Source organism: Gordonia sp. NPDC003425, from assembly GCF_053588635.1.
Genome location: NZ_JBSFQI010000002.1, coordinates 113775 through 344460, shown reverse-complemented (window position 1 = coordinate 344460; position 230686 = coordinate 113775). Strand labels below are relative to the sequence as shown.

Below are 230686 nucleotides of genomic sequence, written 5' to 3'. Positions count from 1 at the left end.
CCACCCCGATCGCGATCGGCATCGCGGTGTTCCTGGTCGAGTACGCGCCACGACAGGTCTCGCGGCCGCTCGGCGCGGTCATCGACCTGCTGGCGGCGGTGCCCTCGATCATCTTCGGTCTGTGGGGCATCTACGTCCTCGCGCCGTTCATCGCCCCGTTCGCCGTGTGGCTCAATGACACCTTCGGCTGGTTTTTCCTCTTGAGCTCCGGCAGCACATCGGTCGCGGGTGGCGGCACGATCTTCACCGCGGGTATCGTGCTGGCGATCATGATGCTGCCGATCATCACCTCGATCACCCGTGAGGTGCTGCGGCAGACACCGAGTGGCCAGAAAGAGGCCGCACAGGCCCTCGGCGCCACCAAGTGGGAGGTCATCCGGATGACCTCGTTCCCCTACGGCCGCTCCGGCATCATCGCAGCCGCGATGCTGGCGCTGGGCCGAGCGCTCGGCGAGACGATCGCGGTGATGATCATCCTGAGCGCGGCCGTCGGACGCCTGAAGTGGTCGCTGTTCGAGGGTGGCGACACCTTCGCCTCCAAGATCGCCCGTGACGTCGGCGAGTTCGTGGGCAGCAGAGACACGCAGAGCGCCTACATCGCGGCCGGCCTGGTGCTGTTCCTGCTCACATTCGTGGTCAATGCGATCGCCCGCGCGGTTGCCGGCGGAAAGGTGAACGGATGACCGTCACAGTGGAGGAGGCCGCCGGCGGCGGTCCCGTCAAATCCTCGCCCTCGGCGTTCCGGGAGATCTCGTTCAGCCGGAAGTTCCGGAACAACATCGCCCGGGGTGTCTTCATCGCCTGTTTCGTCGCCGGTGTGATCCCGCTGGTCTGGCTGCTGTGGACGGTCATCTCGCAGGGCGTCGGCGCGATCACCGACCCCAACTGGTGGTTCGGCGACGCCTACGGGATCGACACCACCACCCAGTACGGTGCCGGTGTGGCGCCGGCGATCGTCGGCTCGATCATCCAGGCGCTGATCGCCGCGATCATCTCGGTGCCCATCGCCGTGCTCACCGCCATCATGCTCGTCGAGTACCCGACCTCCAAGCTGGTCAAGCCGGTCAGCTTCATGGTCGACATCCTCGCCGGGGTGCCGTCGATCGTCGCCACCCTGTTCATCTTCACCGTGTTCGTGATCGGACTGTCGATGGGGCAGAGCGCCTTCATGGTGAGCCTCGCCCTGATCCTGCTGATGATCCCGATCGTGGTGCGCTCCACCGAGGAGATGCTCAAACTCGTCCCCGACGAACTCCGTGAGGCGTCGTACGCGCTGGGTATCCCGAAGTGGAAGACCATCATGCGCATCGTGGTGCCCACCGCCCTGTCGGGCATGCTGTCGGGCATCTTCCTGGCCATCGCCCGCATCATGGGTGAGACCGCCCCGGTGCTGATCCTCGCCGGCCCGGCGAGCTCGCTGGTGAAGACCAATCCGTTCGAGGGTGGCATGAACTCGCTGCCGCTGTTCATCAAGGACATGTGGTCGGCCAGCCAGCCCGCCTCGTCGTTCTACTACTGGGGCGCCGCGCTCACCCTGATCATCATCATCGCCGTGCTCAACGCGATCGCCGCGCTGCTGGCGAAGTACCTGGCCCCCAAGACCAAATAGAACAGCGAAGGTAGACAGACCATGGCCAAGCGCCTCGACATCAAAGATCTGAACATCTACTACGGCAAGTTCCATGCCGTGAAGGACGTGACGCTGTCGGTGCCGCCGCGCAGTATCACCGCCTTCATCGGTCCCTCGGGCTGCGGCAAGTCGACCGTGCTGCGCACGCTCAACCGCATGCACGAGGAGGTGCCGGGCGCTTACGCGGTGGGCAGTGTGCTCCTCGACGGCGAGGATCTCTACGCCAAGGACGTCAACCCGACCGCCGTGCGCACCACCATCGGCATGGTGTTCCAGCGCCCCAATCCGTTCCCCACCATGTCGATTCGCGACAACGTGGTGGCCGGTCTCAAACTGCAGGGCGTGCGCAACAAGACACAGCTCAACGAGGTGTGTGAGCGCAGCCTGAAGGGCGCGAACCTGTGGGACGAGGTCAAGGACCGCCTCGACAAGCCGGGCGGAGGTCTTTCCGGCGGCCAGCAGCAGCGCTTGTGCATCGCGCGCGCGATCGCGGTGTCGCCGGACGTGTTGCTGATGGACGAGCCGTGTTCGGCGCTCGATCCGATCTCCACGCTGGCGATCGAGGATCTGATGGGTGAGCTCAAGAAGGACTACACCATCGTCATCGTCACCCACAACATGCAGCAGGCCGCCCGCGTGAGCGATCAGACCGCCTTCTTCAACCTCGAAGCGGTGGGGCAGCCGGGACAGTTGGTGGAGATCAACGACACCGAGACCATCTTCTCCAAACCCACCAAGCGTGAGACCGAGGACTACGTGTCCGGCCGCTTCGGCTGAGAGACCGATCGAATACGACGACCCGCGACGTCCGACGTCGCGGGTCGTCGTGTTCTGCGAGTCGTTGTGTTCTGGGGGCCGTCGTGTTCTGCGGGGGTGGGTCACATGTTGATCAGCAAGATGACCAGCAACGCCAGCAGTGAGGCGATCACTCCCGCGTAAACGAGGTATTGCCGGCTGTGTGGAGCATGGACCGGCTCGTCCGGTTCCGCATTGAAGTCCGGTTCCGCCGGATAGTGCACGCCCATGGTTGACCACCATAAACAACCGCGACCCGCCTGCGCACATCCGTGCGCGTGCGGGCCGCGGCGAACCGACCGAAGGCGTCGGTCAGGAAGCGTCCTGGAACTCCTCGGGGGTCTGGCCGGTCGCCTGGAACACCACACGCCGCCCGATGAGAACGGCGTGGTCGGCGAACCGCTCGTAGTAGCGGCCGAGGAGGGTCACGTCGACGGCCGCGGCAACTCCATGTTTCCAGTCACGGTCCATCAGCACGGTGAACAGGTGCCGGTGCAGGTCGTCCATCGCATCGTCGTCGTCCTGCAGCCGCGCTGCGGCCTCGGGGTCCTGGCTGGCAAGCACCTCGCGGGCATTCTCGGCCAGTTGCACCGCGAGCCGACCCATCTCGGCGAAATAGCCGTTGACCTCTTCGGGCAGCGCCTTGGCCGGGTGACGGCGCCGGGCCACCTTGGCAACGTGGAGGGCGAGAGCGCCCATGCGGTCGACGTCGGCGACGATCTGGAATCCGCTGACCACTCCGCGCAGATCGCCGGCGACCGGCGCCTGCAGCGCGAGAAGGGCGAACGCCTGCTCCTCGGCACGAGCGGTCAGTTCGCTCATCCGGTCATTCTCCGACAGCACCTCCTCGGCGATGGCGAGGTCGGCTTGCAGGAGAGCCTGGGTGGCGCGGTCCATGGAGGATCCGGCGAGTTCACACATTTCCCCGAGCACAGAGTTCAGCTCATGGAGCTGCTCTTGATAGGCAGTACGCATAGGACAAGATTACTTGGGGTGGGCAAGGTCACTGACCGCTGCACGGTGAACTCCCCGTGAACGAGTGGTTCGGGCGACCCAGTCGGCGCCCATCCGGCCCGGACGAGCGGACGCCAGGGTCACGAGCAGGTGGTGTCGCCCGCGTTCGTCACGGCGAGGTCATTGGGGAGATTGCTCGAATTGTTCGCGGGCGGCAACTGCTCGGCCGACAGCGTGGTGCCGGTGGCGGGGGCGGTACCGACCGACCCGGAGAACTCCGAGCCCAGGATCACTTCGACACCCGATTTGACGGTGCGGTCGCTCTGGATGGTCGCCCCCGGGAACATCGCGGCCAGTGTTGCCGCCGAGTCCTGCTCGCCCGGCCCGTAGCGGACGACGGTGTCCGATCGGTTCTCCGAGGCGTCGGCGACGCCGCGGACGTCGAAGCCCTGCGCGACGAGTTGGTCGGACACCTCGGCGGCCTGACCGCCTCTGCCGGTCCCGTTGAGCACCCGCACGCCCACGTTGCCCGGATTCTGCGCGGTCGCCGACACCTTGCTCGGGTTCGCGGGGGCCGTGGTCTGGTCACCTGCCGCCGAGGTCTGCTTGCTGGTGGACGAGGACGCCTTCTTCTTGGCGGCCTCACCGGGCAGCGGCTGGTCGTCGATGATGGCGTTGAAGATCGCGTTGATGTCGTCGGTGCGGGGTATCTCGTTGTTGCTGCCGTCGGTGGCGGTGCCCGACGTGGGGATGGTCAGGAAGGTGACGCGTCCCGCTTCGATGCCCTGCATGGAGTCGGCGAGCTTCAGCAGCGACTGGGTGTCGACGCCGTCGACGTAGCTGTACTCGATGAAGGTGTTGACGATGCTGTTGAGCTTGGCCGGGTTGGACAGCACATTGCCCGACAGGGTGGAACGCAGCAGCGACGACATGAACAACTGCTGGCGTTTGATGCGGCCGTAGTCGCCGTTGCCCTCGGTGGAGATCGTGCGGGCGCGCACGTAGTTCAGGGCACGTCGGCCGGTGAGCTTCTGTTTGCCCGGCTTGGACAGGATCTGCCCGAGTTCGTAGTCGTAGAGCGGGGTGGTGGAACACACCTCGACGCCGCCGACCGCGCGGACGACCTTCTCGAAGCCGTAGAAGTCCATGCCGATGAAGTGGTTGATGTTCAGGCCACTCATCTCGGTGATGACCTTCACCAGGCACTTCGGGCCGCCGTCGGCGTAGACGCTGTTCAGTTTCACGCCCTGGGCGGCGGGCAGGGTGCCGCTGTAGGTGCCGGTGGTGTTGTCCCACTGCTCGCAGTCGGGCCGGTCGACCTGCAGGTCCCGGGGGAACGACACGGCCACCACGCGGCTGCGGTTGGCGGGAATGTTGACCAGGATGACCGTGTCCGACCGGGCTCCGTCGGCGTCGGCGGTGGTACCCGCACCGACCGCGCTGTTCTTTCCGCTGCGGGTGTCGGTGCCGACGATGAGGTAGTTCTCGTCGCCGTACTGGGCGTCCTTGTTGCGAATGTTGGCGTCGTCGGGATCGACGGCGTTGATGGTCCGCCAGTTGCCGTTCACCGACTGCAGGTAGCCCCAGACGAAGCCGGTGCCGACCAGGGCGGTGACACACGCGATGGCGACCAGGACGCGGCCGGTGACGGTGGCGCTGTTCTTGAGTGACCGGTCACCATTGCGCCCGCCGACCCGGCGCGGGCGCGGCCGTGGCGCCGAGGCCAGCGATCGTGACAGATCCGGGGTGGGTTCGAGGGGCGGACCTCCGGCCGACGCCGCCGCGGTGGCGGGTGCTGCGGAAGTGGGCGCTGCTGCGGGGGCGGGCACTGCGGAGGCGGGCGGCGTGCCGGGCTCGACGGTGCCTGCGGGCTCGACCGTGGCGGCCGACTGTGCTGTGGCGGCCGGCGGGGGCTCCGGCGCGTGGCTCTCCTGGGCACGGGATTCCTCCCGCACGCGCTCGGTGGTGGCCGCATCGCTGAGATCGACCGCCGGTGCGGCGCCGACCGTGGGGATCTTCTGGGTGACGTCGTTCGCGTTCTCGGGTGCGGTCGGCCGTTTGGTCGGCCGGTCGGACGCGGCACCCCGGTCGCGCGACTCGGTTGCACGGTGAGACTCGGATATGCGGGGGATTGCCTCGGTGGGTGCGGAGTCGCCATCCGGCGGCGTGGCCGCGGGGGTCGCCGCGGTTTCTGCCCCGGCGTTCATCTGCTCCATCAGCTCGCGCACGGTCATCCGGTTGCGGCCGCGGACGTAGCGATCGGCGGTGTGGGGTTCACGCAGCCGGCCGTGTGCGGGCACATCGTTGGCGGGCGGGGTGCCGAACATCGCGGTGAAATCGGTGGCGGCGCCCTCGCGTCCCGCACGTCGGGACGGACGCGATCCCCCTGCGCTCGCACCGTCAGCACCAGAACCGGACGGTCGCCGGCCGGTGGAGTCGTCGTCGCCCGGCTTGCGGCCGCGCGGCTTCGGTGTCCAACGACTCACGTGTGCAGTCCTCTACCCCGGAGCATCGCAGACCACCCGTCGGGGCTCAACGGTGCGGCGCGCATCACTATATGGATCCCGCCGAGCGGGATCATTCGGTCATAGTACTGACTGCACCTGAGAACACATCTCAGCCACGTGGCGATCTCCCGGTCGGATCATCCGCCCGAGTGCATCACCTCAGCGCCCGCGGGCACCACGTCCTCGAAGGGGTCGTCGAGCCAACCGTCGGGCAACGCCACCTTGGCGGGTGTTCCCTGCCGGCCCCGAGGGCCGTGACCGTCCTCGGGGAAGGGGGTGTCGGCGGGCAGGCCGGCGACCAGTTCACGCAGTTCGGTGAGTGTGGTGACAAGCGAAAGCCGTTGTCGCAGATCCGATCCTGCGGGAAATCCGCGCAGGTACCAGGCCACGTGTTTGCGGATCTCACGCATGCCCTTGTCCTCGCCGTGGTGCGCCGCCAGCAACTCGCCGTGCCGCACAATGATCTGTGCCACCTCGCCGAGGGTCGGTGCCGCCGGAGTCGGTAGACCGCGCAACTCCGCGGCCAACTCCGCGAACAACCAGGGTCTGCCCAGGCATCCACGGCCGATGACGACGCCGTCGCAGCCGGTTTGTGCCATCATCGCCACCGCGTCGCGCGGCTCGAAGATGTCACCGTTGCCCAGGACGGGAACGTCGGTGACGTGCTCCTTGAGGCGGGCGATCTCACTCCAGTCGGCCTGGCCGGAGTAGCGCTGCGATGCCGTGCGGGCATGCAGTGCAACGGCTTTGGCCCCCTCGGCGGCGGCGATCCGGCCCGCGTCGAGGTGCGTGTGGTGGTCGTCGTCGATGCCGATGCGGAACTTCACGGTCACCGGGATGTCGGTGCCCTCGGTGGCGCGCACCGCGGCGGCGACGATGTTGCGGAACAACGTGCGCTTGTACGGGATCGCCGACCCCCCGCCCTTGCGGGTCACCTTGGGTACCGGGCAGCCGAAGTTCATGTCGATGTGGTCGGCGAGGTTCTCGTCGACGATCATCTTCGCGGCCTCGTAGGTGTAGCGCGGATCGACGGTGTAGAGCTGCATCGACCGCGGGTTCTCGTCGGGTCCGAAGGTGGTCATGTGCATGGTGACCGGATGGCGTTCCACCAGTGCCCGCGCGGTGACCATCTCGCAGACGTAGAGACCCGAGACCGTGCCGGTGCGCGCGAGTTCGAGTTCGCGGCACAGGGTGCGGAACGCGACGTTGGTGACGCCGGCCATCGGCGCGAGCACCACCGGGCTGGCGAGTTCGATCGACCCGATCCGCAGCGGGGCCTGCGACGCCGAACCGGCGCCTCCGTGGAGCTCGGGAGACGCCGGTCGGGTGGTCGGGGTGGTGACGGTGCTCAGGATGCCTGCCGCTCCCGCTTCTTGGCCTCACGGGCGAGAGCGCGGTCGCGCATCTCCTCGAAGCGCAGGGTGTCCTTCTCGAGCTGCTCGAGGAAGGTCGACAGTTCCTCGCGGGTCTGCTCGCCCTCGGGGCCGAAGTCGTCGCGGTTGAACACGTCCCACTTACGCAGCACCGGCATGATGACGTCTTCGAGGTGCTGGCGCAGGTCGTAGATGCCGTGCTTGGCCATCAGCACGCCGTGGCGGCGGAAGTTGGGCATCCCGGCGCCGGGCATCTGGAAGTTGGTCACGATGTCGGTGACCGCGCGCAACGTCTGATCCGGCGACACGTCCATACCCGCTCCGCAGATGTTGCGGTAGAAGATCATGTGCAGGTTCTCGTCGGCGGCGATGCGCTGGAGCATCTTGTCGGCGATGGGGTCGTTGCAGGCCTTGCCGGTGTTGCGGTGGCTCACGCGGGTGGCGAGCTCCTGGAACGTCACGTAGGCGACGGAGTGCAGCAATCCCATGTCGCCGCCCTTGGCCATCATCTCCTCGACGCGGTCGCCGGCGGCGGCCTCCGGCGAATAGCCGTTGGTCATGTGCACCATGCGGTCGGCCTCGAGTGCGGCGGGATCCACACCGCGGGTCACCACGAGGTAGTCGCGCATCACGATGCTGTGGCGGTTCTCCTCGGCCGTCCAGCGGCCCACCCAGTGACCCCACGCCGAATCCATCGAGAAGTTGTCGGCGATCACCCGGTGATAGGACGGCAGGTTGTCCTCGGTCAGCAGGTTGGTGATCATCGCGGCCTTGGCGACCTCGTCGAGCTGCGACTGCTCGGGGTCGTAGTCCACGCCACCGAGGGCGGCGTAGTTGCGGCCCTCGTCCCACGGGACATAGTCGTGCGGGTTCCAGTCCTTGGCGATTTTCAGGTGCCGGTTGACGTTGTCCTCGGCGACCGGTGCCAACTCCTGGAGAAGTTCGAGCTGTGTCAGTTCACGTGCCATTGATGTCCTCCGAAGTTCTCACATGTCATTCGCGGTGTATCGACCGACATGGATTGATCAGTGCTTTAGGTTACGGCACAAGCCATGCAACCCCAAGTGCTCACCTACGGTGTCGTAACCTCGCGCCTCGATGTTACGACCGCAGCCGGTCCCGACCCCTGTTCTCGACGACGTTCTCACCGAACCCGGCCAAATGCTCGGCCGGTGGTCTGCATCCAGGTGTTCGCCGCTTCGTCGAGCGTACCGAGTGCCTGCGCCTTCTGGCACCACCGCATCGCTGCGACGCCGAATTCGAGGGGGTTGTAGACGTCCTCCTCGCACCGCCACAAGCCGTCGCCGGCGTAGGTGAGGATCGTGATGTTGGTGGCGGTGATCACGCTCCCGTCGCCCGGGTCGCGCATCGGATTGTCGATCTCGCAGATCACCCGTGCCGTCGGTGGGTCGACGACGTGCCACAGCGGATCGAACGAGGTCATGTGGCTGCCCGGGAACGTGGTCATGGTGCGGACGATCCACTCGCCGATCTCGGCGCGCCCGTGCATCGTGCCCATCGCGTGCTCGACGTAGACGGCATCGGGGGTGAACAGGTCGGCGAATCGGTCCCAGTTCCTCGACGTCGCGATGCCCGACACGGTGGAGGCGAACTCACCGAACGCCTCTTCGAGCTCGTCTGCCGTGACGTGGGCACCCACGGGGTTCTCGGTCGGCACGAGCCCGATGGTAGAGACCCGACGGGCCGCCGCGATGCGGTTCGCGAGAGATGCGGTTCGCGAGATCGGACGGAACTCGCATGTGCGACCGTGTACTCGGTACCATGCGCGACGAAGCGCGTGGTCGGCGCGGTCGTGGCGGAGAGAGCAGATGTATCAGGTCGGGGATGTGATCGCGGGCTACCGCGTGCTCGCGGTCCTCGGTACCGGGGGCATGGGCGAGGTCTACAAGGTTGCCCACCCGCGACTCCCGCGGGCCGATGCGCTCAAGATCCTGCGCTCCGCGCACGCCACCGACCCGGTGTTTCGTGCGCGGTTCGAGCGCGAGGCCGATCTGGTGGCGCCGCTGCAGCACCCCAACATCGTCGCCGTCTACGACCGGGGAGTGGTCGACGACCAGTTGTGGATCGCGATGGAGTTCGTCCCCGGGACCGACGCCGCGCAGATGGTGGAGGATCACGGCGCCCTCGACCCCCGACTGGCGGTGGCGATCATCGGCGGGGTCGCCGCCGGACTCGACGCCGCACATCGTCGCGGCGTCATGCACCGCGACATCAAACCGGCCAACATCCTGGTCACGCCCGGGGAGAGCCGCTTCCAACCGGACTCGGTGAAACTCACGGACTTCGGCATCGCGCAGGCCTTCGACGAGGCGACCTCGCTGACCGGTACCGGCACCACGGTGGGCACGCTGCGGTACTCCTCGCCCGAACAGATCGAGGGACGACGCCTCGACGCGCGCAGCGACATCTATTCGCTCGGCGCCACGGCCTACGAACTCCTCACCGGGGCGCCGCCGTTCGATGCCCCGACGCTGCATGGCCTGATGAGCGCGCACATCTTCGCCGAGCCGCCCCGGGCGACGACCCGAAACCGAGGGCTGCCGCCCGCGGTCGACGACGTCCTGCGCCGGTCGATCGCCAAGGACCCCGCACACCGGTACGGCAGCGCCCGCGAGTTCGCGTCGGCCCTGCACGGAGCCTTCGACACCCGCGACACCCTCGTGGGCGCCGCCCCGCCGCGCCCGACCACAGCACCACAGACCACGGCACCACAGGCCGCGGCACCACAGACCACGGCACCACCGACCATGCACGGTCCGGGGATGCCGGGTCCGGACACGATCCAGCGGGCGCACCCGATGCCGCAACCGCCGCCCCGGCTGATGCAGCATCCGCCGCGGCACCAGCACGTGCCGAACCCTCACCATGAGCCGGCCACAGTTCAGCCGGCCACAGTTCCTTCCGCCGACCGCCCCCGACCGTGGTATCGGCGCGCCGCGGTTCTCGGACCGGTCTTGGTGCTGCTCGCCGCGCTCGTCGGCGTCGGCGCAGGTCTCCTGCAGAACTCCGGCACGGCGTTGGCCGCGCCCGACCGGCCCGACGCGACGGTGAACAAGCAGGCGGTGGCGCTGGCCTGGAACGCGGTGGACGGCGCCACCGACTACATCGTCAAGCAGAACGACACGGTGATCTACAGCGGTCCGGCCACCTCCTACGCGGTGCCGCTCCCGCTGCCCGGGACGTACTCCTACTCGGTGGCGGCCCGTCGGACGGGAGGTTCCGGTTCGGGCTTCTCACTGGCCTCGGCGCCGGTGACGGTGTTCCTCACATGGCGTGGCCTGCAGTGGATCGCCGACCTCTATCCCGACCTTGTGCCCTCGAGTCCGTTGAGCACCAACGGATTCGACAAGCTAAGCTGCTTCGGCGACAGCGGCTCGCTGTCCTTCGACACCACCCAGCAGTCGATCATCTGCAAGAAGATGGACGGCGATCTCACCACCTACACCGTCACCATCTACGGGTATGCCACCGCCGACGAGACCCGGTCGGCGGCCAAAGTGATGATCGTCGGCAGCAACCCCGGGACGCCGTACACCACCTCGCAGGGCACCGCGGGTACCCGCACCCTGCGCCCGATGGTGCAGAATCCCGCGGGCGCCACCGCGGTCTTCACCTTCTCCACCGGTCCGCGCACCCGCACCTACGTCCAGGTGGACCTGGACAAGGGCACGCCCGCACAGGCCGGCGACATCCTGGCGAGGTTGCCGTTCTGATGAGCCATACCCCTTACCCGTCACCGACGATGACCAGCCCCTCCGCACCGCGTCGTCGGCGCTTGCGGTGGCTGCCGTGGACGCTGATCGCGGCGCTGGCGGTGATCGCCCTGGTGGGCGGGTTCCTGGTGACCCGCAGCCTCGGCGCCGTCGACGCGCCCGCGTCGCCCACCGGACTGCAGCTCACCCGCGGTACCGGCCAGGTGACCGCGACGTGGCAACCCGTCGCCGGGGCCGACGGTTACCAGCTGGTCCGTGGTGACGTCGTGGTCTACGACGGCAAGGACACCAAGGCCGTGGACCAGACGGTCACCGCGGGTGCACACACCTACCGGGTGCAGGCCGTGCGCCGTGACGCCGTGTCGGCGCCCGGGGAGTCGCGCACGATCGACGCCGGGCAGGGATGGGGTCTGTACGCCCCGCTGATCGCCGAGTTCCCCGCATTGCTGCCGCAGGCACCCGACGCCAAGGGCTGGGATGACCTGACGTGTTTGTGGATGCTGAACCCGGTGCGAGGGGAACGTGGCCCCAGCGAATCCGGGGTCGGCGAGGTCTGGACCAAGCTGCGTATCCGGTGCGCCGATCCGGGACTCACGATCGCGATGCATGTGTTCTGGTTCGACGACAAGGACGGCCTCGACGGAGCGCTGTCGCAGTTCGCCGAGACCGGCACACCGATCAAGTGGAACCAGGGCACCGGTTATGTCGTGCCGGGTGATGGATCGATCTACGTCAAGTTCGACGACCCCGCCCGCCGCCTGGCGGTGATCGCGATGAAGGGTGTGACCTCGACAATGACTTCGAAGGAACTTCTCGACCTCGCCAATTCGTTGCCCCGATAGTCTCCTGCGCGGCACCATGGCCGGGAGCATGATGAATGTGTGGGCGATGGCGCGCACATGTCGTGAGGTGGAGGTTCGTCGATGGAGCGGTTGAGTGGGCTGGATGCCTCGTTCCTCTACATGGAGACGCGCTCGCAGCTGATGCACGTCGTGGGACTTCTCGAAGTCGATCCGTCCACGATCCCGGGCGGCTACTCGTTCGGCAGGCTCCGTGATGAGATGGGCCGGCTGGTGCGGGCCACACCGAAGTTCCGGCGCAAGCTCGACAACTCGTTGCTCAACATCGATCACCCGGTGTGGGTCGAGGACACACACTTCGACATCGATCGGCACGTGCACCGGGTGGCCGTACCCGCTCCCGGCGGCACCGCCGAGGTCGACGAGCTCATCGGTCACCTCGCCGGCCAAACCCTCGACCGCGCCAAGCCGCTGTGGGAACTCTGGGTCATCGAAGGACTCGCCAATGGCCGCATCATGGTGATGCTGCGCATGCACCACGCCGCGGTCGACGGTGTCGGCAGCGCGGAGGTGTTGGCTCAGCTGTGCTCCATCTCGCCGACGGAGACCGACCTCGATCCCGAACTGGTCCGCAAGAACGCCGGCGGCGGTTCGCACGCCGCGCTCGCCGTCGCTGGGGCGTTGCACTATTTCCTGCAGCGCCCGGTGGCGATGGCCCGGCTGCTGCCGCCGACCCTGGCGATCCCGTTCGAGTGGGCGCGGCGCGCCCGGTCGCAGTCGGCGATGCCCGCGCCGTTCCAGGCTCCGCGCACACGGTTCAACGGGCCGATCACCCCGCACCGGTCGGTCGCGCTGACGCAGGTGTCGCTGTCGGACGTCAAGCGCGTCAAGAACCGTTTCGGGGTCAAGGTCAACGACGTGGTGCTCGCGATGACCGGCGGGGCGCTGCGCGACTATCTGCTGTCCCACGACGAACTGCCCGAGCGGCCGCTGATCGCGATGGTGCCGGTGTCGGTGCACGGATCCGACGAGACCACGATCATGGTGGAGGGCACCAACAAGGTGTCGGGCATGTTCACCCAATTGCCCTCCGACATCGCCGATCCGGTGGAGCGGGTGGAACGCGCCGCGGAACTCTCCCGGCGTTCCAAGGAACATCACGCCGAGATCGACGCCAACATCATGCGGGCGTGGGCGCAGTTCGCTCCCGGCGCCACCATGTCGTCGTTGATGAAGTTCTACGGCGACCGCAAGTTCGCGCTCAAGCATCCGCCCATTTACAACGTCACCGTCTCCAACGTCGCCGGTGCCGACGTGCCGGTGTATTTCTGCGGGGCCAGGGTCACCGCGATCTATCCGCTCGGTCCGATCTTCCATGGGCTCGGACTCAACATCACGGCGTTCTCCGTCGGCGGCATGCTCAACATCGGAATCCTGTCGTGCACCGACCAGGTTCCCGACGTCTCCGCCATCGCGAACGCGTTCGACGAGCAGCTCAAGACGCTGCTCGAGGTGTGTGGCGACTGACCCGGACCGCATGGCCATCTAGGCTGAGTGGCGTGTCCATCTACGATCACGGATTCGCGCGCGTCGCCGGTGCGGTGCCGGTCGTCTCGATAGCCGATCCGGCGGCCAACGCGCAGGCCACGATCGGCCTGATGCGCAGTGCCGCGGCGGCCGGTGCCGCACTCGTCGTGTTCCCCGAGATGGGACTGAGCGGCTACAGCATCGACGACCTCGTGCAACAGGACGCGATCATCGAGGCGTCGCTGACCGCTCTGGCCGCGGTGGTCGACGCCAGTCGCGGACTGGCCCCGGTGATCGCGGTGGGGCTGCCACTGGTGGTGGGCAACGGTCTGTTCAATTGCGCCGCGGTGATCCACGACGGCGCCGTGCTCGGGGTGGTGCCCAAGGCGTATCTGCCCGAGTACCGCGAGTTCTACGACAAGCGGTACTTCACGGCCGCCCGCGACACCCCGCTCGACACCGTGACGCTCCTGGGCGCAGACGTGCCGTTCGGCACCGACCTGCTGTTCGAGGCGGGCGACATTCCCGGTTTCACCCTGCATGTCGAGATCTGCGAGGACGGGTGGGTGCCGATCCCGCCGAGCACGTGGGCGGCTCTCGGCGGTGCCACCGTCCTGGCCAATCTCTCCGGCAGTCCGGTCACCATCGGCAAAGAGGCCTACCGACGCGACCTGTGTGCCGGGATCTCCGCGCGGTGCATCGCCGCCTACGTGTACGTCGCAGCCGGATACGGGGAATCCACAACGGATCTGGCATGGGACGGCGACGCGCTGATCGCCGAGAACGGGGCCCTGCTCGCACGCAGCGAGCAGTTCGCGCCGAACGAGCAGCTGATCGTCGCCGACGTCGATCTGGATCGCCTACGGCAGGAGCGAATCCGGATGAGCAGCTTCGGTGATCAGGTGGGCGATCATGCGCAGCGGTTGAAGTCGTTGCGCCGCATACACTTCGACTTCGGAAACCTCAGCACCGACGACGAGTTGCGCCGCACGGTACCGCGGTTCCCGTTCGTGCCTGCCGGTGCGGCCGACCGCGACGAACGGTGCCGCGAGGTGCGCAACATCCAGGTGCAGGGACTGGCCGCGCGGTTGCGCGCCATCGGCATCGACAAGGTGGTCATCGGTGTCTCCGGCGGACTCGATTCGACGCTCGCACTGCTGGTGGCGGTGGACACCTTCGATCGCCTCGGCCTGCCACGCGCCAACATCCTCGCCTACACGATGCCCGGATTCGCCACCGGCGGAGCCACTTTGCGCCGTGCGCACGTGCTGATGGATTCGCTGGGGGTCAGCGGCAGCGAACTCGACATCCGTCCGTCGTGCGAGCAGATGCTCGCCGACATCGGGCACCCGTATGCGAACGGGGAGCCGCTCTACGACGTGACCTTCGAGAATGTGCAGGCCGGTGAGCGCACCTCGCATCTGTTCCGTCTCGCCAATCATCACGGCGGCATCGTGCTGGGCACCGGCGACCTGTCCGAACTGGCGTTGGGCTGGTGTACCTACGGTGTGGGCGACCAGATGTCGCACTACAACGTCAACACGTCGGTGCCGAAAACCCTGATCCAGCATCTGATCCGGTGGATGATCACGGTGGGCGAGTACTCCACGGAGACGTCCGATGTGCTCGCCGAGATCCTCGACGACGTGATCACCCCCGAACTCGTGCCACCCGGTGCCGACGGCGTCGTCCAGAGCACCGAGGACGCCGTCGGGCCCTACGAACTACACGATTTCTTCCTGTATCACCTGACGCGCTTCGGTTTCCGGCCCACCAAGGTCGCCTATCTCGCGCGGCAGGCCTGGGGTGATCCGGATCGCGGCCCGTGGTCCGATCTGATCGCCACCGATCGTCGTAACTCCTACGATGCGCAGACCATCGAGCGGTGGCTGTCGGTGTTCCTGAAACGCTTCATGGGCAACCAGTTCAAACGCACCGCCATGCCGAACGGGCCCAAGATCGGTTCGGGTGGTTCGCTGTCGCCGCGCGGTGACTGGCGTTCGCCGTCGGATGCGTCCGCGCGGGCCTGGCTCGATCAGCTGTCCGGGCGGTGAGGCGCGGCGGGGGACTGCTCGGTCCGGATCGACCAGCGCACTGGCACCTCGCCGTGCGACTCGATCACTCCGCGCTCCGCGAGCACGGTGAGGTGGGCGGCGGTCTCCCGCAGCGCCATCCGGCCCAGCCCGATCGACAGTTCCCCGAACGGACGAGACCAGGTGACCGAACGCGTGACCTCCCACGCGGTGGACTCCGGTGACGCGGCGATCGCCTCGGTGATCTCGGTCAGCCGTTCCTCGTGATGGGCCAGTAACGCGCCCACCCGCGTCGCGAGTCCACGGAATCGGTACTCGTGTGACGGCAGTGCCTCGAGGTCGGGCAGATGTTCGGTGTGCGCCAACGAGATCAGGTATTCCGCGAGCGGACTCGGCGAGGAGAACGGGCTCGCCGAGACGTTCGGGCTGATTCGCGGCAGCAGATGATCACCGGTGAACACCACGTTCGCGGCGTCGTCGGCAAAGCAGAGGTGCCCCGCCGTGTGCCCGGGTGTCCACACCGTCCTCAGGTTCCAGCCGGGCAGGTCGAGCGGATCGTCGTCGTCGAGTTCCACGTCGATCCGACGATCCTTGGGAAGCCGGACGAACAGCCGCATGCTGAGGTCGGCCACGTCGGTCGGCGCGCCGAGCATCTCGAGATCGTCAACAGCAGAGGCGATTTCCCGTTCGATCGCGTCGTCGTCACGGTGCTGCAGGTGCCGCGCATCGTTGCGGTGCATGCCCAGGACGGGGTCGGTGTGCTCGAGTAGCCGCGGCACGTTGCCGAAGTGATCGGGATGCAGGTGGGTGATGAACACATGGGAGATGTCGGAGAGGTCGTGACCGGTCGCGTGCACACCGTCGACCAACAGCCGCCAGCCCTCGTCGGTGTTCCATCCGGTGTCGATGAGCGCGAGCGACCCGTCGGGCAGCGCGAGTGCGTAGACGAGGATGTAGCGCAACGGATTTCGCGGCATCGGGACCGGGATCGACCACAGTCCGGGCCGGACCTCCTCGACCGGCGGGAGAACCTTCTGTGCCCACGCCTCGCGCTGGCGGTGTCCGGTGATGTCGATCGCGGCGCTCACCGCCGCACCCACTCGCTCCAGCCCGTCAGGTCGGTCAGCGCGTCGGGGTCGGGGGTGATGCCGATTCCGGGCCCGGTGGGCACCGACATCCGCCCGCCGGCGGCCACGAACGGTGCGGTGATGTCGCGGGCGAAATACCGGTCGGTGCCCGAGATGTCGCCGGGCAGAACGAATCCCGGCATCGCCGCCAATGCGAGATTGGCGGCGCGACCCACCCCGGTCTCCACCATTCCGCCGCACCACACCGGAATGCCGTGTGCCGCACAGACGTCGTGCACGCGGGCCGCCTCGAGGTATCCGCCCACGCGTCCCGGTTTGATGTTCACGATGTCGCAGGCGCCCAGCGTGATGGCCTCGGCCGCCGAGCGCGCGGAGACGATCGATTCGTCCAGGCACACCGGGGTGCGCGACACCTCACGCAGCCGGATGTGGCTGCGGAGGTCCTCCTCGTCGAAGGGCTGCTCGACGAGGAGCAGTTCGAAGTCGTCGAGTCTCGCCAGGTGCCCGATGTCGGCGGGACCATAGGCGGTGTTGGCGTCGACCTGCAGGGCGATCGAGTCGCCGAACCGCTCCCGTACCGCGCGGGTCGGGTCGAGGTCCCATCCGGGTTTGATCTTCAGTTTGATGCGGTGATAACCGTTCTCGATGTGGGTGGAGACCTCGGCGAGCAGGTCGTCGATGCGGTCCTTGATGCCCACCGATACACCCACCGGTACCGATGACGCGGTGGCGCCCAGCCGTGCGGCCAGTGCCATACCGGCCTCTCGCAGTTCGGCGTCGAGGATCGCCGCCTCCAGGGCGGCCTTGGCCATGCGGTGTCCTTTGATGTGTCGCAGCAGCGGGGCCACCTGCGCCGCGGTGATGTCGCCGGCGTCGAATATTGCGGGGAGCAGGAATCGGCGGAGCACGTCGATCGCCCCGTCGGTGTATTCCTCGGAGTAGATCGGATCGTCGATGGCGACGCATTCGCCCCAGCCCTCGGCGGCGTCGGTGACCGCCCGCACCAGCAGCGCGTTGCGGCTGTATTCGATGCCGAACGACGTCCGGAACGGACTGACCAACGGCAGGTCGACGCGGCGCAGTTCGAAGCCGACCGGTTTCATGCCACCGAACCCGCCGTGTCGGTGGCGGCTTCGGGACCGAACACGTAATGGCCCGTGCGCAAGAACCGCACCGGGCGAACACCCGCACCGGCCGGTGCGAGTAGCGGGGAGAGTCCATCTCTCAGCGCACTGCGCCACCGCGACGCCTCGAGCGGATGCCGCCGACGCATCTCCTCGATGTCGGCGGGTACAGCCACCACCACTGTTGTCTCCGGTGCCGCCACCGCGCCGGTGGCCCGCGGGTGCGACGGATCGGTCAGATCGATGGCCTCGGCGGCGCCCTGCGCACGCAGGGTCGAGACATCGGGCGCCTCGGGTTCGCTTGCCGAAGTGTCGTCGAGCTGCCAGTACATCAGCACCCGGTCGGATTCGTCGGTGCCGCCGAGTTCATCGCCGACATCGCCGTAGAAGTCGCGGTAGTAGCGCGTCGGGCGGGCCCCGAGTTTGGCGATGTTGAAGTAGGCGTTGCGGGCGACGAGCGGATCGAAGGTCCAGGTGATCGCACCGATACCGCGGGCACGGGCCCAGTCGCGCTGGTGCATCTTCAGTGCGAACCCGACGCGGTGGCCGCGGCCGAGATGCGACACCCCGGTGATGTGGCTGTGCAGCACCTCGCCCACCGGCGCCGCGAAGAAGGCGACACTGCCGCCGGCCAAACGGCCGCCGACGAACGCGCCCGCCACGTAGTTGCCCGCATGTGACAGCGCCCGCAGCATGTCGGTGCTCACCGGACGATTACCGGGATCGGGATGCCACACGTCGTCGAAGATCCTGCTCAGCGCGACCAGGTCGTCGTTCGTGGTCAGCTCGCGGATCACCACCTCGGGGGACTCCTGCGTCATGACCTCATTGTGGTCCGCGCTGCTCCACGCCGGCGACCCGACCCTGTTGCCACACCGCGAGCAGTTCGTCGAGCACCTCGGTGGCCATGCCGAACGGGCTGAGGTGGCTTTCCCCGTGCAGCGTGAACAGTTTGGCGTCGGGCAGCAGCGACACCACGTGCTCGCCGTGGGCGAACGGCACGATGTGGTCGTGATCGCCGTGCCACCAGCGCACCGGTGTGCTGACGTCGGCGGCGCGAAATCCCCAGTCCCGGGCGAACACGACGACGTCGGTGAACGGGGCCTCCATCCGGTGGCTGCCGCCGTTGAGCAGGTCGTCGAGAAACATGGCGCGAAACTCTGGGCGGGCGAGGAGTTCGCGGTCGGCGACGGGCGAGAACCGGCCGTAGAGCATGATGCACGGCTCGGCGATGGGTCGGGCGAAACGCAGCGCCGTGCTGATCGTCCGGCCCACCGGGGCACCCGCCACCGACACGAGCGGCGCCAGGTGCCGGGTCACGCCCACCACGCCACCGGCGATGGCCTCCGGTCCGACGGTGGGTGCGACACCCCCGACGACGCCTGCCGCGCAGACGCGTGGGCCCAACGCGTGGGCGGTGGCCAGCGCGTAGGGTCCGCCGCCGGACACGCCGATCACCGCGAACTCGTTGACGCCGAGCGCGTCGACGACCTGCGTGAGGTCGTCGACGAAGTCGTAGACGCGTTGGTATCGGTGGGCGGTGGATGATCCGACCCCGGGCCGGTCGAGGCCGATGAGCCGGATACCGCACGTTTCGGCGTGGCGTCGGGCCTCGGTGGGGATCTGCCGGCGGGCACCCGGGGTGCCGTGCAGCCAGACGAACGGACGCCCCGACGGGCAGCCGTATTCCGCGAAGCCGATCCGCCGGTGACCGCCGCGACCATCCTCGACGGCGATCGAGCCCTCGATCTTGGGGCGATCGACCTCAATCATGTGATCAGCATCTCATGATCTGGATCACACTCGATCCCGGTTCGGCGACAACCGGTGTCGGTGGAGATGACCGTCGCCGCGAAAACCGGCAAGGTGGGACTCACCTCGAACCGACGGGAGCACACATGGCGTCAGCGTGGGAGCCGCTCCGGAACGCAACGTTCCGCAATCTGTTCATCGCGCATCTCGTCTCGAACGTCGGGTTGTGGATGCAGACCGTGGGCGCCCAGTGGTTCCTGGTGGAAAACCACGCCGGGCCGACGGCGATCTCGCTGGTACAGACCGCGAGCCTCCTACCGACCCTGCTGTTCTCTCTGCTCGCCGGGGTGCTCGCCGACATCCTCGACCGCAAGTGGCTGCTGGTGGTGATGTCGGTGTACTCGGCGGTGATCGGTGCGGTGATGGCGGTGCTGGCCTGGACCGGGCACCTCGACACCGCCGGCCTGCTCATCCTGACCTTCTTGCTCGGGTGGGAGCGGCGCTCTCGTCGCCGGCCTTCCAGGCGATCACTCCCGAACTCGTGCCGCGCGAACAGATTCCCGACGCGGCATCGTTGGGCAGCGTGTCGGTGAATGCGGCCCGGGCGATCGGCCCCGCGCTGGCCGGTCTCCTCTTCGCCGCCGGTGGGGCGGGGACCGTGTTCGCGCTCAACGCCGCGTCGTATCTGGCGGTGGTCGTTGCGCTGCTCGCCTGGCACCGGCCGACGGCGCAGTCCCAGGTGGAACCCGAACATCTCGCCGAATCGATGGCGGCGGGTCTGCGGTACGTGGCGGCGGCACCCATCGTGCGCCGCATCCTGCTGCGATCGGCACTGTTCGCGGTGCCCGCGTCGGCGTTGTGGGCGCTGCTGCCGCTGGTGGTCAGCGACTATTTCCATCTCGGATCGACGGGTTACGGCCTGGTCCTGGGTGTGCTGGGGATCGGTGCGCTCGTCGGGGTGGCCCTGATGCCGTGGCTGCGTGACCATCTGGCCCCCAACGTGTTGCTCTCGTCGTCGGCGTTGCTGTTCGGTATCGCCACCATCGGCGCGGTGACCCTTCCGATGTGGGCGGCCCTCGTGCTGTTCGTGCCGGCCGGGATCGCCTGGATCGTCACTCTCACCTCGCTGAACGCGGCCACCCAGCTCACCCTGCCGCAGTGGGTGCGTGCCCGCGGGATGTCGGCGTACCTGCTGGTCTTCATGGGGTCACAGGGCATCGGCGCGCTGCTGTGGGGGGCACTCGGCAGCCACCTCGGAACGCGGTGGGCACTGGTCATCGCGGGTGTCGCGCTGGTGCTCACCGCGGCCAGCGTGCGAGTGCTCCCGTTGCATCCGGCCACCGGCACCCTCGACCGGGAACTGTCGATGGCGTGGCCGGTGCCCACCCTCATCTTCGAGCCGGAGCCGCGCGACGGCCCGGTCGAGGTGATCGCACGCTACGACGTGCCGCCGTCGCGGCAGCCCGACTTCCTCTCGGCGATGCCCGCGGTGGCGCGGTCGCGGCGCCGCACCGGCGCACGCAACTGGCGGCTCTACCGCAGCGCCGATGAGGCGAACAGATTCGTCGAGCAGTTCATCGTGCCGTCGTGGTCGGAGTACCAGCGCCAGCATCAGACGCGGTGGACCGGCTACGACCACGAGAACGTGGCCCGTGTGCTCGCGATGACCGAGACCGGTGTGCCCGACGAACGGCATCTGTTCAGTACCCCGGTCCGCTGAGCCCAGTCGATGTGACGTGGTCGGCGGGCCGATCGGGCCGTTCGACCCAGCCCGCTCTCAGTCGTCTCCCGTACGGTTGACATCGTGGGTAGCGACAGGGACGAGGGCGTAGGAGTGTCGCCGGGTCGACGCGCTCGGCGCGCCATCGGGCACGTGATCAAGCCCTACCCGGTCCGCGATCTGCCGACCGGCGCCATGGTGGAGATCCCCGGCCGCGGACGCACGTTCGTCACCGATTCCGGCCCGCGCGATGCGCCCGCGGTCTTCCTGCTGCACTCGGTGCTCACCACCGGACTGCTCTGCTGGTATCCGGTGATCCCGCAACTCAACTCGCGCTACCGGGTCATCACGCTCGACCATCGGTGGCACGGCCGGGGAATCCAGGTGGGCGGGTTCGATCTGCTCGATTGCGCCGACGACGTGGTGGGGCTGGCCGACGCGCTCGGCATCGAGCGTTTCGCCGCCGCGGGATTCTCGATGGGCGGCGGTATCGCCCAGCTCGTCTGGCAACGTCACCCCGAACGGGTCTCCGGGATGGTGTTGTGCTCTACCGGCCCGTACTTCAGCGAACGTGATCGGCAACGCCGCAGCCGCGACGAGCGCATCGGCCGGGTCCTGCGGCCGATCTACGAAGCGCTGCCGCGACCGTCGGACCGCGCGCTCGACGCGCCCGCATCGCATCCCTCCATCTGGGCGATGCGACAGTTCCTGTCCACTCCGCTGTCGCACGCCGGCGACTTCGGCGCCGGGCTCGGCCGCTTCGATTCGCAACCGTGGCTGGCCGACATCGACGTGCCGACCTCCGTGGTGGTGTCGGTGCACGACCGGGTGGTGGAACCCGAGCGACAGCAGTTGCTGGTCGACGGCATCCCCGGCGCGCGCCGATTCGACGTGGACGGCGGCCACGCCTGCTGCGTGCTGGGCGCGGAGAGGTTCATCCCGCCGTTCATCGAGGCCGTCGACGCATTGGCGCTCCCGGTCGCCGCGTCCACTCCCGCGTCCGTCGTCGACCACTAACACCTCCACCGGCCTGCGCGCGGCAAGGCGCTTCGTCATGCCGGGAGCGTGTGCGGCATGCTGAGACGATGTCGCCCTGGGAGCTGATAGCGGTAGCCGCCGCAGGTTTCGGCGCCGGAGCCATCAACGCGCTCGTCGGCAGCGGCACCCTGATCACCTTCCCCACGCTGGTGGCCTTCGGGGTGCCGCCGGTGTCGGCGACGATCTCCAACGCCATCGGGCTCGTCGCAGGCGGAGTGTCGGGGACGTGGGGGTACCGAAGGGAGCTCGAGGGGCAGTGGCCGCGGCTGCGCTGGCAGATCCCCGCGTCGTTCTTCGGTGCACTCCTCGGGTGCTATCTGCTGCTGAACCTTCCCGAGAAGGTATTCGAGGCGGTGGTTCCGGTGCTGCTGGTGGGCGCGTTGATCCTGGTGGTGGCACAGCCCTACATCCAGCGGTGGGCGCTGCGGCGAGCCCTGGGCGGCAAGTCTGCGGACCCGAACCGGTCACTGGCCGAGGCGTTTCCGTTGACGCCGGCCCGCATCGGGGCGCTGACCCTGGCGACGTTCCTGATCGGCGTGTACGGCGGCTATTTCACCGCCGCCCAGGGAATCCTGCTCATCGCCGCGATCGGGATCATCGCCCCCGACGATCTGCAACGGGTGAACGCCGCAAAGAATCTGCTGTCACTGATCGTGAACGTCGTCGCCGCCGTCACCTACACGATCGTGGCATTCGATCGGATCGTGTGGCCGGCCGCCGCGGTGATCGCGGTGGGCTCGCTCGTCGGCGGCGTGGTGGGCGCGAAGTACGGCCGTCGCCTGTCGCCGACCGCGCTGCGCATCGTGATCGTGGTGGTGGGACTCATCGGCCTGTGGCGGTTGCTGGCCTGACCGATTCGGATGCGGGCACCTCCGGTTGCGTGAATCCGTGACGGCTGCAAGTGGTTACGTCGTACGGTTGGCCAGGGCCGGCGTCGATGCCGGTCACCGGAAGGAGCCACCATGTCCGCTGTGGTCGTCGTCGCCACCATCTCGCCCAAACCCGGACACGAGCAGGAGGTCCGCGACGCCATCCTGGCGGCGATCCCCAAGGTGCACGCCGAACCGGGATGCGAGCTCTACGCCCTGCACGAGGCGACGGGCGATGGCACCGATCTGGTGATGATCGAGAAGTGGGCATCGGCCGACGCCCTCGGTACCCATGGCAAGGGTGCGGCCCTGGCCGAACTCGGCGGTGCCATCGGGTCGCTGCTCGCCGCGCCGCTGGACGTCAAGACGTTCGGCGCGGTGCCCGCCGGCGACGCCGACAAGGGCGCTGTCTGATCCTCGGTATCGGTTGTGCCGTAGATCGGTGTCACCAGGCGACACCGATCTACGGCAGTAGCTGCCCGCACACCGGTCCGTGATTAGACTCGGCAACGTGCCCTCCTTCAGCCCCCTGGAGTGGCCGGTGTTCCGGCAGTTGCGCACCGGCGACAAGTTCGGTCGTGGTCCGGCCGTGCAGTCGGCCCGCACCCGCGCGATCGAACCCCGCACCGCCACCGCCGACCGTGTGGTGCAAAGCGTCTGCCCGTTCTGCGCGGTCGGGTGCGGGCAGAAGGTGTACGTCACCGACGAGAAGGTCGTCGCGATCGAGGGTGACCCCGATTCACCGATCTCACGCGGCAGGCTCTGCCCCAAGGGGGCGTCGAGCGAACAGCTCGTCAACAATCCGTTGCGCCAGAAGAAGATCCGCTATCGGGCGCCCTTTGCCACCGAGTGGACAGACCTGGACCTGGACACCGCGATCGACATGATCGCCGACCGGTTCGTCGAATCCCGCCGCCGTACGTGGCAGGAGGTCGACGACCAGGGCCGCCGGCTACGGCGGACGATGGGGATCGCCTCGCTCGGCGGGGCCACCCTGGACAACGAAGAGAACTACCTGATCAAGAAGCTCTTCACCGCGGCCGGTGCGATCCAGATCGAGAACCAGGCCCGCATATGACACTCCGCAACCGTCCCCAGTCTGGGGGCTTCGTTCGGACGCGGCGGCGCCACGCAATCACTCCAGGACATGGCCAACGCTGATTGCATCGTGCTCATCGGCGGCAACATGGCCGAGGCGCATCCGGTGGGATTCCAGTGGGTTGTCGAGGCACGTGCCCGGGGAGCCCGGGTGATTCACGTCGACCCGCGGTTCACGCGAACGTCGGCCAACGCCGACAAGCACATCTCGATCCGTGCGGGTTCCGACGTCGTGCTGCTCGGCGGGCTGATCAACCACATGCTCACCCACCAGAGGTACTTCCACGACTACGTGGTGGCGTACACCAACGCGGCGACCATCGTCAACGACGACTTCCGCGACACCGAGGATCTCGGTGGCCTGTTCTCCGGCTTCGACCCCGAGACCGGGCAGTACGATCCGTCGACCTGGGCCTACGCCGACGCGCAGGACGGAAACATCGACAGCCCACGAAACGAACACGGTGCGTCGGCCTCCGGTCGCGCGGCGGGCGACGAGCACGGTTCCGGCGGTCCGCCGCTGCAGCACGCCAACGTGCTGCGCGACGAGACCCTGCAGGATCCGCACACCGTGTTCCAGATCCTCACCCGGCACTTCTCGCGCTACACGCCGGAGATGGTGCGCGACATGTGCGGCATCTCCGTCGACGATTTCACCTACCTCGCCGAGTCGATCGCCGACAACTCCGGCCGCGACCGCACCACGTGTTTCGGCTACGCCACCGGCTGGACCCAGCACACCCTGGGCGCACAATTCATCCGCACCGCGGCCGTCCTGCAGTTGCTGATGGGCAACGTCGGGCGTCCCGGCAGCGGCATCATGGCGCTGCGCGGCCACGCGTCCATCCAGGGCTCCACCGACATTCCGACGCTGTTCAACCTGCTTCCCGGCTACCTGCCGATGCCGTCGGTCGGGCAGCACGACACCCTCGCCGACTATCTCGGGGCCGTCGGATCCCCGGCGGAGAAGGCGTACTGGGCGTACGCCGACACGTACATGATCAGCCTGCTCAAGGCGTGGTTCGGTGACGCCGCCACCGCCGGGAACGACTGGTGCTTCGACCATCTGCCACGGCTCGACGGCCCCGCGGGCACCTATCAGACGACGGTGTCGATGCTTGCCGACGAGGTCGAGGGCTACTTCGTGCTCGGCCAGAACCCGGCCGTCGGGTCGGCCAACGGCCGCCAGCAGCGGCTCGCGATGAGTCACCTGAAATGGCTGGTGGTGCGTGATCTGAACATGATCGAGTCGGCCACCTGGTGGAAGGAGGGGCCCGAGATCTCGTCGGGCGAACTGCACACCGAGGACATCGGCACCGAGGTGTTCTTCATGCCCGCGGCCACACACGTGGAAAAGGCCGGATCGTTCACCCAGACCCAGCGGATGGTGCAGTGGCGACACCAGGCCGTCGCCCCGCCCGGGCAGGCGCAGAGCGAACTGGACTTCTTCTACGAACTCGGCCGACGCATCCGGGCACGGCTGGCCGACTCCCCCGACGAGCGCGACCGGCCGCTGCTCGACATGACCTGGGACTATCAGCTTGACGAGCACGGCAATCCCGAACCGGAGTCGGTGCTCGCCGAGATCAACGGATACATCACGTCGGGGCCCGACGCGGGTGACGCACTCACCTCGTACACCCAGATGAAGGCCGACGGCTCGACGGCGGGCGGATGCTGGATCTACACCGGTGTCTACGCCGGCAAGGTCAATCAGGCGGCGCGCCGCGTCCCGCACGGCGGCGATTCGGTCAGTCAGCACGAGTGGGGTTGGGTGTGGCCCGCCGACCGGCGCATCCTCTACAACCGCGCCTCCGCCGACCCGCAGGGACGCCCGTGGAGCGAACGCAAGAAGTACATCTGGTGGGACGCCGACGAGGGCCGCTGGGTGGGCGACGACGTACCCGACTTCCCCGTCGACAAGGCCCCCGACGCGCCAGGGGACCCGAAACTCGGTGGCGCAGAAGCATTGTCGGGCACCGATCCGTTCATCATGATGTCCGACGGTAAGGGGTGGCTGTATGCCCCGAAGGGACTCGTCGACGGCCCGCTGCCCGCACACTACGAGCCACAGGAATCGCCGGTCGCCAACGCGCTCTACCCGCAACAGCAGGCGCCCGCCCGAATCATCTTCGCGCGCAGCGACAATCTCGACGCACCCAGCGCCGGTGCGCCCGGTGCCGACGTCTACCCGTACGTGTTCACCACCTACCGGCTCACCGAACACCACACCGCGGGCGGCATGAGCCGCTGGTCGCCGTACCTGGCCGAACTGCAACCGGAGATGTTCTGCGAGGTGTCGCCCGAACTCGCCGCGCAGCGCGGGCTGGTCAACGAGGGATGGGCCACCATCGTCTCGCCGCGCGCCGCCATCGAGGCGCGCGTGCTGGTCACCGACCGGATGACCGCGCTGCGGATCAACGGACGCGACGTTCACCAGGTGGGTCTGCCCTACCATTGGGGCGTGGGTAGCGACGCCGTGGTCAGTGGTGACGCCGCCAACGATTTGCTCGGCGTCACACTCGATCCCAACGTCCAGATCCAGGAATCCAAGGTGGGCTCGTGCGACGTGATCGCCGGGCGCAGACCGCAGGGGCAGGCACTGCTCGATCTGGTGCGCTCCTATCAGCAGCGCGCCGGGGTGACCGTCGAGACCGACAACATCCGGATCACCGACCCACAGGCCGAGGGGTATACGTGACGAGCCACCAACTGTCGGGACCCACCGACCCCAGCGGCGACGCGCATTGGGGCGATGCCGAACGTCCCCGCAAGGGATTCTTCACCGACACCTCGATCTGCATCGGCTGCAAGGCCTGCGAGGTCGCGTGCAAGGAGTGGAACCACAACCCGCGCGACGGTGATCTGGAACTGACCGGCATGTCCTACGACAACACCGTCGCCCTCGGCGCCAGTACCTGGCGGCACGTGGCCTTCATCGAACAGGGCCGCGAAAGTATCGCCGCGGCACGGGAATCGGGACGCGAGCTCATCGAGCTGGGGATGCCGGGGATGCCGGGGATGCGGGTCGGCGAAGGTGGTCTCGACAAGCTCGACCAGCGGGGGGAGCTCGACCAGCGGGGGGAGCTCGACCAGCGGGGGGAACTCGACCAGCGGGGGGAGCTCGACCAGCGGGGGGAACTCGACCGGCGGGAGGACACCACGCCGCCCGACACCCCCGAGTTCCGGTGGCTGATGTCCTCGGACGTGTGCAAGCACTGCACGCACGCGGGCTGCCTCGACGTCTGCCCCACCGGTGCGTTGTTCCGCACCGAGTTCGGCACCGTGGTGGTGCAACACGACGTGTGCAACGGCTGCGGCACCTGCGTCGCGGGATGCCCGTTCGGCGTCGTCGAACGCCGTTCAGACGGCACCGTCGAACCCACCACCCGGGAGGGGGAGCGCAAGGGCGAGCAGCCGCCCGTGCCCAAACGTGGTGTGGCACAGAAATGTACGCTCTGCTACGACCGCCTCGTCGACGACGAGACGCCCGCCTGCGCCCAGACATGCCCCACCACGTCGATCAAGTTCGGCGACCACGACGGCATGGTGGCCACCGCGCGCGAACGTGTCGCGCAGCTGCACGCGCAGGGCATGACCGAGGCCCGGCTCTACGGCGCCAACCCGAACGACGGTGTGGGCGGCACCGGATCGGTGTTCCTGCTGCTCGACGAACCCGAGGTGTACGGCTTGCCCCCGGACCCGCGGGTGTGCACCGCGGACCTGATGTCGATGTACCGGCGCGCCGGGGTGGCCGCCGCCGGAATGCTTGCCGCCGCGGCGATCTCATTCCTCACCGGACGAGCACGGTGAGGTCGCGATGACGTCCGAGTACGATTCGCTGCGTCCGCCGGAACCGCCCCGGCGTCGCCGCACACGTGGCCGCGGCCGGCGCCGGCCCGGATTTCTGGGCGGTGGCGACGGCAGTCGCGAGATGTCGATGGTGCCCGACGTCGAATTCGAAAGAGTGGAAGGCTATTACGGGCACCCGGTGGTCAAGCCGGCCCCGTGGGGTGACGAGGTGGCCCTCTACCTGTTCCTCGGTGGCGTGGCCGGCGGGTCGGGTATCCTCGCTGCCGGTGCCCAGCTCACCGGGCGGGATGTGTTGCGCCGCAACGCCCGGATCGGTGGACTGGCCGCCACCGGGCTGGGTGCGGTGGCACTCGTCGCCGACCTCGGCCGACCCGACCGCTTCTACAACATGCTGCGCACCTTCAAGATCACCTCGCCGATGAGCGTGGGTTCGTGGATTCTGTCCGCCTTCGGCGGGGGTCTGGGTGTTGCCGCCGCCGCCGATGTCGATCGTCTTCTGCGCGAACGACTTCCACTCGGCCCGTTACGCCCGGTGCTACGTACTGTGGAGCCGGCCGCGGGACTGGCTGCCGGTGCATTCGGATCGCTGCTGGCCGTGTACACCGCGGTACTGCTCAGCGACACCGCCACACCCACCTGGAATGCGATGCACCGCGATCTGCCATTCGTCTTCGTCAGTTCGGCGAGCCTGGCCGCGAGTGGACTCGCACTGGTCACCACCCCGGTGGAGCAGACAGCTCCCGCACGGACATTGGCCGTGCTCGGTGTCGTCGGCGACATCAGCGCCACCCGCCTGATGGAACGCCGGATGGATCCGGTGGCCGCCGAACCGCTGCATCACGGCACGCCCGGCACGCTGATGCGCATGAGCGAAGTGCTCGCGGTCGCCGGGGGAGTGGGTGCGGTGCTGGGGCGACGGTCCCGACTGGCCTCCGCGGCCGCCGGGCTCGCACTGCTCGCGGCGTCGGCATGCACGAGATTCGGTGTGTTCCATGCCGGAATCGAATCGGCAAAGGACCCGCGTTACACGATCGAACCGCAGAAACGGCGTCTCGCACAGCGACGCGCGGCGGGGATCGTCGACGACTCCATCACCACCGCCGAGTGAACCGCGACACTGCTCAGCGCACCCGTATTCCGCTGCCCGACACGGTTTCACCGATCACCGGGTAGCCCGGCACCTCGCCCACCAGCAGCAGTCCGCCCGAGGTCTGGGCGTCGGCGAGCAACAGGAGATCCTCCTCGGTGATGCCCGGGCCGGGGGTGAGGTGATCGCGCACCCAGTCGAGATTGCGCCGCGTGCCACCGGAGACGAATCCGTCACGCAGCGCCTCGCGCGCACCGTCGACCACCGGCGCGGCGCGATGGTCGATCACCGCACCGACTCCGGAGGCGCGCGCCAGCTTGTGCAGGTGACCGAGCAGGCCGAACCCGGTCACGTCGGTGCCCGCCACCACCCCGGCCGACAACGCCGCCGCGGCGGCGTCACGATTGAGCGTGGTCATCAGTTCGATGGCGGCGGCAAACACCTCCCCGGTCCGTTTGTGCCGGTTGTTGAGCAGTCCCACGCCGATCGGCTTGGTCAAGGTGATCGGCAAACCCGGTGCGGCCGCATCATTCCGGATGAGTCGCTGCGGGTCGGCGACGCCGGTCACCGCCATCCCGTACTTGGGTTCCGGGTCGTCGATGCTGTGCCCGCCGATCACCGGGCAGCCCGCCTTCGTCGCCACCGCGAGCCCACCGCGCAGTACCTCGGTCATCAGTTCCATCGGCAGCACGTCGCGCGGCCACCCGACCAGGTTGATCGCCACCACCGGTGTACCGCCCATCGCGTAGATGTCGGACAGGGCGTTGGCAGCGGCGATGCGGCCCCAGTCGTAGGCGTCGTCGACGACGGGGGTGAAGAAGTCGGCGGTCGAGAGCACCGCGAGATCGTCGCGGACGCGCACGGCGGCAGCGTCGTCGCCGTCGTCGAGTCCCACGAGGATGTGCTCCCCGGTCTGGCCGGTCAATCCTGCCACCGCCTGTTCGAGTTCGCCGGGCGGGATCTTGCACGCACAGCCACCACCGTGCGCAAAGGCGGTGAGTCGAAGGGTCTCGGTGCTGTCGACAGTGCTCACCCGCCCGAGCCTAACCATCGCCCCGAGCGCCACCATGCACAGTGGCGTCTCGGGCAGGGTGGACCGCGCTCGACCAGGTTGGATCGCGCTCGGCTAGGTTGGACCGAGCAGGGAGGCGTCTGGGTCCTGGTGGTCCCCCCGGTCTTCAAAACCGAGGAGATCGAGTATCTCGGTCTGGCGGGTTCGATTCCCGTCCGCCTCCGCCATAGCGCCGCCCCACAGTGCCGCGGCGCAGGTCACGGAGACTGTCCGTCGAGCCGAGGAGGTGGAGGTGACGCGCACCGATCCGCGACGCCACATCCCGCGTACCGACCGGCTGCTCGCGGTCGCCGACATCCGCGACGCCACGCACCGGCTCGGGTCGCAGACCGTCCGGTCCGTCATCGTCGACGTACAGGACCGTGCCCGACGCGGCGAACTGGCCCCCGAACGCGTCGAGGCCACCGTGGTGGACGAACTCGCCACCCGCACCGCCGCCAGCGGCCGTCGGGTCCTCAACGCCACCGGGGTGGTGATCCACACCAACCTCGGTCGTGCGCCGTTGTCGGATGCCGCCACCGCCGCGGTGCAGGCCGCCGCCGGGTACGTCGACGTCGAACTCGACCTGCGCAGCGGTGCCCGGTCGCGCCGCGGTGCCACCACCCGGGAGGCCCTGCTGCGCGCATGTCGCGGCGCCGGGGACGCCCTCATGGTGAACAACGGGGCCGCCGCCCTCGTGCTGGCCACCACGGCGCTGGCCGCCGGCCGCGACGTGGTGATCAGCCGTGGGGAGATGATCGAGATCGGCGCCGGGTTCCGGCTCACCGACCTCATCGCGTCCACCGGTGCGCGACTGCGCGAGGTGGGCACCACCAATCGCACCCACCTGCGTGACTACGCCGACGCGATCGCGAGCGGCGACGTCGGCTGCGTACTCAAGGTGCATCCCAGCAACTACCGGATCAGCGGCTTCACCGCGGAGGCCACCATCGCCGAGATCGCCGGGGTGACCAGCGAACACGGCGTGCCGCTCGTTGCCGACCTGGGCAGCGGTCTGCTGGCCGCCGACCCGCTGCTACCCGACGAGCCCGACGCCGCATCCGCGCTCGCCGCGGGCGCCGACCTGGTGATCGCCAGCGGCGACAAACTGCTCGGCGGACCACAGGCGGGCATCCTCCTCGGCGACGCAGACCTCGTCGGGCGGCTCGCCCGACACCCGCTGGCGCGCGCCGTGCGAGCGGACAAGCTGGCGTTGGCGGCGATGGAGGCCACCCTCTCCGGGCCCGTGCCGCCGGTGACCGCCTATCTGCACGCAGACCCGGCGACGTTACGGGCGAGGGCCGAGCGACTCGCCGAATCCGTCGGGGCCATTGCGGTCGGGGCCCCTGCGGTCGGGGTCACAGTGGTGGCGCACGACGGCCGGGTGGGCGGTGGCGGCGCACCCGGCGTACCGCTGCCCGGGTGGGCGGTGGCACTGCCCGAACACGTGGCGCAGCTGCTGCGGACCGGGGATCCCGCGGTGCTGCCGCGGGTGCACGACGGCGCCTGCCTGATCGACCCGCGCTGCGTTCCCGAAGCCGACGACCACCGCCTCGCCGCGGCGATGCGCGCGGCGCTGGCCGCCGGCGGCGAGGTCTCCTAGGTGTACGTCGTCGCCACCGCCGGGCACGTCGACCACGGCAAGAGCGCGCTGGTGCGAACCCTCACCGGGATCGAACCCGACCGGTGGGCCGAGGAACGTCGACGCGGGCTGACCATCGACCTCGGATTCGCCTGGACCACACTGCCTTCCGGTGCCGACGTGGCCTTCGTGGACGTTCCCGGCCACGAACGTTTCCTCGGCAACATGCTCGCCGGGCTGGGTCCGGCACCGGTGGTGATGTTCGTCGTGGCCGCCGACGAGGGATGGCGCCGGCAGTCGTCGGATCACCGGGATGCCGTTGCCGCACTGGGAATCTCGAGTGGCGTACTGGTGATCAGCCGGGCCGATCGGGCCGACGCCGGACGCATCGCCCGGGTCGTCGCGCAAGCGCGCGACGAACTCGGCGGCACCGGACTCGCCGACGCCTCCGTCGTGGTGACCTCGGCGGTCAGCGGCCGCGGTGTCGACGACCTCCGCGCCACCCTCGACCGTGTTCTCGGCGCGTGCTCCGCAGCCGAACCCGCAGCCCCCGTGCGGCTGTGGATCGACCGGTCGTTCTCGGTCACCGGGGCCGGAACCGTGGTCACCGGAACGTTGTCGGCGGGCACCGTGAGTCGCGACGACGTCCTTGACCTGCACACCGCACACGGCATCCGCCCGGTTCGGGTGCGTGGTCTGCAGAGCGAGAACAGCGGCCGTGACAGCGTCGGACCGGTCACCCGGGTGGCGGTCAACCTGCGGGGCGTCACGGCGGCCGAGGTCGTCCGCGGGGATGCCCTGCTGACTCCCGGCATGTGGCACACGGGCGACGTCGTCGACCTGCGCCGAACCGCCGGTCCGGCGTTCACCGAAGTGCCGCAACGGATTTCGGTTCATGTGGGCACCGCGGTGCGGCAGGCCCGGGTGCGGCCGTTCGGCGTCGACCATGCGCGGGTACTCCTCGACGCACCGCTACCGATGGTCGTCGGCGACCGTCTCGTGGTGCGCGATCCCGGCAGCGGGCTGATCGGCGGTGGGTTGGTGCTCGACGTCGAGCCGCCACCGCTGCGACGTCGCGGGGACGCCGTCCGACGCCGAAATGTCCTGGCGGACATGGCTACGCACCGAGATCCCGCGGCGGAGGTGGCCCGTCGCGGCGCCGTCTCCGCCGCCCACCTGCGCCGGCTGGGGGTGATCGACGACGCCTCGACGCCACCTCCCGGCATCCGGGTGGTCGGTGACCTGTGGGTCGACGCGACCGCGCTGCGGCAATGGGCCGTCCGATTGCGCGACGCCGTGGAGGAGTCGCATCGGCGCGATCGGCTGGCCGCCGGACTGCCGAGGGCGGAGGTGGCCGATCGGCTCGATCTGCCCGCCGATGCCCTGCTCGCGCCGGTGATCGAAGAGGCAGGGGTCGAGGACGTCGACGGAATGCTCTCGATGCCCGGTCGCACCCGGGATCTCGGAGATGCCGAGGACGCGGTCAGCGCCCTCGAACAGCGTTTCGCGACAAGGCCATTCGCGGCTCCCGAGGCCGACGACCTCGCCGCGCTCGGGCTCGGTGCCAAGGAACTCGCCGCCGCGGACCACCTGGGCCGCCTGCTGCGCCTCGGGGACGTGGTGCTGGCACCCACCGCACCTGCGGTGGCGATGCGAACCCTCGCGGGCCTGGACCAGCCGTTCACCACCAGCGCCGCACGTCAGGCGCTGGGCACCACCCGGCGTGTGGTCATCCCCTTGCTCGAACACCTCGACTCGCGCGGCTGGACCCGCCGCCTCGACGCCGGACACCGCGAAGTGGTGCGCTGAGCACCGATCGTGGCCGTTGTGGCCGGTCAGCCCCCTGGTTTGCCGTGGGGAGTTCTCCCCATTGGCCGACCGGGATGCGTGCGGTTGACTTCTCCACATCGCAGCAAGCCGGAAAGGCACCAACCCGAACAGGCGTCACGCCCGAACACGGAGGAACGAAGACAATGAGCACCACACTGAAGCGCACGATCGTCGCCGGACTGATGACCGTGGCCGCGGGCGCAGGATTGGCCGGGGTGTCCGCGCCCGCGCAGGCCGTGGCGCCCAACCACTTCGGCGCGATCGCGATCTCCACCGACACCGGAAACACCGCCTACGCGATCAACTACTACAGCCCCGAGGCCGCGCGGGTGGCCGCCGAACGCAAGTGTGGTGCCGCCGACTGCCGCTGGGTCGTCACGATGGACCGGTCGTGCGGTGCGGTGGCACAGCATCCGGTGACCCTGAACTGGGGTTACGCCTACGGGCCCACCAGGGCCGCAGCGCAGCAGGCCGCCCGCAATGAGGCGGGCTTCGGGGCCAACGACATCGTCTGGGCGTGCACCGACCGCTGAGGGGGCGGTACCCGCCGACGAGAGTCGGCGGGTACCGGGTGCGGCCGACGGGTTTCGGATGGGATCGCGGTCAGCGTCCGCCGAACATCTTGCTCAGCCGACCGGGCTCCTTGGGGTGGCCGGGGCATCGGCGCGACGCGGGAACACCGCGCATGACCTCGTCCACGTGGCGGCCGCAGCCCTTCCAGGTCACCTTGCCGCATTGATGGCATGTGGCTTGTTGACACATGTGCTGTCACCTTTCTCGATCAGTTCTTCGGCCCGTGGCCCGAGCCAGGCCAGCAGGGTCAGCATCCCGCCGGACAGATGTGTGGCATCGATCCCCTCGGCGCAGAGCACCCGCGTGGCGAGGTAGGACCGCATGCCCGATTGGCAGTGCACGCGCACGGGCCGGCCGTCGGCCGCCGCCCGGATCTCCGGCATCCGGGCCCGGACCTCGGTGTGCGGAATGTGCAGCGCGCCGGGCAGATGCCCGTCGGCGAACTCGGCCTCGGAACGGACGTCGAGTACCAGGGAGTTCGCCATGACGTCGGCGAGATCGGCGGCCTGCCAGAGGCCCACCACGCCGTCGACGACGTTCTCGCCGATCATGCCCGCCAGGTTCACCGGGTCCTTCGCGGAGCCGTACGGCGGTGCGTAGGCGAGGTCGAGGTCGATGAGATCTGCGGCATGCAAGTGGGTGCGCAGCGCGGTCGCGAGTACGTCGATCCGTTTGTCCACACCGTCGGCACCCACGGCTTGGGCACCCAGGAGCAGTCCGTCGAGCCGGACGTGGAGCATCAGGTGGATCTGCTCGGCCCCGGGGAAGTAGCCCGCGTGACTGCCCGGGTGTAGATGAATGGTCTCGTAGTCGACGCCCGACGCGTCGAGTGCGCGCCGGTTGGCACCGGTGAGCGCGGCGGTGAGGGAACCGACACGGACGATGGCCGTCCCCAGCGGATGCGGAATCGGGCGCGCTGTCTGTGGTCGCAGAATCGCGTCGGCCACCAGACGTCCGGCGCGGTTGGCCGGCCCCGCCAGGGCCACCGGGCGGCGCAGACCGGTCACGGCGTCAGTGCTCACCGTTGCGTCGCCGACCGCCCAGACACCGTCGACGTTGGTGCGGCCGTGCTCGTCGACGATGATGGCGCCGCGCTCACAGGCGATTCCCGCGGCCTCGAAGGGCGCGGTGTCGGGGACAACACCCACCGACAGGACGATGAGGTCGGCCTTCAGGCGGGTTCCGTCACCGAGCACCACCGTGTCGGTATCGGCAGCGTGCTCGATCGCGGTGGCCCCGATGCCGTCGTGCACGGCGATCCCGATCCGGACGAGTTCGTCGCGCACCAGGGAGGCCATCTCGTTCTCCAGCGGTGGGAGCACGTGGTCGGCGAGTTCGACGAGATCGACGTGCAGTCCGCGCAGCCGCAGGGCCTCGGCGGCCTCCACGCCGATGAATCCGGCGCCGAGGACCACCGCGCGTTCCGCACCGTCGAGGACGGTGTCGCGCATGGCCACCGCGTCGCCGACCGTCCGCAGCGTGCTCACTCGCGGCGAGTCGAGGCCGTCGATGGGCGGGCGGAAGGCGCGGGCGCCGGGGGAGAGGACGAGCGCGTCGTAGTCGAAGGTGGTCACGCCGTCGGGTGACACCACCTCGACGGTGCGCGCCGCCGGGTCGACACGGGTGACCTCATGGCGGACTCGGACATCGAGATCAAGTGCAGCTCTGAGCGATTCGGGCGTCTGAACCAGCAACTCGGAGCGTTCTTCGATCTCGCCGCCAACAAAATACGGCAATCCGCAATTGGCGAACGAGGGATGCTCGCCGCGTTCGAAGACGATGATCTCGGCGTTCTCGTCGAGCCGTCGAGCCCGCGCGGCCGCACTCATTCCGCCGGCGACTCCGCCGACCACGATGATTCTCATGCCTGCAGCCTATATACCCCAGGGGGTATATCGCAAACCGGGTTTCGTCACAGGTCGAGCAGGTATCGGAATCAGCTGGGGGTACGCGTCCCGAGGTCGAAGCGTTCCTGCAACCGGCGAATATGGGCACGGGCCTCATAGAGCTCTGCACGACGGCGCGCGAGAGAGGAATCGCGTACGGTCGGCGCCTCGAGTTCCTCCACGATGAGATCGGCCGCGCGTTCGAGTTCGCTCACCAGTTTCGCGGCCTGCGCCCGGGCGACCGGGTCATGCGGAATGTCCACCATTACCCAAGGATCGTAAAACGAATTACACGATCCGCGCACACCGGGCGCGCCCAGATTCTCGTCGAGCGTGCCCAGATTCTCGTCGAGCGTGCCCAGATCCGGGTCGAGCGTGCCCAGATCCGGGCCGAGCGTGCCCTCTGGGCCGCGTGTTACGTGTGGCACAACTAGGTTGTGCACCAGATAAATCATCGCTAGCGTCGTGTCCGTGGGAAGAATCAAGCTCGACGATCACCTCTGTTTTGCGCTGTACACGGCCTCCCGCGCGGTTATCGCCGCCGAGCGTCCGGGTCTGCGCGAATTGGGCCTGACCTACCCGCAATACCTGGTGATGCTGGTGCTCTGGGACGAACGCGAGGTGCCGATCGGGCGCCTGTGCGAACGTCTTCAGCTCGACTCGGGCACGGTGTCGCCGTTGGTCCGACGTCTGGAGACGATGGGGCACGTGGCCCGTCGTCGATCGCCCGACGACGAGCGGTCGACCATCGTGTCACTCACCGCATCGGGTGACGAACTCGGCGCCAAGGCCGACTGTGTTCTCGCCGCCTTCGCCGACGCACTCTTCGGTGATCAGCCGTCAGGCACCTCCGAAGATCCGGCCGTCGGGGGGGATTCCGCCCGCGACGACCCACGGTTCGGTTTCGACGATGTGGTCGACCTCCGCACCGCTCTGCATCACCTCACCAACCAACTGCGGGCCGACGATGCCCGTGCAACCGAAAGGATGCCGTCATGAACGCTCTCTACACCGCAGAAGCCCTGGCCACCGGCGACGGACGCAACGGCCACGGCCGCACCAGCGACGGTCAGCTCGACCTCGATCTGGCCATCCCCAAGGAGCTCGGCGGCGCGGGTGGTGGCACCAATCCCGAGCAGCTCTTCGCCGTCGGATATGCCGCGTGCTTCCACAGCGCCCTCCGTACGGTGGCCCGCGCGGAAAAGGCCGATGTCAGCGACTCCGCGGTGGGATCGCGAGTATCCCTGGGCGCCAATGATTCCGGCGGCTTCGTGATCGGCGTGGAGCTCGAGATCTCCCTGCCGGCGCTGTCTGCCGAGGAGGCCTGGGCGCTCACCGAGAAGGCCCACCAGGTGTGCCCGTACTCCAACGCCACCCGCGGCAACGTTGATGTGAAGCTGTCGCTGGTCGAGGACTGATTTTATTGATCGAGTGCCGCAGACCCGTTTGTGTCCGAGCGGGTCGGCGGCATTCGCGTCGTCAGCGTGACGGGTCGATCGAGACCGAAAGCGCCGTAACCGGTCACAAGCGGAACTGTGGTGGTGTCGGTCTCGAATCGCACTCCGCACAAGTCAAGGACGGCGAAGCGATATCACCCGCCGGGATCGGCGGTGGCGTCTACGACGTCAGAGGGTGACGTGCAGGAGCTGAAGGATCAGCGCGATCCAGGTGCCGGACAGGTCTACCGTCATTGAACCGAGACTCAACATGGAGAGCCTTCCAATCAAGAGGGGCGTCTTATGTTGGAAGGTAACAGCTCGGCAGCGATGTCGCGCGGGGAGTGCACGGACCGTCCGTGGTCGTGGACGGGAGGCGCATCCTGCCGTCTGGCTTGTCAACGGTGCCCCCACCAGGGCTCGAACCTGGGACCTGCGGATTAAAAGTCCGTAGCTCTACCAACTGAGCTATAGGGGCGTGTCCCGCGCGACGGGACGAACGATGAGTTTACAGGTTCGGTTCGAGGAGCGACCGTACGGTCGGCTCCGTCCCTCAGAACGCGGCGCGATTCGGTGAACGCGGGTGGTACAGCCGCCGCGTTTGCCAACTCGCGCCGCGTTTGCGACCACATGCTGACCTGGACGTCTGCGTGCGCGACCAAGCGATTTGTGCTTTGCGCGAGGCGTGTCCTAAGCTGAGTCGGCTCCCAACGGAGAACCGGCCCCCTTCGTCTAGCGGCCTAGGACGCCGCCCTTTCAAGGCGGTAGCGCGGGTTCGAATCCCGTAGGGGGTACGCCTGCCACCTACACGGGGGCAGATAACAGAACAAGGCCCTGTGGCGCAGTTGGTTAGCGCGCCGCCCTGTCACGGCGGAGGTCGCGGGTTCGAGTCCCGTCAGGGTCGCCAATGGTCTCGGTATTCTCACCGGCACCGTCCGGCCAGGTAGCTCAGTTGGTACGAGCGTCCGCCTGAAAAGCGGAAGGTCGCCGGTTCGATCCCGGCCCTGGCCACTCAGAAAACCACCTGGTAGCGGGTGGTTTTTCTCGTATCTGGGCAGGTTGTGGTGAGGCTACGTCGATCCATTGGGTACCCGGCGCGACAAAGATCCTCCGAACTCAGCTGTGCCGGCGCGATAATCAGGCGATGTCGACCCGCAAGACCTCGATCGTCGTGCGCAGCGTGTACGGAAGCGCGTCGGTGGAGTGGTTTCTCATCTTCGCGATCGGCACGATTCTCGTCACCCGCGCGTATCTGCGTCTGACCGGTTACCCGCAGATCGGCAGCGGCACGCTGCACATCGCGCACGCACTCTGGGGCGGGGCACTGATGATGCTGGCGTTGCTCACCGGCTGGCTTTTGCTGGGCAACACCTCGCGCATCATCGCGATCGTCGTGGGCGGCATCGGATTCGGCCTGTTCCTCGATGAGGTGGGCAAGTTCGTCACCAAGGACAACGACTACTTCTATGGCCCGTCGGCCGAGATCATGTACCTGCTCGTCGTGCTCATCCTGGTGATCTCGCGCATCGTGCGTGACCTCAAACGCCCGTCGACGGCCGAGGCGTTGGCCAACGCCGCCACCATCGCCGCCGACGGCGTGGCCCATGGTCTGCCGGACAGCCGGCGGCGTCAGGCAAATGACCTGCTCGCGTTCGCGGAGGCCAACGGCGGCGACGCCACCCTGCTCGCGCATATCCGAGGCGTCCTCGAGACGAGCGTGGGCACGCCCGACAGACTCGTTCGACTGCGCGCCCGGGCCGAATCGTTGATTCCCGAGTTCCTGAAGAGCCCGAGGTGGGTCACCGCGATCGGCTGGCTGCTGGTGATCAGTTCCGCGGTGACCGTGGTGGTCGGCGCGCTGGGGTGGTACCTGGACGGCCGAGACCTCGGCGAGGTCGACGTTTATCTCGAACTCAGCCGTAACGCCACTGCCACCCACATCCTCTTCGTGAGTGGGATCGTGACCCTCGGATTCTCGCTGCCCGCGATGATCGCGCGACGCCGCAGCAACCGGGTGTGGCCGCTGCGCTCACTGCGGATGGCCGCCCTCGTCTTCACCATGACCAACGCTCTCGTCGACTTCGCGCTCGACGGATTCGGCGCCCTCTACAACCTCGCGCTCGGTCTCTTCGCCCTGGCCGTCGTCGGATACCACCTGCGTCTGGACGTGCACGCGGACACCCTGCGCGACCATCATGATCAACTGAGAGTGTGACAACCATCGACCGCGCCCGCGCCGCCGAACGGGTGGCCTCCCTGCCACGACGATCTGCGGCACACCGAGGAACCACCGCCGCCGCGGTCGCGATCGTCATCGGCGCGCGCGATGGCGAGCAGGGCATCTGGATTCTGCGTCGACCCCTGACGATGCGTCGACATGCGGCGCAGTTCGCACTCCCGGGGGGTCGCCTCGACCAGGGGGAGGACGTCGTCACCGCGGCCCTGCGCGAACTGCGCGAAGAACTCGGCATCGCCCTGACACCCGACACGGTGCTCGGCCTGCTCGACGACTATCCGACGCGATCGGGTTTCGTCATCACTCCCGTGGTGTGCTGGGCAGACGAGACCGGCGAACCCGATCCCAATCCGGCCGAGGTGGCCGCACTGTTCTTCACCCCGCTCGAGTCCCTGCTGGTCGCCCCGCGGTTCATCACCATCCCCGAATCCGACCGGCCGGTGATCCAGATGCCGATCGCCGGACTGCACCGCGACCCCGACGATCACTCCGAGTCCGGACGCACTCCGCTGCTGCATGCCCCGACCGCGGCGGTGTTGTATCAGTTCGCCGAAGTGGTGCTGCGCGGTCGGCACACCCGCGTGGACGGCTTCGAACAGCCCGTATTCGCCTGGTCATGAAAAGTTCACAGCCCCGGGAATGAATTCGGACCACGGTCCGTTTAGAGTGGTGTTGGGTCGATACGCGGCCCACGGAGACCAACGAGTAATCGCTTCACCATTCGAGGAGTTGTCATCATGACCACCAGCACCGCCGTCAAGGCACCTATCGCCGCAGGCACCTGGACCATCGACCCGGTTCACTCCACCGTCGGCTTCAGCGTGAAGCACCTGATGGTGAGCAAGGTTCGCGGCAAGTTCGACACGTTCAGCGGCGTCATCACCGTGGCCGAGGACGGCACCCCGTCCGTGCAGGCCGAGATCGACGTCACCTCGATCACCACCGGAAACGAGCAGCGTGACGGCCACATCAAGTCGGCCGACTTCTTCGACGCAGAGACCTACCCCAAGGCCACCTTCGTCTCGACCGCCGTCAAGGCCGACGGTGACGATTACGTCCTCACCGGCGACTTCACCCTCCACGGCGTGACCAAGTCGATCGATCTCAAGCTCGAGTTCCTCGGACAGCACCCGTCGGGCATGGGCCAGGGCCCGGTCGCCGGCTTCGAGGCCGGCACCGTGATCAACCGCAAGGACTTCGGCATCGACATCGAGATGCCCCTCGAAGGCGGCGGTGTCGTGGTGGGCGACAAGGTCACCATCACCCTCGAGATCGAGGCGGGTCAGGGCGCAGCCTGATTCCCACAACCTGGGCAACAGGGTGATCTGACCCTCCAGCGCACATCCGAAGACCGCCACCGCATCACATGCGGTGGCGGTCTTCGTCGTATCCGTCTTGCCCGTGGGGGTGTTCTGTCCGCAGCCCGTGCGCCACGCACGCGGTTCCCCGGACTCGTATGGCACGCCTCACGTCAGTAGTCTCATGAGACGAGCGTCAACCAGGAAGGGTGTACCGTGCGACCGCAGCGTGACCGGGGTGCGGTGACCGACCCCGACTTCGAGCGCTGGTCGCGCGCACGCCGTCGCTTCTCCATACGGTTGTGGGGAGTCGAACGCCCACCGACGCTGCGCGAATGGGAGCTCATCGGCAGCGCCGAACGCAAACGCATGGCGCGCCGCGCGATCGTGATCGGCGGGGCAGCCATCGTCGGCAGCAGCGGCTTGGTGGGAGCCGAGACCTTTCTTCTCGTCCAACTCGCCTACAACGGCGGACAGCTGACATTCGCTAGCACGCTCGGCGCCCCCAATTTCCCGGCCGTGGTGACGGCGATCCTCGTCGGCATGGTGATCAACCTGATCCTCGCGCTCGCGCTCCTTCGGCCCCACGTGGTGTGGTTCGTGGGCGGTTCGCATGCCGACCAGAAGCGACGACGGGCAGTGCAACGCATCCCGATCATGCAGGCGATGGCCAGTCTCGTCGCCTGGTTGCTGGCGGTGGTCTGCTACGTGGCACTCTCGTTGCCCGGCCTCGACGGACAGGTTGCGTTTGGTGTTGCAGTGGCCTTCGCGATGGCCGCCGTGTCGCTGGGCTGCCTGACGTACCTCTTCGCCGAACGAGGCGCGCGACCGCTGTCGATCATCGCGCTGCACGATTACCCCGCAACACATGTCATGCACGGCGTTCGTGGTCGTATGGCCGCGGTCTGGGCCGTCAGTTCCGCGGTCCCGATGGTGGGACTGCTCATCATGAACATCGGTCGCTGGGCCGGGTTGTTGCCGCCTGTGGCCGGCCGGATCGATTGGGCCACGGTGGTTCTCGCGCTGGTGGGACTGGCTGCCGGTGCGCGTGTGGTGGCCCTGGTGGGTCAGGCCCTGATCGATCCGCTGACCGAACTGCGGTTCGCGGTGCAGCGGGTGCAGGACGGTGACATGACCACGCACGTCGACGTCTACGACTCGTCGGAGATCGGGGTGCTGCAGCACGGATTCAACGAGATGGTCGCCGGGCTCGGCGAACGCGAACGGATGCGCGAACTGTTCGCCCGCCACGTCGGCGACACGGTCGCGGCAATGGCCATCGAACGTGGTCTGGGCATGCACGGTGCCAACACCTCGGTGGGTGTGCTGTTCGTCGACATCGTCGGGTCGACGGCGGTCGCGGAGCAGCAGTCGCCCGAAGACACCGCCGAACTACTCAACGCGTTCTTCTCGATCGTCGCCGACGTCGTCGATCAGCACGGCGGTTTCGTCAACAAGTTCGAGGGCGATGCGGCACTGGCCGTGTTCGGCGCCCCGGTGCAGGTGGACGATCCGGCCGGTGCCGCGCTGGGCGCCGCGCGTGACCTGGCCCGCGGACTGACCGAGGCGCTCGACATCAGCTGGGGGATCGGCGTGTCGTTCGGCACCGTGTTCGCCGGCAACATCGGCGCCGAACAGCGGTACGAGTACACCGTGATCGGCGATCCGGTGAACGAATGTGCGCGGCTGTCCGAGATCGCCAAGGGTGGCCGGTACCCGGTGCTGGCCAGTGGTGCCGCACTCGAACCAGCCGGTGATGAATCGGCCAACTGGACCGGGGTGGGACGCCGGGTGGTCCGCGGGCGCAGCGAGGTCACCGAGATGTTCGCGCCCATCGGCCTCGACGGGCAAACCCCGCTGTCGATCGGCGGGCTGATCGCGGGGCTGCTGGGACCGGCCAAACGGATCGCGGCCGGTGCGACCCGCCCGCCGCTGCGCTGACCTCGCTACGGTTGGTGCATGCTCAATCAGGTCCACCTGATCACCTACGCGGATCGGCTGGGCGGCACCATCCCGGGGTTGACCGCACTGCTGCGAACGAAGTTCGAGGGGGTGTTCGCCGGTGTGCACGTGCTGCCCTTCTACACGCCCTACGACGGGGCGGACGCGGGTTTCGATCCCGTCGACCACACCAAAGTCGATCCCCGGCTCGGTGACTGGGGGGACATCGCCGAACTGGCGACCACCCACGAGGTGATGTCCGACCTCATCGTCAACCACGTCTCGGCGGCGTCGGCCCAGTTTCGCGACGTGATGGACAACGGATCCGAATCCCGTTGGGCGTCGATGTTTCTCACCCTGTCGTCGGTGTTCCCGCGGGGTGCCACCGAGCGGCAGCTCACCGCGATCTTCCGGCCGCGGCACGGGTTGCCGTTCACCGCGATGCGCCTCGGCGATCGGCTGCGGTACGTGTGGACCACCTTCACCCCGCACCAGGTGGACATCGACGTGCGGTCCGAACCCGGGGGCGCGTACCTGCAGTCGATCCTGCATGCCGTGACCGGCGCCGGGGTGTCGGCGGTACGTCTCGACGCGGTGGGGTACGCCATCAAGACAAAGGGCACCTCGTGCTTCATGACGCCGCAGACCTTCGACTTCATCGCCGACTTCACCGCGCAAGCCCGTGCCACCGGAGCCGAGGTCCTCGTCGAGGTGCGCTCCCATTTCGCCCGCCAGGTGGAGATCGCCCGCCTCGTTGACCTCGTCTACGATTTCGCGCTACCCGCGCTGATCCTGCACGCGCTCTACACCGGCGACGGCACACCCTTCCTGCACTGGCTGAGGGTACGACCCAACAACGCGATCACCGTGCTCGACACCCACGACGGCATCGGCGTGGTGGATGTGGGTCCCGACGAACACGAGGGCCGTGGTCTGCTGACAAGCGATCAGCTCTTCCACCTGGTGCAGACGATGCACCGCAAAACCAAGGGCACCAGCGTGTCGGCGACTGGTGTGGCCGCGTCGAATGTCGATCTCTACCAGGTCAATACGACCTACTACGACGCACTCGGCGGTGACGATGCCTGCTACCTGGCGGCGCGGACCCTGCAGTTCTTCACCCCCGGCATCCCGCAGGTCTACTACGTGGGCGCGCTCGCGGGTTCCAACGACGTCGACCTGCTCTCGCGCAGCGGCGTGGGACGCGACATCAACCGCCACCACTACACGTCCGCCGAGATCGATGCCGCGCTCAAGCGGCCGGTGGTGCGGGAACTGTTCGCGCTCTGTCGTTTTCGCAACACCCACCCGGCCTTCGACGGTCCGTGCCGGGCGGATCTGCGTGGGACGACGCTCACGCTCTCGCGCCGCGGCATCTCCCAACCGCAGGCGTGGGCACGCGCCGAGGTCAATCTGGCGAAAGGCCACACGGTGATCTCGTGGGGCGAGGGCGAGGTGCAGCACCGGGCGGCGGTCACCGAGTTGTCGACCCATTGGGCCGACCCGGACCAGACGTCGAACGCGGTGCCCGGTGGGTAGGCTGAACGGATGAGTGAATGGTCCGCCGCCGACATACCCGATCAGACGGACCGCACCTTCATCGTCACCGGGGCCAACAGCGGATTGGGGGAGCAGACCGCGCGCGCACTGGCCGCCGCCGGTGCGTCGGTCATCCTGGCGTGCCGCAACACGACGAAAGCGCAGGCGGTCGCCGACGACATCGGGAACCTCGCCTCGGTGGCCCCGCTCGACCTCGCCGACCTCTCCTCGGTCCGAGACTTTGCCGAATCCTTCGGCGGTGCAGATGTTCTCGTGAACAACGCGGGTGTGATGGCGCCTCCGCTACGCCGCACCGCCGACGGCTTCGAGATGCAGATGGGAACCAATCACCTCGGACACTTCGCGCTCACCGGACTGATCCTGCCGCGCATCCGGGAACGGGTGGTCACCGTGTCGTCGGGGATGCATCACGCCGGCCGGCTCGACCTCGACGACATCAACTGGCAACGGCGGCGATACCGTCGATGGCGCGCCTACGGGGATTCGAAGTTGGCGAATCTCATGTTCGGGAAGGATCTTGCCGATCGACTCGCCGAGGCGGGTTCGCCGGCAAGCTCGTTCGTCGTGCACCCGGGCTTCGCGTCGAGCGAACTCGGTCAAAACGAAGCCACCGGCGATCTGCTGTTCCGGTTGGGGGCGTCGCTTCCGATCGCGCAGTCGGCCGCCGACGGTGCGCTGCCGACGCTGTTCGCCGCCACCTCTCCGGACGCGGTGAACGGCACGTATTACGGTCCCACCAAGCTGTTCGGGACACGCGGAGCACCGGGTGCCTGCGGGTTCAGTCGCCGGGCCGACGACACCACCGTGCGCCGCGGACTGTGGGATCTGTCGGAGCAACTGACCGGCGTGCGTTTCGAGATCTGACTGCGTTCGAGGTCTGACTGCGCTTCGAGGTCTGACGGGCGGCGCCTCACCAGACACCGCGCGGACGGAACTGGATACTCATCCTGGCCCCCACGCCGCGTGCCTTCGGCACGGCGTGCTCCCAGGTGCGCTGGCAACTCCCGCCCATCACCAGCAGGTCACCGGCGCACAGCGTGAACTTCAGCGATCGACCGCCGCCGCGCGGTCGGAGCATCAGCGGGCGCGGCGAGCCGAGCGAGCAGATCGCCACCAGCGTGTCGTGCGTGGCGCCGCGCCCGAACCGATCACCGTGCCAGGCAACCGAATCCGCGCCGTCGCGGTAGAGGCACAGGCCCGCGGTGGCGAATCCCTCGGGCAGTTCGGCGCGGTAGTGCCGTGAGAGGGCGGCACGCGCATCGCCCAGCAGCGGGTCGGGCAGTGGCTCGTCGGCGCCGTAATGACAGACCAGGCGCGGCACGTCGACCACGCGGTCATACATTCGGCGGCGCTCGGCACGCCACGGCACGTCGGCGTGCAACCGGTCGAAGAGGGTTTCCGACGCCCCGATCCATCCCGGCCTCAGATCCACCCATGCACCGTTGGTGAGGATGCGGCGCTGCACCCGCGAACCCAGCTCGCCGAGCACCGCGCCCGACCCCCAATCGCCGGGCTCATCGGGGACGTCGAAGATCGAGCCCTGAATTCCCGCAGTCACCCGCACCACCATACGCGGGATCGAACAATCGTTCTATTTCGACGAGGTGGTGACCGTCTCGTCGGTGCGTGCGCCGATGGCCCGGGCAGCGCGCAGCGAGTCGGCGGCCGCGTCGAGGATGTCGCTCGACGCGGACTGGTCGACGCGCGCCATGCTCAGCGCGGCGATGATCGCGGCCACCGTCAGCGTCGTATGACGATCGACCGCGGCGGGCCCGGCCTCGGGCAGCATCGCCGCGACACCGCGACGCACGGCCGCCGACTGTTCTGTCCGATAGGCATCGATCACGGCGTGGACAGCCTTGTCGGTGCCGATCGGCGTGGCCGCGCACCCCAGAAGCAGGCACCCGGCCGGACCGCCGGCCGATGACATCGATGCGACGGCGTCGCGCAGTCCGGCGAGATAGTCCACGAGCGCTTCGGGGGTGACGTCCGCGGCGGTCAGCGGGCGCAAACGTGGTCGGACCACCTCGGTCAGATAGTCGTCCACCGCGGCGTCGAAGAGGCCACGCATGCTGCCGTAGGCATGGTAGATACTCGATCGACGCACGCCTGTGGCAGCTTCCATGTCGGCCACCGACACGGTGTCGAACCCGTTGCGCCAGAACAGGTCACGCGCGTCACGAATCAGCTGCGCGGCGTCGTAGCCCGCGGTGCGCCCCATGGTGTCCACCTCCCCGCCATTTTGTAACGATCATTCTACTATGGTGTGGTGGAGGTGTCCGCACCTGCGTCGGCCGGGACACCCCCGCCGCCGACTGCGCCGGACACGACAACAGAACGAGGAGTGACATGACCGATCAGAGCACCCAGATCCAACTGGTCTCGCGACCCGTCGGCTGGCCCGAGGAGTCCGACTTCCGCACCGTGCAGATTCCGCTCGACGATCTCGCACCCGGTGAGGTCCGCGTGGCCAACGAGTTCATCTCCGTCGACCCCTACATGCGTGGCCGCATGATCGACGTCCGCAGCTACGTCCCGCCCTTCCAACTCGGCGAGACCATGACCGGCGGCGCGGTGGGGCGTGTGGTCGCCTCGGCCTCCGACGACCTGCCGGAGGGCTCGTTGGTGCTGCACCAACTCGGGTGGCGTGACATCGCGCAGGCACCCGCGAAGGCGTTCACCCGGCTGCCCGAACCGCCCCGCACACCCGAGGGAGATGCCGGGTTCGCGTCGTCGGTGTATCTCGGCGTGCTGGGCATGACGGGACTGACCGCCTACGTCGGACTGACCACCATCGCCCGGATGCAACCCGGTGACATCGTGTTCATCTCCGGCGCGGCCGGGGCGGTGGGAACCGCCGCAGGACAGATCGCGCGTCTGCTCGGCGCCGGGTCGGTGATCGGCTCGGCCGGCAGCGACGCCAAGGTGGAGTTGCTCACCTCACGCTACGGCTACGACCGGGCGATCAACTACAAGAACGGCCCCATCCGCAAGCAGTTGCGCGCGGCAGCCCCCGACGGCATCGACGTCTATTTCGACAACGTCGGCGGAGATCATCTCGAGGCGGCACTCGATTCGTTCAACGACGACGGCCGTGCCGCCCTGTGCGGCGCGATCGTGGGGTACAACGCCACCGAACGGGTGCCGGGGCCGTCGAACATGTCGAACATCATCACCCGGTCACTCACCCTGCGCGGTTTCACCGTCGGCCATCATTTCGATCAGGGACCGGAGTTCACCGCGCGCATGTCGGAGTGGCTCACCGCCGGCGACGTGGTCTACGACGAGACCGTGGTCGACGGCGTCGACCACGCCGTCGACGCCTTCCTGGGCATGATGCGCGGAGAGAACACCGGCAAGATGGTCGTGCGTATCTAGCCGGAACCGAGGCGCCGCAACCGCTGCGCGGCCTCGGCGATCACGTCGTCACGCTTGGCGAACGCAAACCGCACCATGTGTCGCCAAGGATCCTTGTGGTCGGCGAACACGCTCACCGGCACCGCGGCCACCCCGATGCGTTCGGGCAGCATGCGGCAGAACTGTTCGCCGTCGTCGAAGCCCAGCGGCCGCGGGTCGGCACACACGAAATACGTTGCCTCGCTGCGATGTACCCCGAAACCCGCATCGGCCAGCGCGCTCGACAGCAGGTCGCGTTTGGCCTCGAGTCCGGCCGCCGATTTCGCCACCCACTCCATCTCGGTATCGAGCGCCAGCGCCACCGCGGGCTGGAAGGGACCCGACCCCACGTAGGTCATGAACTGCTTGGCCGCGCGGGCGGCGGCCACCAACTCGGCCGGACCGCTGATCCATCCGACCTTCCACCCGGTGCAGTTGAATGTCTTGGCCGCACTCGAGATCCGCAGCGTGCGTTCCCGCATGCCGGGCAACGTGGCCAGCGGCGTGTGGGTGCGGCCGTCGAAGAGCAGGTGCTCGTACACCTCGTCGGTGACCGCGATGACGTCGTGCTCGATGCACAGGCGCGCGATCTCGGCCAGATCGTCGTCGTGCAGCACCGTGCCGGTCGGATTGTGCGGTGAGTTGACCAGGATCAGTGCGGTGTCGGGACCGAAGGCGTGTGCGAGGCGGTCGCGGTCGAGGCGGAATCCGTCGCCGTCGGCGATCAGCGGAACGGTGCGCCGGATGCCGCCGGCCATCGCCACCGTGGCCGCATACGAGTCGTAGTAGGGCTCCACCATCACCACTTCGCGGCCGGGTTCGGTGAGTCCGACCACCGCCCCGGCGATCGCCTCGGTGGCCCCGACGGTGACGAGGATCTCGGTGTCCGGGTCGTAGTCGAGGCCGTAGTGCTCGCGTTGGTGCCGGGCCACCGCGGCCCGCAGCTCCGGCACACCCAGGCCGGGCGGGTACTGGTTGCGGCCCGAAAAGATCGCGTCGCGTGCGGCGTCGAGCATCGCGGCGGGGCCGTCGGTGTCGGGGAAACCCTGGCCCAGGTTGACCGCGTCGTGGGCCACCGCCAGCGCCGACATCTCGGCGAAGATCGTGCTCGAGAACGGACGCAGGCGCGAGACGGTCATGCGATCCAGGCTGTCACAGGGCTTCGGCCGTCACCACGTCGGTCATCGGCGGCGACGCCCGATCGCCGCGCCCCAAGTCGATCGCAAGCCGGGTGCAAGCGGCGGCGGTCAGTCTGTCCCCGCCGGCGTGACCTGCGTCGGACATCACCGAGAGGACACGACATGAACACCGATTTCACGCTCATCGATCCAGATCACGACCACCCGGGCTGTCCCGGACCGGCCACCGCCTCGCGGGCACCGCTGTGGCGCATCGGCTGGCGGGTTGTCGCCGTCGCCGCGTGCCTGGGCATCGTGGTGCTCACCGGCTGCAGCGTCGCACTGGGCAGCGACACCATCGACGAGGCCTCCGACATCGACCTGGGGCAATGCCTGCAGATCGGTGCCGAGGTCGATTCCGACGGCAAGGTCGACGCCGCCAAGGCCGAGTGCGGTGCCGAGGGACTCACGTTCTACGCCGCATCCAAGGTTCCCGCCGACGGGGAATGCGCCAGCGACAACACCGCCACCCTCTCTTTCGGCTCGGGATCGGAAAAGCTGTGCATGACACCCAATTTCGTCGACGGCAAGTGCTACCAGATCCCGCTGAACGGTGGCGAACTCGTCGACTACAAGCAGCTGGCATGCGAGGCGACGGCCGCCGACAACACCGTGCTCGCCCAGACGGTCACCCGCTCGGATGCGTCGGTCACCTGCAGCGACGAGCAGACGAAGTGGGAATACAGCGAACCCAAGTCGATCGGCTACTGCCTGCGCGAGGTCGTGTGACCGCAGACATCATTCGTAGCGCCGACGCGTCATGGCTCCGCATTGGCCACGCCACTCTCGGGGTGGTAATCAGTACACGGACCATGTCGTGTCGGCGTCGATGACTGCGCCTCGGCCCCGAGAGGATCAGGCAATGCCGTACAACCCCGGCGACACCTTCGCCGGCTACACCATCGTCGCGCTCATCGGCCGGGGCGGTATGGGTGAGGTCTACCTGGCCAAACACCCGACATTGCCCCGCAACGAGGCACTCAAGATCCTCCCCACCGAACTGAGCCAGGACCCGATGTTCCGGCAGCGGTTCACCCGCGAAGCCGAATTGGCGTCGAGCATCGCGCATCCGTCGATCGTCACCATCTACAACTCCGGTGAGTCCGACGGGCACCTGTGGATAGCGATGGAATACATCGACGGCGTGGACGCCGGTGAACTGCTCAGGCGCAGCCCCGCCGGACTCGACGTGGCCACCGCATCGGCGATCGCCCGGTCGGTGGGCTCGGCGCTCGACGCGGCACACGCCCGGGGAATGCTGCACCGCGACGTCAAACCCGCCAACATCCTGGTCCAGGGTGCGGGGACCGCCAACCCCCGTGTGATGCTGGCCGACTTCGGGATCGCCAAGTCGAAGCAGGATGCCACCAACCTCACCTCCACCAACATGTTCCTGGGGACCGTCGCCTACGTGGCGCCCGAACAGTTGCTCGGTAACGAGGTCGATGGCCGTGCCGACGAGTACGGACTCGCGGCCACGATGTTCCAGCTGCTCAGCGGACGGCCCCCGTTCGAGAGCGGCAACTCGGCGAACGTGGTGGCCCAGCACCTCAACAGCACGCCACCGGCGCTGAGCAGCCGCAGGCCGGGGACCTCACCGGCGGTCGACGCCGTGATCGCCCGTGCCCTGGCCAAGTCGCCCGATCAGCGATATCCCACGGCATCGGCGTTCGCGAGCGAGCTCGACCGGGCGTTCAGTGCACCCGGCGGCGCATTCTCGCCGACGCAGGTGGCCCAGGTGCCCCGGGTCGTCGCGCCGCCCCCATCCGCGCCGTCGCAACCCGGATTCACACCGCAGGGTGGGGGACCGTCACAGCCCGGCTTCACACCGCAGGGTGGGGGACCGTCACAGCCGGGGTTCGCGTCGCAACCCGGGTTCGCCCAGCAGGGTGGGGGTCCGTCGCACGGGGGTCCTGCACAGCCCGGTTTCGGCGGGCCGCCGCAGTCCGGATATGTGCCGCCGGGCACCGCCGGTGCGGGCGGTTACCCCGCGTACGGTGCGCCGCCGCCGAAGAAGAAGTCGAACACCGGCCTGATCGTGGCCGGCGCCGCTGTTGTCGTGGTGATCCTGCTCGTCATCGGCGGTGTGGCGCTGCTCGCGTCCGGATCGGGTTCGGATTCCAACCAGGCCGAGACCACCACCACGACGACCACCGCCACCGACACCACGTCGGAGGTCACCGAGCCGTCGACGGTCACCCGGCCACCGGTGACCCAGCAACCGAGGCAGGTGTCGAGTGCCAGTGAGGTCACGGTGGGTGACTGCGTGCAGTTCGCCAAACAGGCGGACGCGCAGGGCAACGTCAACACCAGCGTCGTCGACTGCAACACTCCTGCGCTGACCTTCTACGCGGCGAGCTTCGTGCCGGGCGCGTCGTCGTGTCCGTCGGAACAGAACGCGTCGCTCTCGTTCTCCGACACCACCCAAAAACTCTGTCTCACACCCAATTTCACACAGGGCGAGTGCTACCAGATTCCCCGCACCGGCGGATCGCTGGCCGACTACTTCCAGGAGGACTGCACCGCGACGCCGAAGGTGAACACCGTACTGGCCCAGGTCACTTCGGCGACGACCGCCGAGGACGTCTCGTGTAGTTCCGACGAGATCAAGTGGACGTTCTCCCAGCCGAAGTCGCTCGGCTACTGCCTCAAGGAGACGTAGCCGAGCGCCCGACTCGTGATCAGCCGGGGGACTCCTCACCAATCGCCGGACCGAGCAGATCGTCGGCATCGGTGATGCGATACGCGTAGCCCTGCTCGGCGAGGAAGCGCTGGCGGTGGGCGGCATAGTCGGCGTCGAGGGTGTCGCGGGAGACCACCGAATAGAAGTGCGCCTGCCCACCGTCCTTCTTGGGCCGCAGCAGCCGGCCGAGGCGCTGGGCCTCCTCCTGGCGTGACCCGAACGTCCCCGACACCTGCACGGCCACCGACGCCTCGGGCAGGTCGATGGAGAAGTTGGCCACCTTGGAAACCACCAGCGTCTGCAGTTCGCCGGCGCGGAAGCGGTCGAAGAGCGCCTCACGCTCCTTGTTCTTGGTGGATCCCTGGATCACCGGGGCGTCGAGTTCACGGCCGAGCTCTTCGAGTTGATCGATGTACGCGCCGATCACCAGCGTCTGCGAGTCGGCGTGACGAGCCAGGATCGACTTCACCACGTTGACCTTGGTGTGTGCGGTGGAGCAGAGCTTGTACTTCTCGTCGTTCTCGGCCACGGCGTACTGCAGGCGTTCCTCGTCGGTGAGTGTCACCCGCACCTCGATGCACTCGGCGGGCGCGATCCACCCCTGAGCCTCGATGTCCTTCCACGGGGCGTCGTAACGTTTGGGGCCAATGAGGCTGAACACGTCGCCCTCGCGGCCGTCCTCGCGCACCAGCGTCGCGGTGAGGCCGAGTCGGCGTCGGGACTGCAGGTCGGCGGTCATGCGGAACACCGGCGCGGGCAGCAGATGCACCTCGTCGTAGATGATCAGGCCCCAGTCGCGGGAGTCGAACAGATCAAGATTGCGGTACTCGCCCTTCGACTTTCGCGTCATCACCTGGTACGTGGCGATGGTGACGGGACGGATCTCCTTGCGCTCGCCGGAGTATTCGCCGATCTCCTCCTCGGTGAGCGAGGTGCGCGCGATGAGTTCGCGCTTCCACTGCCTGCCGGCCACCGTGTTGGTCACCAGGATCAGCGTGGTGGCCCGCGCCTTGGCCATCGCGGCCGCACCCACCATCGTCTTGCCCGCCCCGCAGGGCAGCACCACCACGCCGGAGCCGCCCGCCCAGAACGAGTCGGCGGCCATCTCCTGATAGTCCCGCAGGTGCCATTCGTCCTGCTGCAGGTCGATGGGATGCGCCTCACCGTCGACGTAGCCGGCGAGATCCTCGGCGGGCCAGCCGACCTTGAGGAGTACCTGCTTGAGTCGTCCGCGTTCGGAGGGATGCACGATCACGGTGTCGTCGTCGATGCGCGCGCCGAGCATCGGGGCGATCTTCTTGTTGCGCATCACCTCCTCGAGCACCGCGCGGTCGAGGCTTACCAGGGTCAGCCCGTGTGCGGGGCTTTTCACCAGTTGCAGCCGCCCGAACCGGCCCATGGTGTCGACGATGTCCATCAGCAGTGGCTGTGGCACCGCGTAGCGCGAATAGGTGACCAGCGCGTCGACCACCTGCTCGGCGTCGTGGCCGGCGGCGCGCGCGTTCCACAGCGCGAGCGGTGTCACCCGATAGGTGTGCACATGTTCGGGGGCGCGTTCGAGTTCGGCGAAGGGGGCGATCGCGCCACGCGCCGCCGCGGCGTCGGGGTGATCCACCTCGAGCAGCAGCGTCTTGTCGGATTGCACGATCAGGGGTCCGTCGGTCATTCCATCCATTGTCCAGACGGGCGCGCCTCCCGTCGAGCGTGCCCGGTTTGCGGTCGAGCGTGCCCTGTTCGCTGGTTGAGCGTGCCCGGTTTGCGGTTGAGCGTGCCCTGTTTGCGGTCGAGCGTGCCCTGTTTCGCTGGTCGAGCGTGCTCTGTTCGCTGGTTGAGCTTGTCGAAACCACCCGAGCGTGCCCTGTTTCGCTGGTCGAGCGTGTCCTGTTCGCTGGTTGAGCTTGTCGAAACCACCCGAGCGTGCCCACCACTCCGACGTCAGGTGTCGAGGAGTTCCACGCTGGTGATCCGATGCAGCGTGAAGCGCTGTTCGTCGTCGCCGCCGTCCTCGACGCCGACCAACTGCCCGGCACCCAGGATCCGCGGGGTCACCACGTGCCTGCTCGCCGAACCGTGCGCGTCGACATATCCGATGCGCAGTCGACGATTCGCCCGCAGCGCCAACTGGATCAGCGCGGTGGCCGATTCGCCACCGCCGACCGCGCGGACCGGTGCGGACCGAGTGCCCGCGGTGGGTGCCGCACGGGTGGCGCGGTCGTGGGATCGCATGCGCGACACCACCGATCGCAGCTGTTCGGCGGTCGGTGCGCTCCGCCGCGGCACCGGATGTCGCCGACCACGCGCGGCGCTCACCCGACTCCCGCGGTCACGCAGATCCACCAGGGCACCCGACGAATCCTCCCCGGCGGGGGCAAAACCCGCCTCGCGCAGACGGTCGATCACGTCACGGACCTCCGACGGCGACACCGCCACGGTGGGTGCCAGGGCGCGCAGCGCGAGGTGGTCGGCGGCATCGCTGCGCAGGACCGCGGCGAGCATGGTGGGGTCTTCGCAGCGGATGAACGACGACGCGATGCCGACCCGCAGTTGCCCATGCCTCCGCGCGACATCCTCGACGAGATAGGTCAGCGACTGCGGCACCGGGGTGCGCGAACGGGTGGTGAACAGGGTCAACAGTTCGCTGCTGGTGCGCCCCGCGTCGAGCGCACGGCGCACGCTCGACTCCGACACCCGGTACACCGAGGCCGCGCCACCGGACTCGAGGTCGGCCACCAATTCGACCTGCTCGGCCAGATCGGCCGCCATGGGCCCGGGCACCGTCAGGGTGAGATCGGCCTGGGTGAGGAAATGATCCACCGGCTCGGGCAGGGCCTTGCGCATCGCCGCGACGAGTGCCGAGTCGCCCTCGGCCTCGGTGTGGCTGGACGCGAGCCGGCCCACCGACGTCAGGCAGTGATGCGCCACAACCCCGAGATGCCTTGCCTCCGAGAGTGTCTCGTCGATGAGGTGGGTGGTGAGCCGACGCATCTGATGTGGGTGAAGCCATGCGAGCAGCGCGCTCACGGTGGCGATCGAGAATGGCGCAGCGGGAGCCGAACCGGCGAGGGTGGCCAGCACGAGGTGGCGCTGGCCGGCGGCGGTGGCGTCGTAGAGTTCCGACGACAGCGCCGGATACGCGTTCCCGTCGCGGTCGGGTTCGCCGACCTGCCAGGCGCGCCGCGGCATGGTGAGCCAGGCGTCGAGCAGCGTGGCCCACTGTCGTTCCGGAGCGGAGTGCAGCCACGCGTCGGCGGCGTTCGTCGGCGCGAACGCCTGTTCCCCGCGGTCGCCGGGCGGCGGCGGTTCGGGGAAGCCGATGTCGATGAGCCGTGCGTGTCCGAGGATCTCGATGAGGAACGCCAGCCGCTTCTGATCCAGGCCGGTCACTTTGGCCAGGCGCCGCAGCTCGCGCACCCCGAGCGCACCGGAGCGGAGCACCGCGGCAGGAGTGGCGGCCAACGCCCCGAGGATCGACGTCGCGTGCCGGATCGCCTCGAGGGCCTCGCCGCCCGCGGCCTCGTCGACCTCGCGTGCGGAGAACCGGCGCGACACGGTCTCGTCGACCAGCGGGGGCCGCGACAGCTCGTCGGTGCGCAACGGGGGTTCCTCGCGCAGTAGCCGACCGACCATGGGCGGTAGCTCCACGGTCTGGTCGTCGATGCGGGCGAGTAATCCGAGTGCGATCAGCCGGGCCACCGGGCTGTCGGGGTCGGCGCCGGGCGCGGCGTCGCGGCTGCGTCCCAGTGCCGGACCGCGCGCCAGGGTGGTCAGCAACTCGCGCTGCCGGTCGTCGACGCTGTCGATCAGGGCGCGTAGCTCCGCCGGGGAGGTGTGTGCCAGCGGTCCGGTCAGGTGCAACGCCTTCCACGGGAGCGTCGCCCCGAGGTGCGCACCCCACACCAGCGCCTCGTGCTCGCCCCAGAGCAGCGCACGGGCCAGCAGCAGTTCGATGCGGTCGGTGATCTCGGCGGCGTCGGCCCGATCCGAGAGTGCGTCGACGATGTCCGCCGCGGTCGTGGTCGCGGGCAGCGGCCCGCGACCTGCTGCGCCGGCCACCGCCATCACCTGCTCGACAACGGCCAGAGTCAGCAGGTCGAGTCCCTCGCCGGCCAGAGTCATCGACGCCGCGGTGAGGGCGCGCTGTGCCAGCACCGCGGTGCCCTGCGGGGGTGGCGACGCCAGATCGGGTCGCTGCGCGAGCAGGTCCGCCAGGGCGTCGTCGGAGCGGGCGGCCAGATCGTCGGCCAGGCCGAGCGGCTGGTCATCCGAACTCATTCGATCAAGTCTAGTGGTCCCGGGTGTGCATCCGGGGCGCCGCCGACCGCGTGCACGCCACCGAAGGTGACGACAGGGCGGGTGACGCCAAACACGGTGCTCGACTCCCGCCCATGGCACAATGTTCGCGTGGCTGAGAAGAAAGAGCACTACGTCGACAACGGTTGGCCCCGCGACGAGGACGGTTCGGTCCCCGAGCACGTGGTGTCGGAGTTCGCGACCGACATTGCCGGTGCACTGTCGCCCTTCGGCGACGTGGAGTTCCCCCTGCCCGCCGACAAGGTTCCCTACGTGCACTCGAAGACGGAAGTCAACCGCTGACCGGTTCGGGTTTCTCGCACCTCGACGGGTCCGGCCGGGCCCGCATGGTGGATGTGGGCGACAAGCCCACCACACGTCGCCGAGCCGTGGCCGCCGGCACCTTTCACACCTCGACACAGGTGATCGACCTGCTGCGCGATGCGGCGCTGCCCAAGGGTGACGTGCTCGCCACCGCGCGCATCGCCGGCATCATGGCCGCAAAGCGCACGGATTCGCTCATCCCGCTCTGCCATCAGCTCGCGCTCAGCGCGGTCGACGTCGACTTCGTCGTGGGCGACGGGCAGATCGACATCACCGTCGCGGTGGAAACGGCAGGCCCCACCGGCGTCGAGATGGAAGCGCTCACCGCCGTGGCCGTCGCCGGCCTCACGCTGCACGACATGACCAAAGCCGTAGACCGCACCGGCCGGCTCGACGACGTCCGCCTGCTGGAGAAGAGCGGTGGCCGTTCGGGTGCGTGGCATCGCGACGACGAGATCGGCGAGCAGGCATGACCGATCGGCCACGGGTGGCGCGGGTGGTGGTGGCCTCGACCAGGGCCAGCAAGGGCGTCTACGTCGATCGCAGCGGGCCAATTATCGTCGAATGGCTTGTGGCGCACGGATTCTCGGTTGACGAGGTCGATGTTGTCGCCGATGGCGAGCCGGTCGGCGCCGCGATCCGCGCCGGGGTCTACGCGGGCGACGACGTGGTGATCACCACCGGCGGCACCGGGCTCGCGCCGACCGACCGGACGCCGGAGCAGACCCGTGCGGTGCTCGACGTCGAGATCCCCGGACTCGCCGATGCGATCCGCGGCGCGGGGTTGCCACAGGTGCCCACCGCTGTCCTCTCCCGGGGAATCGCCGGGGTGGCCGGCACGACGCTGGTGATCAACCTGCCCGGCTCCACCGGCGGGGTCCGCGACGGGCTCACGGTGCTCGACGGCGTCCTCGACCACGCGCTCGACCAGATCCGTGGCGGGGACCACTGACGTGGTTTCCGGTAGACCGGTCGGTATGAGCTCGGACTCCGGTGCCGTCATCGCGGGCGCCCATCTGTCGCCGCACCCGATCGATCTGGCCACCCACGAAGCGCTGGTGACGCGTGCGTCCGGCGGCGGCGCGGGCGCGATCGTCGGATTCGCGGGCGCGGTGCGCAATCACGACGGGGGGCACGAGGCCGCGGTCACGATGCTGTCCTATTCGTCGCATCCGTCGGCGCCCGCGGTACTGGCGGAGGTGGTGGCCGAGGTGATCGACGGCGTCGCGGGCGTGCGGGCCGTCGCGGTGTCGCACCGGGTCGGCGACCTGCAGGTGGGCGACATCGCCTTCGTCGTCGCCGTGGCGGCCGATCACCGCGGCGAGGCGTTCGGACTGTGCATGCGGCTCGTCGACGAGGTCAAGGCGCGGCTACCGGTATGGAAGCACCAGTACTTCGCCGACGGCACCGACGAGTGGGTGGGATCGGCCTGACGACGCGTCCCGACGCCCGACAGCACCCTCACCGGAGCCGACAAGAGAATTGGAAAAGGGCCCCGCACGGATGAACATCGTGCGGGGCCCTTCGTCTGGGGCCCGGGACCGGGTCAGGCCGGCCGGAGCGTTGGTGACACCGCTCAGGGGAGCGGGATCAGGCCCTTGTTCTGGTTGTAGAGCTTCAGCTGGTCCGGGGTGAGCTCGTAACCGCTGTCCTTGGCCGCCTTCCACAGGTTCTTGACCTCGGGGCTGACGTTGGCCTCGTCGAGTGCGCCGTCGACCTGCTTCTCCACATCAGCGGTGTTCTTGGCCTCCGGGGTCTTCTCCAGCGGCGTCTGCGGCTGCTCCTCGACCTTCGGCGGCTTCGGGGCCTCGGGGGCCTTCAGCGTCTTCGGGGAGTCTGTGGGCGCGGTGCGGGGGGTGGAGCCGGACAATCCGGTGCCGCACACCGGCCAGGCGCCCTTGCCCTGCGTGGCCAGCACGTTCTCGGCCACCGCGATCTGCTGCTCCTTGGTGGCCTGGTCGGCCGACGGAGCGTACTGGGTGCCGCCGTTGGCGGCCCAGGTGCTCGGGCTGAACTGCAGTCCGCCCTGGTAGCCGTTGCCGGTGTTGATCGCCCAGTTGCCACCGGACTCGCACTGCGCGACCTGATCCCATTCGGAGTCGGATGCGGCGTGTGCGGAACCGGTGCCCATCAGGGCTGCGCCGCCGCCGAGGACTGCGCCGGTGAGGGCGACCTTGGCGAAGGTCTTGGTGGTCGTGTTGGTCGTCGGCTTGCGATGACGTCCGGCCATGAGTTGTCTTTCCTCTCTCCACGCGCCTACGAAGTCAGCTGTCGGGTTCGGGCGAGAGGTGCCCGGTCCGTGGCCGTGCGGCCGGTGGACTTAACCCCGAGGACATCGGTGTCGATGCCCGGTTCTCTGGGGGAGAGTTGGGTCCCCCGTCCTCGTTCCTAGATGTTGCTTGTCATTCCACCGATGGAACGAGGCTCGGCGCGATCGGCGAAATGCTGGGTTCTTGTTTGCTGTCCTGTGACCTCCCGGAGGCGGTCGAGTAGTACGGTACGACGTCTCGCCCGCCGAATCACGCCCTCGCGCAACCCTATTTCCGTGCCGAGAGTGGGCCTTTCGACCCAATGTCGGCGTCTTTGCTGCTCACGCACGTGATGGTCGGTTTGTGGCCGTCCTGTTATCGACCTGTTATGTGATTAAGGTCACACAGCCAACGTGATGTCAACCACCGGCGAACGGGGGCAACACGTCCAGCGTGGAACATGCGCCCAGCCGCCGGTCGCGGTCGCAGAAGGCTGCCGCGTCGCGCAGATACGAGCAGCGGGCCAGGACCGGGGCGAGTCGGGGATGCCGCTCGCCGAGCAGGGTCTCGAGTTCGCCCAGGGTCACGGTGTCGTCGACATCGAGCACGACGCCGTCGGTGCCTGCCGCCGCCCGCGCGGCGGCAAAGTAACGCACGGTGAGAACCATCGGCGCCTCAACCACCGATCGCCGACATCGGGCGGTCGGGCTGCCGGAAGTCGCTCGAGTTCACCGCGTGCCCTGCCTTCTTGCGCCAGACGTCGGCGCGCCACAGACGGGCGATCTCACCGTCGTGCCCACCGCCGCGCAGAGCGTCCATCAGCGACGTCTCGGTGTCGGCGAACAGACAGTTGCGCAGCGCCCCGTCGGCGGTGAGTCGGGTGCGGTCGCAGTCGCCGCAGAACGGCCGGGTGACCGAGGCGATGACCCCCACCCGGGCCGGGTCGCCGGCCGGATCGGTATGACCGCGGACGATCCAGGTGTCGGCCGGGGCGCTGCCGCGCGCCCGCGTGTCGTCGGCGAGGTCGAATGCTTCTCGCAGCACCGCGAGGATCTCGTCGGCGGTGACCAGCGCCGAGCGGTCCCAGCGGTGATCGGCGTCGAGCGGCATCTGTTCGATCACCCGCAGCTGATAGCCGTTGTCGAGGCAGAACCGCAGCAACTGCGGCAACCGCTGCAGATCGGCGCGGGCGGGCAATACGGCGTTGATCTTGATGGGCGCGAGTCCGCAGGCACGCGCCACGGCGAGGCCGTCGACGACGTCGTGCAGGCGGTCGCGCCGGGTGATCTCGGCGAAACGGGCGCGGTCGACGGTGTCGAGCGAGACGTTGATGCGATCGAGTCCGGCGGCGACCAATCCGGGTGCCCGGTGAGCAAGCCCGAGGCCATTGGTGGTGAGTGCGATCTCGGGGCGCCGGGGCAACGCGGCGACGCCGGCGATCACGTCCTCCAGGTCGCGCCGCAGCAGCGGTTCGCCGCCGGTGAACCGGATGCGTCGTACGCCGAGGTCGCGCACGGCCACGGTGATCACCCGGATGAACTCGTCTGTCGTCAACAGGTCGGCGCCGGGCAGCCAGTCCAGGCCGTCGGCGGGCATGCAGTAGGTGCAGCGCAGATTGCACCGGTCGGTCACCGAGACGCGCAGGTCGGTGGCCACGCGTCCGTAGGTGTCGAGCAGCGGCCCGGACGCGGGCACATCGGCGGTGTCGCGCGGCAGCGTGGGCAGTCCCAGTGCGACGACGGTCATCGTGCCTCCGCAGGAGCCGCCGGGCGTGCCTCGAGAGCGCGGAAGGTGCTCGCGTGAAACACCAGCGGCTCGACGTCGGGGTCGCTGCGCAACGCATCGATCTCGAGTAGGACGACGGTGTGGTCACCCGCGGGGACCTCACCACGCAGGTGGCAGGACAGATGTGCGCTGGCGTCCGGGATGAACAGGGCGCCCGCGTCGGTGCCGTAGGGCTCGATGGCATCGAACCGGTGATCGGCGGGCCCGGCGAGCTGGCGGCACAGTGCGCCCTGATGATGGGCGAAGACGCTGACGCCGATGGCCGGGGCATCGCGCAGTCGCGGCCATGTGGACGACGAATTCTGCACGCATACCGAAACCAGCGGCGGATCGAGCGAGACGGTGGTGAATGCGCTGGCCGCCATGCCGATCGGCTCGGCGGTGTGGTCGGAACGGCAGCACACGGCGACCACCCCGGTCGGAAAACAGCTGTAGGCGCGGCGTAGCGCGCCGGCATCGGAGACCGGAGCCAGTTCGACGTGCCGAGACGTCACCTCGCCCGCCGGCCCGATCGCAGCGCGAACACGATGCCGAGCAGGAATCCCAGCGGTGCGCACATCGTCAGCAGGTACACGAATGTGGGTGCCGTCGCGCCGTGGGCGACGATCGGCGTGACGAAAAGCGCGATCAGGGCGACGAGGCCGATCACGAACACGAGTCCGGCGACCTGCAGCAGACGCGTGGACGAATTCTTGCGCATATGTCCACGGTAGATGACCCGTCCGGGTGGGTGCGCGGTGTCGTCGCCCGCGACGGGGGTAATGCCGGTGACCGCTCGAATGGCGGTTGGCTAGAATGGTGAACAGCGGACGCCTTGCTCATTGCTTCCTGGCTTGTTTGGTGCAGTCATGGGTGGGCGTCTTTTTGTTGTGATGGTCCGACGAAGATGAAGGTGAGCACGGTGCCGACCGGCAAGGTGAAGTGGTACGACGCGGAGAAGGGCTTCGGGTTCCTCTCCCAGGAGAGCGGTGAGGACGTCTACGTCCGATCGTCTGCGCTGCCCGAGGGTGTCGAGTCACTCAAGCCCGGCCAGCGCGTGGAGTTCGGAATCGCCGCGGGACGCCGGGGTCCGCAGGCGCTGACTGTCACCGTGCTCGAACCGGCGCCGAGCGTCGCGAAGAACGTTCGTGAGGCCGCCCGCAAGGATGCCAAGCGGCACACCCCCGACGAATTGCACGGGATGGTCGCCGACCTCATCACGCTGCTCGAGGGCAAGGTCCAGCCGGACCTGCGTCAGGGTCGTTACCCGGATCGTAAGACCGCGCAGCGGATCTCCGAGGTCGTGCGCGCGGTGACCCGCGAACTCGATCGCTGAGCGTTCGGGCCGCTCACCGGGCTGCCCGTCTCGCGCCAGCGGACTGCGGCAGCACGACTCACGCCACCGGAGGCCCTACGAGTTCGAAGCCCTCCGGTGTGGTGTCCACAGCGAAAACCGCCCGGAACGGTAGCGCCGTCGCCGTGGTCTGCGCCGAGATGACCTTGACCTCGATCTTGACCAGCACATGGTCGTGGGTGGAGGGCAGGGTCACGGTGTAGGTGGCGCCGCTCTTCTTGTACACGGGTTCGGGATCGGGGTCGGTGATCACACCGCGAGCGTCGGCGTACTGCGTGACCAGTGTCCACGGCTGTCGTGCGATGTCGGCGGAAACCGACATCAGCACGGATTCTCCGACGGGCACCGGGACGTGGCCGAAAGTGGCCTGCGACAAGTCTTTCGGCTCGCAGTTGTTGCCGAACACGTCGCAACGGATGGACGGTTCGACCCGCACCAGGCGGTCACCGACCGCGAGTTGGAGGTGGGGGCCCTCGTCATGATGTCTGCCGACGGTCAGCGCTGCCACCGTGCCGCCGACCACCGCCACGAACAGCACCGCCACCACCACGATGATGGCGATGGCCTTCTTCTCCCCGCTTCGCAGTTGCACGGTCTAATGATGGCTTGTGGTGTTCGGTGGCCGATGGGGTGGTCCCGGCGGGTTCGATGATTCCGGCGGCCGGTGCGGACCGAGGTGATGGTGCCGTCTGGGCTCGCGGTGGGTCGGCTGCGGCCGGGTGGGTGCGGTCGCGGGCGTGTGCGGTGACGCGGCGCCGGTGCCCGGCCGGGTCGACGATCGCTGCGTCGGGTGGGTGAACGGGGTGGTCGCGGCTGCGGAGAACGCCACCGTCGGGGCGGCATGGTCGGGACGCCGACCTCCCATTCCGGGAATCAGCGACGACCCGCGGGTGGTCAGCACGGTCTGGACCAGTCCGAGGCCCAGGAAGACGGCGACCACGGTGAACCCGATCCACAGCGCCGTCGGCAGCAACACCCCCAGCGATGCGCCGAACACCCAGCACAGCTGCAGCACCGTCTCCGACCGCCCGAACGCCGACGCCCGGGACCGCTCGGGCAGGTCGTCCTGGATCGACGAGTCCAGGCATACCTTGCCGATGGCGCTGGTGCCCGAGGCCACCAGCGCTGCAACAGCGGCCACCAGGATGTTGCCGAAAATGGCGGTCAGCACCGCCACCACGAAGCACGCGGCAGTCGCCCACACGACGATCCGCGGCGGATTCGACAGTTCGAGTCGGGTACCCACGCCGTTGCCGATCATGTTGCCCACGCCCGCCGCCGCACCCACGAGACCGAGAAGTGCCAGCTGCATCCAGCTGTTGTGGGTCGCGTCTTGCGCCTTGGCGTAGAACGCGATGTAGAGCGTCAGGAACCCGGTGAGAATCCGGATGGTCCCGTTGCCCCAGAGTCCGGCCACCACGGTCCGGCCCAACGGCTGCCGGATGGTCTGGGCGATCGCCCGTGCGCCGAGGCGGGCACGGGCGGCGGCCTTCGCGCCGCGGCCGTCGGTGGCGGCCTCTCCCGGCACCGGCGCAGGGGGCGTGTCGACGGGACCGTGGTAACTGATGGTGGTCGGCACCTCACCTTCGGTGACCTCCACCCAGGACGGAATCCGTAGGCAGAGGTACGCGCCGACCGCCGAGATCACCGCAAGCCACGCGAGTGCGCCGGGAATGTGGATCGGCAACACCTTGCCCAGCAGCAATTCGAACAGTGCGGCCACCGCACCGCCGACGATGGTGCCGCCGATCAGGCCGAAGGTGGTCAGCCGTGAATTCACCCGCGGCAGATCGATGCTCGGCGGCACCACCCGTGGCGTGACCGCCGACTTGAGCACGCCGAACGACTTCGACAACACCAGCAGACCCAGCGCGCAGGGATAGAGCACCCACGGGTCGTACTGGAGTTGGCCGGTCACCGAATTCCAGCTGGCATTGCTCATGATCAGCAGCGCCAGGACGGTCCGCAGGCCGAAGGTGGTGGCCATGGCGATGCGCCGGCCGTGCTGCAGCCGGTCGAGCAGCGGGCCGATCAGCGGTGCGATCAGCGCGAACGGCGCGATCGTGAGCGCCAGGTAGAGGGCCACGTTCGTCTTCGATTCGCCGGTGGCCGCCGCGAAGAACAACGTGTTGGCCAAGGCGACGGCCATCGCGGCGTCGACCGCGAAGTTCACGATCACCGGAAGCGTCAGCGCGGTGAGTCCCGATTTGTCGGCGCCGTCGGCGGTGGCCGCCGAATAGATCATGTCCACGCCGCGCCCGGTGAGCTGTCGACTGCGCATCGCGGCCACGCGCATCACCGTGATCTTCTTCGGACCACCCGCTTGCGTCGCATGCCGATCGGTCTCGGGTTCCGACGGCATCGCCCGCGTGCTACGCGCACCGATGGTCTCGGTCTGGTCGTCGAGCGGCGGCAGGTGCGGGTTGCGGGTCGGCGGCGGCAGATAGGCATCACCGGCTGCGCCCCGCCCCGGATGGCTCCGGCGCCCGGAGTGGGAATCACCGGGCGGATAGTTGGCCGTGCCGGGATGCGCGGCCGCCCGGCGCCGGGTGCGGTCGTCGGTGTGCCCCGGCCCCACGTCATGCGCGTATCCGGCGTCTGCCGGGCGCGTGGAGGCGTCCCCGGAGTCGCCGGTGGGCGAATGCATGCGGTCGGTGTCCCCGTTTCCCCGCCTCCATCGGATCACCTCATCGATTGTTCCTCATCGAAGGCGCCGGGTGGGGTAGGGGCGCGGGGCGGTGATGCGGCACACTGGTGGGGTGAGTGCAGCAACCGGAAACCAGGCGTTGATCGACGCGGCCGAGGTGGCCCGGGCGGCTCTGGTGGCCGACGGAGCGCAGCCCGGCGCACATCGCGCGGCTGTTCCCGAGGGCGAGTGGGCCGTCGCCCACTACTTCGACGCCGACCTCGTCGGCTACCGAGGCTGGCAGTGGTGCGCGGTGGTCGCCGCTTCACCCGACGCCGACCACGTCACCGTCAGCGAGACGGCGTTGCTCCCGGGGCAGGGCGCACTGCTCGCCCCCGACTGGATCCCGTGGGCCGACCGGGTGGCCGGCGGCGACCTGGCACCGGGGGACGTGCTGGCCACCGACCCCGACGACGTGCGCCTGGTGCCGAATCAGATCGACACCGGTGACGAGTTCCGTACCGAGTCGGAGGAGACCGACCCCGACGACATCGCGCAGGCCGGCGGTGAACTCGGACTCGGTCGCAAGCGTGTGTTGAGCCGCGAAGGCCGCGACGAGGCGGCGCAACGCTGGTACGACGGTGATTTCGGACCGGGATCGGAGATGGCCCAGGCCGCGCCGTTCTGTTGCGACAGTTGCGGCTTCTACATCCCGCTGTCGGGGTCGTTGCGCGCGGCCTTCGGTGCGTGCGCCAACGAATATGCCGCCGACGCGCGGGTGGTGTCCGCCGAATACGGGTGCGGTGCACATTCCGACGTCGAAGCGCCCAAGAGCGACAGTTCGCCGATCTACGAGGCCTACGACGACGGCATTCTCGAGATCGTCGCACCCTCCTGAGCGCGTGACACCCGGGCCGGCCGATGACGGCCGATCCCACGACCCCTTCGGTACGCGCGCCCTTCGCGAGTCCACCCTGCGTGCGTGGGTGTCCTCGCCCACCCGTTTGCGTGAGGACCACACCGCCGAGGCGGACCTCACCACCATCGGGTATCGCGACCGCATGTTCACCGAACTCGCGGCGAACGCGGCCGACGCCGCCGCGGCGGCCGACCCCGGATCGGGTGGGCGGATGGCCGTCTGGCTCGACGAGCGCGACCTCCACGTCGCCAACACGGGTGAACCACTGACCCCTGAAGGAGTCAGATCGCTTGTCGCGCTGCGTGTCTCGGCAAAGAAGCCCGCGCGCGACCAGATCGGCCGCTTCGGTGTCGGATTCACGTCGACGGCCACGGTCGCCGACGGGGTGGAGATCCGTTCGACGAGTGGATCGATCCGGTTCGATCTCGCCGCGACCGAGGACGCCGTGCGCGCCGCCGGAATCGAGCGGGATCGGACCGGTGGGGCGGTGCCGTTGCTGCGGCTGGCATGGCCCGTCGACGCCGGCCCGGTGGAGGGTTTCGCCACCGAGGTCGTGCTGCACCTCCGCCCCGATGTCGATGCCGATGCGCTTCTCGAGACGATCACCACGCAGGTGCCCGATCTGCTGGTAGCGCTCGATGCGCTCGACGGGATCACGGTAGGCGACGGTGCGGCCGCACGGGTGTTCACGGTGGAGCAGGAACCGATCACGCTGCCGCGCAACGATCGTCGCGTCACCGCCCGACGGCTCGTGGTTCGCGAGACCTCCCCGCAGGGTTCCGCGCGCACCGTGCGGTCGTGGCGCGAGGTGTCCGACGGCACCACCCGTTGGCTGGTGGCCGAGGCCGACGAGTCCGACGGAGCTGCGCGCATGCTCGGCGACCTGCGGCCCCACCACATCGCCCCGTCCGGCCCGGATGTGCTCTACGCGCCCACCGCCACCGACATCGAACTGGGACTGCCGTGCCGCGTCATCACGACGCTGCCATTGACCCCCGATCGCCGGCACTTGCATCCGAGTGCCGACATCACCGACGCCGCTTCGGGTTACGTCGAGCTGATGCAGATCGTCGAACAGGGCGACCGGGTGTTCCTCATCCCGTCGCCGCAACGGGTCCGCAACGCCGACGACGCGCGACTGACCGAGGCGATCCTCGAGCAACTGCGTGACTCGGTGTGGTTACCGGGCGCCGACGGTGGTGATCTGGTGCCCGCGCGCGCCGTGTGCGTCGCCGGTCTGGGCACCGAACTCGCCGAAATTCTCAGTGACGCGTTCGCCGACCTGGTACACCCTGATATTTCTGCACCGCAACATCTTCCGGCTCTCGAACGGGTCGGGGTCACCCCGCTGTCGCTTGCGCAGGTGGCCGAGCGCCTCATCGGGGTCGATCGCCCCGCACGCTGGTGGCATCGACTCTACGCAGCGCTCGGCCCGCTCGTGCCCACCGCGCGTGAGGCCGAGGAACTCTCCGCACTGCCCGTGCCACGCGCCGACGGCCGGATGTCGGTGGGCGCACGGGGTTTGGTGAGCATCGCCACGCCCATGCCGCTCCGGTGGCTGCCGACCGTCGATCCCGACGCCGATCATCCGCTGCTCGACCGACTCGGGTTGCAGCGCATCGAGGTGTCCGACGCACTGGCCGACGCGGGCCTTCGCGAGATGGTGTCGTCGCTCGACGAGAGTCTCGACAGCATCGACGACGATCCCGATGACTCCGGGACCGCCGGCTCGGACATGCGTGCGCTCGTCGACGAGATCCTGGGTGCGGTACGCGCAGACCCGCACGCCACCGTGCCGGACTGGTTGCGCGGCTTACCCATTCCCGACGCGGACGGCGGTTGGCGGCCGGCCGACGAACTGCTCCTGCCGAACAGCCCACTGCTCTCGGTCCTGGTCGACGACCATCCTTTCGGCCTCGTCTCCGACGATCTGATCGAGGAGGCCGGGGCCGACGCGCTGCGCCGGATCGGCGTGGGGTGGGGCTTCATGACCGTCACCGACGACCTGCCCACCGCCCCCGACCACGACCTGCCCGACGAGGAGCAGTGGTGGGACGAGCGCCCCGAGCCACCCGAAACCCTTGCCGCGGTGCGTGATCTGGATCTCGTCGACGAGGATCGCTGGGCCGATGCGCTCACGCTGCTCGCCACCGACGAGGCGCTGGCGCCACTGCTCGCACGGCGCGACGGATACACCTGTTGGTGGTTGCGTCAGCACGCGTGGATCGACGGCCATCGGCTCGGCTGGTATCGCGCCCCGGCCGACACCGCGTTCGACGGCGTCCGCGACGTCCTCGACCATCCGCACGCTGATGCGTTGCGCCACGCACTCGGCGGCTCGGCGGTCGAATTGGTAGCCGACGTCGACGATCTCCTCCGCAACCTCGGCGACCCGCAGCGGACGGTGAGCGCCGGAACCGCCGCAGAGGTCTATGCGGTGATCGTCGCGGCCGCACGACGCGGCGTGTTCGATCCTGCGGATCTCGCTGTCCCCGAACGGATTCGCGTCGTGTCGGGTGGCACGTCGGAGGCCGCCGTCGTGATCGACGAACCGTGGTGGGTGCAGGTGTTCGACCCCGGCGAGATGGTGGTGATGGGCGCGACGGAGCATGCGGACGCCGAACTGCTCGCCGAGATCCTCGACGTGCCGATCGCTTCCGAGGCAGCCGCAGCCGAGGTGGACGGCGAGGGGTCCGCGGCCACGGGATCGGTGACCGAGGCGGTGTTGTTCGGGGTGCTCACCGGACGGCGTCCGCAGCGCGGCGAGGTGCGGTTGCACGACATCCTGACCGTGCGGGTCCGGCACGGCGACGACGAACGCACCGTCCCCGTCGACTGGTGGGTCGACGACCGGGGCATCACGCATTTGCGCCGCCGCGGGACGGCCGTCGGCCACACACTCTGACCCTTCCCGCGGACCGTCTCTGCTCCCGCGGTCCGTCGACCACTCGCGGGAACCGAGACGGGCCGCGGGAAGCGCTGCGGCGCTGGCAAATCACCGAGAACTCGCGGGTCAGGCAGCGCAGTTCTGCTCCGCGTCGATCCCGTGCATGAGGATCGACGCGAGCTGCCGGTAGGCGTGCGCGTCGTCGAGCCCGGTGGTCGCGGCGACCTCGCGTCGTTGGATTCGGCTCATCATCGTGGCGGCCAGATCCCCGGCGAATGCGGCGTCCACGTCGCGGAATTCGCCCGCGGCCACGCCGGCGACGATCAGTTCACGCACCCGCCGTGCGGCAGCCGCGGTGTTCTGGGCGTAGAGCTCACGGGTCGGGGTGAACGCGTTCAGATCGGTCATGAACTGTTCGGAGGCGGGGGTGAGCGCGTCGCCGACCGTGGTGAGGTAGGTGAGTACGGCAGCGCGGGCATCGTCGGCTCTGGACACCTGCGCTTCCACCCGCTCAGTGGCGGTGCGGAAGAAGTGGGTCACCGTCCTGGTGACGAGTTGTTCCTTGCTGTCGGCGAGCGTGTACAGCGTCGATTTGGAGCAGTGCAGGCGCGCGGCGAGGTCGGCGATGCCGAGATGGGCGAAACCTTCGGCCAGTATCAGCGCCAGAAGCTCGTCGAAGAGGTCGCTTTGGCGTTGCGTGGCGAATCCGCTGCTCATGGGCCACATCCCGGGTTGTCTCTGGTGCGCGAACACCGGTGATAGTACTATCTGGCATACTCCAGTACCAAGGAAGTTACTCGTTCGGAGGAACGTCATGCCCGTCGACCGATTGCTGCCCACCGATGAGGCGCACGATCTCATTGCTCTGGCCAGGGACTTCGCCGACAAGCGGTTCCTGCCGATCGTCGACGAGTACGAGAAGGCCGAGCGCTATCCCGACGGACTGTTCGCGGAGATGGGTGAGGCCGGACTGCTCGGTCTGCCGTATCCGGAGGAGTGGGGAGGCGGCGGACAGCCGTACGAGGTCTATCTGCAGGTGCTCGAAGAACTCGGCGCCCGCTGGGCGTCGGTCGCGGTGGCGACCAGTGTGCACGGACTCGCCTGTCATCCGCTGTTCTCCTTCGGCACCGAAGAGCAGAAGCAGCAATGGCTTCCAGACCTGCTGGAGGGCAAGCTGATCGGCGCGTACAGCTTGTCCGAGCCGCAGGCCGGCTCCGACGCCGCCGCCCTGGGTTGCAAGGCGTCACCAGTCGAGGGCGGCTATTCGGTCAACGGTGCCAAGGCCTGGATCACGCACGGGGGCATCGCCGACGTCTACAACCTGTTCGCACGGTCGGGTGACGGCTCGAAGGGCATCTCGTGTTTCCTGGTGGCCCGCGACACCCCAGGCCTGAGCTTCGGCAAGCCCGAGGAGAAGATGGGGCTGGCCGCCGTGCCCACGACGTCGGCGACCTACGACGACGCATTCGTCGACGCGAAGCGCCGACTCGGCGACGAAGGCCAAGGTCTCCAAATCGCCTTCTCCGCACTCGATTCCGGCCGACTCGGCATCGCCGCCGTGGCCACCGGGCTGGCACAGGCGGCACTCGACGCCGCGGTGGACTACGCGCAGCAACGAACCACGTTCGGCCGCAAGATCATCGACCATCAGGGCCTCGGTTTTCTGCTCGCCGACATGGCCGCCGCCGTCGACTCGGCGCGGGCCACCTACCTCGACGCCGCCCGGCGCCGCGACGCCGGTCGTCCGTACTCGCGCGCGGCGGCCACCACGAAACTCGTCGCCACCGACGCCGCGATGAAGGTCACCACCGACGCCGTGCAGGTGTTCGGCGGGTACGGGTACACACGTGACTACCGGGTGGAGCGCTTCATGCGGGAGGCCAAGATCACGCAGATCTTCGAGGGCACCAACCAGATTCAGCGTCTGGTGATCAGCCGGGCCCTGGCCGCGCGATAGTCGACGTGTGCAGCAGGCGATGATCGTCCCTATCGTCGGGGCAGACCGTGCCGTCACCGACTGGGTGGTGGACCACCGCGCCGAGCCGTGGACCACCCTGGCGCATGTCGGCACGCTGTTGGGCAACACGGTGACCCTGGCCGTTGTGGTGGCTGTGGTCGCGGTGGCCCTCGGTATCCGGCGCCACCGTGTGGAGTCGGTGTTCCTCGTGGTGGGGTCGCTCGTCGGCTACGGCCTCATGGTGGCGCTCAAACACCTTGTCGCGCGGGCCCGACCGCCGCGCGACGACCGTCTGCTGCACATCGAGACCTACTCGTTTCCCTCCGGGCACGCGATGATGACGATGGTCGTGTTCGGCTTGCTGGCGGTGGTGGCCTATCGGCTCGTCGACGGGGTACGCGAGCATCCGTGGTGGCTCGCCCTGGCGCCGGTGCTCTCGGTGTTCGTCGGACTCACGCGTATCTACCTCGGGGTGCACTGGATGACCGACGTGATCGCCGGGTGGGTGTTGGGTGCGCTTTTCGTGGCGCTGTGCGCCGCGGTGCCGGCCCGGTGGTGGCCCCGATCGTCGACTCGTTCGGTCGACAATTGATCCGTTCGGGTGACATCTGACGCCGCTGCGCGTCGGATGTAATTGAGCGATGGTGAACCCCGGTCCGCCCTCCGGGGGCTGGCAATACAGTCCCCGCCCCGGCGATCCCGCATATCAGCCGACGATGGCGGGGATTCCGATGCAGCGGGGGGAGATGCCCGGTTACGGACCCGCGCTTTCCTCCCCATCGCCATCATCCGGGCCTCCGCGCCGGCGCGGGATCGTTCCGTGGATTCTCGGTGCCGTGGCGGTGCTGCTGGTGATCGCGATCGTCGCGGTGGCGGGAGTGTGGTGGACGCATCGTTCGTCCGACGAGTCCTCGGCGGGCAAGCTGCTCGCCGGGCAGCTGAGCGGGGCGTTTCCGACGGCCCCGACTGCCGGGTGGAAGGTGTCGGCGACGCAGTTCGGCGGCGACCGCTTCATCTCCGTCGATCCCTCGCGAAATCAGTACCTCAGCGCAGGAACGGTCCGTGACGACGCCATGATCCTCACCATGGTGGGCCAGATGGGTGCAGGTGGCACCGGTGGCCACCAGCTGGTCGGCATTGACGCGCACAACGGCAACACCTGGAGGGCGCAGAAACAGTTCAAGGGATGTGCCGACACGATCGTCGACCATCGCATCGCCTGTTACGACGACACTTCGGTGACCTTTGTCGACACCACCGACGGCCACGCGCTGGCGAACGTGCCGGCGTCCTCGGGGAGTTACGCAGTTGCCTACAACGGTGATGCGGCGTTCTTGCGGTCATTCACCGACGGCAGCCTGAGTATCACCAAGCTGACACCCAAGGGCGTCGAATGGACCAAGCGGTTCACCCTTCCCGACGGCATGCCCGCCGGTGATTCCTCCGCGGTGACCGCGACCCCGGCACTGTATGCCAGTGGCGGCGGCAACGTGGTGGTGATCTCTGCCCGTGACGGCCACGAGATCCTCAACAGGCCCGGCTCGGCAACTCTGGAACGGTTGCCCGACGGCTCGATCGCGGTGGTCGTCGGAGATCCGGACGGCGTCGGTGGACCCACGTACGGGCCGGTCACCGTTGTCCACCCCGACGGGTCCACCACCGAGATCGCCGGGCGGGAAGTCTCCGCGCCGGAGATCGCGAGTCCCGACCAGAGCCAACTCGTACTGGTCGGCGGCCGACTCGTGTCGGCGACAACCGGTTCCTCGACATGGACGGCGACCCCACTCGGCTCCGAGGGTGGTGCGTCGCTGAGCGTGGTGGACCAGACGCAGACGGTGGTGCGCCTCAACGACCGTGTGGTCGCGGCCGACACCGCCACCGGCAGACAGTTGTGGACCGCCCCGGTGAACTCCGGATACAGCGGCAGCGGGACCACCGACGGCACGAGGTTCGTCGTCGGCACCGGCGACGGTGGCGTGACCGCGCTCGACCTGCGCACCGGCACTCCGGCATGGGCACTCGCCGCCGGCGACATCGGCAATACGGGGCTGGACGGATCCACCTCATTATTGCCGCCCCAAGTCGTCGCTTCCGGCGGCAACCTCGTCGCCGCGTCGGGAGCCGCCATCACGGGACTGACGCCCACCGGCGGCCCGGCCACCGTTCCCGGAGCACCGACCGCGTCGTCGGGCGGCACCAAGGGAGGCGATTCGTATGTGACCCGCTGCGGTACGCCGCCCATCTTCACTCCGCAGCAGTTCCGTACCTCGACCGGCGGCCTGGTGGTCACGATGAAGGTGACCGCCAAGTGTCCACATGGCGATGTGCTGTCCGGGCCGCAAACGAGCATCTCCATCAGCGACGCCGGGCACCTGGTGGCAGCCGGTGTGTTCGACTTCTCCCGCACACCCGCGGCGATCCCGGAGCCGTCGTCGGGTGACGGCGGGTCCATCACCATGGACCTCACCTATCCGCCCGGCAGCTTCTTCCGGCTGCCCGACACGCTGGGGACGCAGACTGGCGGCACCGCGTCGACCGGGCACACCTATGTGGTGGAGTGCGATCCAGGGCCGCAGACCGGAACAGACCGGCTGCCCAGCCCGGCACCCGGCAGCCCCGCCCCGGCACAAGTCGCCGCGCGCGCAGCGTTACCTCCCGGTACCGATCTCGCCGCGACCACCGGCGATGCTCTCCGGCAACAGGCCGACGCCGACCGCGCCTTCATTCTCGCCAACCTGAACAATCATTGGGTGGCCCAGCTCAGTTCGAAACGACCGGGACTCGTCGCCGACGGCAGAACGTGGGATGACGCCGCGATCCTCGACGAATTCCTGCGCCTGCGACTGAGATTCAACGATGTCCGGCTGCTGTGGAGCGACGAGTGGAGCGTGTTCAGCGAGAAGGGTTGGTGGGTCACGGTGGCCGCCGCCACGTTCCCCGGACCCGCCGAAGCGAACAGCTGGTGTGCCGCACAGGGATTCGACGGTGACCACTGCTTCGCCAAACTGATCAGCACCACCGCGCCGCCGGACGGGTCGACGGTCTATCGCCGGTGATCTGCCAGGTAGTGGTTGAGCTTGTCGGGCACCACGATGGCGGGCAACGCAAACCGGAGCTGGGCGTCGACGTACTGGGCGAGCGAGCGGTCCCCTGCGAAGTGCCAGTGTTTGAGCGCCCAGCCGTGCGCGAGCATCATCAGGTCGAAAACCACGAGGTCGGCGTCGACGTCGGCCTGCATCACACCATCGGCGATGCCGGCGGTGATCGCGTCGCGCATCGGTGCCGACGTCTCCACCTCGAGTTGTTTGATGCGGTCGCGTCCCGCGGAGTCGAGGGTGCGGCTCTCCCGGTAGGTCAGCACCACAGCGTCGCGGTTCTCATCGACGATCTGCGCGTACTGGCGGAAACCCGCGATGAGTTGTTCCACCGGATCGTCGCCGGCGAGGTCCATGGCGGGCTGCAGTTGGTCGCGGAAGGTTTCCAGGATGTCGACGATGGCGGCGAGCAGGATGTCTTCCTTGGAGCCGAAGTACTTGTAGAACAGGCCCACGCTGACCTGTGCCTCCTCGGCGAGTGCCTGCATCGACATCTGGTGGAAGCCGGTACGTTCCATCACCGCGACCGCCGCGTCGAGGAGCTGCCTGCGGCGCGAGGAGACGCGGACCGCGCGCACCGCGTCCTCGACCGCGAGATCCGACGTCGATCGCGCCGCCGCCGTTTTCGCCACTGTTCCTCCTGAAAGCTGCCCGGTGAATTGTCGTTCACCGCTGTTGTGGGTCAACTGTAGTGGGTCAGATGCCGAGATCCTTGGCGACGATCGTCTTCATGATTTCGGTGGTGCCGCCGTAGATGGTCTGAATCCGCGCGTCGATGAACGCGCGTGACACCGGATACTCGCGCATGTACCCGTATCCGCCGTGCAGTTGCAGGCACCGGTCGGCGGTGCGGACCTGCAGTTCGGTGGCCCACCACTTCAACCGCGCAGCGCGCGCCGCGGTCAGCTCGCCCCGGACGTGTTCGGCGATGCAGTCGTCGAGAAAGGTTCGGGCGATGTCGAGTTCGGTGGCCACCTCGGCGAGTACGAACCGGGTGTTCTGGAACGACGAGATGGGTGAGCCGAAAGCGGTGCGTTCCCTGACGTACTCCAGGGTGGCAGCGAGCACGCCCTCGGCAGCGGCCACCGCGCCGATCGACAGCGACAGCCGTTCCTGCGGCAGGTTGCGCACGAGTTGATAGAAACCCTGCCCCTCCTCACCGAGGCGGTTGGTCACCGGAACCCGCATGTTCTCGAAGGACAGTTCGCTGGTGTCCTGGGCGTGCAACCCGATCTTGTCCAGCTTGCGGCCGCGATGGAATCCGGGTGTGTCCGCCTCGACGACGAGCAGGGTCAGACCCTTGTGCTTGTCGGGGCCGGTGCGGGTGGCCACCACGAAGAGGTCGCCGCTGCGGCCGTTGGAGATGAACGTCTTGGAGCCGTTGACCACGTAGTGGTCGCCGTCGCGGACCGCCGACGTCCGGATGCCGGTCAGGTCGCTGCCCGCGCCCGGTTCGGTCATCGCGATACCGAGCACCGTCTCGCCGGCCACCACGCCCGGCAACCAGCGGGCCTTCTGCTCGTCGGTGGTCAGTTCGGTGAGATACGGGAGCACCACGTCGTTCTGCAGAGAGAACGCGATCGCCTCGGCCGCCGCGCCGGTGCGTGCGATCTCGTCGATGAGGATCGCGTTGTACCGGAAGTCGTCGACGCCGGGACCGCCGAACTCCTCGGCCACCTCGAACCCGAGGAGTCCGTTCTTGCCGGCCTCGGTGAACAGGGTGCGGTCCCACTGACCGGACTCCTCCCACGCCTCGTGCGCGGGCGTGATCTGTTCGGCGACGAAACGTGCTGCGGTGTCGCGGAATTGACGGTGTTCGATGTCGTGTGTGAGTGAGCTCATTGTTCCTCTTGTCGCTGGTCGAGTAGCGGGCGAGCGGAGCGAGTCCGCGTATTGTCGCTGGTCGAGTGGCGGGCGAGCGGAGCGAGTCCGCGTATCGAGACCTTCAGCGAAACGCGTTCTGACCGGTGAATGCCTGGCCGAGCACGAGTTGATGCATTTCGGGAGTGCCCTCGTAGGTCAGCACCGACTCCAGGTTCACCATATGCCGGATCACCGGATACTCCAGGGAGATCCCGTTGCCGCCCAGAATGGTACGGGCCGTACGGCAGATCTTGATGGCTTCGCGGGTGTTGTTGAGTTTGCCGAAGCTCACCTGATCCGGACGCAGCCCGACCGAATCCTTCAGCCGGCCCAGGTGATAGGCGAGCAGTTGTCCCTTCTGCAGTTCGACGGCCATGTCGGCGATCTTCGCCTGTGTCAGTTGGAAACCGGCGATGGGCCGACCGAACTGGGTGCGCGCTGAGGCGTAGTCGACCGCGGCCTGCCAAGCGGTGCGGGCGGCGCCGATCGATCCCCAGATGATCCCGTAGCGAGCCTCGGTGAGGCTCGACAGCGGGGCCTTGATGCCGTTGCCCTTGTGCAGGTCGGCGTTGCCGGGCATCAGTGCGTCGGCCGGAAGCCGAACGTTGTCCAGCACGATCTCACCGGTGGTCGACGCCCGCAGCGACAGCTTGTGCTTGATTTCCGGGGTGGTCACACCCGGTGTGTCGGTGGGCACGATGAAACCCCGCACACCGTCATCGGTGTGCGCCCACACCACCGCAACATCGGCGATGGGGGAGTTGGTGATCCACATCTTGCGGCCGTCGAGAATCCAGTCGCTGCCGTCGCGTCGGGCCCTGGTCTTCATCGACGCCGGATCCGACCCGGCATCGGGCTCGGTGAGGCCGAAGCATCCGATGGTGGTGCCCTCGGCCATCGACGGCAGCCAGTGGGTCTTCTGTTCCTCGCTGCCGTTGTTGTAGATGGAGAACATGGCCAGCGAGCCCTGCACCGACACCATCGAGCGGATGCCCGAGTCGCAGGCCTCGAGTTCCAGGCTGGCCAGGCCGTAGTGCACCGATGACGAACCGCCGCAACCGTATCCGTCGAGATGCATCCCGAGCACACCGAGCTGCCCGAACTGTTTGAACAGGTCGCGGGCGATCGGGATGCTGCCGGCCTCGAACCAGTCGGCGATGTGCGGGGTGACGTGGTCGCCCAGGAACCCGCGGACGGCATCGCGGACGGCGAGTTCGTCGTCGGAGTAGCCGAGGTCGATGTTGAGGGGGTCGATGGCGGAGAAGGCGGCGGTCGAGGTGGTGGTGCTCATCGGGCGGCTCCCTGGGAGGTGGAGGTGGACAGGTGCTCGGGAGAGGTGAACGCACCGGCGGCCATATCGGCCGCGGCGTTCTGACTGGCCTTGTAGTGCAGCTTCTTTCCGGTGGCCGATACGGGAAGCGAGGTGACGAACCGGTAGGCGCGCGGTCGCTTGAAGTGCGACAGCATCGGATGATCGCGGCAGTAGTCGTCGAGTTCCTCGGCGGTGGCCGGGGCGGCCTCGTCGGTGACGATGTAGGCCACCACGATCTGACCCCACCGTTCGTCGGGGACGCCGACCACCAGCGAGTCGATCACCGACGGGTGTCCGTTGAGGGCTTCCTCGACCTGGACCGGGTGGACGTTCTCGCCGCCGGAGATCAGCATGTCGTCCTTGCGTCCGACGATCGTGACGAACTCCTGGGCGTCCCAGGTCGCCAGATCGCCGATGTGCAGCCAGCTGCCGTGATACTTCGCCTTCTCCTGGTCGGGTGAGTCGAAGTACGCCGCAGCGCATTTGGGTGATCGGATGATCACCTCGCCCACCTCGTCGCCGTCGCGGGCCACCACCTCGTCGGGGTCGGCGAGATGACCGTCGTCGTGCACGCGCACCACACGGACGTCGTCGTCGATGCAGGCGCGTCCGGCGGTACCCGCGTGCTCGGGCAGGTCGGTGGGCCGCAGGAAGGTGTTCCAAAATCCCTCGGTGCTGCCGTAGCCGTTGAAGATCCGCGGGGTCAGCACCTCCTGGTACAGCAGCGCCGCGTCGCGTTCGAGCGGAGCCCCCATCGTGACGATGCCGCGCAGGCTCGACAAGTCGCGGGGGCGTTGCCGCTGCGCTGCCGCGAGCATCGCCAGGTTGGTGGGCGCACCGATCAGGAAGGTGAGACGGTGGAGCTCCACCCAGTCCAGGGTGGTGTCGGCGTCGAAGGTGCGCATCGGTACCAGCGAGGAACCCAGGTAGAACGTGGGATTGGGCCCGGCACAATAGAGTCCGCCGCGGTGGAACCACGGGGTCATGTTGAGCGTGCGGTCCTCGGGCGTCAGCGGGAAGTGCATGATGACGTCGTGCGCGGAGAAGATCTCGATCGCACTGTTCATCGGTACCGCCTTGGGCATGCCGGTGGTGCCCGACGTGTAGAGGCGGGTGGTCTCGTCGAAGATGCCGCGCTCGGTCGACGGAACCGGGGCAGAGGCGTCGGGGAGCTCGTCGAACCGAATGGACGCCGGGTGGTCCACCAGGTCTCCGGTGCCCACCCCCACCAACAATGCCGGGGTGTGATCGGCGCGGGTGATGGCCTCGGTGACCATCGGTGTCAGGTCGGTGTCGTAGACGTAGACCCGCGGCCGGCTGACGTCGAGAATGACGGCGGTCTCGCCCGCTGCGAGGCGGAAGTTGACGGGTGAGCCCACCGCGCCCGCCACCTGGGTGGCCAGGTAGAGCTTGGCGAACTCGGTGCCGTTGAACAGTTGGTAGCCCACCACGTCGCCATCGGCGACGCCGCGCTGCACGAGACCCGCGGCGATGGCGTCCACCGCACGGCCCAGTTCGGCGTAGGTGCATTCGGTTCCGGTGTCGGGATCGATGATCGCGATCGCGTCGGCATACCGGGACACGTTGCGGCGGAAGCCGTTCAGGTAGGTGAACTCGCGGGTGAAGAACTCGCGGTACTGGTGTGCGTCGTAGACGTCACTCATGACACACCTCATCCCGCCATGGTGAGGCCGCCGCTGACGCTGATCACCTGTCCGGTGATGAACGACGCCGCGGGCGAGGCGAAGAACAGGACGGGGGCGGCCACTTCGTCGGGCCGTGCGAGCCGGCGGAACGGAATCGCCTTGACCAGAGCTTCTTTCAGCTTGTCGGGCTGGGCCTGGAACAACGGTGTGTCGGTGGGCCCGGGGCAGACGGCGTTCACGGTGATCTGGTGCCGCGCCATCTCGCGTGCGAGGGACTTGCTCAGTGCGATGACGCCGCCCTTGGCGCCCGCGTAGATGCTCTCGCCGGCGCTGCCCACCCGGCCGGCGTCGGAGGCGAGGTTGATCACCCGGCCGCCCCGCCAGCCGTCGGTCTTGGCGGCCTCCACCATGCCCGGCAGGAATGCGCTGGCCATGTGCACGGGTCCGAGGTAGTTGATCGCGACCACTTTCTCCGCGAATTCGGTGGTGGCGTTGAGGAACTGGTCGGTGCGGTCCCACCCGGCGGCGTTGACCAGGATGTCGGGGACGCCGACCTCGGCGTTCACCGCGTCGCGCAGCGCGTCGACGGTGACGCGGTCGGCGACGTCGACGGCCATCGGCACGATGGCGGGACTCGATTCGGCGGTGCGCTTGGCGGCGTCGAGGTCGAGGTCGGCGGCCACGACGGTGGTGCCCTGCTCGGCGAAGGCGAGGGTGATGGCCTTGCCGATGCCCGATCCGGCGCCGGTGACGACGGCGATGCTGTTGCTGCTCATGGATTCTCCTCGGTGGTCGGGTGCGGGTCGGCTCAGACGCCGACGTACTGGTTGAACTGCGGGGCGCGCTTCTCGGCGAACGCGGTGGCGCCCTCGAGTCCCTCGGGGGAGTGGGTGAACAGGTCGAGAGCGCTCATCGCCATGTTGGAGAGTCCGGCCTGATGATCGGTGTCGGCGTTGAAGCTCTGCTTGAGGAAACGCAGTGTGGTGGGCGACTTCTCGGCGATCTCCGCGGCGATCTTCTTCGCCTCGTCGAGGAGGTTGGCGGCCGGAACCACCCAGTTCACCAGGCCCCATCGCTCGGCGGTCTCCGCGTCGTACTGCCGGCACAGGTACCAGATCTCGCGCGCCCGCTTCTCACCCACGATGCGGGCGAGAAAGGCCGACCCGAAGCCGGCGTCGAACGAGCCGACCTTGGGCCCCGACTGACCGAATCGCGCGGTGTCGGCGGCGATCGTGAGATCGCAGAGCACGTGCAGCACGTGTCCACCGCCGATGGCCAGTCCGTTAACCGCCGCGATCACGGGTTTGGGGATGTCGCGGATGGTCTTGTGCAGGTTGCCGATCTCGAACATGCCGCTCTCGCTGGGTCCGTAGTCGCCGGTCTCGGCGCGCTGCTTGACGTCGCCGCCGGTGCAGAACGCCTTCTCCCCGGCACCGGTGAGGATCACCGCCTGCACGCCGGGATCTGCCCATGCGCGGCGGAAGGCGTTGATCATCTCTTCGACCGTCTTCGCCCGGAACGCGTTGTAGCGGTGCGGCCGGTTCATCGTGATGATCGCGGTCGGTCCCTCGACGGTGTAGTCGATGTCCTCGTAGTCCATGTCGCTGCCTTCCTTGCTCTACTCCGCGACGGTGATCGTCGCCTCATGGTGAATGAACGTACATTCACTGCGGCCGATGTGTCAACGGCCTGGCGCTGACGGTGTCTGAAAGAGCCAGTCTCTGAAAGAGCCGATGTCTTGACAAAGGTAGTACAACTGCTCCGTGCGCATGATCACCAAGCGCGAACTCAACCAGCAGACCGCGGCCGTTCTCGACCAGGTCACCGACACCGAGGATGTCGTGGTGACCGAGCGGGGCAGGCCGCGGTGGCGGCTCAGCGCAGTCGTCGACGGGGAGGCGATGCTGGCCCGGCTCGAACGTGAAGGGCGCTACACGCCAACGGCCGCCGATCCTGCTCCGTGGCCCGAGCGTCCGGGCGGGCCAACGTATACAGCTGCCGAGGTCGATGCGCTTCTCGACGAGATGCGTGGAGATCACTGATCCGTGGCAGCAGCATTGGTGTACCTCGACTCGTCGGTGGCGCTGCGCACGATCCTGGATGTGCCCGATCGTGAGAGGCTGCAATCGTGGATGCAGTCGCCGGGGACGACATTCGTCTCGTCACGGCTGCTGCGCACCGAGGTGATCGGGGTCTTGCGGCGCGACGGCAGGCCGCCCGCGGATGCGACACCGCTGCTCGATCGCGTTGGGTTGCTTGACATCACCCGGACAACGCACGTCGTCGCCGAGTCCATCGAGCGGCACGTCAAGACCCTTGATGCACTGCACCTGTCCACTGCACTGCTGATCGGGGAGCCGGTGACGGTGGCCACACACGACGCGAGGATGAAGAACGTCGCCGAACACCTGGGCTTGCAGGTCACCGATCCCGTTGGGGCGCCTCGGTAGCGGTAGGCGTAAGGCATTTGTGTTCTGTCGCCCATCAGTCGCCGGGCGGGTCGGTGTGCGCCCGTGCGCGGCGGCGTTGGTCGAGATGGATGATGTTGGACTGCAACGTTTTCTGTGCCGGTGTGTCTGATGTTGGGGGTGCCTTGCAACCACGCCACAAGAGGCCACCGACAAAGCTCGTTCTCGCATTTCATCCGGGCCGACGAACGATCACGCCCGCGTTCTCGTCCGAGATGCGCCGGGCTTGTCGTCACGTCATGCCAGGTAGTCTTCGTCGGTCACGTGCTCAAGCCACGTGGTTGTCGAGGCAGGGTCGTCGGTGCAGGTGTCGAGCATTGCCAGGTGCTCCATGAACGAGTCGTTGCTTGCGCCATGCCAATGTTCCTCACCGGGAGGGCAATACACGGTCTGCCCGGGGAGGACGTGGACCTTTTCGCCGCCGCGGGACTGCACCCACGCCACTCCCCGCAAGATGTGCAGGGTCTGACCCAATGCATGGCTATGCCAGGCGGTGCGGGCGCCGGGAGCGAACAGCACCTTGGCGACAACCATCTTCTGGCCCGGATCGCGGGGCGAGGCGATGGGATCGAGCCACACATCTCCGGTGAACTGCTCTGCGGGATTCTTCGTGGTCGGGTGACGCTTGTCGAGGATCATGTCGTGTTCTCCTGGTCGTGGGTAGTGCTGCTGCCGGGAACCAACGCTATTCCCGGGTGCCGCCACGGCGGCGAGCACTCGGGGTGAGTTCGACAGCGCCGTAACTGTTGTCGTCGGGATTGACCGTCACGCCGGGTGCGACGAGTTCGTCGATTCGGTCGAGCACGTCGGTCGAGAGTGTGACGTCCGCAGCCGGCAGGTAGGCGTCGAGTTGCGCCATGGTGCGTGGACCGACGATCGCCGCGGTGACGCCGGGATGATTGAGCACGAACGCAATCGCCAAGTCGATCAACGTGATTCCGCTCTGCTCCGCGAGGTGGGCGAGCTCGTCGACGATGTCGAGCTTGCGCTGGTTCTTCGCCACCGACATGTCGAAACGTGCGCTCGGGCGGGCAGACGAGGTGGGTGCCGACGACGTCCCCTTACGCCATCGTCCCGACAACCATCCACCGGCCAGGGGACTGTAGGTCAGCGTTCCCATGCCGTGGCGACCGACGGCGGGCAACACATCCTCCTCGATGCCGCGGACCAGAATCGAATACGGAGGTTGCTCGGTCACGAACCGGGACAGCCGGTTGTCCGCGGCGACCCACTGGGCCTCCACGATCTGCGAACCCGAGAACGACGACGATCCGATATAGCGCACCTTGCCCTGATGGACCAGGTCGGTGAGCGCGCCCAGGGTTTCGTCGATGTCGGTGTCGGCACTGGGCCGATGCACCTGGTACAGGTCGATGTGGTCGGTGTGCAGGCGCCGCAACGAATCCTCGACGGCCCGCATGATCCACCGGCGAGAGCCTCCACCGTGGTTCGGGTCATCGCCCATGGGCATGAAGAACTTCGTCGCCAGGAACACGTCGTCGCGCCGACCGGCGAGCGCCTTCCCGACAATCTCTTCGGACACCCCCGCGGAGTAGACATCGGCCGTGTCGACGAAGTTGATGCCCGCGTCCAGGGCGGCCCGGATGATGCGAATGGAGTCCTCTTCGTCGTCGTTTCCCCAGGGGCCGAACATCATTGCGCCCAGGCACAGCGGACTGACCTGAACACCGGTACGACCGAGTGGTCGGTATTTCATCGCAAGATCCTCTCTGTTGTCTCTGCTTCAGACGTCGCTGCTCACGGGCGTACGGCCACCTTGAGGGCGTCGCGGGCATCCATCGCCGCGTATGCCTTCGGGGTGTCGGCCAGCGACACCGTCCGGTCGAACACCTCACCAGGCGTGACCGTGCCATCGAGCACGGCGGGAAGGAGGCCATCGATGTAGGCCCGCACCGGTGCCGGGCCGCCGGTGAGCGTGACGTTGGGTCCGAAAAGCGAGCCGAAACCGATTGGCGCGTCGGCGTATTGCGGTACCCCGACGCGGCTGATGACACCTCCGGCACGTACGATGCCAACGGCTTGGTCGTAGGCCGGTCGATGTCCGACGGCCTCTATCACCACGGGGCTGCCCAGGCCTCCGGTGAGTTCGCGGACCCGCGCGATGCCCTCGTCGCCGCGCTCCGCCACGACCTCGGTGGCACCGAACCGCCGGCCCAGGTCGGTCCGGGCTCGGTGCCGGCCCATCAGGATGATGCGCTGCGCACCGAGTTGGCGAGCCGAGAGAACTGCCAGCAGTCCCACGGCCCCGTCGCCGATCACGGTGACCACGCTCCCGGTTGTCACACCGCCGCGCACCGCGGCGTGCCAGCCGGTGCCGTAGACGTCGGAGAGGGTCAGCAGTGAGGCGAGTAGCGCATCGTCGGCGCTCTCGTCCACCGGTACGGGCACCAGCGTTCCGTCGGCGAACGGCACCCGAACGGCCTCGGCCTGCGCACCGGCGGTGCCCAGGGCTGCGTCGTTCCAGAATCCCCCACGCAGACACGACGTCTGCAGGCCTTCGCGGCAGAACTCGCACGTCCCGCACGAGACGGCGAACGGCGCGATGACGAAGTCGCCGACACTCAGCGTGGAGACGTCGGCGCCCACCTCCTCCACCACGCCGATGAACTCGTGGCCCATGGACGCCCCCTCCGGGGTATCGGGCATGCTGTGGAACGGGTGGAGGTCGCTGCCGCACACACAGGCGCGGACCACGCGCACCAGCGCGTCGTTTGGCTGTTCGATGCGGGGATCGGGGACGTCGATGACCCGGACATCACCGGCGCCGTACATGTAGATGGCTTTCATGACTTCAGTTCACCGCAGCCGCGGCCCGAGGGGGAGTCACTGCTGTTCCAGGTACTGGCAGTGCCTCCCGCGCGCCGGGTTCGGTGCCTACCCTGGATTTCATGGTGAGCGCAGACCTTCGCATCCAGATCCGCGAGTTCCTCAGCTCGCGACGGGCGAGGATCACGCCGGATCAGGCGGGATTGCCCGCCTACGGCGGCAACCGCCGCGTCAAGGGACTGCGGCGCGAGGAGGTCGCGCTGCTGGCCGGGGTGTCGGTGGACTATTACGTCCGGATGGAACGGGGAAGTCTGGCAGGCGCATCGGACGGTGTCCTGGCCGCGCTCGCCGACGCGCTGCAACTCGACGACGCCGAACGTGAACACCTGCACGCCCTGGCGCGACAATCGGACTCCGGCTCCCGACGCCGACGTTCACGGACGGCCAACGCGACCATCCGCCCACCGCTGCGGCAACTCCTCGACGCCATCACCGATGCCCCGGCCTGGATCCGGAACGGCCGACACGACATCATTGCCATGAATCAGCTTGCCCGAGCACTCTATTCGCCGATACTTGCCGATCCGCGACGCCCGGCCAACACCACCCGATTCATCTATCTGCACCCAGCCGAGGCAGCAGAGTTCTTCGTCGACTACGACAGAATCGCCGCCGATGCGGCGGCGATGCTGCGTCTGGAGGCCGGACGCGACCCGCACGATCAAGAGCTGATCCAACTCGTCGGCGAGTTGTCCACTCGAAGCGAGGTCTTCCGCCGTCGATGGGCCTCCCAGGACGTCCGGTTCCATCGGAGCGGCCGCAAACGGCTCCGCCACCCCGCCGTCGGGCAACTCGACCTGGACTTCGAGGGCATGGAACTGCCATCGGAACCCGGGCTGCAGCTCAACGTCTACACGGCCGCGGCCGGCACACCCACCGCGGACGGACTCAGACTGCTCGCGTCGTGGGCGGCCAGCGAAGAACACCTCGACACCGAACTGGCCGCGCCCCACCGACCTCGCGGGGCCGCCGACCTGCCCGGGACCCACTGACCGGGACCCACTGACCGGGTCGGCCGATCGGCTGCGTCGGGTCTCGAACAGCCCGTGCGCTCAGTCCAGCCCGCGCTGTGCGGTGCGATCACCCCGCCTTGCCGCGGCGCGCTGGACGAGAAAGATCGTCGTGCCCAGCACACCCACGGCGAGGCCCACCAGGCAGACCGCGAGCGTGCGGTCATCACCCCAGCCGGTGATCCACACGACGATCGTGGCCACCAGCCAGGCCATCATCCCGACCGCGATCACCGGCTCGGGTGCGCGCAGGGCGCGGGGGAGTTGCGGAATGTCGGCTGCGTCGGCCATGGCCTCAGGGTAGCTTTCCGGTGTGCCCAACGATTCGTCGAGTGAGCCCACCAAGCCGGCCACCGAGGCCGACGCCACCGCCCCCGCGTCCGGCTCCGTGGGCGGCGGTGCCCTCGATCGGTTCTTCCGCATCAGCGAGCGCGGCTCCACCGTCGGCCGGGAGTTCCGCGGGGGCCTCGTCACGTTCTTCACGATGGCCTACATCGTGGTGCTCAATCCGATTGTCATCGGCGGCATTCCGGGCGAACCGAAGAACGCCGACGTAGTAGGCAACGTACTTCCGCTCGTACAGGTCGCCGCGGTCACCGCGCTGGTGGCCGGGGTCATGTCGATCATCTTCGGGCTCGTCGCCAACTATCCCTTCGCGATCGCGACCGGTCTGGGCATCAACAGCCTGCTGGCGGTGACCATCGCACCCGAGGTCACCTGGCCCGAGGCGATGGGGCTGGTGGTGATCGACGGCATCATCATCGTGCTACTCGCCGTCACCGGCTTCCGCACAGCCGTTTTCAACGCCGTTCCGGCCGAGCTCAAGGCGGCCATCGCCGCCGGTATCGGATGCTTCATCGCCTTCATCGGCTTCGTCGACGCGGGATTCGTCAAACGCGTTCCCGACGCGGCCGGCACCACCGTGCCCGTCCAGTTGGGCACCGACAATTCCATCACCACGGTCCCCACCCTCATCTTCGTCATCGGGGTGCTCCTGATGGGCGTCCTGGTGGTCCGCAAGGTGCCCGGCGGTCTGCTCATCGGCATCGTGCTCACCACCGTCGCCTCGATCATCTGCGAATCCGTGCTCCACCTCGGCTCGAGCGCCAAGAATCCGAGCGGGTGGTCGCTGTCGGTACCGCAGATGCCCGATTCGCTGGGCGGACTGCCCAATCTCAGTCTGGTCGGCGACGTCGACCTGTTCGGCGCGTTCACCCGGATCGGGGTACTGGCTGCCTCGGTGTTCGTCTTCGCGCTGGTGCTGTCGAACTTCTTCGACGCCATGGGCACCATGACCGGCCTGGGCCGCGAAGCCGGACTTGCCGACGAGAAGGGCAACCTGCCGGGCATCGGCAGGGCGCTGGTGGTGGAGGGGACAGGAGCGATCGCCGGTGGCGTCGCGTCGTCGTCGTCGAACACCGTCTTCGTCGAGTCGGCGTCCGGTATCGCCGAGGGCGCCCGCACCGGCCTGGCCAATGTCGTGACCGGCGTGCTGTTCCTGATCGCGATGTTCCTCACCCCGCTCTACGAGGTGATCCCGTCCGAGGCCGTCTCGCCCGCCCTGGTCATCGTCGGAGCGCTGATGATCTCGCAGGTCCGCACCATCGACTTCATGAAGTTCGAGTACGCCCTGCCCACCTTCCTGACGATCGTCACGATGCCGTTCACCTATTCGATCGCCAACGGCATCGGCGTCGGATTCATCACCTGGGTGGTGATGGCCACCGCCGCGGGCAAGGCGCGATCGGTCCACCCGCTGCTGTGGGGAGTGGCCGCGGTGTTCGTCGCCTACTTCGCACGGGCGCCCATCTCCCACCTGGTGGGTTGATGATCGGGAAGAATCCGGCGCGCGTGTAGTCCGAACGTCCTCATCTCCGAGCAAGACCGCCAATTTATTGCTTCGAGCAAACTACTCTTTATCTGTGACCTCTCCGAGTGACAACGATGGACTCGCCGGCGCCCTGTCGTTGATCGTCGTGCGTCTGTCCCGCCGCCTGCGCCTTCAGCGGAACAATGAGTTGGTGTCGCTGACCCAGCTGTCGGCGTTGTCGACGCTGCATCTCGAGGGTCCGATGACGCCCGGCGGGCTTGCCGCTGCCGAGCGCGTCAAGCCGCCGTCGATGACGCGGGTGATCGCATCGCTGGCAGATCTGGGCATGATCGAGCGCGCCCCGCATCCCACCGATGGTCGTCAGGCGATCGTTACGCTGTCGGAGGAGGGCGAGAAGGTGATCGTCAACGAGCACGCCGCCCGGCGGGCGTGGCTCTCCGACCGCATCGACGCGTTGTCGGCGCATGAGCGGGAGTGTCTCCGCGCCGCGCTACCCGTGCTCGCCAAACTGGTCAACGCACCCGAGACCAGGTAGTCGCCGCGCTCGTCGCTCGCCGGAAAACGGCATCTCCCGCGCCTAGAAGAACGTGCCCGCGAAGGGTGCGAGTTCGGCGGCGAACGCCTGGTCGAGCGCGGTCACGGTGTCTGCGGAATCGGCCCACAGGCGTCCCGCCGCGGCGAAACCGCGTGCGCTCATGCCGCCGAGAAACAGGCTGGACAGAACCGAAATGCTGAGTCGCACTGTGGGTTTCGCCGTCGATGGCGCCACGATGGCGCCGCCCCCGCGGATGGACACGTCGAAGATGCCGTTACGCATGCGGAACCCGTCGGTCACCTCGATCACCACGTCGAGGTCGGCCGCGTAATGACGGGAGCCGAGCGCGGCGGGCACGTCGAGCAGCGTCAGCCACATGTTGTCGCTGCGTCCGGTGACCGACACCGCGCGCAGGTCGGTGAGCTTGGCGGGCAGCGGGTCGTCGACCGGCACCGAGGCACTCAACGTCGGGATCAGGTCGAGGCCGCACAGCACCCGCCACAGTTCGGTGTGCGCCTCGTCGGTCACCGCGACCACCTCGTCCACCTCGGCGCGCACGTCGCCGTCGCTGTCCTTGAGGATGCGGTAGGCGGCGTAGCCGTCGTCGTGCAGGAGATAGTGCAGCCCGCTGCCGGTGGGAGGTCGTTGCGACTCGCGGTCGGCGAGGATCGGCGCCCACCAATCGGCGTCACGACTGAGCGCCCCCGGACGGGTGCGGGTCCACCGTGCGTGGATGTCGGGGACGGCGGCCGCCACCTGATCGGGCGTGGCGAAATACACCGGTGCCGTGTGGGGGTGCGGCTCACGGAACACCGGGCGACCCGGGACGATGCGGGTCGAGTCGGCGAAACAGGCCGGGCCGAAACCGAATCGCTCGTAGATGGTGCCCTCCGAGGCGGTGAGGATCGCGACGGCGTAGTGCTCGGATTCCCACTGCCCGTAGAGATCGGTGATCATCTGCCGCAGGATTCCCCGTCGCCGGTGTGTCGACGCCACCGACACCCACGACAACGCCGCGGCGTCCAACGCGTGGCCACCCGGAACCGACATCTGCATGCGATAGAACATCGACACACCCACCAGCGGCGCCGGCGCGCGCCCGGTGTCACGGACCACGACGACGTCACCGTCGCGCACCTTGGCGCGCAGGTCGGCCCGTTCGTCGTCGGGCAACGGGTTGCGCATGGCGAATGCCCGGGCGTCGGTGACGATGATCTCGTCCCAGTCGGTATCGGTGGCTCGCGACAGCTGCAGCGTGGGGGCTTTGGCAGAGGTGGTCACCCTCTCACCGTGTCACAACCCGAGCTGTCGGGGCATGGCGGTATAGGTGCACCTGGAACTTCACCGATCCGTGCCGACACGAGATCGAGAAGCTCGACGACGAGGGCGGCGACGATGCAGTCCTCGGCTTCTTTGACGCGTTGATCGAGATGTCGGGTACCACGGCGCTTACGGCTCTTCTCGGGTGGAAGTCGGCATCCGACATGCGGACCGAGTCGCGGTCAGCGAGCCAGGGGTCCCGACGGTCCGGTTCACGAGCCCACCACAAGCAGACCAAGCAGATCGAACAGTCGCGGCAGATTGTTGCGCGGTGGGCACGGGAGATGTCCGTCGGATGTCGTAAGCTGCGTCGATAGACGATTCGTTGCAGAGTGTGCAACAGTCGGGGTTGCGGGCAGTCGGGGTTGCGGGCAGTCGGGGTTGTGGCAGTCGAGGAGGTTCCGGTGGGTGGACGTCGCACACTGGCGAAGCAGAGTGCCCGCAACGAGTTCGCGTTCAAACGCGCGCTCGTCGAGGCACGTAACGAGGCAGGGCTCAGCCAGACCGATCTCGCACGCCGCATGGACGTCAACCGCAGCACGATCAGTCGCTTCGAGAAGATCGACAGCGACCCCCGTCTGTCCGAGATTGTCGAGTACGCGATGCACGTCGGCCGTGTGGTCGAGATGAGGCTGCAGGGATCGACCCCGATCGCCGATCACGATGGCAACGATCTCGCGTTGGCCGGCCTGAACGAGCAGGTGTTCGTCGCGAGCGTATTGGCCGACGCGGCCGCGGCAACATACCGCCTTGGGCTACCAGCGTCGGAGCAGGTCATCGGGCTGATGCACGGTTTCCTCGACGCGGTCGAGCGCACCCGGGACGAGGTCGGCGCGCGCGCTGCCGTAGCGCCGTCGACCGGCGTCGTCCGGTACCTGCTGAACGCATGGAGGGCATTGAGCGAGAACTACGTTGCCGTTACACGTCAGTCTGCGGCCGCGCTCGACCCGGACCCCTACGCAACATCGGTCGCACTCGTCGACGCGCTGGCGATTGTCGAACAGCTGCGTCATGCCCGGATCTCCGACCCGGATCTGGGAGCTCGCACGGCCGCCTTGCTGAGGGCATGCGACGCCGCTGCGGCGACGCTGCGTAAACGGTCTGCGATCCGGCAGACCAGCGACGACTACATTCTGGCGATCCGACGCAGTGACTTGGCGGTGCGTGAACTCGATCCGGACAACCCGGCGTCTTTGCGCGCATTCGCCACGGCCGTCGACGACTATGCCGGCGCGTCGGAGCGACTCGTCGAGTTCGCCGAAAACGCCATCGCCGCGCTGCCCGACGACGGAACGTTCTTCGAGATGACCTTCGACCAACTCGAGTCGACCGAGTCGCATCATGCCGAGTGGATGGAGTTCCTCACCCCGTTGGCGCAGCACCTTCCAGCGGTCGCCGACGAGATCAACGCCGTGCTCGCCGCGACGATCCAGAGATCCAGAAGTCTGCGTCGACGTATCGCGAGGGAGCGGCTGACCACGAGAACGGTGGGCGTCTTCTGGGAGGACGTGACGCGCTTCGATCCCGCCGAACTTCGGGTCGTCGAATCGGTGGAGGCGTCCGCGTGAGCAGTCGCGTCGCTTTGGCACACTGATCGACGTGTCCGATCCCATCTCCGTTCCGCCGCTAGCGGTGCAGGTCATCGACATCGACGATGCCGACGACCCGCGGGTCGACGACTTTCGCGACCTCAACTCGGTGGACCGGCGCCCCGATCTGCCGGCCTTACCCGGCGGTCGCAAGGGCAAGGGCCTGGTGATCGCCGAGGGTGTGCTGGTGGCGCAGCGGATGGTCGCATCCCGATTCACCCCGCACGCCTTCCTCGGCGTCGACAAACGGCTCGCCGAACTGTCCGCGGACCTCGCCGCGCCCGCATTGTCCGGGGTGCCGTTCTTCCGGACCACGGCCGAGGTGATGGCCGACATCGTCGGCTTCCACCTGAATAGGGGAGTGCTCGCCGACGCACGCAGGCCCGCGCCCCTCGACGCGGATGAGGTCCTGGCCGCAGCCACAACCATCGCGGTGCTCGAAGGCGTCAACGATCACGAGAACATCGGCAGCATCTTCCGCAACGCGGCCGGTCTCGGCGTCGACGCGGTGCTGTTCGGCGCCGGTTGCGCCGACCCGCTCTACCGCCGATGCGTGCGCGTCTCGATGGGTCACGCCCTGCTGGTGCCCTTCGCGAAGTTCGACGATTGGCCCCGCGATCTCGGCATGCTCACCGACCACGGGTTCACGTCGGTGGCGCTCACCCCTCGGCCCGATGCGGTGGCGCTGGCCGACGCGGTGGCCGCACCGCGAATCGCGTTCCTGGTGGGCGCCGAGGGGCCCGGTTTGAGCAACACGGTGATCCGCAGGGCCGATGTGGCCGCGCGGATACCGATGAGCCGCGGCACCGATTCGCTCAATGTGGCGACCGCGGCCGCGATCGCCTTCTATGAGCGGGTGCGGTCGGGCACGATGAACGGGTGAGCGCACTCGACGTCGAGCCGGGACACGGCGAACCGACGCCATGGGCCACCGGCCTCACGGTGGGCACCTTCTGCGCGCTGTTCGGCGCGCTGCTCCTCGTCGGCCTCTACTCGCTCATCGCCGCGATGATCCCGCAGCCGACGTTGGCCCGATGGGTGGGAGTGGCGGCGGCGCTGTTCGTCGCGGGCGGCCTCGGGTGGACTTTGTGGGCGATGCGGGACCGGCCGGTGTGGCGCTGGATCGTCTGGGGTGCCCTGATCGGATTCCTCGCCGGCGTCGGTTCCTCGGTGGCGTTGCTCGCGCTGGGACGATGACGTCCGGTTCGAGTCAGTTCTTGCCGAAACCGAAGTAGCGCGCGATACGTCCCAGACCGTGCGCCTCCGTGTCGGCGCCGCCGTCGACCTGCCCTTCGATCTGTCCGTGGGCCGAGGGCGCCTCCTCACGCGCCCGTGCGGACTCGGTCGCGGAGTGGTAGCGCTCGGTGTCGGCGGCGGTGGGCTCATAGTCGGCCGGGTGGATGCTGAAGCCGGTCACCGGTATCAGCGCGGGGTCGAGATCGGTGGGCGCCAGCGGCCGGGTGAAGCGGAAACCCAGCCACTGCCTATTGGATTCCTCGGCGAGTTGCTGCGGGTGGAATGGTAGGGCCAGCGGATCCGGTGCCACGCCGGGCGCATAGCGCAGCGGATGTTCCCCCGCCCAGAAGGGACGTTCGAACGGGAACGGCAGCCCCTCGTCCTCGATGATGTCCACCGGGTCGGCCGCGAAAGCCCGCTGCAGCGTGCCGTTCTCCCATCGGGCGAACGCCCCCGTCGCCGAGGTGGGATCGGTGTGCAGCAACGTGGCCGTCGCCGACTCCGGGATCGCGGCGCGCTCGCGGAGCGAGTCGACGGTGCGCGTCAGCGTGGACGGCCGTGACGTGGCGAACAGCGAGCAGGACAGCACGCTCAGCCGGCCGTAATAGCCTGCGTACACGTGGCTGTCGGCGGATTCGGCCGCCGCTGCCAGGGTGGTGTCGACCGAGGGGAGCAGGACGCTGTCGCCGTAGATGGCCGCGGCCAGGCGGTGTGCGGCGGTGACGTCGTTGGCCACGCCGGCGCGCAGTAGCCCCGCGGCGTCGTCGGTGTCGATGAACCAGAGTGTGACCGCTCGTGCTGACATCAGACCCGCGGCTCAGCTGTTGCCATTGCTGCGGACACCGAGCAGAACGTCTTCCCACGCCGGAACCGCCGGCTTGCGCGATTTGCGGCGCCGATGAGCCGCCGGGGTGGCGGGGTCGTTGTGCGTCGAGGGGTCGTTGTGAGTCGAGGGATCCGCGAGGTCCGGGGTCGGCGACCCGGAGTCGTCGGCCAGTGTGTGCTCGCCCTGGTTCGCCTCGCCGGGACCGGCGGGCTCCTCTGCGCCGGGTTCGGCCGGAACGTCGAGGTCGGCGTCGAAGTCGAGCGTGTAGGCGTCGTGGTCGGCGCGACCGATGTGGCGGGTGCGCTGGGCGCCGATCAGTGCGTCGGCATCCAGGGTCACCTCCTCCCGGCCGTCGGTGTCCACCTCGACCGCGGGCACGATCGGCGGAGTACTCACCGGGGTGAGACGGCGACGGGGCTCGATCAGATCGGGGTGGGTCAGCTCCTCGGCGAGATCGTCGAGCGGGTCGGCGGTACCGCCGTGCGAACCGGGCTGGAAACGCCAGTGTGCGTGGTGGTCGGTGTGGCCGAGCTGCCAGTTGACCTGGACCACCCAGAAACCGTCCTCGCCCTTCCACGCGTCCCAGTCGGCCTCCGATGGGTTGTAGCCGTAGGCAACGAGGCTCTCGGTGACCACGTCTCCGAGGTTCGACGCCGACGGCCCGTCATGCCGGATGGGGTGGGCCAGCGCCGCGAGCTCGGTGGCACGGGTGCGTTCGAGGAGAACCGGGTGGGCGAATCGTTCGATCTTCTCCACCGGAACCCCGGCGACTGCCGCGACCTCCGCGACGCTGGCACCGGCCCGGATGCGGGCCTGGATCTCACGGGGACGCAGGGAGGAGTCCATTTCGATCTCGATCTGTCCGAGGCGGGAGAGGTCACCGCGCGCGGCCGCACGCAGCCGTTCGTCGGCGTCGAGCGAGAAACGCTCACCGGACTCGGTGTCCTGGCAGATGACATGCGTTCCGTCGACGTCTACGCCGACGACTCGAAGCTCACGCATCTGCTCCTCCTCCGGTGACGATGGGTGCGGGCATTGGGGTCAGGTTAGACCACCGATACCGGCGCAGCCGTCGGGACACGCGGCAAATCCGCAGGTCGACAAGGCTGGGGCCCTCGGGGTTGATGATACGGAAGGCGCGGGGGTGGCGCGTGTGACTGTTGGTGTGATTTCGGGGGTTGAGGGCGAAAGGAGACCGGGTGGAACCCTCAGAGCCGCTCGACGACGAAATCGATGCACTGGGTGAGCTTGGTGACGTCCTCGGGATCGATGGCCGGGAACATGCCCACGCGCAGCTGATTGCGGCCGAGCTTGCGATAGGGCTCGGTGTCCACGACGCCGTTGGCGCGCAACGTCTTCGCGACGGCCGCCGCGTCGACGTCATCGGTGAAGTCGATCGTGCCCACCACCTGGCTGCGTAGCGCGGGGTCGACGACGAACGGCGTCGCGAACTCGCTGGCCTGCGCCCAGGAGTACAGGCGCGAGCTGGAGTCGGCGGTGCGCGAGACGCACCAGTCCAGCCCGCCGTTGCCGAGCATCCACTGGATCTGGTTGTCCAGCAGCAGCAGTGTGGCGAGTGCGGGCGTGTTGTAGGTCTGGTTCTTCGCGCTGTTGTCCACCGCGGTCGGCAGCGAGAGGAACTCCGGGCACCAGCGGTCGGAGTGGGCGATCTGATCGGTGCGCTCGAGTGCGGCCGGGCTCATCAGCGCGATCCACAGACCGCCGTCGGAGGCGAAGCACTTCTGCGGGGCGAAGTAGTAGACGTCGGCGTCGGCCACCGACACCGGCAGCCCGCCCGCACCCGAGGTGGCGTCGATGGCCACCAGTGCGTCGTCGGAGCCCGCGGGGCGGGTCACCGGGACGGCGACACCCGTCGAGGTCTCGTTGTGGGCCCAGCCGATGAGGTCGACGCCGCCGAAGTCGTCGGCGGTCAGGGCGGTCGGATCGGGTGCGGTGCCCGGGTCGGTGGCGATCACCGACGGGGCGTCGAGGAACGGGGCCTTCTTCGCGACCGTCGCGAACTTCGACGAGAACTCGCCGTACGTGAGGTGCAGCGAGCGCTGCTTGATCAGGCCGAATGCGGCGGCGTCCCAGAACGCGGTGGTGCCGCCATTGGACAGCACCACCTGATACCCGTCGGGCAGCGAGAACAGGTCGGCGAGCCCGGCGCGGATGGAGCCGACGACGTTCTTGACCGGTGCCTGGCGGTGGCTGGTCCCGAACACCGACGCCCCGGTGTCGACCAGGGACTGCAACTGCTCGGGACGCACCTTGGACGGTCCGCAGCCGAAGCGCCCGTCGGTGGGCAGCAGGTCGGCGGGGATGGTGATCGGTGCGGTGGCGGTGTCGCTCATGGCCGCAAGTCTAAGGATGTGGCCGCCGCCACTGCGTTCCGGCCCCGGGCTCTTGTGGCTCGCTGAACGGGCGTTTAGAGTGCTGAACATGCGTTCAGCGCACCAGCGGCCGCTCCCTGCCGACGACCTCACGACGCGAGCCCGCATCCGCGACGCGGCCGTCCTCGTCTTCGCCCGGGACGGTTTCGGGGCGACCGTGCGTGCCGTGGCCGCCGCCGCCGGGGTGAGTCCGGGCCTGGTGATACATCACTTCGGCAGCAAGGCCGGGCTTCGCGCGGCCTGCGACGAGCACGTGCTGCGGGTGACCCGGGACGCCAACCGCGACGCGGTGGCCCCGCCCGCCCCCGCGTCGCCGATCGAGCGGATTCTCGCGCAGATGGACGATCTGGGGTCCGGCGCCGAACGGCTCCTCTACCTGCTGCGCAGCCTGCAGGACTCCGGACCGGCGACGCGCGACCTGCTCGATCATCTGGTTGCCGACGCCGAGGTCACCCTGCGGTCGGGAGTGGCGGCCGGCACCGTCGTACCGTCGCGCGACGAGGCGGCGCGCGCACGGTTCCTGGTGGCACAGTCGCTGGGCACGATGCTGGTGGACCTCGTGATGCACCCGCCCGCCGAATGGTCCGACGCCGGCGCCGTCGTCGGAGGCCACGTGGCCCGAATGCTGGTTCCCGCAACCGAATACGCGGTCCACGGGGTGATGGCCGACGAATCGCTACTCGACGCGGTGCTGGCCTGGCGCGAGGAACACGGTGAAGCCCATGCGTGAACTATCCGAAAGCAACTCGCGCGCAGACGATCTCGTCATCGACGTCTCCGGCCTCACCAAGCACTTCGGCAGCTTTCGCGCACTCGACGGCCTCGACCTGTCCGTGCGGCCCGGCGAAGTCGCCGGCTTCCTCGGTCCCAACGGGGCGGGAAAGTCAACGACGATCCGAGTGCTGCTCGGCATGTACCGCTACGACGCCGGACGTGTGCGCGTGTTCGGTGCCGATCCGCTCGCCGACGCGGTGGCGATCCACACCCGGCTGGCCTACGTTCCCGGTGACGTGAACCTGTGGCCGCAGCTCACCGGGGGCGAATGCATCGACCTGCTCCTCGGACTGCGTGGGGTGCGTGCCCAGGGGCTGCGCGGCAAGAACGAACTGATCGACCGCTTCGAACTCGATCCGACGAAGAAGGCGTCGACCTACTCCAAGGGAAACCGGCAGAAGATCGCCCTGATCGCGGCACTGGCGGTCGAGACCGAGTTGCTCGTCCTCGACGAGCCCACGTCCGGGCTCGATCCGCTGATGACCCACGAGTTCACCGAATGTGTGCGGGAGCGGGCCGCGGACGGGTCGGCGGTGCTGATGTCGAGTCACCTGCTCGCCGAGGTCGAGCAGCTCTGCGACACGGTCACGATCATCCGCGACGGACGAACCGTGGAGTCCGGAACGCTGGCCCACCTGCGGCACCTGCGCCGATCCCGGGTGCGGGCCACGGTTGCCGACGACGCGTCGGATCTCGCGACCCTCGACGGCGTGCACGACTTCAGCTACGACGACGGCGAGGTCACCTTCACCGTGGAGGACTCCGGATTGTCGGCGGTCACCCGGACACTGGCCACCCACGACGTGCGTTCGCTCGCGGTGACGCCGCCGAGCCTCGAGGAAATGTTCCTGCACGCGTACGGCACGAACACCGATCGGTGACGAGCATGGCGACAACAACGACCGAACGCGGACCGACGCGCATCCGAAGTTCCTTCAGCGCACGGTATTTCACGCGGCTCCCGATGCTGCTGTGGCTCACGGCGCGACGCGAGCGGATCACTGTCCCGGTGACCGTGCTCGTGTTCGTGCTGCTCAATCTCGCCACCGCGGGATCGATCGCCGCCGCATACGGCACACCGGAGAAACGTCGTGAACTCGCGGCCGGGCCGGGATCGAACGCGACGTTTCGGTTTCTGCTCGGCGACACCGTCCACCTCGACTCGACGGCGTCGGCGGCGGTGTGGCGGGCGGGACTGTTCATGGTCGCCGCCCTCGGGGTGTGTGCGGTGCTGATGGTGGTGCGCCAGACCCGCAAGGAAGAAGAACTCGGCAGGACGGAGATGGTCCGCGCCGCGGCGGTGGGCCCGTTGGCCGCGCCGGTGGCCGCCGCAACGGTGGCCGTTGCCTTCAGCGTCGTTGTCGGACTGGCCATGTCGCTCACCCTGATCCCGTTCGGCGCCCGAGGTCTCGACCTGTTCGTGGTGTTCGCGCAGTACGCGGGGGCCGGGGTCGCGGCCGTGGGGCTGGGTATGGTCACCGCCCAGATCGCGGCCACCAGCCATATCGCCAACCTGTGTGGGTCGTCGATCGTCGTCGCCGGATATCTGTTGCGTGGCATCCCCGACGCCACCGGCGGGTGGGGCTGGCTGCGCTGGGTGAGTCCGGTCGGATGGGCCGAACTGGCCGATCCCTTCGGCGCCAACCGCCTGTGGCCGCTGCTCGCCTCGGTTGCGGTGTGCCTCGCGGGTGTCGGCATCGCCTGCGCGGTGGCGGTCCGACGCGATCTTGGTGCCGGGCTCATCGCGCCGCGACCCGGACCCGCGGGTAGCGCGCGACTCGGCTCGATGGGGGCTGTGGCGGTGCGCCTTTCGATGCCGCTGCTCACCTCGTGGCTGGGCGGGCTGGCGGTCTACGCGTTCATCGTCGGCGTCATGGAACCGTCGGTGGAGCAGCTGGCCGAGGGCAACGAGCTGGTGGAGAGGGTGCTGCGTGCGCGGCTCGGCGACATCGGGCTCGGCACGGTATTCGCCGTGACGATGCTCTCGATCCTTGCGGTGGTCGCGTGCGCGTGGGCGGTGACATTGGCCGAACGGTTGCGTGCCGAGGAGTCGGCGGCGCGAACCGAGGTGGTGCTCGCGACTCCGACCTCGCGTTCGCGGTACTACTTTGCCTATGTCGCGGTCGCCCTCGGCGGTCTGATCTGCGCGGTGTTCACGGCGGCGGCGGGAATGGTGCTGGGCAACGGCGTCGCCGGCGGGGGATGGGTGGGTCCGGCGGGACATGTGGCAAGGACCGCCGGCGTGTTGCTCAGCGCGGCTCTGGTACCGGGCACGCTGATGGTGGCGCTGTACGCCGTTCGCCCCGTGCTGGTTCACCTCGGCTGGCCGCTGGTGGTGGCGGCGTTGTTCCTGGGCCCGTTGTCGGGGATGTTCGACCTGCCGCAGTGGGCGATGGACATTTCGCCCTTCACCCACGTGCCACTGGTTCCGGTGGAACCGATGCGGTGGCTGCCGGTGATCGTGATGATCTGTGTGGCAGCGGCTTTCGTGGTGGTCGGATGGTGGGGGTTCCGTCGCCGGGACGTGGGCTGAGGGCGCACGGCCCGGCGACGTGGCTCACCCGGCGATGCGGTGCTTGATTCCTCCGGCGACGTCGGCGGCATGATCCTTGGCCTTGATGCCGAGCTTCGCCACCACCGCTGCGCGGGCCGCGGGGTCGAGATCGTCGATGGTGTCCTCGATCTTGCGCGTCGCGGCATCCACGACGGTCTTCTCCCGCTTGAGGATGATCAGGAGGGCGACGAGCAGCCCCAGGCTCAGCACGATCAAGGCGATCTTCACGTTCTTCGACATGGTCCTAACGCTTCCTTTCGGGATGCACTGCGGTGTGATCTCACTCCAGCATGCCCGCCGGAGGGGCGTTGTCGAGGGATCTGGCCCGGGTTGGTCGGCGATCCGTCACATGCCTGGTTTCACCAGCTCGCCCCAACCCTCGACGTCCTCCGGGCGCCGTGGACCCGGGCCGGTGTAGATCGCGGCCGGACGAACCAGCTTGCCGAGGCGTTTCTGTTCGAGGATGTGTGCGCACCAGCCGGCAGTGCGCCCGCAGGTGAACATCGCGGGCATCATGTGCGTCGGTACCTCGGCGAAGTCGAGGATGACCGCCGCCCAGAACTCGACGTTGGTCTCGATGGCACGGTCGGGCCGGCGTTCGCGCAACTCGGTGAGCGCGGCCTGCTCGAGCGCGGCGGCCACCTCGAAGCGCGGCACGCCGAGTTCTTGCGCGGTGCGCCGCAGCACCCGGGCCCGTGGGTCTTCGGCCCGGTAGACCCGATGCCCGAAGCCCATCAGCTTCTCCTTGCGGTCCAGAATGCCGCGGACCAGCGCGCGGGGATCGCCGGTCTCCTCGACCTCGGTGATCATCGGCAGCACGCGGGCCGGTGCGCCACCGTGCAGCGGCCCCGACATCGCGCCGATCGCGCCCGACAGGGCGGCGGCGACGTCGGCACCGGTGGACGCGATCACCCGGGCGGTGAAGGTGGATGCGTTGAGGCCGTGTTCGGCCGCGCTGACCCAGTAGGCGTCGATGGCGGCGACGTGTCGCGGATCGGGATCGCCCTTCCAGCGGGTCATGAAACGACCGGTCACGGTGTCGCATTCGTCGATGACGCGTTGCGGGACGGCCGGCTGATGGATGCCGCGCGCCGACTGCGCCACGTACGACAGTGCCATCACCGAGGCGCGTGCGAGGTTCGCGCGGGCGGTTTCGTCGTCGATGTCGAGCAGTGGGCGATATCCCCAGATCGGGGCGAGCATCGCCAGGGCGGCCTGGACGTCGACCCGCACGTCGCCGGTGTGGATGGGCAGTGGGAACGGTTCGGCCGGGGGCAGGCCGTCGCCGAATTTCCCGTCCACCAGCAGCGCCCAGACGTCGGCGAAGGTCACTCTGTTCTCGACGAGATCCTCGATGTCGACACCCCTGTAGCGCAGGTTGCCGCCGTTCTTGTCGGGTTCGGCGATCTCGGTGGTGAAGGCCACCACGCCCTCGAGACCGGGCGTGAAGTCGTCGGGCACAGCGTTCGCCATCGCAGACCACCTATCTCCACACGACGTCGTGGGTGGGGTTCGTCGGCGCCGGGCCGGGCGCCTCTCTCAGCACTGTAAGACACCCGACTTCATGCGTCATTACGGCCGGTGTGGTCGGGGTCGGCAGGGTAGCGTCTGATCGGTGGACAGTCAGCCCATCGACCTACCCAACGAGCAGCCCATCGATCTGCCCAACATGCGTGTCGGATACGGCGGGGGCATCCCGCCCAATGTCGGCGACGGTGACCGCGCCGCCGGTGCCGACGGTGTGCGGGAGAACCTCGATCCCAGCTGGCTACGCGGCGATCCGCCCTGGCTCGACCTGTTCATGGTGTGGCTGCGTGAGGCGATCGATGCGCGGATCGCCGAACCCAATGCGATGGTCCTCGGCACCGTCGACGTGAACGGACTGCCCGCCACCCGCACCGTGCTGTGCAAGGGCGCCGACGCCGACGGTGTGGTGTTCTTCACCGGCTACGACTCCGACAAGGGCCGCGATCTTGCGACCAATCCCTTTGCCGCGGTGACATTTCCGTGGATCGCACTGGAACGTCAGGTGCATTTCCGGGGGCCGGTGAGCCGGGTGAGTGTCGACGAGACGCAGGAGTATTGGGCGAGTAGACCCCGTGGATCGCAGTTGTCGGGGTACGCGTCGGAGCAGTCGCAACCCATCGGGAGCCGCCACGAACTGGAGGAGAAAGCCGCCGCGGTGGCCGCCGAGTTCGGAGTCGACGATGACACGCCCGTGCCGGTCCCGCCGACGTGGGGCGGATTCCGTATCGAGCCGGTGTTCGTCGAGTTCTGGCAGGGGCGTGCCAACCGGCTCCACAACCGGGTGCGGCTGGAGATGATCGACGGCTTGTGGCAGGTGCAGCGGCTGCAGCCGTAGATTTCGCCCCACTCGTGTAGTTGAGGATGGCGCCGGGTGTGTGGACCGGGTCATGGCAAGTTCGTGAGAAGCGCCCGGGTTTCCTTGATGGCCTCGGTTACCGTCCGTAGCGTGGGCTTCGCCGGCAAAGAAATCCAAATCCGCTACACGAGAGGGGAATTCACATGCCCGAACCGCATCCGATCCTGAGGCGTCACCGTCGTCGAGTCTGGGACCGCCACCTGCGCCGCTGGGTGTGGGTCTGGAGCTGATCCCACGCTGACCACAGCGCGTCCCGGGTGCGTCGATCACGGCGGACCCGGGACGCCGTTGTGATCGGCCCTGGTGATCGATGGAAGAGGAACATGTCATGACCCTCCTCGGCTCGTATCGGCGGTTCGCCCCCGCCGTACATGGCGAGGGCCGACGATTCGCACTCGCCGGCACACTGCTCGTCGTGGCCGCAGCATGCGAGGTGCTGGCGGTCTTCGTTCTCGCAGACGTCATCGACGGTGCTCTCAGCGCCCGCGGCCTCACCGACTTCGCGCGCATGGCGTCGCTCTGGTTGCTCGTCACCGCGGTGTCCACCGCGGCGGACTACGGTGGTCAACTCGTGTCGGTCGGAATCTCCGAACGCGTGGTGCTCCGGCTTCGCGACCAGCTGTTCGCGCATGTGCAGACACTGCATCCGGTTCAGCTCCGGCGCCTGGGGATCGGCAACCTCGTCAGCCGCCACACCGGCGACCTCGAAGCGGTGGAGTATCTGATCGGCACGGGCGCAATGCAGTTCGTGGTCGCACTTGCACATGTCGCGGGGTTGATGACCGCAGCGCTGTTGATGAACTGGCAAGCGTCACTCATCGCCATCGGCGCCGTTCCCGCGCTGTGGGTGCTCTCGTCGATCTTTGCCCGCCTGCAGGCCTCGGCGACGCATGACGAGCGCGGCGCGAACGGTCACATCGCCGACTCGGTGGAATCGACCCTGATGGGGCACGAGACCACGATCGCCTACAACCAGCAGGGGCGTGAGCATCGCACCCTGCACGACCACGGTGTGGCATGGATGCGTGCCCGCCTCGAACAGACGAGGGTGGAAGCAGGCTTCGGCGCCATCCTCGGCATGGGTCAACTCGTCGTGACCCTGGCCATCGCACTCGCCGGCCTGTGGCAGGTGCGCGAGGGCAACCTCACCGTAGGCCAGTTACTCGCCCTCACCGGATACCTGGGGATGCTGTACCCCAAGATGCAGGAGATCGCCGACGTGCGGCTCGCGGTGTCCTCCGCCCTGGTCAGCGCCGAGCGCGTCGCCGAAGTCCTCGATGTGCGTGCGGTTGAATCGGATCATCCGAACGCCGTCGATCGTATCGCCTCCGGACCCGTCGGCATTGCGCTCCGACACGTGTCCCTGTCTCGTGGACACCGCAGAGTTCTCGACGATGTCTCGCTCGATCTGGAACCGGGAACGATCACCGCACTCGTAGGAGCGAGTGGAGAGGGCAAATCGACCCTGGCCTCGCTGCTGACCCGGCTCGAACACCCTGATTCCGGCGAGATCTGGCTCGGCGCAGTTGAATACCGCATGCTCACCGGGACGGCGATTCGCAATCGGGTCACCCTGCTGCCGCAGCAACCCGTCGTCCGCGCGGCGACCATCGCCGACAACATCGCCTACGGCAGACCCGGCGCAAGCCGCGCGGAGGTCGTGAAGGCTGCGCGCGCCGCCGACGTGGACACTTTCGTCCGCTCGCTTCCGGGTGGCTATGACACCGTGATCGACGACGGGGGCCTCACGCTGTCGGGTGGCCAGAGACAACGCATCGCCATGGCGCGCGCCGTGTTGCGAGACGCCCCGGTACTGATCCTCGACGAGCCGACGTCGGGACTCGACGCAGCGGCCGTCGATCGAATCCTGCGACCGCTGCGGTGTGTCGCGGGCGGCCACACCACCCTGCTGATCACGCACGATGCGCGAGTGGCCGCAATGGCGGACCGCATCGTCGAACTGCGCGGTGGACGCCTCCACGAGTTGGCTGTGCGACGGGTCCCGGTGGTCGGCGAACAGAGCGCCGGTGCCCGTTCCCGGCGCGGTCGGCACCGGGTCGAGATGCAGCCCGCGCCGGGGTGACCGGAGGGGTGCGACGAGAGTTGGTGGCAGTGGCCGCGGGAGTCCGTCGACGGGCGAAGTACCCTGACCAAAGTGCCCCGACTGCTTGCCGACACCGCGCCGCTGCGCAACATCTACTTCCGGCGGCTGTGGATCGCCAACATCGTCACGGTCATCGGCGCGCAACTCACCATCGTGGCTGTCCCCGCCCAGATCTACGCCCTCACCGGCAGTTCGGCCTACGTCGGGCTGACCGGCATCTTCGGCCTCGTTCCCCTGGTGATCTTCGGTCTGTGGGGCGGTGCCCTCGCCGACACTCTCGACCGCCGAATCCTGTTGATCGTCACCACGATCGGGCTCATCGTGTGCAGCGGTCTGTTCTGGGCACAGTCGGCGTCCGGTGTCGGGAATGTCTGGATCATCCTGGTACTCTTCGCGATTCAGCAGGCATTCTTCGCGGTCAACCAACCCACCCGGACCGCGGTGTTGCCCCGATTGCTGCCCGATCGGGAGCTGCCGGCGGCGCTCTCGCTGAACATGACGGTGATGCAGGCGGGAGCCATCGCCGGGCCACTCATCGGCGGTGCGCTGATCCCGGTGCTCGGGTACTCGCTGCTGTACCTCCTCGACACCATCTTCCTGTTGCCGACGCTCATCGCCGTCGTCCTACTTCCGTCGTTACGGCCGGAGAGCGACGCCGCACCCAAGGTGGCCGGGCTGCGCTCGGTGCTCGACGGTCTGCGGTATCTGGCCGGTCACAAGATCCTGCTGGCGTCGTTCCTGGTGGATCTCATCGCGATGATCTTCGGTATGCCGCGCGCACTGTTCCCGCAGATGGCGCACGAGAACTTCGGCGGCCCGATCGACGGTGGTATCGCGTTCGCGCTGCTGTTCGCCGCCATCTCGGCCGGTGCGGTGATCGGCGGCGTGTTCTCCGGCTGGGTGAGCAGGGTCAAGCGCCAGGGGCTCGCGGTGATCGTCTGCATCATCATCTGGGGGCTGGCCATCACCGGGACGGGAATCGCGGTCGGTTTCGCGCACGGCAGCGCGCTGCCGATGCTGCCGGTCGCGTTGGTGCTGTTGATGATCGGCGGTGCCGCCGACATGGCCTCGGCCGCCTTCCGGCAGTCGATACTGTTGGCGGCGGCCAACGACGAGGTGCGCGGTCGGCTGCAGGGCGTGTTCATCGTGGTGGTGGCGGGCGGTCCGCGTATCGCCGACGTGGTGCACGGGGCCGTGGCAGCGTCGGTGGGTGTGGCGGTCACCACCGCGGGTGGCGGCATCCTGGTGATTATCGGCACTGTCCTTGCCGCGCTGGCGATTCCGGCGTTCGTGCGCTACCGGGTAGGGCAACGCGCCGATCAGGTGCCGGGCGACTGACTGCGGTCTGCGGGCCGCTGATCAGCGAGGTTGCCGTCGGGATGCCACTATGGAGGCCATGACTGCCACCGTCGAGGAATCCCGTAGCTCCTTTCGGGTACCGCTGATCGACATCACGCCGTACACGGCCGGGGGAACGGCCGCCGAACGCGCCGTGGTGGCCGCCCAGATCGACGACGCCGCCAGTTCGGTGGGCTTCATCCAGATCGTCGGGCATCAGATCCCATCGGCGGTGCTCGACGAGTTCACCTCGGTGATGGACGACTTCTTCTCACTGCCCCTCGAGGACAAGAAGGCATACCGGACGCCCCCCGAGATCAATCGGGGGTATGCGCCACCGAAGTCGGAATCGCTCTCGCTGAGCCTCGGTGTTGAATCGGCCGACCGGATGAACGACTTCTTCGAGGCATTCAACGTCGGTGTGGAGGCCAAGGAGTACCCCGACCTCGAACTGCCGGGCACCGATTACGCCGACAACACCTGGCCCGCGGTGGACCACTTCCAGGCGGCGGTGTCGACCTACTTCGCCGAGGCGCGGCGGGTGGCGCACATCCTGACTCGCATCTTTGCCGACGCCCTCGATCTGCCGCCCGACTTCTTCGACGGTTACACCGACCATTCGCTCGACGTGCTGCGGATGAACAACTACGCGCTGCCCCCCGGCGAGGTGGAACTCGACGGCGAGCTCACCGGAATGGGGGAGCACACCGACTACGGCATCGTGACAGTGCTGTGGGCCGATCAGGTCAAGGGACTGCAGGTGCTCGACCACGACGGCGAATGGCACGACGTCAGCCCGACCGATGGCGCACTGCTGATCAACCTCGGCGACCTGATGGCGCGATGGACGAACGAACGCTGGATGTCGACGCTGCACCGGGTGAAGCCGCCGGTGGTCGACGGCACGATCGAACGCCGCCGCTCGGCTGCCTATTTTCACGACGGCAACATCGACGCCACCATCTCCACGCTGCCGTCATGCGTGGGCGCAGGCAGCCGCTATTCACCCATCACGGTGGGCGAACACATCGGTGCCAAACTCGCCGGTTCCCGTGCGGGACAGGCGAATCCGTATGCAAAGCGCGAAGCCGCCCGAGTGCAGCGCGCGATGCAGCGGGGGTTGGGTCAGCAGTAGGCTCTGCCCCCGGGGTCGAGCGTGCCCACTTCCGTGTTGAGCGTGCCCGGATCCCGGTTGAGCGTGCCCGGATCCGTGTCGAGCGTGCCCACATCCCAGTGGCGGATTCAGCCAGTCGACGCAACACCTATGGCTGGTGTTGGGAGGTTAGCAGTTCGGTGAAGGCTTCGGTGGGGGTGCGGAATCCGAGTGCTGCTCGGGGTCGGTTGTTCTGTGCCGCAGCAACGTGGGCCAGGTGTTCACTGGAGTGAACAGACAGATCGGTTCCCTTCGGAAAGTATTGTCGTAGAAGCCCGTTGGTGTTCTCGTTGGTTCCGCGTTGCCATGGTGAGTGCGGGTCACAAAACCACACCTGCAGGTCATGGTCGAGCGCGATATCGGCATGGGCTCCACGCATTTCTGACCCTTGATCCCAGGTGATCGAACGACGCAGATGCGCGGGCAGATCACCGATCCCGATCTTGATCGCATCGCGCAGATCCTCACCGGTACGGGTGGTCGGTAAGTGCAGCAGGATCGTGAATCGGGTGACCCTGTCGACCAACGTGCCGATCTGGGACTGCCCGTCACGGCCGAGGATGCAGTCACCCTCCCAATCACCGGGTACCGCGCGATCGGCGACGGTGGCCGGGCGGTTGGCGATCAGCAACTCCCGCGGCACGATACTGGCCCCGGTGGTGGCCGTCGCCGGCTTACGGGCGGTCCGCCCCGTCCGCAACGACGCCTTGACCTGTGCTTTCATCTCCCCGCGAGGAAACACATACAGTGATTGATAGATCGCTTCATGGCTGATGCGCATGCACTGATCATCCGGGAAATCCTCCACCAACCGGGCACTGATCTGCTGGGGAGACCAATGCTCATCACCGGCGAGCTTGTCCCACACATACGCCCGTAGCGCGGCGTTGACCTCAAGCCTGCGCGCCTTGGGCCGCGCCCGATGTCGCTGGGCCTGCCGCTGAGCATAGGCGGCGCCGTAGCCGCCGCGGGGAGCCTGATTGCGCCGCAACTCGCGGCTGATCGTCGAGGGCTCCCGCCGCAGATCACCCGCAATCTGACGGATCGACAAGCCCGCACTGCGCTTGTTCGCAATCAGATCGCGCTCATCAGCCGACAAATACCGCGACTGCGGGCCACTGCCATGCTCGTCGAGTACTGCCGGCCTGCTCACAACAGGTATCACCCCACCATGTTTGGCCATCAGCTTGCTTCCCAACCGCACCGAGAACCCCACGTGTCGGGCAGCCTGCCGCGTACTCATCCCCGCCGCCCGCGCCTGCCAGAACTCCCACACCACCACCTCCGGCATCGCCTGCCCCCGCTTCAACCCTCGCATCACACACCCCGTTCACTAGGAGGTGTTGCGACGATCCCTTGAACCCGCCAGTCGAGCGTGCCCACATCCCGGTCGAGCGTGCCCGATCCGTGTTGAGCGTGCCCGGATCCGTGTCGAGCGTGCCCACATCCCGGTCGAGTTTCGCCTGCTGGTCGAGCTTGTCGAGACCACCATGCCGCGCCGTCTCTCTCCCCGCCACCCGCGGGAGCAGTTGCTGGTGTGACTCCTGTTCACCACAGTCGACGCCCGTTCACCCCTGGGAATCACCAGTCGGGACCTGCAGAAATACTTCTTGACTCGAACACATGTACGAGTACTCTGGGTGACATGACCGATTCGGGGGACCACACCACCACGGCAGCCATTACGGCAGCCGCCGACGCGCTGCGCGCATTGACCATCGACGAACATGCCACCGGCCGCGACGTCTACCACGCCATGGCGACGCTTATCGAGATCCGTAACCTCGTCGACCACCAACTCGCCGTGCACGTCGCCGCGGCCGACCGGATTGGCCTGGCGAAGAAGCAGGGCCGCAGTACTCGGGAGTTGCTCATCGTCATGGGATTGGCGCCGGCGGTCGCCCAACGGTTGCTGCGTATCGCCAGAGCCTTGGAGTCGGTCGGTCGCGTGGCCGGGCACGCCGCAGACGGCGCGATTCCGGTGAGAACGTGGACGCGATCGTGCGCGGGACCGCCCATGTGGATCGACGCCACCCCGAACCGCTCGACGAGCAGGCACGCGCCTCCGTGATCACCGATCTGCTTGCCCAGCACTTTTCGGGCGCGACTCCTGCCGATATCGGCGCCAGGGCGCGCACCCTGGGCAACCAGGCCTCGGCCACACACCCCGACGGACTACCGGCTGCCGAGGACCGCCACATCAACACGCTGGTTCTCCACGACGACGAGGGTCGGGTGCAGATCCGTGCTGATCTCGACGCGGTGGTCGGTGAGAAACTGTGGACCACCATCGACCACCTCGCCGAACCACGCCCGCACCCCGACGGCTCCCGCGACTCCCGCACGCCCGAACGGCGTCGCGCTGACGCGTTGGAAACGATTCTCGACCTTGCCGCCACCGGTGCCGGCGGGATCGACAGTAAGACGAGGGTGGGTGAGGTGATCGTGCCTGCGGCTCCCCGCACCCAGATCGCCGTGACCATTCCCGCTGGCACGCCCAGCCTGTCGAGCTTGCAGTTCCTGGGCTCGATCACCGAAGCGACCGCGAAGAGACTCGCGTGCGACGCATCGGTGACGGTGGCGATCGTTGACGGCGAACACGTGCCTCTCGCGGTCGGGCGGGAGAAGCGGCTGTTCAATCGGGCGCAACGCCGCGCCTTGGCGCACCGTGACAAAGGCTGCGTCAAATGCGGCGCACCGGCGTCGTGGACGCAGGCGCATCACATCGTTCACTGGGTCGATGGTGGGGACACCGACCTCGACAACGGCTGCCTACTGTGCCCGTCGTGTCACGACGATGTCCACCACGGCGGCTGGGACATCCTCATGGGCTCCGACCGCCACCCCTGGCTCCGTCCACCGGCAAGCGTCGACCCGCGCCAGGAACTGATCGCCTCCTACCACCGACGCCGCATGCACATCGCGGACCTGCCCGCGGCCGCCTGAACCGCCAACCGACCACTTCCGAGAAGTACTGATCCTCAACGACTTTCGCGTAGCACATTCGTGCACCCGGCTTCTGTCGGGCCGCACACGAACATTGAGAACTCCACAGAGACACCTGCGGCCCTCGCCGCCATTCCGTGCTCGACGGCCACCCACCGTGGTGCGCAGCACGGAGATGGCGGATGGGACCCAGGCCGCTCAGATCATGCGGAACCGAACCCGGGTTCCTGCGACCAGTTGACCGGCACGATCGACGGCGACGGCAGTGAGGACCGCTGACACCGGATAGCCGCCGGTCACGGGGTGGTCGGCGAGAAAGACGATCGGCTCGCCGGCAGGAGGAATCTGCACGGAACCATGCGCGACGCCTTCCGAGCGAAGCTGTCCCACGTCGGCTCGGTGACTCAAGACCGGCAGATCCGATCCCTGGGCGCGACGCAGCCGCACGCCGATCCGGTTGCTCGCGGGCGTCACCTCCCATTCCCCGCGGAACAGGTCGTCGGGTGCCGTGAGGTGGTCGCGCCGAGGTCCCGGACGGGCATCCAAGGTCACGACGCCCGGCCGTCGATTGTCCGGGGGCGCCAAGGTCACCGTCGGCCACTCCCTCGCACTCTCTGCGATCGCGAGAACGTCGCCGTCGGCCAGTGGCTCGGGACCGAGCCCGGAGAGGGTGTCGGTGGCGCAGGATCCCAGAACCGCATCGACGTCGAACCCTCCGCGTACGGCGACATAGTTCCGGCAGCCCCAATCCGGTGTGCCGACAACAACGTCCATGCCCGCGGCGACGGTGACCGCGGCGTTGCGACCAACCGGGGTGCCGTCTACAACGACGGATGCATGGGCGCCGGTCACCGCGATGACGGTCGCGGAATCGGCGCGCAGACGCAGTCCGCCCATCGTCGCTTCGATGGTTGGGACCGCTTCGTCGTTGCCGACGAGTCGGTTGGCCAGCATCAGTGATCCGCGGTCGGCGGCGCCGGATCTGGGTACCCCGAGATGAGCGAATCCGGGGCGCCCGAGATCCTGGATGGTGGCGAGAGGTCCGGTGGCCAGCACGATCAATGCGGTCACCGGCCGCCCTCACTCGCGCCGGGCTCAGCGCCCGCATCCGCAGCGCCAGTATCCGCAGTGCCCGCGTCCGCGTCCACGAAGCGCACCAGGCTCCCGGGCGCAAGCAGCGCCGGCGGTGATGCATCTGGATTCCACAGTCGGATACTGGTGTGTCCCAGCAGGTTCCACCCGCCCGGGCTCTCCCTGGGGTAGACGGCACTGTAGCCTGCTGCAATCGCCACAGCGCCCGTCGGTACCCGGGTCCGGGCGGTTTCGCGGCGTGGTACCCGCAGCAGCGGATTGTCCGGATCATCCAGCGGGACAAGATATCCGAATCCGGGAGCGAAGCCCATGAACTGGACCTCCCAGACGGTGTCACGGTGCGCGGAGATCACGTTGTCGACGCCGAGGCCGAGTGCGGACGCCACATCGGCAAGATCGTCGCCGGTGTAGCGCACCGGAATCGTCATCTCTCCCGGTCGATCCGGTTCGTCGGCTGCATCGGTCGCACGCAGCACACGGTGGATGCCGAGAAGGTCCACCCCCGCGTCGTCGGCACCCTGAACCAGGACGGTCTCGGCGGCGGGCACCACAGCTTCGATACCGGCCAGCGCGCCCGTGTCGACGGCATCCCGCAGCGCAGCCACCGCCCTGCGCGCCGCGTGGGAGGGATCGGGGTCGTCGGCAAAATCGAGGAGTACCGCATCGGCACCGGCTGGTAACTCTCGCATGCCATCCGAATCTACCGCCGGCCCCACGGCAGTGATGGCAGACTGAAACCATGACCCGAGCGGCCATGAGCCTGGAGATCGTCGCATGAGGGAATTGATCGTCTGCGGCGAGGCGCTCGTCGACGTGGTCGCCACCGGCGCGCCAAGCCGACGCCCGGGCGCATTGCCACCACTGCAGCCCGCGCTCGGAGGCGGCCCGTTCAACGTCGCGGTAACCCTCGGACGGCTCGGCAGCGCCGTCTCCTTCTACTCCGCGGTGTCCACTGACTCCTACGGTGACGAGATCGTGGCCGCACTGCAGCGCAGCGGCGTCGGAACCAGTCTTGTGCAGCGTCGCCGCGAACCCACGTCGCTGGCGCTGGCCACCATCGGAGCAGACGGCGCCGCGCAGTACTCGTTCTACGTCGAAGGCACCGCAGACAGGTTCGTTCAAGAAGTCGACGACCTCGCCCCGACGGTGTCGGCGGCATGCTTCGGCACCCTGTCGATGGTGTTGGAGCCGGGGGCGACCACCTACGAGCGCCTCATGCGCCGCTGCCACGCCGCCGGCAGACTGATCGCCCTGGACCCCAACATCCGCCCGGCGGTCATCGACGATCCCGACGCCTACCGCCGTCGGTTTCTCGAGTGGGTGCCGATGGTGGACGTTCTCAAGCTCTCCGACGACGACGTCGAGTGGCTCGCCGCGGGTGCCGCGGGTTCCACGGTCTCCGACTGGCTTGGCGCCGGCGCGGGAGCGGTGGTCGTCACCGGCGGTCGCGACGGCATTACCGTGACCACTCGTGATGTCGAGGTCACGGCCACCGCGCCGGAAATCGCTGTCGTAGACACGATCGGCGCCGGTGACAGCGTGATGGGCGCACTCCTGCACTATTTCGACCGCGCCGGCGACCTGTCAGCGGTGGCCGTTCGATCCCGAGACGGCGACTACTGGCTCCGCGCAGCCGAATTCGCGGCGCGAGTGGCCGCGGTCACCGTGTCGCGCGCAGGTGCCGACCCGCCGTGGGCAGGGGAGTTGGCCCAACGCGACACACCGGCACGCTGAGCGAGGCGCGGCCCGAAAGTCAGTGACCGCCTTCGATGGTCATCTCCGGGGGCCGTCGGGTGAACCCGCGGGTGAGCACGATCAGGTACACGATGCCGATCGCGAGCCACGAGACACCGAGGATCAGTGCTTTCGAGTCGAGTTGGGTCAGCAGGTAGACGTCGATCGCCGCGCCGATCAGCGGGAGAACCACGTAGCGCCAAGGGTTCGGCTTCTCGTCGCGATGGCGCATGAAATAGCCGATCACCGCCAGGTTGACCAGCGTGAACGCGGTGAATGCGCCGAAGTTGATGAACGACGTCGAGGTCGCGACGCTCAGGAAGATCGCGGCGAGACCGATCACACCGGCGAGACAGATGTTGAAGACGGGTGTGTGGAAGCGTTCGGAGACCCAGCCGAAGAAACGTCTCGGCAGTACGCCGTCGCGTCCCATCGCAAACAGCAACCGCGCCACGGCCGCCTGCGCCGCCAGACCGGAGGTGAACTGGCCGATGATCAACGCGGCCAAGAAGATCGCACCGAAAAACGCACCGCCGATGTCCTTGGCGATGTCCTCGGCGAGGCTGTCGGCGTTGGCGAACGAGCCGCCGGGTGACACGAGGGTCACGAAATAGGACACCACGATGAAAATGGCACCGCCGATCAACGCCACCAGCACGATCCCGCGCGGAATGTTCTTCTCCGCGTCGTGGGTCTCCTCGGTCAACGTCGACACCGCGTCGAAACCGAGGAACGAGTAGGCGGCCACCGCGGCCCCCGCGGTAATCGCCCCGAATCCCGAACCGCCGGTGAACGGCGTGGTGGACGCCAGCGACTGCGAACCACTGACGAGATGGGCGATCGACAACGCGACGAACAACGCGAGGATCAGCAGTTGGAACGACATCAGCACCAAATTGGTCCGGTCGGCGACCTTGAGACCCAGGATGTTGAGCCCCGACGTGATGACGATGAATGCCACGATCCACACCCAGAACGGAACCCCGGGAAACTGGCCCTGCAGATAGGCTCCGCCGATCAGCCAGATCACCAGCGGCAGGAACAGATAGTCGAGCAGAATGGCCCAGCCCACCAGGAAGCCGAGCCGGGTGTCGAGCCCCTTGCGGACATAGGTGTAGGCCGACCCCGACACCGGGTAGTGCTTGGCCATCAGCCCGTAGGACAGCGCGGTGAACAACATCGCCACAGTGGCCACCAGATACGAGCCGGCGCTGCCGCCGTCGGACTTCTCGGCGATGACGCCGAAGATGCCCAGCACGATGATCGGAGCCATGTAGGCAAGCCCGAAAATCACCACAGATCGAAGATGGAGGCTCTTCTGCAGGCCGGGATGTGATTGGGTGGTCATCACGTCTCCTCGCCGCACGGCGGGCGCCGCACTTCGGCTCAACGTATCCCGCTCGCCGGCACCGCGCATGAGGATTGTTTGCGCTGGTCAGATGTGTCCGGAAAGTCGGATTGATCGGTCATTGCCCCCTCCTCGGGCGAGCGGGCGCAGATGCGGCTAGGTTTAGGAGAAAGCGCATGTGTGCGTGCAACAGCTGTCTCGCACCTGAGTAAAGGGGTATTCGAGTGTCCGCTGAAACAGTGCCCGCCGACCAGTCCTCCGACACGGCCTCGGCAACCTTCACCTACCCGGGTGGGCAGCTCGAACTTCCGATCCTGCAGGCCACCGAGGGCAGCGATTCGGTAGCGCTGGGCAAGTTCCTCTCCGAGACGGGCCTGACGACCTTCGACGGTGGCTTCGTCAACACCGCGGCGTGCAAGTCGGCCATCACCTACATCGACGGCGACGAGGGCATCCTGCGATACCGGGGCATCCCGATCGACCAGCTCGCCGAGAAGTCGACGTTCATCGAGGTCAGCTATCTGCTCATCTACGGTGAACTGCCGAGCCCGAGTGAACTCGAGGAGTTCACCACCAAGATCCAGCGGCACACCCTGCTTCACGAGGACCTCAAGCGCTTCTTCGACGGATTCCCCCGCAACGCGCACCCGATGCCCGTCCTGTCCAGCGCGGCCAACGCACTCAGCGCCTACTACCAGGACTCGCTCGACCCCAAGGATCCCGAGCAGGTCGAGCTGTCGACGATTCGCCTGCTGGCCAAGCTTCCGACCATCGCCGCCTACGCCTACAAGAAGTCGGCGGGGCAGCCGTTCCTCTACCCCGACAATTCGCTGTCGCTGGTCGAGAACTTCCTGCGGATGACTTTCGGGTTCCCCGCCGAGCCCTACGTGGTGAATCCCGAGGTCGCCAAGGCGCTCGACATGCTGTTCATCCTCCACGCCGACCACGAGCAGAACTGCTCCACCTCTACCGTCCGGCTCGTCGGCTCGTCGCAGGCCAACCTGTTCACGTCGATCTCGGGCGGCATCAACGCCCTGTGGGGCCCGCTGCACGGCGGTGCCAACCAGGCAGTGCTCGAGATGCTCGAGGACATCAAGGCATCCGGCGGCGACACCAAGGCGTTCATGACCAAGGTCAAGAACAAGGAAGCCGGTGTGAAGCTGATGGGCTTCGGCCACCGCGTGTACAAGAACTACGATCCGCGCGCGGCGATCGTGAAGAAGACCGCCGACACGATCCTGGAATCCCTTGGGGTTCAGGATGATCTGCTCGACATCGCGAAGGGCTTGGAAGAGGTCGCGCTGTCCGACGACTACTTCATCTCTCGCAAGCTCTACCCGAACGTCGACTTCTACACCGGCGTGATCTACCGCGCGATGGGCTTCCCGACGCGGATGTTCACGGTGCTGTTCGCGCTCGGTCGTCTCCCCGGGTGGATCGCGCACTGGCGCGAGATGAACTCCGATCCGGCGGGCAAGATCGGCCGTCCGCGTCAGCTCTACACCGGCTACACCGAACGTGACTATGTGACCATGGGTGACCGCTGACGCGGCCACCGGTGACCATGGGTGACCACTGACCCACTAGCCCGGCAATCGGCGTCCACCCGATCCGACGACTCAAAGGAGAGTCTCCGTGACCAGCACAGAGAAACCTGAAATCGACTTCCCCGAAGGCCCGGCCCCCGTCGAGCTCGAGATCACCGACGTCATCGTCGGCGAGGGTGACGAGGCACAACCCGGCGGCATCGTCGACGTGCACTACGTGGGTGTCGACTTCGAATCCGGCGAAGAGTTCGACTCGTCGTGGGACCGCGGGCAGTCCGCGCATTTCCCGCTCGATCGGCTCATCCCCGGCTGGCAGCAGGGCATTCCGGGAATGAAGGTCGGCGGCCGCCGGCAGCTCACCGTGCCGCCTGCGCTTGCCTACGGGCCCGAAGGCGCCGGACACCGGTTGTCGGGCCGCACCCTGGTATTCGTGATCGACCTGCTGGGCGTGGGATAGATCGCCCCGGCCTCGGAGAGCACCGCGTCGGCGATCTGCTGGCTGCGCCGTGACCTGAGGGTCGCCGACCTGCCCGCACTGCGGGCGGCCGTCGGCGACGGATCCCGTTCGGTACTCACCTGTTTCGTGCTGGATCCGCGGCTCGAATCGTCGTCGGGCGACCGGAGACTGGCATTCCTCTACGATTCGCTGCGCGAACTCGACGGCAAGCTCGACGGTCGGCTCCTGGTGGTGCGCGGCAGGCCCGACGAGGAGATCCCGCGACTGGTCACCGCGACCGGCGCCGCGTCGGTCCACGTCAGTGAGGACTTCTCGCCGTTCGGACGGCGTCGGGACAAGGCGGTCGTCGACGCACTCGACGGTCTGGACGCCGACGTTGCGTGGGAGCCGTTGGGGTCACCGTATCTGGTGTCCCCAGGGCGGGTCACGAAGTCCGACGGCAGCCCGTACAAAGTGTTCACTCCGTTCTTCCGGCAATGGCAAGACCACGGCTGGCGCACCCCCGCGGACTCTGGTGTGCCGTCGAATGTGTTCGATCCCAGCGGAATCCGAAAGTCTGGTCGTATCCGCATACCCAAATCACCTACGCGGCTGGACCTCCCGGCGGGAGAAGACGCCGCCCTGGCCCGCTGGGCGGAGTTCCTCGACGGCGGGCTGTCGGAGTACGAAACCGACCGGGACCGGCCCGATCTCGACGCCTCTAGCCGGATGTCGGCATACCTGAAGTTCGGCAACATTCATCCGCGCACGATGGCGGCCGACCTCGGCCGTTCGGCCGGAGCGAAAGCCTACCTACGCGAGCTGGCCTTCCGCGACTTCTACGCCGAGGTGTTGTACCGATGGCCGAAGAGCCTGTGGCGCAACTGGAATGATCAGTTCGACGACATCGAGCTCGACACCGGCAAGCGCGCCGATCAACGGTTCGCGGCGTGGCGCGACGGCCGCACCGGATTCCCCCTCGTCGACGCGGGTATGCGCCAGCTCGCCGAGACCGGTTTCATGCACAACCGGGTACGCATGATCGTCGCATCGTTCCTCGTCAAGGACCTACATCTGCCGTGGTGGTGGGGTGCCGAATGGTTTCTCGACCAGCTCACCGACGGCGACATGGCGTCCAATCAGCACGGCTGGCAGTGGGCTGCGGGCACGGGAACCGATGCAGCGCCCTACTTTCGGGTGTTCAACCCGGAAACCCAGGCCAAGAAGTTCGACCCCGATGGGGACTATGTGCGTCGTTGGATTCCCGAACTGGAGACCGACGACTATCCGGAGCCGATCGTCGACCACAAGGCCGAACGCGAAGAGGCGCTGCGCCGGTACGGCGCCATCTAGGGCTCTCGGGTTCGTGAGAACCCCTTGTCGCCCTGTGCTTCTCCTACTGTGTTCCCGTCCTACTGCGGCACACGCAGCGCCTGCGACCACCGCACGCGCGTCCCGGTGTGCAGGATCGAACGCTGATAGATCCGGGCCGCGATCCAGGTGGCGACGACGCACGCACCCACCATCAGCGCGAGTGCAACGACGACTTGGAGAGCGTCGGTGTCGCCGGTGGCGATCCGGATCGGGACGAGCACCGCGGAGAACGGTGGAATCCAGGTGAGTACCTTGATGATCGTCGAGTCGAGCGCCTGAACCCCGAAGATGCCCGCATACATCACGCCCATCGACAGCACGGTGAGCGGCAGGATCGTCGAACCCAACTCCTCCTGGCGTGACACCAGCGCACCGGCCGCCGCGTACAGCGTCGCGAAGAACAGGAAACCGAGCACGAACCACAGCAGCGTCGCCCCGAACATGCCGACGGCGGTACCCGCGATGGTGAGCATGCCGGTGGCGACGCCTGCGGCCAACGCCGTGACACCCAGCACCACCATCTGTCCGAGCGCGACCACCCCGATGCCGAGGATCTTGCCCCACATCAGATGCAACGGTTTGACCGACGACAACAGCAGCTCAACGATGCGTGACGTCTTCTCCTCCACCACTCCCACCGCGATCATGTTGCCGCCCAGCATGATCGCGGTGATCAACAGCATCGATCCCACCAACGCCACAACAATCCGCTGCCCGGCGTCGGGTGTGGCGGGTTCGGTGTTCGCCAGTGTGACCTGTGGCCGGGGGAGAGTCGCCGCGTCGACGCCACGCGTAGCGAGACCGCTGATGAGCGTGGATTGCTCGATCGCGGTGCGCAACACCGACGTCAGCGACTCCGACATCCCGTCCTTGCTCACCAGGGTGTAGGAGGTGCCGGTACCCACGACGACGGCCCCGTCGAGGTCGCCCGCATCGACCTGGGTGCGTGCCTTTGTTGCCGATCGGGAACGGTGACCACGTCGATGGGTGTGCCGCCGGCGGAACCGATCTGTTCGATGGTGGTGGCAAGTGCAGTGTCGCCGCCCACAACGCCGATGCGCTGCGCGTCGGTGTCGCCGCCGCTGAACGCCTTCCAGATGACGAGTCCCACAACGATCACCAGCATCAGGGCGACGGTGCTGATGACGAATGATCGCGTCTTCACCCTGGTGGTGATCTCTCGTCGGGCGATCAATCCGATGGCCGAGGCCGTGCTCATGCTGGTGTCGGTGCCCACCCGGTTGTCGGTGCCCACCCGGTTGTCGGTGCTGATCTCATTGTCGTTGCCAGGCCTGGTCATGTCGAAACCACCTCTCGGAACATGTCGGTCAGCGACGGACTCGATGTGGTGAAGCGATGGACCGGACCCACCCGCAGTGCCGCCGCGAGGACCTGCTGGTCGTCGGCCGATCCGGGATCGATGTGCAGCAGGGTGGTGGGGCCGTACGTCGCATCGAGAACGCCAGGAAGGTCGTCGGCCCAACGGATGTCGGCGCGCGGACCGGTGACCTCAAGGGTCACCCCACCTCGCGAGCGCAGTTCGTCGACGCTCCCGAGCGCGCGCATCCGGCCGCGTGCCACGATGCCCACACGGTCGCACAGGCGTTGTACGAGGTCGAGCTGGTGCGAGGAGAAGAGGACCGGGATACCCTCGGCCGCTTTCTCTTTGAGCACATCACTCATCACGTCGACGGCCACCGGATCGAGACCGGAGAAGGGTTCGTCGAGAACCAGGACGTCGGGGTCGTGAACCAGCGCCGCGGCGAGCTGCACGCGCTGCTGATTGCCCAGGGACAAGTCGGCGACATTGTCGTGTACCCGGCTCTGCACGCCGAGGCGCTCGGTCCAATGACGCACACTGTCGGCGGCCGCGGCTGCCGCCATCCCGTGCAGCCGCGCGAGGAACAGCAACTGCTCGCCGACCTTCATCTTCGGGTAGAGCCCCCGTTCCTCGGGCATGTAGCCGATCCGTCGGCGCATCGCGAAATCGATCGGCTGCCCACCCAGACGCACCTCGCCGGCGTCGGCGGCGAGCACCCCGAGGATCACCCGCATGGTGGTCGATTTCCCCGCGCCGTTGGAACCGACGAAGCCGAAGATCTCGCCGGGCGCGACAGTGAAAGTCATGTCCTGCAGGGCGATCACGTCGCCGTAGCGTTTGTGCAGGCCGTCGACGGTCAGCGCGCCGGTCATGAGAGTCCGCCCTGGGACTCGATGGTGCGGTGGACGTCGCCCGCCGGTGGCGCGAAATCGTCGGGATCGGGGTCGGACATCCACCAGGCGGTGAGCATGGTGGGCAGCAGCCCGGCGGCCAACATCAGCGCGATCATCAGCACGCCGGTGCCATACACGAGCTGACCGCGCACCTCGTCCTGGGTCCCGAGTGCGATGAGTACCAGATACGGAATGAACATCAGCGCGAACAGCACGATGAAGCCTATTGATCGCGCCGAATTGCGTTGCGCCAGCTGGATCTCGTCGAGTGCGGGCACCGGCGTGTCGGCGACCGAACCGGTCACGATGCGCAGCATGTACTGGCAGCAGATGGCGCCGACGAGCCCGAGCACGAGTGGGGGCAGTACCCACTCCATCGACACATAGGCGGCGCCAACACCGACGAACACCACCACGAGTGAGATCAGTTGAAGGATGACCAGACGGCGGTAACCCCGCCGATTGCGCCATCGGGGCAGGCGGTGGGCGGTGCGCTCGGCGAACCGCTGATGTCGGCGGGCCCGCCACTCGTCGTAGCGTCGCCACGCGGCGGGGGTGGCCTCGGCGGGGATCGCCGAGTTCGGGTCGTTCATTGTGCGCCTCCTTGTCGGGTGGAGCGACCGAGTGCGGGTTGCGATGTGGCGGCTATCGGTTGTCGCCTGCTCCGGTGGTGGTCGAGGGTCGTGGGTAGAGTTCCGCCGACATCGCGCCGAACGGCGTGCGGCTGAACACCGCCTCAACCGGGAGGTTGAAGACGTCGCTGATGCGAAACGCCAGGTCGAGGCTGGGATAGTTGTCGCCACGCTCGAGAGCGCCCACCGACTGCACGTTGACGCCCACGAGTGCGGCCAGGTCGGCCCGCGACATGCGACGCTCCGCACGCAGCACGCCGATCCGGTTGAAGATGGGGAGCTTCTCCCCGCGTCGAACAGGACTCACCTAATCAAGTGTTAGGAAAACACAACAATCTGTCAAGCACGGACGACGATTCGTTGCCGCTTGTGGGCACGCTCGACGCGGATGTGGGCACGCTCGACGCGCTTGTGGGCACGCTCGACGTGGATGTGGGCACGCTCGCGGCTACGTGTCGAGTAGCTCCATAACGTTGCGTGCGGCCTCGCGTCCGGCGCGATTCGCACCGATCGTCGACGCCGACGGGCCGTAGCCGAGGAGCTGGATGCGTGGGTCGGCGGCGACAACGGTGGCCAGTCGCCCGGTCATGACGATTCCGCCGCCGGGACCGCGCAGATGCAGCGGCGCGAGGTGGTCGAGTGCGCTGCGGAAGCCCGTGTTCCAGAAGATCACGTCGACGTCGAGATGCTCGCCGGCCCGTATCGGTGCGGTGGCACCGTCACGATCGCCGCCGTCGCAATCCCAGCACACCCCCGTTTCGGTGATCCTGGTGAACATCGGCCGCCATGTGAGGATGCCGTCGCGCCGGGCGGCGGCGATCGACGGGGTCAGTGCCAGACCGGTCACCGACACCACCGAGGTCGGCGGCAGGCCCGCACGTACCCTCGCCTCCACCCGGGCGACCGCCGCCCGTCCCCGTTCCGGGCTGAACGGCTCGGGGTCGAACCTCGGTTTGGTGCGCGAACACCAGTACGTCTGCACCCCGGGTGCGCGACGGGCGATCTCGATGAGCAGCTGAATGGCCGAGATGCCCGCGCCCACCACCAGAACCCGCAGTCCGGCGAACTCGTCGGGTCCGACGTAGTCGTGGGTGTGCAACTGGCGCCCGCGGAATTCGGCGGCGCCGGGAACGTGCGGGATGAACGGCCGGTCCCAGGTGCCGGTCGCGTTGATGATCGTGCGGGCGGTGATCTCGCCCGCGCCGGGAGCCCCAGCACCGTCGATGTGCACCTCGAACAGGTCGTCGACGGCGCGTACCGACCGTACATGCACCGGCCGGCGCACCCGCAGCCCGAACTTCTTCTCGTACTTCGCGAAATACTCGGGCACCGCCGTCGAGGCAGGGTACTCGTCGCATTCGGCCCCGAGTGCCTCGCCCAGCCCGTACCCGGGTAGGTCGTGGACGTGGTTGGCGCCCGCGAGAGTCAATGTGGGCCAACGAAACTGCCATGCGCCGCCCGGTCCGGGGGCGTGGTCGAGCACCAGGTAGCGGTCGCCGAGACCGAAACGCTGCAGAAAGTACGCCGCCGACAAACCGGCCTGCCCGCCGCCGATGACGAGCACGTCGTGGTGACGGGGCGATGCATCCGGAGAAACGGTCACCAACCCAGTGTGCCGGGTAGTGTTCGCCCCATGATTGACTCCCATGCCGACGGCGCGGTGACGACCATCGCACTCGATCGTCCCGACAAACGCAACGCCCTCAACGACGACGTGGTCACTCAACTCGCCGCTGCCTTCAACGGTGCGGTTGATTCCGGTGCGCGAGTCATCGTTCTGACCGGCCATGGCTCTGTGTTCAGTGCAGGCGCCGACCTCTCCGGCCCGGTCTACGATCCCGCATTCCTGGAGAAGCTGGTGGCCGTGCTCAAGCAGATCGAGACCACCCCGGTCCCGGTGATCGCGGCGCTCAACGGCTCGGCGCTCGGCGCCGGCCTGCAACTGGCGATGGCCGCCGATCTGCGGGTGATGGCCCCCGACGCCATCGCAGGAATTCCGGCTGCCAAAATCGGTGTGGCCGTCGATGAGTGGACCATCCGACGGTTGGTGTCGCTGGTCGGCGCGGGACAGGCGCGGGGCATGCTGATCGGCTGCGATCCCCTGTCGGCCGACCGCGCGCACGCTCTCGGGTTCGCCAACAGGATCGGCGACCTCGCCGACGCGCAGCACTGGGCGTCGGCAATCGCCGAATTCGCCCCACTGACGCTGCAGCACTACAAACTCGTACTGAATGGCGACGGTGCGCGTGACGATGCGCCCGCCGACAGGCAGCAGGCGATGCTGCGCGCCTGGGAGAGCGACGATCTCGCCGAGGGGCGCGCCGCCCGATCCGAGAAACGAAAGCCCCAGTTCACCGGCCGCTGATTCTCGCGGACAGACATTTCCGGCCATACGTCGGGAGTGTCCGGTTTGCCTCCTCGAAACATTTCGAGCGGTTGACCGAAACATCCTTCTCCTAGCGTTGGCGAGTCTGTAATCCCGACCACAGAGGAGAGGCTGATGAGTAGGGAACACCACGAGCTCAGGGACGTCGGTGAGATCGAGAACGCCGAACACAGCATCATCGCCACCGGGGCGCAGGCGGCGGCCATGCGCGAGACCCTCGAGGACTACACGCTTCGATTCGCGCCGCGCAGCTACCGCAAGTGGGGTCCCGGGGTTGTCGCGATCTCGGCGCTCGGCGGTATCGCCTACCTCGCCGACTTCGCGATCGGTGCCAACATCGGTATCGCCAACGGCACCGGAAATGCCCTGTGGGGCATACTCTTCTTCGCGGTCGTCATCGTCCTGACCGGCTATCCGCTGGCCTACTACGCGGCGCGATACAACATCGACCTCGACCTCATCACCCGCGGCAGCGGATTCGGGTACTACGGGTCGGTGCTGACCAACGTGATCTTCGCGTCGTTCACGTTCATCTTCTTCGCGCTCGAGGGGTCGATCATGGCGCAGGGCCTCAATCTCGGCCTGCACATTCCCCTGTGGCTGGGCTACCTTCTCTCGTCGGTCCTGGTGATCCCGCTGGTGATCTACGGAATGAACACACTGGCCAAACTCCAAGTGTGGACCACTCCGTTGTGGCTGATCATGATGGTGCTTCCCTTCATCTACCTCGTGATCAAGCATCCGTCGGCGGTGGGCGACTTCTTCGCATTCAGCGGTGTGGATGCGGACGGGGCGCCGCTCGGCAAGGGAGTGAGTTTCGCGGGCACGATGCTCGCGGCCGGAGTCTGCCTGTCGCTGATCGCACAGATCGCCGAGCAGATCGACTACCTGCGGTTCATGCCGCCGCGCACCCCCGAGAACAGCCGCAAGTGGTGGATGGCCACGCTGACTGCCGGACCGGGCTGGGTGTTCTTCGGCGCGATCAAGCAGATCGTCGGCCTGTTCCTGGCGGTGTACCTGATCGGCATCAGCGTCGACAACGCCGGAATCGCGAATCAGCCGGTGCACCAGTTCGTCGAGATCTACGAAGACTTCCTACCGCATTGGCTGGCACTGACCCTCGCGGTGATTCTCGTGGTGATCAGTCAGATCAAGATCAACGTCACCAACGCCTACTCGGGTTCGCTGGCGTGGACCAACGCGTTCACCCGTGTCACCAAGACCTACCCGGGACGGCTGGTGTTCCTGTTCTTCAACGTGCTGATCGCCATCATCCTGATGGAGGCCGACATGTTCAGCTTCCTCAACAATCTGCTGAACTTCTACGCCAACTGCGGTATCGCCTGGATCGCGGTGGTCGCATCCGACATCGCGATCAACAAGTACCTCCTCGGGATCTCGCCCAAGCAGCCGGAGTTCCGTCGCGGCATGATCTACAGCGTGAACCCGGTGGGGTTCTGCTCGCTGCTGATCTCCGCGGGCGGCTCGATTCTCGTGTACTTCCACGTCTTCGGAGACACCATCCAGCCGTACTCGCCGCTGGTGGCGCTGATCCTCGCGGTGGTGCTGCCGCCGATCTTCGCCGTGGCCACCAAAGGCAAGTACTACCTTCGGCGCACCGACGACGGCATCGACATCCCGATGTACGACGAGCACGGCAATCCCACCGACGCGCGACTGACCTGCTGTGTCACCGGCATCGACTTCGAGCGCCCGGACATGATCGCCTCGGCGATCCCGGGGCCGAATGGGGAGAAGCAGTACATCAGCTCGCTGGCGCTTTCGTGTGACAAGAGCGGAAAGCATGTGCTCCCCGCGCAGAAGGTCGAATCGAGCACCGCCGATATCGCGGCCACGGCCTCGGAGTAGACCCGTGTGTTGAGCGTGCCCAGATTCGGGTTGAGCGTGCCCGCTTTCGGGTCGAGCGTGCCCAGATTCGGGTTGAGCGTGCCCCGCGGGGTGGTTTCGACAAGCTCAACCAGCGGTGGGCGCGCTCGGCCGGCGGGGGGACGCTCGGCCGACGGGGGGCGCGCTCGGCCGGCGGGCTGGGCGGGTGGTTTCGACAAGCTCAACCAGCGGGGGGCGCGCTCGGCCGGCGGGGGGACGCTCGGCCGACGGGGGGCGCGCTCAACCAGCGGGCTGGGCGGGTGGTTTCGACAGGCTCAACCAGCGGGGGCACGCTCAACCAGCGGGGGGCGCGCTCGGCCGGCGGGGCTGGGTGGTTTCGACAGGCTCAACCAGCGGTGGGCGCGCTCAACCAGCGGGGGGCGCGCTCAACCAGCGTTGGTGGGCTCAACCAGCGGGTGGCACGCTCGACCAGCGTTGGTGGCGAGCTCAGTGGTGGATGGGTCCCGACCGCCGGTGCAGCGGAAGTCCCGACGCCGCATGGCGTTCGGCGATGAGCTGCGCGGCGATGGAGACCGCGGCCTCGGCCGGCGTGTGACCACCCAGATCGAGTCCGAGTGGGGAGCGCAACCGCTCGAGGTCCGCGGCATCCACACCGGCCTCGCGCAACCGGGCTAACCGGTCGTCGACGGTGCGTCGTGACCCGAGCGCACCGACGAATCCGATGCGGTCTCCGGCGCCCAGAGCCACCTCGATGGCGGGGACATCGAACTTGGTGTCATGCGTCATGACGCACACGGCGGTGTTGTGACCGGTTGCACGGGAATCGATCTCGGTCTTCAGGTAACGGTGGGGCCAGTCCACCACCACGTCGTGGGCGGCGGGGAAGCGTGCCGGGGTGGCGAACACCGCTCGGGCGTCGACCACCGTGACGCGGTAGCCCAGGTCTGCGCCGACCTTGCTGAGCGCCCGGACGAAGTCGTTGGCCCCCACCAGGATCAGTCGGGGTGGTGGTGCGAAGGTCTGGACGAAGGTGCGCGGGCGCGAACCCGCCGACGATCCACCGGCCGGGTCGTCGCAGTCGTCGACACCCACGATTCCACTGCGCCCCGACGCCAACAGGTCGGCGACGTCACCGTCGAGGCGGTGCCACGGTCGGGAGTCGCCGGGCGTGGTCAGGTGCCACTCCGGACGCGACCCCAGCGTGGTCGCCCACGCGATCGGCCGCGCGGCGGCGATCGCGGCCGACAGCTCGCGGAGTTCGGGCATGCGGTCGCGGGTGACGCACTCGACGAAGACCTCGATCTGCCCGCCACAGGTGAGACCGATCTCCATGCCGAGAGGATCGGCGACCCCGAAATGTTCGATCACCGCGTCGCCGTCGGCCAGGACACCCGCGCACGTGTCGACCAGCGCGGATTCGACGCAGCCACCCGAGACCGATCCGATCACCTCGCCGTCGCCGGTCACCACCATCGCCGAGCCGACGTCGCGCGGTGCGGGCCCGCTGGTGCCGACCACACGAGCCAGCGCAACGGGGCCACGGTCGAGGCGGTCGATCACGATCGGCAACACGTCATGCACACTCCCGATCTTAGGAAGCGTCGCGCATCTGCGCCCGCCGGGCGGCTAGGGTCCCAGCACCTCGCGCAGGTACGGGTTGACGAACACGCGGCTCGGGTCGAGACGGTCGCGGACGGCGAGGAATTCGTCGAACCGCGGATAGACCGACCGCAGGTAGTCGGCGTCCCGGGTGTGCATCTTGCCCCAGTGCGGTCGGCCGCCGTGCGCGGTCATGATCGCCTCGACGTCGTCGAAATAGGCGGCCGAATCGGCGGGGTCGTCGCGGTGATAGCGGTGCACCGCGATGTAGCCGCTCTCGCGGCCCGACGCCGTCGACATCATCAACGAGTCGGCAGCGGCGGCGCGTACCTCCACCGGGAAGCTCACGCGGTAGCCGCGGCGGGCGATCATCGCCCGGACCTCCCGCAACGCGTCGATGGTGGCGTCGAGCGGCAGCGCGTACTCCATTTCGCGGAACCGGACGTTTCGCGGCGAGATGAACACCCCGGTCGAGGTGTCGGTGTAGCTGCGCGCCGACAGTGCCCGCCCGCTGAGCTGCGCGATCGAGGTGACCGTCGCCGGGAAGCGGGCGCCGACGGCGCACATCGCGCCGAACACGGTGTTGCTGAGCAGTTCGTCGTCGATCCACCGGCGCCAGTGCGGTGGCCCACTCGGTGCCGCCTCGCCCGGCAGCCGCGTGTTCACCTTGCTCAGCGCCCGATCGGTGTGCGGGAACCAGAAGAACTCGTGATGATCGTGCGCCCGGAGGCGGTCACCGAAACCGTCCATCGCGTCGTCGACGGACAGCGGCTGTTCCTCGGCGTGCATCGAGAACGCGGGCACACACTGCACGGTGATCTCGGTCAGCACCCCCAGCGCGCCCAGACCCAGCGCCACCGCCTCGAGGTCGGGATCGTCGGGGCCCACCTCGATCACCGCACCCGAACCCGAAACCAGTGTGGCACCGACGATCTGCGTGCTGATACCGCCGAAGGCCAGCCCCGTGCCGTGTGTGCCGGTCGATGTGGCACCCGCGATGGTCTGCCGGTCGACGTCGCCCAGATTGGCCATGGCCAACCCGTGCGGCGCGAGCAACGCCGGAATCTGATGCAGGTTGGTTCCCGCCCGCAACGTGACCCGGGCTGCCGCCGCGTCGACGTCGACCACTCCGGACAGCCGCGACAGTTCGATCTGCACCGACGGCGCCACCGCGATCGCGGAGAAGCTGTGCCCGGCGCCCACGGTTTTGACCTGCTCGCCGCGAGCCGTCGCGGCGGACACGATCGCCGCGACCTCGTCGGCCGTCGCCGGATGCTCGACGCGCATCGGTGTGGCCGCCGCGGTACCGCCCCAATTGCGCCACGGCCGTAACGGAATCGCGCTCGACGCGGTCACAGAAAACATCTCCCCTCGCCCCGGTAGGTCGCCACGACATCGGTGACCCGTGCTTCACCCGACGCGCCGCGTTCCACCACGGCCACCTCGTCGGTGCGTTCGCAGATCTCGCCGGATTTGGTGTGGCGGAACCAGACCCGATCACCGATCCGGAGTCCGACAGTACCCTTGCCGCGCAGCGGGGTCTGCACCTCACCGGCCCCCTCGGTGCCGATGTAGCGCAGGCCTTTCGGCCACACCGGTCGCGGCAACCGATCGCGGTGCGGCGGACCCGACGCGATCCAGCCGCCGCCGGCGCACGTCACCATCCGGCGGCCGGGAATCCGGACGACGTCGAGCGCGAACGCCATCGCCGGTGCCGGGCGGAACCCGGCGTATCCGTCGAACAGGTGACCGCCGAAAACCCCGCTGCCCACGGCGATGTCGGTGATCGACGGGTCCCGGCCGGTCTCCTCGATCGATCCGGTGCCGCCGGCGTTGATCACCTGCAGGTCGGCGAGTTCGCGCAACTGCGCGATCACCGCCGGCCGCCGCGCACGCAGTTCGTCCATCGATCGGCGCTGCATCTCGGTGACCAGCCGGTTGCGGACGGGGGTGCCGGGGGTGGCATTGGTGGTGCCGGCCACCTGCGCCTCGTACGACATGACACCGACGAGGTCGAACCCGTTGCGCGCCACGATGTGACGCCCGAGTGTCATCGCTTCGTCGGCGGTGTGGACGGGGGACCGGCGGGCGCCGATGTGGATCTGGCCGGCCACCAGTCGTAACGAGGCGTCGAGGTCGATGGCCACGCGCACCGTGGGTCGACGGCCCGGCGCGACCACCGAGTCGATGATGTCGAGGTGGGTGGGATCGTCGACCAGCAGGGTGACGCGTTCGGTGGCCACGGGGTCGGCGAGGAACCGGGCCAGAGCCGTCCGGCGAACGGTCGGATACCCGAGGAGGATGTCGGACAGACCCTCGGTGGCCAGCCAGTGCGCTTCGGCGAGATCGAAGGCGAGTAGACCCGCGAATCCCGACCGTGCGGCGATGGTGGTGATCAGCGAACGCACCCGCAACGACTTCGTCGCCAACCGCAGCGGCACCCCGGCAGCGCGGCGTTCCAGATCGGAGATGTTGTGCGACATGGCATCTGCATCGATCACCACCACCGGACTGTCGAGTCCGGCGTCGCGGACCGCCGCGGTCAGTCCGCTCCAGTAGAGTTCGGGATCACGCGCCCACAGTCCCGGCGTGGCACCGCCGGTATCGGAATCACCTGACATACGTCGCAAGTTGGTTGACCGCCAGCTCGATGACCGTGGCGACCACCGCGTCGTCCGGGGCGGAAAGGTAGATCAGGGTGATGGACGTGGTGGTCGCGATGATCACCGGGCCCAGTTCGTCGACCGGTCGCATCCACTCGACCCCGCAGTGCAACGCGGCGGCCTTGAGGCCCTGTGCGGCCACCGCGTAGAGGTTCTCGTACATCTGCCGGCCCACACGATGGAGTTCGGGATGATTGTGGGCGTAGATGCCGAGTGAGATGGTCGCCTGCAATCGCCCGGGATCGGCCTTGAGCAGTGTGTAGAACGCGTCGAAGATGTTGAACATGTCTACGCGCATCGCCGCCGCACCCTCACCGGGTGGGGTCGACTGGGCGTCGAGGATGATGTCGAGCATGTGCTGGATGTCGCGGGGAACCGCGGTCTCCATGACCGCGGACAATAACGCCGTCCTGCTTTCGAAGGCGTAATGGAAGCTCGCCAGGGGCATTCCCGCGTGGGCACAGATGCGGCGGGTGGTGGCGCCTTCGACGCCGTGGTCGGCGATGACGCGATACGCCGACTCGATGAGTGCCGCACGTCGCTCATCAACGGACATGCGAGCCAAGAGACACCCCAGGGAGCGTGTGCGCACGCGCACGTGTGCGGAACAGGTGCGCAAATGGTAGCAGTGCGATGTCCCGGTTCGGGCCCACCAAACGAAAGTCCCGGAAGCCCCGGTGCAAGGACCCGCCCCCGGTGCCAGGACCGCCCCGGGCCAACCAGTAGGAGCGCCCCGGCCCGCGGGCGCCGGACGGTCGCGTCCGTGATCGAGGCGTTCGACGCGGACCGCGGGATAGGGTGGCCAGGTGGCGTCGACAACCGGAAAGACAGTCGGAAACAGCGGCGAGTCGGTGATCGGTCGGATCGCCGGGGCGGGGGTACGAGCGGCCGACCTCGCCACCGGCGTGCTCTCGGCCGCCGGTGTGCCCGCGGCCCGTGCACTCGGCGCCGATCGCGCCGAGATCTATCCGCACGTCGCGAAGTCACATCATCTCGTCGATGGAGTCTTCACCAATCCCGAGCCGCCCACCAGCGGCGTCGACGCCGATTTCGGTGTGATCGTCGACATGGCACGGCGGCCGGGGCGACCGAGTCGCCCGATTCCGGTGACGCGTCCACGATTCGCCGACGAAGCGGCGGCGCTCTCGGCGACGTGGCTGGGCCACGCCTCGGTCCTCGTCGAACTCGACGGAGTCCGGGTGCTGACCGACCCGGTGTTCAGTGGCCGGTGTTCCCCGAGTCGACTGGTGGGTCCGCCGCGGATGCATCCCTCCCCGGTGGCCGTGGCCGACCTCCCGCCGATCGATGTCGTCCTGATCAGCCACGATCACTACGACCACCTCGACATGGAGACGGTGGCGGCGCTGGCCGTCGCGTCGCCGGACGCGGTGTTCGTGGCGCCGGTCGGGGTGGCGGCACACCTCATCGGGTGGGGCGTGCCGGCCGAGCGCATCCGGCAGGCCGATTGGTGGCAGAGCATCGAACTGCCGGTCGGCGCGGGATCGACCACCCTGCGGTTCACCTGCGGTCCGGCGCGGCATTTCTCCGGTCGTGGCCTGACCCGCAACCTCACCCAGTGGGCCAGTTGGGCGGTGGTGGGGCCGTCGCATCGCTTCTTCTTCTCCGGGGACACCGGCTACTCCGAACGGTTCGAGGACCTCGGCGAACGTCTCGGGCCGTTCGACCTCACCTTGATCGCCGTGGGGGCCTACGACCCGGTGTGGCCCGACATCCACATCGATCCCGAGGAGGCGGTCGCGCTGCACCGCATGGTGTCGGGTGCCGCGGGCACCGATTCGGTACTCATCCCCATCCACTGGGGCACGTTCAATCTCGCCCGCCACCCGTGGGCCGAACCGATCACCCGCCTGCTCCCGCACGCCGCCCGGAACGCGACCACCGTGGTGGTTCCGCAACCGGGCGGCACCGTCGACCTGCTGCACCGCAACGGCACCGGGCTGCTGACGCCGAACTGGTGGGAGGCCTCGGCGTGAGCGGTACCGGCGGCGATGCCCTGCACGGAGGTGTCACCGCGGGAGGCGTCACTGCGGGAGGCGTCACCGAGGTGGCGCATCGGCTCACCGGCCTGAGCGCCGCCGAGGTGGCCGAGCGGGTGGCCAACGGGCAGGTCAACCGGTTGCCCGACCGGTCGGGCCGCTCGGTCGCCGACATCGTGCGGGCGAACGTCTTCACCCGCATCAACGCCATCCTCGGGGTGCTGTTCGCCATCGTCGTGTCCACCGGCTCGCTGATCAACGGGCTGTTCGGGCTGCTGATCATCGCCAACAGCGGCATCGGCATCATCCAGGAGGTGCGCGCCAAACGCACGCTGGACCGGCTGGCGATCGTCGGTCAGGTACGGCCGAAGGTGCGCCGTGACGGAAAGGTCGTCGAACTCTCGCCGGGCGAGGTGGTGCTCGACGACATCATCGAGGTGGGTGCCGGCGACCAGATCGTGGTCGACGGCGAGATCGTCGAGGCCTCGGTGCTCGACGTCGACGAGTCGCTACTCACCGGTGAGGCCGATCCGGTCGACGAATCACCCGGCGACCAGGTGCTCTCCGGCAGCTTCGTCGTCTCGGGATCGGGGGCGTATCGCGCCACCAAGGTCGGCGCCGACGCCTACGCCGCGCAGCTGTCGGCCGAGGCGTCGAAGTTCACTTTGGTGTCCTCGCAGTTGCGCTCGGGCATCGACCAGATCCTGAAGGTCATCACCTGGTTGCTGGTGCCCGCCGGCATCCTGACCATCGTCAACCAGCTGTTCATCAGTCAGAACGGGCTGCGGGCGTCGCTGCTCGGCATGGTGGCCGCGCTCGTGCCGATGGTCCCCGAGGGCCTGGTGTTGATGACGTCGATCGCGTTCGCAGTCGGTGTGATCCGCCTCGGGCAGCGGCAGTGCCTGGTCAACGAACTCGCCGCGATCGAGGGTCTGGCGCGGGTCAGCGTGGTGTGCACGGACAAGACCGGAACCCTCACCGAGAACGGGATGGACCTCTCCGAGGTGCGCCCGGTCGGCGACGCGCACGACGATGCAGGGCAACGCACGGCCGAGCAGGCGCTGGCGGCGCTCGCCGCACACGACCCCAGTCCGAACGCGAGCATGCAGGCGATCGCCGCGGCCTTCACGAATCCGCCCGCGTGGTCGGCGGCCGCGGTCGAGCCGTTCACGTCGGCCAAGAAGTGGAGCGGTGTGTCGTTCACCGACGACGCCACCGGGGCCGACGCCGGTAACTGGCTGATCGGGGCACCCGACGTGCTACTCGACGCCGACACCGACGTGGCCCGTCTGGCCTCCGACGTCGCCTCGGGCGGGTTGCGGGTGCTGCTGCTCGCGCGCACCGACGTGTCCGTCGACACCGAACCCGAGCCCGGGTCGGTGGCGCCCGGCCACGTGACGCCGGTGGCCATGGTGGTGCTCAACCAGCGGGTGCGTCCCGACGCCGGAGACACCCTCGACTACTTCGAACGGCAACACGTCGCGGTGAAGGTGCTCTCCGGCGACAACGCCCGTTCGGTGGGGGCGGTGGCCAAGTCGCTGGGACTCGGTTCACCCGACACGTCGATCGATGCCCGCCGACTGCCCTCCGACGAGGTGGAACTGGCCCGCGTGGTGGAGGACGGCACAACCTTCGGCCGGGTGAAGCCCGACCAGAAGAGGGCCATCATCAAGGCGCTCCAGTCGGACGGCAACACCGTCGCGATGACCGGCGACGGCGTCAACGACGTGCTGGCACTCAAGGACGCCGACATCGGTGTGGCGATGGGTTCGGGCTCGTCGGCGGCACGGTCGGTGGCGCAGATCGTGTTGTTGGACAACAAATTTGCCACCCTGCCCTACGTCGTGGGCGAGGGTCGGCGGGTGATCGGCAACATCGAGCGGGTCTCCAACCTGTTTCTCACCAAGACCGTCTACGCGGTGTTGCTCGCGTTGTTCGTGGGTGTGGCGGGCATCGTGGGCCACTGGTTCGGACTCGGTTCACTCAGTTACCCCTTCCAGCCGATCCACGTCACCATCTCGGCATGGTTCACCATCGGCATTCCCGCCTTCGTGCTCTCGCTGGCGCCCAACAATGAGCGGGCCCGGCCCGGATTTGTCAAACGTGTTCTGGCCCAAGCTGTTCCGAACGGAATCATCGTCGGGCTGGCGGCTTTCACCACCTACGTCATCGTCAATCCGGGTGGCACGGGCGTTGCCCTCGGCGGCGATTCGGTGGATTTGTCGCCGGAGCAGACCCAGGCCGCGACGGCCACCCTGATCACCCTGATCGCGGTGGCGGTGTATGTGCTGGCGGTGGTGGCCCGCCCCTACACCTGGTGGAAGGTGGTGCTGGTGGGGGTGTCGGTGGGCGCGTACGTGATCATCTTCGCCTGGCCGTTCACCCAGCACCTGTTCAAACTCGACTCCTCGAACTGGTGGATGAACTCCGTGGCCTTCACCTCCGCGGCCGTCGGCATCGGACTGGTGGAGCTGGTGTCGCGGATCGCTCCGCGGTTGATGGCCCGGCGCGATCTGGCCCGCGCGAGCTCGGTGCACCGCAACGCCGGCCACATCGCCGGTGCATAGACTGAAGACCGGCTCGGTGCGGCAGTGCGCTGCGACGCATGAGCCAGGCAACGTCGACGAGAAGCAGATCGGGAGCAGGCGATGGATCTCAAGGCACTGGTGGACAAGGCGAAGGCGGCTCTGAGGAGCAATCCCAGCCTCATCGACAAGGGCGCCGACGCAGTCGACAAGGTGACCGGCGGAAAATACGCCGACAAGGTGGACCAGGCACAGGAGGCCGCCAAGAAGGCCGTCGGCGCCGAGGACACCCCGACTTCCGCCCAGACCCCGCCTCCTGCGGACAGCGCGCCTCCCGCCCAGACGCCGCCCCCCGCGGACAGCGCACCACCCGCCCAGACCCCGCCGCCCGCGGACACCCCACCCCCGGCGGATCCCCAGCCGAAGTAGGCCGAACACTCAGGAGGGTTCCGTTTCGGCACGGGGATGGCGCCGAAACGCCGACACACTCCGGTCGCCGGTGATCCAGAACCGCCACGGCCGGTCGGCGGCGCGGCGCACTCCCACGCGGGGTCCTTCGCTGACCAGCGGTGGCGCCGGTGTCGTCAGGCCGGGCGTCGGCAGGTCCACCGGCAGCAACCGCACCGACGACGGTCCGTCGAGGTCGACGCCGAGATCGTTCATCGTGATGCCGAGCGCGGCACACAGGTTCCCCGGTCCGCGGGCGAGATGCTCGTCGAGTACGTGCGTGCCGCGGCGTCGGCGTGCAAGCTCGAGCCCGTCGGTCACCGCGCCTGCCCGCAGCAGCACCGCGGAGGCCTCGCCGTCGGGTCCGCTCACCACGTTCGCGCAGTGATGCCCGTGGATGCGGTACACGTAGAGCCGGTCGGCCGGGCCGTACATGATGTCCGAACGCGCGGTGCGGGTGAAGGCGTGCGACGCCGGATCGTCGGGGCCGGCATACGCCTCCACCTCGGTGATCCGCACCGTCACGCCGTGGCCGCGCAGCTTTCGGCCCAACAGCGAACGTGCGGTGACGGTGACGCTAGGCTGCAGAACCATGGCTAAGACGAGTGACTCCATCGAGATTCATCTGTCTCCGGAAGATACCTGGTCGGCGGCAACGGATCTGGACCGGTACTCGGAGTGGCTCGTGCTGCACGACGGCTGGCGGTCGCCGTTGCCTGCGCCGCACGAACTCGCCAAGGGCACCGAACTGGCCTCGGTGGTGAAGGTCAAGGGCACCCGTGTGCGATTCGATTGGGTGGTCGAGATCTACGAACCGGTCCGCGAGGTGCGGCTCAAGGGCCACGGCAAAGGCGGGGTCAAGGCGAAATTGGATCTGGCCATCGCGCCCGTGGAGATCGGATCGACTGTACTGTTCACTGTTGATCTCGGTGGGTTGCCGCTCATCGGGCCGGCGGGCAAGGCAGCGGCAATGGCAGTGTCGGGGGGTCTGAAGAAGTCGCTGGTCTCCTTCCGCGACGTCTTCGGCTGACCCGGACCCGCCGGATTCTCACGACCTGACAGCGCGTCGGCTGCGACGCGACCACCGAGGGGGATGGCACCATGGGGCGGCACAGCTCCGATTCCGACCGGCCACAAGGGCCGTCGAATTCGTCACGCGGCGAGGGTGGTTCCGAGCCGTCGGTCCGCCGCCGCGGACCCACCCAACCACCCGCGGCCGGCTCCGCCCCTCGTGATGAGCGGTCGGCGAACACGCCGCGTGCGGCGCGCTCGGCAGGCACCGGGGATCGTTTCGGATTCGCCCACCGTGAGCCGCGGTCGGGGCGCCGCGGCGCCTGGATCTGGGGGCTGGCCGCGCTGATCGTGGTGCTCGCGGTGACCGCGGGCGTCGTGGTGTGGCGCTCGGGTGCGGTCGGCGGATGCGGCGACCGCACGTCGGTGACGCTGGCGGCCGACCCGGCGATCACCGATGCCATGCGCGACGTGGCAGCCAAGGCCGCCGAGAACTCCTGCTTCGACTACACCGTCAACCCCGTTGCCGGCGCCGACGTGCCGGGCCTGTTGACCAGCGGCGACAAATCACCCGACCTGTGGGTTCCGGATTCGCAGGTTCAGGCGCGCCGCATCACCACGCAGGTGCGCAAGGATCTCGACCTGATCTCGCCGTCGGTGGCGGCCACCCCCGTCGTGGTGGTGGGCAAGGATCTCCCCAAGCTGGACAACTGGGTGCAGGTGATGAAGCTCGACGGGCTGCAGTCGGGTAATCCGATAGACACCAGCACCGGCGACGCCCCGATCATCGGTGCGCTCGCCGAGGTCGATGCCGGTTCACTCACCGACGCCCAGCTCATCGACGCGATGACGGTGCTCGCCGTGCAGCAGAACAATGCGCGACCGACCAACGACACCGAGGGCACCCGGCTCAACATCGCCAACACCTCCAATACCCCGGTCATCAGCACCGAGCAGCAGTACACGCGGTTCACGCGCACCCATCCGGGGTCGCAACTCAAGTCCGAGGTTCCCGCAGACGGCACCGTGATGCTCGACTTTCCGCTGGTCAACACCGCGCCCGCGGCGCGCGGCGACACCGCCCGCGACGCGGGCAAGGCACTGACCGATGCGCTGTCGGCCGAGGGTGGGACCACGCCGCTCACCGACGCCGGTTTCCGCGCACCCGGTGACACCAAGGGCATCACCGTGCTCACCGTCAAAGATCCGGCCCAGGTCGACAAGGCGCTACGGCAGTGGCAGGTGCTGGGTGTTCCCATCCGCACTCTCGTCGCGATCGACACGTCGGGGTCGATGGCCGATCCCGTCGGCGACACCACCCGTGCCGGCCTGACCATCGACGCCGCGCTGACCGGCCTCAAGCTGTTTCCCAACAACACCGAGATCGGCGGCTGGGCGTTCGGCATCGACAAGGGTGGTCCCGGATCGGACTGGAAAGAACTCTCGCCGATCCGCCGCCTCGACGCCAAGACCGCCGACGGCACCACCCACCGCGACGAACTGGCGAGCGCCGTGGAGCAGGGACTCGCGCCCTCACAGCTCGGTGGCGGCACCCCGCTCTACGACACCACGCTGGCCGCGTTCAAGAAGGTCCAGGACACCTACGACCCCAACTATTCCAACAGCGTCATCATCATGACCGACGGTGAGAACGAGGACCCGAACACCATCAGCCTCAACCAGCTGATCTCCGACCTCAAACGGCTCGAGGACCCGGCACGCCCGGTCCTGGTGCTGACCATCGGCATCTCCTCGGAAGCCGACACCGAGGCCCTCGACCAGATCGCCGAGGCCACCGGCGGCACGTCGTATGTGGCCAAGACACCCGACGACATCAAGTCGGTGTTCGTCAACGCGATCCGCGCCCGCGTGGCCGCCGCCGGACGCTGAGCCTGAGTATTCGGTGAGGGTTACCTACGAATGGCGGCTTGGGCCGACATGAAGCCCTCGTCGTCACGCACAATGGTGAAATGAATCACCCGAAACGGACATCATCTCGCGACGAGACCGCGGCTGCGGGCGTTCTGCGTGACCGCGTCGGTCTGGCACGCACGGGCGGGGTGGTGGCCGCTGTCGCAGCCATCGGACTGGCCACCGCGGCGTGCGGCTCCGACGACGCCGGCGACACGGGAAGCACCTCCGCGCAGGCGACGCAGACCACCACGGCCGCCGGCGGGGGAGCCTCGGCCACCGACACGGCTTCGGGCACCTTCAAGAACGGTGAGTACAGCGCGACCGGCTACTACGTTTCGCCCGGCGGTCCGCAGGAGATCGGCGTCACCGTCACCCTCTCCAACTCGGTCATCACCGCGCTCAGTCTGGACACGAGCAACACCAGGGGCACGTCGAAGGAGTATCAGGGGAAGTTCGCCAGTGGCATCGACCCGCTGGTGATCGGCAAGAACATCGACGAGCTCAATGTCAGCAAGGTGTCCGGATCGTCGTTGACCTCCGGCGGGTTCAACGACGCCATCGACCAGATCAAGAACGAGGCCAGGAGCTGACCGGGCCGGCGTGAGTGCGAGTGCCCCGGGTGAGCGCCATGGTGAGTGCACCGTGGGCGACGACGTCGACTGGACCTTCGATGCGCTCGGCACCCGCTGGGAGATCACCACCGCGGGCGAGTTGTCGGGGGCGGTACGTGACCGGATCACCGCAGAGATCGACCGGATCGACGGCGTGTGGTCGCGGTTCCGGCGCGATTCGATGGTCGCGCGGATGTCGGCCGCCGGCGGCCACTACGCGGTCGCCGTCCCCGACCGTGCGTTGCTCGACTGGTACCGAGTGCTCCACGACGCAACCCGCGGTGTGGTGACGCCGCTGATCGGGTGCACGCTCGCCGACGCCGGCTACGACGCCGACTACACCCTGCGCGTTGCCGACCGCATCCGCCCGACCCCTCGCTGGGATGACGTGATCGATTGGGACGGTGCCGAACTGGTCCTCAAGACTCCGGCACTGCTCGACGTCGGTGCCGCAGGCAAGGGGTTCGCGGTGGACCGGGTCGCGCGGCTGGTGGCCCGCCATACCGACCGCTACATCGTCGACGCCGGCGGCGACATGGTGATCTCCCCGCGCGAGACCCCGGTGCGGATCGCGCTGGAGCACCCGCTCGATCCCAGCAAGGCCATCGGGGTCGTCGCGCTGACCGGCGGCGCGTTGTGCGCGTCGGCGAGCAACCGTCGCGCATGGGCCGACTGGCACCACATCGTGAACCCTTCGACGGCGTCACCGGTTCGGGAGGTGTTGGCCACCTGGGTGAGCGCACCCGACGCCATGACCGCCGACGGGTGGGCGACGGCGCTGTTCTTCGTGTCCGCGGGCGACCTGCGATCGCACGTCACCTCCGGCGACATCGATGTCGATCACGTGACCGTCCGCCGCAACGGCACCGTGGAGCACACGGCCATGCCGGGATTGGAGCTGTTCTTGTGACGCGACTGATTCCGGCGTGGCTCACCGCGCACCGCGCGGTGTTGGTGGCGCTCGTCGTGCTGGCCGCGGTGTCGTTCGTGGTGGCCGCCACCGATGATGAGTTCGCGTATCGTCCTGCCGCACTGGCAGTGTCGCTCCTGATGGCCCTCGTCGTGAGCGCGGTGGTCACCGTCGCGGGTGCCGCGCTGGTGCGGGTGCCGCCGGGTTCGGATTCGTGGGCGATCACCGGCCTCATCCTGTTCTTCCTGATGCCGGGGATCACCGACGTCGCCTCGGCGGTGTCGATGATCGTAGCCGCCGGAGCCGCTGCGGCGTCGAAGTACGTGCTGGTGTGGCGGCGGCGGCTGATCGTCAACCCTGCCGTCGCCGGCGCGGTGGTGGCCTACGGTCTGGCCTACTCCGGCGTGAGTGTCGGTGGCACACAGCTGAGTTCACCGTTCTGGTGGGTGGCCGCCGAACCGCTGTTCTGGCCGATGGTGGTGATCGGGCTGTTGCTGGTCACAGTGCTGCGGGTGTGGGAACCGGTCATGGTGTACCTCGCCGTCGCCCTGATCACCATCGGCGTGGTCGAACTCGTTCGCGGCGGGCAGGATCTGCAGCTGTGGTTCGTGTCCACGCCCACGTTCTTCGTGGCGGCGGTGATGTTGCCCGAGCCGCTCACCTCGCCGTCGACCCGCCTGCATCGAGCGGTGTACGCGGCACTCGTCGCGGTACTCATGTTCTGGCAGCAGACATTCGAGATCACCACGTCGTTCACCCTGGAATTCGTGCCGCAGATCGCGCTGCTGGCCGGCTGTCTGTACGCCTTCGCGGTGCGACTCGCCGGGCGAGCCCCGGCAGGCCGCACGGTGCTGGCGACGAGTGCGCAGCCCATCGCCGCGCAGACCTTCGAACTCGACGGCCGCTCGTCGGCGCCGGTCGGTTTCACCCCGGGGCAGTGGGCCATGCTGAGCGCGCCGTCGTGGTCGACGCCGCTGTGGGGCGGGTCGCGTCGCGTGTTCTCCTTCGCCTCGGCACCCGACGACGACGCGGTGCGCTTCGGTTTCACCGTCGGCTCCGCGGGCGGCGTGTCGAGCTACAAATCCGCCCTGATCGAGGGAACCACGCACCGGCTGTACCTCGACGTGGTGGGCGGCGACTTCACGCTGCCCCGGGCGTGGCGACGTGACGCCGCACGGCGACCACCGGTGGTTCTCATCGCCTCCGGTATCGGTATCACTCCCTTCGCCTCGATGGTCGCAGCCGGGCTCGCCAGCGACAAGAACCTGACCGGACTGCGGCTCGTGCACGTCGTCCGTGCCGCCGACCGTGCCGTGTATACCGCCGACCTCGCCGCCGCGGCGGCAGCCGGGGCCCAGCTCGACGTCATCGAATCTGCCGACCCGGCAAAGGAATTCGCCGATCCGGCCCGGCTGTCCGCGATCGTGGGGGCGACGTGGACCGGAGATGCCGCGACGCGATACTACGTGTCGGGAGCGCCAGACTTCGTGCGGAACACCGCGACGTCGGTGCGACGGATGGAATCCGGTGTCGGGTGGCGCTTCTGGCGGCTGCGCACCGACACATTCCTCGGGTACTGACCGGACCGAGTGACCGACGGTGGCGGCTCAGCCGTCGTCGACCGCTACCCCGTGCAGCACGCTCAACGCCCGTTCGACGATGGGGGAGTCGTCGCCGGCACGGTGCGCCGCGACGAGGTCGACGCCGGGGACCTCGGGGCGTATCGGCAGGTAACGCACTCCGGCCACACCGAGGGCGGCGGTGGGTTCGGGCACCATGGCTACACCGAGACCCGCCGCGACAAGGGTCACCAGAGTGGAGGTCTCTTCCACCTCGTGGCGGATCTGCGGGATGAAACCCGCTGCGGCACTAAGCGTTGCGAGTTGGGTATGCATCACCGACCGGCCCCGGCCCGCGTGCGAGACGAAATCCTCGCCGCGGAGGTCGGCCAGAGCGACGCTGGGTTGTCCGGCGAGTGGGTGACTGTCGGCGAGAGCGACGAGGAGTCGGTCGCGTCGGACGTGGGTCACGCTCACCTCGGGTGCGGCGATCGGCGGACGCAGCAAGGCGAGGTCGATGTCGCCGGCGAGGAGGGCCGCCATCTGCGCGGGCGCGAGCATCTCGCCGCGGACGCTGACGTCGACGTCGGGCAGCTCACCGCGCAACGCGCGGACCAGCCGGGGCAGCAGCGAGTAGGTCGCCGACCCGACGCAACCGATCGCGAGACGTCCCTGCCGTCCCTCGGCGACGCGCTGCGCGTGGGTGCCGGCGTTGTCGACGGCGTCGAGGATTGCGATGACCCGTTCGAGATAGGCCTCGCCGGCCGGGGTCAGTTCCACCTTGCGTGTGGAGCGTTGCAGCAGGGTGAGGCCCAGTTCCGACTCGAGTTGCCGGATCTGTTGCGACAGCGGCGGCTGCGCGATGTGCAGGCGTGCCGCTGCGCGGCCGAAGTGCAGTTCCTCGGCCACCGCGCGGAAGTATCGCAGGTGACGCAGCTCCATCACTCCAGCGTAAACCCATATATATCTGAAAGGTCTCATTCAATCTCAAATGGATACTTCCCAATATGATCGCTGGTTCTTACCGTGGGACCCATGAGTACCGCTACCGATGTCGTCATCTCTTCGCCCCTGCGCACCCCGGTCGGACGCATGGGCGGGGCGCTGGCCCCGCTCTCCGTGACCGATCTGGCGACCGGATTGCTGCGCGAACTCGTCGCGCGCACCGGACTCGGTGAGGGCGACGTCGACGACGTGATCCTCGGGCAGGGGTACGCCAACGGCGAGTCGCCCGCCATCGGGCGCATCGCCGCCCTCGATGCCGGACTCGGTGTCGGCGTTCCGGGCATGCAGGTGGATCGGCGGTGCGGATCGGGTCTGCAGGCCGTGCTCAACGGCGCTGCCCAGGTGGCAACCGGGGCAGCCGGTCTGGTGATCGCCGGTGGCGCCGAATCGATGTCGAATGTCGAGCACTATGCGCTCGGCCTGCGCACCGGTGTGCGGCAGGGTGGTGTGGAGTTGATGGATCGCCTCGACCGTGGTCGGCTGACCGCCGGCGGCGCGTCGCATCCGGTGCCCGGCGGCATGATCGAGACCGCCGAGAACCTGCGGGCGCAGTACCGGATCTCCCGTGCCGAGCAGGACGAGGTGGCGGTGCGCTCGCATCAGCGCGCCATCGCCGCACAGGAGTCGGGTCGGTTCGCCGACGAGATCGTCGCGGTGACCGTGCCCGGGCGGCGCGGCAAGCCCGACGTCGTCGTCGACCGTGACGAGCATCCGCGCGCAGATGTCTCCCTCGAATCGCTTGCCGCCCTGCGGGCCGTACGACGCAAGGTCGATCCGGATGCGACCGTCACCGCGGGCAACGCGTCGGGGCAGAACGACGGCGCCGCAATGTGTGTGGTGACCACCCGCGCCGAAGCCGACCGGCGCGGCCTGCAACCCCTGCTGGCGTTGCGCTCGTGGGCCGTGGCGGGATGCCCGCCGGAGACGATGGGGATCGGGCCGGTCGGTGCCACCGCGAAAGCCCTCGACCGGGCCGGACTCACCCTCGACGACATCGACCTCATCGAACTCAACGAGGCGTTTGCCGCGCAGGTTCTCGCGGTGCTGGCCGAGTGGAAGGTCGACGCCGACGACGAGCGACTCAATCCGAACGGATCGGGAATCTCACTCGGCCACCCGATCGGGGCCACCGGCGCCCGCATCCTCGCCACCGCCGCCTACGAGGCGCATCGACGCGATGCCCGGTACGTGCTGGAGACCATGTGTATCGGCGGCGGACAGGGACTGGCCGCGGTCTTCGAGGTGGCCCGGTGAGCGCGGTCGATCTCGCCGCCACACTCAGCGGACCGGCCGATGCGCCGGTGGTGGTGCTGTCCAATTCGCTGGGGTCGACCCACCGCATGTGGGACGCGCAGCGCGATGTCCTCGAGGAGCGGTTCCGGCTGCTCCGCTACGACACCCGCGGACACGGCGCATCACCGGTGCCGTCGGGCCCCTACAGCATCGACGATCTCGCCGACGACCTCGTCGCCCTGCTCGACCGCTTCGGTATCGACTCCGCGCATCTCGTCGGTCTCTCGCTGGGCGGCATGACCGCGATGCGGGTGGCCATCCGCAATCCCGAACGCGTCGACCGTGTCGTATTGCTGTGCACCGCGGCGCATTTCCCGCCGGCTTCGTCCTGGGTGCAGCGTGCCGCCACGGTGCGCGACGCGGGCTCCGGTGCCGTCGCCGACGGTGTCCTGAGCCGCTGGTTCACCCCGGACTACCTTGCCGGCCAACGTGATCAGGTGGCCGCCTGGCGAAACATGATCGCCGGCACGCCCGCCGAGGGTTACGCCGGTTGTTGTGAGGCCATCGCCGCGATGGATCAGCGCGGCGACCTGTCGGCGATCAAGGCGCCCACGCTGGCCATCGCCGGTGCCGACGATCCCGCCACACCACCCGAGCGTCTCGCCGAGATCGTCGACGCCGTCCCCGACGGCCGGTTGCTGGTGGTCGACCACGCCGCCCACCTCGCCAACGCCGAACAACCCGCAATCATCACCCCCGCAATCATCAACCACCTGGAGCAGTCATGACTCGCCACGCCGGCCCCAACACACTGCACACGTCCAAGATCGCGGCGTCGACTGCGGCCGCGGTCGCCGACATCCCGTCGGGATCGAGTCTCGCGGTCGGCGGATTCGGGCTTGCCGGCATCCCGTGGTTCCTCATCGAATCCCTCCTCGAGCAGGGTGCGGACGGACTGACCATCGTCTCGAACAACTGCGGGGTGGACGGCGCGGGACTGGGTCTGCTGCTCGAGGCGCGCCGCATCGACAAGGTGATCGCCTCCTACATCGGGGAGAACAAGGAGTTCGGACGGCAGTTCCTCGCCGGTGAGGTGACCGTGGAACTCACCCCGCAGGGCACGCTGGCCGAGCGGATGCGCGCCGGAGGCAGCGGGATCGGCGCCTTCTACACCCCGACCGGAGTGGGCACGCTGGTCGCCGAGGGCGGATTGCCCTGGCGCTACGCGCCCGACGGATCGGTGGCACTCGCCTCGCCGCCGAAAGAGGTACGCGAATTCGGCGGCAAGCAGATGGTGCTCGAGGAGGCCATCGTCACCGACTACGCGCTGGTGCGCGCCGCCGTCGTCGACACCGCCGGCAACTGCCAATTCCATGCCGCCGCACGAAACTTCAACCCGCCCGCGGCGATGGCCGGCCGCGTGACCATCGTCGAGGCCGAGCGAGTCGTGGAGGCCGGAGCGATCGACCCCGCCGACGTGCACCTGCCTGGCATTTTCGTGCAGCGCATCGTCGAGCTCACCCCCGAGCAGGCTGGGCGCAAGGAGATCGAGCAGCGCACCACCCGGCCCCGGCCGGTGCGCCAGGGCTGCGAGAACACCGACACCGCAACCACATCCGCCGCCATTCCGGTCGGCTGACACGAGGAGACACCGTGACCTGGACCCGCACCGAGATGGCTGCCCGCGCATCGCACGAACTGCAGCCCGGTGACTATGTGAACCTCGGCATCGGACTGCCGACACTGATTCCCGACGAACTGCCCGATGACTCGGGCGTCACCTTGCACGCCGAAAACGGAATCCTCGGCGTCGGACCCTTCCCGTACGACGACGAGGTGGACCCCGACCTCATCAATGCGGGCAAGCAGACCGTCTCGGTGGTCCGGGGTGCGTCGTACTTCGACTCCGCAACCAGCTTCGCGATGATCCGCGGCGGCCACGTGGACGTGGCCGTACTCGGCGGCATGCAGGTGGCGGCCAACGGTGACCTCGCCAACTGGATGGTGCCCGGAGCGCTCGTCAAAGGCATCGGCGGAGCGATGGACCTCGTCAACGGCGCCGGCCGCGTCATCGTGCTGATGGAGCACGTCAGCAAGAAGGGCGACGCCAAACTCGTCGACCGATGCTCGCTCCCGCTCACCGGCAAGTCCGTGGTGGACCGCGTGATCACCGATCTCGGTGTATTCGACGTCGTCGACGACGGGTTCGATCTGGTGGAACTCGCCCCCGGCGTGGACCTCGACACCGTCATCGCGAAAACTGCCGCACCCGTGCGGGATCGAACTCTGCAGGATCAAAGCGTGCAGGATCAAAGCGTGCGGGATCAAAGCGTGCGGGATCACGGCATCACTGCTGCCGTGTAGACCACCGGTGTGGGAGGCCGACCGTCTCGTGCTGCGCACCGCGGTCGGCAGCCGTCGAGCACGGGATGGTGGGTGGTCCCCGATATCTGTGTGGAGTTCTCAAGGAGCGTGTGCGGTCCCGACGTGTCGGGTGCACGAAAGGTGCTGCGGCGTAGGGTATTCTGCTCAGGCGGCGATCGTCAGGTCAGGGAGGTCGGCGACGTGCATGCGGCGTCGGTGGTAGGACTCGATGAGTTCGCGTCGGGAGTCAACGCTGACCGGCGGACGGAGCCAGGGGTGACGGTCGGTGCCCATGATGACCTCCCAACCGCCGTGGTGAACGTCATCGTGACAGGCGGGGCAGAGCAGGCAGCCGTTGTCGACGTCGGTGTCCCCACCGTCGGCCCAGTGCACGATGTGATGGGCGTGGGTCCAGGATGCGGGTGCACCGCATTTGACGCATCCCTTGTCGCGGCACGCGAATGCTCGGCGTTGGACTGAGGTGAACAGGCGTTTCTCCCGGCCGACGGACAAGGGTACTTGTTCGCCGTCGACAATGGCGACGCTGATCGTGGCGTCGCAGGCGAGCTTCTTGGCGGTGGCTTCGGTCACCGAGCCGAGGAATTGCAGCGAGGACAGTGACGGGGTGTCGGCGGGAATCGTCAGCGCGATCCGGGTTTGTGGTGCGGGCACCTTCGGCCCCGCGAACCGGCCACTGCTGGTGGCGAGGTCGAGGATCGTTTCCAACGCATCGGCGCGTCGCCGCTCGGGTGAACGGGGATCTTTGGAGCCGTCGGGTTGGGGGCGGGGTTCGGAGATCCTGTCGATCGCGGTCCAGAGTTTTTCCCCGGTGACGGTGTCCAAGTCGGCGCGTACCTGCGTGCGGCCATCCTCCTTGGTCAGGGTGAGGGAGTTGACGGTGCGGTCTTCGCTCGGCGGTAACCCACCGTCGGTGTGGGCTGCGATCTGGTTTCCCAGGGTCCGGGCTCGTTCGGCGATCTCGGCGGGAGTGGCGCCGGAGGAACGTTGCGCCATCAGGTCGGTGATCACGGACTCGCGGGTGTTGTTGTCGAGGGGCGTGGGGCTGCGACGCTCGACGTGGCTCACGCCACGGACGATCGCATCCATGTGCTCACCAGAAACCACGCCGTCGGCGGCATGCGCAGCCGCCGGGGCCACTGCGTCGAGTGCGGTGGCAATACGGAGGAGGCGTTGAGCCGCCGCGGGCGCGAGGCCCATGATGATGAGGAGCTCACGGGTGCTGCGGCCGTGTTGTCTGGCGACGCCGAGGCGCTCGAGCGCCGCCACGTGCACCGATAGGTGGTGGTCGGTGAGGTTGCGGATCTCGATCAACGTCATCACCCCCTCGTAGATGTCGCGGCCGGTGGCGTGCTCGTCGATGGTCGGTGTGCGCAGCGCGTCGGCGGCTGCCGTCGGAGTGATGGTCACGTGTTCCCCCAAGTCGGTCTTATCACCCATAGTACTCGTACATGTGTTCGAGTCAATACCTATTTTTCCTGTTCACGGCGATGAATCACAGGGGTGAACGGGAGTCGACTGTGGTAGACAGCCGTCACACCAGCCTCGACGGGGATTCGGGCATGCTCGACGACCATGCAGCACCGCGGCGGCGATCGCATCCGAGCTCCCGTGGGCCTGACCGAACATCAGATTGATAAACAGAATTGATCAATAGCCCCAAAACAAGTCCTTGTCTCGTATGTATCGGCGGCCTGGCGTGGTGTTCAACGTGGTGAGGGTCACACACCTGGGATGGAGTTCCCGATGCCACAAGTGGCGCTCGTTCACCGACGACGAAAGGCGCGAGACATGGAGCTTCGGCATCTGCGCTACTTCGCAGCGGTCGCCGACACCTGTCATTTCGGGCAGGCGGCGGCGAGCCTGCATGTGGCTCAGCCGGCCCTCTCGTACGCCATCCGTCAGCTCGAGTCCGAGTTGGGCGCCTCCTTGTTCACGCGGACCACCCGCCAGGTCGCGCTGACCCCCGCGGGGGAGTATCTACGCACCGAGGTCGGGCGCATCCTCGCCGAGGTCGATGACGCCGTCGACGGCGTCCGTCGGATCGCCGCCGGCCGCAGCGGCCGGGTGCGACTCGGGCTCACGGGTATCGCCGCGTTCTCCCATCTCCCGCGGATCGCGCGCACGGTGGCGCGTGAACTGCCCGACGTGGATCTTGTCATCGCCACCGACATGCTCACCCCCGTGCAATGTGATGCGTTGCGCACCAAGACAATCGATCTCGGAGTCCTGCGCCCGCCGGTGATCGGCGACGGCATCGACGTGCACACCATCGAGGTGGAACCGCTGGTGCTCGCCGTCGCCGCAGGCCATCGGTTGGCGGTGGAGCCGGTGGTGTCGGTGAGCGACCTGCGTGCCGAGCCGTTCGTCATGTACGACAGCAGGCACTCGGCGGTCAACGACGCCGTCACCCGCACCTGTCGCCGGTCGGGTTTCGCGTCGCACCGGGCGCACGAGGCGTCGGGCACTCCGGTGCTGCTGGCGCTGGTTGCCGCAGGTCTGGGGGTGTCCATCCTGCCGGCCTCGGTACACAAGGTTCCGGTCGACGGCGTGGTGATCCGCGACCTCGACGACGCGGACGCCATCGAGACCGCGCTTGCGTGGCGCGCCGGAGAAGACAATCCCGTTGTCGAGGCCGTCGCCGGGGTGATCACGTCCGCCTTCGACCTTTCCACCCAGTTGCTGACTACGCCGGGCGTCGGCCCCGGAGAGGACCTCACATCGTGAAAATCACTGAGATCGAGGCGATCCCGTTCGCCATCCCCTATCGCAAGCCGCTTCGGTTCGCCTCCGGCGAGGTGCACGTCGCCGAGCATGTGCTGGTGCGGGTGCACACCGACGACGGCATCGTCGGTGTCGCGGAGGCGCCGCCGCGCCCGTTCACCTACGGCGAGACCCAGCGCGGGATCGTCGCGGTGATCGAGACCGTGTTCGCGCCTGCGCTGACCGGACTCACCCTCCTCGAGCGCGAGGTGATGGTGGGCCGGCTCGGACGCACCGTCGGCAATCCGACCGCGAAAGCGGCTCTGGACATGGCGATCTGGGATGCCCTGGGCAAGACCCTGCAACTGCCGGTCACCGAAATGCTCGGTGGATTCGGCGATCACATGCGCGTGAGCCACATGCTCGGCTTCGACGAGCCGTCGACAATGGTCGCCGAGGCGGAGAAGATGCGCGACACCTACGGGATCTCGACCTTCAAGGTCAAGGTCGGTCGGCGCCCGGTGGGGCTCGACACCGCGGTGGTGCGTGCGCTGCGTGAGCGTTTCGGCCGCGAGATCGAACTCTACGTCGACGGCAACCGAGGATGGTCGGCGGCAGAATCGTTGCGCGCCATGCACGAGATGGCCGACCTGGATCTCCTGTTTGCCGAAGAACTCTGTCCCGCAGACGATGTGCTCGGCCGGCGGTGGCTCGTCGAACATCTCGACGTCCCGTTCATCGCCGACGAATCCGTACCGACCGCCGCCGACGTCACGCGTGAGATCCTCGCCCGGTCGGCCACCGCGATCAGTATCAAGACCGCGCGCACCGGATTCACGGCGTCGCAACGAGTGCACCACCTCGCCGAAGGACTCGGCGTCGAGGTGGTGATCGGCAACCAGATCGACGGACAGGTCGGCACCGCGTGCGCCCTGGCCTTCGGGTCGGCCTTCGAGCTGACCTCCCGGTACGCGGGGGAGTTGTCGAACTTCCTCGACATGCGCGACGACCTGCTCACCGAGCCGCTCCAGATACGCGACGGACAACTGCACACCAGCCCCAATGCGGGGGTGGGCATCGAGATCGACGCGGACAAACTCGCAGACTATCGGCTCGATCGCTGACCGAGAGGAGACATGCCGATGCTCTTTCACGTTCGGATGGACGTCACCATCCCCCACGACCTCGATCCCGGCGTCCGCGCCGACACCGTGGCACGGGAGAAGGCGTATTCGCAAGAGCTGCAACGGTCCGGCAAGTGGCCGCACATCTGGCGGATCGTCGGCGAGTATTCGAACTTCTCGATCTTCGACGTCGCCGACAACGACGAACTACACGACATCTTGTCGGCACTGCCCCTCTTTCCCTATATGACGATCCGGGTGACCCCGCTGGCCACCCACCCATCGGACATCGGTGCGGATTGAGCCTCACCCGCAGCGCAGCCCGACCAACACGACAGCCCCACAGCACAACAGCCCGCTACAACAGCCCGCTCACAACAGTCCGCTCACAACAGTCCGCTCAACAAGGAGTACCCATCATGACCAACACCATCGACAGCAGCTTCGACGCCGAAGTGACCGCGAAGGCAGCCGAATCAGGTGCCAACGCGTCGGCCCAGTTCCGTCAGCGCATGGCCGCCGGCGGACACCGCGACGGCGTGGTCGACACCGCGCGCGTCGACTATCTGGCCACCAAGGTGATCAAGGCGCTCAACGACATCGTCATCGACGATCAGGTGAGTTACACCGAATACAACGCACTCAAGGCATGGCTGATCAAGACCGGCGAGGACGGTGAATGGCCGCTGTTCCTCGACGTGTGGCTCGAGCACTCGGTGGAAGAGGTGGCCAACGCCCACCGCGAGGGCAGCAAGGGCACCATCGAAGGCCCCTACTACATGCCTGATTCGCCCGAATTGTCTTGGAACGGCACCATTCCGATGCGCGACGACGAACCCGGCAACCCCCTGGTGTTCTCCGGGCAGGTGCGTGCAGTGGACGGCACTCCGCTGTCGGGCGCGAAGGTGGAACTCTGGCATGCCGACGATCTCGGTTTCTACTCGCAATTCGCCCCCGGTCTGCCGGAATGGAATCTGCGTGGCACCTGGATTGCGAACGAGGACGGCAACTTTGAGATCCACACGCTGCGTCCGGCGCCCTACATGATCCCCACCGACGGTGCCTGCGGCCAGCTCATCGCCGCAGCCGGCTGGCACGCGTGGCGCCCGGCGCACCTGCACTTCAAGGTGAGCGCCCCCGGCTATCAGCTGATCACGTCGCAGCTCTACTTCCCGGGCGATCCGCACAACGAGGACGACATCGCGTCGGCGGTGAAGCCCGAGCTGATGCTAGACGTCACGCCGAACCCCGACGGTGAGGGCTTCGTCACCGTCTACGATTTCGTGCTCGACCCCGAGGCCTGAGTAGACAATGAAGTCCTGAATAGACAATGAAGTGTCGGGCCGGCGCGGTGGGTGAAGTTGCCTCCGCGCCAACCCGATTCGGAGGATCGTCATGTTGGTAGCACCTACCGGACTCGTCGCCGCGACCGCGTCCGAGGACCTGGCGGCCGCGCGTCGTCAAGCCCGGTCGTGGCGGTCACCCGAGATCGCCATCGCCGACCGCGATCTCACCGACGCCGCCCTCGACGACCTCGTCGCCACCGCCGAGTCCGTTGCCGACGAGTCGTTTGCTCGCGCGGTGACCGCCGTCCGGGCAGCGCGCGCCGGAAGTTTCCCCACCATCCCGCACATCGACGCGGCGACCGAGATGTTGCGCAGCTTCTTGTGCCACAACCTGATCGACGGGTGGTTGTATGTACGGGAATCCGACGGATACCTCCATCCCTACCTGGTGATGGACATCGTGATGGAGCACGCCGACCGCACTTACGGCCCGCGCATCAAGTTCACGATGGAAGCAGACAACGCCACCGTCAAACGCCCGTCGCGCAAGCCGCGGTTGCTCTACTTCGAGGAGACCGAGGTGGTGGGCAAGACGCCCGCCGACGTGCTGGTCGCCGGGGGCGCCTACAAGGAGACGCCCGATCTCAAGGCCGAATACCAGGCGCGGCGGGAGCACTATCAACGCATCATCGACGAGGGGTTCGGCAAGCAATTCCGCTTCAGCGGCAAGGTGATTCGCACCGACGACTACCGGTCGCCGAACAAACGGGAGAACCGCAAGGTGGTGCACGACGTCGCGCCGAGCGAGATCGCCGCGCTGCGTACGGTGGCACCGTCGATCCTGTTCTCCGGGGACAGTTACGGTCCGGTACCGGTGATCACCGCTGTCCGTGTGTTCGATCTCGGTGCGCAGGACTTCCTCGACGTCAACACCGGTGACCTCAGCGAGTATGCCTACGACGAGCACCTTCAGGACAAGCTCGTGCTGCCCGACGACCAGCGCGAGCTGCTCAACATCCTCACCACCGACATCTCGGTGTTCACCGGCGACATCATCGACGGTAAGTCGGCGGGAAACGTGGTGCTGGCCAAGGGCAGGCCGGGTGTGGGTAAGACGCTGACCGCCGAGGTGTACGCGGAGGTCACCGCACGCCCGCTGTACTCGATCCATTCCGGGTCGCTCGGGGTGACCGCGGATCTGGTGCGCAAGAATCTCGAGGTGATCTTCGATCGCGCCAAACGCTGGGGTGCGGTGCTGCTCCTCGACGAGGCCGACGTCTTCGTGATGGAACGCGGACTCGACCTCTCGCAGAACGCGATCGTCGCCGAATTCCTGCGCACCCTCGAGTATTTCGACGGGCTGCTGTTTCTCACCACCAACCGGATCGACGGCGTCGACGAGGCCATCCTGGCCCGATGCGCCGCGGTCATCGAGTATCGGCCGCCGGGGCCGAAGGACGCGCGTCAGGTGTGGCAGATCCTCGCTGCAGGCAACGACGTAATGCTCGGCGAAGACCTCCTCGACGATCTCGTCGGCGGCTTCCCGGATATCACGCCACGAGACATCAAGATGCTGCTGCGGCTCGCCCTGCGGATGGCGCGCCACCGCGGTGTCGAGCCCGACGCGTCGGTCTTCGCCAGCAGTGCGGTGTTTCGTGGGCTGCACTACGTTCCGGCGGAGCAGCGGTGACGCGGGCGCGTTCTACCCTGGTGGAGTGGAGTATCCGTTCGAGATCGTGACGCTGCTGCGGTCACCGTCGCACGCGTACTTCGGGCGCCCGAAGGACGGGCCCGCCGACGACGTCGAAACCGTCACCCCGGATCGTGTGGAGATCGTCGCCGACAAGGGCATCGTGGGCGACCGGTTCTTCGGGGTGCGTGCGCATACCGAGGCGGCGGTGACGTTCTTGGCGATCGAGGCGTGGCGGGCCGCCGCCGGAGGGGTCGATCCCGTGGTGGCGCGACGCAACATCGTCGTCCGTGGTCTGGAACTCGACCCGTTGCGCGGCAGGGAATTCGAGATCGACACCGGCGACGGGTGGATACGTTTCCGGGGAGGCCGACCCGCGCACCCGTGCGCGTGGATGGACACCATGGCCGGCACGGGCACCCGCAAGGCGCTGATCGGCCGGGGAGGACTACGTGCCCAGCCGCTCACCTCGGGGGTGCTGTCGTTGGGTCCGGCCACGATCCGGACCGACGTCGAACTCGACGCCGCCCGGTCCGCCGATCAGGTCAGGCGCGCCCAGCCCCGCCCCGCTGGTTGAGCGCCCACCCCGCTGGTTGAGTGCCCCCCGCCCGCTGGTTGAGCTGGTCGAAACCACCCCACCTCGCTGGTTGAGCGCCCACCTCGCTGGTTGAGTGCCCCCCGCCCGCTGGTTGAGCTGGTCGAAACCACCCCACCTCGCTGGTTGAGCGCCCACCTCGCTGGTTGAGTGCCCCCGCTGGTTGAGCTTGTCGAAACCACCCCCCGCTGGTTGAGCGCCCCCGCTGGTTGAGCGCCCCCGCTGGTTGAGCTTGTCGAAACCACCCGTGGGCACGCTCGACGGGGTTCTGGGCACGCTCGACGGGGTTCTGGGCACGCTCGACGGGGTTCTGGGCACGCTCGACGGGGTTCTGGGCACGCTCGGCGGGGTTCTGGGCACGCTCGACGGGGTTCTGGGCACGCTCGACGGGGATCCGGGCACGCTCGTGCCCTCGCTGGTTGAGCGCCCCCGCTGGTTGAGCTTGTCGAAACCACCCGCGGGCACGCTCGACGGAGATCTGGGCGCGCTCGACCGGGTTCCGGGCACGTGAATCGCCCTGGTTCTGTCGGAGGCTCGGGCTATTGGATTTCGACCAGGTGTTGGTCGCTCCGTTGGGCATCGTAGAACGCGGCTTCGAACTCGGTCGGCGGTAGGTCGTCGAGGTAGCCGTGGAGGCGGGTGGTGTTGTGCCAGTGCACCCAGCCCAGGGTGGCCAGTTCGACGTCCTCGACGGTCTTCCACGGGCCGCTGCGGGCGGGCCCGTATATCAGCTCGGACTTGTAGTAGCCGTTGACCGTCTCCGCGAGAGCGTTGTCGAAGCTGTCCCCGATCGACCCTATCGAGGGGACTGCGCCGATCTCGGCGAGTCGTTCACCGTAGCGGATCGACGTGAATTGCGACCCGGCGTCAGAGTGACATGTCAATCCCGGCAACAGGATTCCGCGTGACCAGCGGGCCATCTCGATCGCGTCGAGCACCATGGTGGTGCGCATGTGCGAAGCGACCCGCCACCCGACGATCATCCGGCTGAAGGCATCGACGATGAAGCAGACGTAGGCCACGCCGGCCCAGGTCGGCACAAATGTCAGATCTGTCACCCAAAGTTGGTTGGGCCGATCGGCGGTGAACTTCCGATTGACCAGGTCGGGGTGGCGATCTGCGGTGAGGTCCGCCCGGGTCGTCTTGACCCGTTTGCCGCGCCGGGCCCCTTCGATGCCGGCCGCCCGCATCAGGCGGGCCACCTGATCGCGGCCCACGTCGTGCCCGGCTCGACCGGCGGCTTTCCACAGCTTGCGGGCCCCATAGACCTTGTAGTTGTCCTCCTACAGCGTCACCAGCGCGGGCCCCAGCTCCGCGTCGCGTTGGGCGCGTGCCGACGGGGCGCGGGTCTTGGCGTCGTAGTAGGTGCTCGGGGCCATCGACACCCCTGCGGTGCGCAGGACGGTGCAGATGGGCTCGACCCCGAATTCGCCTCTGTTGGCGTCGATGAAGGCGACTATTTCTTGTGTTGGCGGTCGAGCTCCGCCCCGAAGAAACTGGCTGCTCGTTTCAGAATCTCGTTGGCGCGCTTGAGTTCTCGGTTCTCCTGCTCAAGCTCTTTGATACGCGCGGACTCCGCGGTGGACACCCCTGGCGCCAGGCCTTCGTCGATGTCGGCCTGACGGACCCAGGACCGCACCGACTCCACTCCGTATCCGAGCTGGCGGGCGACCCGCGCGACCGTGCCCTGCTCGGTGCCCAGCTCGGCCCTCAGGGTCCGGACCATCCGCACCGCGGCGGCCTTCTCCTCCGGGCTATAGCGGCGCGCGGTCGGCTTCCCAGCAGACTGTTCCTTCGGCATGACTCCATCCTCGTTTCCAAGGTCAGGAGCCTCCGGGATTTCCAGGGCGATTCAACGCTCGTGCCCTCGCTGGTTGAGCGCCCCCCGCTGGTTGAGCTTGTCGAAACCACCGCGGGCACGCTCGACCGGGTTCCGGGCACGCTCGACGGGGTTCTGGGCACGCTCGACGGGGATCCGGGCACGCTCGACCGGGTCAGCTCACCAGCGCCCGCAGGAAGAAGCCGAGGTTGGCGGGCTTCTCGGCGAGACGTCGCACGAAGTAGCCGTACCACTCCTGGCCGTAGGGGATGTACACCCGCACACCGGCGCCGGCGGCCGCGAGGCGTCGCTGCTCGTCGGTGCGGATGCCGTAGAGCATCTGGTGTTCCCAGCTGCCCGGCTCGCGACCAAACTCGACGGCCATGATCTGCGCGGCCTCGATGATGGTCGGGTCGTGGCTGGCCACCATCGGATAGCCGTTGCCCTTCATCAGGATGCGCAGGCATCGCAGGTAGGCCTCGTCGATCTGAGCACGATCGGGGTAGGCCACGGCGGCCGGCTCGGCATAGGCGCCCTTGCACAACCGGATTCGCGCGCCCGACGCCGCGAACTCACGGCAGTCGTCCTCGGTACGCCGCAGGTAGGCCTGCAGCACCGTGCCGAGTTCGGGGAACTCGCCGCGCAGTGACCGTACGATGTCAATCCGTTCGTCGACGGTGGTGTGATCCTCGGCGTCGACGGTGACCAGCACCCCGGCCGACCGTGCGGCCGCGCAGATGGTGTGCGCGTTCTCTTCGGCGATCTTGCGGCCGTGTCGCGGCAGCGACTGCCCGAGCGCAGTGAGCTTGAGCGACACCTCAAGTCGTCCGGGTGCGGCGTCAAGCGTCGACATGTGCTGCAGCAGCGAAAGATACGCCTCCGTGGTGGCGGTGGCCTGCGCCTCGTCGGTGGTGTCCTCGCCGAGGTAGTCGATGGTCACCGACAGCCCGTCAGCCAACGCGGAACCGATCGCGGCGAGCACGTCGCCCTCGGTCTCACCGGGAACGAACCGATTGACCACACTCTGGGTGACCGACAGTCGCTGCGACGTCTCCTTGATGCGGTCGCTGCCCGCGGCCTTGGTGATCACCGGGCGCAGTACGGAATCGAAGATCTTGCTCATCTGTGGGTCCTCACTCGGATGCCATGTGGGGGTAGCCGGATTCGGTCGGCGGGACGAAGGTTTCCTTGATCGTGCGGGTCGACGTCCAGCGCAACAGGTTGGCCTTCGACCCGGCCTTGTCGTTGGTGCCCGACGCGCGGCCACCACCGAACGGCTGCTGGCCCACGACGGCGCCGGTCGGCTTGTCGTTGATGTAGAAGTTGCCCGCGGCGTTGCGCAGGGCGTCCGATGCGGTGGCGACCGCACTCAGATCGGTGGCGATGATCGATCCGGTCAGCGCGTAGCGCGCGGTGGAATCGACCATGCGCAGCGTGGCGTCGAAGTCGGCGTCGTCGTACACATGCACCGACAGGATCGGCCCGAAGTACTCGGTGGAGAACGCCGCGTCGGTGGGATCGTCGCCGAGCAAAACCGTCGGCCGGACGAAGAAGCCTTCGGAGTCGTCGCATTGACCGCCCGCGGCCACCGTCATCGACGGCACCGTCTTGGCGCGGTCGATCGCGGCGACCTGCTTGTCGAACGACCGGCGATCGATCACGGCACCACCGAAGTTGCCCAGATCACGGACGTCGCCGTAGGTCAATTCGTTTGCCTCGGTGAGGAAGTCGTCTCCCATACGCTGCCACACCGACCGCGGGATGTAGGCGCGGGATGCCGCCGAGCACTTCTGGCCCTGGTACTCGAAAGCGCCGCGGATGAGCGCGGTGCGCAGCACGTCGGGATCGGCGGAGGCGTGCGCCACCACGAAATCCTTGCCGCCGGTCTCGCCGACGAGTCGCGGATAGCTGCGGTAGCGATCGATTTGGGTGCCCACCTCGCGCCACAGGTGCTGGAAGGTGGCCGTCGACCCGGTGAAGTGGATGCCCGACAAGTGCTCGTCGGCCAGCGCCACGTCGGAGACGGCGATGCCGTCGCCGTTGACCAGGTTGATCACGCCCGCGGGCAGTCCGGCCTCTTCGAGGAGCTTCATGGTGAGGTGGGCGGCGTACGCCTGGGTGGGGGAGGGCTTCCACACGACGGTGTTGCCCATCAGCATCGGTGCGGTGGGCAGGTTGCCCGCGATCGCGGTGAAGTTGAACGGCGTGATGGCGTAGACGAATCCGTCGAGCGGCCGGTGATCGAGCCGGTTCCACACGCCCGGCGACGAGATCGGCTGCTCGGCCAGGATCTCGCGGGCGAACGCCACATTGAAGCGCCAGAAATCGACCAGTTCGCAGGGCGCGTCGATCTCGGCCTGCTGCACCGTCTTCGACTGTCCGAGCATGGTGGCCGCGGCGATCCGTTCGCGCCACGGTCCGCTGAGCAGATCGGCGGCACGCAGCAGCACGGCGGCACGATCATCAAAGCTCGTGTGCGCCCACGCCTCGGCCGCGGCGAGTGCGGCGTCGACCGCCGCCCGCGCATCGTCGTGGGTGGCGTTGGTCAGCGTGCCCAGCACCTCGCGGTGCGCGTGCGGCTGCACGACGTCGATCCGCTCGCCGTCGCCGACGGTGGCGGCGCCGCCGATGATGTGCGGCAGTTCGACGGGTTCGCCGGCCGACTGCGCGGCCAGTTGCTCGACGATGCGGCTGCGTTCAGGGGTGCCCGGGGCGTAGGTGTGCACGGGCTCGTTCACGGGGCGTGGGGGTGTGGTGATCGCGTCCATACACCCAGCCAACCAGGACTTACCTCCCAATCCTATGGAGAATTGGCAAAGAGAAGCCGCTCATCATTGTCGAACTGGACAAAGGTGGGCGAGAGTGGTTCAGCGCGCCGCAGCCCGGGAGCGGATGCTGCCCAACCCGATCAACGCCACAAGGGTGGTGGCCAGCAACACCGTGGTACACGCCGCCGCGGAGAACACCTGACCGCGGTCGGACAGCCCGAAAATGGTCACCGGCAACGTCTTCCATGTTGCCGGATACACCATCACCGTGGCGCCGAGCTCACCCATCGACAAGGCCACCGCGAGGCCCGCCGCAGCGCCCAATGCCGGCAACAGCAGGGGCAGCGTGACCCGGGTGAGCACCCGCACCGGACCGGCGCCCAGCGACTCCGCCGCCTGCTTGTAGGCGGGGTCGAGCCGTTCCAGGGCCGCCGACACCGAGCTGAACGCGAAAGCCAACACCAGCACGGTGTGCGCGACGATGACGATCCACTTGGTGCCGCCGAGCAGCAGCGGACGTGCGTTGAAGCTGATCAGCAGACCCAGACCGATCGCCACCGACGGCACCGCGATCGGCAGGTGGAACAGTGCGTCGGTCAGCCGTCTCAGTGGTCCGGGGGCCTCCCGGGCGGCCAGCGCCGCCCACGTGCCCAGCACGAGGGCGATCCCACCGGCGATGAACGCGGTCTGCAGGCTCACCGACAGCGAGGCCACATTGTCGCCCGAGAGCGCCTCGCCGAAGTGGACGAGGCCGAGATCCGAGGGCAGCGGTCCGGTCCACGAGCCGGCGAAACCGGCGATCACCACGGTGGCGATGGGCGCGACGAACACCACGAGCACCACCACGGCGAAGACTGTCCAGACGATCGCTCTGCTGGTTCGGGTCCACAACAACATCAGCTGTCCTCCTCACGCACCGACATCAGCCGGGCGAAGATCACCCGGTAGGCGCCGTAGAGCACCAACGACAGCGCCACCTGGACGGTGGCGATCACCGCGGCGCCCGGCAGGTCGAAGGTGACGATGCCGCGGGTGTAGATGAGCACCGGCAGCGTCGTGACGTCCTTGGCGCCGGTGAAGGCGACGATGCCGAACTCGTTGAGTGTCAACAGGAGTACCAGACTGCCTCCGGCCGCCAGTGCCGGCCAGGCCTCGGGCATCACCACCGACCGCAGCACCCGGAACGGGGATGCGCCGAGCGCGGCGGCGACGTCGAGCTGATCGGTGGAGAGCACCGCGAACGACGCCAGCAACGGTCGCACCACGAACGGGGTGAAGAACGTGATCTCGGCGGCGATCACACCCCAGGGGGTGGCCAGGAAGTTCAGCGGCCGGGTTCCGGTGACATCGGCGATCAGGGCGTTCACCGCGCCGGCCGTGCCGTAGAGAAAGGTGAACGCCAGCGTGATGAGGAAGGACGGCAGCGCCAGCACGGTGTCGATCATGCGGGCGACGATCTGCGAGCCGGGAAAGGGTACGAAGGCGAGGACCACGCTGAGGAAGGTTCCCAGTACCACGCACCCGATGGTGGCCACCACCGCGATCCACGCGGTGGTACCCAGCGACCGCAGGAAGACCTGGCTGCTCAACACGGCGCCCCAGGTGCTCTGACCGGTGCCCGCGGCGGAATCGGCGAGCATCCGCACCAGCGGATACACCGCGATCACCACCACCACTACCAGCGGCGGAGTCACCCACAGCGCCGCGGAGATCCGACGCGGCGCCGGGTTCGGTGGCGGCGCGGGGATCGGGTCGAGACGTTCGGCGAGTGCCGGTGTCGCGGTCACCGCGGTTCTCCCGCCGAATCAACCAGTATCCCCGCGGGATCCGGCAGCCGGATGCCGACGATCTCGTCGACGGGGTGATCGGCGCGCCCGGGGACGTCGGCGTCGATCAGCTGGTCGGGCAGACCTTCCACCGACACCGTCAGCCGGGTGGTGGCCCCGCGCCACACCGACGCGGTGACACGCGCCCGCAACACCTGATGCGCCGCCGCCGCGGTGACCTCGATCTCGTGCGGCCGGATGCACAGGTGCGCAGGCATTCCGGGCGCCCACCGTGCCGTGGGCTCGGGTGCGGCGGCCGACAGCATCCGCTCCCCGACCTCGACGAGTGCGGTGGTACCCGACACGCGACCCACCCGGCACGGCAGCAGGTTGGCGCCGCCGAGGAAGGCTGCAGTGAAACCGCTGGGCGGCCGGTTCCACAGTTCCTCGGCGGTGCCGATGTCGACGAGCATCGCGTCGCGCATCACCCCGATCCGATCGGCCAAGGCGAGGGCCTCGGTCTGATCGTGCGTCACGTAGAGCATCGTGGTGTCGGGCAACGCATCCCGCAGCCGTTGGAGCTCGCCCACCATCGTCTGGCGCAGGGCCGCGTCGAGCGCGGCGAGCGGTTCGTCGAGCAAGAGCACCTCGGGTCGGATCGCCAGTGCCCGCGCGATGGCGACACGCTGCTGTTGTCCGCCGGACAACTCCCGCGGCAGCCGGGAGGCGTACTCCGACATGCTGACCATCGTGAGCGCCTCGTCGACGCGCTCGGCGATCTGGCGCCGCGGCATGCGCCGCGACCGCAATCCGAACGCCACGTTGTCGCGTACCCGCATGTGCGGGAACAGCGCGTAGGACTGGACCACCACACCGATGCCGCGGCGGGCCGGTGGCAGATCGGTGATGTCGTTGCCGGACAATCGAACCCGTCCCGCACTGGGCCGGACGAAACCGGCCAGCGCCTTGAGTGCGGTGGACTTGCCCGACCCGCTGGGACCGAGGAGCGCGATGGTCTCGCCGCGGGTCACCCGCAGCGTGAAGTCGCGCAGTGCATCGGTGGACTTCTTGCCCCGACCGTAGGTCACCGACACCCGGTCGAAAGCGATGGCCGGTTGGGCGCGAGCACTGGACTCCGCGGCCGCCGAGGTTGTCGTCGAGTCGATCTCGGTGGTGCTCAGCACACGGCGGCGGGTGGGTTCGGTGGCCATGTCAGCTCCCGGTGGCCTTCTGATACGCGGCGACATCGGCATCGAGGGTGCTCAGCACGCTCTTCCAATCCGGCCGCCAGATGGTCACGCCGGCAATTGTCTGCGTGGGACTCGGCGATCCGGTCGAGGCGGGTACGTCGGTGCGCACCGACACGCCGAGCGCGTCGGGCCCCACCGTGGTCTGCACGTCCTTGGACAACAGGAAGGTCAGCAGTTTCTTGGCGTCGTCGGCGTGCGGCGCCCCCTTGGTGAGCGCGGCGTAGTACGGCAGCGACACCGTGGTGCGCGAGCCGTCGGGCATGGCCGGGAAGAAGACGTCGAACTTCGAGCCGTCGTCGCGGATGGACGCGAGATTCATCTGCACGTCGCCGTTGGCCACCAGCAACTCGCCGTTGCTCACCTTCGGTTGCAGCTTGCCGGTGGAACTCGACGGCCCCACGTTGTTGACCTGGAGTTTGGCCAGGTAGTCGAGGGCTTGCTGATTGCCCATGAGGTGTTGCAGCAGCAGCAGAACCGCGGTGCCGTCGCCGGCCTGGCCGGGGGTGGAGTACTGGATCTTGCCCTTGAATCGGGGTTCGAGCAGGTCGTTCCAGGTGGCGGGCGCCGGCTGAGCCGACGGGTTTCGGATGAAGGACAGGTAGTTGTCGACGATGCCGACGTAGGTGCCCTCGGGCGAGAGATTGCCCGGCGCCACGCCCGCGGTGTCGACGCCGCTCGGCGTGAGCAGGCCCTCGGCGTCGGCCTTCTGGATGAACGGCGGCAGGGTCACCAGCAGGTCGGCCTGCGGGTTGGACTGCTCCTTCTGGACCCGCGACACCACCTCGCCGGACCCGGCCTCGACGATGTTGACCGAGATCCCGGTCTGTTCCTTGAATTTGGCGAATTCCGACTTGTACCAGCTGCCGAGACCGTCGGCGGTGTACAGGGTGACGGTGTCGCCGCCGGAATCCGACGATCCGGTGCCGCCGCAGGCGGCGGTGAGCGTGAATGCCGCGACACCGGCGGCCAGCGCCACGGCTCGTAGTGCGCGGCGGGACAGACGTGTAGAGCGCATGAGGAATCCCCCTGGTGGATGTGTGGTGAAGGGTCGGCGTGAACGGGTGGGTTCGGGATGGTAGGGCTCTGTGGTGGTGCGACGTTGCGCCACAACGGTTGTGGTGGAACTGCGGTCAGGCGTCGAGCAGGTCGGGCAGTGCGGTGATGTCGGTGATGATGGCGGTGGCACCGGCGGCCCGCAGCGTCGCCTCGTCGTGTGCGCCGGTGAGGGTGCCCGCGACGAGGCCGGCTCCGGCGCGTACGCCGCTGAGGATGTCGTTGGCGGTGTCGCCGAGCACGGCGATCTCCCGGACGTCGTCGACCTGCAGCGTGATCAGTGCCTGCAGGATCATGTCCGGGTAGGGGCGGCCACGCAGCGCCGCCGACGGCGCCAGGGCCAGGTCGGCGATGTCGGCCCAGCCGAGCGAGTCAAGCAGCAGACGCTGGGTCGATGCGCTGAAACCGGTGGTCAGCACCACCTTGACGCCCGCGTCGCGCAGCCGGGCGATGGTGTCGGCGGCGCCGTCGATGGCCCGCACCCCGCCGTCGAGAACGGCTGCGTCGTAAGCCTTCTCGAACGCGGTATTGGCCTGCTGTGCGCGGTCCTCGTCGCCGTCGACGAGGTGGCGGAACACGGTGATCTTCGACTGCCCCATGGTGTCGAGGACGTACCGTCGGATACGGGTGTGACCGTCGCCGTCGGTGGGGAGTCCCACCGACGCGGTCGCGGCGTCGAAGGCGTCGAGCACGCTGCCGTCGTCGGCCACCGTGGTGCCTGCCATGTCGAGGGCGGCGAGCCGAATGTGCTTGTCGGACAAGATGGGACCTCCTGGTCTGGATGGGTGGACGGTCACAGACCCATGAGGTCTGCGGTCTGTTCGCCGATGGCCGGTGCCAGCGTCATGCCGCGACCGCCCGGGCCGGTCACCACCCACACGCCCGATGCCACCTCGCGACGGAAGACGAGTTCGGTGGGGTCGAGGCATTGCGAGTACACGCCGGCCCAACGTCGTTCGATGGGTGGAATCCGCCGTCCCAGAAGGGTTTCGACGACCTCGGTGAGATGCCGGTACGGTTCTTCGGTGACATCGAAAGCGAAGGCGTCGGCGTCGCTGCCGTCCGGGTTCCGGTCGTAGGCGTGGGTGTCGCCGATGGTCAGGCCGCCGTGAAGGCGCTGCACGCACAGCAACTGCATGTGATGGTCGGCGGCCACCGGGCGCTGCGGCTGCACGGCGTCGAGCGTGCTGAGGGCATCGCCGGCGAAGGCGGGGTAGTAGCGAAAGCTGTCACCGTCGGCGATCGCGGTGGTGAGGGATTCGCCGAGCGGCGCGGTCTGCATCATCTGCAGCCGTACCCGCCGGACCGGCGGCCGGGAGCCCACGAGTTCGCGGGTGAGGCCGCCGTGCGCCGCACCGGGACAGTAGATCACCGTGTCGCCGCGGTGGATCGCCCCGGTGTCATCACCGACCGCAACGCCCGTGCCCGCGTTCTCGATCGACGTCACCTCCCGGCCGGGCACAAAGGTGAACCTGCCGGTGCCGGCGAGATGTGCACGGATCGCGGGCAGTGCGATGCGGGATTCGACGGCCCCGTCGCGACTGCAGTGCAACCCGGCGAGGAAGCTGCCGCGCAACGCCGGGTTGAGTGCCCGGATCTCGTCGGGTTCGATCAGCGCGAAGCCCCGGTCGGCGGCGTCGGGTTTTGCCATCACCTGCTCGGCGACGCCGAGTTCGGAATTGGTGCGGATCAACGTGATCGAGCCGGCCGCCCGGAACCCGATGCCGGGAATGTCGGCGCCGATCTTCTCCCAGAGATCGCGCGCCCGCTGGGCCGCGGCCAACTCGTGGTCGGCGCGACCGGACACCCAGACCAGTCCGAAGTTGCGGACGGTGGCGCCGCGGGCCTCGCGTTCACGCTCGATCAGCACCACCTCGTGTCCGCGCTGCACCGCATGCAGGGCATGGGCGGTGCCGAGGACGCCACCTCCGACGACGATCACCTTCATGGCGCTCAGTCTGCACCGTTTGGTCTAGACCAAACAACGGACAGCGCGTAAACGCGTCGTGAACTCTTGGTCTAGACCAGTCTCGGTACGATGGGGCCATGGTGTTGAACGATGCCGACCCGCTCGCCGAACTCTCGGCCGTTCTCGCATCGTTGCGGAACGTGTGGGACGAGGACGCGGTCGACGAACTCGACCACGCGCTGCAGGCCGGTCACCTCGCCACTGCCGACCACGCCGACGATCAACTCGTGCTGGCCGCGGTGCTCCACGACGTCGCCCACAGCCCGATGATCGGAGGCGACGCGCCCCATGACGAGGCGGCACGGCGCTGGTTGACGCCGCGATTCGGCGAACGTGTCGGCTGGCTCGCCGGCTCCCACGTCGCGGCCAAGAAGTGGCTGGCGGCCACCGACGACGAGTATGCGGCCGGGTTGAGCGCCACCTCGGTGCGGTCGCTGGCGGCCCAGGGGGGTGCACAGATGGTCGGCCGGCAGTGGACGGAACACCGGTGGTGGCCCGACGCGATCCGGTTGCGGCGCTACGACGACGCCGCCAAGACTCCCGGGGCCGCGGGGCTCGATCCGGCCGAGGTGATGGCCGTGGCCGGCCGGGTCATGGCGGCGGGTGTCGCCGGCTGATGGTCAGTGCCGAGGAGCCCAAGTACTACCGGGTGCGCACCACGCTCGAACGGATCATCGACGACCTCGAGGAAGGCGATTCGGTACCGCCGGAACGTGCGCTCTCCGAACAGTTCTCGGTGTCGCGTGAAACCGTGCGGCAGGCGATGCAGGACCTGATCGTCGAGGGCCGCATCGAGCGGCGGGGGCGCGGCACCGTCGTCTCGGCACCCAAACTGGTGCAACCACTCTCGCTGCGGTCCTACACTGAGGGCGCCAAACAGCATGGCCGCGTGCCCGGACGAATCCTGGTGTCGTTCAACGATATCGAAGCCGACGAGGCCGTGGGCGCAGGACTCGGGCTGGCGCCGGGCACACCGGTGATGCATCTCGAGCGGGTGCTGCTGGCCGACGGCGTCAGACTCGGCCTGGAGAGCACATATCTCCCGAAACATCGTTTCGGCGGCTTCTACCACTCCTTCGACCCCGGGACGTCGCTCTACGCGGCCATCCGCGCCGAGGGTGTCACCTTCACCAGCGCCGAGGAACGCATCGAAACCGCGCTCCCGAGTCCGCGCGAGGCACGACTGCTGGAGACGACCACGGCAATGCCGCTGCTGCTGCTGCATCGGCGGTCCCTCGACGCGCACGGTGAACCGATCGAAATGGTGCGGTCGATCTATCGCGGTGACCGCATCGCCTTCCAGGCGACACTGCGCGAGTGACCGGCAGGCGAGTGACCGGCAGGCCGACGAACAAGCGACGTACACTCTGACGATGTCTGGCGTGGGCCTCGGAAATCTGTTGCTCGCCCTCGACCGGACCGTCGCGACCCTGGTGACCGCACCCCGGGGACTGGACATGCCGATCTCCGACATCGCAATGATCGACACCGATGACGTCGAACTCGGTCTCGGCCGCGCCGCCCGCGGTGCGCACCTGTTCCTGCTCGTAGGACTCGACGAGGATTCCGCGGCCCGCCTGCTCAACGACGTGATCGCGGCACCGCCCGTGGTGGTCCTGGTGAAGAATCCGTCGAAGCGCCTGGTGGCCAAGGCGGAATCGCTGGGCGTGGCGGTGGTGGCCGTCGACCCCTCCGCGCGATGGGAACGGATCTACAACCTCGTGACCCGGGTGCTCGACGCCGCCCGTGGTGTGGACAGCGGCGAGACCGCGGAATCGATGCGCGCGGGAAACATCGGCGACCTGTTCGAACTCGCGGCGGAGGTGGCCCGGCGGACCGGCGCCCTGGTGAGCATCGAGGACGAACGCTCGCATGTGCTGGCCTACAGCAGCGCCGGCGACGAGGCCGACGAGCTGCGACGGTTGTCGATCCTGGGTCGCGAGGGCCCACCGGCGATGCTGGCCTGGCTGCGTCAATGGGGGGTGATGGACGCATTGCGCACGTCCACCGATGTGGTCACCGTCGACGAACGAGCCGACCTCGGTCTGCGACCGCGGCTCGCCGTGGCCATCCGTGCGCCGTCCACCACCGGCACGCCCGGTGACTTCCTCGGCACCATGTGGCTGCAGCAGGGCAGCGCACCCATGTCCGACGATGCCGCAGAGGTTCTCGTGGGCGCCGCGGCCGTCGCCGCGCGCGTGATCTCGCGTCGCCGGTCGGTGGGCAGCGCACACGACGAACTGGTGCGGCGACTGCTGGGCACGCGGGGTGAGGCGGTCGACGCCCCGTTCCTGGGCACGCAGCTGGGCATCGCCCCCGACGACCCGGTGATGGTGGTGGCCTTCGGCGGCCTCGACGGGCCGGGGCCGGTTGCGGGTTCTGATGTGCCCACCGGTGTGGTGTCGGCACTGACGCTGCGTGCGAGTGCGTACAGCCCACTGTCGGTGACCGTCGCCATCGGTGGGCGCGCATACGTGGTGGTCCCCGGCGCCGAACTCGAGCCGACGGTGGCATGGGCGCGAACGGCGGTGTCGGCGACGCGGAATCAGGCCGACACCCGGGCCCGGGCGGTGGTGTCGGGTCCCGCCGACGGCTTGTCGGCGGTGCCGGCGCTGCGTGCGCAGGCCGACCGTGTGCTCGACGCGGCACGGCGCGAAGGCGATCTCATCGACGAGGTCACCACCGTCGCGGCGTCGCAGACCGGTGTGTTGCTCGGGGAGATCGTGGCCCTGCTGGCGGCCAATCCCGAATTGATCGACAGCCGGGTCACCGAACTCGCCGAACGCGATGCGCGCAGCGACGGGGACATGACCGCCTCTCTGCGCGCCTACCTCGACCATTTCGGCGATGTCCGCGCGGCCGCCGCGGCGCTGCATGTGCATCCGAACACGCTGCGGTATCGCATCCGCCGGGTGCGCGAACTGACCGGCATGGATCTCGACGACCCCGCCACCCGGCTCGTCGTCGCGTTGTCGCTGCGTGCCCGGCCGCCCGCCCGGTGAGCCGAGCCGGTGCAGACGCAACCGTGCCCGCCGGGACGGATCCCGACGGGCACGATGTGCCGAGTGAGAGGACTCAGATGATGGTGAGCATCTCGTTGTAGGTGGGCAGCGGCCACAGGTCGTCGGCGATGACGGTCTCGAGTCCGTCGGTGACCTCGCGGACCTTGTCCATCCCGGGAATCAGCGATTCGAGAGCGTACTTCGATTCGTCCTCGACATCGGCGGCGTGGAAGCCTTCGATGGCCGCCTCGAGGGTGTCCATCGCCGAGTTCAGCTCGGTGACCTTTTCGGCCATGGTGGCCAGCACCGGTGTCTCGACGTCGACGCCCGCGGCCTTGAGGCTCCCGGCCGTGCTCGCGAGCTCCCCGAGGTAGCGGGTCGCCGCGGGAAGGATCATCGTCTTGGCGACCTCGAGGGTCTCCTTGGCCTCCACCAGCAGTGCCAGCGAGTACTGCTCGAGGATGACGTCCTTGCGGGCCTCGAGTTCGCGCTCGGAGAGGATGCCGTACTTGCTCAGCACCTCCTTGTTCTCCGGCACGTCGTACTGGGCGAGGGCATCGACGGTGGTACGCAGGTTCAGCAGGCCCCGCGAGGCCGCTTCCTCTTGCCACTCGTCGGAGTACCCGTTTCCGTTGAAGACCACGCGACCGTGCTCGGTGATGATCTCCGCGAGCAACGACTGGACCGCGTCGTTCAGATCGGTGCCGTCGGCGACCTTCTTCTCGAGGTAGGTCGCCACGTAGTCGAGCGAATCGGCCAGCATGGCGTTGATGGCGACCATCGGGTCGGCGATGGACTGGTTGGAGCCGGGCGCCCGGAATTCGAATCGGTTGCCGGTGAAGGCGAACGGACTGGTGCGGTTGCGGTCGCCCGCATCGGCTTTGAGCGGCGGCAGGGTGTCGACGCCGAGTTCGATGACGCCGGAGGCCTTGGACTCCTTGGCGCCGCCCTTGGCGATCTGGTCGAAGATGTCGGAGAGCTGGTCACCGAGGAAGATCGAGATGATCGCGGGCGGTGCCTCGTTGGCGCCGAGGCGATGATCGTTCGACGCCGACGCGACCGAGGCGCGCAGCAGGCCGCTGAACTTGTCCACACCGCGGATGATGGCCGCGCAGAACACCAGGAACTGCACGTTCTCGTGTGGGGTGTCGCCGGGGTTGAGCAGGTTGCCCTGATTGTTGTTGCCCATCGAGAAGTTGACGTGCTTGCCCGATCCGTTGACTCCGGCAAACGGCTTCTCGTGCAGCAGCGCCACCAGGCCGTACCGCTCGGCGACCTTCTTCACGGTGGTCATCATCAACTGCTGATGGTCGGCGGCGAGGTTGGAGCGCTCGAACACCGGCGCCAGCTCGAACTGGCCGGGGGCGACTTCGTTGTGGCGGGTCTTGGCCGGGATCGCCAGTTTGAACAGTTCGCGGTCGAGCTCGCACATGAAGGCGAGCACGCGGTCGGGGATGGCGCCGAAGTAGTGGTCGTCGAACTCCTGGCCCTTCGAGGGCTTCGCGCCGAACAGTGTGCGGTTGGCGGTCATCAGGTCGGGCCGCGCGAAGTAGAAGTGACGGTCGATCAGGAAGTACTCCTGCTCGGGTCCGGCGTAGGAGACGACGGTGTCGACGTCGTCGTGGAACAGTCGCAGCACACGCATCGCCTGCTTGCTCATCGCCTGCTGGCTGCGCAGCAACGGGACCTTCTTGTCGAGGGCCTCGCCGGTCCACGAGATGAAGATCGTCGGGATGCACAGCGTGTTGCCGTTGGGATTCTCCAGGATGTAGGCAGGGCTGGTGACGTCCCAACCGGTGTAGCCGCGCGCCTCGAAGGTGCCGCGCAGGCCGCCGTTGGGGAAGCTGGATGCGTCCGGCTCGCCCTGCAGCAGGGTCTTGCCCGTGAACTCCGCCATCGACCCGTCCGCGCCGTCGGGCTCGAGGAACGAGTCGTGCTTCTCCGCGGTGAAGCCGGTCAACGGATAGAACACGTGCGCGTAATGCGAAGCGTTGTGCTCGAGCGCCCAGTCCTTCATGGCGGCGGCGACGTAGTCGGCGAGGGTGGGGTCGAGCGGCACACCCTTGTCGATGGTTGCGGCGACCGCCTTGAAGACGTGCTTGGGAAGGCGGGTCTTCATCACCGACAGGGAGAACACGTTCCGCCCGAACGTGTCTGCCAGGGGCTCCTGGAATCCGGGCGTCTCCATGGAGTAGGTGGTTACGGCTTCGATCGCCTGGCGGCGTGACATGCTGCCACTCATGTATTGCTCCTGTGTTGGCTCCCCGCCTGGCCGGACTCACAGTGTGTCTGGTGGGCCGGGTGGCGAGTTGGACTCTTTGTCTTCAAGCACACCGACGCTATGAGCGACACGTACCGGGATCGTTGCCTTCATGTGACGCCCGTGAAAACACACGTTGTGCTGGCAAAGGTCAGCGCCGGGCGTCGGCGACGGTCGGTGTATCGGCCGTGCGGATCGTCAGAGCTGCGACGATGATGCCGATCGCGACACCGATGAGGGTGTCGACAATTCGGTCGACCGCGGTGTGCGGGGTCAGGCCCGCGCCGAGTCCGGTGAGGATCAACGCCATCGGTGTGACGGCCAGTGAACACAATGCGTAGTTGACCGTGGAGAGGATTTCCGCGAGCGTCTGGAAGATGACGATGGCGGCCACCGCGCCCCAGTAACCCAACGGGATCGCCAAGAGGGTCGCGGCGATCAGTGCGCCACCGACGTTCCCGATCAAGCGCTGCAGCCCGCGTCGAACGGTGAGGTGGTAGGTCACGCCCTGCATCGCCGCCACCGCGCCCATAGCCGCCCACATCGGGTGGGAGAGCCCGGCCGCGGCGGCGAGGCCGGCCGCTGCGGCGGCAGCGACGACGATCCGTGCCGAATTGAGCAGAAGGTGATGGTGGGCGGTGCCCCGGCCGCCGGCCAGGGTGACCCGGATCGATTCACGACGGGCGTGGGCGCGGTCGGCGGGACGAAAAAGGGTGGCAGCCCACGGGGCCAGCGCGGCGAGCATCCCCACCACGACACCGGCCATTGTGGCCGCCGTGGCGCGGCCGATGTCGGCTGCGTCGTGCGCGAAACCCGCGGCTCCGGTGGCCGCGAACACGAATACCACCGCGCCCGGCCCGACGATGTGCAGCGCGGACACGAGATAGGCTGCCGCGCCGGAAAGCAGTGCGATCACCGTGATCTCGGTGATCGTCGTACTCGCGTAGACGCCCACCGTGGCACCGATGGCGATGGCAGCGGTGATGCCGGCACCGAGCACCGCCAAACGTACCGCGCGCACCGGATACGGGTCTGGCCGGCAAAAGGCCGACACCAGCGCGCCGAGGGCGGCGAATCCCGCCACGTCGCGGTGCCCGAGCAGTCCGCCGACCACGAGGACCACGCCGACCGCCACCCCGACACGGATCGGTCCGGCCACCCCGGCGTTGCCGAGGTCGACACGCAGGGCGTCGCGGAGCGCGGCGTGGCTGGTCGCGTGACGCAACGCGAGGCTGCTGCGCTGGGCGTGGGCGGTCAAGGAGGGCGTCGGCATCCATCAACTTTATCACTGTTTTAGTAGTGAAATATAGGAGGAGGGTGGCTACGATCGGAGCGTGAGCGACGAGACGGATTCGGGGAGCGGCCACGATGTGGTGGACCGGATCGAAGCGGAGTGGACCGCGGCCTACCCGGATCTGGATACCCGCCCGATCGCGATCCTGGGCCGGATTCAGCGCATCGCAACGGTGACCAACCATCGGCTCGAGCGCACACTCGAGGTGCACGGCATCGGCCGGTCGGAGTTCGACGTGCTGGGTGCGTTGGCGCGGGCCACGCGTCCGCTGCGTGCCAGCGAGGTGGTGTCCACCACGATGCTCAGTGGCGCGTCCGTCACCAAGATCACCGAGAATCTCGCTCGTCGGGGCCTGCTGGAGCGACGCCGCTCTGACCGTGACGGCCGGGTGGTGCTGCTCACGCTGACCGGGGACGGTCGGCGTCTGGTCGACACGGAGCTGCCGAGACGGCTCGCCGACGACCGCGCGGTGCTCGCGGCACTCACCGACGACGAACATATCCAGCTCGCAGCCCTGTTGCGTCGCGTGTCCGGCGCGTTGCCCGACTGAGGTGCCCTAGGGTCGGTGCTGATCCCGCGCTCGACCCGGGCCCGGGGACGCCGTGACCGAAGGGGATGTGCAGTGCCTGGAACCCGTCATTCATTCGTCGTCGACGCGTCCCGCGAGGATGCGTTCGCCTACGTCAACGACTACACCAACGTGCCCCACTATCTGTTCGGGGTTTCGGGCTTCGAACCGATCACCGAGCAGACCTTCGGCCTGGGTTCGCAATTCGAAGCGCAACTCAACGTGGGGCCCAAGACCTTGTCGTCGACGCTCGAAACCACCGAGTGGGTGGAGAACGAAGTGCTGAAACTCGAGTCGATCGCAGGCTTCCCGATCACCAACATCTGGCACTTCGCTGATGCCGAGAGCGGTACCTCGATCGATCTGGAGATCGACTACCGGCTGCCCGGCGGCCTCACCGGCCGGGCTCTCAAGGCCATTCTCGAACCGTTCGTCGGCCAGTTGACCAAGCACGTCGAGTCCAAGCTGCGCGAACAGCTCGGATGACCTCGAGCGCGGTTGAAGCTCCGGCTCGGTTGAACCTCGAGGCCCGGTCGACTCGTCAGGTCAGCGCGGCCATTGTGCGGTCGGCGCCCGCGGGACTGAGGTAGTCGATCACCGGGAGCAGGGCGCGCAGCGCAGCGGGTGCGACGTCGGACGGTTGGTGGCTCACCGCCCGCATGATCCAGTCGGCCGCCTCGGCCACCTCGAGAGCATGTAGGTCGTCGTATTCGGTTGTCGGCGAGATCATGTCGGTGCGCACGAGCGGGAAGTAGACGTTGGTGGCGCAGATGTTCGGATGCGGGCGTTCGGCGTTGAGGCTGCGCCCGAAGATCGCCAGGGCGCTCTTCGACGCCGCGTATGCGGAGAAGCGGGGAAAGGTGCCGGGCAGCAGGCCCCAGGTGCAGACGTTGACGAACTGACCGCGACCGCGATCGATCATGCCCGGGAGCAGACCGAGGGTGAGTTGCACGGCGGCGAAGTAGTTGAGCGCCATACTGCGCTGGTAGTCGTGCAGACGCATGGTGTCGGGGGTGCCGTCGCCGGCGGCGGCGCGGATCGAGCGTCGGATGGACCGGCCCGCGTTGTTGACCACGACGTCGACGGACAGTGTGTGGAGTTCGTCGAGCAGCGCGCTGATCGCGGTCTCGTCGGCGAGGTCGCAGACACGGAAGGAGCAGCCGGTCTCGGCGGCCAGCGCGCTCAGCTCGGATTCGCGTCGGGCCACGGCGATCACGTGCGCGCCACGGGCGGCGAGTTGGGTCGCGGCCGCGCGCCCGATTCCCGACGACGCCCCGGTCACCACGATCGTCAGATCGGTGACCGCGCGTCCGCCGCCGGTCAGTGCCCGTTCGACACGTCCGGGCAACCAGGAGCGTCGCTGCATCACATCCATGATCGTGCCGGGGAAATCAGGCATCGGACTCCTCCCTCGACGGACCGGCATGAGCGTACTCGCCGTCGGCGGTCCGTCCCGATCGACCGCCGGTGTCGGCGTCGGTGACGTTAGGGTGTGGAAACCACCGAATGACGACCGACGCCGAGATGAGCGGGGAGCTTATGCGCATTCGTCTCGCACAGATGCGTGACGCCTTCTGGTTGGTTCCCCTGTTGCTCGGCTTGGCCGGCATCGTGTTGGCCCAGCTGCTCGTCGCCCTCGACAAGGCGGTCGGGACAACGCGTCCCGGGCTGGGGGTGCTCTTCTACCAGGTCGGGGTCAGCGGCGGCCGCGACATCCTCGGCGCGATCGCCGGGTCGATTCTGGCGGTCGCCGCGACCTCCTTCTCGATCACGATCTCGGTGCTGGCCACCGCGAGCTCCACCTATGGTCCGCGCCTGGTCCGGAACTTCATGAACGACCGGGGAAACCAGTTCGTGCTCGGCATGTTCGGCGCGACGTTCCTCTACTCGCTGATGGTGTTGCGGGCCATCCGCGGCGAGGACGATCTCAAGGGTTCCTTCGTCCCCGACATCGCCATCAACGTCGCGGTGCTGTTGGCCGTCGTTGACGTCATCGTCCTGGTCTACTTCATCAACCACATCGCGAGGTCGATCCAGGTCTCGACGTTGTCGTCGCGGGTGCGTTCCGAACTCGACAGCGTTGTGGGTCTGCTGTATCCGGAGGAGGAGCCCTCCGACGCGGTGGCCGCGCCGACACCGCCGGGTGGGCAGGTGGTGACCTCGGCCCTCTCGGGTTTCATCATCGGCATCGACGAGGAGTCGGTGCTCGACACCGCGTGCAAGCACGATTGCCTGATCGTCGTCGGGGTGCGCCCCGGCGACCACGTCATCGAGGGAGATCCGATCGCCTACGTCCACCCCGCCGTGGACAACGCGCAGGAGGACCGGCGTCCGGCGCGCGATTCCGATGTCGACGTGCCCGACGACAAGGTCCGCGCGCACATCCACGTCGGTGAGACCCGCACGCCCTATCAGGACATCCAGTTCGCGGTGCAGCAGCTCACCGAGATGGCGGTGCGCGCATTGTCCCCGGGCACCAATGACCCGTACACCGCGCACAACGCGCTCAACGAACTCGCCGCGGGCCTGACTCCGATGGCGCAGCGCACCGCGCCGCAACTCGGCCGGGTGGACTCCGACGGCACCCTGCGGCTCATCGTCACCCGGCTGCCGTTGACGGAGTTGATCGACGACGTGTTCGGCGCGGTGCGGACCTACGCGATCGCCCACCCGATCGCGATGACCGCGGCGATCCTGCTGGCGCGGCGACTCGGCACCGCCGCCGTCGACGACGATGTCCGCGATGCGGTGCTCCGACATCTCACCCTGATCTACGACGCGGTCGACCGGATCGACGATCAGGTCGACGCCGACTTCTGTCGCGGCGAGATCGACCTGGCCCGGCAGGCGATCGTCACGGGGGCGCGCACCCGCTGATCGTGGCGGGAGCAGGTCGACGCACCGGTGCCCACGCTGCGCATTCGAGGGTGACGTAGACTCGTCGGCGTCCAATCGGCCCGGGGTCCTCCGGATCGCGGCCGGGCGCTCTCGCTCTCGTAGCTCAGGGGATAGAGCACGGCTCTCCTAAAGCCGGTGTCGCAGGTTCGAATCCTGCCGGGAGCACAGATACGGTGACTGTGTGGCATCGACCATCAGTCCTCAGACAGTTCTCGTCACCGGCGCGACCAGCGGCATCGGCGCCGAGGTCGCCCGTCAGTTCGCGTCGGCCGGGCACCGCGTGTTCGGCACCAGCCGCCACCCCGACACCGTCGCCGATCCGATTCCCGGCGTCACTTATGTGCGCCTCGACAACGCCGACTACGACAGCGCCACCGAGTGCGCCCGGCAGGTCGGCGACGTCGACATCCTGATCAACAACGCCGGCGAGTCGCAGGCCGGGGCGCTCGAGGACACGCCCATGACCGCGATCGAGGACCTGTTCCGGGTGAACGTGTTCGGCCCGATCGCCCTGACCAAGGCCGTACTGCCGGGCATGCGCCGCCGACGCCGCGGCACCATCGTGCTGGTGGGGTCGATGCTGTCGAGCTTCCCGGTGGCGTTCCGCTCCAATTACGCGGCCACCAAGTCGGCGCTCAAGGCGTTCGCCTTCGCCACCCGGCGAGAGGTGGCGCCGTACGGAATCCGGATGATCAGCGTCGAACCCGGCACCATCGCCACCGGCATCGGCGACCGGCGCAGCATCTACATCGGCGAGGATTCGGTGTATCGCGCCGAATACGACACGCTGGCCGCGGCCACCCGCCGCAACGAGGACGCCGGTATCACCGCCGCCGACATGGCCCGGGTGATCGTCGATGCCGCGCTCGCCGAACATCCGAAACCGTTCTACGCCAAGGGGAATTCCGCAGCACTCGTTTTCGCGATGCGGCGGTTGCTGCCGCGCCAGTTCATCCTCGACATGACCGCGCGCAAACACGGACTGCCGCGCGTGCGGGTGTAGGGGATGCGAATCACGCTGCGCGTCATCGGGATCGGGCCGGGTGACCCGCGTCAGATCACCGTGCAGGCGAGTGAGGCGATGGCCGACGTCGACGTGTTCCTCACCCTCGACAAGGGGCATGCGAAAGACGGATTGCTCCAGGTGCGTCGCACGCTGCTCGACCGCTACGCCCGGGCCGATCACCGCGTGATCGCCATCGCCGACCCGCCCCGCGACCGCCATCCCGCCGACTACGACGCCGAGGTGCGCCGCTGGCACGCCGCCCGCGCCGAGGTCATCGACCTCGCGTTGCGCAGCGAACTCTCCGACGGCGCCGTCGCCGCGTTTCTGGTGTGGGGGGATCCGGCCCTCTACGACAGCACCCTGCGCATCGTCGACGACCTCTCCGCCAGACCCGGGCTCGACGTCGACGTCGAGGTGATTCCGGGTGTCACCAGCGCCAGTGCGCTCACCGCCGCGCACGGCATCGTGGCCCACCGCATCGGTGAACCCGTGCACATCACCACGGGCCGTCGCCTCGCCGACACCCCGCCCGGTGCCGACACCAACCAGATCGTGATGCTCGACGCCGACCTCGCGTTCCGGCACACCGCCGCCGACGACGATCACATCTGGTGGGGCGCCTACCTGGGCACCCCCGACCAGATCCTCGTCAGCGGACGGGTCGGCGACGTCGCCGACGAGATCGCCCGGGTCCGGGCACAGGCGCGCGCCCGCATCGGCTGGATCATGGACATCTACCTGCTGCGCAAAGGGTGACGAGGCGCCTGGGGACGCGCTCACCACACACGGTCGAGCACACCCATCACGTCGTCGCGGATCTCGCTGCGGCAGATGACGAAGTCGGGCATGTAGGGCTGCGGCTGGTTGTAGACGATCGGGGAACCGTCGAGTCGGCTGCAGTGCAGGCCTGCCGCCAGCGCCACCCCGACCGGAGCGCAGTTGTCCCACTCGTACTGGCCGCCGGAATGGATGTAGGCGTCCACGTCACCGCGCACCACCGCCATCGCCTTGGCCCCGGCCGACCCGATCTCGACCGCCGCCAACCCCAGCGCCCGCGCGACGGCCGCCACCTCGTAGGTGCCGCCCCAGCGCGACACCGCGATCCGCCCGGTGAGCGGACCCGTGGTCGCGGGCACGGTGTCGGAGCGGAACATCTCGCCCGTCGCCGGCAGCGACACCGCGGCCGCGGTCACCGCCCCGGCCTCGGTGAGCGCCACGTGCACCGCCCAGTCGGCGGTGCCCGACGCGAACTCGCGGGTCCCGTCGAGCGGGTCGATGATCCACACCCGCCCCGCCGAGCCCCGGTCGCCCACATCGGCGGCCTCCTCGGAGAGCACCGCGTCGCCGCTGCGATGCCGGCGCAACACCGCGGCGATCCACGCCTGCGCCATCGCGTCGCCGACATCGCCGAGCATGCGACCGCTCAGCAACTCGCCGGAACGCACACCGAGCAGGATGTCGCCCGCGCCCCTCGCGATGCGTGCCGACAGCTCGGCATCCGAATGCGCGGAGATCATCTGATTACTAGAGCACACTGGAGTCATGCCCGAGTTGCCTGAGGTGACGGCCATCGCCGACTACGTCGACGGCCGTGCGGCCGGCCTACCGATCCGGCGTGTGGATGTGGCGTCGCTGTCGGTGCTCAAGACCGCCGACCCGCCGTACACGGCGCTGGCCGGACGCATCGTCGAATCCGCCGGCCGCATCGGCAAGTATCTGATCATCCGGACGATCCCCGGCACCGCCGAACAGGCGGCCGACCCGGAGATCAACCTGGTGATCCACCTGTCGCGGGCCGGCTGGCTGCGCTGGAGCGACGACCTCTCGCCGCGTCCGCTGCGTCCCGGCGGAAAGAGTCCGATCGCGCTGCGGGTGCACTGCGGACTGCCCGGTCCCGGCGGCGGGGGAGAGGGATTCGACGTCACCGAGGCGGGCACCCAGAAACGCCTCGCCGTCTGGGTGGTCCGCGACGTCGCCGACGTCGACCGCATCGCCTCGCTCGGACCCGACGTGCTGAGGGTGTCGCGCGACGAGTTCGCCGAGATCCTGCACGGCACCGCCGGACGCATCAAGAACGTACTGACCGATCAGCGGGTGCTGGCGGGCATCGGTAACGCCTACTCCGACGAGATCCTGCACACCGCGAAGCTCTCGCCGTTCGCCTCGGCCAAAACCCTGTCCGACGCACAGATCGACACCCTGTACGGCGCGATGCGGGCGGTGCTGACCGACGCCATCGAGCGGCTCGAAGGCCAGGAGGTGGCACGGCTGAAGTCGGAGAAACGCACCGGATTGCGGGTGCACGCCCGCACCGGATTGCCGTGCCCGGTCTGCGGCGACACGATCCGCGAGGTCAGCTTCGCCGACCGCTCCTTCCAGTACTGCCCGACGTGCCAGACCGGCGGCAAGGTGCTCGCCGACCGCCGCATGTCGAGACTGCTGAAATGAGCACCCGTCCGGTCACCGTCGACCTCGCGGCACTCGCCGCCCGGTTGCGGGCCGGCGGATGTGTCTTCGCCGAGGAGGAGGCCCACATCCTCGCCGACGCCGCATCCGACCCCGCCCACCTCGACACCCTGGTGACCCGACGCCTCGCGGGTGAACCGCTTGAACACCTCGTCGGCGCGGTGCGGTTCGGGGATCTCACGTTGAGTGTGGGACCGGGCGTGTTCATCCCGCGCCAGCGGTCCCTGCTGCTCGCGCAGGCGACCCTAGACGCCGCCCGCGGCTTTGCCGAACCCGTTGTGGTGGAAGCATTCTGCGGTGTCGCGCCGATCGCCGCGACCGTGCGTCACCGACTCCCGCACGCCGATCTGCACGTCACCGACCTCGATCCACTCGCCCTCGGCCACGCGCGACGCAACCTCGGCGGCCAGGCGTCATACCACGCCGGGCCCGGGCTGCGGGCGCTGCCCGATGCGCTGCGCGGCATGGTGTCGGTGATCGCCGCCGTGCCGCCGTACGTTCCCGACTCCGCCCTCTACCTGCTGCCGCACGAAGCCCACCACGAACCACGCCGCGCCCTGCTCGGCGGCCCCGACGGTCTCGATCACATCCGCACGCTGATCAGCGAAGCCCCCGAGTTCCTCGCCGGTCGGGGCACGCTGCTCGTCGAGATGAACCGCACCCAGGCCGACGCCGTCCTCGGTGGGATCGGGCCGGTTTGGGCGAGTGCCGGGAGGCTGATCGGCGACGACGGGCAGAACGCGGTGCTGCGGCTGGTACGCGGGCCGATATAACCGCGGTGGCACAGCGACGTCGAGACAATAGTTGCCGCGACGGCGCCCTGCCGCCGCATCTGTATCGGTATGCCGACATCGAATCGGTACATTGGCTGCCGTGGCGACCCGACAGAAGATCCTGATCACCGGCGCGAGTTCCGGACTCGGCGAGGGCATGGCCCGTGCATACGCGGCCCAGGGCCGGGCGCTCGGGCTGGCGGCCCGGCGACTCGATCGGCTGGAAACCCTCGCCGACGAACTGCGACCGGCCGCCGCGCAGGTGGCCGTCACCGCACTCGACGTGACCGACGTCGACGCCGTCCCGGTCGCCTTCGGCAAACTGCACGACGAACTCGGCGGCCTCGACCGGGTGATCGTCAACGCCGGACTCGGCAAGGGCGCCCCGATCGGTACCGGGAAGGCGCACGCCAACATCGAGACGGTACAGACCAACCTGGTCGGGGCGCTGGCGCAGGCGGAGGCCGCCATGGAGATCTTCCGCGCGAAAAACCACGGCCACCTCGTGCTGATCAGCTCGATCAGCGCCATCCGCGGCCTGCCGAAGGCGCAGACCGCCTATTCGGCGTCCAAGGCCGGGGTGAGTGCGCTCGGCCAGGGTTTGCAGGCCGAACTCGCCGGATCGCCGATTCGAGTGTCGGTGATCCTGCCCGGCTACATCGAGACCGATATCAACCGCGGCGTGAAGACCGCGCTGATGGCCGACACCGATTCCGGCGTGGCCGCGATGGTCAAGGCCATCGACGCCGAGAAGTCCTATGCCCCGGTGCCGCCGTGGCCGTGGGTGCCGATCGCGGCGGCCCTGCGATTTCTGCCGGGCCCCCTCGCCCGGCGACTCACCTAGCGTCGCGTACCTAGCGTCGCGCGACCGCCTTACCGAGTTCGACGACGAAGAACACCACCACCGCCAACCCGATCGTCACGCCCCACCCGATACCGGTCAGCGGCGCCGATCCGAACCAGGTGTGCATGAACGGCGCGTAGATGAACACCAGCTGCAGTACCACGAGCGCCCCGGCCGTCCACCACACCATCGGGTTGCCGCGCAGCGCGCCCGGTCGCAGGCTCGAACTGTTGAGGAAGCGGCAGTTGAACAGGTAGGCCAGCTGCCCCAGTGCCAGCATGTTGACCGCCGCGGTCTGCGCGACGGCCAGCGAGTGACCACCCGATTTCGCGACGAAGTACACCGCAATGGTCGCCGCCGACACCACGATCGACACGAAGGCGATCATCGCGAGATCGCGCGCAGCGATCAGCGGGCCCCTCGCGTCACGTGGTGGCCGCGACATGATCCCCGGCTCGGCCGGTTCGAAGACCAGCGCCAACGAGAGCGTCACGCCGGTGATCATGTTGACCCACAGGATCTGCACCGGGGCGAGTGGCAATGCGAAGCCGAACAGGATGGCCACCAGGATGACCAGCGACTGCGCACCATTGGTCGGCAGCATGAACAGGATCGACTTGCGGATGTTGTCGTAGATCCGCCGACCCTCCTCCACCGCTCGTTCGATGGTGGCGAAGTTGTCGTCGGCCAGCACGATCCCCGCGGCCTCCTTGGTGGCCTCGGTTCCCTTGATGCCCATGGCCACACCGATGTCGGCACGGGTGAGTGCGGGCGCGTCGTTGACGCCGTCGCCGGTCATCGCGACGATCTCGCCCTGCGCCTGCAGCGCGGAGACGATCCGCAGCTTGTGCTCCGGGCTCGTGCGCGCATAGATGTCGACATCGCCTGCCGTCTCCCGCAGGCGTGTCTGACTCATCTGCTCGAGCTCGGCGCCGGTCAGCACCGGCGCTTGCGGATCGGTGACCAACCCCATCTCGTTGGCGATCGCCCGCGCCGTGCCCGCATGGTCGCCGGTGATCATCTTCACCCGGATGCCCGCCCCGTGACAGTCGGCGATCGCAGTCACCGCTTCGGGCCGCGGGGGGTCGACGATGCCGGCGAGTCCGAGAAAGGTGAACCCGTCGGCGACGTCGTCGAAGTCCAGGGACTGCGCCGACGGCGCGGGCCGCGCGGCGGCGGCGAGCACCCGTAACCCCTCGCTGCTGAGCGCGTCGATGTCGCGCTCCCACCGCATCCGATCGAGCGGCACCGTGTGCCCGTCCGCGTCGAGTTGGTGCGTACAGCGGTCGAGCACACGGTCGGGGGCACCCTTCATCAGGATGGTGCGTCCCGAGTCGGGCACGTCGACGAGCACCGCCATGAACTTGTGTGTCGACTCGAACGGAATCTCGCCGAGCCGGTCTGTGCCGGAATCGAATCCGGCCTTGAGTGCCAGGGTGCGCAACGCACCCTCGGTGGGCTCGCCCACCAGTTGCCACAGGCCGTCGGGATTCTGTGCGACGCGCGAATCGTTGCACAGTCCCATGGTCACCACGAACTGCGAGAGGTCGGGGTGGTCGGCGATGACGGCCGGTGCGCCGTCGGCGAGGATCGCGCCGGTGGGGTCGTAGCCGGTGCCCTCGATCGAGTAGTCGCGGGTACCGGTGATCACCGAACGCACGGTCATCTCGTTCTGGGTGAGCGTGCCGGTCTTGTCCGAGCAGATCACGGTGACCGAACCGAGCGCCTCCACCGCGGGCAGTTTGCGGGTGATGGCTCGACGTCGCGCCATCTGCTGCACACCGAGAGCCAGCGTGATGGTCACCACCGCGGGCAGCCCCTCGGGGATGGCGGCAACAGCGAAACCGATTGCTGCCGAAACCAACTCGTCGATGGTGAAGCTGTGGATCAGTTTGCCGATCACCACGATCAGCCCGGCCACTCCCAGGATCACCAGGGACAGCTGCCTACCGAAACGGTCGAGCCGTCGGGTCAAGGGGGTTTCGATCACGTCGATGTCGGCGATCATCGACTGGATGCGACCGATCTCGGTGGACGCTCCCGTCGCGGTGACCACACCGACGCCGGTGCCCGCCGAGACGATGGTGCCCGAATACGCCATCGACGCTCGGTCGCCGATCCCCGCGTCGACCTCGACGGCGACGGTGTCCTTGGTGGCCGGCACCGATTCGCCGGTCAGCGCCGACTCCTCGATCTGCAGATTGGTGGCCTCCAGCAGCCGCATGTCGGCGGGTACGCGGTCACCGGAGCGGATCGAGACCACATCGCCGGGAACGAGTGTTTCGGCGTCGACGTCGACCCACTGACCATCGCGGCGTGCGCGTGCGTGCGGGGAGAGCATGCCCCGGATGCCGGCGAGAGCGCTCTCCGCCCGACCCTCCTGGACGAAGCCAACCACCGCGTTGATCAACGCCACCGCGATGATGACGCCGAAGTCGATCCACTCGCCCAGGATCGCCTTGAGCACACCCGCGGCGAGCAGGATGAAGATCAACACATTGTTGAAGTGCGCGAGGAAACGCAGCCACGCCGGGCGGGTGGCGGCTTCCTCGAGTTTGTTGGGTCCCAGGGCGTCCAGTCGGTGCGCGGCCTCGGTGCCGCTCAAACCCTCCGACGAGGAGGCGAGGGCGGCCAGGGTGTCGCGGCGGCCGCTGGAGTGGGAATCGATGGCGGACAAGGAGCGGGACATCACCCTATGCTCCCGCCGACGAAGATCGAACGCATCTCGAGACGCATCGCATCTCAGGTGAACAGCAGACTGATGAGGAACAGCACCACCAACGCCACGAACAGCGTCACCAGCATCGGCACCATGAAGCGTATGTACTTGCCGTAGTTGACCTTTGCCAGGATCAGGCCGGCCATCAGCAGGGCGTTGGTGGGCGCCAGCAGCAGCACGACGCCGCCGATGCTGTTGTACATGGTGATGATCAGCGGCTCGCCGGTACCCACCGCGCTGCCCAGCGGAGCGAGCACCGGCATCACCAAGGCCATGGCCGCCGAGCCGGAACCGACCAGGAATGCCAGGGGCAACGTCAGGATCGAGAACAGGATGACGAACACCGCCAGATGGGTACCGCTGACCGCCTGCTCCATCCAGTGCAGGATCGTGTCGAGGGTCTTGGTGTTGGTGAGGATCACCGCGATGCCGCGCGCCACCAGGATGAGGATTGCGGGGCCGGCGAAGTCCTTCATGCCCTGCACGATCGTGTCGCTGAGTTCGCCTTCGCGCAGGCCGCCCGCGATGCCGATCACCACGGCCATCACGATGAACAGCGCGGCGAGTTCGGGCATCCACCATCCCAGATCCCAGCTGAACACCTTCTGTACCTCGGTGTTGGTGACCGGGTCGATCTCGGTCCGGTCCAGCAGGGCGCTCCACGGCACCAGGGAGAAGACCATCAGCGCGAACGTGAAGGTGAGCAGTACCAGCACCAGCTTGTGGCGACCGGTGAGCTTGGGCGGATCGGTGAGGGCCGCGTCGGCTTCCATGATCGTGCGGTCCTCGTCGGAGAAACCGATCTGTGAGGTTGCGGGGTCCTTGCGAACCTGCTGCCCGTACCGAACCGTGAAGAACGTGACGATCGCCATCGTGACCACGAAGATCACCATGCGAAGCGGGGCGCCGTCGGCGATGTCGACCCCGGCCGCATCCGAGGCGACGCCGATGCGGAACGGGTTGAACACCGATCCGATCGACCCGGCGAAGGGCGCGACGCTGATCACCGCCACCGCCACCAGGCGGTCGTAGCCGAGTGCGATGATCAGCGGCAGGAGTAGCGGATACATGCCGATCGTCTCGTCGCCCCACGACTTCAGCGAGCCGAGGAAGCCGAAGATCCAGATCAGGCCGATGACGAGCACGATGCCGTTCGTGCGGAAACGCAGTGCCGCCCGCTGGATCGCGATGGTGAGGGCGCCGGTTCTGATGACCACGGTCATGAGTGCGCCGATGGCGAGGATGAAGGCGAAAACCTGGGCGCTGCCGAAGATGAAGCCGCTCTCGTACGGGCCGACGAAACCCGTCGTGGCGTCCCGGATTCCGTACAAACCGTTGAGCGGCGCCTTGACCAGCTGAATGAGTCTGCCGACAAAACTGAGGTCGGCGTCGGCGGATTGGTATGTGGTCTTGCCGTCGGCACCTTTGACGTATTCGCCCGCCGGGATGAAGAACGACGCGATCCACAGCAGCACGCCGACACTGACCATGATCGTCAGCGCGGTGGGGAACGTGCGTTTCGGCTTGGGTTCTACGGCATCCGAATCGGTTGCATCAGAAGCTATTTCAGACATCGCTAACCCTCCGAGGCGGTGTGCAGATCAGCCGTTTTTGTCGTGACGGCCTGCGCTGAGGTTACTACCGGCTAGCAGGAGGGGCTGGGCAACGCACGATCTCCATTCGGGGGTCAGGCCGGTGGCGACGCCGCCGGTGAGCTGCTGGTCACCTGGTTCGGATTGCGCCAGACCACCGGCGACTGTTTGTAGTCGAGGGACTCGTCGCCGGTGGTGTCGGCCCAGTAGATCACCTGACGGAGTGTGGTTCCCTCGTCGGCGAACGCAATCAGGCAACTCGCATACGAATCCCCGCGTCGCATGGTTTTCGGCGGTGTGGGCGACGGGCAGTCGGACAGCGCCGTCGACGGCGGCAGGGTGAGCGCCGGGGAATGTCCGTCGCCGGAGCCGGCGAACCCGGTCAGCTCGGGTGCCGGTACGGGCCGCGGCGCCAGCGACGTCACCGTGATGTAGACGAAGTAGGCGGTGCCCCCACGGGTCTGCGCGGCGGGCACACCCTTGCCGGGTGTGATGCCGGTGACGGTGAACAATGCCTGCTGTCCGACGGCGCGGTAGGTGTCGGCGGGCAGCGTGGCGGTCGCCCCGAAATCGAGCGTCGTACCGGGTGGGGTCCGCACCGGCGCGCCCGGGGCGACGGTGACGGCCGCCGAACGCGGCACCGATGTGGGGGTGTCGTCACCTGAAGCGGTGTCCGATCCGCAGGCGCTGACCGCTGTGAGACCCACCGCGCACGCGACCAGCATCAGCAGGCGCCGCGCGGACGGGGACGTTCTCACGTGCGTAAGGTATCCGATGTGGCGTCCAGGCAGGGACAGGTGGTCGGGTACGGCGCGTTCCAGGTGTTCGGGGAACGACGCGCCGCGCACGTGAGCGAGCTCCTGTCGGAGATCTTCGGGCGCGACGATATCGACGCGGTGGCCGCCGACTGGCGCGGCATCGTCTACTTCACCCTCGCCGACGACGACGGCATCGACGCCGATACCGTGGTCGGATTCGATCCGTCCAGCGGCGCCTCGGGTCCACTCGCCGCCCTCGGCGACGTACTCACCGCGGTGCGCGACGGCGACATCGGCGACGCGGTGGATGCGCACAGCTTCGACGCGTGGCGCAGCGCCGTCGGGGTGACCTCGGTCGACATGGGCGACTGCGTCCCGCCCGCCCTGGTCGAGTTCCTCGGCGGGGATCCCGCCGAGAGGTCCACCGAGCCGGAGGATCTCATCACCTACGTGGCCACGTCGGCCGCCCTGATGGGCAGACTCGAGGCGCTCGGCGTGCAGCCCGGTGACGAGATCCCGGCGGAGGTTTTCGACGACACCCGGTGGCAGTAGCGCAACCGCCGGATCAGACGGTGCGCCCGCGTTGTGCGCGATACCAGGCCACGAGCGCGTCGGTGGATGAATCACCTTGTGCGGCAGGCGCTTGCGCCTCGGTGATCACTCCGAGTAGTTCCTTTGCCTGGGTTTTGCCCAACTCCACGCCCCACTGGTCGAAGGGGTTGATGCCCCACACGGTGCCCTCGACGAACACCTGGTGTTCGTAGAGGGCGATCAGCTGTCCGATCACCGACGGGGTGAGCTCGGGCGCCATGATCGAGGTGGACGGCCGGTTGCCGGGCATCACCTTGTGCGCCACGATCTCCGGGGCCACGCCCTCGGCCGCGATCTCGTCGGCCGTCTTGCCGAAGGCGAGCACCTTGGTCTGCGCGAAGAAGTTGCTCATCAACAGGTCGTGCATCGAGCCGGTGCCGTCGGCGGTGGGCAGATCGTCGGTGGGATTGGCGAACCCGATGAAATCCGCGGGCACCATCCTCGTACCCTGGTGCAGCAGTTGATAAAACGCGTGCTGACCGTTGGTACCGGGCTCGCCCCAGAAGATCTCGCCGGTGTCGGTGGTGACGTGCTGGCCGTGCGCGGTGACCGACTTGCCGTTGGATTCCATCGTCAGTTGCTGCAGGTACGCCGCGAACCGGGCCATGTCGTTCGAGTACGGCAGCACCACCCGTGATTGCGCGTCCCAGAAGTTGGAGTACCACAATCCGATGAGCCCGAGGAGGACCGGTGCGTTGCGTTCGAGCGGCTGGGTGCGGAAGTGTTCGTCGACGATGTGGAAGCCGTCGAGGAACTCGCCGAACCGTTCCTTCCCGATCGCGGCCATCACCGACAGCCCGATCGCCGAGTCCACCGAATAGCGTCCGCCCACCCAATCCCAGAACCCGAACATGTTGACGGTGTCGATGCCGAACTCCGACACCTTCTCGGCGTTGGTGCTGACCGCGACGAAGTGTTTGGCCACCGCGTCGGTCGATGCGTCCAGCTCGTCGAGGAGCCACCGGCGGGCCGCGGCCGCGTTGGTCAGCGTCTCCAGCGTGGTGAACGTCTTCGAGGCGATGATGAACAGGGTGGTCTCGGCGTCGAGGTCGGCCAGCGTGCCCACCATGTCGGCGGGATCGACGTTGGAGACGAAGTGGCAGCGGATGTCGGCGTCGACATAGTGACGCAACGCCTGATACACCATCACCGGCCCCAGGTCGGAGCCGCCGATACCGATGTTGACGACATCGGTGATCGCTTTGCCGGTGTGGCCCTTCCATTCTCCGCTGCGCAGCTTGTCGGTGAAGGTGCCCATCGCGTCGAGTACCTCGTGTACGTCGGCCACCACGTCCTGTCCGTCGACGACGAGTGTCGCGTCGGCGGGCAGGCGCAGCGCGGTGTGCAGCACCGCGCGATCCTCGGAGGTGTTGATGTGGACGCCGGCGAACATCTCGTCGCGGTGCTCTTCGAGGCCCACCTCGCGGGCGAGGCTGAACAACAGTTCCAGCGTCTCGCGCAGCACCCGGTGTTTGGAGTAGTCGATGTGCAGGTCGCCGACGTCGACGGTCAGTTCGTCGCCGCGGTCGGGATCGACGGCGAAAACCTCGCGGAGATGCATTGCGTAGACGTGCGGCTGATGAGCCGCGAGTGCCTGCCAGGACTGGGTCGCCGTGATGTCGTGGTCGCTGCCGGTGACGTCGGTGCTCATTGCTTCACCCTATGTCCTTGTGGGACGCGGCGCGCCGCAGTGCGCTCTCGCCGTCGGCGTGCATCGGCTCGTGTTCGACGCCCCGGTGACGTGGGGATGACGTGCCGGCGAACTCAGCGTCCGAGCGGGCCGCGCCCCAGCCGCAGCAGCAGCATGGCCAAGGTGTGACCCTCCTGCCCGAGGTCGGCGAAGCGTTCGAGGACCTTGACCTCGCGGCTGTGCACGAGTCGGGGACCGCCCGATGCCATGCGCGCGGCACCGACCTTCTTCGACACCGCCGACCGACGCTTCACCGCGGCCAGGATGATCGCGTCGAGCCGATCGATCTCCGCGCGCAGCACGTCGATCTCGTCGGAGAGGCCACTGACATCGGCGCCGAGCTGGTAGTAGTCCAGATCGATGGTGTCGGCGAACGACGCCGGGGTGCCCTGATGCCCGTCGCCCGAAGGGGTCCCGGCCTCGGGTCCGTCGCTGGGGGTGCCGTCGCTCGTGGTGCCATCGCTCACCGGGGTGATTTTGCCACGCACCTGTGGCGACGGTTCTACTAGATGCCATGCCCAGCAGCCCGACGACGACGTCGACCTACGGCGGCGCGTTACGCACCGTGACCTCCGCCCCGCTGGTGGTGCTCATCCCGACGGTGCTCATCGTGGCGCAGCTGGTGGTTCGCGCGTGGCTGGTGGCCACCGGCAACTTCTACTGGGACGACCTGATCCTGATCGGGCGCGCCTCCACCGAGCCGATCCTGTCGTGGGAGTACCTCGGGCACAGCCACGACGGCCACTTCATGCCCGCGGCGTTCCTGGTGGCCGGAGTGTCGACCGTGATCGCGCCGGTCAACTGGGTGCTGCCCGCCGTCACCTTGGTGATTCTGCAGGCGCTCGCGTCGCTGGCCGTGTGGCGGATGATCCGGGTGATCGCCGACACCGTGGGGTCCGACAGTTCACACCGCACCGCCCGCGATCTCGGAGCGCTGGCCGCGTTGGTGTTCTATCTCTTCACTCCGATGACCGTGCCCGCCTTCATCTGGTGGTCGGCGGGCCTCAACTCGTTGCCGATGCAGGCGGCGATGGCATGGATCGTGGCCGACGCGGTGCTGCTGTGCAGCGGGCGGGTGCCGCCGGAGCGCCGACGGATGGTGGTCGTGCGGTCGACGGTGGTGTTCGTTGTCGCGCTGGCGTTCTTCGAGAAGTCCTTGTTCATCGTGCCCGTCGCCTTCGTCGTGGCCGTGCTGGCCGCGCGCTACGCCCGGACCGAGCCCGATGCGGCGCCCGCGGCCGATGACCTGCCCGAGCCTGATGACCTGCCCGAGCCCGACGACCTGCCCGAGCCCGATGCGGCGCGGGTGCCGAACAGCCCGGCGATCTCGGTGTTCACGCGGGGTCGGGCGCTGTGGACGGCGTTGGGTGCGGTGTTCGTGGCCTGGGGAGTGCTCTTCTTCGCGGTGTCCGACGCGACCGCCGGCACACACTCGGCCACGCAGACCGCCCAGTTGGTGTGGCGGTCGATCAACAAGGCTCTGGTGCCGTCGCTGGTCGGCGGTCCGTGGGAGTGGGAACGGTGGGTGCCCAGCCCGCCCATGGGATTCGCGCCACTGTGGATGGTGATCGCCGGCTGGCTGATGCTGGCAGCGGTGGTGGTGTGGGCGGTGATGCGCCGGGCGGGCGCCCCGGCGGTGCTGGTGGGTACCGCCCTGTATGTGGTGGGTGCGCAGATCCCGGTGATGTGGAACCGGTCGAGCGCCAACACCGCTCTCGAACTCGCCCAGACGATGCGGTATCTGCCCGATTCGGCGCTGGTGATGACCATCGCGATCGCCTTGCTGGCCGCCGCTCCGGCCCGTCGGACGCGCCCGGATCCCGAAGCGACGGTCGGCGGCCGACATGTCGCTGCACCCTCGCCGGGACAGCCGAATCCCGGGCCGGGACCCCTGAGCATGGTGTCGGTGGTGGTGGGCGCGTTGGTGCTGGCGTCGTCGCTGGTCTCGGTGGCGGGGTACTCGTCGTCGTGGCGCGACGATCCCACCGGGCCGTATCTGGCCAACGCCCGCCGCGCTCTCGCCGACAACGCGTCACGCACGATGTTCGACCAGTCGCTGCCGTTGGAGGTGTTGCTCCCGGTGGCCTACCCGCAGAACCAGATCAGCCACACGTTCGGTCGCGTGCGCGACCGCCCACGATTCGGCGACAGCACCGATCAGCTGATCGTGCTCGACAACTCGGGCCGTGCCGTGCCGGGCGCGGTGACCCCGGCACGGACCTTCCCGGCGGGCTCGGGCACCTGTGCCCGGCCGGAGATCGACGGCCCGGCCCGCCTCGAGTTCAACGGACCGCTGATCCAATGGCGATGGACGATCGCGATGGGCTACTGCGCCACCGCCGATGGCCGGGTCGAGATGTCGCTGGCCGGTGGGGACCCGGTGACGGTATCGCTGACGCAGGGTCTGCACGTGATCTACGTGCAGCTCGAGGGTCATGGCACCGACCTCCGGATTCGGCCCCTCACACCGGGTCTCGCCGTGCACACCGGCGACGGACGCGTCGGCGAAGTGGTCGACGCCCGACTCCTCGGGCGCTAGGAACCGATGCCGGGTCCCGTCGAGCGTGCCCACAATCCCGTCGAGCGTGCCCGGAATCCCGTCGAGCGTGCCCAGATCTCGGTCGAGCGTGCCCGGAATCCCGTTGAGCGTGCCCACAATCCCGTCGAGCGTGCCCGGGCTTACTAGCGCCGATACACGGTGACCTTGTCGCTGTGGCCGGTGGAGGCCACCAACGTCTGCAGCGCGGCCTCGGTGTCCTTGTCGGCCGCCCAGTAGGAGATGTCGCGTTTGCCTGCGGCCTTCACCTGCTCGTCGAGTTGGGTGGTGATCGTCTTGGTGCCCTCCCAATTCGGGTCGAAGACACCGTTGGTGATGTGATCGGAGTAGCCGCTCGCGAAGGTCACCAGCAGGGTGTCGTTCGGTGCGAGTCCGTCGAACAGGTAGTCGCCCTCCTTGACGGCGTAGCTACTCGGGAGCCCGGTGATCGAGTTCGCGTACGCCGCGGCGCCGGGCTTCTTCAATCCGGTGCGCACCATGGTGACCGATTGCTTGCTGGAGTTCTCGTTGTCGTCGATCAGGTTGTTGAGGAACTCCGCGTCGTTGTCGAGGAACGCGAGGTACTTGGTGATCGTGGGATTGGACCGGATCGATCCGCCTCCACTGGGCAGATTTGTTGCCACGCAGCGGGTTTGGCTGGTCTTGCCGAAGTCGACCCGCACCACCGGGTTGCACGAGCCGCCGACCTGGCCCGGCGGACTGTTGTTGACGGCGAAGTTGACGGTCAGCGCGTAGTTCACGTGACCTCCGAGCGAGTCATCGGAATCCGGGTTGGCGCCGAGCGTGATGTCGTAGCCGCAGCCCGACGGGTCACAGGGTCCGGTCTGCTTCGACGAGACGAGCGGGTTGCGCATGGTCAGGCCGGGCGCCGGTGCCGAGGTGATCTCGGGGACGATCGATCGCGCATTGGCGAACACCTTCTGGACGGCGTCGCTGTTGAGTGCGGTCACGTCGGCGTCGACGGTGTACACGGCGGTGCTGCCCTCGGAATACTCGCCCTTGACGTGGGTGATGCCCTTCGATCCCGCGTCGTAGGAGACCTCCCACTTGCCCGAACGCACCTTGCCCTCGCCCAGGGACGTGATCGGCGGGTCGGAGGTGGGCCAGAACCGGGCATCGGGCAGCCCCTTGGACGGAGCGGGCAGTTCGGCACCGAGGGTGGGCGGATCGACGAGTTCGGTGTTGGCGAAGCGCCCGGCAAGCAGGCTGGGCGAGAGGATTCCGCCGATGTAGGGGAGCGTGGTGAACCGCGCGCTGGACCACTTGTTGTCGGTGGGGGCGAGATCGAGGTTTTCCTTCTGGGTGTCGCTGAGGAGCGCGGTCCAGAAACTCTCCGGGCCACTGACGAACTGGTTGTTGCCGATCTGGCGGTACTGCGCCTGGTTGCCGTTGACGGTGATCGCACCTTCGGCGTTGTTCGACGAGGTCACCGTCAGGTTGGTGAAATCCACTGTCGAGGGCGTCGCGCCCTTCTCGTAGGCGTAGGTGAGCTTGCCCGTGTAGCGGGCGCCGGCGCTGGTGCCGAACTTGAACGCGACGTCGTCGAGGCTGTGCTGTGCGCGGAAGGCCGCGGTCGGCTGGGCCGAACCGTCGGTTCCGAACGGGATGAATGCCAGCACCAATGCGACGATCACTGCGAGGCCGCCGACCCCCAGGATCACCGCAGGGATCGTGTTCGAGGACTGCTTCATCGTTCGGTTTCCTCGCTCTTCGCGTTCCGTGGACACCCCGGGACTGCGCGGCACAGGCGGCTGAAGTACACAGCCCTGCGCGAACGTGACGAAACCCCGGCGCGCACATCCTATCGGCCCGGGTTCTCGGCCGCGTCGGTTGCCACCGTGCCTGCAGTGGTGAATCAGGAATAGCACGGAATCGGACATGGGCATACCGACCGTGTGGTCACCGAATGACGGGCCGCGCCGAATACCCCCGGTTGTGTCGGCGGCTCTCGGCGGTGTGCGGGGCGGGACGTCGGCGGGGGATGTCGGGGTCGGCGGGTAGCCTTGTTCCTCGATGACCAGTACCACCCGTGACTCCTCACCCGGCGGTCGAGCACCGTCCGGTGACGATCGTTCCGCGGCCCTGCTCGAGGGCCTCAATCCGCAACAGCGCGCTGCGGTCCTGCACACCGGCCCGCCGCTGCTGATCGTCGCCGGCGCCGGGTCGGGAAAGACCGCGGTGCTCACCCGGCGAATCGCCTACCTGCTGGCCGAGCGCGACGTCACGCCCGGTCAGGTGCTCGCGATCACCTTCACCAACAAGGCCGCCGCCGAGATGCGGGAACGGGTGATCGGCCTGGTGGGTCCGCGCGCCGCCTACATGTGGATCTCCACCTTCCACTCCACCTGTGTGCGCATCCTGCGCGCGCAGTCGGCGTTGTTGGATCACCGGAACTCCAACTTTTCGATCTACGACGCCGACGACTCGCGGCGGCTGTTGGGGATGATCGTGCGCGATCTCGACCTCGACCCCAAGAAGTTCAGCCCGCGCGGTGTCGGCGTGGTGATCTCCAACTACAAGAACGAACTCGTCGATCCCGAAGCCGCACTGGCGGCCACCGCGGAGGCCGAGCCCGCCGAACGCAACATCGCGCTGATCTACGACGAGTACCAGCGGCGGCTACGCGGGGCCAACGCCTTCGACTTCGACGATCTGATCGGCGAGACGGTGGCATTGCTCCAGCGTCATCCGGAGGTCGCCGAGTACTACCGCCGCAGGTTCCGGCACGTCCTGGTCGACGAGTATCAGGACACCAACCACGCGCAGTATGTCCTGGTGCGTGAGCTGGTGGTGGGCAGCGGCGATGCGCACGAGTCGGCGGTGGCACCGTCGGAATTGTGCGTGGTCGGCGACGCCGACCAGTCGATCTATGCGTTCCGCGGTGCCACGATCCGCAACATCGAGGAGTTCGAACGCGACTTCCCGAACGCGGAAACCATTCTGCTGGAACAGAATTATCGGTCCACCCAGACGATCTTGTCGGCGGCGAACGCGGTGATCGCGCGCAATCCCAACCGTCGCGACAAGAGGCTGTGGACCGATTCGGGCGATGGTGAGCTGATCGTCGGATACGTCGCCGATTCCGACCGCGACGAGTCGATGTTCATCGCCACCGAGATCGAGCGGCTCACCGACTACACGATCGGCGGGTCCTCGGAGACCTTCAAGTACTCCGACATCGCCGTGTTCTATCGCACCAACACCGGCTCGCGTGCGCTCGAAGAAGTGTTCGTGCGGCACGGAATCCCCTACAAGGTGGTCGGCGGAACGCGGTTCTACGAGCGCAAGGAGGTCCGCGATGTGGTGGCCTACCTGCGAGTGGTCGCCAACCCCGACGACGCGGTGAGTCTGCGTCGCATCCTCAACACGCCGCGCCGCGGTATCGGCGACCGCGCCGAGGCGTGCGTGGCGGTGCACGCCGAGAACACCGGCGTGAGTTTCTATCAGGCATTGCTCGACGGCGCCGAGGGCAAGGTCGCGTTGCTCAACACCCGTGCGGTCAAGCAGATCGGCGCGTTCGTCGACCTGATCGAGGGACTGCGCCGCGACTTCCTGACCACATTCGGCGCTGCCGGATCGGGTGACGCGGACGTTGCCGTGGTCGACGCCACCGAGGAGGGCGCGGATCTCGGCGAGCTCGTCGCCGCCATCGTCGACCGCAGCGGCTACCGCGCCGAACTCGAGGCCTCCAACGATCCGCAGGACGGTGCGCGACTCGACAATCTCAACGAATTGATCGCCGTCGCAGCAGAATTCAGTGCCGAGGCAGCGGCAGCCGAATCGGCCGACGATCTCGAGGAGATCGACGAGGCGCTCGGCGGTAGCGACGGGGAACCGGAGCCCGGGTCACTGGCGGCGTTCCTGGAGAAGGTGTCGCTGGTTGCCGACGCCGACCAGGTGCCCGACGAGGGCGACGGGGTGGTCACGCTGATGACCCTGCACACCGCCAAGGGTCTCGAATTCCCTGTTGTGTTCGTAACCGGTTGGGAGGACGGACATTTCCCGCACCTGCGGGCACTGGGTGATCCGGCCGAACTCAGCGAGGAACGACGGCTGGCCTACGTCGGGATCACGCGTGCCAAACAGCGGCTGTACCTCACCCGCTCGCTGACCCGCGCGTCGTGGGGCCAGCCGGTTTCGAACCCGGAATCGCGCTTCCTGCAAGAGATTCCGCAGCACCTGCTGGATTGGCGGCGCACCGAGCCCAAGCGGACGAGCGCTCGCCACCTCGGGTCGAGTGGCGGGGTGTTCGGACGTGGCGACGGGTCGACGGGACGGCTGGGCCGATCGTCGTACTCGTCGGACCCGATGCGTGGCCGCAACAAGCAGGTGCACTACGACATCGGCGACCGGATGAATCACCCCAAGTACGGACTCGGTAAAGCCGTGGCCCGCGAGGGCAGCGGTCCCACCGAACGCATCACGTTCGATTTCGGTGGCGGCGTCGGCCGGATGACCTTCATGACCCTCGGCGGCCTTCCCGGCGAGAAACTCTGATCCCGTCGAGCGTGCCCACAATCCGGTTGAGCGTGCCCATAATTCGGTTCAGCGTGCCCACAATCCGGTTGAGCGTGCCCACAATTTCGTCGAGCGTGCCCAACTAGGAGCAGATGGGCACGGTCGACTCTGGTTTGGGCACGGTCGACTCGGAAGTGGGCACGGTCGACGGAGATGTGGGCACGCTCGACTCGCAAGTGGGCACGGTCGACGGAGATGTGGGCACGGTCGACGGCCCGCGGGGAAGCCCTATCCGGTGTAGGCGGAGAGGCGGACGCCGTGCTCGGCGAGCCAGGGTGCCGGGTCGATCTTCATGGTGCCGTTCTTCCACACCTCGAAGTGGCAGTGCGGGCCGGTGGAGAAGCCTTCGCTGCCGACCAGGGCGATGACGTCGCCCGCGGTGACGTGCTGGCCCTTCTGGACCAGTACACCGGACGACGCCATGTGGCCGTACATCGTGACGGTGCCGTCGTTCGCGCGGATCTGCACCCAGTTGCCATACCCCGACGCGGGGCCGGCCTCGATCACCACACCGTCGGTGGCGGCGTGGATGGGGGTGCCCAGCGGTGCGGCGAAGTCGATGCCACCGTGGAAGCTGCCCCAGCGCATCGCGAATCCCGACGTGAACTGGTAGCTGCCCAGCGGGAGCGGTGAGACGAACATGGGACGGCTGGCCAGCGCCTCGCGCTGGGCCTCCGCGGCGGCCATCTGCTTGCCGACCGCGAGTTGGTCGGTGAACGTGCTCAGATCCTGCGACGTGGGGTCGGAGGCGGCGATACCCGGTCCGAGATCGGGAACGGCGCCCGCGGCGGGGTCGACGTTGGCAGCGTTGGCCGGCGTGGCGACCGTGGGTGCGTCGTCGGTGTTGCTCACGTGGGCGACAGCCGCGACCGCGGCTCCGGCCGCCATGGCCACCAGTGCCGCGCGTCCACCGCGCAAGGCGTTCGGCGGTGCCGCGATGCGATGCTTGCCGCGGGTGCGGACTCGCTCGGGATCGGGGATGCGGCGGAAAGAGGTATCCGCGATGTCGCCGAGAGCCAGCTCGCCGCTGTGGGTGGTCCCCAGGCCCGCCTCGTCGGTGAACGAATCCAGCCGCGCACCGTTCGCGTCGAACGGATCGGCATCGTCGGCGTGCAGGCCGTAGGCCTCGAACTCGCCCTCGGGGATGAGGATGTCCTGGGTGATCTCCGAGCGGGTGGGCCGGTAATACGGTTCCCACGTGGCCGGCGACCACGAGTTCTCGACGGCGGCGGCACCCTCGGAGGCGGGATCGTAGGACTCGAGTTCGTCGATGGGGATGATCGTCGTCATCTCGGTGTCGTCGAATTCGCCAACTGAGGCGTTGTGGCGTCGGACGGCTTCGCGTGCGGTCAGCACCTGCCCGCCGACATTTCCACGTCCCGCCAACTCGCCCACCTCAATCTCGTGACTTCGTGATCGCTCCGGGGCCGCAACGATCTGTGACCCTTTTGTGATCCGACTGCTCGACTGACGGTAACGAAACGATTGCGGCAAGTCCAACGGACGGCCGGAATTTCCCCGGCATTTGTGAACTGTGTCACAAATCCCGCCCGCGTTCACGCTGTGCTGAACACTCCGTTGGCGATGTCAAATACCGCCCGTTGCACGCGATTTCGCGTGCCCGACTCGTCTCCGACGTCGACGCAGCAGTGTATCCGACCACGGCTGCCGATCCGATTGGGGGCCGTCGTGGGCCATCGGTGAGGCCTTGCCGGCCGCGGCTCCGAGTAGTTGCGCATCACGACTGAGTGAGTGATCTGTCGCACAAGGTACAGAGGTCCTCTCTGAGCCGTTACCCGGCGGGTTTAGAGTCCGATATGGCCCGCGTTACACCCAACACGAGCGGGCGAACCGACGAAATGGTGAGCTGAATGGATCTCTTCGAATACCAGGCGAAGGAACTGTTCGCCAAGCATGGGGTTCCCACCACACCCGGGCGGGTGACCGACACTGCCGCCGATGCGCGGGCTATCGCCGAGGAAATCGGCAAGCCGGTGATGATCAAGGCACAGGTCAAGACCGGCGGACGTGGCAAGGCAGGCGGCGTGAAGTTCGCCGCGACCCCTGACGACGCGCAGTCCCACGCGGACAACATTCTCGGCCTCGACATCAAGGGCCACATCGTCAAGAAACTGCTCGTCGCGGAGGCGAGTGACATCGCGGAGGAGTATTACATCTCCTTCCTGCTCGACCGCGCCAACCGCACCTACCTCGCGATGTGCTCGGTCGAGGGCGGCGTGGAGATCGAAGAGGTGGCGGCCACCAAGCCCGAACGCCTCGCCAAGGTGCCCGTGGACGCCGTCAAGGGCGTCGACGTGGCCACCGCGCGCTCGATCGCCGAGCAGGGCCACCTGCCCGCGGAGGTTCTCGACGCCGCCGCGGTGACCATCGCCAAGCTGTGGGAGGTCTTCGTCGGCGAGGACGCCACCCTGGTGGAGGTCAACCCGCTGGTCCGCACGCCCGACGACCAGATCCTGGCCCTCGACGGCAAGGTGACCCTCGACGAGAACGCCGACTTCCGGCACCCCGACCACGAGGAGTTCGAGGATCGCGACGCCACCGATCCGCTCGAGCTCAAGGCCAAGGAGAACGACCTCAACTACGTCAAGCTCGACGGGCAGGTCGGCATCATCGGCAACGGTGCGGGCCTGGTCATGTCGACCCTCGACGTGGTGGCCTACGCCGGTGAGGATCACGGCGGCGTGAAGCCGGCCAACTTCCTCGACATCGGTGGTGGCGCCTCGGCAGAGGTGATGGCCGCCGGCCTCGACGTCATCCTGGGCGACGAGCAGGTCAAGAGCGTATTCGTGAATGTGTTCGGCGGCATCACCTCGTGCGACGCCGTTGCCAACGGCATCGTCGGCGCGCTGAACAAGCTGGGCGACGAGGCGAACAAGCCGCTCGTCGTGCGTCTGGACGGCAACAAGGTCGAAGAAGGCCGCAAGATCCTGGCCGACGCGAATCACCCGCTGGTGACGCTCGCCGAAACGATGGACTCGGGCGCCGACAAGGCCGCCGAGCTGGCGAGCAAGTAAGGGGCCGCAACCAATGTCGATCTTTCTCAACAAAGACAGCAAAGTCATCGTCCAGGGCATCACCGGCGGCGAGGGCACCAAGCACACCGCGCTGATGCTCAAGGCGGGCACCAACGTGGTCGGCGGCGTCAACGCACGCAAGGCAGGCACCACGGTCAGCCACACGGCCAAGGACGGGTCCGACGTCGAGCTGCCGGTGTTCGGCACCGTCGCCGAGGCCATCAAGGAGACCGGGGCCGACGTCTCGATCGCCTTCGTGCCGCCGAAGTTCGCCAAGGACGCCATCATCGAGGCCATCGACGCGGAGATCCCGCTGCTCGTGGTCATCACCGAGGGCATCCCGGTGCAGGACACCGCCTACGCATGGGCCTACAACGTGGATAAGGGCAACAAGACCCGCATCATCGGGCCGAACTGTCCCGGCATCATCACCCCGGAGGAGTCGCTGGTGGGCATCACCCCGGCGAACATCACCGGAAAGGGTCCGATCGGCCTGGTCTCCAAGTCGGGCACGCTGACCTATCAGATGATGTACGAGCTGCGCGACCTGGGCTTTTCCACCGCCATCGGCATCGGCGGCGACCCGGTGATCGGCACCACCCACATCGACGCCATCGAGGCGTTCGAGAAGGACCCCGAGACCAAGGTCATCGTGATGATCGGTGAGATCGGCGGCGACGCCGAGGAACGTGCCGCCGACTACGTGAAGGCCAACGTCTCCAAGCCGGTTGTCGGCTACGTCGCGGGCTTCACCGCCCCGGAGGGCAAGACGATGGGCCACGCGGGTGCGATCGTGTCCGGTAGCTCCGGCACCGCGCAGGCCAAGAAGGAAGCGCTCGAGGCCGCCGGTGTGAAGGTCGGCAAAACGCCGAGTGAGACCGCCGCACTGGCCCGGGAGCTCTACGAGAACCTGTGATGATTCCCGGGTGACCGCTCCCGCGGGCCCGGGGAAGCACGCGAACACCGAACGGGGTGTCGCCGACGATCGTCGGCGACACCCCGTTCGTATGTCGTGCCGCCTGTATGTCGTGCCGCCTGTATGTCGTGCCGCCCGTGTGTTGTGCCTCGTTCGCGTGACCGCACTGTTCGGCCACCGTGAGGCCGGTGGTGCGTGAGATACTCAGGTGGTGAGCGAGGACGCCGACCCGGGGTCGATCGAGCGCCGGGAATCGACCCGTCGCTCGCTACTGGGTCTGCCGTTGCGGGCGGCATCGGCGCTGGCCGACACCGCCGAGCACATCCCGGTCGCCGGGAGTGCCGTGCACGCAGCGCGCCGGACCGCGCACGACGTGGTCGGCACAGCGGGCGCGATGGCCGTCGCGGGCACGCAGTCGGGGCTCGGCGCCCTGGTGCGTGAGGTGGTCGATGCCTTCACCAGCGAAGTGGATCTCACCGCACTCGTCGTCGACAACGTGGACATCGACGCGATCGTCGCGACCGTCGACCTCGACGCCATCGTGGCACGCCTGGATCTCGACGCGATCGTCGCGAGTGTCGACCTGGATGCGATCATCGCGCGCGTGGATCTCGACGCCGCAGTCGCGCGGGTCGACCTCGACGCCATCATCGACCGCATCGACGTCGATCGCGTTCTCGACAAGGTGGATCTCGACGCGGTGGTGGCGCGGGTGGATCTCGACGGTGCGATCGAGCGAGTCGACGTCGACGCGGTGATCAACCGGGTCGACCTGATCGGCCTCGCCGACGTGGTGATCGACGGCGTCGACCTGCCCGGCATCATCCGTGAGGCCAGCACCTCGGTCACCGCCGACGTGATGACCGATGTGCGTTCCAGCAGCGAACGCGCCGACGACGCCGTCGCGGACCTGGTGGGGCGGATACTGCGCAGACGGGCGCGCCGTGGGCGCGACGGAACCCCACCCACCGAACCTGACTCCGCCGAACCTGACTCCGCCGAACCTGACTCCACCGGGCCGGTTGGGCCGATCGTCACCGACGTGACCCTGGTGACCGAGATCGACGAGGACCCCGGCCGTGACTGAGCCGATCGACCGACCTGCACGTCCGCGGCGTCGGACTCAGCGCGTGATCGTCGATGCGCATGCGGTACGCGACCGGGAGAAGACCGCGGGCATCGTCAGTCGGGGCGCCGCGGCGCTGCTGGACCTCATGGCGGTGCTGGCGATCCTGGGCGGCATCTACGTCAGTCTGCTGCTGGCGCGACTGCTCTACAACGTGCACCATTTCTCGGCGCCGGATGTCAGCGGTCTGTTCACGTTTACGGTGTTCATGGCGGTGTCGGTGGCCTACCTCGCGTCGTGCTGGGCGGTGTCCGGTCGCAGCCTGGGCTGTGTGGTGATGGGGTTGCGGGTGGTGACCCGCAAGGGCAATCGGCTTAGGCCGTCGGTGGCACTGGTCCGGGCGCTGATTTGTACGTTCTTCGCGATCGGGCTCCTGTGGGTCGTCGTCGACCGCAAACGCCGATCGGTGGCCGACATCTTCCTGTTCACCCGCGTCGTCTACTCACGGTGACACGTGGCCACCCGACCTTCTGCTGCGCAGGTGCTCGAGGCAGTCATCGACGCCGCGAGTTGGCAGTCGTGGGACGTGCCCGCCGATCAGGGTCCGGTCTCCGACGACTACGCCGCCGACCTGCGGCGCGCCGAAGCGGCGACCGGCGTCGACGAGTCGGTGATCACCGGCAGCGGTGTGGTGGGCGGCGTGCGAGTGGCGTTGGTGGTCAGCGAGTTCGGGTTCCTCGGTGGCTCGATCGGCCGCGTGGCCGGCGAGCGGGTGGTGCGGGCGATCCGTCGCGCCACCGAGCAACGCCTCGCAGTGCTGGCATTGCCCGCCTCGGGGGGTACGCGGATGCAGGAGGGCACCTCGGCGTTCCTGCAGATGGTCGGGATCACCGGCGCGGTCAAATCGCATCGCGACGCGGGGCTGCCGTATCTGGTGTACCTGCGGCATCCGACGACGGGCGGGGTGTTCGCATCGTGGGGTTCGATGGGCCACATCACCTGGGCCGAACCCGGTGCCCTGATCGGCTTCCTGGGTCCCCGGGTCTATGAAGGGTTGTCCGGCAACCCTTTTCCCGAAGGGGTGCAGCGGGCGGAGAATCTGGTGGCCCGCGGACTCTTCGATGCCGTGGTACCGCTGTCGGATCTGGCTGCGCTCACCGGACGGGTGGTCGAGTTGCTGATGGCACCGCCAGACGACGCGGTGTCCCTCGTCGTCGACGATCCGGTGGCCCACTCATCGCTGTCTGCATGGGAGGTGGTGCTTGCCACCCGCGATCCCGCCCGTCCCGGCCTGCGGGAACTGCTCACCGCGCAGGCGTCGGTGGTGATCGGCCGCCAAGGCCCGATCTGGTTGGCGCTCAGTAGGATCGGCGGACACCCGGTGGTGGTGATCGGTCAGGATCGGTACACACAGCGCCACGGTCAGCTCATCGGACCCGCCGATCTGCGGGTGGCGCGACGCGGTCTGACACTGGCGCGGGAGTTGCAGCGCCCCGTCGTGACGGTGATCGACACTCCCGGCGCCGAACTGTCGGCGACCGCGGAGGAGGCGGGTCTGGCCCGCGAGATCGCGCGCTGCCTCGCCGATCTGATCGACGTGCCCACGCCGTCGGTCTCCGTACTCCTCGGCGAGGGCGCGGGAGGGGCTGCGCTGGCCTTGTTCCCGGCCGACGTGCGGATCGCCACACCCGATGCGTGGCTGTCGCCGCTGCCGCCCGAAGGTGCCAGCGTGATCGTTTATCGTGACACCGAGCATGCCGCAGAACTGGTTGCCCGCCAACGGATTCGCGCCGTCGATCTGCTCTCCGACGGGCAGGTGGACGGGCTCGCGGCGTGGGCCGACGGGTCCGGTCCGGGACCGATGCGCCGCGCGATCGCCGGCGCCCTCGACGGTTTGGTGCCGAGCCGGGACCGTCGCATCAGGTCGTCGCTGGAGAGCGGGCAGACGTGACCCGTCGCATCCTCGGGGTGGGCGCGGTGGTGCACGACGAGGCGAGACGTCTGCTGCTGGTGCGGCGCGCACGCGAGCCGCAGGCCGGGCGGTGGTCGGTGCCCGGCGGCAAGGTGGAGGCGGGAGAGTCGTTGCGCGATGCGGTGATCCGTGAGGTCTTGGAGGAGACCGGCATCGAGATCGAGGTCGGCGCGCAGGTGTGGGTGGTCGACATTCCGGACGGGCGGGGCGGTGTGTTCGAGGTGCACGACTTCGTCGGGTATGCGGTGGGCGGTAGGCTCGCGGCGGGAGACGACGCCGCCGACGCCGGCTGGTTCGACGTCGAGACGATGCGGGCACTTCCGCTCACCGACGGCCTGATCGAACACCTGGCGGCCGCAGGTCTCCTGGCGGGTGATGTGGGTCCGCGTCACCGCATTCGACACGAGGAATGACATGACCGAACTGCTACCGCTCGACCCCGACCAACTGCTCACCACGACGAGGTCGGTGCGCAAACGTCTCGACCTGGACCGTCCGGTCCCGATCGAGGTGGTCAAGGAGGCCCTCGAGGTGGCGCTGCAGGCGCCGACCGGCAGCAACAGCCAGACGTGGCACTGGATCGTGCTCACCGATCCCGAGATCAAGGAAAAGGTGGCGGCGTATTACGCGCGCTCGTTCGCCGCCTACGCCGCGCAGCGTGACGCCACCACCGACACCGCGCGTCGCGTCGCGTCGAGTTCGACGTATCTGGCCGAGGTGATGGGGCAGGTGCCCGTGCTGGTGATCGGGGCCATCTACACCGGAGGTGAGTTGCCGGAGGGTAACCAGGCCGGGGTGTGGGGATCGCTGCTGCCCGGCGCGTGGAGTCTGGCCCTGGCGCTACGCGCCCGCGGGTTGGGGTCGGCGTGGACCACCTTGCACCTCACCTACGAGCGCGAGGTGGCCGAGTTGCTCGGTATCCCGCCGACCGTGCATCAGGGTGTGTTGCTGCCGGTCGCCTACACGAAGGGCACCGACTTCAAACCGGCAGGCCGACGGCCGCTCGACGAGGTGCTGCACATCGACGGGTGGTGACCGCGCCCCGGCGCCTGGCCCGTTCTGTCGGGAACGCGTGTCGGCGACGGTAGATTCGTGGTCACCATGACCAGCCGCGATCAACCGGTCGACGCCGTGTCGACCACACCCCGTACCCGCCGCGGAGAAGCGAAGGCCGCGCGCCGGGTCGAAATGCTGGCCGCAGCGGCCAGGCAGATGGCCGACCGTGGGTTCGCCGGGGTGCGACTCGAGGACATCGGTGGGGCCGTCGGCGTCAGTGGCCCCGCGATGTACCGGCATTTCGCGTCGAAGACCGATCTGCTCGACCAGATGCTCATCGACATCAGCGTGCGGCTGCGCGACGGCGGCGACGAGGTGGTGGGTCGGGGGCTGCCGCCCGCCCAAACACTCGAGGCGCTCATCCACTTCCACATCGACATGCTGGTCACCAAACCCGATCTCATCGTGGTGCAGGACCGCGACCTGCACTCATTGACGCCCGCGGCCAATCACGAGGTGCGGTCGCTGCAGCGCCGCTATGTCGAACAGTGGGTGGACGTGTTGCTGCAGTGGGCGGCGGAGAAGGGGTGGACGGGCCTGACCCGTGCGGAGGCGAGGGTCCGCGTCCACGCCACGTTCGGTCTGCTGAACTCCTCGCCCCGGCTGCCCGACATCGACGAAGTGCGGTTACGCACCCTGTTGACCGCGATGGCCACCGCGGCGCTGCAGTGCCGGACCCCGCAGGATGGGTGACTGAACGCTGCTACGGGAGCGGTGCCAGCGACCTGTCGAGCCGACTATTGTCGTCGCGGGTCGCTGACACCGCATTTGTAGCAGCGAGATCAGATGCCCAACTCCACCCGCCGCCGCGCCAGTTCCTCCCGGTAGCGCGCCACGTTGGCCATCTTGATCTGCTCGTAGCCGCGGACCATGTCCGGTAGCGCGGCGAGGCCGACCAGTGCGGGCAACTGAGCGGGCCCGATCCGGTCCGCCGACCATGCGGCCAGCGCCGACTCGATCAGACGCCGGTACTCGACGATCAGTTCGCGCTCCGTGCGTCGGATCTCGGTGTGGCCGAACGGGTCCAGCCGCGTTCCCCGCAGCCGCTTCATCCGGGCCAGCCCCGACAGCAGTGGCGCGGTCTTCGCGCCGAACGCCATCTTGCTGGTGCGACCCATCGCCCGCAGCAGCGGCGGATGCAGGCGCACCGCCACCCGGGCATCATCACCGTAGGCCGAGGCGATCTGCGCGGCGAACGCCGGGTCGGCGGTCAGGCGGGCCACCTCGTACTCGTCCTTGTAGGCCATCAGTTTGTACAGGTTGCGCGCCACGGCTTCGGTGAGCTCGATCGAGTGCGTGGTCTGCTGCACGTCGGCCACCACGTCCAGGAAGCTGCGGGCATAGTCCTCGTCGGAGTGGGCGACGAGTTCGTCGTAGCGCAGTGCCACCGGCCCTGCGATGGTGTCGTCGATGCCCCGCGCCGCCACCGCCCGAACCGCATGCGCACTGATCGCAGGCGCGGTCGGCGCCGCGCTTCCCGACACCTCCGCGCTTCCCGATACCGCCGCGCTTCCCGACACCGCGTCCGCGAGCGCACCGGGATCGGCGATCGCCTGGCGACCCCGACGAAAGGCGGCGATGTTCGCCGCCACGGCCACACCGTTGAGTTCCACGGCCTTCTCGATCGACGCGGCCGAGATCGGTAGCGCACCGGTCTGATACGCCGCACCGACCATGAGCATGTTGGCGAATTGCTCGTCGCCGAACAACTCGGTGCTCAGCGCGCCCGCGTCGAGGTAGGCCGCCCGTGCCACCTGCGTGCCGATCCGTTCGTGGATGCGGGAATCGGCCGGAAATCCCGCCGCGGTGTCGATGACCATCGCTCCGGTCGGGATCTGCGTGGTGGATACGATCGCCGTGGTGCGATCGGCGGCGGCGACCTTGAGGTGCATCGGGTCGGTGCCGACGATCGAGTCGCACGCCAGATAGAGATCGCAGCTGTCGGAGGCAGCCTTGGCCGCCTGTTCGGTGGGTGTCGCGGTCACCTTGAGGTCGCTGACCACCGCCCCGCCCTTCTGGGCGAGCCCGGTCATGTCGACGGTCCGTGCGGCGTGGCCGTCGAGGAAGGCGGCGGTGGCCAGCACCTGTGACACCGTGACCACCCCGGTGCCACCGATCCCGGTGATCCGCATCGTGAAATCAGTGTTCCGCGTGAAGGTCTCGGCACCCTGCGGGTCCGGCAGCGCCTCGGCCGGCAGGTCGACGGACCGCCGTGCCTGCGGCACCGCACCCGGGGTGACGGTGACGAACGACGGGCAATCACCGGCGAGACAGGAGAAGTCGAGGTTGCACGAACTCTGGTCGATGCGGGTCTTGCGGCCGAACTCGGTGGCCACCGGATGCACCGACAGACAGTTCGACTTCTCGCCGCAGTCGCCACATCCCTCGCAGATCCGTTCGTTGATCATCACCCGCTGCGTCGGCGTCGGCATCTGTCCCCGCTTGCGCTTGCGGCGTTTTTCGGCTGCGCAGTGCTGATCGTGGATGAGAACGGTCACGCCGGGGATCTGCGCGAGTTCGGTTTGGACGTCCAGCATGTCGTCGCGGTGGCGCACCGTGACACCCCGGGCCAGCGTGTGGGTACGGGTGCGGTCGGGATCGTCGGAGGTCACCACGATGCGTGCGACCCCCTCGGCCAGCAGCAGTTCGGTGAGACGTGTCAGGCCGAATTCGCCCACCGCGTCCTGGCCGCCGGTCATCGCCACGGTGCCGTTGTAGAGCAGCTTGTAGGTGATGTTCTCGCCCGAGGCCACTGCCGCTCGCAGTGCGAGCGAACCCGAATGTGTGAAGGTGCCGTCACCGATGTTCTGTACGAAGTGGCGCGCGGGGACGAACGGTGCCATGCCCAGCCACTGGGCGCCCTCACCGCCCATCTGGGTGACCCCGGCGATATCACCCACCTGGTGCGGGTCCATCAGCAACACCATTGCGTGACAACCGATACCGCCGCCGACAAGTGTGTCGGGGGCGACCTTGGTGGAACTGTTGTGCGGGCATCCCGAGCAGAAGTACGGGGTGCGTACCGCCAAGGGGAGATCGATGCGGGTGGGTGTGTGGCGGGCGGCGCGACGGTCGAGCCAGGCCTGCGCTGCCTCGACGTGATGGTGCCGGGCGAGGCGCGTGGCCAGACCGAGCGTCACCGCGTCGACGTCGAGTTCGCCGAAACGAGAGAACAACGTCGACCCGTCCTCGTGGACCTTGCCGACGATCCGCGGCGCGCGCGGATGCCGATAGAGCATGTCGCGCATCATGGTTTCGATGAAGTCGCGCTTCTCCTCGATCACGATCACCTCGTCGATGTCCCCTGACGCGGTGTCGGTGATGAAGCGCTCCACCATCTCGCGGTCGAGCGGGTACACCATCCCGAGCTTGAGGATGCGGATACCGAGACGATGCAGCTCGGCATCGTCGATTCCCATGAGGTGCAGTGCATTACGCATGTCGAGGTAGGTCTTTCCGGCAGCCACGATGCCGATCCGGTCGTCGGAGCTCGACACGGTGACGCGATTGATGCCGTTGAGGCGGGCATAGGCCAGCGCCCGCGGCATCCGGATGGTGAGCTGATTCTGTTCGAGTTCCATCAGATCGGCACCGAGAAGCCGGCCGCTCGGCACGTGTGGACTGCGGCCGAGATCGCCGTGGACGGGGTGAACCCGGCCGAGGTCGGCGGTCGACGAACCGTCGGCCACGTGCGCCGAGATCTTCAGCGACGTCCACAGTCCGCTGACCCGGCTCATCATGGCCGCGTGCACACCCAGCTCGAGGATGTCCTGCGAGTCGGCCGGGTAGAGGGTCGGTATGTACAGGTCGGCCAGCGCCATCTCCGAGGTGCACGGCACGGTGGAACTCTTCGCGCCCGGATCGTCGCCCACCAGGGCCACGGCACCACCGTCGGGGTGTGTGCCGATGAGGTTGGCGTGGCGCAGGGCGTCGGAGGCCCGGTCGAGTCCGGGTGCCTTGCCGTACCAGTAGCCGACGATGCCGTCGCGCGGTGCGCCGCTCGGGTCGGCGGCCAACTCGCTCACCGTGGGCGCCAGCTGTGTGCCCATCACGGACGTCGCGGCGATCTCCTCGTTGAGTCCGGGCCGGTGCACCACGTCGAAGGGTTCGAGGATGTGGTGGCGTCGCGCGAGTTCGAGATCGAAGCCGGCCAGCGGTGAGCCCTCGTAACCCGACACGAACGACGCGGTGCGCAGATTCCGGCGGCGATCGATGCGCGCGCGGTCGGCGATGATGCGCACGAGCGCCGCGATACCGGGGAGGGGGACCGTGCCCGTTTCCCGTGTGTAGCGGTCGGCGAGGGTGAAGTCGCTGGTCGGGAGGTGGGTCGTGCCGGGCCGGCGCGGGCGGTGGTCGGCTCGATCGTCTGCGAGGGTCATGGGTTCACCTGGCCTTCTTCTGCTGTTCCGCGTCGGCGAGGGGTGGTGCCGACGCGCATGTGTGGCGGGTCCAGGGGTGGTGGACCCACTTCACACACTACGAAAGATAGTGATCGCCGTCACTCATGGGCGAGAATGAATCGAAGGCGTGACACGGCGTCGGGGATCGGTTAGTGTCGCGTTCAGTTAATGATTGCTAACTGAAAGGGGCGCGGTGTCCACCACTTCACCGGCAGCGGCGACTGCACCGCCGGCGGTGACACCGGCCGGCTTCCGCGAGGCGCACGAGACCAACGTCGCGGCCCTGCGCGAGCGGCTCGCACGTGTCGCGGTCGGCGGCGGCGAGCGTGCGCGCAACCGCCACCTCGCCCGCGGCAAACTGCTGCCGCGCGATCGGGTGGACACGCTGCTCGACGTCGGATCACCGTTTCTGGAGGTCGCCGCGCTGGCCGCACTCGGCATGTACGACGACAAGGTGCCCGCGGCCGGCGTGATCGCCGGCGTCGGCCGGATCGCCGGGCGCGAGTGCATGGTGGTGGCCAACGACGCCACCGTGTCGGGCGGCACCTACTACCCGATGACGGTGAAGAAGCACCTGCGCGCGCAGGAGATCGCCGCGGCCAACCGGCTGCCGTGCATCTACCTCGTCGACTCGGGTGGCGCGATGCTGCTGGCCCAGGACGAGGTGTTCCCCGACCGCGACCACTTCGGCCGCATCTTCTTCAACCAGGCGACGATGAGCGCCGCAGGCATCCCACAGATCGCCGCGGTCCTCGGCTCGTCCACCGCGGGCGGCGCCTACGTGCCCGCGATGAGCGACGAGACGGTGATCGTGCGCAACCAGGGCACCATCTTCCTGGCGGGACCGCCGCTGGTGAAGGCGGCCACCGGCGAGGACGTGACCGCAGAGGATCTCGGTGGCGGCGCCATGCACTCGTCGGTCTCCGGGGTCACCGATCACCTGGTGGACAACGACGAGCAGGCCCTTGCCGCCGTCCGCGACATCGTCGCGACGCTGGGCCCGCGGGAGCCGGCGCAGTGGGAGGTGGCCGCTCCGCGTCCCGCGGCGCGTCCACAGACCGACCTCTACGACGTGGTGCCCACCGACCCGAGGACGCCCTATGACGTGCGCGAGGTGATCGGCATCCTCGCCGACGGCGGCGATTACCGTGAGTTCAAACAGAATTACGGCACCACGCTGGTCACCGCGTTCGCCCACATCGGCGGACACCCCGTGGGCATCGTGGCCAACAATGGTGTGCTCTTCAGCGAATCCGCCCTCAAGGGAGCGCATTTCGTCGAGCTGTGCGACCAGCGCCGAATCCCGTTGGTGTTTTTGCAGAACATCACCGGCTTCATGGTGGGCCGTGCCTACGAGGAAGGCGGCATCGCCAAGAACGGCGCCAAGATGGTCAACGCCGTCGCCTGCGCCCGCGTGCCGAAGTTCACCGTGATGATCGGCGGTTCCTTCGGCGCCGGCAACTACTCGATGTGCGGACGCGCCTACTCGCCCCGATTCCTGTGGACCTGGCCCAACGCCCGCATCTCGGTGATGGGTGGCCCGCAGGCCGCCGAAACCCTGGCAACGGTGCGCCGCAACCAGATCGAGCGTCGCGGCGAGCAATGGCCCGGCGCCGACGAGGAGGCCTTCAAAGAACCGATCCGTGCCCAGTTCGAACGCCAGTCCGACGCCTACTACTCGACGGCGCGATTGTGGGACGACGGCGTCATCGACCCCGCCGACACCCGCACCGTGCTGAGCCTGGCGCTCGAGACCTGCCGATACGCCCCACTCGCCGACGTGCGCTACGGCGTCTTCCGGATGTGAGGAACCCATCGTGACCGACACCGTCCCGGATGTATCGAGCGCATCCCACACCTCCCACGCCGGCGACGATCTCCCAGATCCGGTGCAGTCCAAAACGATTCGCAGTGTGCTGGTGGCCAACCGCGGCGAGATAGCCTGCCGTGTGATCGCCACCCTGCGGCGCCTCGGCATCCGCAGCATCGCCGTCTACTCCGATCCCGACGCCGAGGCCGAGCACGTGCGGCTCGCCGACGTCGCGGTGCGCATCGGTCCGGCGGCGGCCACCGCGAGCTACCTCGACATCGCCGCGGTGCTCGACGCCGCGCTCCGCACGGGTGCCGACGCCGTGCATCCCGGCTACGGATTCCTCTCGGAGAACCGGTTTTTCGCCGAGGCGCTGGCCGATGCGGGCATCATCTTCGTCGGGCCACCGGCCACCGCGATCGCCACCATGGGCGACAAGATCACCGCGCGTGCCGCCGTATCGGATCGGAATGTGCCGGTGGTGCCGGGCATTTCGCGACCCGGACTCTCCGACGTCGAACTCGTCGACGCCGCATCCGACATCGGGTTCCCGGTGCTCATCAAGCCCAGCGCGGGCGGCGGCGGCAAGGGTATGCACCGTGTGGACGATGCGGCCGCGCTGCCCGGCGCCCTGGCCACGGCGCGGCGCGAGGCGGCGTCCGCATTCGGCGACGACACCCTGTTCCTGGAACGATTCGTCGACACCCCGCGCCACATCGAAGTGCAGGTGCTCGCCGACGCCCACGGCACCGTGATCCACCTCGGCGAGCGTGAGTGTTCGCTGCAGCGCCGTCACCAGAAGGTGATCGAGGAGGCGCCGTCGGCGCTGCTCGACGAGGCCACGCGGCAGCGGATCGGCGCTGCGGCCTGCGACGCCGCCCGCAGTGTGGGGTACACCGGCGCGGGCACGGTGGAGTTCATCGTCTCCGCGCACCGCCCCGACGAGTTCTTCTTCATGGAGATGAACACGCGGCTGCAGGTGGAACACCCGGTCACCGAGATGGTGACCGGCGTCGACCTCGTCGAACAGCAGATCCGGGTGGCGCGGGGCGAACCGCTCGACCTCGCCCAGGACGACATCGTGCTGCGCGGCCACGCCGTTGAGGCGCGCGTATACGCCGAGGACCCGGCGGCGGGATTTCTGCCGACCGGCGGCACGATCACCGCGCTCGCAACCCCCGAGACCGGGGCCGCGACAGGAGTGCGCCTCGACTCGGCGATGGCCCGCGGCCTGGTGGTGAGCAGCGACTACGACCCGATGCTCGCCAAGGTCATCGCCTACGGCGACGACCGCGCCGAGGCTCTCGACCGGCTCGACCACGCACTGTCGGAGACGCGGGTGCTCGGCGTGGTCACCAACATCGACTTCTGCCGCGACGTGCTGGCGCGGCCGCAGGTGGCCGCCGCCGACCTCGACACCGAACTGCTCGACCGGCTCGCCGCCGACTACACCGCACCGCCGCCCGCGCCCGAGGCACTCGCCCTGGTCGGACTCGCCCGCGTTGCACGGCAACTCGTAGGACACGGTGCCGCCGACGTGTGGCGCCGGGACGTATGGCACAGCGCCGTGGGGTGGCGGATCGGCGGCCGGGCGCCGGTGATCACGCGGCTCACCTGGGGCGGCCACCACATCGCGGTGACCGCCGACATCGCCGGAACCGACACCGGCCGGATCGACGCGGTCGTGACGGTGAGCGTCGACGACGACTCGGGCCCCCCCGACTGGCACGCATCGGTGACCTACCTGCCCGGTGGTGGGGACCCGACGCGCACGCAACCCGAGAGCGCCGGGGTTCGTCTGGTCGTGGACGGCGTCAGCCAATCCTGGACGATCGCCGACGCCGGCGCACACGGTGTGCGGGGGGTCGACTCGTGGTGGGTGTCGGGGCCGCAGGGAACCTGGCTCGTCCACCAGGCCAGGGCACTGCTCGACGAGGCCGCCGAGGAGAATGCCGGTGACATCGTGAGTCCGATGCCGGGGACCGTGGTGGCCGTACCTGCCACCGCCGGAGCCGAGATCACCGCCGGCGCAGCGGTGGTGGTGGTGGAGGCGATGAAGATGGAACACACCCTCACCGCGCCGATCGACGGTACGGCGCAGATCTCGGTCCGGGTGGGGGACAAGGTCTCCGCCGGTCAGGGCCTTGCTCACATCACACCCGTCCAGATCACCCCGGCCGACACCGCACCAGCCGACGCAGCAGGAGAGAACAGATGGAACTGACCCCTGAATACACCGACCTGATGCACACCGTGCGCGACTTCGCCCGCTCGGTGGTGGCCCCGGTCTCGGCGACACACGATGCCGAACACAGCTTTCCCTACGACGTGGTCTCCCAGATGGGCAAGATGGGTCTGTTCGGGCTGCCGTTCCCCGAAGAGTACGGGGGCATGGGCGGTGACTACTTCGCGCTGGCACTGGCACTGGAAGAACTCGGCAAGGTCGACCAATCGGTGGCCATCACTCTCGAGGCGGGAGTGAGTCTGGGCGCCATGCCGATTCACAAGTTCGGCAGCGATGAGCAGAAGCAGCGATGGCTACCCGACCTCACCTCCGGTCGCGCGCTCGCCGGATTCGGACTGACCGAACCGGGGGCGGGCTCCGACGCGGGTGCCACCGCCACCACCGCACGCGACGACGGGGATTCGTGGGTGATCAACGGTGCCAAACAGTTCATCACCAACTCGGGTACCGACATCACCTCCCTGGTCACGGTCACCGCGGTCACCGGTGTGAAAGACAACGGGCGCAAGGAGATCTCGACCATCATCGTGCCTTCCGACACGCCCGGATTCACGGCCGAACCCGCCTACAACAAGGTCGGCTGGAACGCGTCCGACACCCACCCGCTGTCCTTCGTCGACGTGCGGGTACCCAAGGAGAACCTGCTCGGCACGCGTGGGCGCGGCTACTCCAACTTTCTGTCGATCCTCGACGAGGGGCGCATCGCCATCGCAGCCTTGGCCACGGGCGCGGCGCAGGGCTGCGTGGACGAGAGCGTGGCGTACGCCAAGGAGCGTGAATCGTTCGGCAAGCCGATCGGCGAGTACCAGTCGGTGGCGTTCGCCATCGCCCGGATGGAGGCCCGCGCACACGTGGCGCGCACCGCCTACTACGACGCAGCGGCAAAGATGCTGGCGGGCAAACCTTTCAAGAAGGAGGCCTCGATCGCCAAGATGATCGCCAGTGAGGCGGCGATGGACAACGCCCGGATGGGCACCCAGATCCACGGCGGCTACGGGTTCATGAACGAGTACCCGGTGGCACGCCACTATCGCGATTCCAAGATCCTGGAGATCGGTGAGGGCACCACCGAGGTGCAACTGATGCTGATCGCGCGGGAACTGGGCTTCTCGTGAACGCCGAGAACGAGACCGCGACCGCCCGCCGCGTGATCCAACGCGGACTGTGGTTCGAGGAGTTCGTCATCGACACCATCTACGAACACCGGCCGGGCCGCACGGTGACCGAGGCCGACAACGTCGTGTTCACCACGCTCACGATGAATACCCAGGCATTGCACCTCGACGCGGCGTGGTCGGCCACGCAGCCCGGCTTCGGCGGTCAGCGGCTGATCAACTCGATGTTCACGTTGTCGACCATCGTCGGGCTGTCCGTGTCGCAACTGACCCAGGGCACGCTGGTGGCCAATCTCGGTTTCAGCGACATCTCTTTTCCGGCACCGCTATTCGCCGGCGACACTCTCTACGCCGAAACCGAGTGCACCGGAAAGCGCGAATCCCGCTCCCGCCCCGGCGAAGGAGTGGTCAACTTGGTCCACGTCGGCCGCAACCAGGACGGGGTGGTGGTCGCCCGGGCGACGCGGGCCACCCTGGTCCGGAAACGACCCGAGGAGAGCTGATCGAGAATGTCCGCCGGACCGCTACCGACCCAGTCAGCCGGACCTCCGGCGAAATTGGCCAACCCGTGGACTCCGCCGGGGCCCGCGATGCTCTTCTGCCCGGCCGACCGGCCCGAACGTTTCCAGAAGGCCGCCGACCGCGCCGATGTGGTGATCCTCGACCTCGAAGATGCGGTGGCGCCGCAGCACCGGGCGGCGGCTCGCGAGGCGCTCGTCGCCCACCCACTCGATCCGGATCGCACCGTGGTCCGAATCAATCCGGCGGGCACCGGCGACTACCGCCGCGATCTCGCCGCACTCGCCGACACCAACTATCGCGTGGTGATGCAGGCCAAGGCCGAGACGGCCGACACCATCGTGCCGACCGCGCTGCAGACCATCGCCCTGATCGAGACCCCGCTCGGAGTGGTGCGGGTCAACGAGATCGCTTGTGCGGTCAACTGTATCGGCCTGATGTGGGGCGCCGAGGATCTCGTCGCCGGCCTCGGCGGCAAGTCCAGCAGATTCGGCGCCGACGAGCCGGACCCGGGCACCTACCGTGACGTTGCGCGCTATGCGCGATCGATGGTACGGATCTCGTCGGCGGCCGCCGGGATCTTCGCCGTGGACTCGGTACACCTCGACATCCCCGATGTCGACGGACTCGCCGCGGAGGTGCGCGACGCCGTCGCACTCGGATACGCCGCCACCGCGTGTATCCATCCGTCCCAGGTCGCGATCATCCGCGCCGGTTATCGGCCTTCCGATGACGAAATCGGTTGGGCCGAAAAGATTCTTGCCGAGGCCGGGCGTGCGGGCGGCGGCGTGTTCAGCGTCGACGGTCAGATGATCGACGGTCCCGTGCTACGCCAGGCCGAGGCCGTGATGACACGTGCCGCAGCCGCCGCCACCGACGGGCACCCCACCGTCAACCCATGACCGCGCAACCACCCGGGAAGAGGGATCGACATGGCTGAGATGACCACCGAACTGTCATACGCCAGAGGCGAATCGGATCCGCCGCTGCTCACCGAGACGATCGGCGCCACGCTGTCGAGGACCACCGAGGCTTTCGGCGACAACATCGCACTCATCGACGCACCCACCGGCCGCACCTGGACCTACCGCGAGTTCCGGCGCGACGTGCTCGCGCTTGCTGCCGGATTGCTGCGGCTTGACGTGAGTGCCGGCGACAGGGTGGGGCTGTGGGCACCCAACCGGCCGGAATGGGTGCTCACCCAGTACGCGACGGCCGAGATCGGGGCGATCCTGGTCAATCTCAATCCGGCCTACCGTCAGCACGAACTCGACTACGTACTCACCCAGTCGGGATCGAGCGTGGTACTCGCCGCCGCGCGTTACAAGGATTCCGACTACGCCGGCATGCTCGACGCCGCACGTCCGGCCGCGCCCGACGTCCGTGAGGTGATCCTCTTCGACGGTTCGGCCTGGGACGAGCTGACCACCAACCCGACCGACGACGAACTGTCGGCGGTGGCAGCACGCGCGGCGAGTCTGCGCCCCGACGATCCGATCAACATCCAATACACCTCGGGCACCACCGGTTTCCCCAAGGGGGCCACGCTCACACATCGCAACATCGGCAACAACGGCTACCTGGTGGGCGAACTGCTCGACTACACCGACGCCGACCGCATCTGCATCCCGGTGCCCTTCTACCATTGCTTCGGCATGGTGATGGGAAACCTGGCGGCCACCAGTCACGGTGCGGCCATGGTGATCCCGTCACCCACCTTCGACCCCGAGGCCGTGCTGTCGGCAGTCGCCGAACACCGCTGCACCAGTCTGTACGGGGTGCCGACGATGTTCATCGCCGAACTGGCGTTGCTCGATCAGTTCGACGACGGCCACGTCGACCTGTCGTCGTTACGCACCGGGGTCATGGCCGGCTCACCCTGCCCCGAACACGTGATGCGTCAGGTGGTCGACCGGATGCACATGCGCGAGGTGTCGATCTGTTACGGCATGACCGAGACATCGCCGGTATCCACCCAGACCCGGGTCGACGACCCGCTGGAGTTGCGTGTCGGCACGGTGGGCCGGGTGGGTCCGCACCTGGAGATCAAGGTGATCGATCCCGTCACCGGCGAGACCGTGCCACGCGGGGAGACCGGCGAGTTCTGCACCCGCGGCTACAGCGTGATGACCGGATACTGGAATCAGCCCGACAAGACCGCCGAGGCGATCGACGCGGACGGGTGGATGCACACCGGTGACCTGGCCGTGATGGATGCGGGCGGCGCCGGGAGCGGCGGCGGTTATGTGCGGATCACCGGTCGCATCAAGGACATGGTGATCCGCGGTGGTGAGAACATCTATCCGCGTGAGATCGAGGAGTTTCTCTATACCCATCCCGACATTCTCGACGCCCAGGTGATCGGGGTGCCCGACGAACGCTACGGGGAGGAACTGATGGCCTGGATCCGCTTGAAGGAGGGGGCGGCCGACCTCGGCGCCGACGACATCCGGGAGTTCGCGTCGGGTCGGATTGCGCGACACAAGATCCCGCGCTACGTACATGTGGTCAAGGAGTTCCCGATGACGGTGACCGGCAAGGTCCGCAAGGTCCAGATGCGCGCGGAATCCGTCGAGATCCTGCGGCTGCTGCGATGACGCCCGGCACCGGGACCGGTTACCGCATCGACGAATTCGCCGCCGCGGTGGCCGCACGCGAGGCCGTCGACGTCGGTTCCTATGACTCGTTGTGGCGATGGTCGGTGTCGCGGCCGGCTGCGTTCTGGCGTGCCGTGTGGGACTTCTTCGATCTCGATGTGCTCGGCGGGCCGCTCGCCGACGGCGACGGCGCCGTGCTGGCGTCATCGGACATGCCCGGCGCGCAATGGTTTCCCGGCACCACGCTGAACTATGCCGCGCAGGTTTTCCGGTACGCCATCGGACCCGACGCGGCCACCCGCACCGCGGTGGTCGGCATCGACGAGGACGGCGGGCGCCGCGTTCTGACCTGGGCCGAACTGCGTTCGGACGCACTGTCGTTCGCGCGGACCCTGCGTTCGCTGGGCGTGGGTGACGGCGACGTGGTGGCCGCCTACCTGCCCGATCTGCCCGAGGCGATCGTCGCCTTCCTCGGCACCGCGACCGTGGGTGCGATCTGGTCGGGCTGTGGACAGGACTACGCGCCCGAGGGGGCGGCCGGACGGCTGGCACAACTGAATCCGGCCGTGCTCGTCACCGCCGACGGCTATCGATACAACGGCAAGACCATCGACAAGGTCGCCGACAGCGATGCGCTCGCCGGCCTGCTCGACGGGCTGCGCGCCCACGTCGTCGTCGGCGATCCGGCCCGTCACAGCGAGGGCGTGGCGCGAATCTCGTACGCGGACGCGGTGACCCGTGGCGGTGACGACGGCGATACCGAGCCGGTTCGGGTGGCATTCGACCATCCACTGTGGGTGCTGTTCAGCTCCGGCACCACCGGCAGGCCCAAGGGAATCGTGCACGGTCACGGGGGAGTGGTGCTCGAACACCTCAAGGCGGCCGGCCTACACGCGGGGCTCGCGCCGGGCGACGTGTTCTTCTGGCAGACGGCGCTGAGCTGGATGATGTGGAACTTCCAGATCGCCGGGCTGCTGTGCGGTGCCGAGGTGGTCTGTTACAGCGGGTCGCCGCTGTATCCGAGCGCAGACCGGCTGTGGCAGATCGTCGCCGATGAGAAGGTGACCTACTTCGGCACCAGCCCGGGGCAACTGCAGGCCTCACGCAAGGCGGGGCTGGCACCCGGACGCGACCATGACCTCACGGCGCTGCGCACCCTCGGCAGCACCGGTTCGTCGCTGTCGGCCGACCTGTTCACCTGGATCGACCAGAACGTGTCCGCGGGCCTTCCGGTGTCGTCGATCAGCGGCGGCACCGACGTGGTCAGCGCCTTCGCCGGCGGCTCGGCGGGGGTTCCGGTGGTACCCGGCGAACTGTCGGTGCGCTATCTGGGTGTGGCGCTGCAGAGTTGGGCACCCGACACCAGACCGCTGATCGACGAGGTGGGCGAGATGGTCATCACCGCACCCATGCCGTCGATGCCGGTGAGCTTCTGGAATGATCCCGACGGGTCGCGCTACCGCGCGGCGTATTTCGCGCACGAATGGTCCGTGCCCGATACTCCGCCGGTCTGGCGCCATGGCGACTGGGTGACGCTCACCGGCCGCGGTTCGCTCGTCATCCACGGCCGCAGCGACGCCACACTGAACAAGCAGGGCGTGCGGATGGGCTCCGCCGACATCTACGAGGTGGTCGAAGGTCTCGACGAGATCGCCGAGGCGTTCGTGGTGGGTGTCGACGGTCCCGGCGGCGCCTACTGGATGCCGTTGTTCGTCACCCTCACCCCGGGCGCGGTACTCGACGACGATCTGCGTGCCCGGATCACCCGGGAGATCCGCACCCGATTGTCGCCACGTCACGTGCCCGACGAGGTGATCGAGGCGCCCGGCATCCCACACACCCGGACGGGCAAGAAGCTCGAGGTTCCGGTGACCGCGATCCTGGCCGGCCGGGCGAGCGTCGACGTCGATCCGAGGTCCGTCGATGATCCTGCGCTCATCACGTGGTTCGCGGAGCAGGGTCGCGCGCATCAGTGGTGAGATCGCGGATTCACCCTGCATCAAAGGCCCGTACCGACGGCCAGATCAGCGCCAAAGCGCCATGCGCGCTGGCGATGTCGATCGCGGCGTGATCGATGAGCAGGCGCACCCACAGCGGACCGTAGATCGCGTCGAGCACGAGATCGAGGTCGATGTCGCTGCGGACCTGCCCCGTCGCGATCCCGTGACGTAGGCACCGTCGCGACAGTGTGCGACGCGGTTCCCAGAATCGCGTGACGAAGTCTGCGGCTGCGTGCTGGTCGCGCTGGGCATCTCCGACGATTCCCTTGATCATGCGTCCGCTCGGCGAGGCGAACATCTCGGCGACCATCTCGAGGTGACTGTCGAGGTCGGCGTAGGTGTCACCGGTGTCGGGGAAGGGCGTCGCGTCGAGGGTTGCGCGGAGCAACGCGTCGATCGCCAGCGCACCTCGCGAGGGCCACCACCGGTAAATGGTCTGTTTGCCGACTCCGGCGTGGCCCGCGATTTCGTCCATGCTCACCGACAAGCGACCCTCTGCGGACATCAATGTGAACGCCGCGTCGAGGATTCGACTCGCCGCTACCGGGTCCCGTGTGCGTCCCCGTCCCATGGCTCAGACCCTACCGAATAACGAGACTCGGAGTCTTGCGTTCGTTAAACGAGACTATTAGTCTTGTTTATGTGGCAGGTAGCCGCATCACTCTCCAGATATAAGGAGTTCCCATGTCCGTTTCGGTGCCGTCCATGTCGATGCCCTCGATGCCGTTGGCGACCGGCACGTGGGTTGTCGACAAGACTCACAGTGCAGTGCGCTTCTCGGTTCGCCACCTCGGGATCTCGAAAGTGCGAGGTAGGTTCACCCGATTCGACGCGACGGCGGTGGTCGGGACGAGCCTTGCCGACACCCGGATGACCGCGGTTGTCGAGATGGCGAGCGTGAACACCGACAATGCCATGCGTGACCAGCACCTTCGTGGCCCTGATTTCTTCGATGTCGAACAAGAACCGGTGATGACCTTCGAGTCGACGTCGATCTCGGCACGCGACGACGACGGATACGACATGGCCGGTGCGCTCACGATCAACGGGGTGACCCGGGAGGAGGTGCTGGTCGTCGAGGCGCTCGGCGTCGAGACGTTCCCCGGCGACGGATCGACCCACGCGGGATTCAGCGCGCGCGGATCGATCTCGCGAGCCGACTACGGGATCGAATTCAATGTCCCGATGTCCGCAGGCGGGGTGGTCATCGGTGATCGGGTCGACATCGAACTCGACGTCCAGTTGATGCCCTCCGGCCAGGCCGACGCGTACCACGCCGCGTTCGCGCCCGCAGAGTAACGCACGGTTCGCCCGGGGTCACTGCCGTCGATCGGGCGAACGGTCGGCACCCGGGGCGGATTGACGCACCCGGTAGGACGTGTGGTCGCGTGTACTAGCGTGGGCGAAGAGTTGCCGGGCTGCCCGAACGGGGGTGGGCGCGGTTCCGACGTTCACGCAGGAGAAGGTGATCTATGACCTACCAATCGGGAGGACCTGGCTACGGTCCGCAGCCGGGATCAGGGCAGGGCTACGGGCCCCCGCAAGGGGGATACCCGCAGGCCGGTCCCCAGGGCTATGACCCCGCGGCGTACCCGCAGTCCTATCCTCAGCAGCAGCAGCCCTCTTATGGTCAGCAGCCCGCGCAGGGCAATGAACAACCCTACGGACAGGGTTACGGCCAGTACGGGTACGGGCAGCAGCCGGGTCAGTCCGGCTACGGCCAGTACGGCTACGGCCAATACGGCTACGGAGCGCCCCAGAAACCGGCCGGCCAGGGACTGCCGTCGAACATCGGCTTCATCCTCGCGATCGCGGTGGCCGCGGTGTGTGCGCTCAACGTGCTCCTCGGATTCTGGAAGCACAGCTACTTCCTCGGAACCGGGGTGACGTTGGCGACGCTCGCCTTGCTGACGCTGGCACCAAAGCTCTCCGACAAGGTGCTCGTGCCGGTGTTGACCGCTTTCGCGGCGGGCGTGACCGTCGACAAGATCGACGACGTCATCCGGACGGCGACCTCCGACTCGGCCGAGTACCTGCCGTCGGAGTATCAGGTGGGTGTCATCGGCTACTTGCAACTGGTGCTGTGCCTGATCATCACCGCGATTGCGGTGTTCTGGCTGCTGGTGGTCCTCGGGGTGTTCAAGGTCGCGCCCGCCGCGGGCGCCGCCACCGAGTCGGCCCCAGGGGTTGACGTCCCCCAGGCCGCCGCCCAGTCCGCAGTGGCCCAGCCCGGTGCCACCGAGTCGGCACAGTCGTATGCGCAGGCCCCCGCACCCGGATACGGCGACGCACAGTCAGGCGCACAGCAGCCGAGCTACGACCCCTCGGCCTATGCCGGCTACGGCCAGCAGGGTTACGGGTACACCCCGGGAGCCTCGGCGACCCCGTCCGGACCCTCCTCGTCGGCGTCCACCGCATCGGCATCGACGTCGTCGGACGCGACATCGGGCGCGCAACCCGCCGAGGCGCCGTCGAACCCCGCTTACGGCGGCACGGCCGGAGAGGGTGCACACACCGAGCACACGACCACGGTGTTCCAGAAGCCGGGCCAGCACGGCAACGGCTGACAGCCTGTCGTTGAGCTGACCGAGCGCCCCGTCGACCCCGAGTCGGCGGGGCGCTCGGCGTTCGCCCGGCGCGTCTACGGGGCAACTCGCGTCACACGTGTCACGCTCGTAACGATGCCCTCCCTGAGATCAGCTTCTGCCGACAATCTCGCGGCGCGCCTGCGACAGGTGCGCCGGCATTCGCGACTGCAGCGCGCCAACGCCGACGGCACCGCGCGTGAATTGATCCTGGTTGCCTTCGGGGTACCGGTGATCACTCTTGGCGTGCTGCTTGTGGGACTGCTGGCGGTGTTGCTCCTCGCCGGAAGTGCGCTGTCGGGGATTGCGGGCGCGCTGGCGACCTGCTGGCTGGCCGTCCACCAGGTACCGGTCACCATCAGCGGCGTCACCATCGGCGTGCTGCCCCTGTTACCCACCCTGCTCATCGCCGCGGGGACCGCGGTTTCGGCCGCATCGGTTGCGCGACGCGGCCGTGCCGCTACCGAGGTGACCGCCGTCGCGTGCGCGGCGGTCGGCGGTCCGTTGCTGATCACGGCCATGTCACTGGCCGTGGTGATGGACGGGTCGTCGGACCTGCAGGTGCAGAGCCCCAACGCGTTGCTGGCGTTCGGTTGCACCCTGGCCGTGCACGGCGTGGCCGCTGCCCTCGGTATCGGCTGGGCACGGCGCCGCGACCTCCAGTCGCGGCTGGCTCTCACCGCTGCGGATCGACGCGGTGTCCGCTACGGCGTCGTCGCCGCGCTGGCGTTGCTGGCCGCGGGTGGCGCGGTGGTGGTGATCCGACTCGTCATGCGCTGGCACCTGGTGGGCCAACTGATCGCCGGCGGATACGACTTCGACGGATTCCTCGGCCTGACCGGACTGTCGGTGTTGTATCTGCCCAACGCGATCGTCGGTGCGGCCGCGGTGCTGGTCGGCGCCCACGTCCACGTCGGATCGGCATCGGTCGCCTTGACCGGGGTCCACGGTGGCGCGGTTCCGCCACTGCCGGTGCTGGCCGTGTTGCCGGGCGGGGACGTGGGGACCTGGGGAATCGTCGGATTCGTGGTGCCCGCCGCGATTGCCGCATTCGTCGGCTGGCGCTGCCGTTCGGCCGACCCCGTCGCGCACGCACGCGCGGTGGGGGTCGCGGCCGGTGTGGCCGCCACGGTGATGGTGGTGCTCGGCTTGTCGCTGGGTGGCGCCCTCGGTGAATTCGGTTCGGCGGGTGTCGATGTGGCCGCCATGGGCGTGTTCACCTTCGGCTGGATCGCGGTGGTCGGGCTGCTCGTCGTGCTGATCTACGGGTACCTGCCGTCCACCCGCAGCGCCCGCCGCGACGGCCACGGCGTCGTCGACCTCGAGCCCGACCTCGACGACTGGTTCGACGACCGCGGATACGACGACGACTACGTTGACGACGGGCCGGTGGTCGTCGACGAGGGCCTGGCCGTCCACTACGAGGAGGACGCGTACGAGGACGACGAGGACGACGCGTACGACGAGGACGAATATTCGTCGGACGTCGGCGAGGACCCGGCAGGGCCGGATGAGGCCCATGACGACGATCGTGGGGACGAGCACGCCGCCGACGACGGCGGGGACGGGCAGCACGACCCCGCCCACCACGAACTCAAGGTTTGAACGCCGCGTCACCGACCCGCCGATCGTCGGTGGCTCGATCACAGGCCGATGACACCGATCATCTAGGCTCGCAAGTGTGAATGCAGATCCCGGCCGTGCGAGTACGTCCCCGCAGCCGGGCCGGATCGTCGTCATGGCGTCGGGTACGGGCACCCTGCTCGAATCGATCATCGACCGGGCGACGGCGCCCGACGCCCCGTTCGAGGTGGCGGCCGTGGTCGTCGACCGCGACTGTCGCGCCGCCGACATCGCCGCGCGACACCACATCCCACTCATCGAATGCCGGTTGTCGGCGTTCGCCGATCGCGCCGAGTGGGATGCGCATCTGGCCGAGACGGTCGGCGAGGTGAACCCCGACGTGGTGGTCACCGCGGGATTCATGAAGATCCTCGGACCCGGGTTTCTGTCCCGATTCGGCGGACGGATCGTGAATTCACATCCCGCGCTGCTGCCCTCGTTCCCCGGCGCACACGGTGTCGCCGACGCACTCGCCCACGGGGTCAAGGTCACCGGTGCGACGGTGCACCTGGTGGACGCGGGTGTGGACACCGGGCCGATCCTGGCGCAGGCGCCGGTGGTGATCTCGCCGGGTGACACCGAGGATTCCCTGCACGAACGCATCAAATCGGTGGAGCGCATCCTGCTCCCCGACGTGGTGGCGAAGGTCGTCACCCGAGGAGTTGTCATCGACGGACGAAAGGCCCACATTCCGTGAACGCAGCCAGCCCCGCTGACGCCAGTCGCCGACCGATCCGCCGGGCCCTGGTGAGCGTCTACGACAAGACCGATCTCACCGATCTCGCGACGGCCTTGCACGACGCCGGAGTGGAATTGGTGTCCACCGGTTCCACCGCGAAAACCATTGCCGCTGCCGGTGTTCCGGTCTCCGAGGTGTCCGAGCTCACCGGATTCCCGGAATGTCTCGACGGGCGGGTCAAGACGCTGCACCCCAAGGTGCATGCGGGCATCCTCGCCGACCTCCGAAAGCAGTCGCACGTCGACCAGCTCGCCGATCTCGGTGTGGCCGCCTTCGATCTCGTCGTGGTGAACCTCTATCCGTTCACCGAGACCGTGGCGTCCGGGGCATCCGACGACGAGTGCATCGAACAGATCGACATCGGCGGTCCGTCGATGGTGCGTGGCGCGGCCAAGAATCATCCGAGCGTCGCGGTGGTCGTCGACCCGATGGACTACGAAAAGGTCGCCGACGCCGTCGCCGCCGGCGGCTTCACGCTTGCGCAGCGACAGCAATTGGCCGCCAAGGCCTTCCGCCACACTGCCGACTACGACGTGGCCGTCGCATCGTGGATGTCGGCGACCATTGCGCCCGCCCCTGACGGATCGGAGTTCGCGGAATGGTCGGGTGCCACGTGGGAGCGGTCGGCTGTGCTGCGCTACGGCGAGAACCCCCATCAGGCGGCAGCGCTGTATCTGTCCACGTCGAATCCCTCCGGCCTGGCGTCGGCAGAACAGTTGCACGGCAAGGAGATGAGCTACAACAACTACACCGACTCCGATGCCGCCTGGCGCAGCGCGCACGACTTCGACGTGCCCGCCGTGGCGATCATCAAGCACGCCAACCCCTGTGGCATCGCGGTGGGTGCCGACATCGGGGAGGCGCATCGCAAGGCACATGCGTGCGACCCGGTCAGCGCCTACGGCGGGGTGATCGCGGCGAACCGTGAGATCACCGTCGAGATGGCCGAGCAGGTGGCCGAGATCTTCACCGAGGTGATCATCGCGCCGGGATTCGCCGACGGTGCGTTGTCGGTGTTGCAGCGCAAGAAGAACATTCGGATTCTGCGGGCAGTGCCCCCGGTACGCGGTGGCGTGGAAACCCGGCCGATCTCCGGTGGACTGCTCATGCAGGACCGCGACATCCTCGACGCGGCGGGTGACGATCCCGGCAACTGGAGCCTGGCGACCGGCGCGCCGGCCGATCCGGACACCCTCGCCGACCTCGAATTCGCTTGGCGCGCTTGCCGGTCGGTGAAGTCGAATGCGATCCTGCTCGCCAAGGACGGTGCCTCGGTGGGAGTGGGCATGGGACAGGTGAACCGGGTGGACTCCGCGCATCTCGCGGTGACCCGCGCGGGGGAGCGGTCGGTGGGTAGCGTCGGCGCCTCCGACGCGTTCTTCCCGTTCCCCGACGGACTCCAGGTACTGATCGCCGGTGGCGTGAGCGCCGTGGTGCAGCCCGGTGGCTCGATCCGCGACAACGAGGTGATCGAAGCAGCATCCGAGGCCGGGATCACCCTGTACCTCACCGGTGCACGCCATTTCGCGCACTGACCCGTCGAGCGTGCCCACATCCGAGTCGAGCGTGCCCACATTCGCGTCGAGCGTGCCCATAACCCGGTCGAGCGTGCCCAGAACCCGGTCGAGCGTGCCCACATTCCCGTCGAGCGTGCCCAGAACCCGGTCGAGCGTGCCCACATTCCCGTCGACCGTGCCCATTGCCGAGGCCGGACGGTGAGTGTCCTCGACTTCGGGCTTCTCATGCTGGCGGGTTTCGGTGCCGGCCTCGTGGGATACATCACCGGTTTGGCGTCGGTGGTCAGTTATCCGGCGCTGCTGGCGGTGGGACTGAGTCCCATCGCGGCGAACGTGACCAATACCGTCGCCCTGGTGTCAGTGGGCGTCGGCAGTCTCGCACAGTCGGGAAAAGTGCTTCTCGACGGTGACCGTAGGCCGCTGCTGGCCGGTGTGGTGGCATCCCTGATCGGCGGGACTATCGGTGCGGTGATCCTGCTCCTTTCTCCACCGGATTCGTTCAAGGTGATCGTGCCCTACCTCGTGGGCTTCGCCGCCATCGCACTGCTGATCCAGCCCACGCTGCGACGACTCGCTGCCCACCACACCGACCGACCGTGGATATGGCTTCTGGGACTCACCCTTATCTCGGTGTACGGCGGTTACTTCGGTGCCGGAGCTGGGATCGTGCTGCTGGCATTGACGCTGATCGTGACAAGCGAACCGCTGTGGCGCGCGACATTGTTGAAATCACTGTTCCTGGGCGTCGCCAATCTCGTTGCCGCACTGGGCTTCATGATCTTCGGTCCGGTGCATTGGGGAGCCGCGCTCGCGATGGCCATCGGATGCCTGGTGGGCGGCTGGTGCGGACCGCCGGTGGTTCGACGGCTGCCGCCGGGTCCGCTACGCATCGTGGTGGGCATCGGCGGCCTGGGTCTGGCGGTGTGGCTCGCCCTGAGCTGACTGGCTCCGGTTGTTGCCTCGGTTGTGAGCACACTCGACTGGGATCTGGGCACGCTCGACCCGGAAACGGGCACGCTCGACCGGGAAACGGGCACGCTCGGCCGGGATCTGGGCACGGTCGACCCGGAAACGGGCACGCTCGACCCGGAAACGGGCACGCTCGGCCGGGATCTGGGCACGCTCGGCCGGGATCTGGGCACGCTCGACCGGGAAACGGGCACGCTCGACCCGGAAACGGGCACGCTCGACGGGGATCTGGGCACGCTCGTGTTTTTCTCTCCGTGCGGACAACCCTGTCGGAGGCGCGCAACGGTGAGTACACAGGGTGCGTGACCGTATTTAAACCTGATCCGACCGGCGTGCCGTGCGTCGTCGTCGCGCCCGTCGCCGCTGGTCGTGCGACCATGGCAGGACTCCCGGTCGATCGGTGCGGATCCCGGCCCGCCCACCATCGGGAAGGCCCTCGCATGAACCACCGCCCTTGCGACGATCATCGGATGAACTGGTCGGACGGTACCCATCACGGGTCGCCGCCGCGCGCTCTCGGACGCCACCATCACCACAACCATCCGAGAGGGACCATCCATGACACTTTCACTCGACAAGTCACAGCAGCAGGTCACTGACACCGCAATTGTCGGCTCCGGCGTCGAACTCGACATCGACGAGTTCGGTCCGCGCTTCGGCGCGGAGATCCGAGGCCTCGACGTCGCCGACGCCTCCGACGACCAGATCCGCGCGATCCGTCGGGCACTCATCGACTACAAGGTGATCGTCTTGCGCGATCAGCGCCTCGACGACGCGGCGCACATCGAGTTCGGCAACCGAATCGGGGACCTCACGGTGGGCCATCCCGTCTGGAACAGCGGTGACGTTCCCGATGAGGTGTACTCGCTCGACAGCTCCAACGACGGATTCGCCGACGTCTGGCACACCGACGTCACGTTCATGCCGCGCCCACCGCTCGGGTCGATCCTGCGGCCGGTGGTGTTGCCCCGCAACGGCGGAGACACCAACTGGGCCGACGCCGAACTGGCCTACGAGTCGCTGTCGGCGCCGGTGCAGCGGCTGGTAGACCAGTTGACCGCGGTTCACGACGGCAACCGCGCGTTCGGCTACTACCTCGAACAGCAGCGCGGCGGACACGGAAACGTCTGGGACGGAAAAGAAGTCACCCGGCTGGTGCCGGTGAGCCATCCCGTCGTGCGAATCCACCCCGAGACCGGCCGCAAGGCTGTGTTCGTCAATCCCGGTTTCACCTCGCACATCGAGGGAGTATCGGAGGCCGAGAGCCGCCATCTGCTCGACCTGCTCTACGCGCACCTCACCAAGCCCGAGCACATCGTGCGGCATCGCTGGCGCCTCGGCGACCTGGTGCTGTGGGACAACAGGAACACGGTGCACTATGCCAACCGGGATTACGGCGACGCCCGCCGGGTGATGCACCGGATCACGCTGCGCGGGGACGAACCGGTGGGGCCGACTGCCTGACCGCGAAAAGGCGCCTCCCAGCCTCTGAAAAGCGCCCCGGAGCAGGCAGTCGTTGACGATGTGGCAACGCACCGCGCTCGGGGCGCTCTTCAGTAGCGTGCGAGCCTCCTAGCTCGACCCGAGGTTGGGCGGCACCCAGGCGAGGGTGTACGAGACGAGTTCGCGCTGCACATTTCTCGGGTCAGTGGGTTGAACATTGCAGACGGTGATGACGAGGTAGACACCGCTTGCGACGTCATCGAACTGTCCGGTCACCATGCCATTGCGGGCATACTGCAGCGGATGAATCCCGGCGACCGCTCCGCTTTCGGTGATCCGCCGGACCAACTCGACGTAGTTGATGCTGTCGGCGCTCAGAGAATTGAGCAGCACAGGCAGGGCGGCCCCGCCCGCCTTCAAGAAGTCGGCCGCAACGGTATTGCAGAAGCCTTGAACGGCGGGAATTAATGGTGGCCGCGCGGCTACGAGCGGCGGCACGTTGGTGATCGTGTAGTGAATGTCGTTTCCGCTCACGACCGTCGTGAGGTGAACACCTTCCGGGTCCGAACTGCCCGCCGATCCCGAGCTGCTACCTGCCACCTCGGTCGGTCCCGCTGCGGATGCCGTGGCCGGAATGGACACAAACGCAAAAATGCCGACGACAACAAGGATACTTACCCACCAACTCTTCATGATTCGTAGCCTAGGTCCGGAATATGTGATTTGCACCGAAATCCTGAATATGGAACATCACGCAAATCCGCCACGGCTGAACGACGACCCCTTTTCGGCGGACCTTTTCGTCAATTCCCGGCTGCGTTTTCCGTAGTCGCCCACTTGGAAAGCCCCGGACTTGTGGACAACCGAGTGGTTGACAACGTCGTCCGCCGGTGCGATTCTCGTATTCAACCAAGTGGTTGAGGGAGTGCAATGTCCGATCAGCTGTCCCGGGTGTTCGCCGCACTGTCCGACCCGACACGACGTGACATCGTCGCCCGCCTGACCAGTGCCGATGCCACTGTCAGTGAGTTGGCGGCACCCTACGACGTGAGCCTCCAAGCAGTGTCGAAGCACCTCAAGGTGCTCGAGGACGCCGGGTTGGTGAGCCGTAGCCGGGAGGCGCAGACCCGCCCGGTTCACCTTGAAGCAGAGGTTTTCGACCTGATGACCAAGTGGATCGAGCGATACCGCCGTCAGGCCGAGGCGCGATATACGCGCCTCGACGCCGTACTGGCCGATATGAACGACGACGCGGCGGTGCCGCGTCGACAAACCGAGACCAACCGAGGAGAAGAGGCATCGTGAACACCGTCGAGAAGACATTCGAGAAAGTCGCGGTGGAGGCCGACCCGACCGTCCCCATCATCCGCATCACCCGCGACTTCCGTGCCACCCCGGCACAATTGATGAAGGCACACACCGACCCCGACATCTTCGCCCGATGGGTGGGTCCCGACAGCCTCACCAACCGGGTGACGGCATGGGACGCCCGGAACGGAGGGGAATGGGCGTACACCGCATCGCGCGGATCCGGTGACGAGGCAGAGGAATTCCGCTTCCGGGGCTGCTTTCACACCGTCGGCGACGACGTCATCGTGCAGACCTTCACCTGGGAGGGCACGCCCGATCAGGTGGCGCTCGAGACCCTGCGGTTCACCGATCTCGGCGACGGCCGCACCCGCCTGGTTGCCGAATCCCTGTGCGACAGCTTCCAAGCACGCGACGGATGGCTTGCGTCGGGTATGGAGACGGGCCTCGACGAGGGCTACGACGCCCTCGACCGGCTCGTCGAATCCGGAGACGTCGAATCCGGAGACGTCGAATCCGGAGACGTCGAATCCGGTGACGCCCAATGAGCGCGGAGTCCACCGAGCGCTCGCGCGGATTGGCCGAACTCGATGCGGCCCAACGTCATCGGCTCATCAGTGCAGACTTCGCCGCCATCACCGGGCAGGTGACCGACTGGGACGCGCCGACGCCCGTGCCCGATTGGAGAGCCCGCGACGTGGTGACCCACCTCGTCGAATGGTCCACCGGCTTCTTCGCGGCCGGCGGGGTTCGGTTCGCACCCGCGCCAGACACCCACGACGACCCGACGGCGACGTGGGTTGCGCACGCCGCGGCCGTCGGGGCCCTGTACGACGAACCCGACATCACTTTTGCGCACCCGATGGTGGGAACCCGTCCGATCGGCGACGCGATCGACGCGTTCTACACCTCCGACGTATTCATGCACAGCTGGGATCTGGCGCGGTCGGCGGGCATCGACCCCGACCTCGACCCCGCGTTCGCCACGCGGCTGCGCGAGGGCATGGAGCCGATCGACGAGATCCTGCGATCGTCGGGCCAGTACGGTCCGGCGATGCCGGTGAGCGACGACGCCGATCCCGTGGACCGGCTGATGGCCTTCGTCGGCCGTGATCCTCGATGGGGTCACGCCCGCGTCGGGTCGGGAGATTCGCCCAGCCCGGACTAGTCCCGATTCGGAGTACCGTGGTCGGAGTGGCAGAGGACTTCACCACGCCGGCCCCGACCACCAGCGGCTCGGCGACCACCGAAACCCGACATCCTTCCCCGCGCACCCTCGGTGAGCTGCGGGCCAGCGGACACGTGCAGCGCTCCGTGCGCGACGAGATCCGGCACAACCTGCTGGGCGCGCTCCGCGAGGGCCGCGATCCGTGGCCGGGCATCGTCGGCTTCGAGGCGACGGTCATCCCGCAGCTCGAGCGGGCGCTGATCGCCGGCCACGACGTCGTGATGCTGGGCGAACGTGGCCAGGGCAAAACCCGCATCCTGCGGACACTGGTCGGTCTCCTCGACGAGTGGACCCCGGTGATCGCAGGCTCCGACCTCGGCGAACATCCCTACGAGCCGATCACTCCGGCGTCGATCCGCCGGGCGGCCGGCCTACTCGACGACCTGCCGATCGAGTGGCGTCACCGCAGCCAGCGCTACAGCGAGAAGCTCGCCACCCCCGACACGTCGGTGGCCGACCTCGTGGGTGACATCGACCCGATGAAGGTGGCCGAGGGCCGCAGCCTCGGCGACCCGGAGACCATCCACTTCGGCCTGATCCCGCGCGCCCACCGCGGCATCGTCGCCATCAACGAGCTGCCCGACCTGGCCGAACGCATCCAGGTGTCGATGCTCAACGTGATGGAGGAGCGCGACATCCAGGTGCGTGGCTACACGCTGCGGCTGCCGCTGGATGTGCTGGTGATGGCCAGCGCCAACCCGGAGGATTACACCAACCGCGGCCGCATCATCACCCCGCTCAAGGACCGTTTCGGCGCCGAGATCCGCACGCACTACCCGCTGGAACTCGACGACGAGATCTCGGTGATCGAGCAGGAAGCCGACCTCGTGGCCACGGTGCCGACGTTCATCACCGAGATCCTGGCGCGCTTCACGCGCTACGCCCGCGATCATCCGTCGATCGACCAGCGATCGGGTGTCTCGGCACGCTTCTCCATCGCCGGAGCCGAGACCGTGGCGGCCGCCGCGCTGCATCGTGCCACCGTCACCGGGGAGGACGTCGCGGTGGCCCGCGTCGTCGACCTGGAATCGGTGATCGAGGTGCTGCGCGGCAAGATCGAGTTCGAATCCGGCGAAGAGGGCCGCGAACTGGAGATTCTCGAGCACCTGCTGCGCAAATCGGTGGCCGACACGGTGCGCGCGCACTTCGGCGGCATCGACATGGCGCCGCTCGTGCACGCGCTGGAGAACGGCGAACCGGTGGTCACCGGCGACCGGGTGACCGCCGAGGACCTGCTCGCCTCGATCCCGGATCCCGACGTCACCGCGGCGGTGCTCGACGAGATCGCCGACCGACTCGACGCCGAGGTGGCCGGGGAACGTGCCAGCGCCGTGGAGTTGGCGTTGGAGGGGCTGTTCCTGGCCCGCCGCATCGGCAAGGAAGCCGACGACGACGGCCAGACCATCTACGGCTGAATCCCCCACGGGGAGCGGAAGGTGGGTGTGAACCCATGGTTGCCAAGAACTTTCACCGATCGCGGTACCAGCGGTACACCGGCGGGCCCGATCCGCTTGCACCGCCGGTGGATCTGCGTGAGGCGCTGAGCGAGATCGGCGACGACGTCATGGCAGGCGTCTCCCCGCAGCGGGCGTTGCGTGAATTCCTGCGCCGCGGCACGCAGGACATGCGCGGCCTGGACAAGCTACGCGAAGAGGTCAACCGTCGTCGTCAAGAGCTGCTCAAGCAACGCAACCTCGACGGGACGTTCAACGAGATCCGCGAACTCCTCGACAGCGCCGTCCTGGAGGAACGCAAACAGCTCGCCCGCGACCTCGACGACGAGGCCCGTTTCGCCGAGATGCGGATCGGCAGTCTGCCACCGTCGACCGCGCAAGCCGTCGAGGAACTGTCGGAGTACGACTGGCGCAGCCCCCAGGCGCGCGAGGACTACGAGAAGATCAAGGACCTCCTCGGACGCGAACTCCTCGACCAGCGTTTCGCCGGGATGAAGGAGGCGCTCGAGGGCGCCACCGAGGCCGATCGCCGGCAGGTGTCGGAGATGCTGACCGACCTCAATCAGCTTCTCGACGCCCACAATCGGGGTGAGGACACCACCGAGCAGTTCGACGACTTCATGCGCAAGCACGGCGACTTCTTCCCGGACAATCCGCGCAACACCGAAGAGCTCATCGACTCGCTGGCGCAGCGGGCCGCCGCGGCCCAACAGTTCTACAACTCGCTGACCCCCGAGCAACGCGCCGAACTCGATCAGCTCGCGCAGCAGGCGTTTGGTTCGCCCGAACTGATGAGTCAACTGGCACAGATGGATTCGTCACTGCACCAGGCACGTCCCGGCCTCGACTGGGACAACGCGCAATCGTTCTCCGGCGAGCAGCAGATGGGATTGGGGCAGGGTGCCGCCGCGCTGCACGACATCTCCGAACTCGAGGCCCTCTCCGAGCAACTGTCCCAGCAGTACGCGGGCGCCCAGATGGACGACATCGACCTCGAGGCGCTGGCCCGCCAGCTCGGGGAGCAGGCCGCCGTGGATGCCCGCACCCTCGCCGAACTCGAAAAGGCGTTGCGCGAAGAAGGATTCTTCGACCGCACCGCCGACGGCAACCTCCGCCTCAGTCCCAAGGCGATGCGCCAACTCGGACAGTCGATCTTCCGTGACGTCGCCGAACAGATGTCGGGCCGGCGCGGCGACCGGCAGACCCGTCGGTCCGGGCTGCTCGGCGAACCCACCGGTGCCACCCGCGAATGGGAATTCGGCGACACCGACCCGTGGGACGTCACCCGAACGGTGTCGAATGCGGTGTTGCGCACCATCTCCGAAAGTCCCGAACCCACCACCGCGTCGACGCGGATGGCCCGCGACGGGGTGGCCATCGACGTGCGCGACGTGGAGGTGGCCGAGACGGAGGCCCGTACCCAGGCGGCGGTGGTGCTGTTGGTGGACACCTCGTTCTCGATGGAGATGGAGGGTCGGTGGACGCCGATGAAGCGCACCGCGATTGCGCTGAATCACCTGATCTCCACCCGCTTTCGCAGTGACGAATTGGAACTGATCGCGTTCGGCCGTTACGCCCGCAGCATCGACATCGCCGAACTCACCGGACTGCAGCCGCGGATGGAACAGGGCACCAACCTGCACCACGCCCTGCTGCTCGCACAACGCCATCTGCGGCGCTACCCGAACGCGCAGCCGGTGGTGCTGGTGGTGACCGACGGTGAACCGACCGCCCACCTCGACCCGAGTGGTGAGCCGTTCTTCTTCTATCCGCCGCATCCGCAGACCATCGCGGTGACCGTCCGCGAACTCGATCACGTTTCCCGAATGGGCGCGCAGGTCACGTTCTTCCGGCTCGGGGAGGACCCGGGTCTCGCGCATTTCATGGACCAGATCGCCCGCCGCATCGGCGGACGGGTGGTGGCTCCCGATGTCGACGGACTGGGTGCGGCCGTGGTGGGCGACTACCTGAAATCGCGGCGCGGCCGACGACGCTGACTTCCGGTCACCACGAGAAATCAGGGATTCGTCAGGGTCGTTCCGGGTGGCCAGGACACCCGCGACGCCACTACCGTGGCTGAGGTGAGCCTGCCAGCGCAACGTCCCGAACCCGGACCCGACGACGAACGCCGGGCACGACTGCGTGCCGCCGACGTCGATCGCGAACTGGTGCACAGTATTTTGTCGGCGGCGATGTCCAGCGGCGCACTCTCGCCCACGGAGTACGAAGAGCGCGCACAGAAAGCAGTGAGCGCCAAGACATTCGGTGAACTCGACGAACTCACCGACGACCTCCCGGTGACTCAACTCGGCGTTCCGTTGCCCGCTGCGGGCGATCCCTACCCGGGAGCGGCAACCGCGCAGGTCAGTTCGGCGGCCGGGCGCGAACCCGTCCGTCACCGGCTCGCCATCATGTCGGGCTCCGAACTCAAGGGCCGCGCGGTGGTGGCCGAGCATCTGAGTGCCACCGCGATCATGGGGGGTGTCGAAATCGATCTGCGCGAGGTGGACTTCACCTCGGCGGATCTGACCATCCAGTGCGTCGCGGTGATGGGTGGCGTCGACATCACGGTGCCGCCCGACGTCGGAGTGGAGGTCGGCGGGCTCGCGATCATGGGCGGATTCGGCGGGAAGGCGGCCCACCCCGGCCGACCGGGTGGCGTGACCGTCCACGTCACCGGATTCGCCCTGATGGGTGGCGTGGACGTCAAGCGCAAGGAGCGTGACTGATCGACGGCGTCGTCGACACGTCATCGGGTCTCAGGCGAGCAGCCACGCGATCACGGCGATCACCGGAACCGAACCCAGCGTGGTGATCAGGGCGGTGTCGCGGGCGAGAATCTGGCCGCGCCGATAACGGGTGGCGTACACCATCACGTTCTGCGCGGTGGGCAGCGCAGCGATCACCACCTGCGCGAACAGGGTGTGACCGGACTCGCCGAAACCCCATCGTGCGATCGCGTAGACCAGCGCGGGCATCGCGATCAGTTTGAGTACCGACGCCGCCACCACCTCACGCCGCGGACTGTCGCCCTTCTTCATCACCGCCACCCCGGTCAGCGACAAACCGAACGCGAGCAGCGCCGCGGGCACCGACGCGCCGCCGAGCATTTTGAACGGCTCGAGGACCGCGGCGGGCGGATGCCAGCCGAGTGCGGAGAACACCACGCCGATCAGGCCGCCGATCACGATCGGGTTGGTCAGCGGCAGCACCACGGCGTCGCGGATCGCCGATCGTCCGGCGGTGCGATCCAACGCCGTCAGGTCCAGCGTGACCAGCGCCAGCGGTGAGTAGATCAGGATCTGAAAGAGCAGCAGCGGGGCGATGAACGAGGCGTCGTGCAGCACGAAGAGGGCAATCGGCAGACCGAGATTCACACTGTTGACATACGACGACGACAGCGCTCCGATGACGAGTTCGGGAATCGAGCGGCGGCGCAACAGCAGCCGTGCCACGCCGATATAGACGGCGCCGACGATCAGTGCCGAACCACCGGCGATCAGCAGCGTGGTGGAGAAGATGACCGACAGGTCGGCGGTGACGAGTGAATGAAAGAGCAGCGCCGGGGTACACACGAAGAACACCAGGCGGGAGAGCACTTCGTGGGCGTGTTCGCCCAGCGTATGGGTGCGGCCGAGCAGAAATCCGATTCCGACCATGATGAAGATGACCGTGAACCCGGAGACCACGCCTGACACCGGTCGAGTCTAGTCACTAGTCTGAAACGACATTTCGGACGGTGAGGGGACCGGGTGAACGACGACGGCAGGCGCGATCCGCGGGAAGACGGCGGTGTCGATCCGTACGGCGAGACCCAGTTCCGCCCACTTCCCGAGGCGCGGCCGGAGTACGACGCGCCGTTCACCCCGATCGGCTATCCACCCTACGAGGACCCGGCCGCGCAACCGCCGACCGATCCCGGACCCTATGTGGCGCCCGGCTCCCAGCCGTATTCACCCCAGCCGTATTCACCCCAGCTGTACCCGCCCCAGCCGTATCCGAACCAGCCGTATCCGAACCAGGGTCCGTACGGGGCCGTGCCTTACGTGCCCGGATATCCGGCACCAGGTCTTCCGTGGACCCCGCAGGCCCCGACCAGCACCAAGGCGATCATCTCCCTGGTCTGCGGCATCGTGTCCGTGGTGGGGTTGCTCACCTGCTGGGTGTCGGTGTTCGTGTCCCTGCCCACGGGCCTTGCCGCGGTCGTCCTCGGTGCCCTGGCACGGTCGGAGATCACGCGGTCGTCCGGTGGTCCGCGCGGGGAGGGCATGGCGCTGGCCGGTTTGATCACCGGAGTGGTCGGCATCATCGGGGCCATCGTCTACGCCGTGATCTTTTTCGTCCTCATCGCATCGAGCAATTGACCCGGTGGCCGATTCCGCGGGCGAGCGTGAGCACGGACTTCGTGTACGAATCGAATGAAACGCGGCAGTAAAGGCGCGTGAGGGCTCCACCCGTCATTAAGCTGATGCGGCAGAGGCCGGCTCGTCGTGTCGGGCCCGGCCGCCGTGCACAGTTCGTCGACCTGCCTGCGGTCGACGTCGTCGAGGAAAGGCTCGCAGATGTCCACACCGCACGACGGTTCGAAAGAGCCTGATTCCGGTTCGGAAGGCGCGGCATCGACACCGCCGCCCTCGCCGTCCGACGACTCCACTCGGATCATTCAGACTCCACCGTCGGGAGGGTTCCCCTCGGGCGCCACGCCCCCGCCCGCCGCGCCCCCGCCTGCCGGGCCGCCCTCGTCGGATGCCACCCGGGTGATCAACACCGGCCCGAGCGGAAACACGCCGGAGACGCCCGGATCGACGCCGCCACCGCCGTCGGGGTACCCGCCCCCACCGCCGTACGGTGCGGCCCCCGAGTCGCCCCCGCAGTACGGCACCCCTCAATATGGCGCGCCGCCCCAGTACGGCACCCCGGAGTACGGCGCGCCGCCCCAGTACGGCGCGCCCGCCGGCGGCGGCACTCCCGACTACGGTTCGACGCCGGGTGGGCAGTATCAGGCTCCCGGCGCCCAGCCCCAATACGGCACCCCTCAATACGGTGAGCAGCCCCAGTACGGTCAGCAGCCCCAGTACGGTGAGCAGCCCCAGTACGGTCAGCCGCCCGCGTACGGCCAGCCGCCCGGTTACGGGCAGCCGCCTGCGTCCGGCTATCCGGCGGCCGGTGGGGTACCGGGGCAACAGTCGACCAACGGGATGGCGATCGCGTCGCTGATCGTCTCGATCGTCGGCGTGCTGTGCTGCTCCACCCTGCTGGTACCGATCATCGGTGTCGTGCTCGGCGTGGTGGCCCGCAACCAGATCAAGGCCTCCAACGGCACCCAGAAGGGTGACGGCATGGCCCTGGCCGGCATCATCATCGGCGGCATCGCGATCGTGGTGGGCATCGTGTACTGGATTCTGTACGCAACCGGCGTGCTCACCTTCAACATCACCGACACGTCCACGTACTGACCGGCTGCGCTGACCGGCTGTACTGACCGGTCAACCCCGCAGGTGCACCGTTTTGGAGGTTGACCCCTCCGCCGGGTAGTCTGGTGAGGTTGCGTGCCGCGCCCCCGGGTGTTCGGCGCGCGGACCATGCGAGTCGTCGTGTGTCCCTGCGACGCGGACGACCACCAGAGCACACACGTAGAGAAGGGCACTACCATGGCTGTTCCGAAGCGCCGGATGTCGCGGGCCAACACCCGCAGCCGTCGTTCGCAGTGGAAAGCGGACAATCCGGCACTGCAGGAGGTCAAGGTGAACGGCGTCGCCCAGCGCATCCCGCGGCGGTACGTCAAGGCCGCCCGCGCCGGCGTCATCGACCTCGACCGCCGCTGACCCAACGTTCCACCAGAACTGCCGCAACCTCCTCGATGTTGCGGCAGTTCTCG

General features: G+C 67.8%; 203 protein-coding genes, 6 tRNA genes, 5 pseudogenes, 1 riboswitch and 1 other annotated feature (1 of these 216 running past the window's edge). Of the genes and pseudogenes, 131 read left to right on the top strand and 83 right to left on the bottom strand.

Annotated features, from left to right (window positions below; genetic code table 11):
* The 3 genes in view from pstC to pstB are tightly spaced (at most 21 nt apart) and all read left to right on the top strand, a layout consistent with a single transcriptional unit that may run on beyond the window.
* On the top strand, positions 1 to 683 hold the 3' portion of the coding sequence (gene pstC / locus ACWDTD_RS04115; protein ID WP_449745778.1) for a phosphate ABC transporter permease subunit PstC. 403 nt of this gene lie to the left of the window's left edge; only the last 683 of its 1086 coding nucleotides appear in the window; the start codon falls outside the window, past its left edge; it ends in the stop codon at positions 681 to 683.
* A complete protein-coding gene (gene pstA / locus ACWDTD_RS04110; protein WP_449745777.1) occupies positions 680 to 1609 on the top strand; it encodes a phosphate ABC transporter permease PstA in 930 nt (309 codons plus the stop codon). Before pstC ends, pstA begins: the two co-directional genes overlap by 4 nt.
* A 21-nt stretch (positions 1610 to 1630) precedes the next feature.
* Positions 1631 to 2407 carry a phosphate ABC transporter ATP-binding protein PstB gene (gene pstB / locus ACWDTD_RS04105; RefSeq protein ID WP_449745776.1) on the top strand — a complete coding sequence of 259 codons (777 nt, stop codon included), beginning with the start codon at positions 1631 to 1633 and terminating at the stop codon, positions 2405 to 2407.
* A 101-nt stretch (positions 2408 to 2508) separates the two neighbouring features.
* Here pstB and ACWDTD_RS04100 read toward each other — a convergent pair whose 3' ends face one another.
* From ACWDTD_RS04100 to ACWDTD_RS04075, 6 genes are all read right to left on the bottom strand, one after another.
* Positions 2509 to 2655, bottom strand: a complete 147-nt coding sequence (locus ACWDTD_RS04100) for a hypothetical protein (protein WP_449745775.1) — start codon at positions 2653 to 2655, stop codon at positions 2509 to 2511.
* Positions 2656 to 2737: 82 nt separating this feature from the next.
* The gene (phoU, locus tag ACWDTD_RS04095; protein ID WP_449745774.1) at positions 2738 to 3400 is read right to left on the bottom strand and encodes a phosphate signaling complex protein PhoU; all 663 of its coding nucleotides are present in this window, start codon (positions 3398 to 3400) and stop codon (positions 2738 to 2740) included.
* Positions 3401 to 3519: 119 nt separating this feature from the next.
* Positions 3520 to 5865: an LCP family protein gene (locus ACWDTD_RS04090; protein ID WP_449745773.1), complete on the bottom strand. Its 2346-nt coding sequence runs from the start codon at positions 5863 to 5865 to the stop codon at positions 3520 to 3522.
* A gap of 158 nt (positions 5866 to 6023) precedes the next feature.
* Complete coding sequence (dusB, locus tag ACWDTD_RS04085) at positions 6024 to 7157, bottom strand: tRNA dihydrouridine synthase DusB (protein ID WP_449745934.1); 1134 nt, start codon at positions 7155 to 7157, stop codon at positions 6024 to 6026.
* Between the two features lie 77 nt (positions 7158 to 7234).
* Positions 7235 to 8227 (bottom strand): acyl-ACP desaturase, encoded by a 993-nt coding sequence (locus ACWDTD_RS04080; protein ID WP_449745772.1) that lies wholly within the window; start codon positions 8225 to 8227, stop codon positions 7235 to 7237.
* 176 nt (positions 8228 to 8403) lie between these two features.
* Positions 8404 to 8937 carry a nuclear transport factor 2 family protein gene (locus ACWDTD_RS04075; protein ID WP_449745771.1) on the bottom strand — a complete coding sequence of 178 codons (534 nt, stop codon included), beginning with the start codon at positions 8935 to 8937 and terminating at the stop codon, positions 8404 to 8406.
* A 151-nt stretch (positions 8938 to 9088) separates the two neighbouring features.
* Between ACWDTD_RS04075 and ACWDTD_RS04070 the strand changes: the two genes are divergently transcribed.
* The 4 genes from ACWDTD_RS04070 (at position 9089) to ACWDTD_RS04055 (ending at position 15374) form a co-directional block, all read left to right on the top strand.
* The gene (locus ACWDTD_RS04070; RefSeq protein ID WP_449745770.1) at positions 9089 to 10993 is read left to right on the top strand and encodes a protein kinase domain-containing protein; all 1905 of its coding nucleotides are present in this window, start codon (positions 9089 to 9091) and stop codon (positions 10991 to 10993) included.
* Entirely contained in the window at positions 10993 to 11835 is an 843-nt protein-coding gene (locus ACWDTD_RS04065) for a fibronectin type III domain-containing protein (RefSeq protein WP_449745769.1), read from the top strand. Before ACWDTD_RS04070 ends, ACWDTD_RS04065 begins: the two co-directional genes overlap by 1 nt.
* 81 nt (positions 11836 to 11916) lie before the next feature.
* On the top strand, positions 11917 to 13320 hold the full coding sequence (locus ACWDTD_RS04060) for a WS/DGAT/MGAT family O-acyltransferase (RefSeq protein WP_449745768.1): 1404 nt from the start codon (positions 11917 to 11919) through the stop codon (positions 13318 to 13320).
* A gap of 32 nt (positions 13321 to 13352) precedes the next feature.
* Entirely contained in the window at positions 13353 to 15374 is a 2022-nt protein-coding gene (locus ACWDTD_RS04055) for an NAD(+) synthase (RefSeq protein WP_449745767.1), read from the top strand.
* Here ACWDTD_RS04055 and ACWDTD_RS04050 read toward each other — a convergent pair.
* Genes ACWDTD_RS04050 through ACWDTD_RS04035 form a run of 4 tightly spaced genes read right to left on the bottom strand, consistent with a single transcriptional unit; the run spans position 15356 to position 19338 of the window.
* On the bottom strand, positions 15356 to 16441 hold the full coding sequence (locus tag ACWDTD_RS04050; protein WP_449745766.1) for an MBL fold metallo-hydrolase: 1086 nt from the start codon (positions 16439 to 16441) through the stop codon (positions 15356 to 15358). The genes ACWDTD_RS04055 and ACWDTD_RS04050 overlap by 19 nt on opposite strands.
* Positions 16438 to 17544: an o-succinylbenzoate synthase gene (menC, locus tag ACWDTD_RS04045; protein ID WP_449745765.1), complete on the bottom strand. Its 1107-nt coding sequence runs from the start codon at positions 17542 to 17544 to the stop codon at positions 16438 to 16440. The genes ACWDTD_RS04050 and menC overlap by 4 nt, the downstream gene beginning before the upstream one ends.
* Positions 17541 to 18386: a GNAT family N-acetyltransferase gene (locus ACWDTD_RS04040; RefSeq protein WP_449745764.1), complete on the bottom strand. Its 846-nt coding sequence runs from the start codon at positions 18384 to 18386 to the stop codon at positions 17541 to 17543. Before ACWDTD_RS04040 ends, menC begins: the two co-directional genes overlap by 4 nt.
* Before the next feature lie 4 nt (positions 18387 to 18390).
* Entirely contained in the window at positions 18391 to 19338 is a 948-nt protein-coding gene (locus tag ACWDTD_RS04035; protein ID WP_449745763.1) for an alpha/beta fold hydrolase, read from the bottom strand.
* Between the two features lie 14 nt (positions 19339 to 19352).
* Here ACWDTD_RS04035 and ACWDTD_RS04030 point away from each other — a divergent pair.
* The 7 genes and pseudogenes from ACWDTD_RS04030 (at position 19353) to nrfD (ending at position 28963) form a co-directional block, all read left to right on the top strand.
* Positions 19353 to 21037 (top strand): annotated as a pseudogene (locus ACWDTD_RS04030) (MFS transporter).
* 195 nt (positions 21038 to 21232) lie between these two features.
* Positions 21233 to 22054 carry an alpha/beta fold hydrolase gene (locus ACWDTD_RS04025; protein ID WP_449745933.1) on the top strand — a complete coding sequence of 274 codons (822 nt, stop codon included), beginning with the start codon at positions 21233 to 21235 and terminating at the stop codon, positions 22052 to 22054.
* A gap of 68 nt (positions 22055 to 22122) precedes the next feature.
* Complete coding sequence (locus ACWDTD_RS04020) at positions 22123 to 22926, top strand: sulfite exporter TauE/SafE family protein (protein WP_449745762.1); 804 nt, start codon at positions 22123 to 22125, stop codon at positions 22924 to 22926.
* 111 nt (positions 22927 to 23037) lie between these two features.
* Complete coding sequence (locus ACWDTD_RS04015) at positions 23038 to 23358, top strand: putative quinol monooxygenase (protein ID WP_449745761.1); 321 nt, start codon at positions 23038 to 23040, stop codon at positions 23356 to 23358.
* 97 nt (positions 23359 to 23455) lie between these two features.
* Positions 23456 to 26743: a formate dehydrogenase gene (fdh, locus tag ACWDTD_RS04010; protein WP_449745760.1), complete on the top strand. Its 3288-nt coding sequence runs from the start codon at positions 23456 to 23458 to the stop codon at positions 26741 to 26743.
* Positions 26740 to 27855: a 4Fe-4S dicluster domain-containing protein gene (locus ACWDTD_RS04005; protein ID WP_449745759.1), complete on the top strand. Its 1116-nt coding sequence runs from the start codon at positions 26740 to 26742 to the stop codon at positions 27853 to 27855. Before fdh ends, ACWDTD_RS04005 begins: the two co-directional genes overlap by 4 nt.
* A gap of 7 nt (positions 27856 to 27862) precedes the next feature.
* A complete protein-coding gene (gene nrfD, locus ACWDTD_RS04000; RefSeq protein WP_449745758.1) occupies positions 27863 to 28963 on the top strand; it encodes an NrfD/PsrC family molybdoenzyme membrane anchor subunit in 1101 nt (366 codons plus the stop codon).
* Between the two features lie 13 nt (positions 28964 to 28976).
* Here nrfD and selD read toward each other — a convergent pair whose 3' ends face one another.
* Positions 28977 to 29993, bottom strand: coding sequence for a selenide, water dikinase SelD (selD, locus tag ACWDTD_RS03995; protein WP_449745757.1), 1017 nt, complete (start codon positions 29991 to 29993; stop codon positions 28977 to 28979).
* A 93-nt stretch (positions 29994 to 30086) separates the two neighbouring features.
* Between selD and ACWDTD_RS03990 the strand changes: the two genes are divergently transcribed.
* The 4 genes from ACWDTD_RS03990 (at position 30087) to ACWDTD_RS03975 (ending at position 33938) form a co-directional block, all read left to right on the top strand.
* Positions 30087 to 30181 (top strand) — tRNA-Sec (locus ACWDTD_RS03990).
* Positions 30182 to 30246: 65 nt separating this feature from the next.
* Positions 30247 to 31596, top strand: a complete 1350-nt coding sequence (gene selA, locus ACWDTD_RS03985; RefSeq protein ID WP_449745756.1) for an L-seryl-tRNA(Sec) selenium transferase — start codon at positions 30247 to 30249, stop codon at positions 31594 to 31596.
* On the top strand, positions 31597 to 33384 hold the full coding sequence (selB, locus tag ACWDTD_RS03980; RefSeq protein WP_449745755.1) for a selenocysteine-specific translation elongation factor: 1788 nt from the start codon (positions 31597 to 31599) through the stop codon (positions 33382 to 33384). It abuts the gene before it with no gap.
* Positions 33385 to 33548: 164 nt separating this feature from the next.
* A complete protein-coding gene (locus ACWDTD_RS03975) occupies positions 33549 to 33938 on the top strand; it encodes a DUF4189 domain-containing protein (protein WP_449745754.1) in 390 nt (129 codons plus the stop codon).
* Between the two features lie 189 nt (positions 33939 to 34127).
* Here the strand turns inward: ACWDTD_RS03975 and ACWDTD_RS03970 are convergent, their stop codons facing one another.
* Both ACWDTD_RS03970 and ACWDTD_RS03965 read right to left on the bottom strand, forming a co-directional pair.
* Positions 34128 to 35843, bottom strand: a complete 1716-nt coding sequence (locus ACWDTD_RS03970; protein ID WP_449745753.1) for an FAD-dependent oxidoreductase — start codon at positions 35841 to 35843, stop codon at positions 34128 to 34130.
* A 71-nt stretch (positions 35844 to 35914) separates the two neighbouring features.
* Positions 35915 to 36319, bottom strand: coding sequence for a hypothetical protein (locus tag ACWDTD_RS03965; protein WP_449745752.1), 405 nt, complete (start codon positions 36317 to 36319; stop codon positions 35915 to 35917).
* A gap of 16 nt (positions 36320 to 36335) precedes the next feature.
* Here ACWDTD_RS03965 and ACWDTD_RS03960 point away from each other — a divergent pair, with 16 nt between their 5' ends.
* Positions 36336 to 36863 (top strand): MarR family winged helix-turn-helix transcriptional regulator, encoded by a 528-nt coding sequence (locus ACWDTD_RS03960; protein ID WP_449745751.1) that lies wholly within the window; start codon positions 36336 to 36338, stop codon positions 36861 to 36863.
* Positions 36860 to 37282: an organic hydroperoxide resistance protein gene (locus tag ACWDTD_RS03955; protein ID WP_449745750.1), complete on the top strand. Its 423-nt coding sequence runs from the start codon at positions 36860 to 36862 to the stop codon at positions 37280 to 37282. The genes ACWDTD_RS03960 and ACWDTD_RS03955 overlap by 4 nt, the downstream gene beginning before the upstream one ends.
* A 423-nt stretch (positions 37283 to 37705) precedes the next feature.
* Here ACWDTD_RS03955 and ACWDTD_RS03950 read toward each other — a convergent pair.
* A tRNA-Lys gene (locus tag ACWDTD_RS03950) sits at positions 37706 to 37778 on the bottom strand.
* A gap of 243 nt (positions 37779 to 38021) precedes the next feature.
* Here ACWDTD_RS03950 and ACWDTD_RS03945 point away from each other — a divergent pair.
* The 9 genes from ACWDTD_RS03945 (at position 38022) to ACWDTD_RS03905 (ending at position 45199) form a co-directional block, all read left to right on the top strand.
* Positions 38022 to 38094, top strand: a tRNA-Glu gene (locus ACWDTD_RS03945).
* 36 nt (positions 38095 to 38130) lie between these two features.
* Positions 38131 to 38207 (top strand) — tRNA-Asp (locus tag ACWDTD_RS03940).
* A 30-nt stretch (positions 38208 to 38237) separates the two neighbouring features.
* Positions 38238 to 38311, top strand: a tRNA-Phe gene (locus ACWDTD_RS03935).
* A gap of 133 nt (positions 38312 to 38444) precedes the next feature.
* The gene (locus ACWDTD_RS03930; RefSeq protein ID WP_449745749.1) at positions 38445 to 39515 is read left to right on the top strand and encodes a hypothetical protein; all 1071 of its coding nucleotides are present in this window, start codon (positions 38445 to 38447) and stop codon (positions 39513 to 39515) included.
* On the top strand, positions 39512 to 40156 hold the full coding sequence (locus tag ACWDTD_RS03925) for an NUDIX hydrolase (RefSeq protein WP_449745748.1): 645 nt from the start codon (positions 39512 to 39514) through the stop codon (positions 40154 to 40156). The genes ACWDTD_RS03930 and ACWDTD_RS03925 overlap by 4 nt, the downstream gene beginning before the upstream one ends.
* A gap of 117 nt (positions 40157 to 40273) precedes the next feature.
* Positions 40274 to 40834: a YceI family protein gene (locus tag ACWDTD_RS03920; RefSeq protein WP_449745747.1), complete on the top strand. Its 561-nt coding sequence runs from the start codon at positions 40274 to 40276 to the stop codon at positions 40832 to 40834.
* 300 nt (positions 40835 to 41134) lie between these two features.
* Positions 41135 to 42775, top strand: a complete 1641-nt coding sequence (locus ACWDTD_RS03915) for an adenylate/guanylate cyclase domain-containing protein (RefSeq protein WP_449745932.1) — start codon at positions 41135 to 41137, stop codon at positions 42773 to 42775.
* An 18-nt stretch (positions 42776 to 42793) separates the two neighbouring features.
* Positions 42794 to 44314 (top strand): sucrose phosphorylase, encoded by a 1521-nt coding sequence (gtfA, locus tag ACWDTD_RS03910; protein WP_449745746.1) that lies wholly within the window; start codon positions 42794 to 42796, stop codon positions 44312 to 44314.
* A 9-nt stretch (positions 44315 to 44323) separates the two neighbouring features.
* Positions 44324 to 45199: an oxidoreductase gene (locus ACWDTD_RS03905; RefSeq protein ID WP_449745745.1), complete on the top strand. Its 876-nt coding sequence runs from the start codon at positions 44324 to 44326 to the stop codon at positions 45197 to 45199.
* A 46-nt stretch (positions 45200 to 45245) separates the two neighbouring features.
* Here the strand turns inward: ACWDTD_RS03905 and ACWDTD_RS03900 are convergent, their stop codons facing one another.
* Positions 45246 to 45893 (bottom strand): alpha-ketoglutarate-dependent dioxygenase AlkB, encoded by a 648-nt coding sequence (locus ACWDTD_RS03900; protein WP_449745744.1) that lies wholly within the window; start codon positions 45891 to 45893, stop codon positions 45246 to 45248.
* 33 nt (positions 45894 to 45926) lie between these two features.
* Positions 45927 to 46556, bottom strand: a complete 630-nt coding sequence (locus ACWDTD_RS03895; protein WP_449745743.1) for a TetR/AcrR family transcriptional regulator — start codon at positions 46554 to 46556, stop codon at positions 45927 to 45929.
* Positions 46557 to 46684: 128 nt separating this feature from the next.
* On the opposite strand from ACWDTD_RS03895, the gene ACWDTD_RS03890 reads away from it, so the two are divergent.
* Positions 46685 to 47713: an NADP-dependent oxidoreductase gene (locus ACWDTD_RS03890; protein WP_449745742.1), complete on the top strand. Its 1029-nt coding sequence runs from the start codon at positions 46685 to 46687 to the stop codon at positions 47711 to 47713.
* Here the strand turns inward: ACWDTD_RS03890 and ACWDTD_RS03885 are convergent.
* Positions 47710 to 48870 carry a pyridoxal phosphate-dependent aminotransferase gene (locus ACWDTD_RS03885; RefSeq protein WP_449745741.1) on the bottom strand — a complete coding sequence of 387 codons (1161 nt, stop codon included), beginning with the start codon at positions 48868 to 48870 and terminating at the stop codon, positions 47710 to 47712. The genes ACWDTD_RS03890 and ACWDTD_RS03885 overlap by 4 nt on opposite strands.
* 162 nt (positions 48871 to 49032) lie before the next feature.
* Here ACWDTD_RS03885 and ACWDTD_RS03880 point away from each other — a divergent pair, with 162 nt between their 5' ends.
* Together ACWDTD_RS03880 and ACWDTD_RS03875 are read left to right on the top strand one after the other, a co-directional pair.
* Positions 49033 to 49638, top strand: a complete 606-nt coding sequence (locus tag ACWDTD_RS03880) for a pyridine nucleotide-disulfide oxidoreductase (RefSeq protein WP_449745740.1) — start codon at positions 49033 to 49035, stop codon at positions 49636 to 49638.
* Positions 49639 to 49771: 133 nt separating this feature from the next.
* Positions 49772 to 51571, top strand: coding sequence for a serine/threonine protein kinase (locus ACWDTD_RS03875; RefSeq protein ID WP_449745739.1), 1800 nt, complete (start codon positions 49772 to 49774; stop codon positions 51569 to 51571).
* A gap of 19 nt (positions 51572 to 51590) precedes the next feature.
* On the opposite strand, the gene ACWDTD_RS03870 is transcribed toward ACWDTD_RS03875, so the two are convergent.
* Together ACWDTD_RS03870 and ACWDTD_RS03865 are read right to left on the bottom strand one after the other, a co-directional pair.
* Positions 51591 to 53258, bottom strand: coding sequence for a DNA repair helicase XPB (locus ACWDTD_RS03870; RefSeq protein WP_449745738.1), 1668 nt, complete (start codon positions 53256 to 53258; stop codon positions 51591 to 51593).
* A 269-nt stretch (positions 53259 to 53527) separates the two neighbouring features.
* Complete coding sequence (locus ACWDTD_RS03865) at positions 53528 to 55864, bottom strand: helicase-associated domain-containing protein (protein ID WP_449745737.1); 2337 nt, start codon at positions 55862 to 55864, stop codon at positions 53528 to 53530.
* Between the two features lie 129 nt (positions 55865 to 55993).
* Here ACWDTD_RS03865 and ACWDTD_RS03860 point away from each other — a divergent pair, with 129 nt between their 5' ends.
* From ACWDTD_RS03860 to ACWDTD_RS03845, 4 genes are read left to right on the top strand one after another with little or no spacing between them, the layout of a single operon-like run.
* Positions 55994 to 56185, top strand: a complete 192-nt coding sequence (locus tag ACWDTD_RS03860; protein ID WP_449745736.1) for a hypothetical protein — start codon at positions 55994 to 55996, stop codon at positions 56183 to 56185.
* Positions 56182 to 56679, top strand: a complete 498-nt coding sequence (gene moaC / locus ACWDTD_RS03855; RefSeq protein WP_449745931.1) for a cyclic pyranopterin monophosphate synthase MoaC — start codon at positions 56182 to 56184, stop codon at positions 56677 to 56679. Before ACWDTD_RS03860 ends, moaC begins: the two co-directional genes overlap by 4 nt.
* Positions 56676 to 57158 carry a MogA/MoaB family molybdenum cofactor biosynthesis protein gene (locus tag ACWDTD_RS03850; RefSeq protein ID WP_449745735.1) on the top strand — a complete coding sequence of 161 codons (483 nt, stop codon included), beginning with the start codon at positions 56676 to 56678 and terminating at the stop codon, positions 57156 to 57158. Before moaC ends, ACWDTD_RS03850 begins: the two co-directional genes overlap by 4 nt.
* Before the next feature lie 25 nt (positions 57159 to 57183).
* Positions 57184 to 57639 carry a molybdenum cofactor biosynthesis protein MoaE gene (locus ACWDTD_RS03845; protein ID WP_449745734.1) on the top strand — a complete coding sequence of 152 codons (456 nt, stop codon included), beginning with the start codon at positions 57184 to 57186 and terminating at the stop codon, positions 57637 to 57639.
* 143 nt (positions 57640 to 57782) lie between these two features.
* On the opposite strand, the gene ACWDTD_RS03840 is transcribed toward ACWDTD_RS03845, so the two are convergent.
* The 5 genes from ACWDTD_RS03840 to ACWDTD_RS03820 all read right to left on the bottom strand — a co-directional run bounded on the left by ACWDTD_RS03840 (position 57783) and on the right by ACWDTD_RS03820 (position 60940).
* On the bottom strand, positions 57783 to 58436 hold the full coding sequence (locus tag ACWDTD_RS03840; protein ID WP_449745733.1) for a transglycosylase family protein: 654 nt from the start codon (positions 58434 to 58436) through the stop codon (positions 57783 to 57785).
* 7 nt (positions 58437 to 58443) lie between these two features.
* Positions 58444 to 58616: riboswitch (cyclic di-AMP (ydaO/yuaA leader) on the bottom strand.
* A gap of 258 nt (positions 58617 to 58874) precedes the next feature.
* Positions 58875 to 59123 carry a MoaD/ThiS family protein gene (locus ACWDTD_RS03835; protein WP_449745732.1) on the bottom strand — a complete coding sequence of 83 codons (249 nt, stop codon included), beginning with the start codon at positions 59121 to 59123 and terminating at the stop codon, positions 58875 to 58877.
* Positions 59124 to 59130: 7 nt separating this feature from the next.
* Complete coding sequence (gene moaA, locus ACWDTD_RS03830; protein WP_449745731.1) at positions 59131 to 60201, bottom strand: GTP 3',8-cyclase MoaA; 1071 nt, start codon at positions 60199 to 60201, stop codon at positions 59131 to 59133.
* The gene (locus ACWDTD_RS03825; protein WP_449745730.1) at positions 60198 to 60734 is read right to left on the bottom strand and encodes a flavin reductase family protein; all 537 of its coding nucleotides are present in this window, start codon (positions 60732 to 60734) and stop codon (positions 60198 to 60200) included. The genes moaA and ACWDTD_RS03825 overlap by 4 nt, the downstream gene beginning before the upstream one ends.
* Positions 60731 to 60940, bottom strand: a complete 210-nt coding sequence (locus tag ACWDTD_RS03820; RefSeq protein WP_449745729.1) for a hypothetical protein — start codon at positions 60938 to 60940, stop codon at positions 60731 to 60733. The genes ACWDTD_RS03825 and ACWDTD_RS03820 overlap by 4 nt, the downstream gene beginning before the upstream one ends.
* 201 nt (positions 60941 to 61141) lie before the next feature.
* Between ACWDTD_RS03820 and ACWDTD_RS03815 the strand changes: the two genes are divergently transcribed.
* Complete coding sequence (locus ACWDTD_RS03815; protein WP_449745930.1) at positions 61142 to 61555, top strand: cold-shock protein; 414 nt, start codon at positions 61142 to 61144, stop codon at positions 61553 to 61555.
* Between the two features lie 58 nt (positions 61556 to 61613).
* On the opposite strand, the gene ACWDTD_RS03810 is transcribed toward ACWDTD_RS03815, so the two are convergent.
* Complete coding sequence (locus tag ACWDTD_RS03810; RefSeq protein ID WP_449745728.1) at positions 61614 to 62165, bottom strand: DUF2771 family protein; 552 nt, start codon at positions 62163 to 62165, stop codon at positions 61614 to 61616.
* Between the two features lie 3 nt (positions 62166 to 62168).
* Positions 62169 to 64220: an MFS transporter gene (locus ACWDTD_RS03805; protein ID WP_449745727.1), complete on the bottom strand. Its 2052-nt coding sequence runs from the start codon at positions 64218 to 64220 to the stop codon at positions 62169 to 62171.
* A 94-nt stretch (positions 64221 to 64314) separates the two neighbouring features.
* Between ACWDTD_RS03805 and ACWDTD_RS03800 the strand changes: the two genes are divergently transcribed.
* Together ACWDTD_RS03800 and ACWDTD_RS03795 are read left to right on the top strand one after the other, a co-directional pair.
* Positions 64315 to 65097: a DUF3027 domain-containing protein gene (locus ACWDTD_RS03800; protein WP_449745726.1), complete on the top strand. Its 783-nt coding sequence runs from the start codon at positions 64315 to 64317 to the stop codon at positions 65095 to 65097.
* A 4-nt stretch (positions 65098 to 65101) separates the two neighbouring features.
* Positions 65102 to 68023, top strand: a complete 2922-nt coding sequence (locus ACWDTD_RS03795) for a sacsin N-terminal ATP-binding-like domain-containing protein (protein ID WP_449745725.1) — start codon at positions 65102 to 65104, stop codon at positions 68021 to 68023.
* A 108-nt stretch (positions 68024 to 68131) separates the two neighbouring features.
* Here the strand turns inward: ACWDTD_RS03795 and ACWDTD_RS03790 are convergent, their stop codons facing one another.
* Entirely contained in the window at positions 68132 to 68722 is a 591-nt protein-coding gene (locus ACWDTD_RS03790) for a TetR/AcrR family transcriptional regulator (protein ID WP_449745724.1), read from the bottom strand.
* 97 nt (positions 68723 to 68819) lie between these two features.
* Between ACWDTD_RS03790 and ACWDTD_RS03785 the strand changes: the two genes are divergently transcribed.
* The 3 genes from ACWDTD_RS03785 (at position 68820) to ACWDTD_RS03775 (ending at position 73018) form a co-directional block, all read left to right on the top strand.
* On the top strand, positions 68820 to 69962 hold the full coding sequence (locus ACWDTD_RS03785) for an acyl-CoA dehydrogenase family protein (protein ID WP_449745723.1): 1143 nt from the start codon (positions 68820 to 68822) through the stop codon (positions 69960 to 69962).
* Positions 69963 to 69981: 19 nt separating this feature from the next.
* Positions 69982 to 70554, top strand: a complete 573-nt coding sequence (locus tag ACWDTD_RS03780; protein ID WP_449745722.1) for a phosphatase PAP2 family protein — start codon at positions 69982 to 69984, stop codon at positions 70552 to 70554.
* Positions 70555 to 70798: 244 nt separating this feature from the next.
* On the top strand, positions 70799 to 73018 hold the full coding sequence (locus ACWDTD_RS03775) for an outer membrane protein assembly factor BamB family protein (RefSeq protein WP_449745721.1): 2220 nt from the start codon (positions 70799 to 70801) through the stop codon (positions 73016 to 73018).
* On the opposite strand, the gene ACWDTD_RS03770 is transcribed toward ACWDTD_RS03775, so the two are convergent.
* The 6 genes from ACWDTD_RS03770 to ACWDTD_RS03745 form a co-directional block, all read right to left on the bottom strand.
* Complete coding sequence (locus ACWDTD_RS03770) at positions 73006 to 73689, bottom strand: TetR/AcrR family transcriptional regulator (protein ID WP_449745720.1); 684 nt, start codon at positions 73687 to 73689, stop codon at positions 73006 to 73008. The genes ACWDTD_RS03775 and ACWDTD_RS03770 overlap by 13 nt on opposite strands.
* A gap of 64 nt (positions 73690 to 73753) precedes the next feature.
* Positions 73754 to 74899, bottom strand: coding sequence for an acyl-CoA dehydrogenase family protein (locus tag ACWDTD_RS03765; protein ID WP_449745719.1), 1146 nt, complete (start codon positions 74897 to 74899; stop codon positions 73754 to 73756).
* 103 nt (positions 74900 to 75002) lie between these two features.
* Positions 75003 to 76211 carry an acyl-CoA dehydrogenase family protein gene (locus ACWDTD_RS03760; RefSeq protein ID WP_449745718.1) on the bottom strand — a complete coding sequence of 403 codons (1209 nt, stop codon included), beginning with the start codon at positions 76209 to 76211 and terminating at the stop codon, positions 75003 to 75005.
* The gene (locus ACWDTD_RS03755; protein ID WP_449745717.1) at positions 76208 to 77896 is read right to left on the bottom strand and encodes a class I adenylate-forming enzyme family protein; all 1689 of its coding nucleotides are present in this window, start codon (positions 77894 to 77896) and stop codon (positions 76208 to 76210) included. The genes ACWDTD_RS03760 and ACWDTD_RS03755 overlap by 4 nt, the downstream gene beginning before the upstream one ends.
* An 8-nt stretch (positions 77897 to 77904) precedes the next feature.
* Positions 77905 to 78654, bottom strand: coding sequence for an SDR family NAD(P)-dependent oxidoreductase (locus tag ACWDTD_RS03750; RefSeq protein WP_449745716.1), 750 nt, complete (start codon positions 78652 to 78654; stop codon positions 77905 to 77907).
* A 32-nt stretch (positions 78655 to 78686) separates the two neighbouring features.
* Entirely contained in the window at positions 78687 to 79478 is a 792-nt protein-coding gene (locus ACWDTD_RS03745) for an enoyl-CoA hydratase-related protein (protein ID WP_449745715.1), read from the bottom strand.
* Positions 79479 to 79647: 169 nt separating this feature from the next.
* Between ACWDTD_RS03745 and ACWDTD_RS03740 the strand changes: the two genes are divergently transcribed.
* Together ACWDTD_RS03740 and ACWDTD_RS03735 are read left to right on the top strand one after the other, a co-directional pair.
* Positions 79648 to 79920, top strand: a complete 273-nt coding sequence (locus ACWDTD_RS03740; protein ID WP_449745929.1) for a type II toxin-antitoxin system Phd/YefM family antitoxin — start codon at positions 79648 to 79650, stop codon at positions 79918 to 79920.
* Between the two features lie 3 nt (positions 79921 to 79923).
* On the top strand, positions 79924 to 80328 hold the full coding sequence (locus ACWDTD_RS03735; protein WP_449745714.1) for a type II toxin-antitoxin system VapC family toxin: 405 nt from the start codon (positions 79924 to 79926) through the stop codon (positions 80326 to 80328).
* A 255-nt stretch (positions 80329 to 80583) separates the two neighbouring features.
* On the opposite strand, the gene ACWDTD_RS03730 is transcribed toward ACWDTD_RS03735, so the two are convergent.
* Genes ACWDTD_RS03730 through ACWDTD_RS03720 form a run of 3 tightly spaced genes read right to left on the bottom strand, consistent with a single transcriptional unit; the run spans position 80584 to position 83154 of the window.
* Positions 80584 to 80985: a (R)-mandelonitrile lyase gene (locus ACWDTD_RS03730; protein WP_449745713.1), complete on the bottom strand. Its 402-nt coding sequence runs from the start codon at positions 80983 to 80985 to the stop codon at positions 80584 to 80586.
* 46 nt (positions 80986 to 81031) lie between these two features.
* Entirely contained in the window at positions 81032 to 82063 is a 1032-nt protein-coding gene (locus ACWDTD_RS03725; RefSeq protein WP_449745712.1) for an aldo/keto reductase, read from the bottom strand.
* Between the two features lie 41 nt (positions 82064 to 82104).
* Complete coding sequence (locus ACWDTD_RS03720; RefSeq protein ID WP_449745711.1) at positions 82105 to 83154, bottom strand: alcohol dehydrogenase catalytic domain-containing protein; 1050 nt, start codon at positions 83152 to 83154, stop codon at positions 82105 to 82107.
* A 101-nt stretch (positions 83155 to 83255) separates the two neighbouring features.
* Between ACWDTD_RS03720 and ACWDTD_RS03715 the strand changes: the two genes are divergently transcribed.
* Positions 83256 to 84185 carry an MmyB family transcriptional regulator gene (locus ACWDTD_RS03715; RefSeq protein ID WP_449745710.1) on the top strand — a complete coding sequence of 310 codons (930 nt, stop codon included), beginning with the start codon at positions 83256 to 83258 and terminating at the stop codon, positions 84183 to 84185.
* Between the two features lie 60 nt (positions 84186 to 84245).
* On the opposite strand, the gene ACWDTD_RS03710 is transcribed toward ACWDTD_RS03715, so the two are convergent.
* Positions 84246 to 84494 carry a DUF2530 domain-containing protein gene (locus ACWDTD_RS03710; RefSeq protein WP_449745709.1) on the bottom strand — a complete coding sequence of 83 codons (249 nt, stop codon included), beginning with the start codon at positions 84492 to 84494 and terminating at the stop codon, positions 84246 to 84248.
* Between the two features lie 22 nt (positions 84495 to 84516).
* On the opposite strand from ACWDTD_RS03710, the gene ACWDTD_RS03705 reads away from it, so the two are divergent.
* Both ACWDTD_RS03705 and ACWDTD_RS03700 read left to right on the top strand, forming a co-directional pair.
* Positions 84517 to 86031, top strand: a complete 1515-nt coding sequence (locus ACWDTD_RS03705) for an NCS2 family permease (RefSeq protein WP_449745708.1) — start codon at positions 84517 to 84519, stop codon at positions 86029 to 86031.
* A gap of 94 nt (positions 86032 to 86125) precedes the next feature.
* Entirely contained in the window at positions 86126 to 86569 is a 444-nt protein-coding gene (locus ACWDTD_RS03700; RefSeq protein ID WP_449745707.1) for a MarR family winged helix-turn-helix transcriptional regulator, read from the top strand.
* 42 nt (positions 86570 to 86611) lie between these two features.
* Here the strand turns inward: ACWDTD_RS03700 and ACWDTD_RS03695 are convergent, their stop codons facing one another.
* Positions 86612 to 87850, bottom strand: a complete 1239-nt coding sequence (locus ACWDTD_RS03695) for a GNAT family N-acetyltransferase (protein WP_449745706.1) — start codon at positions 87848 to 87850, stop codon at positions 86612 to 86614.
* Between the two features lie 443 nt (positions 87851 to 88293).
* Here ACWDTD_RS03695 and ACWDTD_RS03690 point away from each other — a divergent pair, with 443 nt between their 5' ends.
* From ACWDTD_RS03690 to ACWDTD_RS03680, 3 genes are read left to right on the top strand one after another with little or no spacing between them, the layout of a single operon-like run.
* Positions 88294 to 89457, top strand: a complete 1164-nt coding sequence (locus tag ACWDTD_RS03690; protein ID WP_449745705.1) for a helix-turn-helix domain-containing protein — start codon at positions 88294 to 88296, stop codon at positions 89455 to 89457.
* Positions 89458 to 89488: 31 nt separating this feature from the next.
* On the top strand, positions 89489 to 90361 hold the full coding sequence (locus ACWDTD_RS03685) for a TrmH family RNA methyltransferase (protein WP_449745704.1): 873 nt from the start codon (positions 89489 to 89491) through the stop codon (positions 90359 to 90361).
* On the top strand, positions 90358 to 90675 hold the full coding sequence (locus tag ACWDTD_RS03680; RefSeq protein WP_449745703.1) for a DUF2537 domain-containing protein: 318 nt from the start codon (positions 90358 to 90360) through the stop codon (positions 90673 to 90675). Before ACWDTD_RS03685 ends, ACWDTD_RS03680 begins: the two co-directional genes overlap by 4 nt.
* A 13-nt stretch (positions 90676 to 90688) precedes the next feature.
* On the opposite strand, the gene ACWDTD_RS03675 is transcribed toward ACWDTD_RS03680, so the two are convergent.
* From ACWDTD_RS03675 to serC, 3 genes are all read right to left on the bottom strand, one after another.
* Positions 90689 to 91519: a DUF6928 family protein gene (locus tag ACWDTD_RS03675; protein ID WP_449745702.1), complete on the bottom strand. Its 831-nt coding sequence runs from the start codon at positions 91517 to 91519 to the stop codon at positions 90689 to 90691.
* A 12-nt stretch (positions 91520 to 91531) separates the two neighbouring features.
* The gene (gene sepH, locus ACWDTD_RS03670; protein ID WP_449745701.1) at positions 91532 to 92542 is read right to left on the bottom strand and encodes a septation protein SepH; all 1011 of its coding nucleotides are present in this window, start codon (positions 92540 to 92542) and stop codon (positions 91532 to 91534) included.
* 206 nt (positions 92543 to 92748) lie between these two features.
* A complete protein-coding gene (gene serC, locus ACWDTD_RS03665; RefSeq protein WP_449745700.1) occupies positions 92749 to 93894 on the bottom strand; it encodes a phosphoserine transaminase in 1146 nt (381 codons plus the stop codon).
* A gap of 88 nt (positions 93895 to 93982) precedes the next feature.
* On the opposite strand from serC, the gene ACWDTD_RS03660 reads away from it, so the two are divergent.
* The 3 genes from ACWDTD_RS03660 to ACWDTD_RS03650 are packed head-to-tail and all read left to right on the top strand — an operon-like array spanning position 93983 to position 97240.
* Positions 93983 to 94663 carry a TetR family transcriptional regulator gene (locus ACWDTD_RS03660; RefSeq protein ID WP_449745699.1) on the top strand — a complete coding sequence of 227 codons (681 nt, stop codon included), beginning with the start codon at positions 93983 to 93985 and terminating at the stop codon, positions 94661 to 94663.
* A complete protein-coding gene (locus ACWDTD_RS03655) occupies positions 94656 to 95588 on the top strand; it encodes an ABC transporter ATP-binding protein (RefSeq protein ID WP_449745698.1) in 933 nt (310 codons plus the stop codon). Before ACWDTD_RS03660 ends, ACWDTD_RS03655 begins: the two co-directional genes overlap by 8 nt.
* A 5-nt stretch (positions 95589 to 95593) precedes the next feature.
* Positions 95594 to 97240, top strand: coding sequence for an ABC transporter permease (locus tag ACWDTD_RS03650; protein WP_449745697.1), 1647 nt, complete (start codon positions 95594 to 95596; stop codon positions 97238 to 97240).
* Between the two features lie 24 nt (positions 97241 to 97264).
* Here the strand turns inward: ACWDTD_RS03650 and ACWDTD_RS03645 are convergent, their stop codons facing one another.
* Positions 97265 to 97501 carry a hypothetical protein gene (locus ACWDTD_RS03645; RefSeq protein WP_449745696.1) on the bottom strand — a complete coding sequence of 79 codons (237 nt, stop codon included), beginning with the start codon at positions 97499 to 97501 and terminating at the stop codon, positions 97265 to 97267.
* A gap of 105 nt (positions 97502 to 97606) precedes the next feature.
* Positions 97607 to 98734, bottom strand: a complete 1128-nt coding sequence (locus tag ACWDTD_RS03640) for a citrate synthase 2 (protein WP_449745695.1) — start codon at positions 98732 to 98734, stop codon at positions 97607 to 97609.
* 196 nt (positions 98735 to 98930) lie between these two features.
* Here ACWDTD_RS03640 and pdxH point away from each other — a divergent pair, with 196 nt between their 5' ends.
* The 4 genes from pdxH (at position 98931) to ACWDTD_RS03620 (ending at position 104221) form a co-directional block, all read left to right on the top strand.
* The gene (gene pdxH, locus ACWDTD_RS03635) at positions 98931 to 99623 is read left to right on the top strand and encodes a pyridoxamine 5'-phosphate oxidase (protein ID WP_449745928.1); all 693 of its coding nucleotides are present in this window, start codon (positions 98931 to 98933) and stop codon (positions 99621 to 99623) included.
* A 349-nt stretch (positions 99624 to 99972) separates the two neighbouring features.
* Entirely contained in the window at positions 99973 to 101727 is a 1755-nt protein-coding gene (locus ACWDTD_RS03630) for an ABC transporter ATP-binding protein (protein ID WP_449745694.1), read from the top strand.
* A gap of 72 nt (positions 101728 to 101799) precedes the next feature.
* The gene (locus ACWDTD_RS03625) at positions 101800 to 103086 is read left to right on the top strand and encodes an MFS transporter (RefSeq protein ID WP_449745693.1); all 1287 of its coding nucleotides are present in this window, start codon (positions 101800 to 101802) and stop codon (positions 103084 to 103086) included.
* Positions 103087 to 103135: 49 nt separating this feature from the next.
* Complete coding sequence (locus ACWDTD_RS03620; RefSeq protein WP_449745692.1) at positions 103136 to 104221, top strand: isopenicillin N synthase family dioxygenase; 1086 nt, start codon at positions 103136 to 103138, stop codon at positions 104219 to 104221.
* A 107-nt stretch (positions 104222 to 104328) separates the two neighbouring features.
* Here ACWDTD_RS03620 and ACWDTD_RS03615 read toward each other — a convergent pair.
* Positions 104329 to 105557: pseudogene (locus ACWDTD_RS03615) on the bottom strand (IS30 family transposase).
* Positions 105558 to 105884: 327 nt separating this feature from the next.
* On the opposite strand from ACWDTD_RS03615, the pseudogene ACWDTD_RS03610 reads away from it, so the two are divergent.
* A pseudogene (locus ACWDTD_RS03610) lies at positions 105885 to 107185 on the top strand (DUF222 domain-containing protein).
* A gap of 198 nt (positions 107186 to 107383) precedes the next feature.
* Here ACWDTD_RS03610 and ACWDTD_RS03605 read toward each other — a convergent pair.
* Positions 107384 to 108256 carry a 5-oxoprolinase subunit C family protein gene (locus tag ACWDTD_RS03605; RefSeq protein ID WP_449745691.1) on the bottom strand — a complete coding sequence of 291 codons (873 nt, stop codon included), beginning with the start codon at positions 108254 to 108256 and terminating at the stop codon, positions 107384 to 107386.
* The gene (locus ACWDTD_RS03600; RefSeq protein ID WP_449745690.1) at positions 108253 to 108966 is read right to left on the bottom strand and encodes a 5-oxoprolinase subunit B family protein; all 714 of its coding nucleotides are present in this window, start codon (positions 108964 to 108966) and stop codon (positions 108253 to 108255) included. The genes ACWDTD_RS03605 and ACWDTD_RS03600 overlap by 4 nt, the downstream gene beginning before the upstream one ends.
* A gap of 85 nt (positions 108967 to 109051) precedes the next feature.
* Between ACWDTD_RS03600 and ACWDTD_RS03595 the strand changes: the two genes are divergently transcribed.
* The gene (locus ACWDTD_RS03595) at positions 109052 to 110011 is read left to right on the top strand and encodes a carbohydrate kinase family protein (protein ID WP_449745689.1); all 960 of its coding nucleotides are present in this window, start codon (positions 109052 to 109054) and stop codon (positions 110009 to 110011) included.
* 19 nt (positions 110012 to 110030) lie between these two features.
* Here the strand turns inward: ACWDTD_RS03595 and ACWDTD_RS03590 are convergent, their stop codons facing one another.
* Positions 110031 to 111359, bottom strand: a complete 1329-nt coding sequence (locus ACWDTD_RS03590; protein WP_449745688.1) for an APC family permease — start codon at positions 111357 to 111359, stop codon at positions 110031 to 110033.
* Positions 111360 to 111583: 224 nt separating this feature from the next.
* Here ACWDTD_RS03590 and ACWDTD_RS03585 point away from each other — a divergent pair, with 224 nt between their 5' ends.
* The 3 genes from ACWDTD_RS03585 to ACWDTD_RS03575 all read left to right on the top strand — a co-directional run bounded on the left by ACWDTD_RS03585 (position 111584) and on the right by ACWDTD_RS03575 (position 114695).
* A complete protein-coding gene (locus ACWDTD_RS03585) occupies positions 111584 to 112906 on the top strand; it encodes a citrate synthase (RefSeq protein ID WP_449745687.1) in 1323 nt (440 codons plus the stop codon).
* A gap of 88 nt (positions 112907 to 112994) precedes the next feature.
* A complete protein-coding gene (locus ACWDTD_RS03580; RefSeq protein WP_449745686.1) occupies positions 112995 to 113363 on the top strand; it encodes an FKBP-type peptidyl-prolyl cis-trans isomerase in 369 nt (122 codons plus the stop codon).
* Between the two features lie 42 nt (positions 113364 to 113405).
* Positions 113406 to 114695: a cryptochrome/photolyase family protein gene (locus tag ACWDTD_RS03575; protein ID WP_449745927.1), complete on the top strand. Its 1290-nt coding sequence runs from the start codon at positions 113406 to 113408 to the stop codon at positions 114693 to 114695.
* 59 nt (positions 114696 to 114754) lie between these two features.
* On the opposite strand, the pseudogene ACWDTD_RS03570 reads toward ACWDTD_RS03575, so the two are convergent.
* The 5 genes and pseudogenes from ACWDTD_RS03570 to ACWDTD_RS03550 all read right to left on the bottom strand — a co-directional run bounded on the left by ACWDTD_RS03570 (position 114755) and on the right by ACWDTD_RS03550 (position 119210).
* A pseudogene (locus ACWDTD_RS03570) lies at positions 114755 to 115935 on the bottom strand (ABC transporter permease).
* Between the two features lie 77 nt (positions 115936 to 116012).
* Positions 116013 to 116909, bottom strand: coding sequence for an ABC transporter ATP-binding protein (locus ACWDTD_RS03565; RefSeq protein WP_449745685.1), 897 nt, complete (start codon positions 116907 to 116909; stop codon positions 116013 to 116015).
* Positions 116906 to 117523, bottom strand: a complete 618-nt coding sequence (locus tag ACWDTD_RS03560; RefSeq protein WP_449745684.1) for a hypothetical protein — start codon at positions 117521 to 117523, stop codon at positions 116906 to 116908. The genes ACWDTD_RS03565 and ACWDTD_RS03560 overlap by 4 nt, the downstream gene beginning before the upstream one ends.
* Before the next feature lie 52 nt (positions 117524 to 117575).
* Positions 117576 to 117869 (bottom strand): helix-turn-helix transcriptional regulator, encoded by a 294-nt coding sequence (locus ACWDTD_RS03555; protein WP_449745683.1) that lies wholly within the window; start codon positions 117867 to 117869, stop codon positions 117576 to 117578.
* A 141-nt stretch (positions 117870 to 118010) separates the two neighbouring features.
* Positions 118011 to 119210 carry an NAD(P)-binding domain-containing protein gene (locus ACWDTD_RS03550; protein ID WP_449745682.1) on the bottom strand — a complete coding sequence of 400 codons (1200 nt, stop codon included), beginning with the start codon at positions 119208 to 119210 and terminating at the stop codon, positions 118011 to 118013.
* Here ACWDTD_RS03550 and ACWDTD_RS03545 point away from each other — a divergent pair.
* Both ACWDTD_RS03545 and ACWDTD_RS03540 read left to right on the top strand, forming a co-directional pair.
* Positions 119196 to 119927, top strand: coding sequence for an enoyl-CoA hydratase (locus ACWDTD_RS03545; RefSeq protein WP_449745681.1), 732 nt, complete (start codon positions 119196 to 119198; stop codon positions 119925 to 119927). The two genes, ACWDTD_RS03550 and ACWDTD_RS03545, sit on opposite strands and share 15 nt — an antisense overlap.
* A gap of 135 nt (positions 119928 to 120062) precedes the next feature.
* Positions 120063 to 121817 carry a purine-cytosine permease family protein gene (locus ACWDTD_RS03540; RefSeq protein ID WP_449745680.1) on the top strand — a complete coding sequence of 585 codons (1755 nt, stop codon included), beginning with the start codon at positions 120063 to 120065 and terminating at the stop codon, positions 121815 to 121817.
* Between the two features lie 465 nt (positions 121818 to 122282).
* Here ACWDTD_RS03540 and ACWDTD_RS03535 read toward each other — a convergent pair whose 3' ends face one another.
* From ACWDTD_RS03535 to ACWDTD_RS03520, 4 genes are read right to left on the bottom strand one after another with little or no spacing between them, the layout of a single operon-like run.
* Complete coding sequence (locus tag ACWDTD_RS03535) at positions 122283 to 123377, bottom strand: XdhC family protein (protein WP_449745679.1); 1095 nt, start codon at positions 123375 to 123377, stop codon at positions 122283 to 122285.
* Positions 123378 to 123422: 45 nt separating this feature from the next.
* Positions 123423 to 124760, bottom strand: a complete 1338-nt coding sequence (locus ACWDTD_RS03530) for a D-arabinono-1,4-lactone oxidase (protein WP_449745678.1) — start codon at positions 124758 to 124760, stop codon at positions 123423 to 123425.
* Entirely contained in the window at positions 124748 to 126016 is a 1269-nt protein-coding gene (locus ACWDTD_RS03525) for an alanine racemase (RefSeq protein WP_449745677.1), read from the bottom strand. The genes ACWDTD_RS03530 and ACWDTD_RS03525 overlap by 13 nt, the downstream gene beginning before the upstream one ends.
* Positions 126006 to 126623 (bottom strand): TetR/AcrR family transcriptional regulator, encoded by a 618-nt coding sequence (locus tag ACWDTD_RS03520; RefSeq protein ID WP_449745676.1) that lies wholly within the window; start codon positions 126621 to 126623, stop codon positions 126006 to 126008. The genes ACWDTD_RS03525 and ACWDTD_RS03520 overlap by 11 nt, the downstream gene beginning before the upstream one ends.
* 241 nt (positions 126624 to 126864) lie before the next feature.
* On the opposite strand from ACWDTD_RS03520, the gene ACWDTD_RS03515 reads away from it, so the two are divergent.
* The 3 genes from ACWDTD_RS03515 to ACWDTD_RS03505 all read left to right on the top strand — a co-directional run bounded on the left by ACWDTD_RS03515 (position 126865) and on the right by ACWDTD_RS03505 (position 131009).
* On the top strand, positions 126865 to 128052 hold the full coding sequence (locus ACWDTD_RS03515; RefSeq protein WP_449745675.1) for an MBL fold metallo-hydrolase: 1188 nt from the start codon (positions 126865 to 126867) through the stop codon (positions 128050 to 128052).
* Between the two features lie 71 nt (positions 128053 to 128123).
* Complete coding sequence (locus ACWDTD_RS03510) at positions 128124 to 130622, top strand: HAD-IC family P-type ATPase (protein ID WP_449745926.1); 2499 nt, start codon at positions 128124 to 128126, stop codon at positions 130620 to 130622.
* A gap of 81 nt (positions 130623 to 130703) precedes the next feature.
* Positions 130704 to 131009, top strand: a complete 306-nt coding sequence (locus ACWDTD_RS03505; protein ID WP_449745674.1) for an antitoxin — start codon at positions 130704 to 130706, stop codon at positions 131007 to 131009.
* Between the two features lie 9 nt (positions 131010 to 131018).
* Here ACWDTD_RS03505 and ACWDTD_RS03500 read toward each other — a convergent pair whose 3' ends face one another.
* Positions 131019 to 131642, bottom strand: a complete 624-nt coding sequence (locus ACWDTD_RS03500) for a DNA-3-methyladenine glycosylase (RefSeq protein WP_449745673.1) — start codon at positions 131640 to 131642, stop codon at positions 131019 to 131021.
* Here ACWDTD_RS03500 and ACWDTD_RS03495 point away from each other — a divergent pair.
* The 5 genes from ACWDTD_RS03495 to ACWDTD_RS03475 all read left to right on the top strand — a co-directional run bounded on the left by ACWDTD_RS03495 (position 131620) and on the right by ACWDTD_RS03475 (position 137053).
* A complete protein-coding gene (locus ACWDTD_RS03495) occupies positions 131620 to 132057 on the top strand; it encodes a type II toxin-antitoxin system Rv0910 family toxin (protein WP_449745672.1) in 438 nt (145 codons plus the stop codon). The genes ACWDTD_RS03500 and ACWDTD_RS03495 overlap by 23 nt on opposite strands.
* Positions 132058 to 132128: 71 nt before the next feature.
* Positions 132129 to 133928: a substrate-binding domain-containing protein gene (locus ACWDTD_RS03490; RefSeq protein ID WP_449745671.1), complete on the top strand. Its 1800-nt coding sequence runs from the start codon at positions 132129 to 132131 to the stop codon at positions 133926 to 133928.
* 80 nt (positions 133929 to 134008) lie between these two features.
* Positions 134009 to 134542: an FMN-binding protein gene (locus tag ACWDTD_RS03485; RefSeq protein WP_449745670.1), complete on the top strand. Its 534-nt coding sequence runs from the start codon at positions 134009 to 134011 to the stop codon at positions 134540 to 134542.
* Between the two features lie 52 nt (positions 134543 to 134594).
* Positions 134595 to 135473: an FAD:protein FMN transferase gene (locus tag ACWDTD_RS03480; protein WP_449745669.1), complete on the top strand. Its 879-nt coding sequence runs from the start codon at positions 134595 to 134597 to the stop codon at positions 135471 to 135473.
* Positions 135470 to 137053: an FAD-dependent oxidoreductase gene (locus ACWDTD_RS03475; protein ID WP_449745668.1), complete on the top strand. Its 1584-nt coding sequence runs from the start codon at positions 135470 to 135472 to the stop codon at positions 137051 to 137053. The genes ACWDTD_RS03480 and ACWDTD_RS03475 overlap by 4 nt, the downstream gene beginning before the upstream one ends.
* 27 nt (positions 137054 to 137080) lie before the next feature.
* On the opposite strand, the gene ACWDTD_RS03470 is transcribed toward ACWDTD_RS03475, so the two are convergent.
* Complete coding sequence (locus ACWDTD_RS03470; protein ID WP_449745667.1) at positions 137081 to 137974, bottom strand: LysR substrate-binding domain-containing protein; 894 nt, start codon at positions 137972 to 137974, stop codon at positions 137081 to 137083.
* 93 nt (positions 137975 to 138067) lie between these two features.
* Between ACWDTD_RS03470 and ACWDTD_RS03465 the strand changes: the two genes are divergently transcribed.
* Genes ACWDTD_RS03465 through ACWDTD_RS03450 form a run of 4 tightly spaced genes read left to right on the top strand, consistent with a single transcriptional unit; the run spans position 138068 to position 141634 of the window.
* Complete coding sequence (locus ACWDTD_RS03465; RefSeq protein ID WP_449745666.1) at positions 138068 to 139291, top strand: acetyl-CoA C-acetyltransferase; 1224 nt, start codon at positions 138068 to 138070, stop codon at positions 139289 to 139291.
* Positions 139288 to 140058 (top strand): 3-oxoadipate enol-lactonase, encoded by a 771-nt coding sequence (pcaD, locus tag ACWDTD_RS03460; RefSeq protein WP_449745665.1) that lies wholly within the window; start codon positions 139288 to 139290, stop codon positions 140056 to 140058. Before ACWDTD_RS03465 ends, pcaD begins: the two co-directional genes overlap by 4 nt.
* Entirely contained in the window at positions 140055 to 140909 is an 855-nt protein-coding gene (locus ACWDTD_RS03455) for a CoA transferase subunit A (protein ID WP_449745664.1), read from the top strand. The genes pcaD and ACWDTD_RS03455 overlap by 4 nt, the downstream gene beginning before the upstream one ends.
* A 14-nt stretch (positions 140910 to 140923) precedes the next feature.
* Positions 140924 to 141634 carry a 3-oxoacid CoA-transferase subunit B gene (locus ACWDTD_RS03450; RefSeq protein ID WP_449745663.1) on the top strand — a complete coding sequence of 237 codons (711 nt, stop codon included), beginning with the start codon at positions 140924 to 140926 and terminating at the stop codon, positions 141632 to 141634.
* 165 nt (positions 141635 to 141799) lie between these two features.
* On the opposite strand, the gene ACWDTD_RS03445 is transcribed toward ACWDTD_RS03450, so the two are convergent.
* Entirely contained in the window at positions 141800 to 143062 is a 1263-nt protein-coding gene (locus tag ACWDTD_RS03445) for a DUF222 domain-containing protein (RefSeq protein ID WP_449745662.1), read from the bottom strand.
* 381 nt (positions 143063 to 143443) lie between these two features.
* Here ACWDTD_RS03445 and ACWDTD_RS03440 point away from each other — a divergent pair, with 381 nt between their 5' ends.
* The 7 genes from ACWDTD_RS03440 to ACWDTD_RS03410 all read left to right on the top strand — a co-directional run bounded on the left by ACWDTD_RS03440 (position 143444) and on the right by ACWDTD_RS03410 (position 149561).
* Positions 143444 to 144379, top strand: a complete 936-nt coding sequence (locus ACWDTD_RS03440) for a LysR substrate-binding domain-containing protein (RefSeq protein ID WP_449745661.1) — start codon at positions 143444 to 143446, stop codon at positions 144377 to 144379.
* Positions 144376 to 145479, top strand: a complete 1104-nt coding sequence (locus ACWDTD_RS03435; protein WP_449745660.1) for a mandelate racemase/muconate lactonizing enzyme family protein — start codon at positions 144376 to 144378, stop codon at positions 145477 to 145479. Before ACWDTD_RS03440 ends, ACWDTD_RS03435 begins: the two co-directional genes overlap by 4 nt.
* Positions 145480 to 145497: 18 nt before the next feature.
* On the top strand, positions 145498 to 145782 hold the full coding sequence (gene catC, locus ACWDTD_RS03430) for a muconolactone Delta-isomerase (protein WP_449745659.1): 285 nt from the start codon (positions 145498 to 145500) through the stop codon (positions 145780 to 145782).
* A 116-nt stretch (positions 145783 to 145898) separates the two neighbouring features.
* Positions 145899 to 146783 (top strand): catechol 1,2-dioxygenase, encoded by an 885-nt coding sequence (gene catA, locus ACWDTD_RS03425; protein WP_449745658.1) that lies wholly within the window; start codon positions 145899 to 145901, stop codon positions 146781 to 146783.
* A 91-nt stretch (positions 146784 to 146874) separates the two neighbouring features.
* A complete protein-coding gene (locus ACWDTD_RS03420) occupies positions 146875 to 148455 on the top strand; it encodes an AAA family ATPase (protein ID WP_449745657.1) in 1581 nt (526 codons plus the stop codon).
* 25 nt (positions 148456 to 148480) lie between these two features.
* Positions 148481 to 149032 carry a molybdenum cofactor biosysynthesis protein gene (locus ACWDTD_RS03415; protein ID WP_449745656.1) on the top strand — a complete coding sequence of 184 codons (552 nt, stop codon included), beginning with the start codon at positions 148481 to 148483 and terminating at the stop codon, positions 149030 to 149032.
* A 250-nt stretch (positions 149033 to 149282) separates the two neighbouring features.
* Positions 149283 to 149561 (top strand): hypothetical protein, encoded by a 279-nt coding sequence (locus ACWDTD_RS03410; RefSeq protein WP_449745655.1) that lies wholly within the window; start codon positions 149283 to 149285, stop codon positions 149559 to 149561.
* Positions 149562 to 149589: 28 nt separating this feature from the next.
* Here the strand turns inward: ACWDTD_RS03410 and ACWDTD_RS03405 are convergent.
* From ACWDTD_RS03405 to ACWDTD_RS03365, 9 genes and pseudogenes are all read right to left on the bottom strand, one after another.
* A pseudogene (locus ACWDTD_RS03405) lies at positions 149590 to 150851 on the bottom strand (IS3 family transposase).
* Positions 150421 to 150552 (bottom strand) — a sequence feature (AL1L pseudoknot). (Overlaps the previous pseudogene by 132 nt.)
* A gap of 193 nt (positions 150852 to 151044) precedes the next feature.
* Positions 151045 to 151992 carry a proline dehydrogenase family protein gene (locus ACWDTD_RS03400; RefSeq protein ID WP_449745654.1) on the bottom strand — a complete coding sequence of 316 codons (948 nt, stop codon included), beginning with the start codon at positions 151990 to 151992 and terminating at the stop codon, positions 151045 to 151047.
* A gap of 10 nt (positions 151993 to 152002) precedes the next feature.
* A complete protein-coding gene (pruA, locus tag ACWDTD_RS03395; RefSeq protein WP_449745653.1) occupies positions 152003 to 153637 on the bottom strand; it encodes an L-glutamate gamma-semialdehyde dehydrogenase in 1635 nt (544 codons plus the stop codon).
* 99 nt (positions 153638 to 153736) lie between these two features.
* Entirely contained in the window at positions 153737 to 154534 is a 798-nt protein-coding gene (locus ACWDTD_RS03390) for an ABC transporter permease (protein WP_449745652.1), read from the bottom strand.
* A complete protein-coding gene (locus ACWDTD_RS03385) occupies positions 154534 to 155385 on the bottom strand; it encodes a 2-aminoethylphosphonate ABC transporter permease subunit (RefSeq protein ID WP_449745925.1) in 852 nt (283 codons plus the stop codon). Before ACWDTD_RS03385 ends, ACWDTD_RS03390 begins: the two co-directional genes overlap by 1 nt.
* A 35-nt stretch (positions 155386 to 155420) precedes the next feature.
* Positions 155421 to 156614, bottom strand: coding sequence for an ABC transporter ATP-binding protein (locus ACWDTD_RS03380; protein WP_449745651.1), 1194 nt, complete (start codon positions 156612 to 156614; stop codon positions 155421 to 155423).
* Position 156615: 1 nt separating this feature from the next.
* Positions 156616 to 157668 carry a 2-aminoethylphosphonate ABC transporter substrate-binding protein gene (locus ACWDTD_RS03375; protein WP_449745650.1) on the bottom strand — a complete coding sequence of 351 codons (1053 nt, stop codon included), beginning with the start codon at positions 157666 to 157668 and terminating at the stop codon, positions 156616 to 156618.
* A 115-nt stretch (positions 157669 to 157783) separates the two neighbouring features.
* Positions 157784 to 158467 (bottom strand): phosphonatase-like hydrolase, encoded by a 684-nt coding sequence (locus ACWDTD_RS03370; protein WP_449745649.1) that lies wholly within the window; start codon positions 158465 to 158467, stop codon positions 157784 to 157786.
* A 32-nt stretch (positions 158468 to 158499) separates the two neighbouring features.
* Positions 158500 to 159654, bottom strand: a complete 1155-nt coding sequence (locus ACWDTD_RS03365) for a TIGR03364 family FAD-dependent oxidoreductase (RefSeq protein ID WP_449745648.1) — start codon at positions 159652 to 159654, stop codon at positions 158500 to 158502.
* 98 nt (positions 159655 to 159752) lie between these two features.
* Between ACWDTD_RS03365 and ACWDTD_RS03360 the strand changes: the two genes are divergently transcribed.
* From ACWDTD_RS03360 to ACWDTD_RS03350, 3 genes are read left to right on the top strand one after another with little or no spacing between them, the layout of a single operon-like run.
* Positions 159753 to 160292, top strand: coding sequence for an HD family phosphohydrolase (locus ACWDTD_RS03360; RefSeq protein ID WP_449745647.1), 540 nt, complete (start codon positions 159753 to 159755; stop codon positions 160290 to 160292).
* Positions 160292 to 160996 carry a GntR family transcriptional regulator gene (locus tag ACWDTD_RS03355; RefSeq protein WP_449745646.1) on the top strand — a complete coding sequence of 235 codons (705 nt, stop codon included), beginning with the start codon at positions 160292 to 160294 and terminating at the stop codon, positions 160994 to 160996. The genes ACWDTD_RS03360 and ACWDTD_RS03355 overlap by 1 nt, the downstream gene beginning before the upstream one ends.
* Before the next feature lie 52 nt (positions 160997 to 161048).
* On the top strand, positions 161049 to 162677 hold the full coding sequence (locus ACWDTD_RS03350; protein WP_449745645.1) for a PucR family transcriptional regulator: 1629 nt from the start codon (positions 161049 to 161051) through the stop codon (positions 162675 to 162677).
* A 73-nt stretch (positions 162678 to 162750) separates the two neighbouring features.
* Here ACWDTD_RS03350 and ACWDTD_RS03345 read toward each other — a convergent pair whose 3' ends face one another.
* Both ACWDTD_RS03345 and ACWDTD_RS03340 read right to left on the bottom strand, forming a co-directional pair.
* Complete coding sequence (locus tag ACWDTD_RS03345) at positions 162751 to 164919, bottom strand: glutamine synthetase III family protein (RefSeq protein ID WP_449745644.1); 2169 nt, start codon at positions 164917 to 164919, stop codon at positions 162751 to 162753.
* Positions 164920 to 165088: 169 nt separating this feature from the next.
* Entirely contained in the window at positions 165089 to 166210 is a 1122-nt protein-coding gene (locus ACWDTD_RS03340; protein WP_449745643.1) for an FUSC family protein, read from the bottom strand.
* Between the two features lie 61 nt (positions 166211 to 166271).
* Here ACWDTD_RS03340 and ACWDTD_RS03335 point away from each other — a divergent pair, with 61 nt between their 5' ends.
* Positions 166272 to 166781, top strand: coding sequence for a MarR family winged helix-turn-helix transcriptional regulator (locus ACWDTD_RS03335; RefSeq protein ID WP_449745642.1), 510 nt, complete (start codon positions 166272 to 166274; stop codon positions 166779 to 166781).
* A gap of 72 nt (positions 166782 to 166853) precedes the next feature.
* Positions 166854 to 167285 carry an SRPBCC family protein gene (locus tag ACWDTD_RS03330; RefSeq protein ID WP_449745641.1) on the top strand — a complete coding sequence of 144 codons (432 nt, stop codon included), beginning with the start codon at positions 166854 to 166856 and terminating at the stop codon, positions 167283 to 167285.
* Between the two features lie 55 nt (positions 167286 to 167340).
* Here the strand turns inward: ACWDTD_RS03330 and ACWDTD_RS03325 are convergent, their stop codons facing one another.
* Positions 167341 to 168198 carry an SDR family NAD(P)-dependent oxidoreductase gene (locus ACWDTD_RS03325; protein ID WP_449745640.1) on the bottom strand — a complete coding sequence of 286 codons (858 nt, stop codon included), beginning with the start codon at positions 168196 to 168198 and terminating at the stop codon, positions 167341 to 167343.
* Between the two features lie 107 nt (positions 168199 to 168305).
* On the opposite strand from ACWDTD_RS03325, the gene ACWDTD_RS03320 reads away from it, so the two are divergent.
* From ACWDTD_RS03320 to cobF, 4 genes are all read left to right on the top strand, one after another.
* Positions 168306 to 169676: a DUF2254 domain-containing protein gene (locus tag ACWDTD_RS03320; RefSeq protein WP_449745639.1), complete on the top strand. Its 1371-nt coding sequence runs from the start codon at positions 168306 to 168308 to the stop codon at positions 169674 to 169676.
* 113 nt (positions 169677 to 169789) lie between these two features.
* Positions 169790 to 169862, top strand: a tRNA-Arg gene (locus ACWDTD_RS03315).
* A gap of 28 nt (positions 169863 to 169890) precedes the next feature.
* The gene (locus tag ACWDTD_RS03310) at positions 169891 to 170700 is read left to right on the top strand and encodes an SDR family oxidoreductase (RefSeq protein WP_449745924.1); all 810 of its coding nucleotides are present in this window, start codon (positions 169891 to 169893) and stop codon (positions 170698 to 170700) included.
* Positions 170701 to 170703: 3 nt separating this feature from the next.
* Positions 170704 to 171459, top strand: coding sequence for a precorrin-6A synthase (deacetylating) (gene cobF, locus ACWDTD_RS03305; RefSeq protein WP_449745638.1), 756 nt, complete (start codon positions 170704 to 170706; stop codon positions 171457 to 171459).
* 20 nt (positions 171460 to 171479) lie between these two features.
* Here cobF and ACWDTD_RS03300 read toward each other — a convergent pair whose 3' ends face one another.
* Entirely contained in the window at positions 171480 to 172220 is a 741-nt protein-coding gene (locus ACWDTD_RS03300; protein ID WP_449745637.1) for a 3'(2'),5'-bisphosphate nucleotidase CysQ, read from the bottom strand.
* Positions 172221 to 172245: 25 nt separating this feature from the next.
* On the opposite strand from ACWDTD_RS03300, the gene ACWDTD_RS03295 reads away from it, so the two are divergent.
* The 3 genes from ACWDTD_RS03295 to ACWDTD_RS03285 all read left to right on the top strand — a co-directional run bounded on the left by ACWDTD_RS03295 (position 172246) and on the right by ACWDTD_RS03285 (position 174786).
* Positions 172246 to 173151 carry an Fpg/Nei family DNA glycosylase gene (locus tag ACWDTD_RS03295; protein ID WP_449745636.1) on the top strand — a complete coding sequence of 302 codons (906 nt, stop codon included), beginning with the start codon at positions 172246 to 172248 and terminating at the stop codon, positions 173149 to 173151.
* A complete protein-coding gene (locus ACWDTD_RS03290) occupies positions 173148 to 173942 on the top strand; it encodes a N5-glutamine methyltransferase family protein (RefSeq protein ID WP_449745635.1) in 795 nt (264 codons plus the stop codon). Before ACWDTD_RS03295 ends, ACWDTD_RS03290 begins: the two co-directional genes overlap by 4 nt.
* A gap of 100 nt (positions 173943 to 174042) precedes the next feature.
* Entirely contained in the window at positions 174043 to 174786 is a 744-nt protein-coding gene (locus ACWDTD_RS03285) for an SDR family oxidoreductase (RefSeq protein WP_449745634.1), read from the top strand.
* 10 nt (positions 174787 to 174796) lie between these two features.
* Here ACWDTD_RS03285 and ACWDTD_RS03280 read toward each other — a convergent pair whose 3' ends face one another.
* From ACWDTD_RS03280 to ACWDTD_RS03270, 3 genes are all read right to left on the bottom strand, one after another.
* Positions 174797 to 177475 carry a cation-transporting P-type ATPase gene (locus ACWDTD_RS03280; RefSeq protein ID WP_449745633.1) on the bottom strand — a complete coding sequence of 893 codons (2679 nt, stop codon included), beginning with the start codon at positions 177473 to 177475 and terminating at the stop codon, positions 174797 to 174799.
* Positions 177476 to 177528: 53 nt separating this feature from the next.
* Positions 177529 to 179079 carry a YfcC family protein gene (locus ACWDTD_RS03275; protein ID WP_449745632.1) on the bottom strand — a complete coding sequence of 517 codons (1551 nt, stop codon included), beginning with the start codon at positions 179077 to 179079 and terminating at the stop codon, positions 177529 to 177531.
* 113 nt (positions 179080 to 179192) lie between these two features.
* Complete coding sequence (locus ACWDTD_RS03270; RefSeq protein WP_449745631.1) at positions 179193 to 179855, bottom strand: hypothetical protein; 663 nt, start codon at positions 179853 to 179855, stop codon at positions 179193 to 179195.
* A gap of 18 nt (positions 179856 to 179873) precedes the next feature.
* Between ACWDTD_RS03270 and ACWDTD_RS03265 the strand changes: the two genes are divergently transcribed.
* A complete protein-coding gene (locus tag ACWDTD_RS03265) occupies positions 179874 to 180407 on the top strand; it encodes a hypothetical protein (RefSeq protein ID WP_449745630.1) in 534 nt (177 codons plus the stop codon).
* A 13-nt stretch (positions 180408 to 180420) separates the two neighbouring features.
* On the opposite strand, the gene pgi is transcribed toward ACWDTD_RS03265, so the two are convergent.
* On the bottom strand, positions 180421 to 182097 hold the full coding sequence (pgi, locus tag ACWDTD_RS03260) for a glucose-6-phosphate isomerase (RefSeq protein ID WP_449745629.1): 1677 nt from the start codon (positions 182095 to 182097) through the stop codon (positions 180421 to 180423).
* Between the two features lie 113 nt (positions 182098 to 182210).
* Complete coding sequence (locus tag ACWDTD_RS03255; protein ID WP_449745628.1) at positions 182211 to 182603, bottom strand: chorismate mutase; 393 nt, start codon at positions 182601 to 182603, stop codon at positions 182211 to 182213.
* Positions 182604 to 182650: 47 nt separating this feature from the next.
* On the opposite strand from ACWDTD_RS03255, the gene ACWDTD_RS03250 reads away from it, so the two are divergent.
* Together ACWDTD_RS03250 and ACWDTD_RS03245 are read left to right on the top strand one after the other, a co-directional pair.
* Positions 182651 to 184675 carry a hypothetical protein gene (locus ACWDTD_RS03250; protein ID WP_449745627.1) on the top strand — a complete coding sequence of 675 codons (2025 nt, stop codon included), beginning with the start codon at positions 182651 to 182653 and terminating at the stop codon, positions 184673 to 184675.
* A 6-nt stretch (positions 184676 to 184681) separates the two neighbouring features.
* Positions 184682 to 184822 carry a hypothetical protein gene (locus ACWDTD_RS03245; RefSeq protein WP_449745626.1) on the top strand — a complete coding sequence of 47 codons (141 nt, stop codon included), beginning with the start codon at positions 184682 to 184684 and terminating at the stop codon, positions 184820 to 184822.
* Here ACWDTD_RS03245 and ACWDTD_RS03240 read toward each other — a convergent pair.
* The gene (locus ACWDTD_RS03240) at positions 184819 to 186384 is read right to left on the bottom strand and encodes a hypothetical protein (RefSeq protein ID WP_449745625.1); all 1566 of its coding nucleotides are present in this window, start codon (positions 186382 to 186384) and stop codon (positions 184819 to 184821) included. The genes ACWDTD_RS03245 and ACWDTD_RS03240 overlap by 4 nt on opposite strands.
* 322 nt (positions 186385 to 186706) lie before the next feature.
* Here ACWDTD_RS03240 and ACWDTD_RS03235 point away from each other — a divergent pair, with 322 nt between their 5' ends.
* Positions 186707 to 189190, top strand: a complete 2484-nt coding sequence (locus tag ACWDTD_RS03235; RefSeq protein ID WP_449745624.1) for a UvrD-helicase domain-containing protein — start codon at positions 186707 to 186709, stop codon at positions 189188 to 189190.
* Between the two features lie 249 nt (positions 189191 to 189439).
* On the opposite strand, the gene ACWDTD_RS03230 is transcribed toward ACWDTD_RS03235, so the two are convergent.
* Entirely contained in the window at positions 189440 to 190606 is a 1167-nt protein-coding gene (locus tag ACWDTD_RS03230; RefSeq protein WP_449745623.1) for a M23 family metallopeptidase, read from the bottom strand.
* Between the two features lie 476 nt (positions 190607 to 191082).
* Here ACWDTD_RS03230 and sucC point away from each other — a divergent pair, with 476 nt between their 5' ends.
* The 8 genes from sucC (at position 191083) to ACWDTD_RS03190 (ending at position 197949) form a co-directional block, all read left to right on the top strand.
* Positions 191083 to 192246 carry an ADP-forming succinate--CoA ligase subunit beta gene (gene sucC / locus ACWDTD_RS03225; RefSeq protein WP_449745622.1) on the top strand — a complete coding sequence of 388 codons (1164 nt, stop codon included), beginning with the start codon at positions 191083 to 191085 and terminating at the stop codon, positions 192244 to 192246.
* A 13-nt stretch (positions 192247 to 192259) separates the two neighbouring features.
* The gene (sucD, locus tag ACWDTD_RS03220; RefSeq protein ID WP_449745621.1) at positions 192260 to 193162 is read left to right on the top strand and encodes a succinate--CoA ligase subunit alpha; all 903 of its coding nucleotides are present in this window, start codon (positions 192260 to 192262) and stop codon (positions 193160 to 193162) included.
* A 211-nt stretch (positions 193163 to 193373) separates the two neighbouring features.
* A complete protein-coding gene (locus ACWDTD_RS03215; RefSeq protein ID WP_449745620.1) occupies positions 193374 to 194249 on the top strand; it encodes a hypothetical protein in 876 nt (291 codons plus the stop codon).
* Positions 194250 to 194253: 4 nt separating this feature from the next.
* Entirely contained in the window at positions 194254 to 194739 is a 486-nt protein-coding gene (locus ACWDTD_RS03210) for an RDD family protein (protein WP_449745923.1), read from the top strand.
* A 3-nt stretch (positions 194740 to 194742) separates the two neighbouring features.
* A complete protein-coding gene (locus ACWDTD_RS03205; protein WP_449745619.1) occupies positions 194743 to 196179 on the top strand; it encodes a carboxyl transferase domain-containing protein in 1437 nt (478 codons plus the stop codon).
* Positions 196176 to 196613, top strand: coding sequence for an NUDIX domain-containing protein (locus ACWDTD_RS03200; protein WP_449745618.1), 438 nt, complete (start codon positions 196176 to 196178; stop codon positions 196611 to 196613). The genes ACWDTD_RS03205 and ACWDTD_RS03200 overlap by 4 nt, the downstream gene beginning before the upstream one ends.
* Position 196614: 1 nt before the next feature.
* Complete coding sequence (locus ACWDTD_RS03195) at positions 196615 to 197235, top strand: nitroreductase family protein (protein WP_449745617.1); 621 nt, start codon at positions 196615 to 196617, stop codon at positions 197233 to 197235.
* A gap of 66 nt (positions 197236 to 197301) precedes the next feature.
* Positions 197302 to 197949: a TetR/AcrR family transcriptional regulator gene (locus ACWDTD_RS03190; protein WP_449745616.1), complete on the top strand. Its 648-nt coding sequence runs from the start codon at positions 197302 to 197304 to the stop codon at positions 197947 to 197949.
* Positions 197950 to 198038: 89 nt separating this feature from the next.
* Here ACWDTD_RS03190 and ACWDTD_RS03185 read toward each other — a convergent pair whose 3' ends face one another.
* Positions 198039 to 201635: an indolepyruvate ferredoxin oxidoreductase family protein gene (locus tag ACWDTD_RS03185; RefSeq protein WP_449745615.1), complete on the bottom strand. Its 3597-nt coding sequence runs from the start codon at positions 201633 to 201635 to the stop codon at positions 198039 to 198041.
* Between the two features lie 214 nt (positions 201636 to 201849).
* On the opposite strand from ACWDTD_RS03185, the gene ACWDTD_RS03180 reads away from it, so the two are divergent.
* The 7 genes from ACWDTD_RS03180 (at position 201850) to ACWDTD_RS03150 (ending at position 211921) form a co-directional block, all read left to right on the top strand.
* The gene (locus tag ACWDTD_RS03180; RefSeq protein ID WP_449745614.1) at positions 201850 to 203463 is read left to right on the top strand and encodes a carboxyl transferase domain-containing protein; all 1614 of its coding nucleotides are present in this window, start codon (positions 201850 to 201852) and stop codon (positions 203461 to 203463) included.
* 82 nt (positions 203464 to 203545) lie between these two features.
* A complete protein-coding gene (locus ACWDTD_RS03175; RefSeq protein ID WP_449745922.1) occupies positions 203546 to 205690 on the top strand; it encodes an acetyl/propionyl/methylcrotonyl-CoA carboxylase subunit alpha in 2145 nt (714 codons plus the stop codon).
* Positions 205681 to 206826 carry an acyl-CoA dehydrogenase family protein gene (locus tag ACWDTD_RS03170; RefSeq protein WP_449745613.1) on the top strand — a complete coding sequence of 382 codons (1146 nt, stop codon included), beginning with the start codon at positions 205681 to 205683 and terminating at the stop codon, positions 206824 to 206826. Before ACWDTD_RS03175 ends, ACWDTD_RS03170 begins: the two co-directional genes overlap by 10 nt.
* Positions 206823 to 207329: a MaoC family dehydratase gene (locus ACWDTD_RS03165; RefSeq protein ID WP_449745612.1), complete on the top strand. Its 507-nt coding sequence runs from the start codon at positions 206823 to 206825 to the stop codon at positions 207327 to 207329. Before ACWDTD_RS03170 ends, ACWDTD_RS03165 begins: the two co-directional genes overlap by 4 nt.
* A 6-nt stretch (positions 207330 to 207335) precedes the next feature.
* Entirely contained in the window at positions 207336 to 208247 is a 912-nt protein-coding gene (locus ACWDTD_RS03160; protein WP_449745611.1) for an HpcH/HpaI aldolase/citrate lyase family protein, read from the top strand.
* Positions 208248 to 208286: 39 nt separating this feature from the next.
* Complete coding sequence (locus ACWDTD_RS03155) at positions 208287 to 209942, top strand: AMP-binding protein (protein WP_449745921.1); 1656 nt, start codon at positions 208287 to 208289, stop codon at positions 209940 to 209942.
* Entirely contained in the window at positions 209939 to 211921 is a 1983-nt protein-coding gene (locus ACWDTD_RS03150) for an acetoacetate--CoA ligase (protein WP_449745610.1), read from the top strand. Before ACWDTD_RS03155 ends, ACWDTD_RS03150 begins: the two co-directional genes overlap by 4 nt.
* Positions 211922 to 211931: 10 nt before the next feature.
* Here the strand turns inward: ACWDTD_RS03150 and ACWDTD_RS03145 are convergent, their stop codons facing one another.
* Positions 211932 to 212513 carry a TetR/AcrR family transcriptional regulator gene (locus ACWDTD_RS03145; protein WP_449745609.1) on the bottom strand — a complete coding sequence of 194 codons (582 nt, stop codon included), beginning with the start codon at positions 212511 to 212513 and terminating at the stop codon, positions 211932 to 211934.
* A gap of 113 nt (positions 212514 to 212626) precedes the next feature.
* Between ACWDTD_RS03145 and ACWDTD_RS03140 the strand changes: the two genes are divergently transcribed.
* From ACWDTD_RS03140 to ACWDTD_RS03105, 8 genes are all read left to right on the top strand, one after another.
* Positions 212627 to 213241, top strand: coding sequence for a YceI family protein (locus ACWDTD_RS03140; RefSeq protein ID WP_449745608.1), 615 nt, complete (start codon positions 212627 to 212629; stop codon positions 213239 to 213241).
* 173 nt (positions 213242 to 213414) lie between these two features.
* The gene (locus tag ACWDTD_RS03135; protein ID WP_449745607.1) at positions 213415 to 214509 is read left to right on the top strand and encodes a hypothetical protein; all 1095 of its coding nucleotides are present in this window, start codon (positions 213415 to 213417) and stop codon (positions 214507 to 214509) included.
* Between the two features lie 114 nt (positions 214510 to 214623).
* The gene (locus ACWDTD_RS03130) at positions 214624 to 216132 is read left to right on the top strand and encodes a cell division protein PerM (protein ID WP_449745606.1); all 1509 of its coding nucleotides are present in this window, start codon (positions 214624 to 214626) and stop codon (positions 216130 to 216132) included.
* Between the two features lie 133 nt (positions 216133 to 216265).
* Positions 216266 to 216847 (top strand): phosphoribosylglycinamide formyltransferase, encoded by a 582-nt coding sequence (gene purN / locus ACWDTD_RS03125; RefSeq protein ID WP_449745920.1) that lies wholly within the window; start codon positions 216266 to 216268, stop codon positions 216845 to 216847.
* Positions 216844 to 218424, top strand: coding sequence for a bifunctional phosphoribosylaminoimidazolecarboxamide formyltransferase/IMP cyclohydrolase (gene purH, locus ACWDTD_RS03120; protein WP_449745605.1), 1581 nt, complete (start codon positions 216844 to 216846; stop codon positions 218422 to 218424). Before purN ends, purH begins: the two co-directional genes overlap by 4 nt.
* Before the next feature lie 180 nt (positions 218425 to 218604).
* Positions 218605 to 219348 carry a sulfite exporter TauE/SafE family protein gene (locus tag ACWDTD_RS03115; protein WP_449745604.1) on the top strand — a complete coding sequence of 248 codons (744 nt, stop codon included), beginning with the start codon at positions 218605 to 218607 and terminating at the stop codon, positions 219346 to 219348.
* A 24-nt stretch (positions 219349 to 219372) separates the two neighbouring features.
* Complete coding sequence (locus ACWDTD_RS03110; RefSeq protein WP_449745603.1) at positions 219373 to 219681, top strand: hypothetical protein; 309 nt, start codon at positions 219373 to 219375, stop codon at positions 219679 to 219681.
* Positions 219682 to 219933: 252 nt separating this feature from the next.
* Positions 219934 to 220839 (top strand): TauD/TfdA dioxygenase family protein, encoded by a 906-nt coding sequence (locus tag ACWDTD_RS03105; RefSeq protein ID WP_449745602.1) that lies wholly within the window; start codon positions 219934 to 219936, stop codon positions 220837 to 220839.
* A 108-nt stretch (positions 220840 to 220947) separates the two neighbouring features.
* On the opposite strand, the gene ACWDTD_RS03100 is transcribed toward ACWDTD_RS03105, so the two are convergent.
* Positions 220948 to 221511 carry a hypothetical protein gene (locus tag ACWDTD_RS03100; protein WP_449745601.1) on the bottom strand — a complete coding sequence of 188 codons (564 nt, stop codon included), beginning with the start codon at positions 221509 to 221511 and terminating at the stop codon, positions 220948 to 220950.
* A gap of 237 nt (positions 221512 to 221748) precedes the next feature.
* On the opposite strand from ACWDTD_RS03100, the gene ACWDTD_RS03095 reads away from it, so the two are divergent.
* The 6 genes from ACWDTD_RS03095 to ACWDTD_RS03070 all read left to right on the top strand — a co-directional run bounded on the left by ACWDTD_RS03095 (position 221749) and on the right by ACWDTD_RS03070 (position 227537).
* The gene (locus tag ACWDTD_RS03095; protein ID WP_449745600.1) at positions 221749 to 222123 is read left to right on the top strand and encodes an ArsR/SmtB family transcription factor; all 375 of its coding nucleotides are present in this window, start codon (positions 221749 to 221751) and stop codon (positions 222121 to 222123) included.
* The gene (locus ACWDTD_RS03090) at positions 222120 to 222674 is read left to right on the top strand and encodes an SRPBCC domain-containing protein (RefSeq protein ID WP_449745599.1); all 555 of its coding nucleotides are present in this window, start codon (positions 222120 to 222122) and stop codon (positions 222672 to 222674) included. Before ACWDTD_RS03095 ends, ACWDTD_RS03090 begins: the two co-directional genes overlap by 4 nt.
* Positions 222671 to 223294 (top strand): maleylpyruvate isomerase N-terminal domain-containing protein, encoded by a 624-nt coding sequence (locus tag ACWDTD_RS03085; protein ID WP_449745598.1) that lies wholly within the window; start codon positions 222671 to 222673, stop codon positions 223292 to 223294. Before ACWDTD_RS03090 ends, ACWDTD_RS03085 begins: the two co-directional genes overlap by 4 nt.
* Entirely contained in the window at positions 223246 to 224769 is a 1524-nt protein-coding gene (locus tag ACWDTD_RS03080; protein WP_449745597.1) for a sigma 54-interacting transcriptional regulator, read from the top strand. The genes ACWDTD_RS03085 and ACWDTD_RS03080 overlap by 49 nt, the downstream gene beginning before the upstream one ends.
* 35 nt (positions 224770 to 224804) lie before the next feature.
* Complete coding sequence (locus ACWDTD_RS03075; protein WP_449745596.1) at positions 224805 to 226805, top strand: vWA domain-containing protein; 2001 nt, start codon at positions 224805 to 224807, stop codon at positions 226803 to 226805.
* Between the two features lie 84 nt (positions 226806 to 226889).
* Complete coding sequence (locus ACWDTD_RS03070) at positions 226890 to 227537, top strand: DUF1707 SHOCT-like domain-containing protein (RefSeq protein WP_449745595.1); 648 nt, start codon at positions 226890 to 226892, stop codon at positions 227535 to 227537.
* A gap of 30 nt (positions 227538 to 227567) precedes the next feature.
* On the opposite strand, the gene ACWDTD_RS03065 is transcribed toward ACWDTD_RS03070, so the two are convergent.
* Positions 227568 to 228506, bottom strand: coding sequence for an AEC family transporter (locus tag ACWDTD_RS03065; protein WP_449745594.1), 939 nt, complete (start codon positions 228504 to 228506; stop codon positions 227568 to 227570).
* 54 nt (positions 228507 to 228560) lie between these two features.
* On the opposite strand from ACWDTD_RS03065, the gene ACWDTD_RS03060 reads away from it, so the two are divergent.
* The 3 genes from ACWDTD_RS03060 to rpmF all read left to right on the top strand — a co-directional run bounded on the left by ACWDTD_RS03060 (position 228561) and on the right by rpmF (position 230633).
* Positions 228561 to 229172, top strand: coding sequence for a DUF4190 domain-containing protein (locus tag ACWDTD_RS03060; RefSeq protein WP_449745593.1), 612 nt, complete (start codon positions 228561 to 228563; stop codon positions 229170 to 229172).
* Between the two features lie 198 nt (positions 229173 to 229370).
* On the top strand, positions 229371 to 230264 hold the full coding sequence (locus ACWDTD_RS03055) for a DUF4190 domain-containing protein (RefSeq protein WP_449745592.1): 894 nt from the start codon (positions 229371 to 229373) through the stop codon (positions 230262 to 230264).
* Positions 230265 to 230459: 195 nt separating this feature from the next.
* Complete coding sequence (rpmF, locus tag ACWDTD_RS03050; protein WP_449745591.1) at positions 230460 to 230633, top strand: 50S ribosomal protein L32; 174 nt, start codon at positions 230460 to 230462, stop codon at positions 230631 to 230633.
* Positions 230634 to 230686 lie beyond the last annotated feature (53 nt).

Bases quoted from the DNA above. Each gene is read 5' to 3' on its own strand.
- pstA (WP_449745777.1), top strand. From the start codon at position 680: ATGACCGTCACAGTGGAGGAGGCCGCCGGCGGCGGTCCCGTCAAATCC.
- pstB (WP_449745776.1), top strand. From the start codon at position 1,631: ATGGCCAAGCGCCTCGACATCAAAGATCTGAACATCTACTACGGCAAG.
- ACWDTD_RS04100 (WP_449745775.1), bottom strand. From the start codon at position 2,655: ATGGGCGTGCACTATCCGGCGGAACCGGACTTCAATGCGGAACCGGAC.
- phoU (WP_449745774.1), bottom strand. From the start codon at position 3,400: ATGCGTACTGCCTATCAAGAGCAGCTCCATGAGCTGAACTCTGTGCTC.
- ACWDTD_RS04080 (WP_449745772.1), bottom strand. From the start codon at position 8,227: ATGGCACGTGAACTGACACAGCTCGAACTTCTCCAGGAGTTGGCACCG.
- ACWDTD_RS04070 (WP_449745770.1), top strand. From the start codon at position 9,089: ATGTATCAGGTCGGGGATGTGATCGCGGGCTACCGCGTGCTCGCGGTC.
- ACWDTD_RS04065 (WP_449745769.1), top strand. From the start codon at position 10,993: ATGAGCCATACCCCTTACCCGTCACCGACGATGACCAGCCCCTCCGCA.
- ACWDTD_RS04060 (WP_449745768.1), top strand. From the start codon at position 11,917: ATGGAGCGGTTGAGTGGGCTGGATGCCTCGTTCCTCTACATGGAGACG.
- menC (WP_449745765.1), bottom strand. From the start codon at position 17,544: ATGAAACCGGTCGGCTTCGAACTGCGCCGCGTCGACCTGCCGTTGGTC.
- ACWDTD_RS04040 (WP_449745764.1), bottom strand. From the start codon at position 18,386: ATGACGCAGGAGTCCCCCGAGGTGGTGATCCGCGAGCTGACCACGAAC.
- ACWDTD_RS04035 (WP_449745763.1), bottom strand. From the start codon at position 19,338: ATGATTGAGGTCGATCGCCCCAAGATCGAGGGCTCGATCGCCGTCGAG.
- ACWDTD_RS04025 (WP_449745933.1), top strand. From the start codon at position 21,233: ATGGTGGAGATCCCCGGCCGCGGACGCACGTTCGTCACCGATTCCGGC.
- ACWDTD_RS04020 (WP_449745762.1), top strand. From the start codon at position 22,123: ATGTCGCCCTGGGAGCTGATAGCGGTAGCCGCCGCAGGTTTCGGCGCC.
- ACWDTD_RS04015 (WP_449745761.1), top strand. From the start codon at position 23,038: ATGTCCGCTGTGGTCGTCGTCGCCACCATCTCGCCCAAACCCGGACAC.
- nrfD (WP_449745758.1), top strand. From the start codon at position 27,863: ATGACGTCCGAGTACGATTCGCTGCGTCCGCCGGAACCGCCCCGGCGT.
- selD (WP_449745757.1), bottom strand. From the start codon at position 29,993: ATGGTTAGGCTCGGGCGGGTGAGCACTGTCGACAGCACCGAGACCCTT.
- ACWDTD_RS03975 (WP_449745754.1), top strand. From the start codon at position 33,549: ATGAGCACCACACTGAAGCGCACGATCGTCGCCGGACTGATGACCGTG.
- ACWDTD_RS03970 (WP_449745753.1), bottom strand. From the start codon at position 35,843: ATGAGAATCATCGTGGTCGGCGGAGTCGCCGGCGGAATGAGTGCGGCC.
- ACWDTD_RS03965 (WP_449745752.1), bottom strand. From the start codon at position 36,319: ATGATTTATCTGGTGCACAACCTAGTTGTGCCACACGTAACACGCGGC.
- ACWDTD_RS03955 (WP_449745750.1), top strand. From the start codon at position 36,860: ATGAACGCTCTCTACACCGCAGAAGCCCTGGCCACCGGCGACGGACGC.
- ACWDTD_RS03930 (WP_449745749.1), top strand. From the start codon at position 38,445: ATGTCGACCCGCAAGACCTCGATCGTCGTGCGCAGCGTGTACGGAAGC.
- ACWDTD_RS03920 (WP_449745747.1), top strand. From the start codon at position 40,274: ATGACCACCAGCACCGCCGTCAAGGCACCTATCGCCGCAGGCACCTGG.
- gtfA (WP_449745746.1), top strand. From the start codon at position 42,794: ATGCTCAATCAGGTCCACCTGATCACCTACGCGGATCGGCTGGGCGGC.
- ACWDTD_RS03905 (WP_449745745.1), top strand. From the start codon at position 44,324: ATGAGTGAATGGTCCGCCGCCGACATACCCGATCAGACGGACCGCACC.
- ACWDTD_RS03895 (WP_449745743.1), bottom strand. From the start codon at position 46,556: ATGGGGCGCACCGCGGGCTACGACGCCGCGCAGCTGATTCGTGACGCG.
- ACWDTD_RS03890 (WP_449745742.1), top strand. From the start codon at position 46,685: ATGACCGATCAGAGCACCCAGATCCAACTGGTCTCGCGACCCGTCGGC.
- ACWDTD_RS03885 (WP_449745741.1), bottom strand. From the start codon at position 48,870: ATGACCGTCTCGCGCCTGCGTCCGTTCTCGAGCACGATCTTCGCCGAG.
- ACWDTD_RS03880 (WP_449745740.1), top strand. From the start codon at position 49,033: ATGAACACCGATTTCACGCTCATCGATCCAGATCACGACCACCCGGGC.
- ACWDTD_RS03875 (WP_449745739.1), top strand. From the start codon at position 49,772: ATGCCGTACAACCCCGGCGACACCTTCGCCGGCTACACCATCGTCGCG.
- ACWDTD_RS03870 (WP_449745738.1), bottom strand. From the start codon at position 53,258: ATGACCGACGGACCCCTGATCGTGCAATCCGACAAGACGCTGCTGCTC.
- ACWDTD_RS03865 (WP_449745737.1), bottom strand. From the start codon at position 55,864: ATGAGTTCGGATGACCAGCCGCTCGGCCTGGCCGACGATCTGGCCGCC.
- ACWDTD_RS03850 (WP_449745735.1), top strand. From the start codon at position 56,676: ATGACCGATCGGCCACGGGTGGCGCGGGTGGTGGTGGCCTCGACCAGG.
- ACWDTD_RS03845 (WP_449745734.1), top strand. From the start codon at position 57,184: ATGAGCTCGGACTCCGGTGCCGTCATCGCGGGCGCCCATCTGTCGCCG.
- ACWDTD_RS03840 (WP_449745733.1), bottom strand. From the start codon at position 58,436: ATGGCCGGACGTCATCGCAAGCCGACGACCAACACGACCACCAAGACC.
- ACWDTD_RS03835 (WP_449745732.1), bottom strand. From the start codon at position 59,123: ATGGTTCTCACCGTGCGTTACTTTGCCGCCGCGCGGGCGGCGGCAGGC.
- moaA (WP_449745731.1), bottom strand. From the start codon at position 60,201: ATGACCGTCGTCGCACTGGGACTGCCCACGCTGCCGCGCGACACCGCC.
- ACWDTD_RS03820 (WP_449745729.1), bottom strand. From the start codon at position 60,940: ATGCGCAAGAATTCGTCCACGCGTCTGCTGCAGGTCGCCGGACTCGTG.
- ACWDTD_RS03805 (WP_449745727.1), bottom strand. From the start codon at position 64,220: ATGCATTCGCCCACCGGCGACTCCGGGGACGCCTCCACGCGCCCGGCA.
- ACWDTD_RS03800 (WP_449745726.1), top strand. From the start codon at position 64,315: ATGCGGCACACTGGTGGGGTGAGTGCAGCAACCGGAAACCAGGCGTTG.
- ACWDTD_RS03790 (WP_449745724.1), bottom strand. From the start codon at position 68,722: ATGAGCAGCGGATTCGCCACGCAACGCCAAAGCGACCTCTTCGACGAG.
- ACWDTD_RS03785 (WP_449745723.1), top strand. From the start codon at position 68,820: ATGCCCGTCGACCGATTGCTGCCCACCGATGAGGCGCACGATCTCATT.
- ACWDTD_RS03780 (WP_449745722.1), top strand. From the start codon at position 69,982: ATGATCGTCCCTATCGTCGGGGCAGACCGTGCCGTCACCGACTGGGTG.
- ACWDTD_RS03765 (WP_449745719.1), bottom strand. From the start codon at position 74,899: ATGAGCTCACTCACACACGACATCGAACACCGTCAATTCCGCGACACC.
- ACWDTD_RS03760 (WP_449745718.1), bottom strand. From the start codon at position 76,211: ATGAGCACCACCACCTCGACCGCCGCCTTCTCCGCCATCGACCCCCTC.
- ACWDTD_RS03755 (WP_449745717.1), bottom strand. From the start codon at position 77,896: ATGAGTGACGTCTACGACGCACACCAGTACCGCGAGTTCTTCACCCGC.
- ACWDTD_RS03750 (WP_449745716.1), bottom strand. From the start codon at position 78,654: ATGAGCAGCAACAGCATCGCCGTCGTCACCGGCGCCGGATCGGGCATC.
- ACWDTD_RS03745 (WP_449745715.1), bottom strand. From the start codon at position 79,478: ATGGACTACGAGGACATCGACTACACCGTCGAGGGACCGACCGCGATC.
- ACWDTD_RS03740 (WP_449745929.1), top strand. From the start codon at position 79,648: ATGATCACCAAGCGCGAACTCAACCAGCAGACCGCGGCCGTTCTCGAC.
- ACWDTD_RS03730 (WP_449745713.1), bottom strand. From the start codon at position 80,985: ATGATCCTCGACAAGCGTCACCCGACCACGAAGAATCCCGCAGAGCAG.
- ACWDTD_RS03725 (WP_449745712.1), bottom strand. From the start codon at position 82,063: ATGAAATACCGACCACTCGGTCGTACCGGTGTTCAGGTCAGTCCGCTG.
- ACWDTD_RS03720 (WP_449745711.1), bottom strand. From the start codon at position 83,154: ATGAAAGCCATCTACATGTACGGCGCCGGTGATGTCCGGGTCATCGAC.
- ACWDTD_RS03715 (WP_449745710.1), top strand. From the start codon at position 83,256: ATGGTGAGCGCAGACCTTCGCATCCAGATCCGCGAGTTCCTCAGCTCG.
- ACWDTD_RS03710 (WP_449745709.1), bottom strand. From the start codon at position 84,494: ATGGCCGACGCAGCCGACATTCCGCAACTCCCCCGCGCCCTGCGCGCA.
- ACWDTD_RS03675 (WP_449745702.1), bottom strand. From the start codon at position 91,519: ATGTCAGCACGAGCGGTCACACTCTGGTTCATCGACACCGACGACGCC.
- sepH (WP_449745701.1), bottom strand. From the start codon at position 92,542: ATGCGTGAGCTTCGAGTCGTCGGCGTAGACGTCGACGGAACGCATGTC.
- serC (WP_449745700.1), bottom strand. From the start codon at position 93,894: ATGAGCGACACCGCCACCGCACCGATCACCATCCCCGCCGACCTGCTG.
- ACWDTD_RS03660 (WP_449745699.1), top strand. From the start codon at position 93,983: ATGCGTTCAGCGCACCAGCGGCCGCTCCCTGCCGACGACCTCACGACG.
- ACWDTD_RS03655 (WP_449745698.1), top strand. From the start codon at position 94,656: ATGCGTGAACTATCCGAAAGCAACTCGCGCGCAGACGATCTCGTCATC.
- ACWDTD_RS03650 (WP_449745697.1), top strand. From the start codon at position 95,594: ATGGCGACAACAACGACCGAACGCGGACCGACGCGCATCCGAAGTTCC.
- ACWDTD_RS03645 (WP_449745696.1), bottom strand. From the start codon at position 97,501: ATGTCGAAGAACGTGAAGATCGCCTTGATCGTGCTGAGCCTGGGGCTG.
- ACWDTD_RS03640 (WP_449745695.1), bottom strand. From the start codon at position 98,734: ATGGCGAACGCTGTGCCCGACGACTTCACGCCCGGTCTCGAGGGCGTG.
- pdxH (WP_449745928.1), top strand. From the start codon at position 98,931: ATGCGTGTCGGATACGGCGGGGGCATCCCGCCCAATGTCGGCGACGGT.
- ACWDTD_RS03630 (WP_449745694.1), top strand. From the start codon at position 99,973: ATGACCCTCCTCGGCTCGTATCGGCGGTTCGCCCCCGCCGTACATGGC.
- ACWDTD_RS03620 (WP_449745692.1), top strand. From the start codon at position 103,136: ATGGAGGCCATGACTGCCACCGTCGAGGAATCCCGTAGCTCCTTTCGG.
- ACWDTD_RS03600 (WP_449745690.1), bottom strand. From the start codon at position 108,966: ATGCGAGAGTTACCAGCCGGTGCCGATGCGGTACTCCTCGATTTTGCC.
- ACWDTD_RS03595 (WP_449745689.1), top strand. From the start codon at position 109,052: ATGAGGGAATTGATCGTCTGCGGCGAGGCGCTCGTCGACGTGGTCGCC.
- ACWDTD_RS03590 (WP_449745688.1), bottom strand. From the start codon at position 111,359: ATGACCACCCAATCACATCCCGGCCTGCAGAAGAGCCTCCATCTTCGA.
- ACWDTD_RS03565 (WP_449745685.1), bottom strand. From the start codon at position 116,909: ATGACCGGCGCGCTGACCGTCGACGGCCTGCACAAACGCTACGGCGAC.
- ACWDTD_RS03560 (WP_449745684.1), bottom strand. From the start codon at position 117,523: ATGAACGACCCGAACTCGGCGATCCCCGCCGAGGCCACCCCCGCCGCG.
- ACWDTD_RS03545 (WP_449745681.1), top strand. From the start codon at position 119,196: ATGATTGACTCCCATGCCGACGGCGCGGTGACGACCATCGCACTCGAT.
- ACWDTD_RS03550 (WP_449745682.1), bottom strand. From the start codon at position 119,210: ATGGGAGTCAATCATGGGGCGAACACTACCCGGCACACTGGGTTGGTG.
- ACWDTD_RS03540 (WP_449745680.1), top strand. From the start codon at position 120,063: ATGAGTAGGGAACACCACGAGCTCAGGGACGTCGGTGAGATCGAGAAC.
- ACWDTD_RS03530 (WP_449745678.1), bottom strand. From the start codon at position 124,760: ATGTTTTCTGTGACCGCGTCGAGCGCGATTCCGTTACGGCCGTGGCGC.
- ACWDTD_RS03525 (WP_449745677.1), bottom strand. From the start codon at position 126,016: ATGTCAGGTGATTCCGATACCGGCGGTGCCACGCCGGGACTGTGGGCG.
- ACWDTD_RS03505 (WP_449745674.1), top strand. From the start codon at position 130,704: ATGGATCTCAAGGCACTGGTGGACAAGGCGAAGGCGGCTCTGAGGAGC.
- ACWDTD_RS03495 (WP_449745672.1), top strand. From the start codon at position 131,620: ATGGCTAAGACGAGTGACTCCATCGAGATTCATCTGTCTCCGGAAGAT.
- ACWDTD_RS03500 (WP_449745673.1), bottom strand. From the start codon at position 131,642: ATGGAGTCACTCGTCTTAGCCATGGTTCTGCAGCCTAGCGTCACCGTC.
- ACWDTD_RS03490 (WP_449745671.1), top strand. From the start codon at position 132,129: ATGGGGCGGCACAGCTCCGATTCCGACCGGCCACAAGGGCCGTCGAAT.
- ACWDTD_RS03485 (WP_449745670.1), top strand. From the start codon at position 134,009: ATGAATCACCCGAAACGGACATCATCTCGCGACGAGACCGCGGCTGCG.
- ACWDTD_RS03470 (WP_449745667.1), bottom strand. From the start codon at position 137,974: ATGGAGCTGCGTCACCTGCGATACTTCCGCGCGGTGGCCGAGGAACTG.
- ACWDTD_RS03465 (WP_449745666.1), top strand. From the start codon at position 138,068: ATGAGTACCGCTACCGATGTCGTCATCTCTTCGCCCCTGCGCACCCCG.
- ACWDTD_RS03455 (WP_449745664.1), top strand. From the start codon at position 140,055: ATGACTCGCCACGCCGGCCCCAACACACTGCACACGTCCAAGATCGCG.
- ACWDTD_RS03440 (WP_449745661.1), top strand. From the start codon at position 143,444: ATGGAGCTTCGGCATCTGCGCTACTTCGCAGCGGTCGCCGACACCTGT.
- catC (WP_449745659.1), top strand. From the start codon at position 145,498: ATGCTCTTTCACGTTCGGATGGACGTCACCATCCCCCACGACCTCGAT.
- catA (WP_449745658.1), top strand. From the start codon at position 145,899: ATGACCAACACCATCGACAGCAGCTTCGACGCCGAAGTGACCGCGAAG.
- ACWDTD_RS03420 (WP_449745657.1), top strand. From the start codon at position 146,875: ATGTTGGTAGCACCTACCGGACTCGTCGCCGCGACCGCGTCCGAGGAC.
- ACWDTD_RS03400 (WP_449745654.1), bottom strand. From the start codon at position 151,992: ATGAGCAAGATCTTCGATTCCGTACTGCGCCCGGTGATCACCAAGGCC.
- pruA (WP_449745653.1), bottom strand. From the start codon at position 153,637: ATGGACGCGATCACCACACCCCCACGCCCCGTGAACGAGCCCGTGCAC.
- ACWDTD_RS03390 (WP_449745652.1), bottom strand. From the start codon at position 154,534: ATGTTGTTGTGGACCCGAACCAGCAGAGCGATCGTCTGGACAGTCTTC.
- ACWDTD_RS03380 (WP_449745651.1), bottom strand. From the start codon at position 156,614: ATGGCCACCGAACCCACCCGCCGCCGTGTGCTGAGCACCACCGAGATC.
- ACWDTD_RS03375 (WP_449745650.1), bottom strand. From the start codon at position 157,668: ATGCGCTCTACACGTCTGTCCCGCCGCGCACTACGAGCCGTGGCGCTG.
- ACWDTD_RS03365 (WP_449745648.1), bottom strand. From the start codon at position 159,654: ATGAAGGTGATCGTCGTCGGAGGTGGCGTCCTCGGCACCGCCCATGCC.
- ACWDTD_RS03360 (WP_449745647.1), top strand. From the start codon at position 159,753: ATGGTGTTGAACGATGCCGACCCGCTCGCCGAACTCTCGGCCGTTCTC.
- ACWDTD_RS03355 (WP_449745646.1), top strand. From the start codon at position 160,292: ATGGTCAGTGCCGAGGAGCCCAAGTACTACCGGGTGCGCACCACGCTC.
- ACWDTD_RS03350 (WP_449745645.1), top strand. From the start codon at position 161,049: ATGTCTGGCGTGGGCCTCGGAAATCTGTTGCTCGCCCTCGACCGGACC.
- ACWDTD_RS03345 (WP_449745644.1), bottom strand. From the start codon at position 164,919: ATGAGTGGCAGCATGTCACGCCGCCAGGCGATCGAAGCCGTAACCACC.
- ACWDTD_RS03340 (WP_449745643.1), bottom strand. From the start codon at position 166,210: ATGCCGACGCCCTCCTTGACCGCCCACGCCCAGCGCAGCAGCCTCGCG.
- ACWDTD_RS03325 (WP_449745640.1), bottom strand. From the start codon at position 168,198: ATGCCTGATTTCCCCGGCACGATCATGGATGTGATGCAGCGACGCTCC.
- ACWDTD_RS03320 (WP_449745639.1), top strand. From the start codon at position 168,306: ATGACGACCGACGCCGAGATGAGCGGGGAGCTTATGCGCATTCGTCTC.
- cobF (WP_449745638.1), top strand. From the start codon at position 170,704: ATGCGAATCACGCTGCGCGTCATCGGGATCGGGCCGGGTGACCCGCGT.
- ACWDTD_RS03300 (WP_449745637.1), bottom strand. From the start codon at position 172,220: ATGATCTCCGCGCATTCGGATGCCGAGCTGTCGGCACGCATCGCGAGG.
- ACWDTD_RS03295 (WP_449745636.1), top strand. From the start codon at position 172,246: ATGCCCGAGTTGCCTGAGGTGACGGCCATCGCCGACTACGTCGACGGC.
- ACWDTD_RS03290 (WP_449745635.1), top strand. From the start codon at position 173,148: ATGAGCACCCGTCCGGTCACCGTCGACCTCGCGGCACTCGCCGCCCGG.
- ACWDTD_RS03280 (WP_449745633.1), bottom strand. From the start codon at position 177,475: ATGTCCCGCTCCTTGTCCGCCATCGATTCCCACTCCAGCGGCCGCCGC.
- ACWDTD_RS03275 (WP_449745632.1), bottom strand. From the start codon at position 179,079: ATGTCTGAAATAGCTTCTGATGCAACCGATTCGGATGCCGTAGAACCC.
- pgi (WP_449745629.1), bottom strand. From the start codon at position 182,097: ATGAGCACCGACGTCACCGGCAGCGACCACGACATCACGGCGACCCAG.
- ACWDTD_RS03250 (WP_449745627.1), top strand. From the start codon at position 182,651: ATGCCCAGCAGCCCGACGACGACGTCGACCTACGGCGGCGCGTTACGC.
- ACWDTD_RS03245 (WP_449745626.1), top strand. From the start codon at position 184,682: ATGCCGGGTCCCGTCGAGCGTGCCCACAATCCCGTCGAGCGTGCCCGG.
- ACWDTD_RS03240 (WP_449745625.1), bottom strand. From the start codon at position 186,384: ATGAAGCAGTCCTCGAACACGATCCCTGCGGTGATCCTGGGGGTCGGC.
- ACWDTD_RS03235 (WP_449745624.1), top strand. From the start codon at position 186,707: ATGACCAGTACCACCCGTGACTCCTCACCCGGCGGTCGAGCACCGTCC.
- sucC (WP_449745622.1), top strand. From the start codon at position 191,083: ATGGATCTCTTCGAATACCAGGCGAAGGAACTGTTCGCCAAGCATGGG.
- sucD (WP_449745621.1), top strand. From the start codon at position 192,260: ATGTCGATCTTTCTCAACAAAGACAGCAAAGTCATCGTCCAGGGCATC.
- ACWDTD_RS03195 (WP_449745617.1), top strand. From the start codon at position 196,615: ATGACCGAACTGCTACCGCTCGACCCCGACCAACTGCTCACCACGACG.
- ACWDTD_RS03190 (WP_449745616.1), top strand. From the start codon at position 197,302: ATGACCAGCCGCGATCAACCGGTCGACGCCGTGTCGACCACACCCCGT.
- ACWDTD_RS03185 (WP_449745615.1), bottom strand. From the start codon at position 201,635: ATGACCCTCGCAGACGATCGAGCCGACCACCGCCCGCGCCGGCCCGGC.
- ACWDTD_RS03170 (WP_449745613.1), top strand. From the start codon at position 205,681: ATGGAACTGACCCCTGAATACACCGACCTGATGCACACCGTGCGCGAC.
- ACWDTD_RS03160 (WP_449745611.1), top strand. From the start codon at position 207,336: ATGTCCGCCGGACCGCTACCGACCCAGTCAGCCGGACCTCCGGCGAAA.
- ACWDTD_RS03155 (WP_449745921.1), top strand. From the start codon at position 208,287: ATGACCACCGAACTGTCATACGCCAGAGGCGAATCGGATCCGCCGCTG.
- ACWDTD_RS03150 (WP_449745610.1), top strand. From the start codon at position 209,939: ATGACGCCCGGCACCGGGACCGGTTACCGCATCGACGAATTCGCCGCC.
- ACWDTD_RS03145 (WP_449745609.1), bottom strand. From the start codon at position 212,513: ATGGGACGGGGACGCACACGGGACCCGGTAGCGGCGAGTCGAATCCTC.
- ACWDTD_RS03140 (WP_449745608.1), top strand. From the start codon at position 212,627: ATGTCCGTTTCGGTGCCGTCCATGTCGATGCCCTCGATGCCGTTGGCG.
- ACWDTD_RS03135 (WP_449745607.1), top strand. From the start codon at position 213,415: ATGACCTACCAATCGGGAGGACCTGGCTACGGTCCGCAGCCGGGATCA.
- ACWDTD_RS03130 (WP_449745606.1), top strand. From the start codon at position 214,624: ATGCCCTCCCTGAGATCAGCTTCTGCCGACAATCTCGCGGCGCGCCTG.
- purN (WP_449745920.1), top strand. From the start codon at position 216,266: ATGGCGTCGGGTACGGGCACCCTGCTCGAATCGATCATCGACCGGGCG.
- ACWDTD_RS03105 (WP_449745602.1), top strand. From the start codon at position 219,934: ATGACACTTTCACTCGACAAGTCACAGCAGCAGGTCACTGACACCGCA.
- ACWDTD_RS03100 (WP_449745601.1), bottom strand. From the start codon at position 221,511: ATGAAGAGTTGGTGGGTAAGTATCCTTGTTGTCGTCGGCATTTTTGCG.
- ACWDTD_RS03095 (WP_449745600.1), top strand. From the start codon at position 221,749: ATGTCCGATCAGCTGTCCCGGGTGTTCGCCGCACTGTCCGACCCGACA.
- ACWDTD_RS03085 (WP_449745598.1), top strand. From the start codon at position 222,671: ATGAGCGCGGAGTCCACCGAGCGCTCGCGCGGATTGGCCGAACTCGAT.
- ACWDTD_RS03080 (WP_449745597.1), top strand. From the start codon at position 223,246: ATGGGGTCACGCCCGCGTCGGGTCGGGAGATTCGCCCAGCCCGGACTA.
- ACWDTD_RS03075 (WP_449745596.1), top strand. From the start codon at position 224,805: ATGGTTGCCAAGAACTTTCACCGATCGCGGTACCAGCGGTACACCGGC.
- ACWDTD_RS03055 (WP_449745592.1), top strand. From the start codon at position 229,371: ATGTCCACACCGCACGACGGTTCGAAAGAGCCTGATTCCGGTTCGGAA.
- rpmF (WP_449745591.1), top strand. From the start codon at position 230,460: ATGGCTGTTCCGAAGCGCCGGATGTCGCGGGCCAACACCCGCAGCCGT.